Here is a 222434-nt window from a genome sequence, read left to right on the forward strand (position 1 = left end):
ACGCGAGCACGGCGAGCACACGGAGCGACCGACGAGTGGAGCAGGAAGTGAGCTTCATGGGAGGTACACCACCGCGAAGAGGACGCCGTACATCACCGTCGAACACCACCAGCCGGGCAGGGCGCGCCGCAACGGAGCGCTGGCGTCCTGTCCGCGCAGCACGCGAAGTCCCGCACGCAGCAATCCCACGAGCACGACCGCCAGGTGCGCGGCCTGCACCGCGGACAGGCCATACAGCGCCGAGGCGAAGACGCCGCTGTCGGGGACGCGCAAGTCCCGGTACCAGAACAGCACGTGCAGCCAGGCCGCCTGCGTCGCGAGGAACCCCGCCCCGGTGCCGAGCACGCCCGCCAACGTGAGCCGGCCTGGTCGTCGGAGCGCGACGTACAGCAGCACGACCCCGATGACGAGGAGCCCACCGGCCAGCGCGGGAACGAGTGCTCCAGGGCGCGCGGACACGGGAGGCCAGAAGCCGCGCAGCCGGTAGAAGCCCGCGGAGAAGGCCATCGCGCAGAAGAGCATCGCCGCCGCGCCGTGCGCGATGACGATCCCGAACCAGAGGTTCGCTTCGTCGCGCTGGAGGGACGTGGAGGCCAGCGTCCCGGCGGGGTCGTTCGTGCTCACGGGACTGGACTCTCGCATGCCTGGGCCCGGCGGAAAGCACCAGGAAGCCGGGCGGCCCCCCGTCCCTCGGAGCGGCGCCCATCGACTGAATCACCTCCACGCATCACACCCGTGAACCGGAACGGGCAATCGCGTGAGACGCGGCGCAACGCACGCGGTCAGTCCGGGCAGTGCCCACGGGCTTCCAGGCTGCGTGGCATGGAAACCCGGCGCCAACGGCCCCGCGCCTCCAAGATTGCCAACGCACGCGGCCAGTCCGGGCAGTACTCACGGGCGTCCAGGCTTCGTGGCATGGAAACCCGGCGCTAACGGCCCCACGCCTCCGGGATTGCCAACGTACCAAGCCAGCTCAAGCGGGGCCCACGCGCCTCAAGGCAGCGTGGAATGGAAACCCGGCGCTGACGGTCCGCATCTCCGGGATGCGATACGTCCCGGGCTCGCTCGTGCGCCCCCGCCGGTGCAAGAACCCCGCGTGCGTCCAGGCCCGCCGGTAGTAGCCTGCCGCGCTGCCCCGATGGAACCCGCGCCCACTCCGCTCGCAGCGCCGTCCCCGTCCGTCCCTCCTCGCGCCTCGATGGGCCTGGACGTCTGGCCGTTGATCATCGTGGCGCTGGGCGCATGGGTGCTGCGCGCGCTGGCGTTCTTCCATCGCTCCGGCGCCATGGGCTACCCCATGGACTACGACGAGGGCGTGTACTTCTCCGCCGCGTCGCTCCTGCTGCGCGGGGACCTGCCCTACCGCGACTTCATCTTCGTGCACCCGCCCGGAAGCCTCCTGCTCTGGGCTCCTGGCGCCGCGCTCACGCTGGGGCTCGACGCGGCCACCGCCTACGTCATCACCCGCTACCTCGCCGCCGCCGTGGGCGCGCTGTGCGTGTTCCTCGCCGGCCGGGTCGCCTGGCGCGCCTGGGGTCCGCTCGCGGGCTGCGTGGCCGCGCTCGCCTATGCCGCGTATCCGGAGGCCGCCATCGTCGAGCGCGGCACCTTCCTCGAGCCCCTGCTCAACGTCCTGTGCCTGGGCTTCGCGAACCTCTGGCTCACCTCCGGCACCCACTCCCGAGCACGCCGCATCGGCGCGGGCGTGCTCCTGGGACTCACCATCTCCGTGAAGCTTCCGGGAGGACTGTGGCTCATCGCCGCGCTGCTCTCGCGCCCGGGGAAGGAGTCCTGGCGTCACGCACTCCTGCCCGTGCTCGTCGCGTTCGCCACCTTCGCCGTCGTCGTGGGCCCCCTGGCCGCGCTCGCCCCTTCCGAGTTCATCCGCGACGTCATCACCTTCCAGGCCGCGCGCCCGCCGGACGGTGAACTGGACCGCTGGATGCGCCTGCGCGAGATCTTCCATGAGCGCCGGTGGGGCGGAGTCCTCCTCGCCCTCATGGGCCTGGGCATAGCGTGCGTGCGCGCCTTCCGTGCCGCTCCGGAGCACCGCCCCGCCGCGCGCTTCTTCGCCTGCACGTTCGTCCTCAGCGTGGTCCTGTTCCTCGCGTCACGGACCTACTGGAGCCAGTACAACGCGCACCTCGCCGCTTCGGAGGCCGTGCTCGCGGGCCTGGGCGCTTCCGTGCTCCACGCCTTCAGCACGCGCAGGGGCCGCACGGCCTCACGCGCAGTGGCCGCGCTGCTGCTCGCCGCCGCGTTCGTCCCCGGCGCGCGGCACGTCTACCAGAGCGCCCAACTGCAGGCCCCGGACGTGGTGGCGCTCGCGAAGCACATCCGCGCCGACGTGCCGCCCGATGCGTGCCTCTTCTCCTTCGAGCCTGGCTGGGCGCTCGCGGCGGGCCGACTCCCCTCGGGCGCCACGCCCATCGTGGATGGCTACGCCACCATGCTCCAGGATGCCATGAGCTCCGGCGACCGCTTCGAGACCACCGACGAGGCCCTCTCCGCCGATGAGGCCCAGCAGGCCCTGCGCATCATGCTGGGCTCCTGTCGCTTCGTCGTCCTCGGCTGGCAGGGAGAGTGGCAGCTCACGCCGCAGAGCCGCCCCTGGTTCAAGCAGCGCTTCGTCCGCCGCTTCCCCGCGGGTGACGGCGGCGGCGTGGACCTCTGGGAGCACCGCTAGACGGCACCCTCCACCCCGGGCACCGGCGTCGCCACCGGCTCCGCCACGGGTACACCCGAGGGCAGCGGCTCCGCCTGACCAATCCAATCGCGACCCAGTTGCTCCTGTACTTCCGGTTGCGACAGCGCATGCGGCCCGCGCAGCACCACGGCGCCAGGACCCGCGTCCATCCACTCCAGCGTGCCCACCCGCCACGGGTTCGGCTCTGCGGCCCGGCCCCACTTGAGCGTCCGCACCAGGTTCACCACGAACACCAACTGCACCGCGCCCAGCGCGAACGCGGCCCAACTGGTCCACCGGTTCAACGTGAGCAGGTGCGCGAGGAACGTGTACTGGTACGGGTCATACAGCCGCCGCAGCTGCCCCGCGTAGCCCGCCACCAACTGGCCACCGAAGACGGCGATGAACAGCACCGCGCTCAGGAGCACGTGCACCTTGGCCATGCGCTCGTCCAACGTGCGCCCGTACATGCGGGGGAACCAGAAGTAGAGCCCCGCGAACACCGCGAGGAAGCTGGCCGCGCCCATCGTCAGGTGGAAGTGCCCCACCACCCACATCGTCCCGTGCAGCGGCACGTCCGTCGCCACCGCGCCCAGCGCCAGCCCCGTGATGCCGCCCAGGCCGAAGACGATCATCGTCGCCAGCGCCGCGAGCATCGGCGACGTGAGCCGCACGCTGCCCCGCCACAGCGTCATCAGCCAGTTGAGGAACATCACCTGCGCCGGCAGCGAGATGAGCAGCGTCAACACCATGAACGTGCGCCCCAGCACCGGCGCCATCCCGCTGGTGAACAGGTGGTGCGCGTACACCGCGCCGCTCAGCGCCGTCACCACGCCCATGGCCCCCGCCGTCATCCGGTAGCCGTGCGCGGGCTTGCGGCTGAAGAACGCCACGAAGTCCCCCACCATGCCCCACGCGGGCAGGATGAGGATGTAGACCTCCGGGTGGCCGAACAGCCAGAACAGGTGCTGGTACACCAGCGGGTCGCCGCCCCCGCCCACCGCCGCCGCGCCCGCGATGAAGAACTGCGTGCCCGCCACCCGGTCCAACAGCAGCAGCACCGTGGCCGCCGCCAGCACCGGCACGAACAGCACGTTGAGCACCGCGCCGTAGAACAGCCCCCACACCACCAGCGGCATCCGGCCCCACGTCATCCCGGGCGCGCGGCAGCGCACCACCGTGACGACGAAGTTGAGCCCGTACAGGAACGCGGACACGCCCACGCACAACACCGCCACCGTCACCAGCGTCTGCCCCAGCCCCGGCGTGAACGCGGGCGTCGCCAGCGGCGGATACGACGTCCACCCCGCGCTCGCCGGCCCCAGCCGCACCACGAACGACACCAGCATCAGCGCGCCGCCCACCGCGTAGGCCCAGAAGCCGAGCGGCGACAGCCGGGGGAACGCCATCTGCTTGGAGCCAATGGCCAGCGGCAGCACGAAGTGCCCCAGCGCGCCGAAGAGCAGCGGCGTCACCGCGAAGAAGATCATCAACAGGCCGTGCATCGTGAAAACGGCCGTGTACGTGGGTGGAGTGAGCGCGCCCTTCGACTCGGGCAGCACCCACGCGAGCCCCGGCACCGGCTGCCCGGGCCACGCCCACTGGAAGCGGATGAGCATGGCCAGCAGGCCGCCCACCAGCAGGAACAGGAACCCGCCCCACAGGTACTGCCGCGCCACGCGCTGGGGGTCCGTCGTCCAGAGCGACTTCAGCAGCGCCCCCGCCTTCATGGCGTCCTCCACACCCAGCCCCAGTGGGCCGCCGTGTCATCCGGGTCGTAGCCCTGCACCGCCTTGAGGCTCGCCTCGCGCAGCCACGCCGCGTACGCCTCCGGGGACAGCGCCGTCAGCATGCCGCGCATCCGGTAGTGGCTGGTGCCACAGTGCTGGTAGCAGGCCACCTCCCACGAGCCCTCGCGAGCGGCCTGGAACCACGTCTGGTTCACGCGGCCCGGAATGGCGTCCAGCTTCACTCGGAAAGCGGGCAGCGAGAACCCGTGCACCACGTCCGTGGAGACCAGCTGCACCCAGACGGGCACGTCCGCCGGCACGCGCAGGTCGTTCCACGTCACCACGTCGTCCTTCGTGCCGAACGCCCCGTCCGCGCCCGCGTACCGCGCCTCCCACGACCACTGGTGCGCGTTGATCTGGATGCGCACCGTGCGCGGATCCTCCGTGGGGACGCGGAAGTTCCAGAGCACGTCGTTCAGGTAGCCCTGGGAGCCCAGGAACAGCGTCCCGTCCACCACGCCGAACACGCCCAGGGCCAGCCCCAGCACCCACGCCCGCGAGCGACGCGTGCCTCCGTCCGGCGCCACCTTCCGGGCACCCCGAAAACGCACCACCGCCAGCAACATCCACCCGAGCATCACCGCCGCCAGCGCCATGTCGAAGCCATGGCTCGTGGCCAGCAGCGCGTCGATGCGGTCGCCCGTCGCGCTCGCGTTCTCCGGCGGCGCCAGGCTCCAGGCACCACGCGCGGGCGGCACCGCCAGGGGCGCCTGCGCATCCGGCGGCGCGACGTCGCTCGGGGACGACGGGGATAACGCCGGGGACTCCGCCATCACGGATGCTCCTGTTCCACGGGGGCCGAAGCCCGCTCTGCTCCCGGCGCATCTCGCCCCGCCCGCCAGGCCGCCCAGAGCCCCACGCCCACCAGCGCGAAGGGCACCAGCATCAACGCCAGTAGCAGCTCGCCCGCCCCGCCGGGAGACTCCGGCGCACGGGCCGTGCACGAGGGGCACGCCAACACCGCCGCCGGCACCAGCCCTCCGACGAGTCCGAGCCACGGCCCGGACCCCGCCAGCGACCGGAAGCCTCCCCACCTGCCCGGCGAAGTGCGTCCACCCGGGGGCTGGAAGAGGGCATGGGCCACGACCTCCGGGCTAGCACGCACCCAACCTCCCCTCAAGGCGCACCCTGCCCGCCGCGAAGCGGCCACTCTCCCTCATGCCTCGCATGCGGCCAGCCCCTACCCCGTCAGGCCCGGCGCTTGTGCGCCCCCCGCCGATGCCGTACGTGCCGACGCATGTCCGTCGAATCGCCCTCCCCGTCCGCCGCCCCCCGCTCCCGTCCCGTCCGCCGCTCCTGGGTCTGGGCGGGCATCGCCGTGGCGTCGCTCGGCTTCATGGGGGTGGCGGTCCACGACCTGGTGCAGGGCCGTTCCCAGCCGCCGCCCCGCCTGGGCGCGCTGCCGGACTTCACCTTCACGCGGCAGGACGGACAGCCCTTCGGGTTGAAGCAGCTCCGCGGCCACCCGTTCATCGCCAACTTCATCTTCACCCGCTGCCCCACCGTCTGCCCCGTCTTCACGCAGAAGATGGCGCGCGTGCAGGAGCACACCTCGAAGCTGGGGACGGATCTCCAGTTGGTGTCCTTCTCCGTGGATCCGGCCTACGACACCCCGGAGCGGCTGGCCGAGTACGGGAAGAAGTACCAGGCGGACTTCACCCGCTGGAACTTCCTCACCGGCGACTACGCCACCCTCAAGGACACCATCGTCCAGGGCTTCAAGATCAGCATGGGCCGCGAGGCCGGCGCCCCCGAGGACGACCTGCTCTCCATCTTCCACGGCACCCACTTCGTGCTGGTGGACGGCACCGGAGAGATTCGCGGCTACTACGACAGCGCGGACCCCGAGGCGACCCAGAAGCTGGAGACCGACGCCTTCCGCATCACCCGCGAAGAAGGCTGAGCCGCGCCGCTTCCTGATCGCGCCCATACTCCGGGTGCGCCATGCTGGGTCACATCCCACTCGGGCCCGAGCCCGTAACGGAGCCGACATCGGAGCCGTCACGGAGCCGCAACGGGAGCCTTCAAAGCCGAAGGGCCGGCGCCCCGCCCATGACGGACGGAGGACCGACCCTCGTGCCTCGCGCGGCGTTGGCCCGCAAAGCCGAAAGGCCGGCCCCCACCTCGCGGTGAGTACCGGCCCTCGTGCATGAGTCACGCCAGCTTCAGCGGGGAACTCAGTTGGTCAGCGCAGCCTGCGCGTGGGCGAACAGGTTCTGCACGTTCTGCTGCGCGGGCTGGGAGGCCAGCGCGCCGACCTGGTCCGCGCCCTGCTTCACGGTGGTCGCGATGTCCGCGATGGACTTCACGGTGGGGGCGAACTTGGTCAGCTGGGACAGACCGGCCAGGGGGCCCTTGGCGAGCAGGGACGCGCCGGAGTCGATGAACTTGTCCACGAACGGCTTCGCCAGCTTGCCCAGGCCGAACGGGAGCTTGTCCAGGAGGCCGCCGGCGAGACCCTTCAGGCCGCCGGTGATGGCGCCCATGGGGTTCTGCACGAAGTTCAGCGCCTTGCCCGCGATGTTCGCGACGCCGCCAGCGATGTTGGAGACCGTCTTCGCGACGCTGCTGACAACCTTGCCGATGCCGCCCATGGTGAAACCCCCTACTTAATTTGGTTTGGAGAGTGTGTGCCGGAGTGAAGCTTCAAAAGGATTCTCGGAGGGGGGAGGAAAATGTTTCCTCCCCATTTTCCGATCTATTTCACGGGGATTCCGGGCGACCTCAGCCGCGGGTTCCGCCGCCGCCCTTCTTCATCTGCTCCAGCAGCTCCTGGCGCTTCGCCTCGTCCTGGGGCGTCTGGGGGGCGCCCTCGGCCGCGGGGTTCAGGCTCGGCTTGCCGGCGGTGCCGCCCTTGCTGGCCTCGAACTCGGACTTGGCGAAGGGGTTGCCCTGACCGGGCAGCTCACCCTTGGCGCCCGCGACCAGGAACTCACCGACCTCCTCCACCGTGTGCACGGGGAAGCCGTTCGCCTTCAGCTCCTCGTCGGACACGACGTTGAGCATGGGCTCCTTGTCCTTGTCCTGCGCGTACTCGAGCACCAGCTCGACGTAGTCCTCCAGCTTCATGCCCACGGCATCCGCGATGCGCTTCGTCTCGGGATCCTTGAGGAGCTCCGCGCGAACGACTTCCACGGGACGGGACAGACCACGCTTCTTGCCAGGGGCTTGCTGGGACATTGCGGTTTCGCTCCGGAGAGGAGAGGAAAGACGGCTGGGAACAACTCTAGCCCATCTTTCCAGTAGTACCCATTCCCCGCCCGGAGGGCTCCCCGCTCCCTCTGGGACCCCCGTCCCGGCCGTGACCCGCGCCTCCCCGTCCCGGGCGGCCCGGCCAGGACGACCGGCCGGGAAACCCAAAGGGGGAGGGGTTCACGTTCCCAAGGGCACGGGCCCCCGGGGTTTCAGCGGACCGCGTTGCGGGGCGCGCCCTTGCGCACGGTGGCCTGGGCCTTGCGCTTGGGCAGGATGCGGGTGACGGAGCCCGGGCGGCGGGCCACCGCGGCGGCGCGCTCCTTCTCCTCTGCGGCCTTCAGCGCCGCGGCGCGCACGGCCAGCTGCTCCGCCTGCTGCGCCCAGCGGCGCTTGAGCGCGTCCCTCAGGCCATCCGTCTGCAGGTCCACCTGCGCCTGGTTCAGCCGGTAGTGCAGGTCCTCACGCAGCGTGCCCCGGGTGAGGGCGGCCATCGCGGTGCCGGACACGCCCACCACCACCTTGGGCCGCTCCTCCTGCATCTGGAGGCAGCGCAGGATGAGGCCCTGGGCGTCCAGCGGCAGCTTCCCCGCGTCCGCGATGAACACCACGCCGTTGGGCTGACGGAGCGCTCCGGCCAGCTCCGAGCCCTGGCGCACCTCCGTGAGCGGGACGCCGAAGTTGCGCGCGGCTTCCTCCGCCCAGGCCCTGCGCTCATCCTCGGTACCTCCGTGGATGATCAACGATGCACGGTTGGAGACGAGGTCCTCTTCTCGATAACCGCGAAGAGCCACGGGATGCCCTACCCTTCTGGGAAAGCGGGTCCTCCCAAAGTCTAACGCCCTCCAGGGTCGCCTGTTCAATCCCTTACGCGTGGGAAAAAAACAGGGACCCGTTCCGCGAGGAGCCCACTCACTGGACGCCCGTTCCCGGGTCAAACGGAAGGCACCACCATCACGGGCCTGCGGCAACGCAGCACCAGCTCGCGCGCCACCGCCTCCTCCAGCACGTCCGGAACCACTTCGCGGTGGGCGGACGTGCCCACGCACACCAGGTCCACGCCCTCGCGCTCCGTGGCCTGGCAGATGGCGATGGCGACGTCGTCCCCGCTGACCCCCTCCACGCTCCAGTGCACCGCCCGCGCGACGGTGTCCCCGGGCACCTGCGCCCAGAGCCGGTTCAGCACCCGGTCCCGCTCGCTGTCCGGCTCCGGGAGCACGCCGTGGAAGTCCCGGGGGCCCCGCTCGCGGCCCCGGAGCCGGTGCACGTGCAACAGGTGCACGCGTCCGCCCGGCCCCACCAGGGAGCACGCCTGCGCGATGGCCTGTCCGGAGGCGAGGGTGAAGTCCACCGGCACCAGCGCGCTCCGGGGCGGAGGAAGCCGGCGAGGTTCGCGCGCTCCGGGAGGGATGCACGCCACGGAGCGCTCCGCGTGGCGCAGCACCCCTTCCGACACGGAGCCGTGCCACAGCCGCTGCACCCCGCCGCGCAGGTGCATGCCCACCACCGTCAACTCCGCGCTGCGCGCATGGGCCACGTGCAGCAGGTGGTCCGCCGGGCGGCCATAGCCGGGCTCCAGCACCACCTCCACGCGGCCCTCCCCCTCCAGGTCACCCAGGCGCTCACGCACCTCGCGCTGGAGCACGCGCTCCACCAGCGGCTCCAGCCCCTCCATGGTGCGCTCGCGCGCGTCCAGCCGCTCCACGTGCACGGGGGTGTGGACGCCCAGCCGCTCGCGCTCCTCCAGCGGTGAGCACACGTACGCGGCCAGCACGTCACACCCGCCCACGCGCCGCAGCTCCCGCAGGAAGGTGATGGCCGCGTCGGACGTGGAGGAGCGGGGGTCCACCCCCACCATCACCAGCAGCCGGCGTCGGCCGCGGGCCCAGTCCAGGAGCGCCGTGTCCCGGCGCACCGCCAGCACCGGGGCGCAGCCGTGACGGGCCAGGCGCTCCGCCAGGGACGTCTTGCGCCAGGGGGACGTGCGCCAGCCCTCCGCGGCCACCACCACCAGCCGGGCGCTGCGGCACTCCTCGTCCCCCAGCAGCGTCTCCACGGAGGCATCCCGCTGCATGCGCGGCTCCACCATGCCCGCGAGCGGCCTCAGGCGCGCGGCCTCCGCGGCCAGCCCGCCTTCCGCCGCGGACAGGGCGTCCGGGGCCTCCGCGTCAGGCACTTCGTCATCCACCCCCAGGAGCAGCAGGGGCTCTCCCAGGCGGCCGGCGAGCGTCGCCGCGACGGTGGCCGCGTGCGCGGCGTCGGCGGACAGGTTGGTTGCGCAGATGATGGCCATGGCGGGGCCCCCCGAGGAGGCGATGCCCGCTGGAGCCTCCCCTCGCCACGAAGGATGCGCACGCCGGACGCCCGGTGACGTGCGGCCCGTGCATGCCGGCCTGCCTGCCCACCAGGGCGGGGCGTCCCGGCGTCGGGGCCCTCCCTAGCGCAGGAGCTGCTGGTGCCCGTCGTGGTTGGTGTGGTCCTGGTTGTCGCCCACGCCGCCGCGCTGGTTCTCGCGGCCGAAGCTGGACAGGAACACGCCCTGCGCGCTGCTCGCGTAGTGGTACGGCCGGCCCCAGGGGTCCAGGGGCACGGCGTGGAGGTAGCGGGGCACCAGCAGCGCGTCCAGGTCCCCCTCCTCCGGCAGCTGCCCCCCGTGGTCCGCGCGGTAGCGCTCCAGCGCGCCCAGGATGAGGGTGAAGTCGGCGTGGATGTGCTGGGCCTGCTCGGGGTCGCGGTGGCGGAAGGCGGTGAGCACCAGGGCCACGACGAGCGCCACCACGAACACCACCGCCACCCAGGGCAGCGGGGAGCGGCGGGACTTCTCGGGGACGGCGGACGAGGAGGAGGTGGCGGCCATGGCTCGCCCACCCTACCGCGTCAGAGGGCGCGGTAAAGCGGCACCGGCTGCTGCTTGCCCTTCAAGCGCACCGGCGGCAGGTCCTCGAAGGCGGTCTCGTTCGCGTCCACCAGCTCGCGCGTGCGCTCGCCCACCAGGATTTCCCCCGGCCCGGCCAGCGCGCACAGCCGCGCGGCCACGTTCACCGCGTCGCCGATGCAGGTGTACTCGGCCCGCATCGCACTGCCGATGTTGCCGGACACCACCACGCCCGAGTTCAACCCCACGCCCAGCTCCAGCACCAGGGGCCGGCCCTCGCGGCCGTGGGCCACCCACTCGGCCTCCGCCACGGCGCGCAACTCCGCCACGGCCTCCATCATCATCTTCGCGCACTGCAGGCCCCGGAGCGCGTCGTCCGGGCGGCCCACCGGCGCGCCGAACACGGCCATCAGCCCGTCGCCCAGGAACTTGTCCAGCGTGCCGCCGCAGGTGAGCACCGCGTCCGACAGCCGGCCCAGCACCTGGTTGAGCACCGCCACCACCTGCTCGGGAGGAAGGCTCTCCGCCAGGCCGGTGAAGTTGCGGATGTCCGCGAACAGCACCGTCACCTCGCGCTTCTCACCGGCGAGCACCGCCGCGTCCGCGCTCTTGAGGATCTCCTCCACCACCGCGTCGGACGTGTAGCGCGCGAACAGCTTGCGCATGCGCTCCGTCTCGTCCGTGCGGCGCACCACGCTCTCGATGCGCGCCGCCAGCTCGTCCATGGACGCGGACTTGTTCACGTAGTCGTCCGCGCCCGCGCGCAGGCCGCGCACGCGCTCCGCCTCGCGGTCGTTGGCGGTGAGCATGATGACGGGGATGGCGCTGCGAGGGCCCTCCTTCAGCCGCCGGCACAGCTCCACGCCGTCCAGCCCCGGCATCTCCAGGTCGCTCAGCACGATGGCCGCCTGCAGCCGCCCCATGCCCTCCAGTGCCTCGTAGGGGTCCTGGAAGCAGAGGACCTCGTAGCCCAGGGCCACCAGCCCCTCCTGCACGAACGCGCACGCCAGGGGGCTGTCGTCCACCACCACCACGCGGCGGCGCCCCTCCGTCGCGGGACGTGGCAGGTCCTGCCGGCCGACGATGCGGTTCTGCACGCCCAGCGCTTCGTAGATCTGCTTGTAGGTGCAGTGGCCCAGCTCGACCAGTATCTCCCCCAGCCGCCGCCCGTCGCGCCGCTGCCGAGCCAGCGCCTCGTCCAGCTGCGCGAGCGTCACGTACTTGAGCCCCACCAGCAGCTCGCCCAGGGGCGGCTGTGCGGGCCCCTTCTCGTGGTTCAAGCCCAGGGCCTCTCCCAATGCGTCCTGAATCTGCTCGCGTGACACGTAGCCCAGGGAGATGAGCGCCTCCCCCACGCGCTGTCCGGTGAGGGCCTGCAGCGCGAGCGCCTCCTGCACCTGCCCCGGCGAGACGACGCCCAGCTTGAGCAGCAAATCACCGAAGAGGGGGTTCGATGCACTCACGCGGAAGCCTCCGTCACACACACCCGAGCGCGGGAGCGTAGCGCAACCCCGGCCGCCGCGAAGCCCTCACCACGTCTTGTCCCTTCCCGCGTCCCCCACCCGACGGGACCGTCGTCCCTTCGGACGCTCCACGGGAGCGGCGCGCGGCGTTCCTGGCCGGCTCGCCGTCAGTGCTCGAACACGCGGCTGAAGGCCATGACGATTTCCAGGATGATCAACGCGACGATCATGACTTCCAGGACGTGCGAACGGTCGATGTCCACCTCGCCCTTGAGCAGGCCATAGGTCTGCGCGAGCAGCTGTTGCTTGCGCGTGACGGAGGCCTGCCACGCGGGGATGCGCAGGCGGCGCACGGCGCCCTCGTAGACCTTGGCCAGGTAGAAGTCGCCGATGATTTTCAGGCTGTTCTCCACCCGCTCCACGAACTCGTTGAGGTCCACGAGCGTGCCCAGCGTCTCGCGCGCCAGGTTGCGGTACGGGCTGCGGAACAGCGTGAGCCAGCCGGGCTTGCGCGCCTGCACCTCGTCGTGGATGCGCGCGATGTGCTTGTCCAACCGCTCGTCGTAGTAGCGGAACTCCAGGAGCTGCGCGTTGGCGATCTCCAACAGGTCCGGGATGTCGCGCGAGCCGGACGGCTCGTAGACGAACGCGCTGTTCCAGTCGACGACGACCAGGTCGTGGGCGGTGTAGCTGAAGCGCACCTGGGTGACGGCCTCGCGCTCGCGCGGCGCGAGTGGCGCGGCGGTGCTCTCTCCCAGCAGGAGCCGAGCGATGTCCGCGCGCTGGAACAGCTCCTCCGCGGAAGGGTTGCCCTGGATGCGCTCGGCGAAGATGACGGTGTAGCTCTCGCTCTGGTCCCAGAGGTGCGGCCCCTGCACGGCGGAGGCGATGGTGCGGCGCACGCCCTCCACCAGCTCCCGCGCCAGGTCCTCCAGGGCATGGCTGTCATAGAGCTCATCCGCGACCTGGGTGAGCGTCTCCCAGGTGGTGCCGGGAGCGACGGGGACGCGCAGGATGATGGACGCGGCGCCGTGGTCGAACAGGCGCGCGGTGGCGTCCACCGTGACAGGACCGTCACGCAGCGCGAGCGGCCTGCGGCCCAGCTCATAGGCGACGGGCGGGTTGGGCAGCTGGATGTACTGGCTGTTCTCGCGAGACAGCTTCAAGCGGCGCGAGTCCTCCGTGAGCGCCTTGCGCGCGCGCTCCAGGTCTATCTCCTCCGCGATGTCGAACGTGCGGTAGCAGAGGACGTGGGCCTGTTCGAAGAGCAGCGTCATTCCGGCGGGCGCGGACATGGTGCGTCAGAGCCTACTCCGCCATGTCCTCCCACAAGACGCGAAGTTCCAGTGCGAGTGCCTCGAATGGCTCCGCGTGGACGGTCTCCGCGTCTTCGTAGGTCCCCAGCAGCAGGTAGTGGCCACCTGCCAGCCGGAAGACCTCCAACGTGCGTTGCAACGGGTCCACCAACCAGACGTGCTTCACACCCTCCCGGGCATAAATGGGCAGCTTCCGGACCCGATCCAGTCGGGACGTGGATGGGGACAACACCTCGCACAGCCAGTCCGGTGCCATCGTGAAGCCCACGACGTCCGGCACCTTGGGCATCCGCTCCCTGCGCCAACCCGCGATGTCGGGAGCCAGGACGTCCTCGCCGAAGTGCAGTTCCGGTTCGAAGAGGAAGAGCCACCCTCCGGGCCCCCCACGTCCCCGGTCGAAAGGAGCATAGAGCTCGCCTCCCAGATGCCACGCCGCGGAGGCATGCGGCGACGCCGGCCGGGGGCTCGCGTACAGCTCCCCGTTGACGATCTCCCCCACCTGATTCGAGGGGAGCGCTTCCAGGTCAGCGTAGGTGGCGGGCTTTCGGGTCATCTCGGGAGCGAACAACCTAGCAGGTAGGGACATGCCCGGACACTCTCATGCCCGTCTGACACGTGTACCCCGGCGGCCGGGAGCCCCGGAAGGGCCCCCGGGCCTGAAACATTTCCGGATGTTTCACTCAGTCGCCGCCGCCCTCGGGCAGCTTGATGCCAATGCCACCCGGGCCCTCGCCATTATCTGGCAGATTGCCAATATGCCCTGGCGTGGGAATGGGGCGGTCTCCCGCCTGACGCTTGTTCTTCTGTTCGTCTTCCGGAAGCTGCGGTTCCTTCCGGGGGCTTTCGTGCTCACCCATGGTGGCTCCTTCGCGCGTTGAGAGGATTTGACCTCTCCCAAGCTAGGGAGCCCGCGCCCCGGCTGGCACCCCGCCCCTGCCGGTCCGCGGAGCATGCGGGGACACGAGCGGGGCGGATGGGGCGCTCAGGCGCCCCGGGGCTTCGCGGGCGGCGTCAGCGTCGTGCGCACGTCCCACAGCTCCGGGAAGAAGCGCAGGTCCAGCGCCTTGCGCAGGAAGCCCACGCCCGACGAGCCGCCCGTGCCCTGCTTGAAGCCGATGATGCGCATCACCGTCATCATGTGCCGGTAGCGCCAGAGCTGGAACCGCTCCTCCGTGTCCACCAGCTTCTCGCACATCTCATACGCGTCCCAGTGCTTCTCGGTGTCCTCGTAGATGCGCCGGAACACCTCCATCACCTGGGGGCTCTTCTCATACGGCTGACGCCAGTCGCGCTCCACGTGGCTTCTGGGAATGTCGTGGCCCATGCGCGACAGGTGGCGCAGGAATTCGTCGTAGATGCCCGGCGACTCCAGCAGGCGGTCCAGCTCCGCGTGCACACCCTGCACGTGCTTGAAGGGCCCCAGCGCCGCGTCATCCTTGTTGCCCAAAAGGAACTCCAGCGCCCGATACTGGAAGCTCTGGAAGCCTGACGCGTGGCCCAGCGTGTCGCGGAACTCCAGGTACTCGTTGGGCGTGAGCGTCTCCAGCACGCTCCACTGCTCGAAGAGCATCCGTTGGATGTGCGCGACGCGCGCGAAGATCTTGAACGACGGCTCCAGCCGGTCCGCCTGGATGTAACGGATGCAGGCGGACAGCTCGTGGATGAGCAGCTTCATCCACAGCTCGCTCGTCTGGTGCTGGACGATGAACAACAACTCGTCGTGATGGGGAGGCTGGGAACGGGGCACCTGCGCGGACAAAAGGCGGTCCAACTGCAGGTAATCACCATAGGTCGTCCGGCCCGCGAGGTCCGTGACGATTCCAGGCTCCAGGTCGCGTTTGTTCATGGCCCGGGCACTCATGCACACCAACCCCCTCGCGGCGCAAGCACATCCTCCGCGCGGTCAATCCTGCCACGTGCTTCCAGACGGAAGGGCGTGGTCCACCTATATGCCCGGGCCGGGGCGACTGATACTGCTACCGCGGAAGAACTTAAGCGTTCTTCTGAGCGGCTTCCGCGAGCGCCTTGGAGGCGGCGCGGCCACGGGGCAGCTTGATGTCCTCCACGCTGTTGGGGTTGGCGTAGTCGGACCACGCGGAAGGACGGCGGTTGGTCTTCTCCAGCATGCGCAGCTTCTGGTAGTGCGCCGCGCAGTAGCCCTTGGTGCGGCTGGGCTTGCCGCAGCCCATGATGGCGCACTCACGGGCGCCGCCTTCCGCCACCGCCGGCTTGCGGCCCCGGCGCTTGCCACCCGCCGCCGCCACCGGCGCGCTCACCGACGGACGACCCGCCGGACGACCCACGGGACGACGACCGGGCTTGCCAGCCGCAGGCGCGTTCGCGCCGAAGAGGGGGCCCACCACCTGAGCCAGGGGCGCCAGACGCTCGGCCACGCTGCGCAGCGCATCCAGGTCCGCCGTGCCCGACTCCAGACGAGACACCACGTCGCGCAGGGGCTTGAGCTGCACTTCAATCTCGTTGCGAATCATCTCGCGGAACGCCTTGTCAACTGACATTTCGACCAATCCTCGGTTTAAGGGGGGAGCATTGCCTTGGCGTGAACCGGCACGCCGAAGTACCAATACCTTCCAGAAAGGCAATTGTCGAAGGAAGCGATAAAAAGTTGTGACGCCACTGCGTATCAGCAGGCGAGAAAGGCCCGGGAAATGGGTCTCGGCGACGCTTTCAGGCGCTTCTCACGCATCCCAATGCAGGGGTTCCAACAACGCTCCACGACCCGGGGCCGGGGGGTGCTGCGAGCGATCCAGCAGTTCCTCGTACGTGAGTGCGAGGTCGTGTCCCAGTTCCTCCAATTCCTCCGCGTCTAGAGACGCGGACAGGCGGGGGAGCACCCCATGTTCGGTGGCCTGCACATGCGCCACGACCTGATCCTCCAGCGTGAAAAGGCGTGCCTGCCACTCGACGCCGCGAGGCGTCAGCTCCTGCAATTCCTCCATCAGCTCGCGCAGGGTGAGGTGGTCCTCGGCCTCTTCGCGGGCGCGGGTGCGGCCCTCCACGCGTGTCAGCAGCGGATGGACGCAGCGCTCCTCCAGGCGGGAGTGCAGGCGCAGGAGGCGGGCCAGGGCCTCCTGACCGTGAGTCATTTCCTCCGCTTCCGCCTCCGAAGCCAGCCGCTCCAGCAGCTCCTCCAGCTCGCGATGTTGATGCAGGAGGATGTCGAATGGGCCGGCCATACCCCCAAGCATCAGCACGGCCCCGGGGGCAGACAACCGCACCCATCCCCCCGCCGGGAAAGGCAGCCTGCTGGCGTGCATGCCCTTTTCCGGTGATTTCGGCGGTTGAGCCCCTGCCCGGCCGCCTGGTGTCAGGGTGCCGGCTTGCGAGGGCGGCTGCATCTTGGCTCCACCGTGGAAAACCCACTCACCAGCGTCCGGCAAGCCGTGTTCCGTTTCGCGGAGGGCGGCGCCGCCCTGTCCGCGCGCTATCACCGCGCCCGGCTGGTGGGAGCTGAACATTTGCCCAGACATGGGCCGTTGCTGCTCGTGGGCAATCACGGTGTCTGGGGATACGAGACCCCCGCCTTCTTCCACCTCCTGCACCGGGCCACGGGGCGCTATCCGTTGGGGCTGGCGGAGCGGGGGTTCTTCAAGATTCCCCTCGTGCGCACGGTGTTGCCCTGGCTGGGTGGGGTGGAGGGGACGCGGGAGAACGCGCTCCGGTCGCTCCAGGAGGGGCAGCTGGTCGTCTGTTATCCGGGCGGCGCGCGGGAGACCTTCAAACGCAGTCAGGGCCGCTACCAGCTCCGGTGGGAGAGCGCGCTGGGCTTCGTCCGGCTGGCCATGCAGGCCGGGGTGCCGGTGGTGCCCTTCGCCGGCTTCGGGGTGGATGACACCTTCTTCTGGCCTCCGGACGAGGACCGGTGGTGTGTGCGCCTGGCCGCGGAGGACAAATACCGCATGCCGTTGGTGATGGGATTGGGGCCCCTGCCGCTGCCAGTTCAATTAACCTTCGCCGTGGGTGAACCCCATGAACCGCCGCCGTCGGGTGCGTCGGAGTCACGCGTGCGGGCCTTCCGCGACCGCGTGGCCGCCAGCGTCCGGCGCCTGCTGCTGAGGGCCTGCCATGCTTGATACCGCCTCCACTCCCGTCCCCGCCCCGCCCCGCCCGCCGCCGCCGCTGGTGCCGGACGTGGAAGACATCCAGCGCGGGTATGAACGGCTGGACTGCGAGGAGCGCGTCGTCCGGGGCACGGCGGTGCGGCTGTTCACCTTCCCTGGGGGCAACAGGGATGTATCACGCACGGTGGTCTGTCTTCCGGGGCTGGGCGCCAGTGGCCGGTCGTTCGCGCCCATGGAGCCGCTGGCCCAGGCGTGGAACCTCCTGTTGTGGACGCCGCCGTTGAAGACACCGGCGACCCATACGCCGCTCCAGTGGAACCTGTCGGTGCTCAACCACCCGGAGGCGGGGCTGCCGGAGCGCTTCGCGTTGATGGGGTCCTCCTACGGCAGCCTGCTGTCCATCGCGTATGCGTTGGAGCACCCCCAGCGGGTGAAGGCGCTGGTGCTGGTGTCGCCGGTGGCCAGCGTGCGGAAAATCCGGAGGCTGGCGTTGACGCTGTCCACGCTGGTGCGGGCGCCCCGGCCGCTGGCGTATGTGTTCGCGCCCACGGTGGCGCGGGTCATGGGAGGCCGGTGGCTGCCGGCGGAGGGGCGGGCGGAAATCGTGCGCGAGGCCCGGCGCATTTCGCCGCTGGAGCTGATGCGGCGGCTGCGTGACATCCTGGCCGCGGACTTCCTGCACCGGTTGCAAGAGCTGCGCGTGCCCACGCTCGTCATCGAGGGGGGCCGGGACCTGCTGGTGCCGCCCGCGGCCGCGCGCGACGTGGCGGCGCATGTGCCGGGCGCCCGGCTGGAGTTCCTGGAGGCGGCCAGTCACCTGCCGTACATGAGCCACCCGGAAGCGTTCAATGAACGCGTGTCCGACTTCCTCTCGCGGCACCCTGACTGAACAGGCGTTATCTCTAGTCGCGGGGGGAACACATCCACATGACCACGGCCGCAGACCAGCTGTCCCGCTCCGCGCTGCTGTTCCTGTCGCGTCAGTCCAACCTGAAGGACGTGGCCACGCGGCTCAAACCCTTTCGCCAGCTGGCGTCCCGCTTCATCGCGGGAGAGACGCTGGAGGAGGCGGTGGACGCGGTGAAGGCCCTCACGGCGAAGGGGCTGATGGCCAGCTTCGACCATCTCAACGAAGCGGTGCGCTCACCCCCGGAGACTCGCGACGAGGTGAAGCAGTACCTGCGGTTGCTGGCGCGCATCGACCAGGTGGGCGTGCGGGCCAACGTGTCGATGAAGCTCACGCAGTGCGGTCTGTTGTTCGACCGGAACCTGGCGCTGCAGAACGCGCGGGCGGTGGTGGCGGACGCGACGGCGCGGGACTCGTTCGTGCGCGTGGACATGGAGGAGAGCGCCGTCACGCAGACGACCCTGGACATCGTGCGGGATTTGCACTCGGAGTTCGGCGAGCGGCACGTGGGCGCGGTGCTCCAGAGCTACCTGCGGCGCACGGAGGAGGACGCGAAGGCCCTGTGCGCCGAGCGCGTCCGCATCCGGCTGTGCAAGGGGGCCTACCTGGAGGGTTCCGACGTGGCCTTCCCGGACAAGAAGGACGTGGACGCGAACTACGTGCGCTGCATGCGCATCCTCCTGGACAGCGGCGTGTATCACGGCATCGCCACGCATGATGAGCGGATGATTGACGCCACGTTGGAGTACGCCGCGCGTCAGCATCTGCCCAAGGGCGCCTTCGAATTCCAGATGCTGTATGGCATCCGGCGCGACCTCCAGGAGCAGCTGGCGAAGGACGGCCATCCGGTGCGTGTCTATGTCCCGTATGGGAAGCACTGGTATCCCTATTTCATGCGCCGGCTGGCGGAGCGTCCGGCCAACCTGTGGTTCGTGATGCGCAACCTGATGAAGGGGTAGGCCATGAGGAATCCATACGCCGCCGCATATGTCGCCGGGGCCGTGGGCACCGGCGCCCTGGGAGCGCTGGTCGCCGTGCGCAATGCCTCGCTGGGCCGTCCGCCGCCCTACTCCGCGCGCAACATCGCGCGGCACGTGCTGAGCCGGCTGTTCGGGCGGAAGCTGTCCCGGCGGGAGGCGGCGGACTGGGCCTTCGCGCTACGCGCGGGCTATGGCCCCCTCTTGGGAATGGGCTGGGGCCTGGTGCGAAGGCGCACGTCGAAGTGGTCCCTGCCGCACAGCGGTGTCCTGCTGGGCCTGGGCGTGCTCGCGTTCGAGCGCATGGCCTTTCCCCTCTTCAAGGCGACGGCCTCGGAGAGCAGCTGGACACGCGAGGAGCACGCCTGGCTGTTCGCGCAGACGGCCCTGTTCGGCGTGGTCACCGAGGCGACGATGCGCTGGCTCACGAAGTAGGCCGTTTCACGGAAGTGGGACGGCCGTTCCCAGTTCCGGTCAGGCCCCGGGGCGGCGTGCTCCGTCCGGCGGAGGAAGGCCGTGCGTGGCATCCTCGTTGCTACACGCGCGTCCTCGTCCCCCCACCCCTGACAGGTCCATGCTCTTGCACGAAGTCCGGCGCACGTTGCGCTCGATGGCCCGGGAGAAGCTCTTCACCGCGGTCGTCGTGTTGACGCTCGCGCTCACCATCGGTGCGACCACGGCGGTCTTCAGCGTCGTGTACCCGGTGCTCTGGCAACCCCTGCCGTATCCGGAGTCGGAGCAGCTGGTCCGCCTCTTCCAGGCGACGACACCGGGCGCGGGGGCCGGGCCGCACAAGGACCGCACCCGCGTGAGCCTTCCGGTGTGGACCGCGTGGCGCGAGGGCGCCCGGAGCTTCTCCGGCATCGAGGGCGTGCGGGTGGCGAAGCAGCTGCTGGGCGGAGCGGGGCTGGAGGCGCGACTGACCGTGGGACGCGCCTCTGCGGGGCTGATGCCCCTGCTGGGCGTCCGGCCCGCCCTGGGGAGGCTCTGGGGGACGGAAGGAGAAGTCCCGGGCCGCGACCGCGAGCTGGTGCTGACCCATGCGCTGTGGCAGCGGCTGTATGGGGCGGACCCCGCCGTCCTGGGCCGGAGCGTCCTGCTGGACGACACGTCGCACGTCATCGTGGGCGTGCTGCCGGAGGACTTCCGCTTCGAGCCGGAGGTGGAGGCGTGGAAGCCCCTGGCGCTGGATGCGCTCAAGGACGGCGGCAATACGCTGCGCGTCGTGGGACGGATGCGTCCGGGCGTCTCCCTGGAGCAGGCCCGGGGGGAATTGCTTCCGCTCACGCTCGCCGCGGCGGACGTCCCGGGCGAGCCACGGGTGGGGGTGCACGTGGAGCCCCTCCACGCGTACTTCGTCGAACAGTCCCTTTCGCAGCTCCAGATCGCGGCCGGGGCGGCGGTGCTGCTGTTGCTGTTGGGGTGCTCGAACCTCACGAACCTGCTGCTCGCGCGGGGCAGCGCGCGGATGCATGAACTGTCGGTGCGCCTCGCGCTGGGAGCGACCCGGTGGCAGCTGGTCCGGCAGGTGTTCGTGGAGAGCGCGGTCCGGGCCGCGTTCGGTGGCGTGGGTGGGTTGCTGCTCGCGCTCTGGGGGCGGGGACTGCTCACCCTCTTCATTCCAGGCTGGTTCGTGTCCGGACCGGGGCTCGAGCCCTCCCTGCTCGGCATCGTCGCGGCCGTGTCGCTGGCGACGGCGGTGCTGGTGGGAGTGCTGCCCGCGCTCCACGCCTCGCGCGGAGAGGCCCGGGCCGTGCTCGCGCCGATGATGCGCGGAGGGCGCGGCGCGACGTCCCTGGGCTGGGCGCGCTCGGCGCTGGTCGTCGCGCAGCTGTCCCTGGCGCTGGTGCCGCTGGTGGGTGCGGGGCTCATGCTGCGCACGCTGTGGAAGCTCCAGGCCGTGCCGCTGGGCTTCGAGCCCGAGAGGGTCACGGTCGCGGAGGTGTTCTTCCCGCTGGAGCAGTTCCCCGACGAGGCCCGGGCCTCGGCCCTGGCCCAGGCGCTCATCGCGCGGCTGGAGACGCTCCCCGGCGTGGACTCGGCCGGGCTCACCGCGGCGCTCCCCTTCTCGGGTGAAGTCTGGCGCGAGACAGCGGGCTTCCACGTCGCGGGGATGCCCCCGCCATCCGGGATGCCTCCCCGAGCCGGTTACGTTCCGGCCAGCGCGGGCGCGTTCCGGGCGATGGGCATCGCGTTGAAGCAGGGCCGCCTCATGGACGCTGGCGACACAGCGGATCATCCCCCCGTGGTGGTCGTCAGCGAGGCCTTCGCGCGCCGGTACCTCCCGGGCCGGAATCCGGTGGGTGTCCGGCTCCAGTTGGAAAGGGACGCGGCGCCCCGGGAAGTCATTGGCGTCGTCGGGGACGTGCCCATGGAGCGCATCTCGGTGGCGCCGTCCGGGGACCTCTACGTCCCGCTGGGCCAGGACATGCGCAAGAGCCTGAACCTGGCGGTGAAGTCCTCGCTGCCAGCGCCCCAATTGCTGGCGCTGCTACAAGAGGAGGTCCGCGCGGCGGATCCAAACCTGCGGCTGCTCAACGTCCGCCCGCTGGACCGCGTGGTGGAGGCCGGCTCCGCCCGGGTGCGGGTGTTGGGTGGACTGCTGGCGGCGTTCGCGCTGCTGGGCGCGGTCCTGGCCTCGGTGGGGTTGTATGGCTTGCTGGCCTTCTGGGTGACGCAGCGAACGCGGGAGCTGGGCATCCGAAGCGCTCTGGGCGCGACGCCTCGGGGACTGCTCCGGCTGGTCGTGACCCAGGGATTGCGGCTCACCGGCCTGGGCCTCGCCGTGGGGCTGCTGGGCGCGGGGCTGCTGGCCCGCGCGCTCTCCGCGATGCTGTATGGCATCACGCCCCACGACCCGCTCATCTTCGTGGGAGCGCCCGCACTGCTCTTCCTCACCGCGCTGGCGGCCAGCTGGATTCCCGCGGTCGCCGCCACGCGTGTCTCCCCTGCCGAGGCCCTCAAGCAGGACGCCTGAGGGCCCCTGCCCCACCTCAGGACTTGTTGCCCTTGTGGGGGAGGAGGTTCTCCACCATGTCCTTCATGGACTGCTTGAGGAAGCCGCCCGCGTCCGGGTCGCCCTTCACGACGGCGGAGGCGAACATCTTCGCCTGCTCCACGGTGATGTGCGGCGGCAGGGGCGGCACGTCCGGATCCACGTAAGCCTCGAAGACGACGGGCCGGTCCGCGGCCAACGCTTCATCCCATGCGGCCGCGAGCCGGTCCGGCCGGTCCACACGGATGCCCTTGAGGCCCAGGGACTCGGCGTATTTCGCGTAGGGGAAGTCCGGCAGCTCCTGCGACGCGGCGTACTTCGGGTCGCCGGCCATCGCCCGCTGCTCCCAGGTCACCTGGCCCAGGTCTCGGTTGTTGAGCACCAGGACGATGAGGCGCGGGTCCTTCCACTCCTTCCAGTACTTCGCCACGGTGATGAGCTCCGCGTTGCCATTCATCTGCATGGCGCCGTCGCCCACCACCGCGAGCACCGGGCGGTGCGGGAACGCGAACTTCGCGCCCAGGGCGTACGGCACGCCGCAGCCCATGGTGGCCAGGTTGCCGGACAGGGACGCCATCATCCCCTGCCGCACCTTCAAGTCGCGCGCGAACCAGTTCGTGGAGCTGCCGGAGTCCGCCGTGAGGATGACATCCGCGGGCAGCTTCGGGGACAGCTCCCAGAACACTCGCTGCGGGTTGAGGGGGTTCGCGTCGTTCATGGCGCGCGCCTCCAGCACCTTCCACCAGCGCGCCACGCCCTTCTCCACGCCCTCGCGCCAGCTCCGGTCCTCCTTGCGCTTCAGCAGGGGCAGCAGCGCGCGCAGCGTCTCCTTCGCGTCGCCGACGAGCCCCACCTCCATGGGGTAGCGGATGGAGAGCATCCGGCCGTCCAGGTCGACTTGGACGCCGCGCGCCTGGCCCTCCGGCGGAAGGAACTCCGAGTAGGGGAAGCTCGTCCCCACCATCAGCAGCGTGTCGCAGTCCTGCATCAGGTCCCAGCTGGGCTTCGTGCCCAGCAGGCCGATGGAGCCCGTCACGAAGGGCAGCGCGTCCGGCAGCACCGTCTTGCCCAGCAGCGCCTTGGCCACTCCCGCGCCCAGCCGGTCCGCGACCTCCAGCACCTCGACCTCCGCGTTCATGGCGCCAGCGCCCACCAGCATCGCCACCTTCTTGCCCGCGTTGAGGACTTCCGCGGCGCGGCGCAGGTCCGCGTCCTGGGGAATCACTCGAGGAGACGCGTAGCCCACGCTGGAGTGCACGGTGCCGTGCTTGCGCGCGGGTGGCTCGTAGGGCAGCTCCTGCAAGTCGTTGGGCAACACCAGACACGTCACGGTGCGCTCGCACCGGGCGATGCGCACGGCGCGGTCCAGCGCGTGGCGGATGGCGGAGGGCGCGGTCACCATGGTGACGTACTCGCTGGCCACGTCCTTGAAGAGAGAGGTGAGGTCCACCTCCTGCTGGTAGTGCCCGCCCAGGGCCGTGCGCGCCTGCTGGCCGACGATGGCCACCACTGGCTGGTGGTCCAGCTTCGCGTCGTAGAGGCCGTTGAGCAGGTGGACGGCGCCCGGGCCGGAGGTGGCCATGCACACGCCCACCTCGCCGGTGAACTTCGCGTGCGCGCAGGCAGCGAAGGCGGCCATCTCCTCGTGGCGGACCTGCACGAACTGCATCTCCGAGCTGCGCCTCAACGCGCCCATCACCCCGTTGATGCCGTCGCCCGGGTAGCCGTAGACGCGGCGCACGCCCCACTGGATGAGGCGGTAGACGAGGTAGTCGCTGACGGTGGCGCTCATGCGCGAGGCTCCTGGGCAGGGGGAGGTCCCTCGCGCATCAAGCTAGTGACCGCGGTGTGCCATGGAGCCCAGGGGCATCCAGGTGCCCGTCCTGCCATCCTGTGAGCGGACCTGCGTGCGGGCGGCTACTGCCGCTCGGGGCCTTCCGGTTCGTGCCGGTGCCGCCGGCCCTTGTCGTGGGCGAGCTCCGGGCGCTTCTCCGCCAGCCAGGCGATGGCGTGGGCGGAGCTGGGGATGGTGAGCATCAGGAACGCGGCGACGAGCAGCCCTCGCAGGAGCAGCCAGCCGTCCGCCGTCGCCAGCGTGGCGCCGATGATGACCAGCGCTCCGCCGAAGGGCACCGCGCCCGCCGCGTGCACGCGCGTGAGCACCGAGGGCAGCCGGTACATGCCGATGATGGCGGCGGTGATGAAGCACAGGCCCAGCGCCACCAGGCCGTCGGCCACCCACTGCACCATGGCGGCCATCATCGGCTGTCCTCCTCGTCGTGGAAGGTGCGCCCGTGGTGCAGGAAGCGGGCGCCGGCCACGGTCTGCACGTAGGAGAGCAGGGCCAGCACCAGGGCCGCGTCCAGATAACCCGCCTCGCCGCGTGTCGCGCCGTACAGCGCGAGCACCGCGCAGATGGCCAGGCCCAGGGTGTCCACGGACATGAGCATGTCCGCCGAGGACCGCTGGCGTGAGGCCAGCAGCACCAGCGCTCCCAGCAGGCCCACCATCCACACGATGGCCAGGGTGAAGAAGGTCTCGTGCATCGCAGGCCGCCTCCCTACGGAAACACCGCGCTCTGGTAGCGCTGGTAGAAGTTGTCCTGCTGCCGGATCAGCCTGTCTGGATCCGACGCGTCCAGCGCGTGCATGCGCATCACGCGCTTCTTCCAGTCCAGCTCCAGCAGCACCGTGCCCGGGGCCAGGGACATGATCCACGAAGACACCTGCACGCCGCGCGCGGTCCGCTCGCCCATGGGAACCTCCACCACGCCCGCGTGATTCGCGCGGTCCGCGGGGCCGAAGATGACCGTGATCACCTGGAAGCAGCTCCGCGTCACCAGCACGGCCAGGGCCCAGCCGAAGCGGGGCAGGTGCAGCGTGCGGCGCCAGTGCTCGCGAGCGCTCAGGACCGGCGGCAATCCCGCCAGGGGGAACAGGCGCATCACGCCCAGGGCCAGCACCGCGCCCAGCGTGAGGTCCACCGGGTGGAAGCTGCCCACCATCAGCGCGTACAGCAGCGCCAGGGACAGCATGTGCAAGAGGGTGCGCGGGCTCATGGCAGCGTCCCCAGGCCCTGGATGGCGTCGCGTCCGGCTCGCAAGAGCGGCTCCGGCCAGAGGCCCGCGGCGATGAGCGCGAGGGACAGCGCGTACACCACCGCGCCCGTGCCCCGGTGCAGGGCCGCGCCCTCCCTCAACCACCGCTCGCGCTGGTAGGCGCGGAAGAGGGCCAGGAGCGACAAAGCGCTCGCCAGCACCACCAGCCCCGCGAGCCAGGCATGCCCCTGCTCCAGCGCCGCTCGCAGCAGCCAGGCCTTGGACCAGAAGCCCGCGGTGGGCGGCACTCCCGCCGTGCTGAAGGCCGCCACCGAGTAGGCTCTGCGCGCCCGCTCGCCGCCCCGGTCCTGCGCCAGGAACAGCGCCGTCTTGTCCACGGAGCCCGCCAGCGCCAGCGCCACCGCCGCGCACAGGCCCTCACGGCCATCCAGGCTCAGGGCGGCGATGATGAGGCCCGCTTGCGAGATGGACGCGTACGCGAGCACCTCGCGCGTGTCCCGCCGGGAGAGCGCCAGCACGGAGCCGTAGAGGATGCTCGTCGCGCCCAGGACTTCCAGCAGCGGCCGGGCCTGCGCCAGCACCTGCGGCATCACGTCCACGCCGAAGCGCAACAGCCCATAGCTGCCGATGTTCGCCAGCGCGCCCGCGAGCAGCGCCGCCACCGTGGGGCCCGCGTCCCGGTACACCGCGGGTGCCCAGAAGTGGAACGGGAAGAAGCCCAGCTTCACCCCGAACGCGCACAAGAGCAGCGTGCCGGGCACCAGCAGCGCGAACGGCTCCCCCGCCTGTCCCCACGCGATGATGGACAGCATGTCCAGCGTTCCGGTGGTCAGGTACAGCATCACCACCGCCGTGAGGAACAACGAGGACCCCATCAGGTTCACCACCACGAAGGTGAACGCGGCGCGCAGGTTCCGGGGCTTCTCGCCATACGACGCCAGCGCGAAGGCGGACGTCATCGCCAGTTCGAAGAAGACGTAGAAGTTGAACGCGTCCGACGTGAAGAACACCCCCGTGAGCCCCGCGCCCATGAAGACCACCAGGGCGGGGAAGCTGCGTGACGTGATGCCTCCCGCCACATGCTCGTACACGAGCGTGCCCAGCAGCACCGACGTGGACACCAGCGCGAACACGATGGAGAGCTGATCCGCGCGCAGGCGGATGCCCACGCCCACGGGCCAGTCTCCCGTGACGAACTGGGGCGCCTGCGCGCTCCAGGCCTGGGGCAACAGCCACACCGTGCACACGAGCGTGCCCGCGAGCCCCGCGATGGCCAGCCACGCCACCCACGCGCGGCGTCCGTCCAGGAACGCCAGCACCACGCCCAGCACCCACGGCAGGAGCAGCGGACCCCAGAGCGGCATCAGGAGTCCTCCTCCCTCTCCACGGCGTGCACGCGCTTGAGCTCCGCTTCCACCAACCGGTCCGTGCGCAACGAGCCGTGCGCCCGCTGCGTGCGGTGCACCAGCGTGAGCAGCAGCGCGGACACCGCGAAGCCGATGACGATGGCCGTGAGCGCCAGCGACTGGAGCACCGGGTCCGTCACCGGCCAGCCCTGCTGCACGCTCAGCGCCTCGCCGCGCTCCGGGAAGGAGCCCGCGAGGATGAGCAGGACGCTGGAGTTGGTGATGAGCACCGTGCCGCACGCCACGCGCACCAGCTCGCGCTCCAGCACCATGCGCACGCCACACGCGAACAGCAGGCCCACCACCAGGGACGCGATGAGGATCATGGTCCGGATTCCTCCTCCGCTCCCGTGCGCAGGGCGAAGCGGTCGATGACGGTGACCACCAGCCCGAAGACGATGAGCATCAGTCCTCCCTCGAAGATGAGCGCGGTGTGCAGGTGGAGGCCTCCCATGCCCAGCTCCGGCTGGTCCGGGCGGGGGAAGAGGCTCATGGGCGTGTAGCCCGCGAGCACGGGCAGGAACGCGGTGCCCACCACGAGCAGCAGCCCCACGCCCGCCAGCGGCGCCGCGTACCGCACCGCCACGTAGCGCCGGGCCTGGTCTCGACCCGCCACGACGTACTGGAGCAGCACCGCGAGGCCGGCGAGCGCCCCGGCCGGGAAGCCGCCGCCCACCGACGCGCCGCCCTTCAGCCAGAACGAGAGCGCGATGATCAACGACGGCCACAGCAGGAGGCGCGACAGGGGCGGGACGAAGGAGATCATGGCTTCTTCCCCTTCAGGGTCAGGAGGCTGGTGACGCCGAGCAGCGCCGCCACCACGACGGTCATCTCCCCCACCGTGTCCAGGCCCCGGAAGTCCGTGAGCACGGCGGCGACGACGTTGGGCGAGTGCGCGGCTTCCGCCAGCTGCACCGTGCGCGCGCCCACGCGGTCGGTATGGAGATGGGACAGGGCGCTCCAGCTCAGCAGGAATGCGCTCGCGCCCGCGACACTGGCCGCCAGGCGGTCGCGTCCGCGGGGGTTCTGGGCCTCGTGCTGGGCACGCGCGAGGCGGCCGCGGGGCAGCAGGGCCAACAGGCCCGCGAAGAGCAGCGTGAAGGTGGTCTCCACCAGCACGGAGGTGAGGGCCACGTCGGGCGCGGCGGCGAAGGCGAACACCATGGCCAGGCTGAAGCCCACGCAGGAGATGAGCAGCACCAGCCGCAGGTGACCCTTCGCGCGCAGCGTGGCCAGCGCGGCGGCGGACGCGAAGGCGAGCGCCATCACCAGCGTGATGTCCGCCCACCCCACCGGGCCCACCTTGAAGCGGTCGCGCAGCGGCGTCACGCCCAGCACCGCGAGGCCCAGCAGGCCCGCGGGCACCAGCACGGACGCCACGCGGTCGCGCAGGTCGCGCACCTCCTTCTCGTGCAGCCACGTGGACAGCCGGTCCAACTGGTGCAGCAGCAGGCGATAGCCTCGCTCGGCGCCTACGTGGGACGCGCCTTCCAGCACGCGGGAGAGCGCGGGCGTCCACGCACGGCGCGAGGCGAACAGCGCCACGCCCAGGACCCAGGCACCCACGGCGAGCAGGTTCTCCGCGCGCGCATCCAGGTGGTACGCGAGCTCCAGCGTGGAGGGCTCGCCACGCATCGCCTCAGCCGCGGCGCGGGAGGGCGCGACGAGGAGGCGCGGGAGCACGCCGCCCAGCAGGATGGCCGCGGCGAGCACGACCACGGGGGCCACGAGCAACGGCGGCGCGGCGGGCACGTCCTGGCGCGGTCCACCGAAGAGGCCCCACCACAGGCGCAGCGTGTACGCGAGCGTCATGCCCGCGCCCACGAGCCCGGCCGCCATGAACGCGGGGCCCTCCTTCGCGAGCGCGTGGAAGAAGACCTCGTCCTTGAAGAAGCCCACGGTGAGGGGCAGCGCGGCGAGCCCCGCCGCCGCGACGGCGCTGGCGCCCGCGAGCACGGGGAGCGAGTGGCGCAGGCCGCTGACCTCGGACAGATTTTTCTTCCCGGTGACCTGGGTGATGGCGCCCGCGGTGAGGAAGAGGGCGGCCTTGCACGGCGCGTGGGCCGCCACGTAGAGCGGCGCGCCTTCGGAACCCAGCGCCACCAGCACCAGGGCGTAGCCGTACTGCGCGATGGTGGAGTACGCGAGCACGCGCTTGAACGGATCCGCCACCAGGGCCATGAGGCTGCCCATGCCCAGAGACAGGAAGCCGATGGCGAGCAGGCCGTGGCGCACGTCCGTGGCGGGGGCGAACAGGGGATAGAGGCGCTGGAGGAGGAAGACGCCCGCGGCGACCATCGCGGCCGAGTGCAGGTATGAGGACACGGGCGTGGGCGCGGCCATGGCGCGAGGCAGCCAGAAGTGGAACGGCACCTGCGCGCTCTTGCCCAGCGCGCCCACGGCCAGGCACACCAGGGCGCCGGTGGACGCGGGGTTCTGCGCCGCGCGTTCGAAGACGAGCGGCAGGGAGAAGGTGCCGTACTGGAGGCCCAGCGTCATGGCGCCCGCGAAGAAGACGACGGAGGTGGCGCCGGTGAGCACGAGCGACAGGAGCGCGGCGGCGCGCGACTCGGGGTCCTCGCGGTCGAAGCCGATGAGCAGGTAGGAGATGATGGTGGTGAGGTCCAGCGCCACGAAGAGCAGCAGCAGGTCATCCACGGTGACGAGCAGCACCATGGCGGCCATGAACGCGAGGAGGAGTCCCTGGAAGCGCACCTCGTCGCGCGCGGGACGGCCCTCCTCGTGGAGGTGGTGCGGCATGTACGCACGCGAGTACAGGACCACGAGCGCGCCGATGCCGAGCGCCATCGCGGCATAGAGGCCGGACAGGCCGTCGCGAGTGAACTCCAGCGACAGGCCCCAGGAGGGGGCCCAGGGGAGCACGAGGCGCGTGGGCGCCTGTGTTGTCCATTCATGGACCAGCGCCCCCATCGCGGCGAGCGCACCCAAGGCGCCCATCCAGGCCGCGGCGCCCGGACGCCACCGGCCCGCGACATAAGCGAGCGGCGCGCACGCCAGGGCCAGGAGGATGGGCAGGAGGAGGGGCATGGGCGAAGAGGCCCACGTTAGGAGTGGCCTGCCGACGCAGGCACACAACCGTCAGCCCCGCGCGCGGAGCGTCACCCGCAGGTCACTCGCGGAGCCGGGGCCGTGCGCTGGTGGACAGCCCAGCCTGTTCCGATGGCCCGCTGCTACAGCGAGTCCAGCAGCTCCCGGCACTCGCGCCGCCAGTGGAGCGCGGTGGCGGGCACGGGGTTCACTCGCACGGAGCCGTCCGCAGGCTCTCTCGACAGGAGGCGCACCTCTTCCGGACGCACGTGCTCCAGCAGGTCCGGCGAGTGCGTGGCCAGCACCACCTGCACCGGCTGGCCTCCCGTGGACTCGCCTCGCGTCATGGCTCGCAGCAGCTCCAAGACTTCGCGCACCAGGCCCGGGTGCAGGGCGCGCTCCGGCTCGTCCAGCGTGAGCAGCTCCGGCAACGGGCGCTGATAGGGCAGCACCAGGAACGCGAGCAGCCACAGCACTCCGTCCGACACGTAGTCGGGGCCGAACCAGACGTCCGGACTCCAGCGGTCGCGGAAGCGCAGCCGGAAGGAGCGGTCCTCCAGGTCGCGCGCCACGTCCACCTCCGACAGCGACGGCACCCGCCGGGCCAGCTCCTTGGAGATGCCTTCCCGCGTGGACATGGGCAGCGCCGCGAAGACGCTCGCGAGGTTGCCGCCCTTGCGCTCCAGCCATGTCGCCTTCGCGGACGAGCCAGCTCCGCGCAGCGCCTCCATGCTCAGCGACAGCTGCTGCGTGGAGTGTCCCTGGCCGGGCAGCGTGTCCATCACGCTGAACGGATACTCCACGCGCGTGCGGTCGCCGTGCGCGTACGTCCATTCGATGGAGAGCGGGCGGGACTCATCCCGCCGCCAGAAGTCCGAGGGCTCGTACGCGAGCTGGTGTTGGAGCCCCTCCAGCACGGCGGTCTTCCCCGCCGCCGAGGGTCCCACCAGGACGGTCAATGGCTCCAAGGCGAGCTGGACGTGAAGCAGGCACCGGTAGTGCTCGAAGCGGACGGAGGCAATCACATCCGGAAATCTAACGGCCTCCCCCCAGGGGCCGTCCATGGCTCCAAGCGGACCCAGGCTCCAACGTGGGGTGTCCACCACGCCCTCCAGGCGGTCAGGCCCTTCCCCGGCGGGGTCTCCGCCTCGGGTGAACCGGGTCCTCTCTCCGCGAGGCAGTTCCTACTCTCGACGAGGAAGGGAGTGGGGGATGCGGATGCGCGGACGGCGCCAGGCGGTGGACCACGCGGCGGCGCCGTGGAACCCCGTGCGCGATGCCGTGCTCCCAGGTGCGCTGGCGGGAACGCTGGGCGCCTTCGCGATGGCGGTGCTCGCCTGCGCGTTCGCGGCCGTGCTGCAAGGCGAGCCCTGGAGGCCTGCGCTCCTCGTGGCGGGGCTGTTCTTCCGCGGCGGCACGGCCCAGGGAGCCGGCGCGGTGCTGCTCGGGCTGTTCATCCACTTCGCCGTGGCGGGTGGACTGGCCACGGGCTTCGCGCTCCTGCTGCCACGCCGGGGCACCGCCGTCGCGGCGCTCTGTCTGGGAATGCTCTACAGCCTGGGCCTGTGGGCCGTGATGACCCGGCTGATGATTCCCTTCGCTTCGCCACCCCTTGCTCGAGAAGCCCCCTCCGCGCTGCTGTTCCTCCTGCACATCGCGTTCGGCGCGGCGCTCGGCACGGTGCCTGTGCTCCGCGACATCCTCACCCGCGTGGACCGGCTGCGACGTCAGCTCCAGCTCTTGAAGCAAGCGGCCTGAGCGGGATGGGAGTCAGTGTCGCTCGGTAGCGTGCGGCGGCATGCAACCCCATTCCATCAAGTCCTCCAGGCGCGCCTGGCTGCTCCTGTCATTCCTGTTGGTTCTCCTCGCTGCATGCGCGGAGGGCGTGATGACCGCGACTGGCGGTATCCGGAAGTGGGTGGGGCCGGAGGTGCGGGTCCCTGGCGGTGGGAACTTCCGCACGGTCATCTACTACGGCCCCTGGCAGTGCAGCCCCAACCTCATGAACTACTGCCGAGACAAGTGCTCGGGAGAGGGCTACGCCCTCCAAGGCTGCATCTGGCTCGCGGACGTGAAGATGGACTTCGTGGGCGACATCGTGCGGGCCGGCAGCCGGTTTGGCATGACGAACTGCTGTTGCAACTACCCGACGCTGAGCAAGGCCCAGAACGACTCGGCTCGGGCGAAGTGGAAGTCCATCCGCGACGGTTTCCGGGAGCGGTGGTCCGAAAAGTTCGGTGAGTGGCCTCGCGAAGCGGATGGGTCGCCGTACCAGGCGCACCACCTTCGCGACCTCAAGCACGGTGGCAACCCCACCGACTGGGACAACATCATCCCCTACCCCAAGGACGTTCACGAGACACTGTTGGGGCTCTACAACCAGTGCTACGCGAGCCAGCCTCCATGGACCACGCCGGGGGGAAGCTACCCCTACGGAGAGTAGCCAGATGCCGACGATGACCGAACTGCTGGAGGAGGTGTCACGGCACCACTTCCCCAATCCACCCGCGACGCCCGCCCAGATCGAGGCGTTCGAAGCCCGGATGGGATGGCGGCTGGACCCGGACATGCGCGCGTTCTACCTGCACTGCGACGGCGCCAAGCTGTTCGACCGCATCGACCCGGATTTCCACTTCCTCCCGCTGGCGATGATTCGCCGCGCACGGACGGTCATGCTCCAGGACGACAGCGACAAGTCCGGGCCCGCGTCCTGGTACGTGGCGTGCGCACTCCAAGACAGCAACTACGTCATCGTGGACGTGGGCCAGCAGTCCGGAGGGCGCTATCCCATCATCGACGGCTACCGGGAGGCGTTCCCCGACCCGTACTACTGCACACAGATCGCCAGCTCCTTCTCGGAGTTCCTTGCCGGCGCTCTCCACTCCGAAAGACGTTGGTTCTGGCTTCGAGAAGAGGCGTAACACCCTGACGCTCACGGCTCCCGGGGACCCGCGGGCTCCGGAGGCCTCGCGCTCCTCGGGTCCTCCATCGCTCCTGGCAGGGCCTCCACCGGGAACGGACCTGGGGGAATCGTGGGACGGAAGCGCGTGCGCGTCTCCAGCACGCACACCGCCAGCAGCACCGCCACGAACACCACGGACGTGAGCAGCACCAGCCCGTTGCTCGTACGCTGCTCTCGCAGGTGCATGTAGAACAGGGCAATCAGCAGCCCCTTCGCCCCCGCGATGAGCAGCGCCACCGGCAGCGACCACGCTCCGTGCGGCAACTTGTGCAGCCCGTACGTCAGCGCCGTCAACGCGAGCAGCACCCCGCCCACGACCAGCACGCCGGCCACGCTCAGCTGACGCCCCGGCTTCTCCACCGCGTCCTCGGTCACGGGCCCGCTCCTCATGACAGGTACAGGATGGGATAGACGAACAACCAGATGACATCCACCAGGTGCCAGTACATGCCGCCCAGCTCCACCGGCGTCGCGTACGCCGAGCCGAACGTCCCCGACGCGGACCGCACGCCCAGCACCGTCAGCACGCTCACGCCCACGGTCACGTGCAGCGCGTGGAAGCCCGTCAGCAGGTAGTACAGCGTGAAGAAGAGGCTCGCGCCCACGCGCGGCACCTCCGTGAACCGGTACGCATCCCCCGGCAACCCGCCCTCCCTCACGTGATGCGCGTACTCCACGCCCTTCACCCCCAGGAACACGACGCCCAGGAGCGCCGCCGCCAGCAGCAACGCGCCGCCCAGCCCCGGCCTGTCCTCCCGCACCGCGTGCACCGCGAGCGCCACCACGATGCTGCTCGTCACCAGCAGGAACGTGTTCAGCGTGCCCAACCCCACGTCCATCGTGAGCTGCGCCGCTCGGAACACCTCCGGATACACCGAGCGATACACGCCATAGGCCGTGAACAACCCTGCGAACAGCAACACCTCCGTCGCGATGAAGACCCACATGCCCAGGTACGCCGCCTGCCGGCGCGCACCCTCGGAGCCCCAGTGCTCCGTCACGGCCTCAGGCGGCATGCTGCACCTCCTCGCTCGCGTACTCGTGCGGACCGGTGGGGTACTCGGGCGGTGTGGAGAAGTTGTGCGTGGGGGGCGGGGACGCGGACCGCCACTCGAAGCCGTCGCTGCCCCAGGGGTTGGCTCCCGCGACCGCGCCATGCCGCAGGCTCCACGCCAGATACCCCGCGATGGCCAGGAACCCGAACGCCAGCAGTGATGCGCCCGCCGTGGACGCCACGTGCAGTGACTGGAAGTGCGGCGGATAGTCCGCGTACCTCCGAGGCATCCCCAGGTTCCCCAGCAGGAACTGCGGCACGAACGTGGCGATGAAGCCGAAGATGATCAACACCGCCGCGCCGTTGGCCAGCTTCGCGGGGAAGCAGCGCCCGGACATCTTCGGGAACCAGTAGTGCAGCGCCGCCAGGAACGCCATCACCGTGGCCCCCACCATGATGAAGTGGAAGTGCGCCACCACCGAGTACGTGTCGTGCCAGTGCAGGTTCAACGACGTGGTCGCGTACGCCACGCCAATCATTCCTCCGAAGAAGAGGAAGAACATGAACCCCAGCGTGTAGATGAGCGGCGACTCGATGGCGATGGAGCCCCGGTAGAGCGTGCCCAGCCAGGAGAAGATTTTTATCGCCGTGAAGATGGCCACCAGCATCGACATCGCGCCGAACGCGCCGGACCCGAACGTGGACTGGCCGGACGCGAACATGTGATGGCCCCAGGTGAAGAACCCCACGAACGCGATGCCCAGCGTGGAATACACAATCATCCGGTAGCTGAAGGCGTTCTTGCGGCTGAAGGCACACACCGCCTCGCTGATGACGCCCATCGACGGCAGCACCATGATGTAGACGGCCGGGTGGCTGTAGAACCAGAACAGGTGCTGGAAGAGGAGTGGGTCGCCTCCTCGCGCGGGGTCGAAGATGCCCGCGCCCACCACCCGCTCCAGCGCCACCAGCAGCAGCACCATGCCCAGCACCGGCGTCGCCAGCACCTGGATGATGGACGTGCCGTAGATGGCCCAGACGAACAGCGGCAGCTTCATCCACGTCAGGCCCGGCGCGCGCAGCGTGTGCACCGTGGCGATGAAGTTGAGCCCGGTGAGGATGGTGGAGAACCCGATGATGAACACGCCCACCAGCACCGGCAGCACCGCCGTGCCCGTGGTCGTGCTGTAGGGCGTGTAGAAGGTCCAGCCCGTGTCCGCGCCGCCCTCGAACATGCCCCACAGCGCGATGCTGGCTCCCAGCACGTAGAGGTACACGGACGCCAGGTTGAGCCGGGGAAAGGCCACGTCCCTGGCGCCAATCATCAGCGGCACCAGGAAGTTGCCGAAGGCGGACGGGATGGCCGGAATCATGAACAGCCACACCATGGTGACGCCGTGGAGCGTGAACATCCGGTTGTACGCCAGGTGCCCCATGATGGTGCGGCCGGGAGTAAGCAGCTCGATGCGCAGCGCCAGCGCGAACAGGCCGCCCACGAAGAAGAAGAAGAGCGTCAGCCCCAGGAACATCACCCCGATGCGCTTGTGGTCGTGCGTCGTGAGCCACGACCACACGGTGCGTCCGTCCGTCAGGTAGGACTCAGCGGCCGGTGGGGACATAGACAGGCTCCTCGGCCGCGGTGACTCCCGGGCGCAGGGGACGCAGGGACTTGATGAACTCCACGAGCGCGCCGGTGTCCTCCGCGCTCAACCGGCTGTGGTAGCCCGGCATCACGGGCGCGTAGCCAGCCACCACCTTCGCCAGCGGATCCATCATGGACTCGGTGAGGTATGCCTCGTCCGCGAGCACCGCGCCGCCGCCCTCCAGCGGCTCCTGCCTGCCGTACAGCCCCAGCCACGTGGGGCCGATGTGCGGCGCGCCCGTCACCGTGTGGCATTGCAGGCAGCCCTGCGCGGCGGCGATGCGCTCGCCTCGGACGGCCATGGGCTCGGCGGTGTTGGCGCCGGGCAGCGCGGCCACGGGGAGGTTGCGGCGCTGCGCGTCTCGCCAGGCTTCGAAGTCCGCGGGTGGCAGCACCACCACCTCGCCGCGCATCTGCGAATGGTCCAGCCCGCAGTACTCCGCGCACAGCACCTGATGGCGGCCGGGCTTCGGGGCTTCGAACCAGAGGTCGGTGTAGCGGCCGGGTATCGCGTCCCGCTTCATGCGGAAGTCCGGCACGTAGAAGGAATGGATGACGTCCCGCGAGGTGAGCAGCAGACGCACGGGCCGGCCCGCGGGCACAACCAGCGTGTCGATGGCGCTGGGGCCTCCGGGATAGGTGAACTTCCACATCCACTGCTTGCCGGTGACGTACACGTCCAGCGCGTCCTGGGGCGGGCTCATCACCCAGACGAACTGTCTGAAGCCCAGGACGAACCAGAGCAGGAACAGCGACAGCGGCACGCCGATGAACAGCGCCTCCAGCCACGTGGGCGCCACCACTCGAGGCGTGGGGTCCGACGCCGTTCGCCGGCGGTAGCGCACGAGGAAGAAGAGGCCGACGGCGCCAATGCCCATCCCCACCGCCATCGTGGTGAGCAGCAGGATGTAGTGCAGATGGTCCACCTTCACGGCGAAGGTGGAGCCCTGCTCCGGGAGGAAGAAGAGGCGGCGCAGCAGCTCGTTCATCGCGCGCCCCCTTCACCTTCGGAGATCAGCTGCCGCATGGCCGCGTCGATGGGCTGGTGGATGACGCCCGCGTCCACGTCCACCCAGCCGTAGCCATCCAGCCGCTCGCGCTGCCGTGCCTTCAGCGCGTCCGCGCGCCGGTCCAGCGAGAAGGGGGCCTGGTCGAGCATGCCCACCTGCAGGGTGCTCGGAGGCATGGGGAGGGGACGCTCGGATTCGGGACGCCAGAGGAGCCACAAGGCCCACGCCGCGACGCTGGCCGCAGCGAGCAGTGCCAGCGCCACGGCTCCGACGCGCAGCAACCACGCGGTGGGCAGCCGCTCCAGCTCCGGAGGTGGTGGACGGGCTTCGCTCATGGCGGACGCACCTGGAGCGAGTGGACGAGATACGGATCCGCCACGGGCACGGGATAGGCGCCACGCGAGAGCCAGAGGGCCGCCGCCACGGACAGTCCGCCCACGCCCAGCCACGCGGTGAGCGCCGTCCAGGGAATGAAGACCCGCTCCGGGGAGAGAGAAGGGAACAGCAGCCACGCCACGTCCACGGCATGCATCGCGAGCAGCCACAGCGCCACTGCGCCCAGCACTCGCGGACGCGACTTGAGCTCGCGCGACAACAGGAGCGCGAAGGGGATGACGAAGTGGCCCAGCACCAGCACGAGCGACAGCACGCCCCAGCCGCCCTCCAGGCGGACGCGGTACCAGCTCACCTCCTCAGGCAGGGCGGCGACCCACATGAGCATGAACTGCGAATAGGCGATGTAGGCCCAGAAGCAGACGAAGGCGAACATCAGCGTGCCCAGCCGGTGGTAGTGGCCCGGGGACATCAAGCTGCCGAAGTGCTGTGTGCCGCGAGTGGCCGCGCCCGCGATGATCATCAAGGCCAGCGCGCCCACGAACGCACCGGAGAAGACGTGGACGGCGTAGACGGTGGACTGCCACGTCGCCTCCAGCGACATCATCCAGTCCAACGTCATGAAGGAGAACGTGAGGCCCAGCGCGGGCAGCGAGCCCCCTCCCAGCCGCCGCTGCCACAGCGTCCAGCGCACGTCACCCGTCGCGTCCTGGCGCACAGACCAGCGGTGCAGCAGGTGGCCCACGAGCCCCCAGGTGACGAAGTACAGCACCGCGCGCACCAGGAAGAAGGGCACGTTGTTGTAGAGCCGCCGGTGTTCGAGCACCTGCAGCGTGTGCTCGCCCAGGTCCGTGGACGGCGCGACCCACGGATACAGGTGCCGCATTCCCAGCGCGAGGGGCACGAACAGCACAAGGAACAGCGGCGCGGTGGCGGACGTGACCTCCAGCGCGCGACGCAGCACCACGGGCCAGCGCGCCTTCGACGCGTGGAAGGCGGCGAGCAGCAGCAGCGCGCCCAGACACAAGCTCAACCAGTAGGAGAAGCCGAAGAGATAGCCCGCCAGTGCCTGACGCACGTCGAGGAAGGCGCCGACGGCAGTGGCGGCAAGCCCTACGACGCCGAGCGCCGCGCTGATGCCCAGCGCGCGTTGTCCGCCCTCGAAGCGTGGGAGCACGGGAGGTGTCATGGTGCTCCGACCTCCTGGCGCAGCCGCGCCTGCACTTCGGGCGGTGCGACGGTGAGCGATGCACGCTGACTGCGTCCCAGGGCTCGCAGGTACGCGACCACGGCCCAGCGTTCATGGGGCGTGAGCTGCGGTCCGTACGCGGGCATCACGCCGAAGCCCTGGGAGATGACCGCGAAGTAGAAGCCCGGCGGGTGCGGCAGGTCTCCCGTCGTGGAGGGCTCGTTGAGCCGTCCTTCCATCGCGAGGCCTCGTGGCCCCACGAGCGCCACCTGCCGGGCCCGCGCCGCGTCCGCGTCACTCACCTTCACGCGTCCCGCGTCCGGAACACCGGGCCGCCCCGCATCGGCCGTGTCCCTCACGGCGCCCCACCCGTCCACCCTCTGGGGCAGCGGGAACGCTTCCGGCCCCACCCTCGCGGTCACGGCCTGCGTTCCCGTGTACGGGGCTTCCCCCTCCACGACGCCGTAGACCACCTGGCTCGCGTGGTCGTGCGGCACGAACAGCCCGGGCGGCCGGCGCTGCGGCATCTTCCGGGCCACGATGGCGTCCCCGTCTCCCGTCAGCCCGTGGCACACCGCGCACCAGGTCTCATAGGCCGTGCGCCCCTCCTCCAGCAGCTGCCGGGTCAACGGCACCGGCACGGCCTGAAGCCAGGTCCCTTCCGCCGTGAGTCCCTGCGTGTCCCCACGCGTGCGCCACTCCTGCGCCACCGTTCCCGGCACCAGGGGGCGCATGGCCCGGCCGTCGTCGAAGAACTCGCTTGCCCCGAACGCCTCTGCTCGCGGCTGTGACGCCATCGGATCCGTGTCGTCGCACGCGGCCATCCCGCCCAGCAGCGCCAGGAGCGTCCAGCGCTTCATCGCGCTCCCTCCGCCACCACCGACACCTGCCGCGCTCCCAGCTCGTGTAGCGCCGCCTCCACCTTCGGCGCGTCCTCGCTGTCCACCGCCACGCTCGCCCAGAAGCTGTCCACGGACGCGCTGCGGAAGGACTCCACGTCGAACACCGGGTGCGTCACGTGCGGGAAGCCGAAGAGCAACATCAGCGCGCCGAACACCGTCAGCGCCGCGCTCAGCACCGCCAGCTCGAACGCGATGGGCAGGTTCGTGGGCACGCTGTGCAGCGGCCGGCCTCCCACGTTCAGCGGATAGTCCACCGCGTTCGTGAACCACTGCGTGACGTACGCGAACGCCGCCCCTCCCAACCCCGCCCCCAAGGTCAGCAACGGCAACCACGAGCGCTTCAGCCCCAGCGCCTCGAACGTCTCCTCCACCGGGAACGGCGTGTGCGCGTCCAGCTGCTCGAAGCCCCTCGCGCGCAGGTCCTTCAGCGCGACCACCAGGGCTTCGCTGGACGAGAACTCTCCCAGCACCCATTGGCGGCTCATGGCGCACCGCCTGGCCGAGTGCCCTGCTCACGCCGGAATTGAAGCGACGCGTCCACCTCGCGCTGGAGCTCCTTCATCTCGCTCACCGACACGGCCGGCACGAACTTCAGGAACAGCAGGAACGCCGTGCCGAAGAACGCCACCGTGCCGCCCAGCAGGCTCCAGTCCACCCACGTGGGCCGGTACGCCGCCCAGGACGACGGCAGGAAATCCATGCTCAACGACGCCACCACGATGAGGAAGCGCTCCGTCCACATCCCCACGTTGATGAGCAGCGCCGCCACCCACAGCACCACCACGTTCGTGCGCAGCCGGGAAAACCAGAACAGCTGCGGCACCAACACGTTGCAGAAGATCTGCATCCAGAAGAGCGGCGCGTACGGCCCGAAGAACTCCGCCTCCGTGGCGTGCATCTCGAACGGGTTGCCGCTGAACCAGGCGAAGAAGTGCTCCTGGATGTAGCCGTAGGCCACCATCCACCCCGTGGCCATCAGCACCTTCGCCATGTTGTCCAGGTGCAGCGGCGTCACCACGTGCTCGATGCCCAGCGCCTTGCGGGCCGGGATGAGCAGCGTGAGCACCAGCGCGAAGCCGCTGAACACCGCTCCCGCGACGAAGTACGGCGGGAACACCGTCGTATGCCAGCCCGGCAGCTGCGACACCGCGAAGTCGAAGGACACGATGGTGTGCACGCTCACCACCAGCGGCGTGGCCAGCCCCGCTAGCAGCAGGTAGCCAGTGCGCCACTGCCGCCAGTGCCTCGCCGAGCCCCTCCACCCCAGGCTCGCCAGGCCGTACCAGAAGCGCGCGCGGGGCGTCTTCGCCGTGTCGCGCGCCGTGGCCAGGTCTGGAATCAGCCCCACGAACCAGAACAGCAGCGACACCGTGAGGTACGTGCCCACCGCCGCGATGTCCCACGTCAGCGGCGAGCGGAACTGCGGCCACGCGCGCAGACTGCTCGGATAGGGCACCAGCCAGTAGAACTTCCACGGTCGTCCCAGGTGCAGCAGAGGGAAGAGCCCCGCGCACGTCACCGCGAAGAGCGTCATCGCCTCCGCGAAGCGGTTGATGGACCCTCGCCACTTCTCCTGGAACAACAGCAGGATGGCGCTGATCAACGTCCCCGCGTGGCCGATACCAATCCACCACACGAAGTTCGTGATGCCGAACGCCCACGCCACCGGGATGTTGTTGCCCCACGTCCCCACGCCCACGAAGAGCGTGACGCCCACCGCCACCGCCAGCACCGCGGTCCCGGCCAGCCCCAGCCCCATCAGCGCCCACCAGGTCCGGCCCGCGGGGCGGTGCACGAAGGCCAGCAACGACTCGCTGTAGGCGCGGTCGGAGTGGCGCCCCTCCAGGATGGGGTGCTCGGTGAGCGGGTCTCCGGGCGCGGGCACCTGCGGGTCGGCCGTGCTCATGCGCCTCCCTTCGGCGCCGGGTTCTTCAGGCGCACCAGGTGCACCGTGCGCGGCCGGGTGCCCAGCGTGTTGAGCAGCTTGTAGTGCCTCGGGTCTTCGTGCTCGCGGCGCACGCGCGACTCCGGTGCGCGCAGGTCCCCGAAGGTGATGGCCTCCGTGGGACAGGCCTGCTGACACGCGGTGCGGACCTCGCCTTCACGCACGTCCCGGTGCGCGGAGCGTGCGACGGTCCGCGCCCGTTCGATGCGCTGCACGCAGTACGTGCACTTCTCCATGACCCCGCGCGAGCGCACCGTCACGTCCGGGTTCTGGCGCAGGCGCGTGAGGGGCTCGCGCTGCTGGTACTCCAGATAATTGAAGCGGCGGACCTTGTAGGGACAGTTGTTGGAGCAGTACCGCGTGCCGATGCAGCGGTTGTAGACCATCTGGTTGAGGCCCTCGTCCGAGTGGACGGTGGCGTTCACCGGGCACACGTATTCGCAGGGCGCGGCCTCGCAGTGCACGCACGCCACGGGCTGGGTGATGAAGCCCGGGTTGTCCGGGTCGCCCAGGAAGTACCGGTCGATGCGCAGCCAGTGCATCTCCCGGCTCTTGAGCACGCCTTCGCGCCCCACCACCGGCACGTTGTTCTCCGCCTGGCAGGCCACCATGCACGCGCTGCACCCCGTGCACCGGTGCAGGTCGATGGCCATCGCCCACTGGTGGCCGCCGCTCGCGAGCGCCGTAGGCCCCGGCGGATAGAGCCGCTCGCCGTCCTCCTGGAGTGAGTGGAGCGCCTGGGGCTTCGCGCGGAAGGACTCCTGCGTGAGCTGGAGCGCCAGCTGGCGGCCCTCCATGCTCCAGTGTTCCTGCGTGAGCGCCAACGCGTGATGGCGGCCCGTGCGGGTGATGTTCGGAGTGCCGCCACCCCATGGCAGGTTCCGGAACCGCAGCGCGTACGCGTTGACGCCCACGCCCTGGCCTACGGGCCCGACGCGCTCGCGGCCGTGGCCCAGCGCCAGTGTCACCGTGTCGTCCGGCTGACCGGGCAGCACCAGCACGGGCACCTCCAGCGCCTGGCCCAGCACCTCGATGCGCGCCACGTCTCCCTTCTCCAGCGACAGTGCCCGCGCGGTGGCCGGGGAGAGCAACGCCGCGTTGTCCCAGGTGAGCTTCGTCACCGGATCAGGCAGCTCCTGGAGCCACGCGTTGCCCGCGAAGCGGCCGTCGTACAGCCGCGAGTCCAGCACCAGGGACAGCTCCAATCCCTTGGGCGCTTCCCACAGGTAGCTCGCGCGGGCCTCTGCTCGGGGGTCCAACGCATCCCCGATGAGCCGGGAGGGCTCCAACCCCACGACCTCCCGCGCGTCCCTCACCACCGCGGCCTCTTCCAGCACGGCTTGAGCGGGCGGTGCCTGGGTCTCCGGGATGACGCCGTCCGCGAGCCACGTCTCCCAGCGCGCCTCGAAGTCCGGCGGTGAGCCCGAGCGTTCACGCCACAGGGACTTGAGCAGTTCGTAAGGGCTCTGCGACTCCAGGCCCGCGAAGACGGACAGGAGCTCCACCTCGGAGACCGCTCCTGGGAACAGGGGCGCGATGAGGGGTTGCAGCACGGACGCGGTGCCGTCGGGTGCGCGGCCGTCGCGCCAGGACTCGAAGGGATGCGTCGCGGGGACGAAGGTGGGGCAGCGCGCCGCCGTCTCGTCCTCGTGGAGGCCGTGGTACAGCCGGAAGGGGACGCGCTCCAGGGATTGCGTGAAGCCCGAGTCCACCACCGCCGTCCAGGCCGGGTTCCACGCAGTGATGATCAGCGTGTCCACCCGCTTATCGAACATCTCCCCCGTGAGCGAGGTCAGCGCCTCCGGGTCTCCATCCGGGAGTGCCACGGGTTCGAGCAGCCGGGGCGTGTTGCCCAGCGCCTCGTCCATCGCGAACGCCAGCTCATGCACCAGCGGCGGCTGGCGCGGGCCCACCGTCACCCGGCCCTGTCCCCGGTGCGCGAGCAGGTCTCTCGCCGCGCCGCGCACCCAGGCGCGCTGTGCATCCGTGAGCGCGGTCGGTGGAACGCGCAGGCTCGCGAGCCCCGAGGCCAACGCTGGCGTCACTCCGCGCGTGGGATTCGCCAGAGCATTCCCTCCCAGGCCCGTCCCTACCGCCTCCGCCAGCGCGAGCATCAACGCGACGCCCTGCGACGGCCGTATCCGCAGCCGTTCGTCCGCGAAGCCGCCCGTGACGGTCAGCGTGCCCTCCGCCACCCACAGCCGGTTCATCGCCTCCGGCTTGCGCGCGTTCACGAAGTCCCGCGCCGCGCGCAGGTGCCCGGGTTGTGTCGTCGCGAGGAAGTCGTCGTCCACCGCCACCACCACCGCGCGCCCCACGTCGTGCACCACGTCCAGCACCCGGCCGTACGCCAACCGCGTGCCCTCGCGACGCCCGTCCGCCAGGGCCGCGCCACAGGGGATGATCCGCGCAGACGGGAAGCGCTGCTGGATGCGTGCGTACAGCGCCTGCACCAGCGGACTGCTCGTGGGCTCCACCAGGAAGCGCAGCCCCGCGCCCTGGTCGTCGCGCTCGGCCTGCTTCCGCAGCGCATCCCTCACGGTGCTCCACGCGGACTCCACGCCTTGCAGTCGCGCGGTCTTCGCTCTCGCGGCGTCGTAGAGCCCCAGCAGCGCCGCCTGTTCGAAGATGCCCGCCGCGCCCAGGCTCGCTGGGTGCAGCGGGTTGCCTTCCACCTTCGTGGGCCGCCCCTCGTGGCTCTGCACCACCAGCCCGACCGTGCGGCCGTTCCACTCCAGCCCCGTGGCGAAGTGCAGCGGCACACCCGGCGTCAGCCCCTCCGGCGGCGTCGAATACGGGAGGATCTTCTCCGGCGGCTGACGGAAGCACCCGCTGAAGCCCGCGGCCGCCAGCGACGCCGCCGCGACTTGTAGGAAGGTGCGCCGCGCCACGCCCTCGGGCGGAAGCATCGCGCCGGGAGGATGCTCGCGCGACACGGCCTCGTGGCCGGGTCCTCCCGCGTGCCACTCCTCCAAGCTCCTCCACGCGCGCACCGGCTCCGTCCCGTCAGCACCGGGCGTGTCGCGGTCATCCGTCCGGGCGGGGTCGGTCAGAAGTGGCATGTGTTGCAATCCGTGCGAGGGGACACACCGAGCGCGACCTGCACCGCGCGGCCCGTCTCCCTCGGGTCTCCGGGAGGACGCCACGTGAGGTTCGCGACCTCGGACACAGGGCGCAGCCACGGCGTCGGGTCGCGGTGACAGTCCAGGCACCAGCCCATGGTGAGCGGCGCCACCTGCTCCACCGCCGGCATGGTGTCCACGCGGCCGTGGCAGGTGACGCAGCCCACGCCCTTGTTCACGTGGATTTGATGGCTGAACCAGACGTAGTCCGGAAGCGCGTGCACCCGGTTCCACGGCAGCGCCGTGTCGTCGAAGCCACTGGCGCGCACCGGCTCCAGGCGGGCGCTCTCGTTCCACACCTGCGCATGGCACCCCAGGCAGCGCTGCGTAGGCGGCACTCCCGCCACCGGCGAGCGCCACGCGCCCTCATGGCAGTAGCCACAGGGGATGCCCTCGTCGCCTACGTGGTGGCGGTGGTCGAAAGGAAGTGGCTGCTCGCGAGGCGTGAACGAGCCCCGCCCCAGCGGGTTGCGCGCGAGCAGCAGCAGTCCCGCCAGCGACACCGCGGGCACACCCAGAGCCAGGGCGATAAACGCCCGCAGCACCGAGTCGGTCCCCGGGCGGAACAGCGGAGCCATGGCCCCCCCTTCAACATGGAGGCCTCCGCGGGCCAGGTCGCCGGAGGCGGGCGCGACTGTGGGCGTGGCCTCAAGGCAACCACCAGCCGCCCGTTCGCGTCCCGTCGCGTTTCACACGGCCAGGACGCACGACGTCCGCCAGTCCACAGGAATGCCGTCCACCCGTGCAGCACGCGAGCGCACGTTCCACGTGCTCGCGGGCGGGCTCCGATGCACGAGGTCAGCACGCGCCGAGGCCCCAGGCCCCGCGCATCAGGAAGGCAGCGTGCGCCCGCGCACGGACACGGAGGCCGTCATCACCGACGCCGCGCCCACGTACACGTCCACCGGAGACAGCGGCCCCGAGCCCGGCAGCGCCGCCAGCTCGCGCACCATCGCGTCCCGCCCCTGGCACTCCACACCGTGCCCCATGCAGTCGCGCAGCGCCGCCTGGAGCCCCGCGGCGGAGTCCGCCCCGCGCGCATCCAGCAGCACCCCGCGCAGCACGTCCCGCAGCGCGGGCGACACCTCACCCAGCGCCGCGTCCACCCCGGCCGCGTCCTCCGGAACCACCGTGTTCCCAGAGACCAGCGCCAACAACACCCGCCCCAGCGCGCGCAAATCCTCTCGCGTCTCCACCGACGAGCCCACCGCGTCCTCGCGCACGGGCAGCTCCACCGCGTCCGGCCGGGACGGCGACATGAACCGGCGCAGCAGCGGACGCGCGGGCCGCAGCCCGAAGTCCGTCAGCGTCACCTCGCCCCGAGGCCCCACGCGGATGCGGTGCGCATGCACATCCCCGTGCACCACGCGCGCGTCATGCGCGGCCTGCAGCGCTCCCGCCACCTCCGCGCCCACGTGACACACGAACGCTTCCGACGGCCGCCCGCACCGCCCCAGCACCCGCCGGCGCGCCGTGGCCAGCGAACAGCCCGGGACGTAGTCCGACACCACCGTCAGCGTGTCGCGCACGTCCACCTGGAAGCCGTGGAGCCTCGCGATGCCCGGATGCCTCAGCGGCACCGCACGCGTCAGCGCATCCTCCAGCGGGCGCCGCGTCTCCGGCGCCAACCCCGACGCCAGGAGGAACGTCTTCACCACCAGCGGACGCGCATCCACCGCGTCCTGCTCCAGCGGCCACACCAGGGACACCCACTCGCCCAACGGGCCCCTCCCCAGCGGATGCAGGGGGGCGAACGCGGGCAGCCTGGATGCGAACGGAAGCACGGACATGGCAACCTCCAACCCAACACATCCAACCCGTGACGTCAACGCACCGCGTCCTACGTCACGGGTCCTGCATTCCCCGACACCCGGGCACGAAGCCCAGAGTGCCGGGGAAGGCCCGAGGCTAGAAGTAGCCGCCGACCGTGGTGGTGATGCCCAGCGTCACGTCATTGCCCGCGAAGTAGCCCTGCTCCGAGCCCAGGCTGCCCACGCTCTGGCTGATGACCGCGCGCACCTGCGGACCCGCGCCGATGAAGAAGTGCGGCGTGAGGTGGAACAGGACGGGGGCGTTGAAATCCAGGACGAAGTTCACGTCGCTGGCGCCCGGCACGTGGGCGAACTGCACGCCGAAGCCCGCCTTGGGCCACAGCGACACGCGGTCGCCCAGCGGCAGGTGGTAGCCCACGCGGCCCAGCACGCCCAGGCCCACGACGGTGCTGTCACCGAAGCCGAAGGCCACCAGCGCGGACGCGCCCACCGACAGGTTCTGCTGGAGGAAGTAGTCCGCGGACGGCTCCAGCCGGATCAGGAACACTTCGGACGCGGTATTGTAGCCCAGGAAGCCGTTGAGGTCCTGGCTGATGACCATCTGGCCCGCCTGGCCGAACGACGACGAGCTGCCCGGGTTCGCGTTCAGGTTCGGCTCTTCCGCCGCCACCGCCTGCGCCGACACCGCGAGGCCCGCCACCAGCGCCAGGCCCGTCCACTTGTTGCTTCCACGCATTGATGTTTCTCCCCTCGTTCGCGCCCGGCCGACCCTTCCCGGAGCGCATGCGGGGCCCCTTCTAGCCAAAGGGCGCCGCAACGCGAGGATGTTTTCGGACCCACCCAACACTTCGTTGACACCCCACCATCAGCGCAGCGAACGGAAAAATCCTGATCGCGGCCCCCTCGGAGAGGGGGACGTCTGATGGCGCCCCGGTTCAGCGGGCCGCGCGCATCAATCCGCGCGCGCCCAGCACCGCGCCGCCCACCACGCCGCCCGTGAGCGCGGCCAGGCCCAGCGTCGCGGTGAAGCGAACCCACGCGGGCGTGGGCGGCACGCTGCCACGAGGCCCCACGCCCTCCACCACGGGGGTGAAGAGGTTGCCCTCGGGCCTGTCCAGCGGCATGTCCGTCGTCTGCATCCGCACGCCGAAGCGGGAGAGCACGGCCTTGCCCACCGACGGCGCCAGGCCGTTGAGCCACAGCATCAACCGCCCCTGGAGGAACGCCGGCACCGACGTGCGGCCCGGCCGCTTCGCCAGGCGCACCACCGCGCGGGCCACCAGGTCCACGTCGTACGTGGGCGGCACCGGCACGGGCTTCCACCCCAGCATCGTGGGCGCGTGGTCGAACATGGGCGTGGACACGGACGGCACCAGCACGTTGGAGACGTGGATGCCCGTGCCCGCCAGCTCCAGCTCCAGCGCCTGCGCCCACCCCAGCGTCGCGTGCTTCGCGGCCGCGTACGCGGACAACAGCGGCGCGGACCCCGACGCCAGCATGGACTGCACGTTGAGCAGGTGGCCGTGGCCCTGCTTGCGGAAGTGCGGCAGCACCGCGCGCGCGAAGCGGAAGTAGCCGAAGCACGACACGTCGAACACGCGCGTGATGTGCTCCCAGGGCAGCTGGTCGAAGTAGCCGTAGGACTGCACCGCCGCCGCGTTCACCAGCAGGTCCACGCGGCCGTAGTGCTCCACGCACTCGCGCACCACGCGCTCCACGTCCTCGGCCACCGTGACGTCGCCGTCACTCACCAGGCACTCACCGCCGCGCTGGAGCACCTCCACGCGCAGTTGCTCCAGGGCCGACTGGCGCCGAGCGGTGACGCACAGCCGCACGCCAGCCTCCGCCAGCCGCAGCGCGGATTGCCAGCCCACGCCGCTCGACGCGCCCGTGACGATGGCCACCTGTCCTCTCAAGTCCCCGTGACGAGCCATGCGCTTTCGCCCCTCCTCGCCCTGAGGTGGGCCTTCTGGCCGGGCTTCGCACGAGGCAAGCCCCCGGAATCCTCCGCGCGACGCCCGCTCGCACGGCCGCTCTCCGGACTGGGAACAGGGCGCGCCCCACCTCCCCATCCCCGAGTGTGCACCCGTCAACAAGACGCCCCACCCTATGAGCACGCTTGCAGCCACCGCACCGAAAGGGCCCGACCATGATCCGCTGGAGCCGACTCCGTCCCTTCGCACGTCCCGAGAAGCGCTCGCTCCTCCAGGACATCCTCATGGGCGCCGCGGGCGGCGCGCTGGGCACCTTCGCCATGAACCAGGCGCAGGCGCTCATCGCCAGGCTGAGCGAGTCCAAGGAGCAGGACGACTCCCAGCAGGAGCCCGCCACGGAGGTGGCCGCGCGCAAGGCGGCGGAAGGCGCGGGCGTGAAGCTGGAGGGGGAGCGGAAGAAGCAGGCCGGCAACGTGGTGCACTGGAGCTACGGCACGCTCTGGGGCGCCGTGCACGGTGCGCTGCATGAGCGCGTGCCGCTGGCGGGGAAGCTGTTCGGCGTGGGCTTCGGCCTGGGCCTGTTCCTCATCGGTGACGAGCTGGCGGTGCCGCTCCTGCGCCTCGCTCCGCCGCCCCAGAAGGTCCCGGCGAAGTCGCACCTGAGCGCGCTCGCCGCCCACATCGTCTACGGCACCACGGCGGAAGGCACCTACCGCCTCGTGCGCCGCGCCCTGGCCTGAGCGCGGCCCGTGCGGCTCACGACCAGGAGACGTCGTAGTACGCGTCCACCAGCGACTGGGCATGCCCGCGCACCTGCACGTCGTGCACGCCCGTCACCTCCAGCGCGGACTGGAGGATGCCCTCGTTGTAGGGCACCGGCATCAGCGAGCGCTTCATGATGACCCGGCCCGACGTGGGGCCCGTCCACTCCACGGAGCGCTCGCCGAAGTTCAGCGCCGTGCGGTAACCGGAGTGCATCAACTCCAGGAGCCGCTTCGGGTCCCCACCCGCCTGCTGCACGAAGTCGCGCGCGAACATGGAGTTGAGGAAGTCCAGCATCGCCTGCGTGCCAATCTGCCGCTGCGCCGCATCATGGCCGCCAACGAGCGGCGACAGCTGCTCCGCCGCCACGTAGGACAACCGCAGGAAGCGCGGGAACGGATAGGTCTGCATGGGGATGAAGTCCGCGGTCTCCCCCACCTGATCCAGACAGCGCTTCACCGCGTCCGCTCCGCCCAGAAAGCGCACCGCGTCCAACACGCCCAGGAAGAACAGGCCCCGGCTCGTTTCCTCCGGCTCCGTCGCGGCCAGACGGGCTTCCAGGTCTCGGGCGACGTCCTCGGGTAGATTCAGCGTGCCAGCCGGCATCTGTCGTCCTTTGAATGAGGGGGAATGGACCAGGCGGGGACCTGACGGGGCGCGAGGATTCCACAGGTCTCGCTCCATCGCGAGTCCTCGATGCGCACGCGCCGCGCCATGCGACACATGTTTCACGACGTGGGAGGTCCTTCCGGGCCTTCCCCGGATGACGGCAGGAAGCGGCGCACCACTTCCATCAGGTCCGCCACCGCCACCGGTTTGCGCAGGTAGTCCACCGCGCCCGGGGGATGAAAGGGGCTGCCGGACAGCACGATGATGGGCACGCCTTCCAGCATGCGCTCCTGGGACAGCCTCGTGAGGAAGGCCTGTCCGTTCATCACCGGCATCATCAGGTCCAGCAGCACCAGGTCCGGACGGGGATGGGACGCAAGCCAGCTCCAGGCATCCTCGCCGTGGATGCACTGCGCGACGCGATAGCCCTCCATCTCCAACAGCGTCGCGACCGCGTCCCGAAGGTCTTCCTCGTCCTCGATCAACAGGATGAGAGGGGCACTGTCCGTCATGCAGGTTCTCCACTCGCTCTCCGCCACATGTCCGGCCATCACGTGGCTGTGGGTCTTCCTGCTCCGCCTGAAGGTCGTGTGGCCCACAGGGAGGGAGGAGCAGGAAGAGGCGTTGGCACCGTGGAGAAGTAACGATTCGAGCCCCCCGGTCTGATTTCGCGCGCCGCGCATTTCCGTGCCTGCCCGCCTGCTTTCACGTCCACTGCTGGACGCGAGCCAGGGTCCAGCGGCACTGGTCCGCCCCGCCGTGCATCCCCATCTTGAGGACCAGATTCCACGTGTGCGTCCTTGGGAGGAGCGGCCTTGAAGTTCCGCGACCTGATGAAGGGTTGGCCCGTGCTGCGGCAGTTCGCCCGGGGAGACAGCCGGGCCCTGGGCGACACGGCGATGTCGGCGCGAAGCCGCTCGCTGGCGCCGCGCACGAAGTCCGCGGACCGGGTGGTGAAGTCCATCTGCCCGTACTGCGCGGTGGGCTGCGGGCAGGAGGTGCACGTGCGTGACGGGCGCATCCTCGACATCGAGGGCGACCCGCATTCCCCCATCTCACGCGGACGGCTCTGTCCCAAGGGGGCCGCCACCTTCCAGTTGGTCACGGGAACGCAACGCGTGCAGCAGGTCCTCTACCGCCGCCCCGGCGGCACGGAGTGGGAGCCCATTCCGCTGGAAGAGGCGATGGAGAAGGTGGCCGAGCGCGTGAAGCGCACGCGCGACGCGACGTTCGAGGTGACGGACGCGAAGGGCCAGCGGCTGAACCGGACGCTGGGGTTGGCGCACCTGGGCGGGGCGACGCTGGACAACGAGGAGAACTACCTCCTCAAGAAGCTCTTCAGCGCGCTGGGGGTCGTGCAGGTGGAGAACCAGGCTCGAATATGACACGCGTCCACGGTGCCCGGTCTGGGCATCACGTTCGGCCGCGGCGGAGCCACGACGTTCCAGCAGGACCTGCAGCACTCGGACTGCATCCTCATCCAGGGGTCCAACATGGCCGAGTGCCATCCGGTGGGCTTCCAGTGGGTGATGGAGGCGAAGGCCCGGGGCGCGAAGGTCATCCACGTGGACCCGCGCTACACGCGCACCAGCGCGGTGGCGGATATCTACGCGCCCATCCGAGTGGGCTCGGACATCGCGTTCCTGGGCGGGCTCATCCACTACGTGCTGGAGCACGAGCGGTACTTCCGTGACTACGTGGTGCAGTACACCAACGCGGCCACACTCATCCGCGAGGGCTTCCTGGACACGGAGGACCTGGAGGGGCTCTTCAGCGGCTACCAGCCGAAGGACAACCGCTACGACATCCACACCTGGCAGTACGATGGCGTGGCCGGCGTGGTGCCTGCGGCGGGCCACAAGGAGCTGACGGACGAACCGGGCGCGGGCGGCGGCGGACACGACCACCGCGTGGACCTCCGCGACGAGCACCGGGACGAAACGCTCCAGCATCCCCGGTGCGTGTTCCAGCTCTTGAAGCGCCACTTCGCGCGCTACACGCCGAAGGTGGTGTCCCAGGTGTGCGGCGTGGACGAGGCGCTGTTCCTCCAGATCGCGCGGACGCTGTGTGACAACTCCAACCCGGAGCGCACCAGCGCGTTCTGCTACGCGGTGGGGTGGACGCAGCACTCGGTGGGCGTGCAGTACATCCGCACGGCGGCCATCCTCCAGTTGCTGCTGGGCAACATCGGCCGGCCCGGTGGCGGCATCCTCGCCCTGCGAGGGCACGCGTCCATCCAGGGCTCCACGGACATCCCCACGCTCTACAACCTGCTGCCCGGCTACCTGCCCATGCCGCGCGCGAGCGCCACGGATTCGTTGGAGCACTACATCCGCAAGAACAAGTCCGGCAGCGGCTGGTGGACGGAGTTCCCCAAGTACGCGGTGTCGCTGCTCAAGGCGTGGTTCGGGGACAAGGCCACGAAGGACAACGACTACCTGTTCGCGCACCTGCCCCGGCTGACGGGCAACCACTCGCACATGCAGACCGTGGCGGACATGGCGGACGGGAAGCTCCAGGGCTACTTCGTCATGGGGGAGAACCCCGCCGTGGGCAGCATGAACGGGGCGCTCCAACGCAAGGGGCTGCGCAAGCTGGATTGGCTGGTGGTGCGTGACTTCACGCTCATCGAGACCGCGGAGTTCTGGCGCACGGCGCCGGAGGTCCAGTCCGGGCAGGTGCGGCCGGAGGACATCCAGACCGAGGTGTTCTTCTTCCCGGCCGCCGCGCACACGGAGAAGGACGGCACCTTCACCAACACGCAGCGGCTGCTGCAATGGCATCACAAGGCGGTGGAGCCGGCGGGGGACACGCGCAGCGAGCTGCACTTCGCCTATCACCTGGGGCGCAAGCTGCGTGAGCGCTACGCGGGCTCCACGGATCCGAAGGACGCGCCGCTGCTGGATTTGACGTGGGACTACCCCACGCACGGGCCGCACGCGGAGCCCTCCGCGGAGGCGGTGCTGAAGGAGATCAACGGCTACACGGTGGCGGACGGGAAGCTGGTGGATGGCTTCACGGCGCTGAAGGACGACGGCTCCACGGCGTGCGGCTGCTGGATCTACTCGGGTTGCTTCAAGGATGGCGTGAACCAGACCGCGCGGCGCAAGCCCGGGCAGGAGCAGACGTGGGTGGCGCCGGAGTGGGGCTGGGCGTGGCCGTCCAACCGGCGGATCCTCTACAACCGCGCGTCGGCGGACGCGAACGGCAAGCCCTGGAGCGAGCGCAAGCGCTACGTGTGGTGGGACGCGGGCGAGAAGAGGTGGACCGGCGAGGACGTGCCGGACTTCATCGTGGACCGGCCGCCGGAGTATCGGCCGCCCGAGGGCGCGACGGGGCTGGCGACCATCGCCGGCAATGATCCGTTCCTCTTGCAGGCGGACGGCAAGGGCTGGCTCTTCGCACCCAGCGGGATGATGGACGGGCCGCTGCCCACGCACTACGAGCCCATGGAGTCGGTGGTGTCCAACCCGCTCTACGCGCAGCAGTGCAGCCCCACGCGAGAGGAGTGGAAGCGCAAGGACAACCCCTATCACCGGGCCTGGGGCGACCCGCGCTACCCGTACCTGGTCACGACCTACCGGCTCACCGAGCACCACACCGCGGGCGGCATGTCGCGCTGGCTGTCATGGCTGAGCGAATTGCAGCCGGAGATGTTCTGCGAAATCTCCCCGGAGCTGGCGCGAGAGAAGGGGCTGAACAACGGGGACTGGTGCACGCTCGCCACGGCGCGAGGGGATTTGGAGTGCCGGGCGCTCGTCACGGAGCGCATCCGCCCGCTGAAGGTGAAGGGGCGGCAGGTGCACCAGATTGGCCTGCCGTACCACTGGGGTGTCACGGGGCGCGTGCGCGGTGAAGGGGCCAATGAGCTGACGGCGTTCGTCGCGGATCAGAACGTGGACATCCAGGAGTCGAAGGTGTTCACGGCGGACCTGCGGGCGGGACGGATGCGCTCGGGGGAGAGGGCCGCGGCGGGAGCGGCGCCGCCTCCGCTGCTGTTGCCGGAGGTGCCGCGCGACGTGACGCCGCCTGGGGACACGGACCATTCAGAGACGCAGGAACCCGAGGAGAAGGGATAGGCACATGGGGGGCCGCAAGGGGTTCTTCACGGACACGACGCTCTGCATCGGCTGCAAGGCGTGCGAGGTCGCGTGCAAGCAGTGGAACCAACTTCCGGACGACGGCTTCCACTTCACGGGGATGTCCTACGACCAGACCGCGCACCTGGGCGCGTCAACGTGGCGGCACGTGGCGTTCGTGGAGCGGCCGGTGCCGTTGCAGGGGCAGATGTCGGGCGCGGGGGACTTCTCGTGGCTGATGATGTCGGACGTGTGCAAGCACTGCCAGCGCGCGGGGTGCCTGGAGGCATGTCCCACGGGCGCCATCGTGCGCACGGAGTTCGACACGGTCTACGTGCAGCCGGACGTGTGCAACGGCTGCGGCTACTGCGTGTCGGCGTGTCCGTTCGGAGTGATTGACCGGCGCGAGGATGACGGGCGCGCGTGGAAGTGCACGCTCTGTTACGACCGCATCGGTGACGACCAGACGCCGGCGTGCGCGAAGGCGTGTCCCACGGCGTCCATCCAGTACGGTGATTTGGACGAGTTGCATGCACGCGCGGAGTCACGGGTTCGCGACCTGCATCAGCGAGGCGTGACGGACGCGTACCTGTACGGGAAGGACGCGGAGAACCAGCCGGGCACGGGTGGGCTCAACGCGTTCTTCCTGCTGTTGGACAAGCCGGAGGTCTACAACCTGCCGCCCGACCCGGTGGTGCCGACGAAGAAGGCTCTGCGCTCGTGGGCCTCGGTGGCGATGGGTGCGGTGGGAATGGTGGCGGTGGCGCTGGGCGCGGTGTCGTTCGGGCGGGAGGGGCGCGGATGAGCGACGACACGCTGCTGGACCGGCTGCAACGCAAGGCGGACGGGCGGAACATCGACACACGCGCGGGCATCCTGGAGGGCGAGGGTGCCCAGCAGCGGGTGAAGGACCCGGAGCCTGTGCGGCATGGGATGGACGTGTTGCCGACGGTGCCGTCACGGTCGGGGCCGGACAGTGAAGGAGCGCCGAGTTACTACGGCATGCCGGTGTTGAAGGAACCGCTGTGGATCTGGACGGTCCCGGCGTACTTCTACGTGGGCGGGGTGGCAGGCGCGGCGAGCGTGCTCGGCGTGTCGATGGAGTATCTGGGGGGACGGCGGCTGGAGCGGCTGGCGGGGCGCTGTCACGCAGTGGCCACGGCGGGGGACATCGTGAGCGCGGGGCTGTTGATCCACGACCTGGGCCGGCCGTCGCGCTTCCTGAACATGCTGCGCGTGTTCCGGCCCACGTCACCCATGAGTGTGGGTTCGTGGGTGCTGGCGGGTTCGGGCGCGGTGAACACGGCGGCGTTCGTGCTGCGACGGATGCCCGGAGTTCTTGGAGTCATGGGACGCACCGCGGGCATGGTGGGCGCGGTGCTGGGTCTGCCGCTCGCGGGATACACGGCGGTGCTGGTGAGCAACACGGCGGTGCCCCTGTGGCAGCAGGTGGGGCGCACACTGCCGCTGTTCTTCATGGCCTCCGCGACCGCGAGCGCGGGGAGCCTGTTGTCCCTGTTCCCGCACACGGACGCGGAGGAGCGCGTGCTGCGCCGCTTCCGTGTGGCGGGCAAGGTGGCGGAGGTGTTCACGCGCGAGGCGGTGGAGCTGGAGGCGCGGCAGGTGGTGGAGGTGGGGAAGCCACTGCGCACGGGTGTGTCGGGAGCTCTGTGGACGCTGTCCCGGACGTGTTCCCTGGCGGGACTGGTGATGGACGTGCTGCCGGGACGCGCACGGTGGAAGCAGGTAACCGCGGACGTGCTGTCCACGGTGGGAGCGGTGGCCGCGCGTTACGCCGTCATCCAGGCGGGCAGGGCCTCCGCGAGGAATCCGCAGGCCACGTTCCAGGGACAGAGACAGGGCCTTGGTGCCGCGCAGGTAGAGGGGAACACAAAGGCATCGGACGGAAAGCCCCTGAGCTTCCCGTTGCCCGTGCTCGGTCAGCCACAGGCCGGCATGCCCTACGCACGGTTCATGGTGACGCAGCCGGAGCCGTAATCAGGGCAACGTCACCCCATACCGAACCAAATCCTCCGGCGTGTTCACGTTCGCCAGCGCACGCAGCTCCGGATCCACCGCTCGCAATGCGTCCACCGGCAAGGTCCGCGTACGGAACCGCATCAGCAGTCCCCGCAGAGACGGATCCTCCACCAAGGCTTCACCCCAGTGTGACACCAGCTCCGTACGATACGCCGCGAACAACGGCTCCCACCGTCCGTCCCGCTCGATGCACACCGCGTCCACATCCTCGCCTCGCGCGTCCAGCACCACCCGCGCCGCGGCCTCCGTCACGAACGGCATGTCGCACGCCACCGCGAACACCCACCGCGTGCTGGCCGCGCCCAGGGCCGCATGGACCCCTCCCGGCGCTCCCTTGCCCTTCACCGCGTCCGCCACCGTGCGGAGCCCGAAGCGCTCGTACGGCGCCGAAACATTCGCCACCAGCAACACGTCCTCGAAATGCGACCCGAACGCTCGCAGCCGTTCCAAGGTTGTGAGCCCCTCCACGCTCAGCAGCCCCTTGGCCACGCCCCCCAACCGGCTCCCCTGCCCCCCTGCCAGGATGGCCAGCGTCACGTCGGGAAAGGTCGCGGATCCGTCCATGTCCGCCGACCCTACACACCTCTCATCCTCCGCGAAAACGCTTCACACCCGGGATTTCGCCAACCCCCAGAGGGAGGGAGCAGCCGCCGCTCCCATGCCCTGTGTGGACAAGGCACGCGCACCCCGTCGTAGAGTCCGCCGCCCCCTCGCTGACTCATGCCGCTGACTCCCCTCCCCGCCGCGCGACTGGCCGCGCTCGATGCCATTCTGCCCGCGGCTCCCGCCCGGCTTCCCTTGATGGAAGCCCATGGCCGGTTCCTCGCCGCTGGCATCGTCGCGTCACGCGCGCTGCCCGGCTGCGACAACTCCGCCATGGACGGGTGGGCCGTGCGCGCCGAGGAGACCCGGGGCGCCAACCGCGACCGCCCCGCGCGCCTGCGCGTCGTCGACACCGTCTACGCCGGCCACCTCCCGCGCCGCGCCCTCCAGCCCGGCGAGGCCGCGCGCGTCTTCACCGGCGCCCCCCTCTCCCCCGGCGCTGACGCCGTCGTCCGCCAGGAGGCCGCGCGCCCCACCGACGACGGCTCCCACGTGGACCTCTTCGTCTCCGTCGCCCCCGGCCATGACCTGCGCCGCGCTGGCGAAGAGGTGATGCCCGGCACTCCGCTGTTCCCCGCCGGCCAGCGCGTGGACGCCACCGTGCTCGGCGTGCTCGCGTCGCTGGGTGAAGCCACCGCGCTCGTGCGCCCCGCGCCGCGCGTCGCTGTCATCGCCACCGGCGACGAGCTCGTTCCCCCCGGCCAGCCCGCGCAACCCCACCAGGTCTTCGAGAGCAACCGCCTCCTCGTGGCCGCCCTGGCCCGCGAGGCCGGCGCGGACGTCACGCATCTGGCCCGCTCGCGCGATGACGAAGCGGAGCTGCACGCCCAGCTGGAGCAGCTCGCGCCTCAGGTCGACGTGCTCATCACCACCGGCGGCGCGTCCGTGGGCGACAAGGACTGCGTGAAGCGCGTCCTCACCCGGATGGGCGCGCGCTTCCTCGTGGACGGCGTCGCGCTCAAGCCCGGCAAGCCCGTGGCCGTGGCCCGCCTGGGCTCCACCGCCGTCGTCGTGCTGCCCGGCAACCCCGGCGCCGCCACCGTCGCGTTCGACCAGTTCGCGCGGCCCCTCCTCTTCAAGCACCAGGGCGTCATCGAACAGCGCCGCGTCACCCGCGCCCGCCTCTCCGAGCCCCGCCACAAGCAGGCCGGCCTCACCTACCTCGTCACCGTCTCGGCGCTCGAAGCGCGCGAGGACAGCGTTGAACCGTGGGCCCGCCTGCGTCCCCAGGGCGCCGGACAGATTCTGCAGAACGTGGCCGCCCGGGGCTGGGCCGTGCTCCCCGCCGGCCGCGCGGACTTCGCCCAGGGCGAGTCCGTGGACGTGCAGCTCTTCGACGCACCGGACTTCCACGCCGTGGAGGCCGTATGAAGCCGCCTCCCGCGCTCGCCCTCATCGGCCACTCCGGCGCCGGCAAGACAACGCTCCTGGAGCGCCTGCTGCCGGAGCTGGCCTCGCGCGGCCTGCGCGTCGCGTACGTGAAGCACTCATCGGAGGCGCACCCGCTCCACCGCCCGGGCAGCGACACCGCGCGCCTGGACGCCGCGGGCGCCGCGCTCACCGGATTCTCCACGCCGGACGGCACGCAGCTCACCACGCGGCAGCCCCTGTCCCCTTCGCTCCTCGCGCGAGACGCGGGCCGCGTGGATCTGGTGCTCGTGGAGGGCTGGAAGGACGGCCCCCTCCCGAAGCTGGAGGTGTGGCGCGAGGGCCTGGAATCCCCGCTCGCTGCCTCCCGCCCCGACGTGCTCGCACTGGTGACGGACGCGCCTACGCTTCCGTCCACCGTGGCCTCGCGCCCGCGCGTGCCGGCCACCGCCACCGCCGTCGCGGACCTCCTCACCGCGTGGCTGCGCGATCAATCCGCGACATCCAAGGTCTCTCGCCCAGAACCGCGCGGCGTCACCCACCGCGCCGTGCGCCGCTTCGACGGAGACACGCTCCGTGCGGCCGAGGATGACCGCGTGGCCGTGGAGGAGCCCCTGGAGATCCGCGTGAATGGTGACCCCGTCGCCACCACCATGCGGACCCCCGGGCATGATCGCGAGCTGGCGGTGGGTTTTCTCTTCGCCGAAGGCATCCTCAACGACCGCGACGACCTGGGCAGCCTGTTCCACTGCGGCCACCCCGGCGAGGAAGGATACGGCAACGTGCTGGAGGTCGTTCCCGCCGCCGGTGCCGTGCTCGACCTGGAGCGCGTGGAGGCCACCCGCCGCGGCACCCTCACCACCTCCGCCTGTGGCGTGTGCGGCCGCCGCGACGTGGACGACCTGATGGCCACGTGCGCCCCCGTCGCCCCAGGCCCCGTCCTCTCCGCCCACACCGTGGCCCGCGCCACCGAACGCCTGCGCGACATCCAGCACACGTTTGAACACACCGGTGGAGTGCACGCCGCCGCCGCGCTGGATGCCCATGGCGAGCTGCTCGCCTCCTATGAGGATGTGGGCCGCCACAACGCCGTGGACAAGGTGGTGGGAGCCCTGGTCCTGGCCGGCGCCGTGCGCGCCCCGCTCCGGTTGCCCACACCGCCCTTCCCCACCGCCCCCACGGTCCTGGCCGTCAGCGGCCGCGCCAGCTTCGAAATCGTCCAGAAGGCCGCCCGCGCCCGCATCCCCGTCGTGGTCAGCGTGTCCGCCGCCAGCTCCCTGGCCATCGACCTGGCCCTGCGTGCTGGCGTGACGCTCGCCGCGTTCTCAAGGAACGGCCGCTGCAACGTCTACACCGGGACAGAGCGCCTGGAGACTCACTCTCAACCTCCGGGAATTCCTCATGACTTCCGGCATGACGCATCTCGGTAGGAGCGCGGGCATCCGACTGTCAGACGGGCATCGTACATGCAGTCGGCGGGCGCAGCCGGCGGCTTTGGGGTCCAGGTGGGATCCAAAGGACCCATTGGACCTCAATGTCCATGGACGCGAACTCACACCCGACGGCTGGGATGGGTGTCCAAGTTTTTACCTGTTGTCATGTCTTTCTTGCTGAGCAGTGGTTGCGCCGCGACGCACTATTTGGCAATCTTGCATTTCCTCCTGGTTAAACTTTTCTAGTCTAGACGGTATCCTCTGCAAGAGCCGGACGTGAGCAGAGGGGGGTGGACACGATGAGCAGTGCGACTGCAAGCGCCGAGGTCAAGGCTTCCGGGGTGCCGGCCGCGGCCGAGGTCACCGATCCGCCGCGCCTGGCCCCTGGCTTCGCGGCGAAGCTGAACCTCACCGTGGATGTGGCGCTGCTGGTGGCGGTGCTGCTGGGCTCCGCCTGGATGCGCGGCGGGCTGACGTTCCCCATGAGCTGGGAGCTGCCCAGCATGGTGCTGACGGCGGTGCTGGTGTGGCTCATCACGGGCACGGCGCTGTGCCTGTACGACTCGCGCTTCGCCGAGCGCAGCAAGCTGGACCACGTGGCGCTGGTGTCCGTCACCACGCTGGCGGTGGTGACCATCCAGGCGGTGCTGGAGCTGGCGATGCCCACCGCTGCCCACGTGGGCCTGGCGCCGCTGCTCTTCATCTTCTGGCCGGTGGCCCTGCTGCTGCGCCTGGGCGTCTTCCGCCAGGTGGCCTCGCAGGAGGCCCCCACGGAGGAGGTGCTCATCGTGGGCACCGGCGCCATGGGCCGCTACACGGGCGAGGACCTGCTCAAGCGCGGCCGTCACAAGATCCTGGGCTACGTGCGCTTCCCCGCGGACCACGCCTCTGGCGACAGCCTGCCGGCGGACGTGCTGGGGCCCGCGGACGAGCTGGAGCGCCTGCTGCGCACGTTGCCCGTCAGCGAGGTCTACATCGCGGGCAACACGCTCAAGCAGGGCGAGTCCATGCAGGCGGCCATCAAGCTGGCGGAGCGCTTCGGCGTGCCGTTCGCGCTGCCGGCGCACTCGTTCCGCCTGGACCGCGCCCGCCCGGTGGACTCCCGCGCGGTGGCGGACGGCTACCTGCACTTCGCCGCGGTGGCGCCCAAGCCGCACCAGATGGCCATGAAGCGCCTGTTCGACATCGCCGTGTCCGCGGTGGCGCTGTGGGCCCTGCTGCCGCTGTTCGCGGTGGTGGCCGCCTGCATCAAGCTCACCTCGCGCGGCCCCATCTTCTTCAAGCAGCTGCGCACCGGGCAGCACGGCAAGCCGTTCTACATGCTGAAGTTCCGCTCCATGGTGGTGAACGCGGAGGAGCTCAAGGAGCGGCTGGCCGCGCAGAACGAGCAGACCGGCCCCGTCTTCAAGATGAAGAACGACCCGCGCATCACCGGCATCGGTCGTTTCATCCGCAAGTTCTCCATCGACGAGTTGCCCCAGTTCCTCAACGTGCTCCGCGGTGAGATGAGCATCGTGGGCCCGCGCCCGCCGGTGCCCAGCGAGGTGGCGAAGTACGAGACGTGGCAGCGCCGCCGCCTGTCCGTGCGCCCGGGCCTCACCTGCATCTGGCAGGTGTCCGGCCGCAACCAGATCTCCTTCGAGCAGTGGATGTACCTGGACATGCAGTACATCGACCACTGGAGCCTCACCGGCGACCTGCGGCTGCTCCTGCAGACGGTGCCCGTGGTCATCACCGGTCGCGGAGCAAGCTAGCAACCGGGGTGTCATTCCGGGCCCGGCGTTGACGCGCCGGGCCCGTTCGTCTTTCCATGGGGCGGGCCTTCCTCCCCTGGTGTGCAGCAGCCCCGAAGGCCCGCTTCATCCATGACCGTGAACAGTCCGACCTCCCCCTCCGCTGAAGCCGACGACGGCGCCCGTGCGAACGAAGTGCGCGGCGCGGTCCGCAGCACCCTGCAGCTCGGTGGCTCGCTGATGGTGACGTACGCCATCGCGCTGGGCATCCGCGCGCTGATGCCGCGCTACCTGGGGCCGGAGGCGTTCGGCTACTTCAACTGGTCGGAGGCGTTCGCCGCCACGTTCTTCGTGGCCACGAACCTGGGCCTGGAGACGTACATCCGGAAGGAAGTCCCCGTCCGGCCGGAGCACGCGAGCGACTTCTTTGGCACCACGATGCTCCTGCGCCTGGGGATGACGCTCATCCTGATGGTGGCGCTGGCGCTGGTGCTCCACCACACCGGCGAGCCTCCGGAGGTGCAGCACCTGGTGCAGTGGTTCGCGGTGGCCCAGTCGCTCATGGTCATCAACGCGTCCATGGCCGCGCTGCTGCACTCCAAGGGCAAGGTCGCGGGCCTGTCCGTCTCCAACGTCATCACCAAGATTGTGTGGGGCGGCGGCCTGGCGCTGATGGCCGCGTTCGGCGTGGGCCTGCAGTGGCTGGCCGTGCCCATGGTGCTGTCGGAGGCGGTGAAGCTCCTCATCAGCTGGAAGCTGGCGAAGGAGCACCTGGGGCTGAAGTTCCGCGTCGACCTGACGGCGACGAAGAAGGTGATGAAGGCGTGCCTGCCGTTCTTCCTCACCGCTGCGGCGCTGGCGTGCAACGGGCGCACGGACATGACGCTGCTGGGCAAGCTCGCGTCGAAGGAGGAGGTGGGCTGGTACGGCGGTGCGTTCAGCATCGCGGGGCTCACGTTCCTCATCTCCCCCATCTTCGGCTGGGTGCTGATGCCCATGATGTCGCGCGCGGCGGCCCGCTCGCCCGCGGAGCTGTCGAACCTGACGCGCCGCTCGCTGGAGGGTGTGCTCGCGTTCACCGTGCCGGTGATGATGGCCATGGTGCTGGGCGCGGACCTGTGGGTGCGCCTGATGTGCGGCCCCGGCTTCGAGCCCGCGGCGCTGCCCCTGCGCGTGCTGTCCCCCATCTTCGTGATGGCCTACGTCACCATGGTCAGCAGCATCTGGCTGACCATGTCCAACAAGGAGTGGTGGGTGACGCTGGCGGCCACCATGGGCGCGGTGGTGAACCCCATCCTCAACCTGATGCTCATCCCGTGGCTGTTCCGGCGCATTGGCCCGTCCGGCGGCGCCACCGCCACGGCGCTCTCCATGTTCTTCACGGAGGTCATCGTCACGGTGCTCTTCCTCAGCCGCATGGGAAGGAACTCCTTCGACCGGCGCTCCCTCCTCATGGTGGCCAAGACGGCCGCGGTGTGCGTGGGCTGCGTGGTCCTGGACCGGGTGCTGGCCGGAGCGGGCATGCAGGCGTGGCCCCGGCTGGGGCTGACGGCCTCCGCCTACGTGGCGGGCGTGCTGGGCACCGGCGCCGTGCGTCCCTCGGAGCTGCTCCAGGTCGTGCGCATGGCGAAGCAGCGCGGTGGTAATGGTGCCGAGGTGGCCGTGCCGGCCGCCCCCGCCGCGTGAGGAACTCTTAGCGCCATGCCTTCCCGCCCGTCCCGATTCCGCGGTCCCGTCTCCCGCGCGCTCGCGTGCGCCGGGTTGCTCCTCCTGGCCCCCGCGTGCAGCGGCCTGGGCCAGTACACCTGGGTGAACGACTACCAGGAGAAGCCCACCGAGTCGGACGCCGCCTACCGCATCGTCCCCGGCGACGTGCTCAACGTGAAGGTGTTCGGCCAGGAGGCGCTCACCACGCGCGCCAAGGTGCGCGAGGACGGCAACATCAGCCTCACCTTCCTGGACGACGTGGAGGCCGCGGGCCACTCGCCGGCCCTGCTGGCGCAGCAGATCCAGACGCGGCTCAAGGACTTCATCAACCACCCCGTGGTCACGGTGTCGCTGGAGGAAGCGCGCCCCATGTCCGTGACGATGCTGGGGGAAGTCGCCAACGTTGGCGCGCACGTGTTGGACCCGGGCGCGACGCTGCTCCAGGCGCTGGGCGCCGCCGGCAGCTTCACCGACTACGCCCACCGCGACCGCATCTTCGTGCTGCGCCGGGATGACCCGCAGGCGGAGCAGCCCACGCGCATCCGCGTGCGCTACGAGGACATCATCCGCGGCGAAGGCCGCGCGGCCGCCTTCCGCCTGCGCCCCGGCGACGTGGTGGTGGTGGAGTAACCCGTGCTGGACGCGGCCCTCGCGAGCCTGTGGCTGGAGGTGGCCTCCGCCTCCGTGAAGTACGGCGCCTCGGCCCGCGTGGACACCCGCGCGCGCTCCATGGACGCGCAGGCCACGGGGGAGACCGTGTCCCCCCTGGCGGCGGACATGGACATCGTCCCCACCGTGAGCCTGAAGTACGACGACGGCAGCGCGGTGGCGCAGGTGGAGTACGCGCCGCGCATCTCCTTCCGTGAGGCCACCACCAACCCACGCACCGAGGTGCAGCACGTGGGGCGGCTCTTGGGGGACTGGCGCCCCTCGCGCGGGCTCACCCTGCACGGCACCCAGGAGTTCGTGCTGGGACAGGTGAACCTCTTCACCAACCTGCCCCTGGGCGGCAGCCTGGATGACGACCCGACGGTGCCCGGGGACACACCGGCCCTCCCCATCCAGCCGCTGCCAGAGGGCGTGGACACGGTGTTCTTCCTGTCCTCGCTGACGACGCTGGCGGCGGAGACGGTGTGGCTGGGCCCGGGCTGGCGGCTTTCCGGCAGCGCGGGATTCTCCGCCAGCGGCGGCCTGGACGACACGGCGAAGGAGGCGGTGCCCTTCCAGTACGGCCCTCGCGCGCAGCTGTCCCTGGGGAACTCCCCCGCGCCCCGGCACACGCTCTCCACCACGCTGGCGTACTCGGACTCGCGCTTCTCCACCGGCGCTCGCGCCACCGTGACCACGCTCACTGGCGGCTGGACGCACCGGTTGGATCGGCGCACGGCGGTGGAGGCCGGGGTGGGCGTGGGCGTGGCGTACTCCGTGCGCGCGACGGAGGACGACCCCACGGATGACCCGGACGTGCCCGGAGTCACCCCGTCATCCACCTTGTCAGGTGGGCGGCGGCTGACGACCTTCCAGGTCGGGGGCGCGCCCGTGGAGGATCCGCCGCAGCGCCTGGAGCTGCTCCCGGACCTGACGCTGGCGGTGTCCCACCGGGTGCCGTCGCGGACGGCGGACTTCAACGGCCGGCTCGCCGCGCGCGTGACGCCCTTCGTGGATCGGCTGACGGGGCTCGTCTACCCGAGGGCTGACCTGACGTTGAACGGCACCTGGGCGCTGAGCCCGCGCTTCCGGTTCTCCGGGACGGGAGGCGGTGCTTTCGCGGTAGGCGGAGCCGTGGGGGACCGGCAGGTGGTGGGCGGTGTGGGCGCGGGTTGGACGGTGAACCGGTGGATGACCCTGGAGGTGGACACTCGCGCGGCATGGACTCGCTCGCCCGACGTGGAGGCGGCCCGCACGGTGTGGTCCGCGACGCTGGGACTGACGGTCCAGAAAACGGGTATCCTCTGAGGCTCCCGCAATGGCGAAGCTCATCCTCCTGTCCGTCCTCGTTGCCACCATCGCGCTGCCCGGAGCGGCCGCGCGCGATGCGCATCCCTGGCGGGGGATGAAGAAGGCCATCTTGTGGGTGGCCCTCTTCAACATGGCGTACGCATATGGCGTGCTCGTCCTCGTTCCCAGGTACGGGTTCGGGTGAGGGAAGGAAAGGCGTCAGACGTGATGGAGCTCCAACAGCTCACTGTCCTCCTCGTGGAGGACTCTCCGATGTTCCGCGTCATGCTGCGTGACATGCTCGAGCAGATGGGCGTGAAGAACGTGGTGGAGCAGCCCAACGGCAAGGCCGCCATGGAGTACCTGGCGAGCGGCGAGCTCAAGCCGGACCTCGTGTGTCTGGACCTGACGTTGCCGGACGTGTCCGGCTACGACGTCTGCGAGCACATCCGCCGCACGCCCGCCATCGCGCACGTGCCGGTGTTGATGGTGTCCGCGCGCAACCTGCCGGAGGACAAGGCCTACGCGGAAGAGGCCGGCGCCAACGGCTACCTGGGCAAGCCCTTCACGCCCGAGGAGCTGGAGAAGCGCGTGCGCCACGTGCTCAAGTCCGCGGCGCCCCGGGGCAACGCGTGACGACGCCGGCCCCACGCACGCCTCGCTCCGCCCCGCCCCCGCCGTACGTCCCCGAGCGCGAGGAGACGAACGCGCCGGCGGACCTCATCGACTGGGGCTTCCTGTTCGACGGGCTGGGCTTCGTGCGCAGGGCCATCTTCCGGCACTGGTTCCTGGGGCTGTGCATCGTCGCGGTGATGGCGGGGCTGGGTTCGGCGGCGGCGAAGCTGATGCCGCGCAAGTACCACGTCGAGACGCGGATGCTGACGTACCGCAACCTCATCATCTCCTCGTTGGTGAACCCGGGCCGGTCCATCCCGGTGGAGGCGGATCAACCCACGCGCGCCGCGTGGGAGATGGTGCTCAGCCGCGGCAACCTCAAGTCCGTGGTGAAGAACGCGAAGCTCATCGAGTACTGGGACCACATGCGGTCGCCCCTCAGCCGCATGAAGGAGCAGTACCTGAAGAAGGCTCCGCCTCCCATGACGGACGAGGAGAAGGAGGAGGCGCTCATCGCGATGCTGGAGACCAGCCTCATCGTGATGGCGGAGGGCGGCAGTGGCACGGTCACCATCGGGGTGGACTGGAGCGACCCGCAGATGGCCTTCAACATCGTGGAGGCCGCGGCGCAGAACTTCCTCGACATGCGCCATGACTCGGAGATGGGCGCCATCTCCGAGTCCGTGAACATCCTCCAGGGCCAGGTGGCCAACGAGGCCGCGAACATCAAGCAGGCCATCGCGGACCTGGAGCGCGCGGTGCGGGCCGCGGATGCGCGCCGCAAGAAGAAGGAAGCGGACCCCAAGCAGGCCAGCGCGCGGCAGGCGCTCCTGGCGACGGACCACGCGCTCGCGCAGCTGAAGTTCCTGGTGCAGGCCAAGCGCCGCGCCATCCGCGACGTGGAGGAGTTCCGCGGCCGCCGCCTCACGGAGCTGCGCTCGCAGCTGGCCGAGCAGCGGGTCGTGTTCTCTCCGCAGCACCCGGTGATCGTGGACCTGGAGCAGCGCGTGGCGACGATGCAGGCGGACTCGCCGCAGCTGACGTCCCTGCGCTCCGAGGAGCAGTCGCTCATCCAGGAGTACCTGCGCATGGGCGGCACGGACGTGGACTCCACGACCGAGGGCACGAGCCTGGCGGCGGGCTTCGGTGCCCCCATGGCGGGCGCGATGCTGGGCACGCCGGATGATCCGGAGGTGGCGGTGGCCACGGACCGGATGCGCATGGTGGTGATGCGTCACCAGGAGAAGCTGCGCCGGTTGGACCAGGCGCAGACGGAGCTGGAGATCTCCAAAGTCTCCATGAAGCACCGCTACAGCGTGCTGTTGCCGGCGCTCTTCCCGGAGAAGCCGTCCAAGCCGAACCCGAAGCTCATCGCCATCGCGGGCGTGGTGGGCGGGGTGGCGCTGGCGGTGTTCGCGGCGGTGGCGCTGGACATCCTGCGCCGCCGGGTCCTGGAGAAGTGGCAAGTGGAGCGGCTGCTCAAGTTGCCGGTGCTGGCGGAGCTGGAACGGCGCTGAAGGTTCGTGCGCTCGGCCGTCCTTCGGATGGCGCGAGCGCGGGGGTGACACTGTCGTGACGGTCTGGACCTGGGTGGACGTGGCGCTGTGCGTGGGACTGCTGCCGGTGGTGGTGGGCTGCGGCTACCTGCTGCTCCTGACGCTGTTGTCGGGGCGCAAGGCGGCGCCGGTGCCGCCGTCGCCGGCGGTGCGGAAGTTCGACGTCATCATCCCCTCGCACAACGAGGAGCTGGGCATTGCCCGGACGGTGGCGAACCTGTCCGCGGTGGACTACCCGGCGCACCTGCGGCGCATCATCGTGGTGGCGGACAACTGCTCCGACGCGACGGCCCAGAAGGCGCGGGAGGCGGGCGCCACGGTGCTGGAGCGCCAGGACGAGGAGAAGCGCGGCAAGGGCTACGCGCTGGCGCATGCCTTCGAGCACAGCCAGCGTGACGGCTTCGCGGACGCGGTGGTGGTGGTGGACGCGGACACGGTGGTGTCCGCGAACCTGCTGCACGCCTTCGCCCGCCGGCTGGAGGATGGGGCGCACGGCGCGCAGGCGCACTACGGCGTGATGAACCCCACGGCGTCGTGGCGCACGCGGCTGATGACCATCGCGCTGGGGATGTTCCACCGCGTGCGCTCCATGGGGCGCGAGCGGATGGGCGTGTCCTGCGGCCTGCGCGGCAACGGCATGTGCTTCACGCACGCGGTGCTGAAGCAGGTGCCGCACGACGCGTTCAGCGTGGTGGAGGACCTGGAGTACGGCATCCGCCTGGCGCGCGCGGGGCACCGCGTGCACTACGCCTGGGAGGCGGAGGTGCTGGGCGAGATGGTGACGGCGGAGAAGCAGAGCCGTTCGCAGCGCCAGCGCTGGGAGGGCGGCCGCGCGCAGATGCGCAAGCTGCACGGGTGGCCGCTGCTCAGCGACGCGCTGAAGCAGAAGAGCGGGCTCTTGCTGGACCTGTCCATGGACGTGCTGGTGCCGCCCCTGAGCCAGCTGGTGCTGGCGACGGTGGCGGGCTCGGTGCTGGCGACCGGCGTGGTGTGGCTGTCCGGAGGCACGGCGGTGGCGGCGTCCGCGCTGGCGTCGTTCGGCCTGATGTCGCTGTCGCTGTACGTGCTGCGCGGCTGGTGGGTGTCCGGCGTGGGGGCTCGCGGCCTGCTGGACCTGGCGTGGGCGCCCTTCTACGTGGTGTGGAAGGTGTGGCTGATGGTGCGAGGCCCCGGCGCGGAGAAGCGCGGCGAGTGGGTGCGCACCACGCGTGAGGCGGAGCGGCGGTAACGCTCAGGCGCGGGGCTTCCGCTTCGGTGCGCCGAGCGACGCCTGGATGGGACACACGGTGTCCGGAGGGCAGAAGCCTTCGGCCATCAGCGTGGTGATGGCGCGACGCATGCGGCGCAGGTCGTCGATGCGCGCGTCGATGGCCTGGACCTTCGCTTCAGCGAAGCGGGCCACGTCGCGAGTGGGAGTGCCTCGCCGGTCGGTGAGGGCGAGCACGGCGGACACCTCCTTCAGCGTGAAGCCCAGCTCCTGCGAGCGTCGGATGAAGCGCACGCGGATGGCGGCGTCCGGGCCGTAGAGGCGCTGGCCGCTCTCGCTGCGGTCCATGGGCAGCAGCAGCTTGCGGCGCTCGTAGAAGCGCAGCGTGGACAGCTTCACGCCGGATTCACGGGCGAGCGCGCCGATGCGCAAGGGCACTGCTTCAACGGGCCGTCGCGGGGATGCCACCACGCCACCTCCTGGCACCGAGAATGGCACCGCCCTGCGCGAACATCCACGCCAGCTCCAGTACGAGGAACACGACGAGCACCCGCGTCGCACCCTGCGTGAGCGACCACGCCATCCAGGTGGAGAACAGCGCCCGGCCCGCGGTGTCCACGGCGCCGTTGAACGCGGTGGGCTGAACGAGCCGTACGACGGACCACAGCGTCACGATGGTGCCGAACAGGGCCACGAAGAACAGGTGCGTGGACGTGAACACGGGGAGCGGCTCACCGCCCAGGTCCAGCGCGTGGTGCACGGACCGGATGCCCGCGAGTACGGCGTCCGCGGTCCACGGCGTGGCGAAGGGGATGGTGACGAAGAAGTCGTACAGCGCGCTGGCGAAGACGACTCGGCGAAGCAGGGACGGTTCAGGGTTCATGCGAAGGACGCTAACCCCTGCACCTTGGTGCAGAGGCAAGGGCCTCCGCTCAGGTCCCCGTCGCGGGAGCAGCCGCCGCCCGACTCCGTGCACCGAGCAGGAGCGCGCCCTGCACGAACAGGCCCGCGGCCTCCATCACGAGGAACACGCCAAGCACCTGGGATGCCCCCTGCGTGAGCACCAGCACCATCCACGCGGAGACGAGTCCCCGGCCCGCCGTGTCGATGGCGCCATGCAGCGCGGTGGGCTGGAGGACGCGGACCAGCGCCCAGATGACAGCGAGCACGCCAAACAGGGCGACGAAGAACACGTGCACGGGCGTGAAGACCGGCATGGCCTCACCGCCCAGCGCCAGGCTCTCGTGCATCCAGCGCATGACGCCCAGCATCGCTTCCGCCGTCCACGGTGTGGCGAATGGAAGCGTGACGATCAGGTCGTAGGCCGCGAAGCCACGGACGGCGCGGCGAAGCAGGGAGGAGCTCATGCCTGGAACCCTATCCCCCGCCGCCCACGGGAAGCTCCTTGAAGAGGACAACATCCAAGGGGGCCCAGGCCGCGCGCCGCCTCCACGAAACGCTCGGTCGCGACCATCAACGTCGCGGCATCCGTCAGCCGGAAGATGTCCAGGTCTGTTGGCAAAGGCCTTCAGCAATCACAGCCCAATGAACCGCGAGTGCTGACAAACAATGACTGAAAGTCAACATCTGACTTGATTACGAATAACATGGCTGAAAGAGTCAGCGCGCTCCGCGGGGCACTGCCCGTGAGCCAGGCGACCCCCAGTGCGGAGAGTTTCCATTTATGTCTTTCCTGCGTTCGAGCACGCTTGCCGTCGCGGTCCTCCTGACGTCTGCCTGTGCGTCTTCCGTGGATCTGAAGCGTCAGCAGTCTCCCTTCTATGAACTCAAGTCGAGCGCGCCGGGCCTGTCGCTGGTGAGCGTTGACACGACGAATGTCGACAACTCGAGCGGCATGGACGCCGCGACCCTGAACGCCGCGGTGAAGGCCGCCGTGGAGTCGTACGTCACGGGGCAGCAGCCGAAGTACGCCTTCTCCGACGCGACAAGCTCCGGGGCCAAGGCGGACTTCAACGTCGGCTTCAAGGACGGCGCGATCCTGCCCTCCCCCACGGCCACCTTCAGCGCGATTCCGCAGGACATGGCGACGCCCCTGGTGTCCGCCATCTACGTCATGCAGGCGAAGAGCTCGCAGACGAGCGGTGGCAACACCCTGATGAGCATCACCCTGGCGTTCTCCACGGTGACGAAGGACGGCAAGGAAGTGAAGACGGAGATCGTCGCCAGCGAGGCCGAGGGCAAGACGCCCGGTCGCCCCAGGCTGAGCATCACGCCGGACGCCGGCTCCTTCCCTTCGGTGTACTGGTCGGCGCAGGGGGTGATTCCCGGCGCGCTCCAGAGCACGGACTTCCTGCCCAGCGACGGCGGCGAGCTCTTCAAGCGCGTGCTGGCGGACGCGGTCGGCTACCACTACTTCCCCCTCTTCGGCCACGAGCTGTCGGAGCGCTACACGCTCATTTCGGATGGCGGACTGAAGGAAGGCGCGGACGCGGCGAAGGCGGGCAACTGGGATGCCGCCATCACGTCATGGGAGAAGGCGTCCGGCTCTGACGCCAAGGCCCACTACAATCTGGCGGTCGCGTACATGGCCAAGGGTGACGACGCCAAGGCCCAGGAGTCGCTGTCCAAGGTCTCGGATGTGCCCCAGGCGCAGGACCTGGCCAACGCGATGAAGACGCGCGCGGCCTACAAGAAGATCATCGACGCCCAGCCGTAACCTCCGGTGTCCCCGCGGAGGCGTTCAGGGGGCTCCTCGCATGAGGGGCCCCTCCCCGCGGACCTCAGTCCGCCAGCGGCATGCCGAAGTCCGGCTGGCCGCGCTCGCCGGACACCCAGCGATACACCTCCAGCACCTGCTCCGCCTTCGCCTTCCACGTGAAGTGCTTGAGGATGCGCGCCCGTGCGCGCTCGCCCATGGGGCCAATCACGGACGGATCCGCGACCAGCTTCTCCAGGACTCCGCGCACGCGCTCGACAATCTCCTGCGGCGTGCCCATGGGGATGGCGAAGCCCGTGGACGGACTGACGATCTCTCCCGGACCGCCGTAGTCCATCACGATGGGCACCAACCCCAGCGCCATCGCCTCCGCCACCACCGCGCCGCCGAACTCGCGCACGCTCGGGAAACCGAAGATGTGGTTCTTCGACAGGCGGCCCTGCAGCTCCTGGTGCTTCACCCAGCCCGCGAACGTCACGCCGTTCTCCAGGCCGCCCCTCGCCACCTGCGCGCGCAGGTTCTGCATCTCCGCGCCGTCGCCGATGAGCTCCACCTGCAGCTTGCCCTCGCGCACCAGCGGCGCCGCCGCGTCGATGAGCATCGCCATGCCCTTGTACGGCACGAAGCGACCCACGAACGCCACCCGCAGCGGCTCGCCCGGCTTCGGCGGCTCCGCCTTCGACGCGCCGAACCGCCGCACGTCGATGGCGTTCTCCGGGATGTAGACGACCTTGTCCTGGTACTCCCGCGACAGCTGCGCCCGCGTCGCCCGCGAGCCCATCATCAGCGCCGCCGCGTTCTGCCGCGTCGACTTGTAGAAGGGCATCAGCTTGTAGACGTCCCGGATGTAGCTCAGCCACTCGCGCTCACGCACGCGCGCGTCGCCGAAGCCCTTGGGCCACGGCAGGCCGCCGTTCATGGGGCCCATGATGAAGGGCACCCCGGCGTCCGCGCACCGCGCCGCCAACGTGCTGGGCGTCGTGGGGCTGATGGGCGTGTAGCGGTGCACCACGTCGAATTCCTTCGCGCGGATGCGGTCCCCGAAGCGCCGCCAGAGCAGCTCCTCGAAGTAGTAGTACGGCAACACGCTCAGCGCCGTGGCCGTCGTCCACCCCACGCCCGCCTTGCCGCGCAGCAGCTCGCCCACCTTGTCCAGCGGACGCTCCACCGGCGTGGAGTCCAGGGCCGTGAAGTCCTTCCCCTCCACCAGCCCCTGCTTGAGGATGTTCTCGCGGTTGCGGACCTGGGTGACCAGGTGCACATCCGCCACCTCGGCGAGCGCCCTTGCCAGGGACCAGCCTTCCAGGGGGACGCTCACCCAGTCTGGGTTGCACAGCTCAGCAATCAGGAGGACGCGGGGTCGGGTGCCAGCCATACGCCTTCGCATCTATCCCAACCCGGGCCCGGGATATAGCCTCCCCCTCGCTCGAATGGCCTTCAAACCCTCGCCCGCCGCCTGGCTCCAGTACATCGTCATGGTCGTGGGCCTGGGCGCCGTCACCCTGGGTGCGGCCGCCGTGGGTAACGGGGACCCCATTGTCACCATGGCGCCCGTGCTGGCGCTCACGGTGGGGTGGGTCATCCTCAAGGTGCCGCTGCGCTACCTGGCCATCACGGTGCTCTACCTGGTGCTCGCGGTGGACTACACACCCGAGCGCCCCCAGTCGATGTTCTGGCCGTCGCCGCTCTTCCCCCTGGGGAAGCTGCTCTTCACGCAGATGCACGAGCTGGTGGGCATTGGCGCCCTGCGCTTCCCGCTCATCGACGGGCTCATCATCGGCTCCATCGTCATCGGCATCGTCCGGCGGGCCACGAAGTCCAAGATTGATCCGCCGGTGGTGCCCATCCCCCGGCCGCTGGCGGTGGTGCTGGCGATTTCGTTCTTCTCCATCATGTGGATGGAGGTGTGGGGCATCGCGCGGGGCGGGGACATCAAGAACTCGCTCTGGCAGTGGCACCAGGCGGCGGTGCTCCCGCTGGTGGGGATGATGTACCACTACAGCCTGCGCGGGCCGGAGGACTGGCCCCTGGTGGCGAAGACCATCATCGCGGCGGCGCTCACCAAGTCCGCGGTGAGCACCTACTTCGCGCTCGCCATCGTGCCCGCACAGCACCTGGAGGTGGAGTACACGACCTGCCACTCGGACTCGATGACGTTCATCTTCGCCATCAGCGTGTGCATCATGCGCTGGCTGGAGCGGCCCAGGTCCGGCCACGCCATCCGAGGCATCCTCATCATCATCCTGGTGTTCATCGGGATGTTCTTCAACGACCGCCGGCTCGCGTACGTGAGCCTCGTGGGCGGGCTGGCCGCGGCGTACCTCTTCAACCCGTGGACGCCGCTGAAGAAGTTCATCACGCGCGGGCTCATCGCGTGCTCGCCGTTGTTGATTGTGTACTTCCTGGCCGGGTGGAGCTCCAGCAGCAGCATCTTCAAGCCGGTGGCGACCTTCCGCTCCATCATCGAGGGTCAGCACGCCGAAGGAGAGCTGGACTACCGCGACATCGAGAACCTCAACCTCATCGCGACCTGGAACACGAACCCCGTGTTCGGCACGGGCTACGGGCACGAGTTCCTGGAGCCCTACCCGCTGCCCAACATCGCGTTCGTGTTCCCCACGTACCGCTTCCACCCGCACAACTCGCTGCTGGGCCTGCTGGCCTTCGGCGGGTGGTTCGGGTTCACGGGCGTGTGGATGTACCTGGTGGTGACGGTGTACCTGGCGGCGCGCTCGTACCATCGAGCGTACGCGGCGGAACACCGAACAGCGTGCCTGGTCATCGTGGGCGTGGTGGCGTCCTACCTGAACCAGGTGTTCGGAGACATGGGCATCATCTCGTACATCTGCACGTTCCAGGTCGCGGTGTGCTCGGTGCTCGCGGGCAAGCTGGCCATGGTCACCGGCGCGTGGCCGTGGCCCCAGCGGGAGAAGGTGCTGGGCCTGACGCGCGCGGCGCCGGATGAGGCGCCGCCTACGGGTGCGACGGCGGCCTAGCGCTGGATGGACAGGATGCGCCACTGGCGCGTGTCGATGGCGTACGTGGCGCTCGCGTCCGTCACGGGCCCTTCGGAGTTGCAGACGTCCTGCCGGGGCACGAAGCGCACGAACATCACGCCCTCCGGGCCGGGCGCCGTCCACACGTCGAAGGAGTCCCGCCGGTAGAGGCACAGCTCGTCCGCGGTCGCGCCCTTGTGCGGCTTCAGGTCCAGCGGACGGAAGTCATCCATCGCCAGCTGCGTCGCCACCGCCACCAGGGCGGGCGTCTGCGTCCGTCCCTCCGCGGGCAGGTCCAGCGGGAACTGGAAGCGGGCCATCTCCTCGTCGGAGGCGCGTGGCGGACGGATGGGCCGCGCGAAGAGCACGCAGCCGGTGAGGGGCAACGCCAGCAGCGCCGCGAGCCCGCGCTTCATCCACACCCGCCGCGATGACAAACCCTGGCGCCCCATCTAGTCCTCCACGGGCGTGATGAAGCCCGTGTCCTTGTCCGCTTCGTGGATGTACCCGATGAGCTTCCACGCCTTGCCCTGCCGCAGATAGACCTCACCGGGACGCGGCTCGCCCTTGTACGGGACCAGCTTCGTCACCGTGCATCCTGAATCAAATTGGACTCGCAGGGTCCAACGTTGTGACTGACTCCAGCGGTCCTCCTGTGACATTCCCGACGGGAACCAGGGGTGGCTGTGGAAGTCCGCCAGGGTGGACGGCAGGCCCCGGTCGTCCTTCACCACGCTGGGCACGCTGCAGCTCTTGCGGCGCAGGTCCGCGCCCACCAGCGTCGTGCGCCCCAGCGGCGAGGGCCAGCTCGCGTAGTACTCCCCGCCGCCCAGCGAATAGATGAGCCCGCAGTACTCCTGGCCGTAGTCCCGCTCGCGGGCCCGGTCCAACGCCATCACCGCCGGGCAGAGCTGGTCGATGACCTCGTCCACGTTCGCGGAAGGTTGGATGGCGGGCCAGGGACCCTTTACCCAGACCCTGGCGCCCCGCTGGCCGAAGAAGACCTCCCGGCCGCTCTGGAAGTAGGACGTGCCAGCGCAGCCGACGAGCAGCGCCACGCCCACACTCCATGCATTCCGTCCGCGCATCCCGTCTCGCCGCTCCCGTGAGGGGAACCGCGAAAACGCATAGCACGGCCTAAACTACAAAACCAGGATTCAAGGCAAAGCTTACCCGGTACGGGCACGGAGCTCCGCGGCCTCGGCGGCGGCGGCGGTCAGGTGCTCCAGCTCCAGGTCGATGTGCTTCGCCTGGGGGATGGCGCGGCGGACCTCCGCTTCGATGGCGTCAATCTCCTCGCTCAGGGTGCGGATGAGGTGCCGGGCCGCGTCCGTCAACGCGCGCTCGCGCTCCGCGCCCACCGGGGGCAGGCCCTGCGCGGGCAGGGCCTCCGCCAGCCGGGCCGCCACGAAGGACTCGCTGAAGCGCAGCTCCGCCTTGAACTGGTAGGACTCCGGGGTGAGCTGCCGCGTCTTCACGTCGTGCAGGTCCGCCAGGCTGGGGCGGGCGCGCAGCAGGTCCTCGAAGCGCTGCTCCACGTCCGAGGGCACGGACCGGCCCAGCAGCAGCTCCCGGTTCTCCACCATCAGGTAGATGGCGATGAGCCCCAGCAGCACGCCCACCGTGAGCGAGGCCGCCGCGTCCCACACCGGGTTGCCCGTCACGTGCGTCAACGCGATGCCCGCCGTCGCCAGCACCAGGCCCAGCACCGCCGCGCCGTCCTCCAGCAGGATGGCCACCGACGCCGGGTCGGCCTTCGTCCGCACGAAGCGGAAGAAGGGCTCGCCCGCGGCCTGCTTGAGGAGCCCGCGCACCGCGAACAGCAACACGCCGCCCTCGATGAGGAAGGACAGCCCCAACACTCCGAACGTCACCGGCCCCGTCTCCGCCACGTGCGGGTGAAGGAGCGACTGGATGCCGTGGTAGACGGTCACGCCGCAGCCCACGAAGAAGATGCCGGACGCGGACAGGATGCCGAAGATGAAGCGCTCGCCGCCGTAGCCGTACGGATGCGAGTCGTCCTCCACGCGCGCCGCCCGCTTCAACCCCAGGAACAACAACACCTGGTTGCCCGTGTCCGCCAACGAGTGGATCGCCTCCGACAGCATCGCCCCTGAGCCCGACAGGAAGAAGGCGATGAACTTGATGAGCGTGACCAACACGTTGCCGGACAGCGCGGCGATGACGGCCTTGAGCGACGATGCGGGAGCAGACATGGAGGTGCCAAACCTACCATGGGGCGCCCACCCGCCCGTCCGCACCGCGTCCGACCCTTGTCCTTCCGCGTCATCACCGCTGGACAGCCTCCGTCCAGGGTGATTGTTTGTTCTCAAATTACATAAGGATCAGGAGAGTACCGTGCGTCGTTTCGTGCCGCCGTGGCTGTGGGTGTTGCTGCTGTTGGGGCCCGTGGGGGCCTTCGCGCTGAACGCGGGGCTGCCGCCTCCTCCGCCGGAGGTGGACCGGAGCACGCCCACGGCGACGGCGGCGGGGTTCCTGGACGCGGCGCATGCTCGGGACGGGCTGCGGGCGCCGCACTACCTGGACCTGTCGCGGCTGCCTCCGGAGACGCAGGCGGAGGAGGGGCTGGCACTGGCGCGGCGGCTGGTGGTGGTGCTGGACCGGACGATGTGGCTGGACTTCGCGCGCATCGGCCGCGAGCCGGCGGGCCCCGGGGAGCGCGCCCGCCGAGAGGTGCTGGGCCAGGTGGCCACGGCGCGAGGCCCCCAGGACATCGTGCTGGAGCGGGTGGACGCGGAAGGAGGCCCCGTGTGGGTCTTCAGCGCGGACACGGTGGGCGCCATCGACACGCTGTTCCAGGAGCACGGGTCGCCGCTGCTGGAGATGCTGCCGCCCGTGTTCTTCACGCGCCCGCTGTGGGTGCTGGAGACGTGGCAGTGGCTGGGGCTGGCGGTCGTGCTCGTGGGGGCGTGGGCGCTGGGGCGGCTGGGCGAGGCGGTGACGCTGCGGGTGGGCGCTCGCGCCGCCGGGCTGACGAAGTCCGGCTGGGATGACGAAATGCTCGCCGCGGGCAAGGGGAGCATCCGCTTCGTGCTGGCGGGCATGCTGGTGGCGGCGGGGGCGCGGTTCCTCAAGCTGCCTCCTCCGGCGCAGGAGACGGTGGACCTGGCGGCGCGCTCGGTGGTCATCGTGGCGGTGGCGCTGTTCGTGCTGCGCTTCCTCACCCGGGCCGCGCGCTTCCTGGAGGACAAGGTCGCGAAGTCGCCGGAGGGCACGGACGTGGCGAGGGTGCGCGGCCTGCGCACGCAGCTGGCCATCTTGCGGCGCGTGGTGGAGGTGGCGGTGGTGCTGGTGGCCGCGTCGCTGCTGCTCCTCCAGTTCGAGGCGGTGCGCAACGTGGGCGTGTCGCTGCTGGCGTCCGCGGGCATCGCGGGCCTGGCCATTGGTCTGGCCGCGCAGAAGTCACTGTCCACGCTGTTCGCGGGCATCCAGCTGTCCATCACGCAGCCCATGCGCATTGGCGACACGGTCATCATCGAGAACGAGTGGGGGTGGATCGAGGAGATCACCCTCACCTACGTGGTCGTGAAGGTGTGGGACCTGCGCCGGCTGGTCATCCCCATCACCCAGTTCCTGGAGAAGCCGTTCCAGAACTGGAGCAAGGTGTCGCCGGAGATTCTGGGCACGGCGGAGCTGTACGTGGACTTCCGCACGGACGTGCCGGCGGTGCGCGCGGAGCTCAAGCGCATCCTGGAGCAGGAGTCCAAGGGGCTGTGGGACGGCAAGGTGCAGGGGCTCCAGGTGACGGACCTGAGCGAGCGCACCATGAAGCTGCGCGCCCTGGTGAGCGCCGCGGACTCCGGAAAGGCGTTCGACCTGCGCTGCCTGGTGCGCGAGAAGCTGGTGGCCTACCTCCAGGCCCAGCCGCACGGACTGCCGCTGCTGCGCGCGGAGGCCACGCCCCTGCCCCTCCCGGAGGAGAAGGCCGTGGGACCGGCGCTGCTGGCCGCGCGGGCGGGCAACACCTGAGACCTCAGTGCCACGTGCCCACGGAGAGCCGGCGCTCCTCCGCGATGGGCTGGAGCCGCTCGCGCAGCTGTTCGCGCACCTGGTGGAGCCACCAGCCCACCGTGCCCGTGGAGCGGCCCACCTGGGCTCCGATGCTCACGTAGGAGCGCCCCTGCGCTCGCAGGTGGAAGACCTCCCGCTGCTGCGGCGGGAGGCGCTCCACCGCTTCGCGCAGGTCCTTCTCCTGGATGAAGGTCCAGAGCTCGCAGCCCTCGGCCTCCTCCGGGTCGTCCGCCAGCACCGTCACCCAGCCCGCGTTCACCGCCTTGCGCTGCTCCGCGCGGTGGTGGCGCAACAGGCTGATGGCCCGCGTGTTGATGACCCGCCCCGTCCACGCTCGGAAGGCCTCCGGCCCCTGAAGGTGCAGCCGCTCCTTCCACGCCTCGTCCAGCGCGTGCTGCACCAGGTCCTCCGCGTCCGCCGCATTCCCCAGGATGCGCTGGGCGTGCTTCAAGAGCCCTGAACGGAATTGGATGACCAGCGCCGCGAACGTCTGCATCTCATTGTCAGCCATGGAAGTGCCCCCCGAGCTCCGTTTCCGCGCAGGACCATGATGACAAAACCTTCCAATACGGACATGGCATTCTTTGCGGGGATTACCCAGAGTGTCTGGAAATCCTATCCCACCCGGCCATTTCCGCCTCCAACGTCCCGAATGCATCCAGTGTCTGTCTTTTGGATGTCCATCCAGGGCAGGTGCACATGGGTTCCCGACAGAAGCGCGCCGGGAGGATCAGCAGTCGTCATCCCGGGCGAAGACTCACGACGACGGCCCTCCGGGGTGATTGACCCTGGGGCAAAACGCCCCGGTGTGGCGAGCCCCCTGGTCGGATGGGGCAGAACGCCCCGGCTCGAGGCATGAAACACACGTGAAACACGGCAGGGTTCTTGCTGACCGCGTGAGCAGGAAGGCGGCAATCGCTCATGCTCGAACAACGGCGCCCGGAGTCGGCCGTCCGCGACGTGCTTCCCTATCGGAAGCCGAAGCTGGGACGGGACTACTGGATCAAGGACAACGCCCTGCCCAACGCGCTGGAGGTCTACGAGCGCAACCTGGCCCGCGAGGACTGGACGATGGGCGCCCCGTGGCGGCCTGAAATCTGGCCCGGCATCCGCGCGCCCCACGCGCTCACGCCCGCGGAGCTGGCCCCCATCGAGAAGTGGATCCGCGAACAAGCCGGCGTGCGCGCCCTCAAGCAGGAGGCTCCGGCGAAAGGCTCTCTGTCCCACAACCACGTGCAGCTCGTGGGGGAGAAGGAGTCCACCGCGAAGCCGCACGTGGACTCGCTGGCGCTGTGCGACTTCGCGGGCGTCATCTACCTGCACCCGAAGCCGCCCGTGAAGCACGTGGGCACGTCCTTCTACCGGCTGCGCATGCCCGGCGGCGGCCTGGGCGGCAACACCTGCCCTCCCGGCTGCGTCAACCTCACCCAGGCCTTCGGGGTGACGAAGCTGCCCGCCAACGCCTGGGCGCAGGACATGGAGGTGGAGAACGTCTTCAACCGCCTCATCGTCTACCGAGCCGACTTCGTGCACTCGGCGACCGCGTACTTCGGGCAGGGCGACAAGCGGAACAAGCGCGCCACCGCCCTGTTCTTCTGGAAGGCCGTGCGCTGAAGCCGGCTACGCCAGCATCCGCGCCAGCATGTCCGCGCTGCGCTCGCTGCTGAACTGCTCCTCCACCTTGCGGCGGCCGGCCTCGCCCAGCCGCACCGCTTCGGCCGGGTCCCGCGCCAGCTTCTCCAGCTTCTCCGCCAGCACCGCGGGCGCCTGCGGCGGCACCAGCACGCCGTCCACGCCGTCGTCCACCAGCTCCTTCACGCCGCCCGCGCCCGTCACCACCACCGGCGCGCGCATGGCCATGGCCTCCATGATGGCCACGCCCAGCGGCTCCTGGAGGCTCGCAAGCGAGAACAGGTGCGAGCGCTGGATGCCGTCCTTCACCACGTCCTCGCTCACCGCGCCCAGCAGCGTCACCGCGTCCGTGAGGCCGTCCTGCGCGAGCTTCGCCTCCAGCACCTTGCGGTACGTGGTGCCGCCCGCCTCGTCCTCGCCCGCGATGGACAGCCGCGCGTCGATGCCCTTCTTGCGCAGCATCCCCACCGCGTCGATGAGGTCCGCGTGCCCCTTGCACGGGTTCAGCCGGCCGCACGCGAACAGCCGCAGCGGGCCTTCACCGGACCACGGCTCGTAGGCCACCGAGCGCTGGAAGCGCGACAGCTCCACGCCCATGGGCGCCAGCTCGATGCGGTCTGGCAGGCTCCCCGCCAGCTCCTGGCGCACCTCCGCCAGCAGCTTCTTGGTGATGACGAAGGCGAACTTCGCGTGCCGCCACTTCTCCCGCTGGTTCGGCCCGTAGTCGTCCAGCGGCCCGTGCAGCGTCATGCTGTACGTGAGCCCGGACAACAGGTTCGCGAACATGGCCACGTGCGCCGCGTTGGCGCAGGAGTGCACGTGCACGTGCGTCCAGCCGCGCTCGCGCGCCAGCGACGCCAGCCGGCCGCCCATCACCGCGAACGCCACCAGCTGCGCGCGGCCCTTCGCGTCCAGGCCCTCCGCCCTCGCGATGGAGGCCAGCACCCGCGCCCAACCCGTGGGCATGGCCCGGGCAATCTCCAGCGCGGCCCGCAGCACGCCCAGCGGGGGCGGCGGGGCCAGGTACTCCGTGCGCGTCATGGCCTCGCGGGCCCAGCTGTGGCTGATGATGCGCGCGGGCGGCGGACGGGTGGACACCAGCTCCGGTGACACGCCCTTCCCCGGCAGCGCCTGCAGCTCGCGCCAGAAGAAGATGTGGGTCTGGCCGGGGAACTCGGGAATCAGGTAGCCGATCTTCTGCACCCCTCTTCCATAACACGCCGCGTCCCCTACGCCCCCCGGCGGACCCCTGCGCGGCCTGCTCCTTCTGGGGGTGTCAGCCGTGACAGCAGACCGGTGGCGCGCTCCTTCGCCTGCCCGCCCGCCCGGGTCGTTGGGTCATGACGCCTCATTGCGTTATACCGTCGCCGCTCCCATGTCCGCCGATTCGAGCCCCCCGCCGCCCGCCGAGGAGACCCCGCCCGTCAGCGCCGTGCCCTCGCCGGAGCTGTCGCGGCTGTGGTTCGCGCTGGACCGCCGCGCCTGGAACTACCTGGTGGTCGTCCCCGCCCATCCCGGTGCCCCCGCGCAGGACGCGGCCCAGGCCCTGATGGAGGCCGGTGCGCCCTACCCGGAACCTCCCCTGCGCCTGGTGGACGCCACCGGCATCGAGCCCGCCGGCGCCCCGCGCATGGTCCAGGAGGTGCGCCGCCGCGTGGAGCAGGGCGAGCGCGTGGTCGTGGTCATCGACTCGCTCATCACCCACCCGGCGAGCCTCCCGCTGGCCCTGGCCGCGGACACCGCCCTGCTGGTCGTCACCCTGGGCGAGACGGACTTCGGCTCCGCGCAGAAGACCCTCGCCCTGGTGGGCGAGGACCGCTTCGCCGGCAGCGTCACCTTCCCGCGTCCGACCAAGAAGCAGAAGCGCGCCGCCGCTGACGCCGCCCAGAAGAAGAAGCCATGAGCCCTTCCGACTCCCCCGCTGTCCCGGCCCCCCGGCTCAGCGTCGTCATCGCCACGTACAACCGGCTGCCCCTCATCACCCGTCTGCTCCAGCAGCTCGCCGGCCAGACGCTGCCGCCCGAGGAGTTCGAGGTGGTGGTGGTGGACGACGGCTCCGCCTCCGACGTGAAGGGCCCGCTCTCCGAGCTGAAGCTGCCCTACACCCTGCGCGTGGAGGTGCAGCAGAACGCGGGCGCCGCCGCCGCTCGGCACCGGGGCGTGCTGGCCGCTCGGGGCGCCACCGTGCTCGTCACGGATGACGACATGCAGGTGGCCTCCGACTTCCTGGCGCGCCACCTGGCCCACCATCCGCAGGGCTCGCGCAACGTGGTGCTGGGCCGCATCCGGCCGGATCCCGAAATCGGGGAGATGCCCCTCTTCGAGCGCTGGTACGCGCACCTCAACAACCGCATGGCCGAGGAGCTCTCCGTCCCCGGCGTGAAGGCGCGCGGCAACCACCTGTACACGGGCAACGTGTCCTTCCCCCGCGCGGACTACGTGGGCGTGGGCGGCTTCGACAAGACGCTGGGCCAGTCCGAGGACGTGGAGCTGGGCGTGCGCCTGGAGAAGGCCGGCTGCGCGTTCCTCTTCGCGCCGGACGCGTACGTGCTGCACGGCAGCGACCACGTCAGCTTCGAGAAGTGGATCCGCCGCGCCCACCGCTACGGCATGTTCGACACCCACGTCTCCGTGAAGCACCCGGACGTGAAGGGCGTGAACCCGTGGCGCCTCTTCTTCGAGACGAACCTGCTCTCGCGCCCGCTGCTCGCCTCCGCGGTGGTGGCGCCGCAAGCGTCCCGCCGGCTGACGGAGGCCGTGGTGAAGGCCTCCAGCGTGGCGGACAAGCTGGGGCTCACGGGCGCCGCGTACGCGGGCACCTCCGTGGCGTACGGCATGGAGTACCTGCGCGGGGCCCGCACGGAGGCCGGCGGCTGGGTGGGCGTCGCCAAGGGCCTCGCTCGCTACCTGCAGGGCCGGGGAAATCCCCAAGGATGAAAGCCATGTTCGGAGCCCTCATCTCGGACGCGTTGGAGATGGCCAAGGCGGCCACCGGTACGACGGACGCGAAGTCCATCGCCAAGGTGGTGCTGACCAGCGACTCGTACCGCATCACCGCGCTCAACCGCGCGCGGGAGGCGGCGCTGGCCTTCCACATCCCGCTGGTGAACCACGTGCTGCGCGTGGCCCAGACGGCGGTGATGGGCATTGAAATCGGCAAGGACGTGACGCTGGGCAAGGGCGTGTACTTCGTGCACAGCCTGGGCGTCGTCATCGGCGGGGACGCGCGCATTGGCGACCGCGTGCGCTTCTACGGCAACAACACCGTGGGCACCGCCAAGGACAACGGCTACCCCACCATCGAGGACGACGTCTGGATTGGCGCGGGCGCCCGCATCCTGGGACCCGTGCGCATTGGCGCGCGGTCGCGCATTGGCGCGAACGCCGTGGTGCTCCAGGACGTGCCGCCGGACAGCGTGGCGGTGGGCATCCCCGCGCGCATCTTCCCGCGCAAGGACCTGGACGAGGTCCCGCTGTAACCGTCGCGCCGTCGTTCGTTGATCCGCTGTACCGGGTTCGTTCCGGGGGATGCGTTGAGGAAGGTCATGGCAGAGACGAAGCACGGACGGTGGAAGCGGACCGTCATCCTCACCTGCGCGGTGCTGGGCGGCGGCGCGGGCGTGGCCATGGCGCAGCAGGGCTCGACGAAGGACGCGGCGCCCGCCGCGCAGCCCTCCGCCACGGACACGGTGGCCGTGTACGACGGGGGCATCCAGGCCGGATGGAAGGACATCGGCTGGGCGCCTCGCGAACTTCCGAAGGGCGCGCCCGCGCGACTGCGGATGTTCAACTACGGCGGGTGGATCCTCTACCGGCCCAAGCTGCCGGGCGCGTACGGCGCGCTGACGTTCCGCTTCACCGCCCCGGAGTCCTACGGCGAGTTCCTGGACGTGCGCCTGGATGCCCCTGGCGCCGCGACGTTCCCGCACGTGCGGATCAGCCCGGAGTTCATCGTCAAGAAGGACCGCGAGTGGGCGGAGGTCGTCGTGCCCATGGAGGTCCTCAACCCGCGCAGTCAGCCCTTCGACCGCCTGGTGCTGCGCGCGTCGAAGGAGGTGGGCCGGGACTGGGTGATCTTCGACAAGGTGGCCCTGGTGCCGCTGTCGCCTGACGTCGCTGCCGCACGCGCGGCCGGTGGCGGGCTCATGGGCCGGGGTGACGGCCGCGAGTCGAAGATGATCATCGACTGCTCCGCGCCGTCCAAGCCCATCAACCCGCTCATCTACGGCATCGCGCTGGACGGCAACAAGGAGACGACGGACACGCACCAGTGGAAGCTGGGCGCCACCATCCGCCGTTGGGGCGGCAACCCCACGTCCCGCTACAACTGGAAGCTGGGCCGCGCGTGGAACACCGGCAACGACTGGTACTTCCGCAACGTGCAGCTGGGCTTCGGCGCGGATGACTTCCTGGAGTCCAACCGGAAGAACAACGTCCAGTCCGCGCTCACGCTGCCGCTCATCGGCTGGGTGGCCAAGGACACGTCCGCCGTGGGCTTCCCGGTGTCCTCGTTCGGCCCGCAGCAGGCCCAGGACGACACCGACCCCGCGGGCGGCAACGGCGTGCGCCGCGACGGCACGCCCCTGGTCCCCGGCGCTCCCACGACGACCAGCGTGCAGGCCCCGCCGGAGTTCATCTCCGAGTGGGTGAAGTCGCTAAAGGCCGCCAAGCGCGGCGTGAACATGTACATCCTGGACAACGAGCCCGCCCTCTGGAGCTCCACGCACCGGGACGTGCATCCGGATCCGCTCACCTACGACGAGCTGCTCAAGCGCACCATCGAGTACGGCACCGCCGTGCGGAAGGCGGATCCGGAAGCGGTCATCGCCGGTCCCGCGGAGTGGGGCTGGACGAACTACTTCTGGTCCGCCGCGGACTTCGCTCCCGGCCGCCCGCCGTACACGGACCGCCGCGCGCACGGTGACGTGCCCCTGTTGCCCTGGTACCTGCGCGAGCTGCGCGACCACGAGAAGAAGACCGGCGTGCGCCTGCTGGACGTCGTGGACGTGCACTTCTACCCGCAGACCAACGTGGGCCTGGGCCTGGAGGGCGCCACCGACCCCGACACCAACGCGCGGCGGATCCGCTCCACCCGCGCGCTGTGGGATCCGACCTACAAGGACGAGTCCTGGATCGCCGAACCCATCCAGCTGATCCCCCGCGTGAAGCAGTGGATCGCGGAGAACTACCCCGGCCGGGGCATGTCCATTGGCGAGTACAACTTCGGCGCCATGAAGCACATGAGCGGCGGCCTGGCGCAGGCGGAGGCCCTGGGCCGCTTCGGGCAGCAGGGGCTCACGTCCGCGTTCTTCTGGCAGTACCCCGCGGAGAACAGCCCCACGTTCTGGGCGTTCCGCGCGTACCGCGACTTCGACGGGCGCGGCGGCCGCTTCCAGGACAACGGCCTGTCCACCACCGCGGCGGAAGGCACCAGCCTCTTCGCGTCCCGCGACGCGTCCGGCAAGAAGCTCACCGCCGTGCTGCTCAACTTCGACCCCGAGCAGGCCGCCCAGGCGCAGCTGGAGTTCAAGGGCTGCGGCTCGCTCAACACCGTGCGCGTCATGGGGTACTCGGGCGCGCCGGGCGGTTTCACCGAACAGGCCACCGGCAAGCAGGCCGAGCAGACCCTGTCGCAGCGCCTTCCCCCCTACTCCATCACCGTGCTGGACCTCACGGTGAAGTGAAGACGACGCCTTGACCACCGTACACGCCCCCGCCGCCGCTTCCCCTCGCCCGCGCCTGAACATCGGCCAGCTCACCATCGACCAGCTCACGTTCCCGGAGGCCATCACGGCCATTGGCGAGCTGGTGGACGCGCACCAGGGCGGCTACGTCTTCACCGCCAACGTGGACCACGTGGTGCTCGCGGAGACGAACACGCGCTTCCGCGACGCGTACTCCAAGGCCACCATTTCGGTCGTCGATGGCATGCCCATCGTCTGGGCGTCGCGCATGCTGGACGTGTCCCTGCCGGAGCGCATCGCCGGCTCCGACCTCATCCTCCCGCTGGTGAAGATGGGCGCCGAACGGAAGTGGCGCATCTTCCTCTTGGGCGCGGGCCCCGGCGTCGCGGAGAAGGTGGGCAAGCAGTTCCAGGCGGAGTACCCCGGCATCGAGGTCGTGGGTTGGGACTCGCCCATGGTGAACCTGGACGCGGGCGACGCGCAGAATGATCCCATCGTCGCGCGCATCCGGGAGAAGGATCCGCACCTGCTCTTCGTCGCGCTGGGCAGCCCCAAGCAGGAGGTCTGGATTTCACAGGTGGCCCAGAAGCTGGGGCCCACGGTGGCCATCGGCATTGGCGCGGGCTTCGACTTCATCGCCGGCACCGCCAAGCGCGCCCCCGAGTGGATCGCCAAGGCCGGCTTCGAGTGGCTCTACCGCCTCACCCACGAGCCCAAGCGCCTGTGGCGCCGGTACATCCTCAATGACTCCCAGTTCGGGATCATCCTGCTGCGCGAGCTGTGGAAGCGCACTCGCGGTTCACAGGAGGGCTGAGTCCCTAGGGACTCGCACGACTGGCCGTATGTCCTTGATTTCTAAGGCTTGGGCGCTTTGCCCCTCCCTGGACAGTTACAGCCAAGCTTTAGTATTCTAGCCCCGCACGCCTTTCGCGGGGTGCTTCTTCCAGCCGGACGCGGGTTTCGGATCACCGGGGCGCTGAGGTGAGGCGCGGGTGGACGGGCCGGGGTGTGCGCTGGGGGCCCTGAGCCTCGCGTCCGGGTGTGCCCACCCGTAGGCCCCTGGACGTTCCCTCATGTCATCAGCCGTATCCCGTTCGTCGCCCCGTTGGGCGGCGCGACTCGTCACGTTCGCGGTGATGGTGCTGTCGGCCTTCAGCCTGCCGGCCGCCGCCGCCACCAACACGGAGGCCACGCAGAAGGCCATCCAATTCCTGAGCGCGGACGTGGCCAACTGGACCACGCACGAGAACTGCATCGCGTGCCACCGCCAGGGCGCGGCGGTGTTCGGCCTGTCGAGCGCCAAGGCCAATGGCTACAACATGGCGCAGACGGCGACCAACGGGCGCACGCTCCAGCAGAACCTGGACGCCATCACGGCGCGCATCAAGACGGACCAGCTGCCTTCCGGACACTGGCTGTACCAGGGGTCCGCGTTCCCGAACTCCAAGACGGGCTGGGCGTCGTTCGGCCTGGCGGGCTTCGACCAGTACGTGTCCACGCAGTACAGCAGCGCGCTGGTGATGGCGGCCAACTGGGCGCTGGGCATGCAGCAGTCCAGCGGCCGGTGGAACGAGGACCACGACGGCTCGCCGGTGAACCACGGCAACGTGCCCATCACCGCGCGCTACATCGTGGCGCTGGCGCAGGCGAAGCAGCGCGTGGACCCGGCGAAGGCGGCGCAGTACCAGGCGGCCATCGACAAGGCGGCCGCGTACCTGCGGGCCAACATCAACACGGCCACCCCGGGCGTCTTCGACGACGGCATGCCGTACACGTTCCAGAAGTCGTGGGCCATCGTGGGCCTGAAGGCCGCCGGGCCGGGCGCCAATGGCGTGAACACCACCACCATCAACACGCTGGCGAACCAGCTCATCGCGATGCCCTCGGTGAGCGGCAAGGGCTGGGGGCGTTTGCCGACGGACGCGTCCGACGACTTCGCCACGGGCATCGCCGTGTACTCGCTGTGCCTCGCGGGCAAGGAGCCGGCGAGCAACGCGCGCCTGTTCAACGCGATTGAGTGGCTGAAGACGAAGCAGGCGGCGGACGGTGGCTGGGAGCCGGCGTCCCCGGCGCGGGACATCCCGACGACGTTCGCGTCGCTGGGCCTGGCGTGCTTCGGCGACTTCAGCGTGGAGGTGTCCGTGGTGGGCGAGGACACCAAGATGTTCTCCATCCCCAACCTGGAGCCGAAGGAGACGACCTACACGATCAAGGTGAAGAACCACGGCTACCAGGCGGACACGTACACGCTGAGCACCGCGGGCGGCCTGCCGGGCTGGACGGCCACGCTGAGCCGGCCCACGGTGTTCCTGGCCTCCGGCGCGGAGTCCACGGTGACGGTGACGGTGCGCGCTCCGGCGAACCTGCTGCCGTCGCTCTTGTCGGAGGTCACGGTGACGGCGGCGTCGGGTGGCGCGGCGGGCGTGTCGGCGTCGGCTCGCGTGCGGACGTACACGCCGCCGGAGCCTCCGGTGACGGGCGTGGCGACGACGACCACGATTCTCTCTCCGGCGGCGAACGCGAGCGTGACCATTGGCAATCAGGCGACCTTGTCCGCGCGGGTGCGGAATGCGTCGACCAACGCGGTGGTGACGGGGTCGAAGAAGGGCGTGGTGACATTCTTCGTGGCGGGCGTGGCGATTGGCGCGGATGACGACGCGGACGGCGACGGCGTGTTCTCCCTCAATTGGACCATCGCGACGGACACGTGGTCCGCCACGGGCGCGCAGGACTACCGTGCGGTGTATTCCGGTGTGACGTTGCAGCCGGCCAGCCCGAACCTGCTGGGCAGCACGGCGGCGCAGACGCTGGTCATCAATCCCTATCCGTACACTGCGCCGGAGGTCATCATGGGCAACCAGCCCGCGTTCCTCCGCGAGACGACGCTGAACGCGTGGGGCTTCGTGAAGCCGGCCACCAACGGCGCGTTCATCACCTACGCGGCGTTCATCGTGAACGGCGGCGCCCCGGTGGTGGTGAACCCCGAGCTGAGCGGCGGTCTGGTCTACGTGCCGGTGGAGCTGGTGGAAGGGCCGAACATCATCCAACTCACGGGCCGCGACAACCTGGGCGGTGTCACGACGAAGCAGATCAACCTGACGGTGGATCGCGTGGCGCCGGTCATCACCATCCAGTCGCCGGTGTCTGGCCAGGTGGTGGGCGGGTTGGTGGATGTCATCAGCCAGATTGACGAGCAGACGCCGACGCGCGTGGAGACGCAGTGGGTGAACACCACGCTGCTGGAGTTCGGCACCGGTTCGGTGACGCACCCGGTGAGCCTGCCGAACTTCGGTGAGCAGGGCATCCTGGTGCGCGCCACGGACTCCGCGGGCAACGTGACGGAAGCCGTGGTGCATGTGTTCGTGGATTCCGGCTCGCCCACGGTGACGACGGACACGGCGGACGGGGCCACGTTCGGGCCTCGCGCGAACAACTCGCTTCCGTATGTGATTCGGGTGTCGTCCGTGTCCGCGACGACGGTGAAGCTTGGCGGCCAGCAGTTCCAACTGCCGCGCGGCGGCGGTGAAATCCAGACGTCGGTGACGCTGGCGTCGGGTGTGAACACGCTGACCATCGACGCGACGAATGAGGCGGGCCGCACGACGCGCGTGACGCGCACGGTGCGCTACGACACGCAGGCGCCCACGGCGACGCTGGTGACGCCGGCTCCGGGCGGCACGGTGGGTGGCGTGGTGACTCTGACCGCGCGGGTCACGGATGCGCTGAGTGGCATCAAGAACGTGGCGTTCACGCGGGACGGGTCGGGCATCCGCGCTGGCACGCTCCAGTCGAACGGCACGTGGACCGCGTCGCTGGACACGCATGAGTTGCTGGATGGCACGCACACGGTGGATGTGTGGATGACGGACGCGGTGGACAACTTCGTCATCCAGAGCTTCAGCTTCACGGTGAAGAACAACTAGCCGTCTGTCGTTGACGGTGGTGCCCCTTCGGGGCGGAGGGTCCTCACGGGCCTTCCGCCCCGTTGTCTTTGAGGCGCATGCTGTTGGGCATGCGTGCACACAGAGCCGACGTGTGGATGTTGTTGTTCGTGTTGCTCACGGGCTGCGCCAGCGGTCCCACGGTGCGGTTGCGCACGGAGCGGGGGACTACGACGTATGCGCCGGAGACTTGGGACCGGCGGGTGCCGGTCAGCGCTCGGGATTTCGAGGCGGCGCTGGCGCGATTGGTATTGGAGGTGCCGCTGACGGTGCGGTCACCGAGGGTGGTGCGCGCGGTCGCGAAGAAGGGGGCGCAGCTGGACCTGGGATTCGGGTTCATGCTGCGGGAGGGGTATGGCCGGTGGTGCCGTGCGCATGAGTCTCCCGGGGATTGTCTGTCCTTGTTGGAGGACGGTGCGGGTTTCGGTGAGTTGGACCGGCTGACGCTCGCGGTGGGTATGTCGCTGGACCCTCTGCGCGCGAGCATCGGTGCCGCGCTGCAGGACACGCTGAATCCGGAGTTCTTCGTGTCCGTGGCCTCGGGAGCGATTGCGTCCTGGGTGGTGCTGGCTGCGGCACCGGAGCCTGTGTTCACCAAGGCCGCGGCGGTGATTGCAGCCGTGTTCCTGGCGTACGTGGGGGTGCAGTCGTTCCTTACCGTGGTTCGGGCGTGCGGTGCGCTGAAGGCCGCGACGGATAGGGCACAGACGTTCCAGGAGCTGGAGGAGGCGGCGGAAGCCTTCGCGCAGGCACTGGGACCGGAGGTGGCGCGCGTCTTCGTGCTCGCGGTGACGATGCTGGTCAGTCACGGCGTGACGGTAGGGCTGTCGTCCGCGCTCAGTTTGATGCCGCGGTTCCCGGACGCGGTGAGACTGGGCTCGACACAGGCGGGCTTCAACCCGGCGCGCGTGTTGGACGTGAGCGCGGTGGCGGTGGTGGACGGCGTGGTGGAGGTAACGCTCGCGTCCACGGCGGTGGCCATGGCCACGATGGGTCCGCCTCCTCCGAGTAGCAGCGCAGGAGGCCCGGGCAAGTGGGTGCAGGTGAATGAGGTGATGTCCAATCGAGCCCGCGACTATCAGGCCCAGGTGACTGGAGCGCCGAAGGGGTCCGCGTACCGCATCAAGGAAGGAAACGACGAGGTCGACTTCGACGGCTACGACCTGGTCGATGACTTGCTGCTGGAGGCCAAGGGCGAGGGCTACGCGAAGTTCATCCAGGAGAACATGTCGCAGAAGGAGTTCTTCCGGGGTTTTGACAAGGTGATTGACCAAGCCAGGCGCCAGGTCATTGTGGCGGGAGGACGGCGCATCCGCTGGATTGTCGCGGAGGAGCGATTCGCCACGTTTCTCCGTAAAGCATTTGAGTTGGCTCGCCTCCCAATTGAAGTGGTCTCCATCTCCCCAATCAAGTGAGGCATGCTGAGACCATGGTCGAGACGCATTTCGCAGGTTGCTACTGGCTGATCCGACCCGAGCCGATAGAGGCCTGCGCTCGACGCCTGGAAACCTTCCTCGGAATGATGGGCCTGCTTGAGCCCACTTGGAACCGTTGGCATCAGTCCGCGGCAACCTTTGAAAAGGCACGCAAGCGACAGGTCAAACCAGATGCCATGACGCTCGCGAAGCTCCTGGGAAAAAAGAGCAACCGGATTGGGGATGGTTCCAACTTCTGGCTCTGGGCCGGGGAGTCGGAGGATGAAACCTCAGGGGTCAATGGCTACTGCGGCGGCTCGTCGCCATACGTGACCTCCACCTGCATCCTCGACCCTCTGGGCCAGAGCGAGGTCGCGAAGCGCGTGGTGACCGCGCCAGTCATGACCGGAGTGGTGCGCGCCATGGCGCTCGCGTGGGAACCCGAGTTCGCCCTGGCTGCCTCCGACCAGCACCGGGAGCTCGTGGCGGTGCCCATGATCGAGAACTACATCGGCTGGGTCACCTACCTCGCCGACTTCCGCGGCCCCGTGCCCCCGCTGCCCTCCTCCGTCCAGGTGGAGCACATCCCGGACCGGGGCACGCTCATCACCCTCACCCAGGAGAAGTTCAGCGTCTCCAACCCCGCCCACGTCGCCCTCGCCGCCGACGTCCAGGCGCGCCTCCAGGCGGCGGGGCTGCTCACCCCGCTTCGCCCCTGGGGCACCTGAGCCGCGCCTTCAGCGCCGCCCGGCCTTCGAGAACCTTCGCAGCAGCGCCTCGTGCGCCGGGTGACGGGCCACCAGCGCCTCCTCCTCCGGCAATTCGAAGTCCGCGAACTCGAACCCCGGCGACACCGTGCAGCCCACCAGCGTGTACGCGCCCAGCGACTCCGCCGCCTGCAGCACCCCCGCCGGCACCAGCACCTGCGGCTGATGGCCCTGCGTCACGTCCCGCCCCAACACCGGGGACTCCACCCGGCCGTCCTCGTGCACCAGGTGCAACGCCAGCGGCTCTCCGTCGTGGAACAGCCACAGCTCGTCCGCGCCCACCACCCGGTGCCACGCGGAGAACTCCCCCCGCTGCAACAGATAGTAGATGGCCGTCCCCGCGGACCTGCGTCCCCGCAGCGTCTGCACCTGGAACGCCGCGCGGTAGGTCTCCCGGTAGTAGCCGCCCTCGGGATGGGGCTTGAGGTCCAGCCTCCTCACCAGCTCTTCAACCATGGTGGGCACAGTCTAACGCCACGTCCCCTCAGGGCTTCTTCTTCTGCTGCTGCATCGCGGACGCCACCAGGTTCATCAGCTTCAACTGCACCGGCGTCAGCCTCCGCAGGTTGCGCATCAGCCGCCGCATCTCCGGCACGTCCTCTTCCGTCCGCACCCGGGGCTTCTCCTTCGGCGGCGGCGCCGCGAACTCCTCCCCCAACCCCAGCAGGTCATGCGGCGGGATGTTCAGGACGACGCACAGACGGCGCAGGTTCTGGACGCTCGGCAGCATGTGGCCACGCTCCAGCCGGCCATACACCTCCGACGCCATGCCGATGCGGTCCGCCACGTCCGCCTGCGTCAGACCCAGCTTCACCCGCACGTTCCGTGCCGCCGAGCCGAGGATTCCCGCCAGTTCCGTGTCCATACCCTTGTCCCGGGTGCGAAGCGCCTCCATGGCACCGGGCGCTGGGCATAACCCTGAAGGTCGGGTCATGTCACCTTACCTCTGGCGTTTTTTCCGCCTCCCACATCCGACCCGGGACGTCCCCTATGAAACGCCCATCCTGCCCCTCTCAGGGGGTGGGCTCGGGCACGGGCGCGCGCCGGCGCTCGGCCGCGGTGAAGAGCAGGGCCATGGGCAGCCCCAGGAACACCGCGTGCCACACAATCTGGAGGAACTGCGGAACGCTCAGGAACCAGGGGAAGTAGCCGCGCCCCAGCAGCTGGAAGTTCACCAGCCACACGAAGATGCCGAAGAGCATCCCCACCGCCGCCTGGAACTCCCAGCGCCCCCTTCCATCCAACGGCAGCATCGCGTCCAGCAGCGCGTACACCACGCCCCAGCCCGCCGCGATGACCAGGTGCACCCCCAGCCCCACCGCTATCGCCAGCGCCGTGGACACCTGCGGCGTGAAGGCCGGCGGCCCCAGCACCACCGCCGCGCTCATCCGCACCGGCACGAGCGGCCCCTCCCCCGCGGCCACCGCCAGCGCCGTCTCCGCCAGCGCCAGCAACACGCCCGCCGCCAGGCCAAACAACAGCCCGTTCGTCAGCGACCAGGGAGTGGAAGTCCTCCGTGCCATGGTGTGCCTCCTCGGGGGCGTGCGGGCGCCGGAAGCGGCCCCGTCCCCTCAAGGCTGCGCACCCCGCGCGGAAGGGGGCAGCCACCTTGTCCCCCGGGCCCGGCCCAGCCCCACCCGGCCGGACGGCCAGGGCCCCTTCCCCCCTCTTCCAGGCCTGCCATACGGCCAGTCATTTCTTCCCCCACGATTCGGTCGAGTCCGTAACTTCTTCAGACGTCACCACCGACCCACCGCGAAAGTGCCCGGAATTCCCGGGAGCGGCGGGCAGGCACGCGGTTCGCAGTAGCGATGGAGTGTCGAGGAACCGAACCCGTGCCCCAGTCTTCCGCAAGAAATCGCCTGGTCCTGCCCTACCGCGTCCACTACGCACCGCCTGCGTGGCGGGAGGTGGGGCGGATGTCGTCCGAGGCCTTCGAGGCCCTGCAACAGACCCTGGCGCGGCTGGCGGAGCGGACGAAGTCGCACGACTCGGTGGCGGGACCCGCGCGGCACCGCGTGGAGGGCCACGACCTGGAGCTCGTCTACGAGAAGGACCCTCGCGCCAGCACGCTCACGCTGCTCGCGGTGACGCGGCTGGGCTGACACACGAAGGGCCCTCGTTCGCGCGAGGCCCCCGGCTTCAGGCGAACCGGCCGGACAGCCGGCCCACGGTGGCCAGCAGCTCGTCCGGGACGATGGGCTTCTTCAGCAGGCCGCCCGTGTCCGGCAGCGCCTCCGCCCCCACGCCCGACAGCAGCAGCACCGGCACGGACTTCAGCCGGGGCCAGTCCGCACGCAGGTGGCGCAGGAACTCCGGGCCGTCCATCACCGGCATCCTCAGGTCCAGCAGGATGAGGCTCGGCGGGGGCAGGTGCTGGAGCTCGTCCAGGGCCTCTTGGCCATTGGCGGCGACGGCCACCTCGTAGCCGTCGGCTTCCAGGATTTCGGCGATGGCGGCGCGAGCATCCTCGTCGTCCTCCACCACCAGCACGGGCTTGTGCGGCGCGGGCTGAACCATGTCCCGCAGCATAGAGACCCCCTCCCCCACACGGACACGCCTTCCCGGAATACCCCGACGACTGGTGGACAGATGGCTACCCTGGAGGATGACCCCCTTGGGGCCGGAGCGGCCACTCTGGGAGGTTCGGGGGGCATGCTGACGCTGCCCGTCTACCTGGAGCTGGGCGCGGTGGGGCTGGGCGCCCTGTCGGGGGCGCTGCACGCGCTGCGGCGGGAGCTGGACGCCATGGCGGTGCTGGCCCTCTCCATCTGCACCAGCGTGGGGGGCGGCATGCTGCGCGACGTGCTGCTCGGGCAAACGCCCGCGGCGCTGCGCTCTTCGCGCTACCTGCTGGCGGTGGGCGCTTGCGCGGTGCTGGCCGTCCTCTTCGCGCCGTGGCTGTCCCGGCTGCACCGGGCGCTGGACGTGGTGGACGCGCTGCTCCTGGGCATGTGGGTGGTGCTGGGGCTGGAGAAGGCGCTCGCGTTCCAGCTGCCCCTGCCGTCCGCGGTGTTCCTGGGGCTCGTCACCTCCGTGGGCGGCGGCGTCATCCGGGACGTGCTCCTGGGCGAGCGCACCGCGCTGGTGTCCCCGGGCGAGCTGTACGCCACCGTCGCGCTGCTGTGCGGCCTGCTCTACGTCGCGCTCGCGGTGGGCCTGAAGCTGCCCGCGCCCCTGGCGGAGGCCGCCGCCATCGCCGGGGCCAGCCTGCTGCGCCTCACCGCCATGTGGCGCCGGTGGCGGCTGCCACACCGGTTCGACCTGCTCCAGCTGCTGGACCGGATCCAGGCCCGCCGCCCTCGCGGACCGCCCTGAGGCTGGAGCCGCGCTTCCGGAATATCTTTTGGACAGAAACGAACTTTCCGGTCCAGAATTCTCCGACAGGTGCCCGCAACCCCGTTAGGACCGCGGATCATTTCGGAGGGGAAGCAGGCTCGCAAACGTGTGCTCCCTCACGGGTCTGTCCCACCAGGGGGGCCCGGGGGGTTAGCGGGGCCTGGAGCCCCTTCCTACCTTGGGCCGACCATGTCGCTGAGGAGCCAGGAACAGGGGAGTGCCCGCGTCCGCCAGGCCGTGTCGTGGAAGGCCCGGGCGTGGCGGGAGCTGGAGGCGGGGCGTGAGCGCATCCAGGCGATGCTCGCGCCGCTGCCGGAGGCGGAGTTGATGCGGCAGCACTCGCCGCTCATGTCCCCGTTGGTCTGGGACGTGGCCCACGTGGCCAACTACGAGGAGCAGTGGCTCTTGCGCGCGCTGGGGGCTCCGGCCTTCACGGATCCGGCGTTCGACGCCATCTACGACGCCTTCCGCCACCCGCGAAACACGCGCTCCACGCTGCCCCTGCTGGAGCCGGAGGACGCCTGGGCCTACGCCACCCGCGTGCGCGAGGCGGTGGGCGCGCACCTGGAGACGCTGCCCGAGGACAGCGCGGATCCGCTGCTCCACGGCGGCTTCGCCTTCGGCATGGTGGCGCAGCACGAGCAGCAGCACGCGGAGACGCTGGCCGCCACGCTGCAGCTGATGACGCACGTGGAGTACCACCCGGTGGAGGCCCTGCGCCCCCAGCCCGGCGCGGTGCCGCAGCACGAGGTCTTCATCCCCGGCGGCCCGGTGCACCTGGGCGGCGGCGACCCGTGGGCCTACGACAACGAGCGCCCCCGTCACGTCGTGGACGTGGCGCCCTTCCTCCTGGACGCGCACCCCGTCACCACGGGGGACTTCCTCGTGTTCGTGGAGTCCGGCGGCTACGAGGATCCGCGCTGGTGGGATCCGAAGGGCTTCGCGTGGATCCAGTCGGAGAAGATCCGCCATCCGCTCTTCTGGAGTCCGCAGGGCCACCACGTCTGGCTGCGCCGCCGCTTCGGCACGGTGGAGCGTCTGCCCAAGGACGAACCCGTGCAGCACGTGTCCTGGTACGAGGCGGACGCGTACGCGCGCTGGGCCGGCAAGCGCCTGCCCACGGAAGCCGAGTGGGAGAAGGCCGCGCAGGGCAGTGACGGCGTCACTCGCGCGCACCCCTGGGGGGACGCCGAGCCCACGGACGCGCACGCCAACCTGGGCGGGACGCGCTGGGGGCCGTCGCCCGTGGGCAGCCATCCGCTGGGCCGCAGCGCGGACGGCGTCTGGGGATTGCTGGGCGACGTCTGGGAATGGACCGCCAGCGACTTCCAACCGTACGCGGGCTTCCAGGCCTTTCCGTACCGCGAGTACTCGGAGGTCTTCTTCGGAGACACGTCCAAGGTGCTGCGCGGCGGCGCCTGGGCGAGCGCGCCGGTGGCGGTGCGCAACAGCTTCCGCAACTGGGACTTCCCCATCCGCCGGCAGATCTTCGCCGGCTTCCGCTGTGCACGCGACGTGAAGTGAGGGTCACATGAGGATGAGGTCGGAGCAGGGTGAGGCACGCGTCGCGGAGGGCTACTCGGCGCCAGGCGTGAAGGTGGACGTGCACGTGCAACCCGGGGACGCGCGGCGTTCGCTGCGCGCGGAGGTGCTGGAGGGGCTCTGCCATGGGCCCAAGGAGCTGAGCCCCAAGTGGCTCTACGACGAGCGCGGCAGCCAGCTCTTCGACGACATCACCCGCCTGCCGGAGTACTACCCCACGCGCCGCGAGCGCGAGATTCTCCGCGCCCACGCGGACGACGTGGCGCGGCTGAGCGGCGCGGACACGCTGGTGGAATTGGGCAGCGGCACCAGTGAGAAGACGCGCCTCCTGTTGGACGCGATGGACGCGGCCGGACAGCTCAAGCGCTTCGTGCCCTTCGACGTGAGCGAGGCCTTCCTGCGCAAGGCCGCGGAGGGACTCGCTCGCGAGTACCCGCGCATCGCCGTGCACGCGGTGGTGGGCGACTTCGAGCAGCACCTGGGCCGCATCCCGGGCGGCGGCCGGCGGCTCGTCGCCTTCCTGGGCGGCACCATTGGCAACCTGAAGCCCGCGCAGCGCGCGCTGTTCCTGCGCGAGCTGGCGTCCGGACTGGAGCCCGGTGACGGACTGCTGCTGGGCACGGACCTGATCAAGGACCGCGAGCGCCTGTTCGCCGCCTACAACGACAGCGCGGGCGTGACGGCGGACTTCAACCGCAACGTGCTGCGCGTGCTCAACCGCGAGCTGAACGCGGACTTCGACCCGGAGGCCTTCGAGCACCTGGCCCCGTTCGACGAAGCGAACAAGTGGATCGAGATGCGGCTCATCTCACGCAAGGCCCAGTCCGTGTGGCTGAAGGACCTGGAGCGGCGCGTGGAGTTCGCGGAAGGCGAATGTCTGCGCACGGAGGTGAGCTGCAAGTTCTGTCGCGAGCAGGTGCAGGCGGAGCTTGGCGACGCGGGCCTCGACCTAGCCGCGTGGTGGACGGACGCGGACGGAGACTTCGCGCTGTCGCTGGCGATGAAGCGCTGAGCGGGAGACCGCTTTCAGCAGGGGCCGCCCGGCGCTGCTTCAGGAGCGCCGGGTCAGGGCCCGAATCCAGACGGTGACGGCGGGTGCGACGGAGCGGCCTAGCGGCGGCGCGGAGGATCGCGGCGCACGGGCACCGGCACCGGAGCCGGCTGCTGCGCCGGGCGGGTCCACGCGGCCCAGAGCGCTGCGGCCGCGGTGATGACCAGTCCCCCCGCCGCTGCTAGCTGCTCACCCAGGGGCCCGATCTCCACGGCGGCCAGGGGGAGGGGAAGCATCTCGGTGAGCGTCATGCGCGGACTCCTTACGAGGGGCACAGCGTGAAGACCCGGGGCGGGCGGGCGCTCGGCACAGGTCGGGAGGCTAAGGTTAGGAAGTCGGACGGCTTTCGGGAAGTCCCGGAGACTCCAGCTGACAGTACGTGGACGGAATTGCACCCCGGGCCGGGCCCGAAGTCCATCCCCTGCCAGTCGCAGCCACCAGAAACATCACGCTCCTCACGTAATGGGGACACCCGGGCCGCGCAGGACGTTCCCGGGTTCCCCTCCGGTGCCGCTTATCGGGCGTCCGGGTGGCGCTTCTTCCACTCCACCTTCATGCAGTGGTCCTGCACCACGCGGATGCCCGCGCGCGCCAGCCGCTCGGCCGCGGCGTCGTTGCGGATGCCCAGCTGGAACCATACGGCATACGGCTTCTTCTCCAGCATCGCGTCCACGTGCGCGGTGATGTCGTCCGGCCGCAGGAACACCTGCACCACGTCCACCTCGCCGGGCACGTCCTTCACCGACGCGGAGATGGGCTCGCCCAGGATGCTCCCCTGCTCGCCGTGCGTGGGCACGGGCAGCACGGTGAAGCCGTGGTCCTTGAGGAACTTCGGGATGGCGTGCGCGGGCTTGTCCGCCTGCGCTTCCGGCCGGATTCCCAGCACGGCGATGCGCTTCGTGCGCGCGAGCAGCTCGCCAATGCCTTCCGCGTCGTCGATGAGGTTCTTGCGCCAGTCGTCCATGGGGTCTCCGCGCTCCTTCATAAGGAGGCCGCGACCCTCACGCAGGGACTGTCAGCGGGGCGCGGCCTGGACCTGGATGGTACGGCAGGCCTCGGTGGCCAGGCGGACTTCCTCCGCGGTGGCGCCGGGGAGGCTGGCGCAGAGGAACAGGTCGTCCCCCACGCGCCGGGCGCCGAAGAACGCGGGCGCCTCCGGCCCCAGTCCGCCGTCCGTCAGGGACGGGGCCATGGTCACGCGCAGCAGGGCGAAGGAGGGAGTGTCCTCTTCCTGGTCCAGCGACAGCGTGAACTGCTTCATCTGCTGACGGACGTTGTCCGCCAGCGTCTCCGAGGAGGGCATCTGCTCGCCCTGCCCCGGCTTCAAATCCACGCGCAGCGCCGGGCGGCCGGGAGGGCCCGCCTGGAAGCTGCCGTCGGTGGCCACCTGCGCGGACCAACCCGGCGGCAGCGGCACCTTCACGCCCGAGCGCAGCCCCGCGTCCTCCGCATGGATGTCATCGACCGGCGTCTTCTTCTGGCAACCCTCGCAGCCGCCAAACAGGACACCGAGCGAGACGACCCCGAGGCCGATGAGCCCCGGGACCTTCCGCGCGTGGGACGCGAACATGCGCACCGTTACTTCTTCTCTCCGGGCGGGGGCGGGTTACCGCCACCCTTGCCGATGTTCTCCATCTTGAGGGAGCCCTCGAAGATGACGCCGCGGTCCATGGAGAGTGACGGCGTCTCCAGGTTGCCCTTCACGCGGCCCGGCTGCTTCAGCTCGATGAGCTGCGTGGCGCGCACGTTGCCTTCCACGGTGCCGTTGATGATGACGGTGCCGGCCTGGATCTCCGCCTGCACGCGGGCACCGTCGCCAATGACGAGCACGTCCTTGGTGACAATCTGCCCGTTGAACTTGCCGTCGATTCGAACCTGACCTTCGAAGGTGAGCTTCCCCTCGAACTCGCTTCCTTTACCCAGAAGCGTGTGAACCTCACCCGGACGCGTCGACACGAAATCCTCCTCCCGTTTGAACAGGGGCTTGCTGGGTGCTTCGTCTTTCTTCCCGCCAAGGAGCGCCACGCCCTACTCCTTCCTCAGAAGCTTCAACAGCCTGTCGAGGTCATCGTAGGAGAAGAAGTCGACTTCCAGGGTGCCTTTTCCCGGGCTTTTCTCCGACAGACGGACCTTTGTTCCCAACCGACGCTGCAACTCCTCGGTGAGCGCCTTCACCTGCGGGCTCACCTTGGGCGCCGGCTTCCCTGCATCCTTGCCGCCCTTCGCGGACTTGCCCTGCTGGACCAGCCGCTCCGTGTCGCGCACGGACAGCTTCTTCTCCGTCACCTGCTTCGCCAGGTTCTGGAGCTCCGGCAGCCGGGGCACGCCAAGCAGCGCGCGAGCGTGGCCCATGCTGAGCGACCCGTCCGCCACCATGGCCTTCACGTCCGGGGGCAGGGCCAAGAGGCGCAGCGCGTTCGCGACGGTGGAGCGCTCTTTGCCCACCTTCTGGGCCACCTGCTCCTGCGTGAGCTTGAACTCCTCCACCAGGCGCCGGTAGCCGTCCGCCTCTTCAATGGGGTTCAGGTCCGCGCGCTGGAGGTTCTCCACCAGGGCGAGCTCGAAGGACTCGGCCTCCGTGACCTCGCGGATGATGGCGGGGATTTCCTTCAGGCCGGCGGCCTGGGACGCACGCCAGCGGCGCTCGCCCGCGATGATGAGGTAGCCGTCGCCGCCCTTGTTCGGGTTCTTCCGGACGAGGATGGGCTGGAGCAGTCCCTGCGCCTTGATGGACTCGGTGAGCTCGTGGAGCTTGGTCTCGTCGAAGTGGCGGCGGGGCTGGAGCGTGTCGCGGTGGATGGACTCGATGGCCAGCTTGAGCACGCCGGGCTTCGGCGGCGGCGCGGCGGGGGCCGGCGCGGCGGGGGCGGCCTGGGGGATGAGGGCTGAGAGGCCCCGGCCCAGGGCGCGCTTCTGGGTGTCAGCGTTCTTCTGCACGGCGGTTGGGAACTCCCGCGCCGGCGTGGGGCCGGCGCGCATGGGCCTTGAGTGCTTCACGGCGAACCGGGCACCCGGTCCCACCATTCACATCGCTCTATTAAGGAGGCGACCGGTCAGGCGACCCGGCGCTTGGACGGCTTGGGGGAGTCCCGGCGCATCAGCTCGCGGCCCAGGGCCAGGTAGCTCTCGCAGCCCTTGGACTTGATGTCGTACAGGATGATCGGCTTGCCGAAGGACGGGCACTCGGACAGGCGCACGTTGCGCGGCACGACGGCCTGGAAGACCTGGTCCTTGAAGTAGCCGCGCACCTCGTCCACGACCTGGTGGGCGATGTTGGCGCGAGCGTCGAACATGGTCAGGAGGATGCCCTCCATCTTCAGCGAGGGGTTGAGCCCCTGCTTGACCAGGTCGATGGTGTGCGTGAGCTGGGAGAGTCCCTCGAGCGCGTAGTACTCGCACTGGAGCGGGATGAGGACGGAGTCCGCGGTCACGAGCGCGTTGAGCGTGAGCAGGCCGAGCGAGGGCGGACAGTCGATGATGATGTAATCGTACTTGTCCTTGAGCGGCAGCAGGGCTTCGCGCAGGCGGAACTCGCGGCGCTCCTGGTTGACGAGTTCGACTTCCGCGCCGGTGAGGTCGGGCGTGGCGGGGATGACCTGGAGGAAGCGCAGCTCGGTGGGGTGGATGAGCTCGGCTGCGGGGCGGCCGCCGAGGAGCGCGTCGTAGACGGTGCCGGTGAGGTTCTCGCGCTTGAGGCCCAGGCCGCTACCGGCGTTGCCCTGGGGGTCCATGTCCACCAGCAGGGTGCGGCGCTCCGCGGAAGCGAGGCTCGCTGCGAGGTTGATGGCGGTGGTGGTCTTACCCACGCCGCCCTTCTGGTTGGAGATGCAGATGATACGACCCACGTGGCCCATCCTCTCTCGCCCCGGCTGACGCCAGAGCCCCGCCCGCGGTTCGCGCGGACGTGCGCGCGAATCGGAGCCTGATCAGGCAGCTAGCACGGGGTTCGAGGATGGATCAATTTCCCATCCAAGGTGGGACTCAAGCCCTGCCCGGCCCCTCGCTCGGGGACCCGTGGGTGGCGGAATTTCGCGCGGATGAGGGTGGCTGCGCGTGCCTGCTCGGCTGCTTTCTGGGCGGCGATTCCGTGCGGGGCGGAAGGGTGTTGGGTTTTTCAGGGGGTCGCACGCGGCGAGTTCGTGGTGGAGGCTTCGCGCGGTTCACGGGTCCGGCGTTTCATGTGGAACGGGTTGGGCTTCGTGGGTCCGTGCGACGCGGGGATTTCGCGCGGGCTGGTGCGGCGATGCGGTCAGCGCGTTGAGTTTGGGCGTCCGGTTCGAGCTCGCGTTCGGCGCGGGTGGGTGCGCGCCGGTTTGGGGACGAGGTGGCCGCGTGAGTCCGCGCACCGGTCCGGCGACTTCGAGTCGTGGGTTCCAGATTCGGGGCGGCGTGGACGCGTGAGCTTCTCAAGCTCGCCGCTGAACGAGGCGTTCCAGCCATCCGGGGCGATGCCCTCCACGTGAGCGCCACCTCCGCGGATCCCTGGAGCGCCGACCGGATGCGCGTCCGTGCCACGTTGAGGGATGGGACCGGGTGAGCATCGCGCGGTTCGCGGTGCACGCCGGATGGCATCCGGTTCGGCGCCCAACCGGATGCGAAGTCCCGCCGAGCACCTCCGCTGAATCGAACCGCCGAGCGCGGTGCCACCGCCGCCACTTCACGTGGGCCGCGCCGGTGGTTTCACGTGGAACGCGTATCGGCGACAGCTGCTCCGCCATGTCGGCCTCGGGTCGTGAGTTGGCGGATCGTGCGGCGCACCGCATGGGGTGAGCGAACCACCGCGCGGCACGGCTTCCATCATCGGTTCCGGCACCTGCGCGGACCAGGGATGGCGAGGCCTGGATTCGTGGCGTCGAACGGGCGATGCGGCCAACGGACTTCGACCGTGAACCGTCATCGCAGGGACCAGCCGCACGTCACCGCCTTCGGACCACGGAGCCGCGCTTGATGGGGAGCACGGCACGCGATGCGAACCCGCGCCTCATGACATGTAGCGAGTCACCGGGTTCCCGTTCGTGCCCCCATCAGGTGGATGCGTTGGGCCCAGCCACGACCGCCGGCGGTTCCACGTGGAACACGCGCCATGCCGCTGCGAGCACCACGCCGCGAGAGAACGCCCCTCCGCTTTTCGCGAACCACGCCAACCGAGGCCGCTCACGACCGGCGTTCCCGCAGCCGCATCCGTTGGCGTGAGCAGCGCGATGCGACCGGACCAGGCACTTCCCACGAACTCCGTTCAACGCGGGCGGCGCATCGGAGGTGAGCCAGTCCACGCAGCCGGCGTCCCGAGGATGCGCACCGCGATGAGGAAGGACGGTCTGCTGCTTTTCGCGAACCGCACCAACCGATGCCGCCCACGCCAGGCGCATTCCGTAACCGCATCAACCAACCCGAGCAGCGTGATGCGGCCGGACGGTCTGGGCACTTCCCACGAACCCCGTTCAACGCAGGCGGTGCATCGAAGGTGAGTCGCGCGGCATGAACGACCGACCACGGATGCGAGCACCGCCACGCGGAAGCGCGGGCTGAGCTTTCGGAACGGCGTCAGTTGAAGGTCGTTCATCCAGGCCAGCCGGCCCACGTGGAACCCGCATGAGGGCGAGCATCGCCATGCGGAGGAGCAGTCCGCCGCGTTTCGCGGACCACGCCAACGACAGGCCGGGCATCCATGCCGCGCGTTCCACGTGGAACACGCATGAGCGCACGGACCACGCCATGCGGAAGAACGCTCCGCGCGTTTCGCGGACCACGCCAACCCAAGGCCGCGCACACGTGCCAGCAGGTTCCACGTGGAACACGCGCACGCGGCGGCGAGCACACGATGCGAAGCGCGGCATTCAGGGCGGATCCCATCAGCCCAAGTCCGTGGGTCAGCGCCGCTGCTTCACGCGAACCCCGCCACACCGTTTCGAACAGGCGGCGCGAAAGAAGGCCCAGCATCTGGCGCGGACAACGACGGCTCCGAGTCATGGCCCAACACAGGCCAAGCCGTTCCACGTGGAACACGCGCATGCGGTCGCGAGCACCTGCGCGGAGAAAGGCCCGGCATCCATCGCGGACAACGGCACCCCATCAAGACGGCAGGCCCGCATGGCCCGTTCCACGTGGAACACGTTCACGTCATCTCGCGCATGCGGCGAGCACCGCTCCAGCATCTGGCGTGAACCACTTCTGCTTGCCCCGTTGTTTCTCACGCGGCCCGTTCCACGTGGAACACGCTCACGCATCCGCGAACACGGTCAGGTGGAAGCACGGTCCGGAAGCCGTAGCGGTCTGACCATGCCCAGGCAGTGGATCCACCGGCACGTTCCACGTGGAACACGCTCAAGCCAACCCCACCACTGCGCTTCGACAGAGCCTTCAGCGCTTCATGCGGACCGTGGTCGCGGAAGGCACGGTCCACCACCATGAGGTTCCACGTGGAACACGCAGTCGCCTCCATCAGCTTCACCGGCCATGAACTCGCTGGTGCCTGTTGAGCGCGTTGCTCACTTCAAGCGCCGCATCCATGCCGGGACGTTCCACGTGGAACACGTCACGGAGGCCGCGAAGTGGAAGTGCCTGAACCACTTCCAGCACGCGCGATTCGACCCGTGGTTGGGGAAGGAGCAACCAGCCTGGGGCTCCCTTTCATCCACCGCGCATCGCATCCGCCATCCATGAACCGCCGCATGGATGCTTGTCCGGATCCGATACCCAAAGGCCTGCGAACCGCCGTGCCGCGAGCCTGATGTGGAGCCGGTCACGCGGTCTCTTCTTCATCCCCCAACAGCACATCCAATGCGCTGCCCCTCACGCTGACGACCGCTGTCCGAGCAACCAGGGGAGCCCCTTCTTGGAGCGTGTTCCACGTGGAACATGCGAGGCCGCATGAGCGCCAGCTCCCCTCCCCTTCGCACCATCAAGCGCTCCAGGTCAGCCACGGTTCAACGCCACGGCGAACAACCGCGTGTCGCTTCAACGCTTGTTCGCCAGCGCCTCCACACGCGGACCGGAGGTCGGCCGTGTTCCACGTGGAACACCGGTCGGCCACTCAGCCCGTGCCTCCATCGCTTCGTCCCTTTCAGCGATGCCCGTCGCGCACCGGATCCGATGGTGGGCGGAACTCATGACTGCGAGGTCCTGTGCATGCTCATGCCTGGGTGCGAAGCAGCGGTGTGATGCGGGTCCACCTGCATGCCCATGCGCGAACAACGACGTGAGTCCGCTCCTTCGCGAACAGGCTTCCACGCGGACCCTCGTGGTCCTCAGACAGGACTCAACCGCATCAACCTTCGGGTCCATCCGCGGGACTTCAGTCAGCGCGTGTTCCACGTGGAACGTGGGCATCACGTGCGTCCGCGTTCCGCTTCACGCCTCTCGCCGTGAACGTGTTCCACGTGGAACGCGGAGCCACATGAGAAACGAACGCATCCGACCGACTCCGCCTTGGGCGTTCCACGTGGAACAGGAAGCCACCCAACGTTGGAGCAGGGAGTCCGGCCCGCATGTGCTTTCGCGCCGAGCCCTCGGACATGCGCTCCATCCGCATGGAGGTCCGGGGACTCAAGTCGATGCCGTGATTCACGGCGACGGTCCCGAACTTCGCTTCATCACGCGGCTGAACTCGATGACGTGTTCCACGTGGAACGCGAAGCCTCGGGACCCGCGAACGCATCCGGGCGACTCGGCCACAGACGTTCCACGTGGAACACGCGCCGCCGCGCTTCACCGTTCAGCGCGACCAGGCGGCTTGCTGAAGCACGACGCGGTAGCCGTCCGGATCCTCGAAGGTCCTTCCGTTCGCATCCCAGTACGGATTGCGCGACCGCACCGGCGCGAAGCCCGCGGCCTCCATGCATCGGACCCGCTCCGCCCACGCCTCCGGGTCCGGCACGTAGAAAACCAGGAGGTGGTCTTCGGACGGAGCTCGCGGTGCTTCGTGTCCGTGCTCCATCGTGAACTCCAGGTGATACGGCGCCCCCGCATGCCCGAGCATCACGCCGTCGAACCCCGCGTGGTCCTCGAACCCTCCGAGCACCTCGAAGCCCAACCCGTTCCGGTAGAAGCGCACCACCGCGTCCAGGTCCCGTGTCGGCCTCGCGACCCGCAACTTCACCGCGTCCATGTGTCGCCCTCCCCTTCCCGGATCCGCATCCGGGTGGTGCCAGACATAGGATGAATTGACGCTCTTTTCGCGCGGACCGCGGGCCTGCACCTTGTGCCCATGACCACGAAACAGCAGCCCCTGAACTCCGGCTTCGGCGCGACCACCACCGCACGCGAGGCGCTCGGCAACACCCGGCTGGATGGCACCGTCGCAATCGTGACCGGCGGCTACGCGGGCATCGGACTGGAGACCACCCGCACGCTCCACGCCGCGGGTGCCACCGTCATCGTCCCCGCGCGGACTCCCGACAAGGCGCGCGCCGCGCTCGCTGGATTGGAGCGTGTGGAGCTGGAGCCCATGGACCTCTTCGACCCGGCGTCCATCGATGCGTTCGCATCCCGCTTCGTCGCGTCCGGCCGGCCTCTGCACCTGCTCATCAACAACGCGGGCATCATGGCCTCACCGCTCACCCGCGACGCGCGCGGGTTCGAGTCCCAATTCGCCACCAACCACCTGGGCCACTTCCAGCTCACCGCCCGGCTCTGGCCCGCGCTGAAGCAGGCGAACGGCGCGCGCGTGGTGTGCCTGTCATCGCGCGGCCACTTCTTCGCCGGCGTCGACTTCGAGGACCCCTTCTTCCAGCAGCGCCCCTACGACAAGTGGGTCGCCTACGGGCAGTCGAAGACCGCGAACATCCTCTTCGCCGTCGGACTGGATGCGCGCGGCGAGGCCCACGGAGTGCGCGCGTTCGCCGTCCATCCCGGCGGCATCCTCACGGACCTGGCCCGGCACATGTCCGAGGAGGAGGTCCGCGCCTCCGTCGAGAACTCCAACAAGATCGAACCGCTGAAGACAGTGGACCAGGGCGCCGCGACCACGGTCTGGTGCGCGACCAGCCCCCAGCTCGCGGGCAAGGGCGGCGTCTACTGCGAGAACGTCGACATCGCCGTGATGGCGCCCGCGGACGCCACCATCCGGCGCGGCGTGAAGGACTGGGCCGTGGATCCGAAGCGGGCCGACCAGCTGTGGTCCGCGAGCGAGGCGTGGACCGGCGTTCGCTTCAATCCGTGATGATCAGCCCGCGGATTCGCGTGGGCTACGTCCGGTCCGGACCGGGCGGCGACGACGGTTGGAACAGCTTCCGCGTGCGCTCCAGGTTGGGACCGGGACGCGGCGAGTAGAAGGACACGCGCAGCTCCCGGCCGTCGGGTTCCGAGTACGTGAGCGTGACGTTCTCGAACGCGACGGGCCCCCACTTCGGAAGGAGGAACACCTTCACCATGGAGGCGGTCTCCACCACGTCGTGCTCGCTCCAGAGGCGCGCGAACTCCGGGCTCGCGGACTGGAGCTTCTCCGCCAGCGCGTCGAACTCCGACCGGTCCGCGGCCCTCGCGGCGTCCATCCGGAACCCCGCCACGGCGCGGCGCACCGCCTCATCCCACGAAGGCATGCACGCGCGCCGCTCTGGATTCATGAACAGCGCCCACAAGCCGTTGCGCTCCTCCAATGAAGAGGCCGGAAGTTCCAGGTCCGCGTAGAGGACCGTCGCCGCCGCGTTCCACGCGACGATGTCCCACCGTCGAGTGGAGACGAGCGCCGGAAAAGGATGCGCATCGAGCAGTCGTTGAAGCGCGTCGCTGACCGACTCCGGTGAGCGCACGGGCATGGGCGCGGGCCGGCCGTGCGCCAACGCGAAGAGGTGCAGACGTTCCGTCGGCGTGAGGCGGAGCGCGACCACCAGGCGCTCCAGCAGCGGTTCGGAGATGTGGATGTCCCTCCCCTGCTCAAGCCACGTGTACCAACTGACGCCCACGTCGGCGAGCCGCGCCAGTTCCTCGCGGCGAAGGCCCGGCGTGCGTCGCCGCGAACCGGAAGGAAGTCCCACGTCCTCCGGACGCAAACGCTCACGGCGGCTGCGAAGGAAGTGCGCGAGCTCGACGCGCCCGGAGCTGCGGGAGGTGTCCGTCACGCGGCGGAACGTTAGGCGAACCGTCCGCGTGAGGCATCGACACCGTGTGTTCCACGCATCCCACGCGGACGCTCGTGAGGTGCCCTCCCCTCCTCCCGACCGGGTTCTCCAAACCTGTCCGACTGTCGGACAAGTTCGTGCGGCGCGACTCGGACGGGAGGCCCTGCTGCTTCCCCGTGCGATGGATCCGAGCACCGCTGAAGCGGTCGCGGATCCGCGTCACCGTTCCAGGTGCTCCACCACGCGCTGAAGCAGGCTCACCAACTGCGCCTTCTCCTTCGCGCTGGACCGCGCCGTCGCGCTCCATGCGTGACAGCAGCTCCGCCAAAGTCGGCTGCTCCACCCGCGCCCACTTCGCCAGGTCCTTCTGCGACTTCGCGCTCCCGTCCTCTAACGCATGAAGCACCGGCAGCTGCCCATGCCGAGGCCCATCGGACGCAGGCGTCCCTCTTGAACCCGCGGCACCAGGTGCGAAGCGCGCTCAACCCCCGGCAGTCCCTTTGGGTTGCATAGGAGCCTATCTCAATTTACATAGCAAGCTATGCACATGACCAAGACAGTGGGAATCATCGGAGGTGGTCCGGGTGGGCTGACGTTGGCGCGGATCCTGGCGACACGGGGCATCGCGGCCACGGTGTTCGAGCTGGATGAGCACCCGCTCGCCCGTCCCCAGGGAGGTTCGCTGGACCTGCACGCCGACTCCGGGCTGCGCGCGCTTCGCGAGGCCGGATTGGAGGCGGAGTTCAAGGCCGTCGCCCGGTACGACGACCAGGGTGACGCCATCTATGACGCGCAGGGGACGCTCCACTTCCAGCACAACGAGGCGAGCGCCGGCGACCGGCCGGAAATCGACCGCACGCAGCTGCGCTCCCTGCTGCTGGAAAGCCTGTCCGCGGAACGGATCCGCTGGGGAAGCAAGGTGTCCGCCGTGGAGCCGCTCCCCGATGGGCGCTACCGCGTCGTGGGTCCGGCGGGTTCGCTCGGTGAGTTCGACCTGGTGGTGGGCGCGGATGGCGCGTGGTCGAAGGTCCGCCCGCTCGTGTCCTCCGCGACGCCGGCCTTCACGGGCGTGCTTTTCATCGAGCTGCAAATCGACGACGTGGACACGCGGCATCCGGAGGTCGCGAAGCTGCTCCCGCGAGGGAAGATCTCCGTGGTCGGGGGCAACCAGGGCCTCATCGCGCAGCGCAGCAGCCACGGCCACGTGCGCGCCTACTTCATGTTCCGGGTGTCCGAGGCACAGCTCCAACAGGGGCTCGTGGATACGTCCTCCCCTGCCCGGGCCCGCGAACAACTCAAGGCGCTGCTCCCGGGGTGGGCGCCGTCCCTGCTCGCGTTCATCGACGCGTGCAATGACAGCATCGCCGCGCGCCCCATCGTCGCGCTGCCGGTGGGCCACCGCTGGACACACCGGCCGGGAGTGACGCTGCTCGGGGACGCGGCCCACGTGATGCCGCCCTTTGGCGGCGAGGGCGTGAACATGGCGATGCTCGACGGACTGGAGCTGGGGCTCGCGCTCGCGGCGGACTCCGACTGGAGCCAGGCCGTGAAGGGCTACGAGGCTGCCATGTTCGAGCGCGCCGCCATCGCGGCCGAGGGCTCCATGCAGGGCATGGATTTCCTCTCCGAGCACGCGCTCGAGCACGTGCTGGAGCACTTCCGTGGGGTCCAGCAGGAGCTGGCGGCCCTGGGCTCGCACTGAAGCCGAGCCCGAGCGCCCTCCCCTCCCCTACTGCTTCGCGAACACCGCGACCTGTCGCTCGGCGCCGGAGAACGGGAGCCGGTACGCCCGAGCGGACACCACGCGCAGGTTGCGCTCGGCCGCGCGCGCCTGGAGCTCCGCGTCCGTCTGCTGCTTGCCCAGCATCGCCACCACGCGTCCGCCCTCCTCCAAGTACGCGGGCGCCAGGTTCAGCCAGTCCGGCAGGTCCATGAACGCGCGAGCGATGAGCACCTGCGCGCGCGGAATCCCTTCCGTCTCCGGCTTCCCTTCCGCTCGAGCGTGCAGTCCGCGCACGCCGACGAGGCCCAGGCTGGCGGCGGCGGCCTTGATGAACGCGATCTTCTTGCCCACCGTGTCCACCAGCGTCACGCCCATCTCAGGCAGCTCCAGCTTGAGTGGCAGCCCGGGGAAGCCCGCGCCCGCGCCCAGGTCCAGGAGCGACGTCGCGCCCTTCACCTCCGGCAGCACCGCGAGCGAATCCAGGAAGTGCTTCTCCAGCACCTCCTCCGGCGCGGTGATGGCCGTGAGGTTCACCTTCGCGTTCCACTTCAGGAGCTCCGCCATCAGCCGCTGGAGCTTGGGGCCCACGTCCGGTCCCACGGTGATGCCCAACGCACTGCATCCGGATGCCAGCTGATCTGAGAACCGCGCGTTATCCACAACACCTCCACCCCGAAGGGCCCTTCAAGTCCTTGGAATCACTCAGGAGAAATCAATCCCCAGAAATGTCCACACGTTATCCACAGCCCTGTTCCTGATCACTTGACGGCCCCTGTCCCCGCTTGAGAGCGACCAGGAGCAGGGACACCGCGGCAGGCGTCAGGCCCGGAATCCGCCGAGCCTGCCCCACCGTCCCGGGCCGGTGCGCGGACAACTTCTCCACCGCCTCCGTACCCAGACCGCGCACGTCCGTGAAGCGGAACGTTTCTGGGATGCGCCAACGGTCGGACGCCTCCGCCTCGCGCGCCGCGGCCCGGGCGGCCTGGGCGATGTAGCCCTCGTACTTCACCTCCACCTCCACCTCCTCCGCGACCTCGGGGGCGAGCACCGGGAAGTCCTCGCGCTCTTGCGCCAGCTGCGCGTACGTCACCTCCGGGCGCTTGAGCCGCATCGCCAGACCGGTGCGCTTGAGCCGCGCGACCTCCGCCATCACCGCGTGGCCCCGAGCCTCCGCGCGCTCCATGGCCTCCTTCGGCAGGAGCCCCACGCGATGCCCGTGACGCGCGAGCCGCAGGTCCGCGTTGCCCTCGCGCAGCTTGAGCCGGTGTTCGGAGCGGCTGGTGAACATGCGGAACGGTTCATCCACGCCCTTCGTCACCAGGTCATCCACGAGCACCGCGCCGTGCGCTTCGTCACGGCCCACGACGAGCGCCGGTTCGCCCTTCACCTGGAGCGCCGCCTGGATGCCGGCCCACAGGCCCTGGAAGGCGGCCTCCTCGTAGCCGGAGGTGCCGTTGAGCTGGCCCGCGAAGAACAGGCCCGCGACGGCCTTCGTCTCCAGCGTGGGGTGCAGCTGCGTGGGCGGCGCGAAGTCGTACTCCACCGCGTAGCCGTAGCGGACCACCTCCACGCGGGACAGGCCCGGGATGGTGCGCAGGAACTCCAGCTGCACGTCCGCGGGCATGCTGGTGGACAGGCCCGCCGGGTACACGAGCGGCGACGTGGGCCCTTCCGGTTCGAGGAACACCTGGTGCCGTTCCCGAGCGGCGAAGCGCACCACCTTGTCCTCCAGCGACGGGCAGTACCGGGGCCCTCGCCCCACGATGTCCCCCTGGAACAGCGGTGAGCGGTGCAGGTTGTCGCGCAGCAGCCGGTGCGTCGCCTCTGTCGTCGCGGTGAGGCCGCACATCACCGAGGGCCGACGCGGGAACGGCAGGCCCTGCTCCACCTGCGTGCGCCAGGAGAACGGCCGCACGCCGACGTCTCCCGACTGCGGAGTGACGGCGTCCCAGTCGATGCTGTCGCGGGACAGGCGCGCGGGCGTGCCCGTCTTGAAGCGGCCCAGCGTGAAGCCGAGCACGTGCAGTGACTCCGACAAGCCGCGCGCGGCTTCGTCTCCCAGTCGGCCGCCGACCTCCTTCTGCTCGCCTACGTGCATGAGCGCGCGAAGGAAGGTGCCGGTGGTGAGGAGCACCGCGCGGGCCACCACCTGGGTGCCGTCCCCCAGCACCACGCCCTTCACCCTCCCCTCTTCCGCGACGACGGCCGAGACTTCGCCCTCGAGCACGGTGAGGTTCGGCTGGGTGAAGAGCACGGCCTGCATGCCGGCGGCGTAGGCGTCGCGGTCGCAGAGGACGCGAGTGGCCTGCACGGCGGGGCCCTTGGAGGGATTGAGGACCTTGACGTGAGTGCCCGCGAGGTCCGCCGCGCGGCCCATCTGTCCGCCGAGCGCATCCAGCTCGCGCACCAGGTGCCCCTTGGCGGTGCCACCCACGGCGGGGTTGCAGCTCATCACGGCGGCGCGCTCGCGCTTGAGCGTCACGCCCAGGGTGGACAGGCCCATGCGAGCACACGCGAGCGCCGCCTCGCAGCCCGCGTGGCCCAGCCCCACCACGACGATGTCGTATCGGAGTTCCATCGCGTCCCGGGGGTATCACGCCCCGGCGCGTCCGTGGCAAGCCGACCCTGGGGACACCGTCCACCCGGCAGGTTCCTCACCCGCCTGGGCCGTGGCCCAAACACAGACATGGCCTGGCCAAGTTTGGGAGCACGCGAGGCGGGCAGTGGGAGGGGTAACAACGCCGCCCGCCTCGCGCGCACCAGTCATCGTGGATCCGTCAAGGACGCGCCTGACACACCGGTGGCGTCTCTGGCCCTTCGACGGCGATGGCATCCATGGGACCTTGCCCGCACGAGTCCCCCGGACCTCGTGCCTTCACATGGCGTCGCACACACGGGAGCCAGACCTCCCCGTGCGGTGAGGGCGCATTGGGATTTCGGACTCGAACCAGCGAGGCCGGCGGACCTCCCGTGTGCGCGACGGGGAAGGGTATAGCGGGGGGGTCTGACATTGCCGGTTCCAGGCCCTTCACCAGGGCCCGGAACCGCTCGGCGTCAGCGGGTGGCCGGGGGGTTCGACCGGCTGGGGCAGTGCACGTTCTCCGGGCAGCGCCCGTCCGACTTGGGGATGCACGCGCCGCAGCACTCCATCTCGTCCGGCCGGCACGCCGGCACGCACGCGCCGCACTGCAACACGCCGCCGCAGCCGTCATCCGCGGTGCCGCACTTCAGTCCCAGCGTGGCGCACGTCGCGCGCTGGCAGACGCAGCGGTCGTCCACGCAGGACTCGTTGGGTTTGCACCCGGGGGTGCAGGTGCTGATGGGGCCCGAAGGGTCCTTCTTCGGCTCGGCGGGCACGGGCGGGGCCACGCAGCGGCCGTGGGTGCACGTACCGGCCTGACAGTCGCCGCAGTCGATGAACCCGCCGCACCCATCCGGCGTCCGGCCACAGGCCACCATCGCCTGCGAGCACGTGGCCGGCGCGCAGCCATCCGGCGCCACGTTGTCCCGCGACGCGCGCACGGTGCCGCCACCGCTTGGCGAGCACGCGCCCCACAGTCCCAATGCCAGACACAGTCCGGCCCACCGCCCCAGGCTCCGCACCACTCCCATGTCATCCGCTCCCTGGGCTCCCGTCTCGGGAGCCATGAACGGCCCCATCATGCGCACGCCGGGCTCGGATGTCCGGATGTTCGGGGGCATGCGACGGGGCAGGGGAGGGGAGGGCGCCTCAGCGCTGGATGAGCCCGCGAGCACCCTCGATGCGCTGCGCGGCGGTCCGAGCGTCCTCCTGCTTGCGAGGCGTGGGCACGTCCAGTCCACGCTGCGACGCGGGCCGGTTCTCGATGGCGGCCAGCCACCGCTGCACGCCCGGCAGCCCGTCCAGGGACACGCCCGCCCACTCGTGCGAGCGCACCCACGCCCAGTTCGCGATGTCCGCGATGCTGTAGTCGCCAGCCAGGTACTCGTGGTCCTTCAGCCGGCTCTCCAGCACCGTGTACAGGCGGCGCGTCTCGTTCTGGTACCGGTCGATGGCGGGCTGAATCTTCTCCGGGAAGTAGCGGAAGAAGACGTTGGCTTGCCCCTGCATGGGGCCCACGCCGCCCATCTGGAACATCAACCACTGGATGACTCGCGAGCGGCCCTTCGCATCCGTGGGCATCAGCCGGCCCGTCTTCTCCGCCAGGTAGATGAGGATGGCGCCGGACTCGAAGACGGCGAAGTCGCCCTCCGCGCGGTCCACGATGGCAGGGATGCGGCCGTTGGGGTTGATGGCCAGGAACGCGGGCTGCTTCTGCACCCCGGTGGAGATGTCCAGCGCATGCACGGTGTACGGCAGCGCCAGTTCCTCCAGCGCCACGGAGACCTTGAAACCGTTCGGCGTGCCCCACGTGTACAGGTCGATCATGTCACCCTCGCTTCGCGTGTGAAGAGGTGCGCTCCGTCTAACGGCGGAAGCGCACCACGCGCACGTCGAAAGAAGGGGCATCCCCCAACGCCTCGCGCATCAACTCCAGCGCGCGGTCCTCGTTGAAGCTCCCGGAGCCCGCGCCGATGATGGGGAACGCCACGGAGCGGAAGCCATGCTCCCCGGCCCGCTCCAGCGCGTTTCGCACCGAGTCCTGGATGGACCGCGCGGACGCACGCCAGAGCATGTTGATGCCCGCGACGTGGATGATGCCCTTGAAGGGCAGGCGCCCCGGCCCGGTCACCACCGCCGAGCCCAACGGCATGGGCCCCACGCGCGCGACCTCGCGGAACGGCGCCGTGCCACCCCGGCGTTTGATGGCCCCGGACACCCCCTGGGGCAACAGCAGCCACCAGGGGATGATGTTCCGGTTCCACGCGTTGACGATGGCGTCCACCGGCTGGTCCAGCAGGTCGCCTTCCACCAGTTGCACGGGCATGGGCGGACTCTAGCGCCCATGCCCAATGACAGACACGGACTTACGGAGCCGCGGGAGCCTTGGCCGGCCCCGAAGCGGGAACCGGGGCCTGCTGCTTGGCGACGTTCGCGAAGTCACCCGCGCGCACGAGGGTGGCCTTGCTGAAGTCCAGGTGGTTGGACAGGGCCTTGCGCACGTCCTCGGCGGTCAGCTTCTGGAGCTTCGCCTCCAGCTCCGCGTCGAACTTCAGCGTGCGGCCCAGATAAAGGCCTTCGGTCAGCTGCTGCGCCAGGTTCCCATCCTGCGCCCGGGCGGACTGCCGGTACTCCAGGAGGCCCGCGCGCGCCTTGTCCAGCTCCTGCTGCGTGAAGCCCTTCTGCACGGCGCGGGTGACCTCCTCGCGCATGGCCGCCTCCAGCTTCTGGGCGTTCTGCGGCGCGTAGATGGCGTAGGTGAGGAACCAGCCCACGGTGTCCAGCTCCTGGGCGGACAGGCTGCTGCCCACGCCATAGGACAGGCCGTCCTGCTGACGCACGCGCGTGGCCAGCCGCGAGTTGAGGAAGCCACCGCCCAGCATGAAGTTGCCCATCATCATGCCGGGCCAGTCCGCGTGGTCGTCGCGAATCTGGAGCAGCTGTCCCGCGAGGAAGTACGCGTTGGCCTTGTCCGGCATCTCCAGCACGACTGACTTCGGAGCCACGTCCTGGAACGTGCGGGGCACGCGCGCGTAGGGTGCCGGGCTCTTCCATCCGTCGAGCAGGGGGCCCACGAGCGAGGTGAGCTCCTTCGCGTCGAAGTCACCCACCACCGCGAGCTCCCCGCGCGAGGCGCCGTAGAACTTGCGATGGAAGTCGCGCGCCTGCTCCAGCGTGACGGCCTTCGCGTCGGCCAGGCGTTCATCCAGGGTGGGCACGTAGTACGGGTGGCCCTTGGGGTACTGGGAGCTGAGCAGGCGCCAGAACGCGATGCTGGCCTGGGGCTGCGGCTCGCTGCGCTGCGACTCCAGCGAGGCCAGCCGCTCCTGCTTGAGGAGCGCGAACTCCTTCGCGTCGAACGCGGGCTCGCGCAGCACCTCGGCCACCAGCTTGAGAACCTCCGGGAGGCTCGCGCGAGGGCACTCGATGGAGACGCTGGCGCCCATCGCGCCGCCGTCCACGCCCACGCGGGCCTTGAGCTTGTCGAGCGCGTCGTAGAGCTGCTGGCGGGTGTGCTTCGTGGTGCCGCGCATCAACATGCCGCCCGCGTAGGTGGCGGCGGGCAGCTTGCCGTTCAAGGTCTCCGCGGTGCCCCAGCGCAGGTCCAGCGCCAGGTTGACCATCTCACCGCGCGTCTTCTTGGGCAGCAGCGCGTACTTCACGCCGTTGGCCAGCTCGCCGCGCTGCACGCGAGACTCGATGTTGGCGGGGGAGGGGTCGAAGGCCTCGCCCTGGGCGACGGCGGCCTTGCCCTGGTAGCCGTCCACCATCTTCGCCACGTCCACCGCGGGCGGCAGCTCCGAGCGGTCCGGCTTCGGCGTGGGCACGAAGGTGCCCATCGTGCGGTTGGAGCTCTTGAGGTACGCGGCGGCCACGCGGGTGACGTCCGCGGGCGTGACGGCCTCGATGCGGTCGCGGTGCAGGAAAAGCAGGCGCCAGTCGCCCACGGCGGCCCACTCGGACAGGAGGATGGCGGCGCGCTCGGAGTTGTTGAGCAGCAGCTCCGTCTGCTTCGCGAGGGCCGTCTTCGCGCGGTTCACCTCTTCGTCGGTGAAGGGCGTGCGGGAGGCCTCCTCCACGGTCTTGATCAACGCTTCACGCACGGGGGGCAGGGGCTGATCCTGGCGGGCCTCGGCGCGGAAGCCGATGACGCCCGGGTCGCGCAGCTGGAAGTTGAACGCGCCCGCGCGCGAGGCCTTCTTCGTCTCCACGAGCGACTTGTAGAGGCGGCCGGACGGCACATCGCCCAGCACCTGGGTGAGCACGTCGATGGCGGCGAAGTCGGGGTGGGCGCCCTCGGGCACGTGGTAGACGCTGGAGATGAGCTGGTTGTCGCCCACGCGGCGCAGCGTCACTTCGCGCTCACCGTCCTGGGTGGGCTCCTCGGTGTACGTGACGGGCACGGGCTCCGCGGGCTTCTGCAGCTTGCCGAAGGTGGACTGCACGAGCGCCAGGGCCTTCTCCGGCTGGAAGAGTCCAGCGATGACGAGCGTCGCGTTGTCGGGGCGGTAGTAGCGCCGGTAGAAGGCCTGGAGCCGGTCGATGGGCACGTGCTCCAGGTCCGCCTTCGCGCCGATGGTGGCCTTGCCGTAGTTGTGCCAGCGGTACGCGGCGCTCATGGTGCGCTTGAAGAGGATGCCGCGCGGATCGTTCTCGCCGGACTCGAACTCGTTGCGGACCACGGTCATCTCGCTGTCCAGGTCCTTGCGCGCGATGAAGCTGTGGACCATGCGGTCCGCTTCGAAGGACAGCGCCCACGACAGGTTGTCGTCCGATGCGGGCAGGGTCTCGTAGTAGTTGGTGCGATCCAACCAGGTGGTGCCGTTGGGACGCGCGCCGCGTTCGGTGAGGGCCTGGGGCACGTTGGGGGTGGTGGGCGTGCCCTTGAACATCAGGTGTTCGAGCAGGTGCGCCATGCCCGTCTCGCCGTAGCCCTCGTGCTTGCTGCCCACCAGGTAGGTGACGTTGACGGTGACGGTGGCCTTGGTGGGGTCCGGGAAGAGCAGGACGCGAAGGCCATTGGGCAGGCGGTATTCGGTGATGCCCTCCACGCTCGCGACGGGGGTCAGGGCGGCCGGCTTCGTCTGGGCGCGCGCGGTCGAGGAGGCAGCGGGTTTCGGAAGGGGAGCCGGGGCCCGGGCCCACACGGGCGGGGCCGCCACGAGCAGGACAGCCAGCAGGGCGAGCGGTGTACGACGCGTCATGCGGTCCTCAGGGTGCGAAGGAGTAGGCACGGGACTTCTAACCGCTCCACCGGGTCCTCCCATCCCGAGAAACCCAGGCCCACCCGGCAGGCGTCCACCCAGGGACACCCGTGGACCGTCCAGGTCCTGTTCCGCGCTTCCAACCTCACAGGTCGTCATGTATCCTGGCGCGGATCCGATGTCAGGATGGGTTGGTAGGAGATTCGCGCGTCACCAGGGAGGGTACGGAATGGCGAAGGCGATGGGCGGGGACCTGATGCTGCAGATGCTGCAGGAGTTCCGCGAGATGCAGGAGGAGTCGGAGGTGCAGTACGCGCGAACCCAGAAGGCGCTGCGGGTGCTCCGCATGAAGTGCCGGGTCGTCTACAGGAAGACCCGGATCTTCGCGGATCAGGTGCGTGCCTTCTCGCGGGAGGTGGATGGGTTCCGCGACAACATGGGGGAGCTCACCACGCACGTCTCTGAGCTGGCGAGGGAGGTAGATGGCGTCAAACGCACCCAGACGAAGATGTTCGGTCAAATGGGTCGGATGCTGAATCACCTCGCGGATGCCCAGACCACGGACCGCAAGCGCATCGACGTCCTGGAAGTGCGCATGGACGGCCCAGGGGAGAACTGAGCCCTCCATGCGCCTCCTCACTCAGGCGTAGATGCCGCCAGGCGCCATCGCGGAGCCGGCCCCCAGGACCTCCTCCACCTCGCGGACCTCCTCGGACGTCAGCCGGAAGTCCCCCGCGTGGATGAAACCCTCCACCTGCTTCGCGCTGCGCGCCCCCACGATGGCGGCGGTGACGGCCGGATCCCGCAACGTCCAGGCAAGGGCCACCTCCGCTGGAGAACGCCCATGCCTCGCGCCCACTTCACGCATGCGCTCCACCAGCGACAGGTGATGCGACAGCTTCGGCTCCTGGAAGTCCGCGCTCCCGCGGCGCCAGTCGTCATCTGGCATTGCCAGGATGCGCTCGCGTGTCATCGCCCCGGTCAGCAGGCCGGACGCCATGGGTGAATACACAATCACCCCGATGCCCTGTTTCTGGCAGTAGGGCAGCAGTTCGTCCTCGATGTCCTGATGGATGAGCGAGTACTGCGGCTGCAACGACGTGACCGGAGCAATGCGCCGCACCCGCTCCAGCTGCGAGACATTGAAGTTGGACACGCCCAACCAGCGCACCTTGCCCTGCCGTTGCAGCTCCACAAGCGCCGTCCATCCCTCTTCAAGCTCCGCCTCGGCATCCACCGGCCAGTGCACCTGATACAAATCAATGGCATCCACCTTCAGCCGGCGCAGCGACGCCTCACACTCCTTGCGCACCGAGTCCGCCTTCAACCTGCGGCTGACCTTGCCCTCGTCATCCCAGACCATCCCGCACTTGGTGAAGACATACGGGCGCTTGTCCCGGCCCTTCAGCGCCCGGGCCACCACGTCCTCGGAGTGCCCCAGCCCATACACCGCCGCCGTATCAATCCAGTTGATGCCCGAATCCAACGCGCGCTGGATGGCTTCAATGGACTGCGCGTCGTCCTGCGCGCCCCAGGCGAACACCCAGCTGCCCCCTCCAATGGCCCACGCGCCGAACCCCAGCGCCGTGAGGTCCATGTCGGAATTGCCCAACCGTCGCTTCTGCATCCCGTGCCTCCCGGGGCCGGATACCCCTGGCTCCAAGAAGGACGGTGTGCACCGCGGAGGCCCTCGCCCGGGGCCGGATGCTGGCCCGCCCCAGGGCCACCAGGAGGGGAGGGCCCTGGCTCCCCGTCCGCCGTCCATCAATGCATCGCACGCAAGCGTCGTCGGACGCGCGCGTTGATGGTAGGCCGCCAGATGGGGGAACGCCCCTCGGGTACTTGGGCACCAGGAGTCCTTCCGGATGAAACGCTTCTTCATTGGCGCGCTGGCCTTCATTGGAGCGCTGTCCATCCTCTTCGTGGTGGGTGTGGTGGGGCTGTTGATGCTCGCGGCATCGAGCAAGCCAGGCGTGCCGTCCAACCTGGTGCTGGAGCTGGACCTGCAGCAGCCGCTGCCGGAGTACACGCTGGACACGTCCCTGGCGGGCGCCTTCGGCGAGGAACCCACGTCACTCCGGGACGTAGTGGAGGGCCTGGAGAAGGGCGCCACGGACCCCCGGGTGAAGTCGTTGGTGGTGCGAATCGGGCAGCCGGGCAGCTCGGCGCAGGTGCAGGAGCTGCGGGACGCGGTGAAGGCCTTCCGCGCGTCGGGCAAGCGAGCGGTGGCCTACGCGGATGGCTTCGGTGAGGCGGGCAACGGCACGGGCGCCTACTACCTCGCGAGCGCCTTCGACGCCGTCTACATCCAGCCCTCCGGCGACGTGGGGCTCACCGGCCTGGTGATGGAGACGCCCTTCGCGCGCGACGCCTTCGCGAAGCTCGGCGTGAAGCCGGAGTTCGGCAAGCGCGCCGAGTTCAAGAACGCCGTCAACACCTTCACCGACGAGTCCTACGGCCCCCACCAGCGCGAGGCCACCGAGGCCTTCGGCGGCGGCCTCTTCCAGCAGGTGGTGAAGGGCGTGGCCGAGGGCCGCAAGCTGACCGAGGACGAGGTGCGCGCGCTCATCGACCGCGCGCCCTTCATGGGACAGGCGGCCGTGGACGCGAAGCTGGTGGACGGGCTGCGCTACCGCGACGAGATCCACGACGAGCTGAAGAAGCAGGCCGGAGACGGCGCGGAGTTCCTCTACGTGGACAAGTACCTGGAGCGTGCGGGCCGGCCGCACCAGACGGGCACCACCATCGCGCTCATCTACGGCGTGGGTGAGGTGCTGCGCGGCAAGAGCCAGTCCAACCCGCTCTCCGGCGGCCAGGTGATGGGCGGCGACACGGTGGCGGCGGCCTTCCGCAAGGCGGTGGAGGACCCGTCCGTGAAGGCCATCCTCTTCCGCGTGGACAGCCCGGGCGGCAGCTACTCCGCCAGCGACACCATCCGCCGGGAGGTGCAGCGCGCGCGTGAAGCGGGCAAGCCCGTCATCGTCTCCATGGGGACGTACGCAGCCAGCGGCGGCTACTTCGTGGCCATGGCCGGGGACAAGATCGTCGCCCAGCCGGGCACGCTGACGGGGAGCATCGGCGTGTACAACGGCAAGTTCGTCACGTCGGAGCTGTGGGCGAAGCTGGGCGTGAACTTCGACACCATCGCCTTCGGCAAGAACGCCACCTTCTCCAGCTCCGACCAGGGGTTCACCCCCGAGCAGCGCGCGCAGTTGGAGTCCGAGCTGGACACCATCTACCTGGACTTCACCAGCCGCGCCGCCCAGGCGCGGAACATGCCGCTGGAGAAGCTCCAGGCGGTCGCGAAGGGGCGCGTGTGGACGGGCGAGGACGCGCTGGAGCGCGGACTGGTGGACGCGCTCGGCGGCTACCCGAAGGCGCTGGAGCTGGCCCGCGAGGCCGCGAAGCTGGAGAAGGACGCCCCGGTCCGCATCGTCGTCTTCCCGCGCCCCCGGCCCACGGGCCAGGTGCTGTCGGAGCTCCTGGGCAAGCACGAAGCGGACAACAGCGATGACGAGGCCACCGGCCACGCCGCCATGTCGTCCCAGGTGCTGGAGCAGGTGCGGGCCGTGTACCGCGTGGGCGCGAAGCTGGGCCTCACCGGGCAGGGCGCGGAGGGGCGCATGCTGTACGCGCCGCTTCCGGAGGTGCGCTGGTAGCTCAGACGTGCAGGGGGACCGGGACGCGGCCTTCGTTGGGCCGCACCGGCCGCCCGAAGATGCTGTGGTAGCGCAGGGCGTGTGACGCGCAGCGGTGGCGCCGCGGATCGAACACGAGACAGCTGGCCACCGGTCCGGCGTAGACGTGCAGCGTGATGCCCGGCGCGTTGCCGGCGATGCTCACGCGGTGGATGGAGGTGCCCGGGTCGCGGAAGTCCACGTGCCCGGCGCCCACCGGCCCCACTCGCACCGGCGCCCCCAGCCGCGCCAGGCCGGGCTGCGTTCCGCCCTCCAGCAGGGGGTAGTTCTCCAGGAGGAACTCGCCGCGCTGGATGCTGAACCAGCACTCCTGACCGTCATGGTCATGGATGGGCGAGGCCACGCCCGGCGACCAGCAGTTGACGATGATCTCCATGCCCTCGTCGCGGTGGACGAGGTTGCGCGTGTAGCGGCCCGGTAGGAAGTGCAGGTAGGGCTTGAGGCTGGTGGGCTCCAGGTGCAGCCCCGCCATCCGCGCGTCCACCCCCGCGAGTCCCCCGGGAGCGGCACGGCGCGCGCGGAGCATCCGCACGAATTCTCTCAGGCACGCGTCAGCCATGCGTACAGGCTAGGAACGTCTGCGACATCCGGCCACCCTCGGGTCTGCCAATGAACGTCCGCTTTGTCGTCCCCCCCTCAAGGATTGAGGCGGGGTTCGTTGAAGGACGGAGAAACCGCGGGAAGGCGTGGCCGAACGGCACCTTCTGGGTCCGAGCAGGCAACCAGCACCTGGCTGCAGCTCGCCTCCTACGGTTTAACTGTAATTTTACACCCTCCTGACGTACAGGGGCAGGAGTGGTGGGCAGGTCGTCCCGGCCGGAGCACGGAGGGGGGCCGGAGGAGAACGAGATGAAGAAGCGCCTGGGGGACATCCTGCTCGCGCGGGGTGTGGTGGATGCATTGCAGTTGCAGTCGGCGCTGGCGTACCAGCGCAAGTGGGGCGTGGCGTTGGGGCAGGTGGTGGTGGACCAGCGCTTCTGCACGGCGGAGGCGGTGCTGTCCGCGCTGGCGGCCCAGTCCGGCGTGGAGTCGGTGGACCTGGACGCCTGCCCGCTCGACGCGTCGCTCGCGAGGCTGATTCCGTGCAAGGTGGCGGAGGCCCACCGCGTGGTGCCGCTGCGGCTGGAAGGGCAGGGGCTCCGGGAGGTGCTGGTGGTGGCCCTGGCCGCGCCGGCGAGCCTGGCCACGCTGGACGTGGTGAAGAGCGTGTCCGGCAAGGCGAGGGTGGTGCCCCGGCTGGCCACGGACGCGGCGCTGGGACGGGCCATCGGGCGGCTGTACCGGGGTGAGCCGGCGACGCCGCAGCGCCGTCCCGGGATGGAGAGCTTCACCCTGCCGGAGTGGGAGGAGTCCATGCCCCTGGTGGTGGGCCAGTCCCTGGCGGAGCTGACGGACATGCTGGCGCCGGAGCCCGTCCGCGAACCCGTGCGGCAGGCGGACAGCGCGAACCTGCCCATGCTGGCGCCGCTGGAGCTCCCCTGGGCACCCGTGCCGAAGCCGCGCGTGACGGAGCGCGAGCAGGTGCTCGTGTACGGATGGGGCGCGGACGCGGCGGCGGGCCTGGTGCAGGTGTTGAGCGGGGCGGGCTTCACGGTGAAGGTGGCGAGCACGGGGGACGTGTGCGCCGCGACCGAGGCGCAAGTGGTGGTGGCGCCGCTGCCCGCGATGGAGGTGCTGGCGCAGCGGCTGCGCGCGCAGGTGCTGGTGGCGGGCAAGGCGCCGGAGCGGGACCTGCCCCGCGCGCAGGCCGTGCATGCGCGAGGCTTCGTGGCGGCGCCGGTGGATCCGGATCTGCTGCTGCGCTCCGTGCGGCGGCTGTCGCGCGCCTCCGACGAAGCGCGCCTCAAGCACGCGAGCTGAAGCGCGGCTTCAGGGCACCGCAACGAGCCGGGGCATCTCCTCCGGCGCGTCGGGGAGCCACAGCGAGCCGAGCTCCAGGGGGACGGAAGTAAAGGGCTCGGCGCGCACCAGGGCGTCGTCCTCGTGGCTCGCGGTGAGGAGCCAGCCGCGCTTGAGTCGCTGGTAGACCTCCAGCGTGCGCGCGACGGGGTCCACCAGCCAGACGTAGGACACGCCGGCCCGCGCATACAGGGGCAGCTTGCGGGCCCGGTCCAGCGCGGTGGTGGCGGGGGTGAGGACCTCGCAGACCCAATCCGGCACCAGGGTGAAGAAGGCGGCGCCGGGCTCCGGCGGGGCGGCCACGCGCTCACGGCGCCACGCGGCCAGGTCGGGCACGAGGATGTCCTCGCCCAGGTGCAGCTCCGGCGCGCGCAGGAGACACCAGCGGCCGTTGCCGCCACGGCGCGTATCCAGCCGCTCTCCCAACTCCACGCCCATCATGAAGGCCGCGCGAGCGGGCGCCACGGAGAGGCGGGGCGAGGCCACCAGCTCGCCATCGAGGATTTCCCCGACCCAGCCCGACGGAAGCGCCGAGAGCAGGGAGTGGGAGGTGGGTTGAAGGTGCTGAAGTGCCGTCATGAATCCTCGGGGAGCGCCGGTGAACGCGAGGCATTCTAGGGAGGGGTCTGACATGCGGACCGCCACCCGCGAAGGCGCTACTTCCCGATGCAGAAGCGCTGGAAAAGGGTGTCCAGAAGCGCTTCGGAAACGCTGGTTCCGGACACCTCGCCCAGGGCCTCCAGCGCGAGCCCCACCTCGCCGGAGAGGACCTCCAGGGTGGACACGCGTGACGCCGCTTCTGCACGGCCCAGCGCCTCGGCGGTGCGACGCAGGGCGTCCGCGTGACGCTCTGAGACGAGCGCCACCGCAGAGGGGGTGCCACCGCCCCACAGCCACGTGAGCACGGAGGTCCGGAGCGCCTCCACGCCCTCGCCCGTGAGGCCGCTGACGCGCGGCGGGGCAGGGGAGGGGAGGGCGGCGGAGCCGTGTTCCTCCCGAGCCTCCAGCATCACGTCGCACTTGCCGGTGACGGAGAGCACGGGTGTGGCGCCAGCCTCGCGCGTCCAGGACGAGGCCTCGTCCCGCGAAGTCCCCGGCGGCAGCACGAGCACGGCCAGGTCCACGGCCGCGAGCAGTTCCCGAGTGCGCGCGATGCCCAGGGCCTCCACGCGTCCGGGAGCCTCTCGCAGGCCAGCGGTGTCGTAGAGGGTGACGCCCAGGCCGTCCCATTCGACGCGAGCCTCCAGCGCGTCGCGGGTGGTGCCGGGCTCGTCATCCACCAGCGCGCGGGCCTCGCCCACCAGCCTGTTGAACAGCGTGGACTTGCCCGCGTTCACCGGGCCGTACAGCGCCACGCGAGCACCCTGGCGCACCAGCCGTCCACGGCCCACCTCCGCGCGCAGCGCTTCCGCGGCGGAGCGCAACGCGGTGACGCGAGGACCGGCTTCCGCGTCCGCGCCCTCCGCCTCGTCAGGGAAGTTGAGGACGCCTTCCAGGTCCGCGTGCAGCTCGCGCAGCGGCGTCTCCAGCGCGCGGATCCGCTCGGCCAACGCACCGGACAGACCGGCCGCGGCGGCGCGCACGGCAGCCTCCGAATCCGCGGCCACCAGGTCCGCGACCGCCTCCGCGCGGGTCAGGTCGATGCGGCCATTCAGGAACGCGCGCCGGGTGAACTCACCGGGAAGCGCCGGACGCACACGCTCGTCCTCCAGCGCCCGCGAGAGCAGCAGCCGCAACAGTCGCGGACTGCCATGCGCCTGCAGCTCCACCACGTCCTCGCCGGTGAAGGACCGGGGCGCCTGGAAGTAGAGGAACAGGCCCTCATCCAGCACCGCGCCCGCCGCGTCCACGAACGACGCCAGGTACACATGGCGCGGCGTGGGAGACGCGGGGACACCGGGCGCGAGCCTCCGCCCCACCTCCAGCGCGGCCGGACCGGACACGCGGAGGATGCCCACCGCCCCCGAGGCGGGAGCGGTGACGAGCGCGACGATGGTGGTGGAGTCAGCCCGGATCATTGGCACGAGGCGCCGAGGGACGTCAGGTCCTCCAAGAAGGTGGAGGCACAGCCCAGGATGGAACCTTCTTCCGCCGCCGGTCGGGACGAGAGCGTCGAGTGAGCCATCAGGACCGTCGTCCCGCCCTTCACGTAGCCCGCGGGGGAGAAGTTTTCGATGCTGGAATGATCAATCCGAAGGGTCACCCCGTTCCAAGGATTGGAGTCCACATAGAAGCCATGACCGGAAAGGCTCGACGTCCCAATCAGCTTGCTGGAGCGCACGACCAACCGCCCACCCGATGATTCGTTTGGGAATACGCCCACGGACACGGCCGCGGACAGGCCGCCCTGACCCACGGTGACCTCGGAATCCACGAGGGACGTGTTCGCGCCGTCGTCGGCCTGCACGCCGATGTTGCGCGGGCCGCCCTGGGCCCCCGCGGAGATGAGCAGGCGCCGCAGATGAACCGCATGCCCCCCGTAGGTCCGCACGCCCGTCACCGCCTTGGTGGGAATCTCGCCCAGCGCCTCCACCCGTGAGTCCTCCACGGTCACGTAGCTGTAGTCGAAGGCGCACCCCAGCACCTCGCCGGTGGAGGACTCGGCGCGGATGTCCGCGTGGGAAATCACGTTCATCCACATGGTGGCCACCATCGAGTAGTACACGCCGGCCGTGAACGTCTTGCCGTGAAGCGCTTCGAGCCGGACGTCCCGCACCGTGAAGTAGGGGCTGCCGCTGTAGAGCGCCACCGACCGGTCTCCACCGCCCGTGTTGCCGATGTAGAGGTCACGAACCCCGGCCCACACCCATCCCTCCACCGTGGCATTGCCAGACGTGGAGGACACGACGCGGGAGACCTGGGCACCCCGGCCCCGCAGGTACACGCCCTGCTTCAACGTCAGCCCCGTGTTCCCCAGATCGTAGGTCCCGGCCCCCAGCTCCAGCACCCAGACCTCCGAACCATCCGAGGGCACGGCGTCGACAGCGGCCCGCAGCGCGGCACCCGACTCCAGCGCGGTGGCGCCCAGCGGAATCAGCCGGATCCGCGCGGTTGCGAGCACGTCCGCGGTGGAGTCCCCCGTGTCACCCTTGGGGCCCGTGGCACCGGTCGCCCCCGCGGGCCCCGGAATCCCCTGAGGTCCCACCGCGCCCACGGGCCCCTGAGGTCCCGTCGCACCGTCAGCACCCTGGGGACCGGGCGCGCCCGCCGGCCCCTGAGGGCCTCGAGGGCCCATCTCCCCCATGGGCCCCTGTGTCCCCGAGGGTCCCGCCTCGCCTGACTTGCAGGCCGAAACGAACAACAGCAACGCCACCAGTGCACGACGAATAGACGAAGCACCCACGGGAGCAGCCCCCTCGAAACGGAAGGCGCACATTCTCACCTGGGATGCGTCCGCACCGGAAGGAGGCCTGCCCACGCCCGGGAGAGGGGCCGCGGAGGCCCCTTTTCCTCCTACCGGACGCCCTGCGGCGGAGTGGAGCCGCGAGCGGCGCGCTCCACGACGTCGCGGTGCTCCTCGATGTACTTCTCCACCTCGGCGTCGTCGACCGCCAGGTCGCGCAGCACGCCCGGGTAGACGAAGCGGAACGCCGGGGACTCCTCGTCCCCTCGCAGGCGGAAGCTCATCTTCAGCACCGCCGCGCCGTACAGCTTGTCCTTCAACCCCTTCGCCTTACCCATTCGCTCCTCTCGCGCCCGCCGGTGGCCCCGAAGCGGGCACACCTGCTCAGGCGTCGACGTCGTCCTCGTCGTCGTCCGGCAGCAGGCTCCGCTTGGGCATCGGGGCGGGCTTCGCCGGGGTGAACACCACGCGTCGGTTGCGGCCTTCGCCTTCCGCCGCCACCTTCACTCCACCCACTCCTTCTACTGCCTTCAGGACGCGCGCGCGGTCCTCAGTCTTCATCGCGGCGAACGCATAGAAGCGCCCCAGGCTGGCGGACTTCTCCGCGAGCTTGCGGACGGCCTCCCGGAACGCCGGATCCTCTTCGACCTGCAGCGTGCGCTCGTCCGCCTCCGCGCTCTTCGCGGGGGCCTGTGCCTGCGCGGGCTTCGCGGCCTGCTGCGCCGGCTGCCCACCCCGGGCGTTGCGCTGCTGCGGCTGCGCGGCCGGAGCGGGCGCAGCGGCCCGGGCCGGCGGCTGCGCGGGAGTGGCGGCAGCCGCCTGCGCCACGGACGTGACCGGAGCGGCAGCGGCGGCCTGCTGCTGTGCCGCCGCGTCACGGCGCGGCCGGGGCTCCGGGTGGGCGCCCGCGCCCAGCATCACCCAGCGGCGCTCCACGCCGGGGCGGTGGAGCATCTTGTTGAGCAGGAACTGGAGCGAATCCAGCACCTGGCTGCGCTTGCCCGGCTCCACGCTCGGAGGCGTGCCGGACTCGAAGTGGAGCGCCACGGACAGGCTGCCGTCGGTGGCGTCCTGCAGGTCCAGCCGCGCGGGGAACCCCATCAGCCCGAGGATGTCCGTGAGCAGCTTCTCCACCCGGGGGCGGAAGTCCCCGCCGCCCGCCACCACCTGTGCCCCGCTCACTTGCGTTTGCCTCCCCCGGCGGTGACGACCGCCGGCGTCCCGCCGCCCGTCTGGTTCTTCTTGTTGCGGTCCAGCCACTTGCGCAGGCCCCACTGCTGGCCGATGGAGAGCACGTTGTTCGTGAAGATGTAGAGCGACAGGCCGGCCGGGTACTGGAGCAGCGTGAAGGTGAAGATGATGGGCATCACCCAGGTCATCATCCGCGCCTGCGCCGCGTCCATCATCTGCGGCTGCATCTTCTGCGTGATGATCATCGACACGCCCAGCGCCAGCGGCAGGATGTACGTTGGGTCCTTGTAGGTGAGGTCACGCCAGATGGGGCCGAAGAAGGGCTCGCCGTAGATTTCGAAGCTGTTGCGCAGCGACGTGAACAGGGCGATCCACACCGGCATCTGGATGAGCAGCGGCAGACAGCCGCCCAGGGGGTTCACCTTCGCCTCCTGGTACAGCTTCATGATCTCCATGTTCTGGCGCTCTTTGTCGTCCGCGAACTTCTTGCGGATCTCCTCCATCTTCGGCTGGAGCACCTTCACCGCCTCCATGCTGACCATGGAGCGGTAGGTGAGCGGCAGCAGCACCAGCTTCACCACCACGGTGAGCAGGATGATGGCGACGCCCCAGTTCCCCACGATGCCGTGGAAGAACTTCATGACGGCCAAGAGGATCTTGCAGACCACCGCCCAGATGCCGAAGTCGACCGTGTCCTCCATCATGGGATGGAAGGTCGTGGTGGACAGGCCCGCCACCGAGCGCAGCTCCGCGCCGGGCACCAGGCGCAGCAGGTCCGGATCCTTGGGGCCCGCGTAGCCGCCGAAGCGGAACGTGGCCACCTGGCCGGGGGCCACGTTGAGCGGGAAGCCCGCGGACACCTCGCGCGCGGTGGGCGTGGCGGTCAGCGTGCAGTGGCCGTTGAGCGCGCCGTCCAGCGGGTAGAGCGCGGACAGGAAGTACTGCTGGTTGATGCCGAAGAAGGAGATGGGACCCTTCGTCTCCTCCGGCGGCTTGTCGCCCGGGGACAGGTTGTGGAGCTTGTCCTCCACCCAGCACGTGGAGCGGCTCAGGTTGCCCACGCCGCCGAAGAAGGACGGCGCGTGCTCGAACTCCGGATCGATGGCGCGACCGTAGTGCACCTTGAGCTCGCCCGACTGCGCCTGGGCGGAGGTGTTGCGCACCTGGAGGGTGTAGGTGAACTCGAAGCCCTCGCGCGGCCACAGCACCGTCTTCGTCACCTCCCACGGACCCTGGCGGCCGGTGAACACCACGCTGCCGCCGTTGTCGGTGGGGCCCTCCTGCACGGCGTAGCGGGTGTTCGCCGCCAGCGGAGCAGCGCCCTCAATCGTCACCGCGAGCGGCAGGGGCTGGCCGGGGACCGGGTGCGCCACGTTCATCTGCGGCGGCGGGGGGATGTCCTTGCCGAAGAGCTTCTCGAAGCCCTCCTTGACGGTGAGCGACTGCTGCTCGCGCATCTTCGTGCCCTGGAGCACGGCGGAGGTGAGGCCGGCGCCCTCCGAGGAGAAGGTGTACTTCACCTCCGGGCGGGCGAACTCCGCGGTGCGCGCGGGGGGCGGCGGGACCTCCGCGTGGGTGCCTGCGTCCTCGCCTCCCGCACCCGGCGGCGGCACGGCGGCCATGCCCGGGGTGCCGGCGTCCAGCGTGGCGGCGACTTCGACGCCCGCGTCCGTCCCCTCCGCGCCCGGGGGCGGTCCCTTGGGGGCGAAGAAGAAGGTGTAGGCGGCGGTGGCGGCGAAGGAGAGGGCGAGCGCCAGGAGCAGCCGCTTCTGTGAATCGTTGGACTGGGGCGACAGCGGGTCGTTCGTCATGGAGTTCCCTATGCCCCGGCGGCACGGCGCCGGAGGGCGGGCGGAAGCAAACCGTCAGGGGACGGGATCGAATCCACCGGGGTGGAATGGCTGGCAGCGCAGCAGGCGCCAGACGGTGAGGGCGCTGCCCTTGAACCCGCCGTGCTTCTCCAGCGCCTGCATGGCGTAGGTGGAGCACGAGGGATGGAACCGACACGCCTTCGGCAGCAGCGGCCCCAGGAACCGCCGGTAGAAGCGGATGGGCAGGGCGATGACGAAGGCGAGTGGACTCATGGGGCGGGCTCTTTAGGAGGCACGCGCGGTGCCGGAAAGAGCCGTTGCAGCTTACGGGTGACACCGTCGAACGCACGGGAAACTTGCGCGAAGGAGGCTTCCTTCGCCGAGGAGCGAACGACCAGGACTACGTCGAGACCGGGGGGCCATTGCCCGCGGTGCTTGCGGAACAGCTCGCGGAGCACTCTGCGCAGGCGTGCGCGCACCACCGCGTTGCCCACCTTGCTGGAAACGGTGAGGCCTACGCGGGAGTGCGCCCGGGAATTGCGTTGAACGAGGGCCAGGAGGCAGTCGGACGGAAGCTTCTGACCGCCCTCCTGGACTTCAAGAAACTCACGCCGCTGGAGCAGGCGAAAGGCCTTGGGGAAGCGCTCGTCGGTTGCCTGAGGCACCCGCGGCGCCGCTCCCTCGGCCATCGTCCGTGCGCCCAGTTACTTCTTGAACGACGACACCACCAGGCGCTTACGGCCCTTGGCGCGGCGGCGCTTGAGGACATCCCGGCCGCCCTTGGTGGCATTCCGCTTACGGAACCCGTGGGCGCGGTTGCGCCGGATCTTCGACGGCTGGTACGTGCGCTTGGACACAACGACTCCTGTAGAGCTGAAGGCAGCGCCTGAATCACCGGCGCGACCCGTACAGTGGAAAGGGGGCGTCCGTAACCCTAATTCTTGGACAAGTCAATCAAGGATCACCTGCGCCGACCGTACAGCCCTGCGCCGGGTGGACCGGGCGATCATGTAGGAAAAGGGGAGACGGGGCAAGGAAGAGGGTTTGGCTGAAGGACCCTGGGTCCGGCGTAGGGCGGGCCCGATCCAGGTCCTTCGCTGTTGACCCACGAGTGGTTGGCCGGTTGAACGGGCGTGGCCATGCGCCTCCCTGCCTGCATCCTGCTTTTGCTCCTAGCCTCGGCGTGCGCTCCCTCAACGCCCCTGAAGGCCCGCACGACCTCTTCCTTGAGAGTCGCCAACCTCCATAGGGCGTCAAAACTGCCCTGGAGTGATGAGGGACGATGCGTCGTCCAGGAGGCTTCTTCGCCTTGGTCCGTGGTGGTGGAGCGCTGCTTCGGAGCGCTGGACCATCACCGGATCCGGTTTCACGATCCGACGGGACGTTGCACGGTCGCCTCCGCTGGAGCTGCAACCCTGGGCCTTGGAGTTTGTGTCCTTGTCGCTCCTGAAATCGTCATGGGCGCAGTCATCATCACAGGGGTTGTCGTGGTGGGGGTCGCCATCAAAGAGGGACTGGACGCGTACGAGTTCCGCCAGCTCTATCCCGAGGAAGCTGGGGCCATGCGAGGAACGCAGGCCGTTCCCCGGGAGACCGTGGCGAAACGGAAGCCCAAGCTTGAACCCGACCCTGTCGGGAAGGACTGGCAGCCCCCGATACCTCCCGACGCCTTGGACCGGACGCGCCATCCCAGGTGCGAGCCCATTCCGGTCAAGCACCGGGGAGGAGACGACGCGCACAACCGGTGTGCCGACAGGATTCCACCGAATCGCTACCCCGGCCATGACGTGCTCGTGAACGGCAAGCACTTCGATGCGTTGCAATTCGGTGTGCGCGTGCTGTGGGAAATCAAGACCGACCAGTTCGACACGTACAGCGACTTCCTTCAAGCGCAGGTGGTCAGGGACCAGGTGGCCGAGCTGCTGGAGGAGCGAGACATCGCGGGGGAATGTGGCTACGCCTTCGTGGTAGGCGTGAGCAGCGAGGCGCATAAAGCCGCGCTGAAGGAGATTGCCGACGCGTTGGATATCGTCGTCACGGGGTGCGAACGATGACGACGCGCGACCGCCTCATCCTGAATGTCCATGCGCCGGCTCTAACGATGGACGACGGCCGTACGCTCGCTGTCGTTGAAGGCATGGAACGGGCGATGCCCGGCATGCGTCTGGCGTGGGAGATATCCAAGGAAGGAAAGCCCGTCGCGCTATCTCAGCGAGACGCGTGGCTCGCGGCCTCAGCAGCGCGAGGAGAGTTTCCACTCATCTGCAACGGAGACGAGGACTACCCCGTGACGATTTCCGGGCTGCGCAGATCCGCCAGTTCGAGTCCGGGCAGACAACCTCAACTCCAGGTCCATGCGAAGCTGCCTCAGGACACAGCCGGCATCGCGGCGGCAGCGGATGTGCTGGAGCACGTCGCGGAGGGTATCCGCGCATATTGGGGGCTCCTGGCGCCGTCATCCGTGATGCAGGTCATCGCGGATCAAACAGGTCCGAAGCGACATGGACCTGAAAGGCCACCTCTCGGACTGCCCGCCCTCAAGCTCCCAGAAGCGATTTCCGCTCCAGAGATTCCACGCCACCTGGGTTGGCTGAACTACTGGTCGGCCGAGGCCGCGAAGGCCCTCGGGTTCCCGGCCCCTGCACGTGACGCCGAGTTGCTGTCACGTGCCCGGCGCACGGCTACTGGCGGGTGGGTGGTCCGGCTCACGGATGCTCCGCTCGACCTGGGAAACCGTGCGCACCTGGCAGCACTCTTGTGGGCCTACGAGCGTTTTCCGGAGATCGGCGGACAGTCAGTGCCTTGATCGCACTCCCAATCCGCGTGTCAGACCTCCATGGCATACCCAAGGCGTAGGAACGAGAGACCGACTTCGTGCCATGCCTTCCGCTGGATTTTTTGGGTGCCAAAATGTCCTCCCCAACATCGCCTTCACCAAGAATCCCTGATGAGCGGCTCATGCTCCTATCGAAGGCGCTCGCGCTGCTGCCCCATGTCAAGCCGCGCCTAGCAAAGCAAACCCTCGAGCATTTCGAAAACGACTTCTTCAACGAGTACTACGACGCCTCCAAACGGAATGAAGCATGGGCGCAATCCTACGTTCGAGCGGACGGCACACCTATTCCCAAGCCTTCTGATCCACGCCGTCGAGAACCCAGTCCTGGGATGTTCATCACGCCTTCGGACCTGTACGAATGCTCCAAGGGCTTCGGGAACAATCGTGTGACTCCCACAGGTGCGTCCCTGCTCATCCGAATGTATGAAGCGGGACTCTTCGAGCTGCGCAAGAAAAAGGCGGGCCTCGGCGACCCCGTAGAGCTCCGGGCGTATGCCAATTCTCTTCCGGAGATCCTCGAAGCAATGCGCAAGGATGAAGAGGCCCGGCAGGCACGTGCCCTCTTGATCGATCAGCCAGAACGCATCACCGAGCAGGACTTCACATACAGCCTGCTCAACAGCGTATTCATCCGCCACCATGGGTTACAGGGCGGATCCATCCAAATGAGGATTGGGGGCCTGCTCGTGACCAAGAGCGTGTTCATCTATTGGAGTAACTCTGGGAAGAGTCACGACTCCGATGTCATCTTCTCGTGGGTTTCTGCTGATGGAGCGGCCCAGAAGATTCAGAAGGAAAGCCTGTACGCCAACAATCGCCACAATGACCCTGACCGCAACTGGGGCCTGGGGCGGGAATGAGCCGACGCGTGCGGAGGCCGCAAGGGCCCTTCAGAACAACCGGCGCGGCACCCCGGATGTTTCGAACAGGAAGTCCCGGGACGCGGTGACACGCTGACGCAGGCCCGCCAGGTCCACGCCCACCAGCGCACCCCGCCACTTGCGGACCTGTCCAGCCACGATGACGGTGTCCACGTTGCTCTGCTCCAGGAGCGTCACCACGGCGCCCAGTGCGTTGTTGAGCGGGGCCACGTTGAGCGCGTCCGTCCTCAAGAGAATCAGGTCCGCTTCCTTGCCCGGCGTGAGCGTGCCCACCCGCTTCGACAAGTGCGCTGCCCTCGCGCCCTCCACCGTGGCGAAGCGCAGGACGTCGCGGCAGGTGAGCATGGGCGGCAGGTCCTTCTCTCCGCGCAGGGCCCGCTCGTTCACCAGCGCTCGCTGCAGCGTGTAGACCGTCCGCATCTGCGTGAAGAAGTCCGCGGTCATCGTGCACTCCACATCCACGCTGAGCGACGGCTGGAGCCCGAAGGCCAGCACCTTCTCCAGCGGGGGCATCCCGTGCCGCATCGTCATCTCGATGGGCGCCGCGATGGAGATCCCTCCCTCTGTGTCCTTCATCCACTTCCACGGCGCATCTCCTTCCAGGCCGGAGACGTGGATGTATTCATTGTCCTCGCCCAGAAGCCCTTCACGGCCCAGTTCTTCCAGGACGGCGCCATGTCCCCGGCGGCCCACCACGTGCGTCACGATGAGCACGTCCACCTCGCGCGCCAGCGCCCAGGTGTCCCGGAAGCCCGGCGTGAACCAGCGTCACCAGCGCGTGCTCACCGGACGCGAAGTGCTGTTGCTTCAGCCGGGGCAGGTCCTTCGGGTACGCGGTTGCCCTTCTTGCCCGTGCCGAACGCGAACACCGCCCGCCGCCCGGCGTCCTTCAAAGCCTGCACCAGCGCGTCCGAGTGCTCCGGCGTGTGGATCACCTGCGACGTGTCCACCACCGTGGTGACGCCTGCGTCCAGTTGGCTGAGCGATCCCAGCAGCACGGAGGCATACACGTCCTCCGAACGGTACGCGGGCGTCAGCTTGCCGATGATCTCCTCGAAGTAGTTCCGCTCCCCGGGCGCGCGGTCGTCATCCGTCACCAGCCCTTCCGCCAGTGCGCCTCGCAGCGCCGTCTCGAACTGGTGGTGGTGCGTGTCGATGACGCCCGGCATCACGATGCAGTCCGCCGCGTCGATGACCGCCGCGTCCGGCGCCTTCACGTCCGGCCCCGCCTCCACGATGCGCCGCCCCTCCACCAGCACGTCCGCGCGGGCGAAGTCCCCCACCGCCGGGGACATGCTCATCACCACGCCGCCCTTCACCAGGTAGCGGCGGTCCGCCTTCCCCGTGTCCGAAGGCAGCACTTCGCGAGCAGGCACCGTCCCCCGTCGAAGACATCCCGAGCCCAGCAGCAGGGCCCCCGCGAACAGCGCTCTCCTGCGCGTCAGCCCCACTCCACGATGCGCCTCACACATCCCGCCGATCCCAGTCATCGAGGGTCCCCACCCATGATGCCGGGAGTAGGGGAGAGCCACGGAGGGACCTTCGCCATCCGTCCAGCGGCAGACTCCGCTATCCGGAAACCGCGAGCGGGTGGTTCCAGTAGAGCGCGTGAATGCGTTCGACCTCCGCGTGGAAGTCGAACTGGAAGCCACCCGTCACTCGGAGGACCTGGGCCTCCAGGTGGGTCTTCCGCGTGAAGGGGATGCCCCAGAGTCTCAGCGCCTCCTCCAGTTCCGTCCTTGTCGTCGACGGCTCCAGGAACCAGCCTGTGAGCTCCAGGCTGGTGAAGACCCCCACGCCGTCGTCGATCTCCAGGCAGATGAGCCGACCGTGCTCCAGGTATAGCTGCACGGCGCCGTAGAACCAGAGGACGGCGCCAGCGTCCCTCGATATGGACATCACCTCCTCGGGGACTCCCAGCAGGTCCACCAGTTCATCGGAGGTCATCGAGGGCCGCAACGGCTCCAGGCTCCCGACCTTCAGGGCGCGCACGAAGTCGATGGCCACGTGACGTCCCCGACGAACATCCTCGAACGCGGTCACCTCCGGATGCCTGCGCCGGACCTGCTCCAGAGCCTCCGTCTCCGCGGTGAAGCCTTCGGGAGGAAGTCCCTGAAGGGGCAACTCCTTCGGCATGGGGCCGAGGTAGTCCTCGTACAAGGAGAGCTCGTACGACGCAGGCTCCCCAGGTGGATCGTACCGGCGGAGCAGGAACGTCCGTCCCTCCCCGGTGGTCGCGAATACAGTCCTGCGCTCGGTGATGGCCATGCGTTCATGTCCAAGGTAGCGGGTGGGACCCGGACGTCCACCCGCGGACATGCTGACATGCCACGGTGGATCCGTTCAGGTGGCTCCACGACACACCTCGCACAACCCGGCGGAACAGCTCGCGCCGGAGGAGAAAATGCGGATCCACCGGGAGTGTTCATCCCCACCCGACAGGGTGCCCCGCTGATCCGTGCTACAGGCCGGTTCCTTGATCAGCCGGAGAGCGGGTGTTAGCACCGCCGAACGCCCGCGGGTTCCCTCGTTCCGCGCCGTCCCTGAGCCTCCAAGTGAACGCCCTCGCCCAAGCCCCTTCGCCTTCGCTTCCCAGTGCCGGCGTCATCTGGACCCGCACGCTGGAAGCCATCCGTCAGGAGGGGCTGCACTACGCCCTCACCTGGCTGGAGCGGATGCGCCCCATGGAGGTGCGCGAGAACGCCTTGGTCCTGGGCGTGCCGGACCGCTTCTTCCGCGACTGGGTGGATGACCACTACCGCGCCATGCTGGAGACGCACCTGGCCCGGCTGGAGCCGTCCCTGGGCCGCGTCGCCTATGAGGTCGTCGTCGGCATCCCGCCGTCCGCGGACCTGCCGCCCACGCCCATCGTCAAGGTGAACTCGCTGCGGCCCGCGCGGCTCAACCCGCGCTTCACCTTCGACACCTACGTCGTCGCGGACAGCAACCAGCTCCCCGCCGCCGCCGCGCAGGCCGTGGCCCACCGGCCGGGCCACAACTACAACCCGCTCTACATCTACGGCGGCACCGGCCTGGGCAAGACACACCTGCTCCAGGCGGTGGGCAATCACATCTGGGAGAAGGACCCCACCCAGCGCATCGTCTACCTCTCCAGCGAGCAGTTCACGAACGAGTACGTGGAGAGCGTGCGCGAGCACCGCATGACGGACTTCCGCCGGAAGTTCCGCGAAGAGTGCGACGTGCTGCTCATCGACGACATCCAGTTCCTGGGCAAGCGCGAGGAGACGCAGAAGGAGTTCTTCTACACCTTCGAGACGCTCTTCGGCCTCAACAAGGCCATCGTGCTCACCAGCGACATGGTGCCCGCGGAAGTGCCCGGCATGGAGGACCGCCTGCGCAGCCGCTTCGCCATGGGCTTGATGGCGGACATCCGCGAGCCCTCCTATGAGACGCGCGTCGCCATCCTCCAGAAGAAGGCGGAGCAGGAGGGCCTCGACCTGCCGGACCCCGTGGCGCACTTCATCGCCAAGCACGTGCAGAAGAACGTGCGTGAACTGGAAGGCGCGCTCGTGAAGCTGTCCGCGATGCACAGCCTCACCAAGCAGCCGGTGACGGAGGAGTTCGCGTCCCAGGTGCTGCGCGACATCCTGCCCGCGCAGCGCGCCGTGGACGTGGACGCCATCCAGCGCGAGGTGGCCCGCTTCTACAAGGTGACGGTCGAAGCGCTGAAGGAGGACCGGCGCCACAAGGCGCTCGCGCACGCGCGCCAGGTGGCCATGTACCTGAGCCGCAAGCTGACGAAGAGCTCCTTCCCGGAGATCGCCTCGCGCTTCAACAAGGACCACTCCACCGTCATCTCCGCCGTGCGCAAGGTCGAAGGCCTGCGGGAGACGGACGCGGCCGTGCACCGCGACCTGTCGGAGCTGGAGACGAAGCTCGGCGGCATGTAGCCCGCCTCAGGGTTGTGCAGGCTGTGACGGGGCGGAGACCTCCTCGAGCGTCCTGCCGCTCTCCTGGTCGCTGAGCTCCGCCGAGACATCTCCCAGCGAGAGGATGCCCACCAGCCGCTTGGCCCGGTTCAACACCAGGATGCGGCGGATCTGCGAGGCCCTCATCTTCTGGGCCGCCTGGGTGAGGTCGTCGTCGTCGTAGACGAACTCCACTCCCCGGGTCATCGCCTGGGCCACCTGGGTGCGCTCGGCGTCCAGTCCCTGCGCCACCGCGCGGATGACGATGTCCCGGTCCGTGACGATGCCCACCAACTGGTCGCCGTCACACACGGGGATGGGTCCCACGTTCAGCAGGCGCATCTTCTCCGCGGCGATCCTCAGGGAATCAGACGGGCGGACGACCTCCACGTCGGATGTCATCACGTCGCTCACTCGTTGCGTTGCCATGGCGTCTCTCCTGTGGGGTTCCTCCTTCAGCGTGGGCACCGGCCTGTCCGCTGGCATGCGTTACCGTCGCGGGTGTCTGTCCATTTCCCCTGGCTTCGGGCATGCTGAGGCTTCGTGGGCCCTCCGGGGTCCGCGCATCGGGACGCCCGGCCGGAGGCGCTCCCCCTCACGCATTGCTTCCGACATGCCCTCCATCCCCTGGTTGCGTACCTCCGGCCTTGCTGCCGCCGTGCTGTGTCTGTCTGCCTGCAAGAGCGACTCGGACACCACCGAGCTGCGCTTCGGCATCAACCCGACGACCTACATGCGTCCGCTGACGGCGGAGTCCTCATCCCAGCGGACGGCGATGGAGTCTCCACTACCACCGCCCTCCTTCCGCTCGAACGACGGCCTCGTGTTCACGGTGGAGGGCGCCTACGCCACGCTGTTCGACGTGCGTCTGGAATTGCCGTCCGGGCACGAGTGCTCGGACTCCGAGGGCAAGCTGGCCCCGTTGATGACCTGCACCGACGCGGCGGACGGAAGGCCCGGGACGCTGAGCGTGCGGGAGCCCTTGTTTGTGAATTGGATGAACGCGGTGAACCTTCCAAACGGGCCGCTCCGTATCCCTGAAGGAGGCTATTCCCGCATCGAGGCCCGCCTGGGCCAGAGCGAGCCCGAGCTCTCCAGCTTCATCATGGACGCGAGCTTCACCTGGGAGGGCAAGCGCCATCTCCTGGCAGTGGCCTTCACCTCCACCGCGGCCCTGCGCTTCGAGCCACGAGGGCCCTTTGACATCGCTGGCTCCGGAGAGGACACCGTCGTGGTGGGCAGTCTGGACCTGACCACCTGGCTCGACGGCATCCCCGTGGCGAGCTGTCTGGCGTTGGGCGACCTGACCCTGGACAACACCATCCTGCGCCTGGAGACCGGGACGGGAGCATGCGCGGGCGCCGCCGAGCGCGTGAAACAAAACATCGAAACCAGCACCCGGTTGCTCTTCGCTTCTCACCGGTGAACCCCATGTCCATGTCTTCAAATTGGCTGTGTCTGTCTTTGATGTCCCTGGGGCTGTCCGGCTGTGACACCGGACCCCATACCCGGTTGCTCTTCGCGCTCAATCCATCGTTCCTCCAGGGAGATTCCCTGTCGGTCCCGGCCTCGGGGGTGCGGGCGATGACGGACCCGGTCACGCTCCCCGATCTCACGTCGGATGACGGCTTGAGATTCCAGCTGGCAGGCGCTGGCGTCACCGTGAAGGACATCCGTCTGGAGTTGGGCGGAGGGCTGCGTTGCGAGGACGTGAGCGAGGAACTCCAGGAAGGCACCGGGTGCGTCTCGTCCGAAGACGGCCCGGATACGGTCACGCTCGCGGGCCCCTTCTCCTTCTTTCTGCCGGACGGGGAGCCTTCGGAGGGCTGGAAGGAGCCACGCATCCCCACTGGCAAGTACCGGCGGGTCGACTTCGTGCTGGGGGAAGGCGGCTTGAGGGCCTACCCCCGGCTGCAACAGGGCTCGATTGACCTGGCCATGAACCTCACCCTGCCCGAGGGCACGGCGCTGGGCTTCGAGGTCCCCTATCCCCTCACGGTGGCGGAAGGCGGCTCCCTGCGCGTGACGTTCCGCCAGGCCACCTGGTTGAAGGGCCTCCCGCTGAGGGCCTGCTTCCAGAGCGGGGACCTGCCCCGGACGGACTCGGAGCTGCTCCTGGACGCCGCGAGCGGCGAATGCCAGGGCGCGGGGGACAGGGTGCGGGAGGCCCTGCGCACCCAGGTGGGCCTGAGCGCCCTCCCGTTCTGACCACCGCGGTCAGTAGTGGATCAGGTCGGACATCCACGGCAGCAGGACGAGCCACCACAGCAGCGGACTGACCAGCCCCAGGACCAGGCCGGCAATGGCCTGGCCCTGGCGGCCGATGGGCGGGGTCGCCGCCGGGTCCACGCGTTGGAGCGCCACCGCGCCGCAAATCACCGCGAAGGGCGCGAACAGGGGCATCAGCACCGAGCCAAAGCCATACCGCAGGGACTGATGCGCCATCGGGTTGTTGAAGCGCTGGTCCCAGAGCGCCTTCAGCACTCCGGGCGACACCGGCAGCCGGAAGAAGAGCTGGTTGCGCGCATCGCGGTGGATCCGCACCCCCGTGAGCACCCCGGGGATGGCGCACAGGAAGTAGAAGAAGCGCCCATCCCGGTTCATGGCATCCGCCACCACGGCCATCACCACTGGCGTGACCAGCATGGCGTGCCGCGCCCAGCGCTGACCCAGGAAGAAGGCCACGCCTACCGGAACGGGCAACAGCAGCAGCAGCGTGAACAACGACTGCTTCGTCGCGCGCAGCCCCCACTGCGCCAGCGCGGCGGCGGTGGCCACGCAGAGCAGCAGCGTCACGCCTCCCACCACCCACGCCCAGTCATCGCGCCGGCCCCAATAGCGCTGGCGCAGGGCCTCCAGGTAGTTCACGTCCGGGCGCGCCGCGCAGGCCTTGCAATACAACCGCACGCCCAGGCCCGCCACGGACGTGGCGCAGTCCGCGCAGAAGAAGCTCCCGCAGCGGGAACAGGTGCCGCCCGCGGGCAGGTCCGGGTGGACCGCGCAGCGGCCCTGCTGGGAGAGGGGCACCTCCGGGCTCATGGCCGCAGTGTCGCACGGCGAGCAACACCCGGCACCCCCGGGCCCACCCCGTCTCCTTCCGGCTTACAGGCCCCGGGGCGCGTGCTAAGCGCGCGAGAGAACGTCCTGAACCGTGGAGGAACCTTGTCCCGATTGAAGGCCCTCGCCGCAGCGGCCCTGTTCGTGGGGCTTCCGGCGCTCGCTCAGACCCCCGAGGCGAAGCCGCTGGAGCCCGGCCGCGAAAACCTGGCCATCCCGTATGAGAAGTACACGCTGCCCAACGGCATGGAGGTCATCTTCTCCGTGGACCGCAAGCTGCCCGTGGTGGCCGTCAACATCTGGTACCACGTGGGTGCCTACGACGAGCAACCGGGCCGCACCGGGTTCGCGCACCTCTTCGAGCACATGATGTTCCAGGGCTCCAAGCACGTGCCGGACGACGTGCACATCGGCCTGCTGGAGCAGGCGGGCGCCACGGACCTCAACGGCACCACCAGCTTCGACCGCACCAACTACTACGAGACCGTGCCCAGCAACCTGCTGGAGACGGCCCTGTGGTTGGAGAGCGACCGCATGGGCTTCCTGCTGGACGCGCTCACGCAGAAGAAGCTCGATACGCAGAAGGAGGTCGTGAAGAACGAGCGCCGCCAGAGCGTGGAGACGGCCCCCTACGGCGAGGCGCAGGAGAAGGCGTGGCAGGCGCTGTTCCCCGCGCCGCACCCGTACTCCGGCAACGTGATTGGATCCATGAAGGACCTGGACGCGGCCACGGTGGATGACGTGAAGGGGTTCTTCCGCAAGTGGTACGCGCCCTCCAACGCGACGCTCGCCATCGTGGGCGACTTCGACCCCGCGAAGGCCAAGGCGCTGGTGGAGAAGTACTTCGGCACGCTGACCTCTGGACCCAGGCCCCAGCGTCCGGACGTGAAGCCGGTGAAGGTCACGCGTGAGACGGTCATCCGCCACGACGAGAAGGTGGCCACGCTGCCCCTGCTCACCATGTCCTGGCTCACCGCCCCGTACCTGAAGCCCGGGGACGCGACGGCGGACGTGCTCGCCACCGCGCTGGGCACGGGCCGCGCGAGCCGCCTGTACCGCCGGCTGGTGCTGGACAAGCAGCTGGCGCAGAGCGTGGACGCCGTGCAGCAGAGCCAGGGCGCGCAGTCCGTCTTCTCCATCGAGGCGGTGGCCCGGCCCGGCGTCACCACGGACACGCTGAAGAAGGAGATCGACGCGGTGCTGGACGAGGTCCGCAAGGACGGCGTCACGCAGGAGGAGATCGTCCGCGCGCGCACCCGCTATGACACGCGCCAGCTGGCGGGTCTGCAGGCGGTGGGCGGCTCCGGCAGCAAGTCCGACACGCTCCAGAGCTACAACCAGTTCGTGGGCGAGCCCAGCTACGTCGCGCAGGACCTGGCGCGCTACCAGGACGTCACGCCCGATGCGGTGAAGCAGTTCGCCAACGACGTGCTGCGCCCGGACGCGCGCGTCGTGCTCCACGCGGTGCCGTCCGCCGACAAGGCCGCGCCGTCTTCCACCCCGGGCAAGGAGGCCCGCTAGTCATGCACCGCCAAATCCTCACTGCCCTCCTCACGCTGTCCGTCGCCGGCTGCGCCACCACGAAGCCCGCGGAGACGCCTCCCACCGAGACGCCCCCCACGGCGCAGCAATCCCAGACACCCGCTCCGGACGCGGAGGCGTTCCGCGACCAGCAGCCCAAGCCCGGCAAGCCGCCGGAGCTGGTGCTGCCCACCTTCGAGCAGGGGAAGCTGGACAACGGCCTCACCGTCATCGTCAGCACGCGCAAGGAATTGCCGCTGGTGTTCGTGGGCATCGCCTTCGCCGCGGGCGGGTCGCAGGAGCCCGCCGCGAAGCTGGGCATCGCGGACCTGTCCTACCGCATGCTGCTGGAGGGCGCGGGCAAGCGCGACACGGTGGCGCTGGACAACGCGTTCGCGGACCTGGGCGTGTCGCCCGCGCTGTCGGTGGACCCGGACGGCGCCTTCGTGGGCGCGCGCGTGCTCACGACCAACGTGGACGCGGCGATGAGCCTGCTGTCGGACGTCGTCCTGCGGCCCACCTTCGACGCGAAGGCCTTCGAGCGCCGCAAGAAGCAGCAGCTGGGCGAGCTGGTGCGCCGCATGGGCGACCCGAACTTCCTGGCGCAGCAGGCCTACTACCAGGCCGTGTTCGGCGCGGACCACCCGTACGGCCACACGTCCGGAGGCACGCCGAAGACGGTGGAGTCGCTCACGCTGGCGGACGCGAAGAGCTTCTACACGAAGAACACGGGCCCTCGCGCCGCCGCGCTCATCATGACCGGCGACGTGACGCTCCCGCAGGCGATGGAGTGGGGGAAGAAGTACTTCGGCGGGTGGAAGGGCGGGGCCGTGGCGCCCAAGCCGCCGCCCGCGCCGCCCGCGCCTCCGCGTCAGCTGGTGCGCGTGGTGCCCAAGCCGGGCCTGGAGCAGACGGTGGTGCTGGTGGGCCGTCCCGGCCTCGCCACGGGCCACCCGGACGAGTACCCGCTGGAGCTGGCCACCACGGTGTTCGGCGGCTTCTTCGGCAGCCGGCTCAACATGAACATCCGCGAGGACAAGGGCTACAGCTACGGAGCCAACGCGCACCTGGGCACGCGCCTGGGCGTGGGACCGCTCACCGCGTACGCGGCCGTGCGGAAGGACGTGACGGGTCCGGCCCTCAACGAGTTCATCAAGGAGCTGGCCGGCATCAAGTCCAACCCCATCACGGAGAAGGAGCTGGCCGCGGCGCGCGAAGGCCTCATCCGCGCGTTCCCGGGCGCCTTCGAGACGGTGGAGGGCCTGGGTGTCAGCGCCGCGAATCTCTACTTCCACCGCCGGCCGATGGATGAGTTCAAGCGCACCGTGGAGGGACTGGAGAAGGCCAGCGCCGCGGAGGTGCAGCGCGTGGCCGAGTCCTACCTGGACCCGGCCAACATGCAGGTGGTGCTCGTGGGCGACCCGCTGGTCATCCAGGAGCAGGTGACGCCGCTCAACCTGGGCAAGCTCACGCTGGAAGAGACGCCGGCGTCCAAGTAGCGCAGCGCTTCACTTCGAGATGTTGAAGCCGGGGTCCCGACGTGGGTGTCGGGGCCCCGGTTTTTTTCATTCCCGGGTGGGCTCGTTCTCTTCCTGGCGGGCTTCGGCCCTGAGGCGGCCGCGCTCCTCGCGCTCCTCGTCGTCGACGTCATCGAGGACGCTCTGGGGGTTGTTGCGATCCCCGCCGACGGGGGCGTCGCTGTCGAAGGCGAACTTCTGCTCCTCGGTGGAGTGCTTGGCGTCGTCCGCGTACAGGGGCTTGGTGTCGTCCGCCTCCAGCCCCCGCTCCACGCGGTCCTTGGCGAAGCCGGGCTTGTGGGCGGTGTCGCTCTTCTTGCGGGTGGCCATGGGTTGCTCCTGAAGGGGGTGGGACAGCTCACACACGCTCAATGTCGGCAGCCCTGGCCGCGAGCACCACGGTGGGGACCGTGGAGCGGGGGATGGGTTGCCTGCCCCCTGACCTTGGAGCGCGGAAGCGGCTAGGATGGGGACTCCATGGTTGGACGCAGCGGGAACAGCCAGCGGCACGAGGGGACGACGTCCTCCGTGGGCGCGCGCGTCCAGACCGTGATGACCGAGACTTGCACTCGCACCGGCCTGACTCCTCGCGGAGCGCGGACCGCCTGACTTCCGAAGTGGACCTCCTGAAGGTCCCTCCTTCCGAACCCGGCCCCGCGCTCCTCCCGAGCGCGGGGCTTTTTCGTTGCCCCACCTGCCAGTCGTCACCCCCGAGGACCCGCATGACGCCGCTTCCGATGTGCCGCCCCAGCCACCGAGTCCCGTCGTTCCGGAAGGAGTCCGTGTCATGCGCGTGATGAAATTCGGTGGCACCAGTGTCGGAGATGCGGAACGGATGCGCGGCGTGGTGGCGCTGGTGGAGGAGGCGCGCAAGGCCGAGCGGGTGATGGTGGTGGCGTCCGCGGTGTCGGGCATCACGAATCTCTTGGTGGAGGCGGCGAAGGTGGCGCAGGAGGGCGAGTCCGTGCAGGAGGCCTGCGCCCGGTTCGACGACACGCATTCGGCCATCGCGAAGGTGCTGAGCGTGGACCTGAAGCCCGCGCAGACGCGGCCCCTGGCGGAGGGGCTGGTGGCGCTTGGCGTCGAGCTGCGAGGGCTGTTGCAGGGCGTGGGGTTGCTGCGGGAGTGCTCGCCGTCGGTGCTGGCGCACCTGTCGGGGCTGGGGGAGCGGGCGTCGTGTCTGCTGCTCGCGGCGATGCTGGAGGCGCGGGGCCTGGAGCCCGTGAGCGTGGACCCGAGGCAGGCGCTGGTGTGCTCAGGGGACCCGCTGCAGGCGACGCCCCGGGTGGAGGAGATTCGCGCGAGGTTCGCGACGCTGCGTGAGGGCGGGCCGGGGCTGATGTTGATGCCGGGCTTCTTTGGAGGGGATGCGCGCGGCAAGACGATGTCGCTGGGGCGGGGAGGGTCGGACTACTCGGCGGCGCTGGCGGCGGCGGCGCTGGATGCGCGGCTGTTGGAGATCTGGACGGACGTGGACGGCATCTTCAGCGCGGACCCGCGGCTGGTGCCGGAGGCGTTCGCGCTGGAGGAGGTGAGCTTTGAGGAGGCGATGGAGCTGGCCTACTTCGGAGCGAAGGTGCTGCATCCGAAGACGATTGCGCCCGCGAGGGAGCGGGGCATCCCGGTGCGGGTGTGCAACAGCTTCCGGCCGGAGCATCCGGGCACGAGGGTGACGGCCACGGCGCCACTGTCGCGGCACCCGGTGCGGGGGTTGTCGTTCCTGCCGGACATCGCGCTCATCAACATCGCGGGGGCGGGGTTGAAGGGCGTGCCGGGCACGGCCGCGCGCGTCTTCGAGGCGATGGCGAGGGCATCCATCTCCGTGGTGTTGATTACGCAGGGCTCCAGCGAGTCCTCCATCAGCTTCTGCGTGGGGGAGGCGGAGGCCACGCGGGCGGTGCTGGCACTGGAGGACGCGTTCGAGGTGGAGCGCGAGGCGGGGAAGGTGGACCCCATCGAGCACCAGCCGGGGCTCGCGGTGTTGAGCATCGTGGGAGACGGGATGCGACACCGGGTGGGCGTGGCGGGGACGTTCTTCAGCGCGCTGGCGGACGTGGATTGCAGCATCGCGGCCATCGCGCAGGGGTCGAGTGAGCGGAGCATCTCCGCGGTGATTTCGCGCGAAGACGGGCCGCGTGCCATGGCACACGTGCACCGCAAGGCCTTTGGCACCACGGAGGTGGTGGAGCTGCTGGTGGCGGGCGTGGGCACGGTGGGCGGGGAGCTGTTGCGGCAGATTCATCAACAGGCGCCGAAGCTGCGGGCGCATGGGTTGGATTTGAGGGTGTGTGCCATTGCCAATAGCAGACACAGCCTGGTGGCGCCGGAGGGCGTGGCGCTGGACGGGTGGAAGGCGCGGCTGGAGGCGAGCGAGTCTGGATTCACGCTGGACACGTTCCGGGCCTGGGCGAAGGCGCGGCGTCCGGGCCGGCCCATCTTCGTGGACTGCACGAGCAGCGAGGACGTGGCGCTGGGTTATCCCGCGTTGATGGCGTCCGGGCTGCATGTGGTGACGGCGAACAAGAAAGCCAATGCGGGGCGTCAGGAGCACTGGAAGGCGCTGCGGGAGACGGCGGTGCGGCACCAGCGCAAGTTCCTCTACGAGACGAACGTGGGGGCGGGGCTGCCGGTCATCGACACGTTGAAGAACATGCTGCGCACGGGAGACACGGTGCACCGGGTGGAGGGCATCCTGTCCGGTTCGCTGTCGTTCATCCTGGGGCTGACGGAAGCCGGTGTGCCGCTGTCGAAGGCGGTGGGTACGGCGATGGAGAAGGGCTTCACGGAGCCGGATCCGCGAGACGACCTGGAGGGCACGGACGTGGCGCGCAAGGTGCTCATCCTGGCGCGGGAGTTGGGGAGGTCGCTGGAGTTGGAGGACGTGGCGCTGGCGTCGCTGTTGCCGGAGGAGTTCGACGCGAAGGGACCGCTGCCGGAGTTCCTGGCGCGGTTGCCGCAGGCGGATGAGCTCTTCCAGCGGAGGGTGGACGCGCACCGGAAGGAAGGAAAGGTGCTGCGCTACGTGGGCAGCGTGGGGCCGGAGGGCGTGCGCGTGGGATTGGTGCCAGTGCCGCTGGAGCATCCGCTGGCGGCGGTGAAGGGCGGCGAGAACGCGCTGAGCTTCCTGTCGGAACGGTACAGCCCCACGCCGCTGGTGATTCGAGGGTATGGCGCGGGCGCGGCGGTAACGGCGGCGGGAGTGCTCGCGGATGTGTTGCGATTGGTGGAGGGGCCGTTGCCCTGAGCGTGGGTGTTAGGCTTTTCCGTCATGAGGAAAAGCCTGACGTTCCTGGCCCTGACGCTGTGGATGGCGGCGTGCGCGTCCAGCACGCCGCTTCAACAGCGGTGGGACGAAGCCGAAGCGGAGTGCGGTGACGCGCGCAGCGACGCCTGTGTGACCCTGGTGTGTGGGGACACGGCGTGCGGCTTCTTCCGGTGTGAGGACGTACCTGGGGAGATAGTGCTGGCGCGGGGTCTGCCGCCCCGGCCTCCACCCGTGGCCGTGGCTCCCGCGCCGGGAAGTGGGCCCCGGCGCAACTGGGGGCCCGGGATGGACCTGCCGGGCGGTGCGGAACCGGTGATGGTGTTCCCCTGGTACGGGAACCCCAAGCCCGTGCCTCCTCAGCGGCAGCTGCCAGCGGGGAAGTTCGAGAAGCACCACATCTTCCCGCAGGCGCGGGACCTTGCTGAGTGGTTCAAGAGCAAGGGGATCGACATCCACCAGTACACGATCCCCATTCCCGTGCACGTTCACCGGCGTATCCACAGCGATGGTCCCAAGGGAGGCATGTGGAACGAGGCCTGGCGTGACTTCAAAGAAGAGAATCGAGGCGCTTCACCACCGGAAATCTTCCGGCATGCCGGAGAGCTCATCTATCGCTTCCAGCTTCTGGGCGGTCCCGTTCAGCAGTACAACTGATCTTCAAACGAATCCCACAGCACATGGCCCTCTTCTATTGGTTGCGCGACGACAAGGTGGCTACAGCGCGCTATAGCGCGGACTTCGACGCAGGACATAAGTGGGGACTGCCGGGCATCAAGAACTGCCCGGGGTGCGGTGCTACCTGGTCTGATGCGGGACACGAGTATCCGGCCGTGGATCTCTCGCTCATCCCCGAGCATGCGGAATTCGAAGAGCCCCGACCTGAACCCCTTCACGAGTTCCTGCGTCTTCAGGCCCTGGTGCGCCCACTGGCCCCTCCACATGCTGAACTCCCTCCCGGAACGAAATTCGGCCCACTCGAAGGCCGAGCCTCCGGTCAGTTCGGTCCCGTCACGTGGTTGGGGAATTCGCTGATGATCATCCGCCGCGATGCGCTTGAAGGTCTCCAAGTCGCGGGCGTTCGTGGGCTGCTGGGATGCAGGACGGAGCTGCGGTTCCGGCAGAAGACGGCTCCGGACATCCTTGAGCTCCAATTCGAACTGCGCGGCCTCCTGCACCGCGACTGCCTTCCGCCCGACCTGGCACCGCCCTGTCCCACCTGCGGGCGGCAGGCCTTCCGCCGTCCGGACGATCCCATCCTCGACGGTGCTTCGTTGCCCACGGACAGGGACCTGTTCCGCGTGGGCAACTTCAGCACCATGATCATCGGCACGGAGCGCTTCAAGGACGCGGTGGAGCAGGGCGGTTGGACCGGCATCTCCTTCCGTGAGCTGCCCGTGCGTTCCTGAAGTTCAGACTGTCTTTCGTGAAGGTAGTCTCTGGGCGAAGCGCTCCTCGACCCCGGGAAGGAACAGCGACTGACCGGCACGTGCGGCTTCCACGGCCTGACGGAAGTGGAGGTCGCCGTAGCGGTCGAGCACCGAGGGGTCGAAGTACGCAACGCCATCCCCCAGGCCTTCGTTCTCGATGTCAGGTGTCAGGGACTCCCAGCTTCCCTGCGGCGCGTAGATCAAGGCCCGCACGCCTCCGTCCGCGTAGACACGGGCGCCTTGCGCGAGGAAGACAGCCCGCGCCTGGAGTTCCCCCTTCGCGCTGAGGACCGCGTTGCGGTCTCCGTACTGGCCGAAGAGACAGTCCTCCACGAGGACGGAGCCCTCGACGAAGATCCGGGCTCCGTTGCCGAATGACAACGTTCGGGCGTGAAGGTCTCCGCGGACGATGACGAGCCCGGGAAGGTAGTCGTCGGTCCAGAGATGGAGATGGTCCGCTGTCTTGAGCGAGCCGTTGATCTGGATGACGTAGGGACCGTTGCCCGTATCGATGCCTTCGGGAACATTCACGCCTGTGTCGATGCTCCGGATGGTGCAGGGATTGAGTCCCTCGAAGATACGGAGCTCCGCGTCCCACCGGGAATCGCGAAGGGCGTCGAGGGTCGTTGCGTTGCCCAGGTCTTCAAGTCTGACGTTGGTCACAGGGACGCCGGATATGAGTAGGTTTTGCCGCTATGCGAAAGATGCTGATGTTCCTGGCGCTGTGGACGGCGGCGTGCGCGTCCAGCACGCCGCTCCAGCAGCGGTGGGATGAAGCCGAGGCGGAGTGCGGTGACGCCAGCTCGGACGCCTGTGTGACCCTGGTGTGTGGGGACACGGTGTGCGGCTTCTTCCGGTGCGAGGACGTACCTGGGGAGATAGTGCTGGCGCGGGGACTTCCACCCCGGCCTCCACCCGTGGCGGTGGCTCCCGCGCCGGGAAGCGGGCCTCGGCGCAACTGGGGCGGCAGCATGGGCCTGCCGGGCGACCCGGAACCCGTCATGGTGTTCCCCTGGTACGGGAACCCCAAGCCCGTGCCTCCTCAGCGGCGATTGCCGGCGGGCAAGTTCGAGAAGCACCACATCTTCCCGCAGGCCCCGGACCTTGCTGCGTGGTTCAATCTCAAGGGGATCGACATCCACCAGTACACGATCCCCATCCCCGTGCATGTCCACCGGCGTATCCACAGCGATGCTCCCAAGGGGGGCTTGTGGAACAAGGCTTGGCGTGAGTTCCGGAATACGAACGGAGGCGCTCCCGCAGAGGAAATCTTCAAGCATGCCGGGGAGCTGATCTACCGATTCCAACTCCTGGGTGGTCCCATCCAGCAGTACAACTGAGCCTTCACCCATCTGAGGCTTGACGGTCCATGCCCCCCTTCTTCTGGCTCCGTGACGACGAAGCAGCCACATCCCGTTACAGCGGAGACTTCGATGCCACGCACAAATGGTTCCTGCCCGGCATCAAGGATTGTCCTGGATGCGGCGTGACCTCGGCTGGATGGGGACGTCAGTACCCCGCCGTGGACCTTTCACTCATCCCTGAGCATCGGGAATTCGAGGAGCCCCGAGCCGAGCCGTTCCACGAGTTCGTCCGTCTCCGGGAGCTGGTGCGCCCGCTGGTGCCACCCAATACATCGCTTCCTCCCGGAACAAGCTTCGGTCCGCTCACGGGCACTGCGTCCGGTCAGTTCGGGCCGTTCACCTGGCAGGGAACCTCGTTGATGATCATCCGCCGCGACGCACTCGACAGTCTCAAGGCAGCGGGCATCCGTGGACTGCTGGGCTGTAAGACGGAGCTGCGGTTCCGTCAGAAGACGCCTCCGGACATCCTCGAACTCCAGATCGAACCGCGCGGCCTCCTGCACCGCGACTGCCTTCCTCCGGGCCTGGCGCCGCCCTGTCCCACCTGCGGACATCAGTACTTTCGTCGTCCGGACGACCCCATCCTCGACGGTGCTTCGTTGCCCACGGACAGGGACCTGTTCCGCTTGGACAACTTCAGCACCATGATCATCGGCACGGACCGCTTCAAGGACGCGGTGGAGCAGGGCGGTTGGACCGGCATCTCCTTCCGCGAGCTCCCGGTCCGCTGAAACTCTCAGCCCACGGCCGGGAAGGGCGGTGGCTCCACCACCACCTCCATCGGCAGGTTCTCCTTCTCCGCGATCCACTTCACCCACAGCTTCGGACGCGCGGTCGTGTCTCGGTGCTTGGGCCGCTCCAGCCGGATGGACAGCCAGTTGCGGTCTCGCAGGTACAGATCCTTGCCCACTGGCAACAGCTCCGTCTGCAGGAACCCTGGCAGGTCCTCTCGGGAATCCTCCGACAACGCCAGCATCCCCTTGAATGCGAGCCATCCCGGCGGCGGATGCACGATGGGCGAGGACGTCGCCTGTTCGATGAACACCTCCCCCACCGTTCCCAACGCCGGCACCAGGTGATCCGGATTGCGTGAACGCACGCGCGCCCTCGCGCCGACGTGCACGTCCCCCGACAACACCGTCACCGCGCAGTAGGACTTCTTCGCCAGCGAGAACAGGTTCATCAACAACCGCGTGCGCTCGCCCCGGTGCACCGAGGATTCCCACTGGTCCAACAGGTCGTCGCGCAGCTCGATGCCCCCTCCGCTCATCCGCTCCATCGCTGGACCGAACCGCAAGTGCACCAGCGGCACCGACGACACCACCAACACGTGCCTCGCCTTCTTGCCGTTCTCCGGCCGCTGGCGGTGCTCCTCGCGCCACGCGTCGAAGGCGTCCCACTGTGACCGGCTCATCACCGTGAACTCGGTCTGCGGATGCGCGTCTCCGGTGTCCATCACCCGGCTGGTCCTGCCGCTCCTCAGGTCCAGCAACACCACGTCCAGATCGCAGTCCACCGTGGAGAAACAGAACGTCTGGAAATAGTGCTGCGCGGAATTCACCACGCCCCGGTCGTCCGGCTCGCGTGCCTTCGCCGGCTGCTCCAGGAAGCCCCGCTGGAAGGCCTCGAACGCTCGCGCCGCCGCGCTGTAGAGGGCCCGGTACCAGGGCGCCTGCTGGAGCTCCTCGTGCGAACCCCACCCGTCGAAGATGTCGTGGTCGTCCCACATGAACAGGCCCGGCACCCGCCGCAGCACCGGCGCGATGCCCTGGCTCCCGCCCCACCGCTCCCGGTAGAGCCAGACGTATTCCGCGAACAGCTTCTCCGAAAGCCCGTCCGGCACCGGCAGCTTCAACCGCTCCGACCGGGGCAACTTCATGAACGCGTTCAACACATCCATCGTGTTGTGCAACGAGTCCGCGTAGAGCTGATCGCCTCCCCCGAGCAGCAGCTGGAAGCCCGGCGTCTTCGCCGGATCCGCCGGGTCCTGCTGATGCTGTTGCAGCATCCGCTCCCATAGGGCGAAGGGCTGCGCCAGGTTGCTCCAATCACTCGCACGGCTGGCGCCGTTGCAGGAGAAGAACGCGATGTTCGGCGACACGCCCTTCGCGGGCACGACGACGTCGGACACCACCAGCGGCTCCGGCGGAATGACCTTCGAGGACCACGGCCGGTCAGCTCGCGGCTGTGGACGCTCGAAGGTCACCGGCACGCCGGGCGTGTCTGGCGATTCGAAGTGATAGGACAGCCGCTGCGCCACGTCCGTGCGCGGCAGGATGACCTCCCAACGCCACACCACGCCCCGGGTGTCCTTGGGCAGGGCGGTGAGGTCCGCGGCGGCCTTCACCTCGTCGAAGGCGGCGACCCGCTTGCCCTTCGCGTCCCTGAAACACAGCCTCAACGCCGGAGGCTTCTTCCCCGACGTGCTGTCCAGGAACACGTTGACGAAGAAGCTCCACACGTCGTGGGACTTCGGGTCCGGCGTGGCCTGCGCCCGGGCGTACAGGATGGGTCCCAGCAAGAGCTTCATGAAGAAAGCCTTACATGGACGCACCGCCCCGTCGACGAAGGCGCCTCACCCCTTCGGCGGAGGCACCGCGAGCGGCTGGTACGTGCCGAAGCTCCAGACGTTCCCCTCGGGGTCCAGCGCGCTGAAGTCCCGCGAGCCGTAGTCCGTGTCGTGCAACTCCATCGCGATGGCCGCGCCCGCCGCCTTCGCTCGCGCGTACAGCGCATCCGGGTCCGTCACCACCACGTAGATGCCCTGGTTCTTCAGGGGCACGTCCTTCGACGCGGCCATCTTCAGCCGGCCGCCCTCCGCGCCGCCGAACATCACGAGCCCGTGGCCCAGCGTCAGCTCCACGTGGGCGATGGCGCCGTCAGGCTTGCGGTAGACGACCCGCTCCTCGCAGCCGAAGGCCTGCTTCAGGAAGCGCAGGGCGGACTCGGGGTCGGCGTAGTGGACGAAGGGATACAGGCTGGGCAGGGACATGGTGTGTCTTCCTTTCACCACGCATCCTGCCCATCCACCCCCGGCCTTTCTTGGACGGATTTTACCTACGCGCCGGATTCGAACCCGCCCGCGTCCGGAAGCGCACGCCGCAGGAGCGCGGACGGCGGCCCGCCGGTGAACTGGCGGAAGTCCCGGTTCAGGTGCGCCTGGTCGAAATAGCCCAGCTCCAGTGCCAACTCCGCCCAGCGCACCGGGCCTCCGGATTTGATCCGCTCCACCGCCCGGTCGAAGCGCAACAGGCGCGCAAGCCTTCGCGGAGGCAGCCCCACCTGTTCGTGGAACTGGTGGATGAGGTGCTTGTGGCTGTGGCCCAGCTCGCTCGCCAGCGTGGCGATGTCCACCTGGCCTCCCGTGCTCTGGATGCGCTCCACCGCCCACTTCACGCCCGCGTCCACCGCGGGGCCCCGCTCCGCGCGCTGGAGCAGGAACGCGTCCGCGATGGCGAAGCGCGCCGCCCAGTCCCGCGCCTCCGCCAGGGACTCCACCAGCCGCCGTGCTTCGCCGCCCCACAGGTCCTCCAGGCCCGTCACCCGGTGGGACAGCTCGTGCATGGGCAGGCCGAAGAGGCGCCTGGCCCCCAGCGGCGTGAGGTTCACCTGAAGCCCGTGGGACTCGCCGTTGTGCTCGGTGGTGCTCCAGCGCTCGTCCAGCCCCGCGACGAAGCCGGAGCGATGCCGCGTCACCTGACCCGCGTCGTCCAGGTGCTTCAGCAGCGGACCGAACTCCAGGATGAGCACCACCTGCACGCCGGGCAGCTCCTGCCGGCGCATGGGCTGGGGCATGGCCTCGCGAAAGCCGCAGTAGTCCCGGATGAGCGGCGCCAGCGCCGGGGGCGGCGTGGCCAGCGCCATCTCCCAGCCGCCCCGCCCGGACGCGTGGCGCACCACGCGGATGCGATGCATGCGGCGCAAGTTACTTCGAAACCTTGCGCAGGAAGTCCAGCAGGGCCGCGTGCCACTTCTCCGGCGACTCGAAGTGCGGGATGTGGCCCACGTTCGGAATCTCCACCAGCGTGGCGCCCGGGATGGCCGCGGCGGTCTTCTTCCCCAGCGCCGGGTACTGCCCCAGCTTCGGCAAGAGCGCGGGCGGCACGCTGCCCTTGCCCACCACCGTGCGGTCCTCCTGACCAATCACCACCAGCGCGGGCACCTTCACCAACGGAAACTCGTGCACCACCGGCTGCTCGTAGATCATCGTCTGCGTGGCGGCGGACACCCAGGCCAGGCGCGGGTACTCACCGCTGAGCGTCTGGCGGTAGAGGACCTGGACGTATTCGTCGTACTCGGGCTTCCACTTCACGTAGTAGCCGCGCTGGTACTTGCGCAGCCCCTCCTCCGTGGCCTTCAGGTTCTCCTGGTAGAGGTCCTCGGTGGACTTCCAGGGGACGGACTCGCGGTAGTCCTCCAGGCCAATGGGGTTCTCCAGCACCAGCTGCGTCGTCACCTCCGGGTACATCAGCGCGAAGCGCGTCGCGAGCATGCCGCCCATGCTGTGGCCCACCACCACGGCCTGCTTCACGCCCACTTCATCCAGCACCTGCTTCGTCAGCGACGCCAGCGTGTGGAAGCTGTACGCGATGGCCGGCTTGGATGACTTGCCGAAGCCGATCTGATCCGGCACCACGACGCGGTAGCCCGCGCCGGTGAGGACGCGAATCGTGTCCTTCCAGTACGCGCCGAAGAAGTTCTTGCCGTGCAGCAGCACCACCGTGCGCCCGTTCGCGTTGCCCGTGGGCTTCACGTCCATGTACGCCATGCGCAGGTCCTGACCCTCCAGCTTCACGGGCAGGAACTGCACGGGGGCAGGGTAGGGGTAGCCCTCCATGCCCAGGCCCAGCGCCTCCGGGGCGCGCTTGGGCTCCTGTGCGTTCGCGGCGGGCGCGGAGAGGAGCAGGGCGGACAGGAGCAGGGCGGGGACGCGAACGGACGACATGGGGCTCCTTCGGAACGGGGCGCGAGGGAACGGCAGTCTGGCCGCGACATTCCCCCGCGTCGCGGATTTCAGAACGCCCCGCCCTCCCGAAGGTTGATGCCGTATTCCAGATAACCCTTGAGGCAGAGCATCATGTGCATCCAGCCACCCGCGTTGCCGTAGGACGCCGTGATGCCCTTCTCATCCGGCTTCCATCCGGACTCGCTGATCTTCACCATCGTGTTGCTTGCGTCCAACGGCACGAAGCGCATCTCCACGCGCGTGTTGTAGCTGTCGTCCGCGGGCCACTCGAAGACGATGCGCTCGTTGGGAATCACCTCGCGCGTGATGACGTCGAATTCGCCCGGCGCCTCCGCGAAGCTCCACTTCACCGTGGTGCCCTGCGCCAGCGGACCGCTGCTCGTCTTCACGAAGTAGCCGCTCAGCTTCGTGGGGTTCACCACCGCCTCGAACACCTGCGCCAACGGCTTGCGGATCTTCAACTGCACCTGGAACTTCGGCTCCATGGGGCACCCCTGGTCGTGAACTGGTCCTGCCCGCAAATAGGTTATATAAATATAACATGTCAAGGAGCGACCAGGACGACCTCATCTTCAAGGCGCTGGCGGACTCGCGCCGGCGGGCCATCCTGGACCTGTTGAAGGACGCGCCGAGGACGACCGGGGAGCTGTGCGAGCACTTCGAGAAGACCCTGGACCGCTGCACCGTGATGCAGCACCTCAAGGTCCTGGAGAAGGCGGAGCTGGTGCTGTCCCACAAGGAGGGACGCACGCGGTGGAACCACCTCAACGCGGCGCCCATCCAGGACATCCACTCGCGGTGGATCAGCTCCTACGCCACCCACGCGGTGAAGCTGCTGACGAAGCTGAAGCGGGACCTGGAGGAGGACTGACGGTGCGTCAGTGCGCGCTGTCGGAGAACGGCTGGACGTCCGCCGGGGCCAGGGGCTCGTTCTCGAAGCGCGCGGGCTTGAGCAGGCGCGTGGTGAGCACCAGCGCGAGGAAGACGGCGCTGCTCCCGATGGTCACGAAGCGCAGGTTCATGCGGTCCGCCAGCGCGCCCTGGAACCAGACGCCCAGCGAATAGCCCGCGCCCAGCACCATGCTGTAGAGGCTGCCCATGCGGGCCTGGAGCTCACGCGGCACGCGGCCCTGGCAGGACGCACTCAGGCTGCTCATCAGGATGAGGTAGTTGGCGCCGAGGAAGAAGATGCACACCGCCGCCACCTGGAGCGTGGGCGCCAGCCAGTACACGCCCGACAGCACCGCGATGGTCGTCGCCGAGTAGCCACGCAGCTTGCGCTGACCGCAGAGCTCCGCGAGCGTGCCCACGCACAGCGCCGCCGTCACCGCGCCCGCGCCCTGGCACGTCACCAGCAGCGACGTGGCCGCGGCGCCCTGACCCAGCTCACGGATGGCGAACACCGGCACCAGGCCGATGAAGGGCGCCACCAGCGCGGCCACGAAGAAGGTGGCCACCAGCACCAGCGAGATGTCCTCGTCGTCGCGCGCCACGGTGATGCCGCGGCGGATGCCATCCCAGAGCGGCTCGCGCTTCACGGACGGGTCCCGCGCCGGTGGCACCACGCGCCACAGCGCCACCAGCACCGCGAAGAAGGACAGCGTGTTCGCGAGCAGCGCCCACGCGGGTCCGCCCGCCTGAAACACCACCGCGGCCAGCGTGGGCCCCATGATGCGGCCCAGGTTGAACTGCGCGGAGTTGAGGCTGGTGGACAGGTGCAGGTCTTCCGGCGGCACCAGTTCGGCCAGCAGCGCGGAGAAGGCCGGATAGGTGAGCGTGCTCACGCACCCGTTGAGGAACGAGATGACGCCGATGACGGACACCGACAGCTGCCCGCGGAACGCGAGCACCGTCAGCACGGCCGCGAGCGCCGCCTGGAGCAGCGCGCCCAGCCCCGCGTACGCGCGACGGTCGAAGCGATCCGCCAGCGCGCCGCCCACCGGCGCCAGCACCACCGCGGGTAGGAAGGACAGCGCGACGATGGCGCCCGTCCACTCCGCGCGGCCGGTGGTCTGCGTGACGTACACGCCCATCGCCACCGTCTCCATCCAGGTGCCGATGTTGGAGATGAGCGCGCCCAACCACACGGCGAAATAGCCGGGGTATTCGAAGGGGCGTAGCGAAGTCAGTCGTGGGAGTCGATGGGCAGGCACGTCGAAGGCTGTCTTAGCGCACACCGCCCACGCATGCCTTGCACGGCGCGGCACCCTTGGAGGCGCAATGAAGCGCACGCCAGCCCAGGCAGCAGCCCGGCTTCAACAAAGCACGCATTCCCTGACGGTGATGCGCGATGCGTGACACACAAAACACCCACGGAGGCTGTGGCTTCCGTGGGTGCGGGTGCGGCGTTGTCGTGAAGACTCGGCGCTACGGCGCGGTGCTGGAGGCCGTGATGGGCGACTTGCGCGGAGAGAGGCGGCCGTCGTCGGCGATGCGGGCGCCCGTGTCGGGGAAGTCCTCGGTGGTGAGCTTGCGCACCAGCGAGACGACGTTGGCGGCCGGGTCCGGCTGCGTGATGCCTTCGCCAATCTGCTTGGTGGGGAGGATGCGTCCGTTGGAGAAGCCGCCACGGCTGTCCAGCTCCACTTCGAGAATCATGCCCAGGCCCTGCGGGCCCTTGAGGTTGAAGCGGCCATAGGTGGCGAAGTTGCCCATGGAGTAGGCGATGAGGCGGCCCTGGTAGAACTCCATGGCGCGCGCGACGTGCGGACCGTGGCCGAGCACCAGGTGCGCGCCCGCGTCCACCACCGCGTGGGTGAAGACGCGCAGGTCGCCGCGGTCCTCGCCGAAGAACATCTCCTTGCCGGCGGGGACGTGCAGGGCCTTGCCGCCCTCCGCGCCGCCGTGGAAGGAGACGATGACGATGTCGTGCGTGGCGGCGGTCTGCTTCACCAGCGCGGTGGCGGTGGGCAGGTTGTTGAGGTGGTTGCAGCCCGCGGACGTGTGGAAGGCCACGAGCCCAATCTTCAGCCCGTTGCGCTCCACGGTGGCCACGCTGCCCGGCGGACCGCTCCAGGCGATGCCCAGCGCGTCCAGCGTGGACTCGGTGGCGCGGCGGCACTCTTCGCCGAAGTCGCCGGAGTGGTTGTTCGCGGTGGAGACCACGTCCACGCCGGCCTGCTTCAGGTAATCGCCGAAGGAGGTGGGGGAGCGGAACGCGTAGCAGTTCGCGGGCGAGCGGCACTTGGTGGTCTTGCCGGTGTCGCAGAGCGGCCCTTCCAGGTTCACGAAGGTGAGGTCCGCGTCCTCCAGCAGGGGGCGCACGGCCGCGATGACGCTGCCGCCGCCCTCGGGGGGCAGGTAGCCCTCCGGCACGGTGGTGCCGAGCATCAGGTCACCGGCGGCGCGGATGCGCAGCTTCGCGCCCGGCGGCGGGGGCGGGCGGGGCGTGCTGTCCACAGGCTGCGCGAGCTTCGCCTGGAGCGCGGCCTGGTTGCGGGCCTGCGTGAGCGCGCCCTCCAGGTCCGGTTGGTTGGGATTGAGCGCGCGCACCTGCGTCCACTGCGTGAGGGAATCCGCCCAGAGGCCCTCGACGGAGTAGGCCCAGCCGAGCTCCCAGCGGCAGTCGGCGCGGGACGGCGCGGCCTGCACGCACGCGGACAGCTCCGCGATCGCGGTGCGCGAGTCCTTGGACTGGAGGGCGGCGACGCCCCGGGCGTAGTGCTCGTCCGGGTTGCCCACGGTGGCGAGACCGGACGCGGAGGCCTTGCCGTGCATCGTGATGGCGGCGGCGCGCAGGGCACCGAGGCTGGCCTCCACGGCGATGCGGCCTGCTTCGGAGAGGGATTCTGTCTGGCTTTGCGCGGCGCCCGTGGCCGGCACCGTGTTCGACTCGCGGGGCGGCGTCGGGATGGACTCGGCGACGCCCGCGGGCATCCGCACGGAGACAGGCGTCTCGGAGTCATTGGGACGGTTCCGCGTGGCGGCCGTCACGGACGCGAGCCCCGCCACATCCAGCTGCCGCGTCACCCGCGAGGTCCCCATCGCCCCTCGCACGGAGGCCATGCCCGCCGCGGTGAGGCGCGCGGTGCTCGCATCCCGAATGACGGAGCGCACGGAGGCCATGCCCGCCGCGGTGAGGCGCGCGGTGCTGGAGGACTCGGCTGTGGAGAAGTTGGGGACGGACGCGGCGGGCGCGGCGAGCGCCAGCATCAGCAGGACGGACGGGGGGGCCATGGCCCGCGCATCTTACGGGATGAAGCGGGGGCAGGGGCGCCACCGGCGTGCCCGGTTCGCTGGCAGCCGGGCAGGCGACACCCCTACACCCCTCGGAGGCCCTGGCCCCGGCTACCCGAGCGCGTCGAGCAGCACCGAGCCCCGGCGCTGACGCGGCAGCAGCCGGAAGTGCCTCAGCTCCCGGCGCTTCACCCGCCGCTCCAGCGCGCTGTGCAGGGACAGCCGCCCCGGCCCGCGCATCAGCGTCCCCAGCGCGATGGCGATGAGCGCCACGTTGAACTCGTAGCCGCCCTTGGTGATGTCGAAGCCGTTCTTCCTGTGCACCTTCGCGATGGCCATCGCCTGCGTGACGATGACCGACACCGCCGTGAAGCGCGTCGCGATGCCCAGGATGGAGCTCACCCCGGCCACCAGCTCCGTGATGCCCGTGGCCAGCAGCCACGGCTTGCCGGGCTTGATGCCCAGCTGCTCGAACATGCCCGCTTGCTCCTCGATGCCTTCCTTCTTCAGCTTCGCCAGGCCGTGATGAATCATCGTCGCGCCCAGCGACAGGCGCGGCGGTAGCAACGCGGCCGACTTCAGCAGCGACGGTTGTTCGTTGAGCATCGTCACGTTCATGGGGCTCTCCTCGTCGGGACGCGGACGTCCGGTAGGTGAAGTGCCCCCTTACGTTGTGACGCATCCGCCCATCCGGCCCCGACGCTCGCAGGGCCCGACGCTCAGCGTCCGGGCACTCAACCCCCGTTCCGCTCCGCCAGCGGCACGTCCATCAGCGCCGCCACCTCCGCGCCGTAGCCGCCGGGTCCCTCGCCATGGACGATGAGCGGCGCACGCACCGACAGGCCCCGATCCTGGTCCCTCAACGCCTGCACCAGGAAGCGCGTGGCGGGCGCGTCCACCCGCGCGTGCACGGAGCGCAGCACCCGGGGGAACAACCGCGCGCCCGCGAGCACCCCCAGCACCTCCGCCAGCCGCGCCGCCGGATACACCAGGCTCACGCCACCCCCGGGCCGCAGGGCATGCCGCGCCGCCGCGGCCACGGACAGCGCATCGCACGCCACCTCCGACTTGGAGACGGCCCGCTCCGCGTCCGGGCTCACCACGCCCGCCTCGGCCCGGCGGAACGGCGGGTTGGACACCACCTGCCCATAGGTCCCGGCCGTGAACAGCGACCGCGCCTGCCGCAGGTCCCCGAGTACCGGCCGCACCCGGCCCTCGCACCCGTTGAGCGCCACCGCGCGCGTCAGCCGTTCGTGCACCGCGGGCTGCAACTCCAGCGCATCCACCGGACCCGCGACGCCGAACTGCTTCACCAGCAGCAGCGACACCACGCCGCTGCCCGCGCCGAGTTCCAGCACGGGCCCGGGCAGGTCACCGCCCTCCGTGGCCGCGAAGTGCGCCAGCAGCACCGCGTCCAACGTGAAGCGGTAGCCCGTGCGGCGCTGGAACACGCGCACGTCCGCGGTGCCAATGGAGTCCAGCGTCTCGCCGTCCTCCAGCCTGACGGACCCCACGGTCAGCGCGCGCCGTGCATCCGCTCGGCGACGTCCAGCACGCGCGCCTCGCAGGAGACGCCGTCCAGGTGGCTGGCCTCCACCAGGCCCGTGGGGCTGGTGACGTTCACCTCCGTGAGGTAGTCGCCCAGCACGTCGATGCCCACCAGCGTCAGCCCCTTCTCCTGGAGCGACGGCTTGAGGCGCTTGCAGATGTAGAGGTCGCGCTCGGTGATCTCCGCCTTCATCGGCGTGCCGCCCGCGGCCATGTTGCCCCGGTGGTCCGCGTCCGACGGCACGCGCAGCACCGCGCCCACCGGGTCTCCGTCCACCAGGATGATGCGCTTGTCGCCCAGGCGGCTCTCCGGCACGTACGCCTGCGCGAGGATGGGCTCCTTCCCGCCCTGCGTGAGCAGCTCCACCATGGAGCGCGCGTTGCGGTCCCCCGGCGCGAGGAACAGGATGCCCTTGCCCCCGAACCCGTCGATGGGCTTCAGGATGGTGCCCTGCGCGTTCTTCGCCGCGAACTCCAGCACCACGGACAGCTCGCGCGTGACGCGCGTCTCCGGCATCAGGTCCGGGAAGTTCAGCGTGAAGAGCTTCTCGTTCGCGTCGCGGATACCGGACGGGTTGTTGATGAAGATGGGAGAACGGTCCGGACACAGCTCCACCAGCTGCGTGGCGTGCAGATAGTCCGCGTCCACCGGCGGGTCCTTGCGCAGGAAGAGCACGTCCAGCTTCGACAGCGGACGCACGTCCTCGCTCAGCACGTCGAAGTGGTGCCCCACCTCACGCCGCACCCGGACCCGGCGCATGCGCGCCTCCGAGCACCGGCCGTTGAAGCGCAACCACCCCTGTTCGAAGTAGTAGACGTCGTGCCCCCGCCGCTGTGCCTCCAGCATCAGCGAGAACGTCGTGTCGTGGTCCACCCGCACGCTCTCGAGCGGGTCCATCAGGAAGCCTAGGGAGAGGGCCATGAAGGGCGGAAGATAGCGGACGCCCTCCGCCCGTGCCGCTCCTTCGAGCATGCCTTCGTCCACGCCGGAACGGACGGGGGTCCTCAGCGGCCCGGCAGCTCCCTCAGCTTGAGGTTGAGGCGCACGGGCTTGCCCGTCTCCACCGGCACGGCGAGTACGCGGCGCTTCTTGTCCTCGCCCACCAGAATCAGCTCCGCCTGTCCCACCGGCAGGGAGCGCTTCACCAACGGCGCGCGACCCAGGGACTTGTTGTTGAGGAAGATCTCCGCGGGCTCGTCCAGGAAGAGCGTCACCTCGCCCTTGCCCTTGCCCTTGCGGCTGCCCCGGTTGGAGGTGGCCTCGTCCCGGTCGTTGTCCCGGTCCTTCGCGCCTGCCCGGTCGCGGTCCTTGTCCCTCGTGTCGCGGTCCTTGGTGTCGCGATCCTTGTCCTTGTCCGGCTCCACGACGGCCACGTCCCCGCCGGGCACGGGGGCGTTGGGCGGCAGGATGGGGACCATGGCGCCCAGGCCCATGGGTGGGGGAGGGGGCGCCTTCTCCTCGGCCTCCAGCAGCTGGGTGAGCCGGAACGCGCCGTAGGCCAGGCCCAGGAACAGCGACAGCGACAGGAGCGCCCACACCCTGCCCAGCTTCGAGCGCTTCACCGGGGGCGCGGTCTCGTCGCTGCCGGGGCCTTCCGCGCGAATCTTCGCGATCTCCGCCTTCTTGCGCGCCTCCACCACGCTGAGCGCGGTGGCCTTGCGCTCCGGCAGGTAGGGGCCGTCATCCTTCTGGAGCGCCCGCTTCGCCGACGCCAGCACCTGGCTGCTCGTGGTGACGTCCGCGCTCTCCAGCAGGGAGCGCGTGGCCGCCATGCGCTCCGCGAACAGGCTCTTCATGAGCGCGGCGCGCTGGTCCGCGTCCATCAGCTTGCCGCCAGCCACCTTCTCGATGGCGCGCGCCATGTCCCGCCCGGACGGGTAGCGGCGGTCCACGTTGCGCTCCAGCGCGCGCATCACCACGCGGGAGATGTCCTCGGAGACGTGCGGCAGCAGCACCGACGGCCACGGGATGGCGTCCTCGAGGATCTTCACCATCTCGTCGCGCTCGGTCTTGCCCGCGAAGAGCCGCTCGCCGGTGATGAGCTCGTGCATCACCACGCCCACGGAGAACAGGTCGCTGCGGCCGTCGAGCGAATCGCCGCGCACCTGCTCCGGGGACATGTACCCGGTGGTGCCCTTCACCGTGCCCACGTTGGTGCGCTCCAGGCTGTTCTTCGCCTTGGCGATGCCGAAGTCGAGCAGCTTCACGGTGCCGTCGTACGTCACCATGATGTTCTTCTGCGCCACGTCGCGGTGGATGACGGGGCTCGCCTCGCCGCCAGCGGACGTGAAGGTGTGCGCGTAGTGCAGCGCCAGGCACACGTCGCGGGCCACGGACAGGGTGAAGGCCAGCGGCACCGGCTGGCGCTTCTTCATGCACGCGCTGGTCACCTGGTTGAGGTTCTGCCCGCCGATGAACTCCATGGCCAGGTAGAGCCCGTCGTCCTCCTCCCCCAGGTCGAACACCTGCGCGATGTTCGGGTGGTTGAAGGCCGCGGTGATGCGCGCCTCGTCCAGGAACATGCGGACGAACTGATCATTGGAGCGCGCGTCCGGGAGGATGCGCTTGATGACCACGTACTTGCGGAAGCCGCCCGGGCCCGACGTGTAGCCCAGGAACAGCTCCGCCATGCCGCCCACGGTCAGCTGCGTGAGCACCTCGTACTTCCCGATGCGCTCGCCCCGATGGAAGTCGATGAGCTCATCCTCCAGCGCCATGGAAAGAGGGCGCCCGCGTCGTGAAGAAAGCCGCGCGGACCATAACAGGGCTGTTGCATCCCGGGTCTTTCTTGCCGGTGGAACCCTCGAAGGAGGGGCCCGCATGCCAGCCCGCACGACCCCCAGGTCCCTGTGGATCACCTGTGGATGGTGTGGATGGCCCTGTGGACAACCCGGGGCACGGAAACGGCGTTGTGGATGCCCGGGGGAAACCGGCAATTTGCCCACATGTAGCAGATCGCCGATTCGTGAATAAATCCGCGAGCTTGCTGACTTGTCCCCAACTCCGCTGTCCCTACCTCTTCCACCAGTTGATCAACACTCCAATTAGACTGGTGAAAAGAAGAGGGGCCCGTGCAGAAGTCGGAAACCGACAGGCATCCGCGGGACGACGAACGACGCGGGACAGAACGCTACATGATGGTGGCGCGAAGCCGCTCCAGCAGCCCGGGCAGTTCCTGGAGCAGCTGCCGGTCCAGGTCCTCCAGCGCGGCGCGGTGCATGACCAGGTCCTCCGGCTCGCGGTCCGCGGTCATCATGCGATGCAGGCCGCGCAGGCGCTGGTTGCGCTGGACCAGGCGGGCCAGGGTGTCGTCCAGCTCCTCCGCGAGCGCCGAGTCCAGGCGCAGCTCGTGGCCCACCAGCTCCCGCAGCTGCTCCACGCGGTAGGTGAGCTCCCAGCTCTCCTCGTAGCCTGCGCGCCGGGGCAGCATCTGCCCATACGTCCACCGCTCGTTCACCGCGGCCTCTAGTGCGGCCGGGGCCGGGTGAGGCCCGTCAGGGACAGGCGGGTGCGCGTCGGGTCCAGCTCCACGTGCATCCGGCAGTCCGCCACGTCCAGGCGCAGGGTGTAGGGAGGACAGGCGGCCTGCCCCGAGTGGGCCTCACAGGCGAGAGCGCCCATGCGGAACAACTCGGCCAGCACCGCCCGCCGGACCTCCGCCGAAAGCCCGTCCACGGTGGACTGCACCCCCCGGGCGATGAGCACCGTGAACGCCTGCAATCCTGGAGAATCGTGCGGAGGGCCGGCCAGGGTCATACCCGCGCTGTTGCCAGAACCGTACCCTGCGACAGGCCTGTCGTTCCGGGGGGTTGGAGGGGCTCGAAGCCCTTGGGGCTGAAAAAAACTCAGTCTGGGAAGTGCCCAATCCTGAAACCCCGGGGGTGGGGTGCAGTGGGACAGGGGGATGGAGAGGGGTGTAAAGGCAGGGGCAGGAGGGCTCGATGGCGCGCACGCGGACGGTGGGCAGTGGGGGCCTGAAGGGCCTTCCGGAGGCTCCAACGGTGTCCCCCGGGTCGGTGCCGGGCCGGCCGGTGGCCCTGGCAATGGCCCTGGCGGCCCTCCTGGCCTTCGGAAGCGCTTGCCGGGACGAACCCCCGCTAACGGGCGCCCGGAGCCTCCTGCGGGTCTCCCAGGAGGCCGTAACGTTCCCGGCCAGCTACCCCCGGGTGGAGCGGGTGGTGGAGCTCCGGGTGGTGAACGCGGGCCGGACGACGCTGGACGTGGAGTGGACGGCGCTGACCGCCCCCTTCTCCGCGTCCGGGTTGCCCGCACGGATGGTGCCGGGCGAGGTCCCGGTCCGGCTGTCCTACCGGCCGGAAGCCACGGGCGTGTTGACGGCCACGCTGGTGGGGCGGGCGCCGGGGGGCGGGGAGGTGCGGGTGGAGCTGCGCGGGGAGTCGAACCCGTATCCGGACTGCCCCACGCCGGTGGCCTGCCACACCTCCACGTTCGACGTGGCGACGGAGAAGTGCGTGGAGGCCGAGGAGCCGGACGGCACGGCCTGCGACCCGGGCAACGCGTGCATCCAGGGCGCCACGTGCACGGCGGGGCGGTGCAAGGGCCCGGAGCGCGTCTGCGACGACGGCAACGCGTGCACCACGGACGTGTGCAACCCGCTGGACGGCTGCACGTCGGTGCCGGCGCCGCCGTGTCCGGGGGACGGGAAGTGCCAGGTGGGCGCATGCGACCCGAAGGTGGGGTGCACGCTGGCGAAGGCGCCGGACGGGACGTTCTGCGGCCCGGAGCGCGGCTGTGACGCGGCGGACGTGTGCCTGGACGGGACGTGTCAGCGCCGCGATCCGCCGGACAACTTCACCTGCGCGCCGGCCAGCCCCTGCCAGGGACCGGGCAAGTGCAAGGGCTCCGTGTGCGAGCGCCCCGCCGCGACGGCGCTGGTGCCGGACTGGACCTACGACGCGGCCTCCAACGGCGAGGCGCTGCACGACCTGTTGGTGGGGCCCACGGGGGACGTGACGCTGGTGGGCTTCTTCGTGCCGGCGCTCTTGGACGCGGCGGGCCCGGTGCCGGTGCGCGCGAGCACGTCCGGGCGCCGGTGCATGCTGTGGAACGACCGGCTGTTGTGCATGGACCTGCCGCTGTCCGGGCAGGTGTCGCTGTTGGACAGGGTGACGGGCGCGCCGAGGTGGACGTTCGACCTGACGACGGCGCGGCCGGACTTCACGCAGGGGCTGACGACGGTGTTCATGGCGCGGCTGGGGGTGATGCAGCCGGACCGGTTGGCGGCGCTCTTCGAGGCGTACCCGACGGGCACGTCGCGGAACACGCTGTGCCGGCAGTACTTCCTGGTGGTGTTGGATGCCTTTGGCGGGATGGTATCCGCGCAGGCGTTGCAGGATCCGCTGCTCGCGGAGTGCAACCACCCGCACCCGTACGGCGTGGCGTCCGACGCGGCGGGGGATGTGTATGTGGCGTTCGGGCCCACGCAGAACGTGGGGGCGCCGCTGTATCCGGGAGCGCCGACGTTGGTGATGGCGTTCTCGCAGGACGGGGTGCCGCGCTGGCGGAAGACAGAGGCCTTCGCCGCGGGGGAGCTGGCCATCGTGAACGGGCTCCTGCTCAACGAACGCTCCACGCAGGCGCTGAGCACGCGGGACGGGCAGGCGGTGGGTTCACAGACGTTCCCCCGGGGGCTGGGCCGCGCGTTGGCGACCTCCGCGCACGTGATTCCCTCGCCCTCCGAGGACGACACCGTGGGCGAGTGGACGCTGGAGGGCTACGCGTTGCCGAATCTCACGCCGTCCTGGACGCACGGGTTCCAGGGGTGGCCGGGGCCGGTGGCGCCGGAGGTCCGGCTGGCGAGCTGGACGACCTGGCCGGGCCAGCCGCCGGAGACGGTGGTGGTGGGCACGGGCATGAACGCGACGGGGCCGGTGCTGTTCGCGGTGAGCGCGAAGGACGGCAGCGAGGTGTTCCAGTGCCCGGTGTCGAACGCGGCGACGCCCGCGCAGTTCCTGGAGCTGGGGCCGGACAGCATCGTGATGATGGACGGGGCCACGACGTGCGGTGAGTGCGATCCGCCGTATGCCTATAGCCAATCGCGCTTCCGGCGCTTCCCGATTCCCGGCCTGAAGCCCGCGGAGGAACCCTGGCCCGGAACGTTCGGCGGGCCAGGGCACGACCATCACGAGGACCCGGTGCGCGGGCGCTGAGTCCTCACAAGCTCACGGCGTGAGCGCGGTCCAGTCGCTGTTGGGCACGGAGACCGAGAAGTTGTACGTGCCGTTGGTCCAGCACAGGCCGTAGGGGCCCAGCTGGGTGCTGTTGCTGGTGGTGAGCGCGGGCCAGGCGCTCACGGTGTAGATCTGGATGCCAGAGGCGCGCACGCGCGGGAACGCGGGGCAGCGCTGGGCCACGTCCATCAGGTAGTGCGACTCCCACATCGTCCAGCCCGTGGCGAAGCCGGAGTTGCCGCAGATGGGCGTCAGCTTCTCCTCCCAGAGCCCCAGGGTGAAGTTGTAGAGCAGGCCGTGCGCGCAGCCGCTGCCGTCCTTGTAGGCCTCCGTGAAGTAGCGCTCCTCGCCGTCCAGCACGCGCACGTACTTGCCCTTCCACGTCGCGTCCATGCCCTCGAAGGTCTGCCAGCCGGTGGCGCCGTCGAAGCCGCAGTGGTCCCAGAAGCCGTGCGCGTGCGCCGTCGTCGCCATGCCCGGTGGGAGTTGAGAGGGATTAAACAATATTAAGCAGTAATAATAGCAATAGCTGATTACAGTAGAGTCAGGTCCAGGATACGTCCCTCGCGCAATGTTCCATCCGCGTCACGCGTGAGGGGCAGGCCCACCGCGATGACGTCCCCGGGCCGGGTGCGTGTGAGCCACCCCAGCCAGGCGCAGAGCGCGGCATCCAGCTGGTCGTGCGTGCACGTTGCTGCGTCCTCGAAGCGCAGTCCGGATGCTTCCAGCAGGGCCTGTCTCCGGGCGCGTCCCTCCGGCGTGGCTTTTGCCCCCAACTTCTCCACAGCCAGCGCGCGCCAGGTGGCACCGGGGAAGGCTTCGAACAGGCGCGCGTGTGACAGCGACGGCGTGTCCAGGTCCAGCATGGGAACCCGGGCATGGGCCCGCAGCGCGGCGAACAGCAGCACGCTGCCGCGCACGAAGCCCGCGAAGGGCGCACCGGGCACGGGCAGCACGTCCGGGGTGCGGCCCGGGGCGCGCAGCTTCCGCTCCGCGTCCCGCACCTTCGCGCCGGGGTTCGCCAACGCCTGCGGCCCGTCCACCACCACCACGTCGCCGGGTCCCACGGCGAAGGCCTCCGCGAGCGCCTCCGGGTCCAGCCCGTGCCGCTCCCGTGCCGAGGGCCAGACGCGCTGGGAGAAGCGCACGCGGCCGTCACCGTCCACGATGGCCTCGTCCACGGGGCGTGGCGCGCGAGCGAAGGGGTCCGTCAGGTCCCAGCCCACGAAGCGGCGCGCGTCCGTCATCGTGTGCCTTCCTGCTGCGGGATTGCGCACCGGACGTTAAGAGGGGCCGCCTTCACTTCCACCCAAGGTGACACGCACATGCACTACCGTCCGCTGGGCCGCACCGGCCTGTTTGTCTCTGAACTGTGTTTCGGCGCCATGACCTTCGGTGGCGAGGGCTACTGGAAGAACATCGGGCAGCAGGGCCAGTCGGAGGCTGACGCGCTGGTGGGCCGGTGCCTGGACGCGGGCATCAACTTCTTCGACACCGCGAACGTGTATTCGTACGGGCAGTCGGAGGAGCTGCTCGGCAAGGCGTTGGCGGCGAAGCGTTCGCAGGTGGTGCTGGCCACCAAGGTGCGCGGCCGCATGGGCCCGGGCCAGAACGAGACAGGCCTGTCCCGCTACCACATCTTCGACTCCGTGCACGCGAGCCTGAAGCGCCTGGGCACGGACCACATCGACCTCCTGCAGATCCACGGCTACGACGTGGCCACGCCGCTGGAGGAGACGCTGCGCGCGCTGGACGACCTCGTGAGCCAGGGCAAGGTGCGCTACCTGGGCGCGTCCAACCTGGCCGCGTGGCAGCTGATGAAGGCGCTGGGCATTAGCGACCACCGCGGCCTGGCCCGCTTCGAATCGCTCCAGGCCTACTACTCCATCGCCGGCCGTGACCTGGAGCGCGAGCTGGTGCCGCTGATGAAGGACCAGCAGGTGGGCCTGATGGTGTGGAGCCCGCTCGCGGGAGGCTTCCTCTCCGGCAAGTACCGCCGCAACGCCGAAGGCCCCGAGGGCGCCCGCCGCACCACCTTCGACTTCCCGCCCGTGGACCGCGAGCGCGCGTACAACGCCATCGACGTGATGGATGAGGTCGCGAAGGAGACGGGCACCACCGTGGCGCGCGTGGCGCTCGCGTGGCTGCTGCACCAGCCGCACGTCACCACCGTCATCCTCGGCGCGAAGACGCAGGCCCAACTCGAGGACAACCTGGCCGCGTCCGAGCTGCGCCTCAGCGCCGAGCAACTCTCGAAGCTGGACGCCGTCTCCAAGCTGCCCCCCGAGTACCCGGGTTGGATGGTGGAGCGTCAGAACGCGGACCGCTTCCCGCCGGCCCGCTGAGCGGTTGCTCGCGGAGTCCCACGCATGCGGAGTTTTCCATCATCGCTGGATGGACCCGACCTGACGCGTCTGAACGACGCACCGTGTGAGCGCGGTGCTTTCGTATTTACAGTCCGTCGGGGACGGCAGGCGTGGCGGGACGCGGGTTCCCCTGCGAGTCGTGTGGCGAAAGCGACGCTGGGTGTTTGGGATTGGGACGGGTTCCCGATATCTTGGGGACTGCGAAGCGTTCGGTCACTCGAGCGCGTTCCATGGGGCCCACGCGCCTGTCCGACGGCACTCCGGTGTGGTCGGCATCCACGTGGAAGGTAGGACGGTCGCCCGGATGACCTTGGAGGTCCGGTGTGCGGCGTCTCTTTTGCTTCGTGGGGGGCCTGTCCGGGCCCCGGGAACACCCCGGGGCCCGGCTAACCTTTCCCGGTACCGCTGCTAGTTCGAGGCGTCGAGGCGCGAACCGCCGCTGACGTCCACGTTGGAGTTCTGGGGCCGCTTCGACAGGCGGATGATGCTGCCGCCGGAGGCGTCACCGGAGACGCTGGTGGGGGCATCGGCCTCCACGATGGAGCCGCCGCTGGCCTCCACCTTCAGGTCGGTGATGCCCTGGAGCTTCTGGGCATGCACCTGCGCGCCGCCACTGGCCTCGGCCTCCAGCTGCGTCGCGCGGCCGCTCAGGGTGATTTCGGAGCCGCCGCTGGACTCGGCCTCCACCTTCTTGGCGTCCACGCCGCGCACGGTGAGCACCGAGCCACCGCTGGCCTCGGCGTCGAACTCGCCGGACGCGGTGACGTCCGCGTTCATGCGGCTGCCGCCGCTGGCCTCCAGGGAGTCGATGCGGGGCGAGGACACGATGAGCTTCACCTTGCCGTTGAGGCCGCTCCAGCCCTTGCGCTCCACGCGCGTGGTGAGGATGCCGTCCTCCACCTCCAACTGAAGGCGGGAGAGGTTTTCAGGGGAGCCCTCCAGGCGGACGGACTTGGGGCCCACCTTCACCTCCGCGTGCATGCCGTGACCCACGGAGACGCCGTGGAAGTCCTCCACCTGGCGCGTCTCACCGGCGCCCTGGGAGGGCCGGGTCGCGTCCTCCGCGTGGGCGGTGCAGGCGGAGGTGACGAGACAGCAGGCGGCGAGCAGGGACAGCGAGGACATCCTCATGGGCGGCTCCGGGCGAGGCGCGAGGACGTAGGAGCACGTCCCGGCGGAATGCCTCGGGTACGGAGGACCCCAGCGGATGATTGCGTGGCGAGGCGCGAACTTGTCCGACAGCCGGACAGGTTCAGGGATTGTCCAGCATCTCCAGGGGGACCCGGACGGAGGTGACGTCGTCGGGTTTGATCTCCACGAGGAGCCTCAAGGGGCGGCCGGTGCCGTCCATGAGCTTCAGGGTGTGCCTGCCCACCGGGAGGGCGACCTTGTTGAGGGGGGTCTCGCCCAGGGAACGGCCGGCCAGGGACACGCGGGCGGAAGGTTCCGTGACCAGGGTGAGGAATCCCTGGGGCGCGGCCGCTTCGGTGGCGCCGTCATCCGGGGCAGGGAGGTCGGCATCCGAGTCGTCGACGGGCGCGGCGGTGCGGGACTTGCCGCGGACCGGAGTGGCCGTCGGGTCGCTGGCGTCGCGCTTGCCGGTCTTGCGGACAGGGGTGCGCGTCTTCGCCTTCGGGGCCTGGGCGTCGTCGGTGGCGGTTTCGTTGCTGGGAGGAGGCGGGTCCGAGGGCGCCGTTTCCGTGGGAGTCGCGGGGTCGGCGGGAGGCGTGACCTGGGCGACCTCGGTGGAGGGTTCCGGCGAGGCGGGCTCTGTGGGGGCGGGCTTCTGGGCCCCGGGCTCGGAAGGGGGCGGTGGAGAAGTTGTGGATGAGTTCGTGTCCGGCTTGCGCGAGAGCACGGAGCTCCACAGCGCGGACACGCGGCCGCCGTCGAGTCCCAGGGCGACGGTGGTGCCGAGCCCCGCGATGGCGAGGAACACGATGCCGGCCGTGATGAGCCCGCCCTTGCCTCGGCGGGGGGCGGGGGCATCGGCGAGGAAGTCGTGCGGTTCGGTGGGGCGGCCGGAGGCGCGCGCCGGGGTGGAGCGTGCGGGAGGCGAGGACTGCTTGCGGCGGGAGGACGGGGAGCGGCGGACCGCGGGCGTCTTCTCGGGGGCCTCTTCGGGAGGCTTGGACGGCACGCGGGAGATGGCCGTCTCGCTGTCGTTCAGCAGGGCCTGCGGCGCGGTGTGGGGCTGGGTGACGCGGAGGCTGTCCTGTGTGGCGGACCGTGAGGGCCGGGGACGGGAGTCCTCGGAGCTGGTGTTCGAGGCGTCGCGAGGAGGACGGGGACGGGAGTCTTCCGCACCGTTGTGCGAAGCATCGCGGCCAGACCGGGCACGTGCATCGTCGGTGGACCCATTCGCGGAATCACGAGGAGGACGGGGACGGGAATCCTCAGTGGACCCATTCGCCGCATCCCGCGCGGAGCGGGACCGCGCATCCTCACCGGACGCGCTGAAGGCTTCACGCGGCGGTTTGGGCCGAGCCTCCTCGGGAGGCGCGTTGAGGGCTTCACGCGGCGGACGGGGCCGCGAGTCCTCGGCGGATCCATGGGCCGCATCACGTCCGGCGCGCGGACGCGGCTCCTCGGAGCCGTTGGCGGAGCGCTGCCGTGCATCGTCCGAGGCTCCAGACCGGGCACGGCCTTCCTCGGACTCCCGTCCACCCCGGGCGCGAGGCTCGTTGGGCGGCGGCACGAAGGCCGGAGGCTCCTTCGCATGGCGCGCCTTCGGTTCCTCGGGAGGCTGCGTGCCCATGCGCGACAGGGGCGTGAGGATGGTCTCCCCCTCGGCATAACCGGGGGACGCCGTCACGGGCGCCGTGATGCGCAGCGATGAATCCAGCATCACCGGAGGCAGGGCTGGCTGGGTGCGCACGCCCGGTTCGGAATCCTCGGGCTGCGCGGACATCTCATTCGTGGGCGGAGGCGGCCGGAACGGCTCCGTGGGAGGCGACACCCGGCGCGAGGGTGGCATCGCCGCGGGCTTGCGGACCGCCACCTCTTCCGTCGTGTTGCGGCGGCCCCCCGCGGCGGCAGCGGGAGCCGGCGGCGCCTTCGCCGGAGCGGGTGCCTTGGCGGGCGCCGCGGGCGCGCGAGGCGGCAGCGTGGAGGAGATCTGCGGCAGCGCACTCGCGGGCGGAAGCGTGGCCGGCTCCGGGACCTCTCCGCCCCGGGCGAGCACCTGCGCCACCTGCGTCTCGCTGGAGGTGCCGTCCCCGGTAGACTGCCCGCTCATGAGCAGCAGGCGGGTCTGGTCGCGGCGCTCGGTGAACAGCCGCAGCATCAACTCGCTGCTCTGTTCGGGGTGCCAGATGCGCGGTCCCACGGCGCGCTCGATGGCGCGAGCGAACTCCAGCGTGGTGCCGTAGCGGTCCTCGCGCCGTTTCGCGAGCGCCTTGAGGACGATGGCGTCCAGCTCCGGCGGCACTTCCTTGTTCACGCGCGAGGGCGGGGGCACATCGCCGCTCAGCACGGCGTTCATCATGGCTTCGGCGCTCTTCGCGTAGAAGAGGCGCATGCCGGTGAGGCACTCGTGCAGCACCACGCCCAGGCTGAACAGGTCACTGCGGGCGTCCAGCGGGTCGCCCATGATCTGTTCCGGGGACATGTAGCCGCTGGTGCCCTTCACCATGCCCACGGCGGTGCGGCCCGCGCGCGCCAGGCTCTTGGCGATGCCGAAGTCGAGCAGCTTGGTGACGCCTTCGTACGTCACCATGATGTTCTTCTCGGCGACGTCGCGGTGGACGACGGGCGAGGGCCGGCCCAGCGGGTCGGTGAAGCTGTGCGCGTAGTTGAGCGCCACGGCCGTGTCGCGCACGGCCATCAGGCTCAGGCCCATGGGGATGGGCTCATGGGCGGTGCGGCACGCGCGGGCCACCTCCACCAGCGTGGCGCCCGGGACGAACTCCATGGCGAGGAACAGCTCGCCGTCCGCCACGTCCAGGTCGTACACGTGGGCGATGTGCGGGTGGTTGAACGCGGCCGTGACCTTGGCCTCGTCCAGGAACATCCGGACGAACTCCTCCTCGCCGCGGATGTCGGGGAGGATCTGCTTCAGCACCACCATCTTGCGGAAGCCGGCCAGGCCCTTCTGGGCCGCGAGGAAAATCTCCGCCATCCCGCCTGTCGACAGGCGGCAGAGCACCTCGTACTTGCCCAGCACCCGGCCGCGGAACCCGTCCGGGGTGAGCGTCAGCGTCGTCCCAGCCATTGAAGGGGTCCGACTCTACACCGGGGCAGGCACCGGCGCGAAAGGCCCGGACCCCCGTTTCTGGCCGGATGCCAGGGTTTACGAGGATGAGCCTCCGTCCGGGCGAGGACAGGGTTTCTGGAACGGACGCGCGCGAACTGTCCGACACCGGAGGGGCCGCCCCTGGGGCGGACGGACCGCGGGGAGGGCGCCGCTACTGTGCGTGCCATGCGGCTGCGAGGGCGTCAGGCAGGGAGGTGGGGGCGGCGCGTGGGGGCGCTCCTGGGGGTGCTCATCGGGTGGGGTGGGGCGGAGGCGAAGAAGGGGCTCCACATGGAGTACGACCTGCAGACGCCGCTGTTCCTGGACCGCACGTACCTGTTCGTGTCGCCCAGCCGCATCCAGCGGCAGGGGGACCCGGACTCGCCCTTGCCGCTGGTCTTCGAGGGCCAGTTCGCGCCGAACCTCTTCCTGCCGCAGTTGAAGCTGGACGACTTCAAGGAGGACGGGCGGGAGACGCTGTTCTCGGCGGTGTTCACGCCGAACATCCGGCTGCGGATGGCGAACACGGACAGCAACCCCATCCTGCCGCCGTCGTACCTGATGAAGTTGACGCTCCAGGCGGCGCACCTGCGGCTCCTGCACGGCCCCGACAAGGACGCAGCGCCCCGGGTGCTGGCGCTGGGGTTGAACGTCATCGCGGGGCACTACTCCAACGGCGAGGACGGGTGCTTCTTCGCGAACCAGACGGGGACGGACCCGAACTGCGAGCCCGCGGAGGGCACGCTGCCGTTGAACGAAATCACGGGGAGCTTCTCCACGAACGTGCTGCGCTTCGAGCTGCACAGCAGGCTGGGGTTCGGAGTGGATTTGCACCGACTGAGTGCATGGCTGGTGGGGGCGAATGCCTTCTACGAATTGAACTCAGCCATTGGACCCGGAGGGATGAGCCCGGCGCAGCGCCACGTGTATGGGAATGGGCACTGGGGGGTGGGGCTGGTGGGGGAGCGCGAGGTGAACGGGAACCGCTTCCGGCTGGAGGGTTCGTTCTCGCATCCATTCGGTGAGACGCCGGCGCAGCGGGGAACGCTGAGCGTGGAGGTGGCGGCGAATCCGCGCTGGGCGTCCGGCTTCGGCGTGTTCGCCAGGTACGTGCGGGGGCAGGACTACTACAACATCCTCTTCCTGGAGCGCATCAGCCTCTGGCAGTTCGGGCTCGTGTTCGAGCTGAACCCGGGAGCGAGGTTGAAGACAGACAGTGGGAAGCCCCCTGGCTTCCAGTGACGTTCGTCCCGACGTGGGCTAAGCACGGCACCGACATGGACACCTCCGCTTCCCCGCGCACCGTCACCGGCCGCGTCGACGTGCATCCTCGTGGCTTCGGCTTCCTCACCGTGCAGGAGCCCGGCACTCCGGAGGTGCTGTCCGCCTTCATTCCTCCTCCGGACCTGAACCCCCTGTTCGCGGGTGACGTCGTCTCCGCCACCGTGACCGCGTCCGGCGAGGGCCGGTGGACCGCGTCTGGCCTGTCGCTCGTGGAGCGCACCCGCACCGTCGTCTACGGCGAGGTCGTGTCGCGCAAGGGCGCCTTCTTCCTGCGCATCGACAAGGAGGTCTCCAACACCGACTGGCCCCTGGACCCGGGCACCACCCCCGTCCAGCACAACGACGCCGTCGTCGCCCGCATCGCGGACGGAAAGGTCGTCCTCCTCTATCGCCTGGAGCCCGGCGCGGACCGTTCCCTGGAGCGGGTCATCGCCCGTCACGGCCTCCACCGGGACTTCCCCTCGGAGGTCGTCCAGGAAGCCCTCCGTGCGAAGGAGACCCCCCACGCCCTGGGCGGCGCCCGGCGCGACCTGCGCTCCATCCCCACCGTCACCGTGGATGCACCGTCCACCCGCGACATCGACGACGCCATCTCCGTGCTGCCCGCGGGCCCTGACGGCGCCTTGCGCCTGCTCGTGTCCATCGCGGACGTGAGCGAGTCCGTGAAAGAGAACACCCCCCTGGACCTGGAGGCCCGCGCCCGCGCCACCAGCGTCTACCTGGCGGGCCGCGTGCTCCCCATGCTCCCGGAGGAGCTATCCGCGCACTGGCTCAGCCTCGTGCCCAACGAGGAGCGCCACTGTCTCACCGTCGAATTGCGCATCGACCCGGACGGCCGTGTCACCGCCGCGGATGTCTATGAAAGCCTCATCCGCTCCTGGGCACGGCTGAACTACGACGAGGTCGCGGCCTTCCTCGATGACAACTCCATCTCCCCCGCCATGGAGCCCGTGCGCGAAGCCATGCCCTGGTTCCGACTGGCATCCGCGCGGCTCGCCGTGTCCCGAGGGGCTCGCGGCGGCATGGCCATGTCCCGCGACGAGGCGCGCTTCACCTTCGACACCGCCACGGGCGCCGTGTCCGGGCTCGCCGGGGAGAAGGACACCTCCGCGCACAACATGATTGAGCGCTTCATGGTCGCGGCCAACGAAGCCATCGCCACCTGGCTGATGACCCGTGGCGTGCCCACCGTGTATCGCGTGCATGAACAGCCGGATCCGCAGCGCGTGTCGGACGTGAACGCGTTCGCGTTGCACTCGGGGTTCGCGGCGGGCTTCGGCGCGCAGCTCACCCCGCTGGCCCTGGCCACGTTCGACCGGCAGATCTCCGGAGCGAAGGCGGAGGCCGCGCTGCGCTCCGTGCTGCGCCGGTCGCTGGGCCCGTCCCGCTACACCGTGAAGCCGGGCCCGCACTTCGGGCTCGCGGCGCCGCTGTACCTGCACTTCACGTCGCCCATCCGCCGGTACGCGGACCTCGCCGTGCACCGCCTCATCAAGGCGTACCTCCACGGCCGGCGCGACTTCGTGCACGAGGACCCGGAGATCGAATCGCTCTCCCAGCACATCAACGTGCGCGCCCGCTCCGCCAACCGCGCGGAGGTGGACCGCCACCACGAGTTGGAAGCGCGCTTCATGTCCACCCGCATCGGACAGCAGTTCCCCGCGCGCATCGTGCGAGTGAAGCCCTTCGGCCTCGTCGCGCAGCTGGATGGCATGTGGGTGGAGGGCATGGTGCCGGCGGAAGGACTCGCGGGCGGCCCCTACCGTCCGGACACGCGTGAGCTGTCCATGGTGGGCAAGACGCGGACCTTCACCGTGGGCATGCCCATCACCGTGAAGGTCGTCTCCACGGATGAGCAGTTGGGCCGGGTGGAGTTCGCCCTGGTCGAATAGCCATGGGCGCGATATCGGCCAAGGAGATCGACGGTTACGAATTCGATTGGCTCGCGAGCGACGTGGAGGGACACGTCGCCCTGCTGAGCACGGCGGGGGGAGGTTATGTGCCGTGCGAAGTCTTGCAGGACACGGACGCCCTGGATGCCGCCATCAACGCCATTCTCGTGTCCCCTGTCTCTTCAGAGGTGCGCTTCGCGCCGAGCGTGGCGGAGGGCTGCGAGAACACCTGGCGGATGATGGCGGAGCGGGGCGTGTTCGCTTTCGACGCGGATCCGTATGGGGGACCGTACAAGCGGGTGGCCATGCCCGAGCGACCCATCCGGGTCGGGGAGCTGGCTGAGGCCGCCAGACCGTTGGTGCGCCGGATGGCCCTCGAAGGTCTGCGGTTCTCCGAGCTCGAAAAGATCGACAACGACGTCCTGGTTCGACGGGACGGACCGAAACCCTGATTGAAAAGCATGAGCGAACCGACAGACCCTGGCTTTCATGGCACCTATACGTGGGAGGTGCTGGATGAAGGCCCCGGCGCACAGACCTCCCCACGGCATTTCTTCCCCGGGAACACCGCCGCAGGACAGGACGGCTTGCTGGTGCGTGTCACGCCAGCAGGCGGTGCACCCTGGCTGGGGATGTTCGCGTCCGGAAACGTGAAGGGTGCGGGAGTCAGCCGCGTCCTAGCAATGCCAAGCCCGGAGAAGCTCTGTGTCGTGTCACGAGGTGCGGGCTATCTCGTCACGGCCCGCGACCCCAGCACTTGGGAGCCAGTCCAGGTGGCGCCCGTGATGGACGTCCGCGCCGTGCCTGCGGCTGGAGTCGTGGTGTTCGCGGACTTCACCGAAATGGTGGCCTACGGCGCGGAAGGCCTGCGGTGGCGGACGAAGCGGCTGTCATGGGATGGCTTGAAGATCGTCCAGGTGACGGAGCGCTCCATCATCGGTGAGTACTGGGACATGCGGACGGAGGTGACGCAGACGTTCGAGGTCGACCTCGCCACGGGAGCGCAGAAGGGCGGCGTGGATGAGTGACGTGTTCTCGATTCCTGACGAGCTTGAGCTTCTTGAGTTCTTCAGCGCGGAAGCGGTCGAACGGTCCGTCGAAGATGGCTACTGGTGCTACGAAGTCTCGGACCGCCGTGGCGTCAGGCTGCGGTTCTCATTCAATCTCTTCGAGCGGTCGGTGCAAACCGCTCTCCAGGTCATGGACCTGCCGCTGATCACTGTCTCCCATGAAGGGGCAGAATCAATGACAGTCTCGGGCAAGACCATGACATGTCGCTTCTTGTATCAAGGAAGTGATGCCCGGCTGGTGCTGCGCCTGGATGATTCAATCAACCTGGATTGGTCAAGTCTTCGGAAATACTGAACATGGATTACGACGCCGTCATTGCTTCACTCCGCCCGGACGTCCAGCGTGGCCTCTCCGTGGAGGATACAGTCGTGGCGCTCCATGACGCAGGCCTGCCTCTAGCCAAGAGCATCATGGGGCTGGCGCAGCTCCATGGCCTGCCCTTCGGTGATGCGAAGTTCATCGCCGCGGGCCACCCTGTCTGGCGCGGCATCGTCAAGGCGGCGGAACCGCTGCACGATGACCTGGAGGCCTACGCGGAGAAGATGAAGGGGAGCGGTAATCCCGATGATCTCTGAGACGAGCAAGGCCTGGATTCAAGCCGGGAAGATCCTCGCGGGGAATCCAGCGGCCCAGGTCCGCTGCCCGGAGAAGGCAGACGGCTTCCTCACCGTTCAAGATATGACCGCTCCAACAGACCCGACACGGTTCGAGCGGTATCTGGTCTGCGACGTCTGCGGAGCACGCAACATCCTCCTCATGCGTGCTTCGCCCGGGACGGAGTAGCTCACCCCGCCAGCGGCAACCCGTCCGTGGACTCCACCAGGATGTTGCCGGGCACCCAGCCCAGCAGCCCGGTGGACGACCTCACCAGGTACAGGACCTCCCCCTTCGCGGGGACGCTCGCGGCCAGCACCGTCACCTTGGAGCCCTGCGCCGTCGTGGCCAGCACCGCGGAACCGGTGCGGCTCTGCGTCAGCGGGAAGGACTTCTTCACCGTGGCCGTGACCTCCTTCCCGGGCTCGGCCGTCACCGCGTACAGCTCCTGCGGCACGTGCACCAGCTTCCACGCCTTGCGGTCCAGGGTGTACTTGTCCCGCTTCTGCCAGAACCCCATCCACCTATCGACCAGGACGATGCCGTTGCCCTTCGCCTCGGTCAGCGCGTGCACGTCTCCCAACAGCTTCACTGCCTTGCCGTCGTAGCCGTAGACGAAGTAGCGGTGACCGTCGTCCAGCTCCCCCAGCGTCTGGACCAGCAGCTCCTTCCACTTGTCGCCCGTGTCCAGGTCCACCACCTGGAAGCCCGGCACTTCGTTGCCGGCCGCGTCGCCCTTCAACGTCGCGCCGCCCACCTTCAAGGTGAACTTCCCGTCCTCCCCCGCCGTGAGCGACACCGCCTCCGGCTTGCCGTCCCCGTCCAGGTCCACCTGAGTGGACTTCACGAACTCACTGCTCTGCGCGGAGGCTGGCGCACCAGCGAACAGCACGGCGGACGACAACACGGCCAGCAGGGACGTCTTCACGGGAGCAGGACCTCCGTCGGAGAACAGGACCTCGCCACGCTAGCCGCCCGAGCGGCGGAAGCGCCCCCGGAAGTGCTGGTCCAGGTACACCTCCGCGTGCGCCAGGGATTCTCGTGTCTCGGGAGCCAGGGTCAGCGAGGCCGCGGCCACCCGGGCCTGACGCATCGCGGGACCCCTTCCGCCCTCAGCGGAACCTACACCGCGCACCACCGCGTCCACCTTCGCATGCGCGGTATCCACGACGCCCTTTGCCTCCTCCAGGGACACCTCTCCCTCCGCCAGCGCGTTGAACAGCTGGCAGCGGTAGCGACGGCAGGCCTCGGGGCGCTCCTCGTACACGGTGCAGCACAGACCCTCCAGGGCGGCGCAGCGCTGGGGCAACACCTCCGTGCCGTCCTCCTTCACGGACAGCGACAGGCCGCGCTGGCGCAGGGCTTCCGCCTCGGGGGGCCGCAGCGGCACCTGGGTGAAGAGGGTGCCGTCACAGCACATGCCGCAGTGGAGACAGAGGGTGGACAGGGCGGAGGACATGGCGTGCTCCCGGGATAACGCCTCGCGGGGAGCCGAGTCATCCCCGACGTGTGTCGCCCCGGCCTCCGTCCCTCCAAGGCAATCCATGTCTCACCAGTAGACATGCGACATGTCCCTTGTGTTCCATGTGTCGGAATCACCCTGTGTTTCCGGGGTCCGCGCGACCCGAGGGGAGGGACAGGTCCGCACCTGTCTTGGAAGGTGATGCGCCTGTCCGTGAAGGAAATCCCCGACTCGTGAGAAACCAATTCGCGACAGTCCAATGCGTGGCCGCTGCACCGGCCCGAAGGTCTCAGTGCAGAAGGGATGAATGATCTCCACTCTGTGGGAATCCGAGTTCCCCGGGTCACGCGTAACTGGGGACAACACAGTTTCTTCGGACGTCGTAGGATCATGCCCCGTAGGACATCAGGGAGCCCCCGCATGCACACTGACACTCACGACGCGCCGGCCGGCCGCGAAGCCCTCCTCGGATACCGGATGGGAACCGAGCTCAGCGCGGCGGCCTCGTTTGGAGCGGACTTCTCTCCCGGACGTCTGGTGCAACTGTCCCTGGAGCATCTGACGCTCCGCCTGGAGTCGCGCGCGGTGCCCCGCAAGGGACAGGCCGCGTCCGTGGTGGTGGGTGAAGGCGAGCGGTGGGCCACCGCCCTGGACGCGGAAGTGATTGGCGTCAACTCCATGCGCCCGGAGGTGAGCCTGCGCTTCGTCGCGCCGCCGCTGGACGCGGGCCGACGCATCGTGGGCCTGTTGGAGTCGCTGCGTGACAACGGCCTGCTGCTCACGCCGGAGACGCGGCCGGTGTGGCGCGAGCAGATCGACCACGCGGACCGCGTCGCGCGCATCTGTGAAGCGCTCGCGTCCCGTCAGGCCCGCGGCGTGCTGCGCTCGCGTGATGGCCAGACCGTGGCGGAGGTCACCTGCGCCTTCTTCGAGCCGCTCCAGGACGCGTTCGGCTGGCAGCTGCACGGGACGCTTCCCCCGGGGCCCCTCACCCTGGAGGCGTTCGGCTACTCCAGCGTGGTGCACTTCCAGATGGACGCCGCGCGCGTGGAGGATGGCCTGCTGCTGATGCCGGCGCCCACGTCGCTGGTGCGCTTCCGCCACCGCTGGCTGCGCCGCACGCAGGCCCACGCGTCCTGCACGGTGGAGTTCGACCATCCGCTCTGGCCCCAGGTGCACGTGCACCGCGGCCTGCTGGATGTCTCCTACGAAGGCCTGTCCTTCCTCACCGAGCCCGGCGAGGACCTGATGTACCCGGGCCTGCGCCTGCCGGTGATGGAGGTCGGGCTGGAGGGCCACGCGCCGGTGCGCCTGCGCGCGGAGGTGCGCAACATCTCCAGCACGCCCAACGGCCGCCGCTGCGGCGTGAGCGTCCGGCCCCTGGACGCCGAAGGGGCCCGCGCGTGGCGCGCGCTGGTGGAGGCCCAGGCCCACCCCACCACCAAGGTGGAGGGCGACTGGAACGACGCCACCTGGAAGCTCTTCGAGCGCTCCGGCTACTTCCGCCTCCCGGGCAAGGAGCCGGAGAAGTTCACCAGCCTGCGCGACCAGTTCTCCCGCACGCAGGACAAGCTCCAGGAGGCGCCGCTGCTGGGCTACCGCGTGGTGCGCCCCGCGGAGGACGGCATGGAGGCCACGCTCTCCGTGCTCAAGCCCTACGCGGGCAGCTGGATGGCGCACCAGCTGGCGCGGCACCAGCCCCCGGGCAGCCGCTCCACCGCTCGCGAGGCCCTGCGCGACATCTACCTGCGCGGCTACGAGCCCACCCAGGTGGACCCGGAGGTGAAGTGGTTCTTCGCCTACTGCGAGGCGAACGTGCGCTGGGTGCGCTACACGAAGTTCGACTTCGCCACCTGGTACGCGCACACCGGCCAGACGTGCCTGGTGCCCTTCCGCCTGATGGAGGGCGAGGTGGACAGCGCCTGGACGCAGCCCGCGAACATCGCCCTGGGCGCACCCACCCAGGAGGAGCGCGCCAGCTTCTTCGCCCGCGTGGCCGACACCCGCCCGGAGGCTTACAGAGAAGCGCTGGACCTGGTGCCGGAGCGCTTCGACCTGGAGACCACGCGCACCGGCTGGGGTGACGCGGGCCTGTCCCGCGAGCGTGAGCTGGTGGTGGCCCGTCATGAAGGCCGCGCCGTGGCCTTCGCGGTGTTCGAGTCCGCGCAGCCGGGCCTCAACCTCTTCAACGTCCTGGACGGCGTGCGCCTGGTGCCGCTGGAGGACGACGCGCGGCCGGAGGTGCAGGACGCGTTCGTGGCGCTGCTGGGCCGCGCGGCGGAGTGGTACCGCGCGCGCGACCGCAAGGTGTTCGTCCACTACGTGGAGGCCACCTGCGTGGAGTACGCGGAGCGCGTGTCCCTGGCGGACCTGGGTGACGGCAAGCTGTGGGTGATGTCCGCCCGCCTGCTGCCGGAGTTCCTGGAGCACCTCTGCGAGTCCACCACGCCGCGCGCGACGTAGTGGACTCGAGGGCGGGGGGCCTTAGAGCCCCTCGTCGTCCGGGTCCGGGTAGGACTCCAGCTCCTCTTCTTCCTCCTCCACCGGGACGGGCGCCTTGGCGTGGCGCCCCTTGCCGCCCTTGGCTTCGCGCGGCGGAGCGCCGACGTCCGAGTCCGGGCCCACGATGTAGCCCTGGCGCCCCTGCTGGACGCGGCGCAGCAGGCCTTCCTGCTCCAGCGCCTCCAGCAGCCGCGCGAAGGTGGAGAAGCCGTGGTCGCGCTCGTCGAAGTCGGGCTCCTTGCGGACGATGGTCTCCTTGACGAGCGACGGGTTGAGCGGGCCGGTCGCGCGGCGCAGCAGGCTCTGCACCACCTCGCGCGCGACGGCGGGCACCTCCGCCTTGGGCTTGCCGCCCTTGGACTCGGCGGCTTCCTTGCCGCCCTTGTCGTGGCCCTTGTCGTGGCCCTTGCCGCCCCGCTTGCCGCCCTTGCCCTCGTCGGACTTGGAGCCCCGGCCGCCGTGGTCCTTGTCCTTGTGCGAGGACTCGCCCCGGTTCTTGGGCTTCATGTAGATGAACTGGTCGCACGCCCGCACGAACATCTGGGAGCTGGCCTCGCGCACGGCCAGGCCAATGACGGTGCGGCCGTTCTCACGCAGCTTGTACGCCAGGGGGCAGAAGTCGCTGTCGCCGGAGGCGATGACGAAGGTGTCAATCTGCTCGCGCGCGTAGCACAGCTCCAGCGCGTCGATGACCAGGCGCATGTCCGCGCTGTTCTTGCCAGCGCGGGTGGAGGGGGGCACGTCCACCAGCTCCACGCCCACGTCGTGCAGGCGCTGCTTCGCGTCTTCGAAGCGCGACCAGTTGCAGTACGCGCGGCGGAAGACGACCTTGCCCTGCTCCAGGAGCTGGTCCAGGGCGGGCTGCAGGTCGAAGTTGTTGGCGCTGATGCCGGTGTTGGTGACCAGGTTCTCGAAGTCGATGAAGAGGGCGATGCGGTGCTGCTCGTCGGTGCGTCCAGCCAAAGGTGCCTCGTATTCGTATGCGAGCGGTCCTTGGCTCGCGTGCGCGCCACCCTACTGTGGGGAAGCTGCCTCACGCACGGCCTGTGTTCCGCCGCTGAACATTCAGTGCTGCCCACCCTACGTTTAGGCCTGAGCCCGGGGGCAGCGCCCCCGTGCCACGGAGGTGTCACCATGATGCACGGATTCACCAGACGTTGGCGAGCCATGGCGTGGACCGCGCCGACGCTCGGTCTCTTGTTGTGCGCAGGCCCCGCGCTGGCGAGTGAGCCTACGGTCACCAAGGACGGCGACCAGGCCGGGCAGATGGTGGCGAATTACACCAATCCTGCGAGCAGCAGCCCGTCGAACGTTCCGAGCACCATCCCCACCCTGACGCCGAACATCGTCGCCCCGGGCCAGGCCGTGCGGCAAATCACCCCGGACCCGGACAAGATGCGCCAGGTCAGCGGACCCGTGGTGAAGCGGTCCGGGTTGATTCTGTATGTGCGGGACGTGACCGGGCCGGTGGTGCCACTGGATATGAGCAACCTGACCATCTACAAGCCACCGCTCAAGGGGCAGCAGGTCCTGGCCCTCTACCAGGTGGACGAGACGGACAACGTGGCCCTGTCCCTCCAGGGGGAGAAGCTGGACTAGTTCGGCTTCGCGCCGCCGCCCCGCACCTCGTCCAGGACGCTCAGGTCCACGAGCCCCGCGACGTCGTCACTGGGGATGAAGCCCAGTGACTTCGCGTGCTCGGCGGACGTCTTCAGCGCGGCGGGCACCGGGTCCAGGCTCGGCTCCAGGCGGGAGAACGCGTCCTGGAGCACGGGCGCCGGCAGGGGCTTGCGCGTGAGCTGGCCGAAGGCGGCGTTGACGGACGTGGCGAAGGCCGCGGGGTCCGCGCGCCAGCGCTCGGTGAGCCGCACGTGGATGCCCAGGAGCGCCGCGATGCGCGGGCGCTGCGTCTCCAGCACCTTCTTCGTCGTCACCACCACCGTGGTGGGGAAGCGCTTGTCCGGCCAGAGGTCGCGCTCGTCCACCAGGATGTGACCGCCCCCTTCGGCGAGCATGCGCGCGCCCCAGGGCTCGGGCACCCACGCGCCCTCGATGGCGCCCTGGAGGTACTGGGCCAGGATGTCCGGGTTGCTGATGGGAATCACCTGCACGTCGCCGCCCGCGTCCGTGGAGATGCTCAGCTTCTGGGCCTTCAGCCAGTGGCGCAGGGCGATGTCCTGTGTGTTGCCCAGCTGCGGCGTCGCCAGCTTCTTGCCCTTGAGCTCCGCGGCCGTCTTCACGTTCTTCACCACCAGCACCGCGCCGCCGTTCACCGCGCCCGCGATGATGCGCAGCTCCTTGCCGGCCTTGAGGTACGTGTTGATGGCGGGGCCCGGGCCCACGTAGGCCACGTCCACGGAGCCCGCCACCAGCGCCTCCATGGCCGCGGGGCCCGCGTTGAACTGCCGCACCTCCACGTGGCCCATGCCGGGCTGAGAGCCGAAGAGCCCCTCCGCGTTCGCCACCAACGCCTGCGCGTGCGTGATGTTGGGGAAGAAGGCCACGCGCAGGGGAGCGTTGGCGCCAGAGGGCGTGTCCTTCTTGCAGGACGTGACACCCGTCAGGAGGAGGACGCAGACACCGAGGAGCAGGGACAGCGGACGCGCGGAAGACATGGTGCGTCACGCTACTGGAGATTCCCCGCCTGTTATCAATGCCCGCGAGTGCACAAGCGTCTTGAGGCTCACACGGACGCCGTCAGGCCCCACCTGCGCCTGAGGCGCGTCTCCACCGTCTGGAAGAGGACGCGATCCACCGTGATGCCGATGAGGATGATGGCCAGCATCACCGCCATCACCTGGGACACGTCCATCAGCTCGCGGCCCATGGTGAGCAGCTGGCCCAGGCCGCCGGAGACGAAGAGCAGCTCGCCCGCGAGCAGCGCGCGCCACGCGAAGCTCCACCCCAGCTTGAGGCCGGTGACGATGCCGGGCAGCGCGCCAGGCAGGAGCACGCCGAAGTAGAAGCGCAGGCCCCGCACGCCCAGGGTGCTGGCCACGCGGGACAGCTGCGGATCCAGGCCGTTGACCGCGTCCTCGGTGGCGATGGCGATGCCCAGCACGCTGCCCATCACCACCACGAAGAGGATGGCGCTGTCGTTGAGGCCGAACCACAACAGGGCCAGGGGCAGCCAGCAGATGGAGGGCAGGGCCTGCAGGCCCATCACCACCGGCTTCACCGCGTTGCGGAAGAAGGACAGCCGCGCGATGCAGAGTCCCAGCGGGACGCCGATGCACACGGACATGAGATAGGCGTGCGTCAGCCGGCCCAGCGAACGCAACGTGGCGCCGCCCAGCTGTCCATCGCGGGCCATGGCGATGAGCGTTTGAATCACCTCCAGCGGCCCGGGGAACAGGTGCTTGTTCCACATGCCCGAGCGGGACAGCCCCTCCCAGAGCGCGAAGAGCAGCGCGATCATCCCCAGCTTCTGCGCCCATTTCAGCATGGCGGTGTTCCCTCTAACGGCTGCTCACGACGCTGGCGCGAGGCAGGCTGGACGGCGTGCGCGTGCGGCGCTGCACGGGCTCCGTGGGCGGGGTCTCCGCGGCGTGCCCCTCCGCGGCGCGCAGGCGGTGGCGGATGTCGCGCGCCATCGCGTCCAGGGACGGGTCCTCCAGCGAACGCGGCATGGGCAGGTGGATCTCCAGGTCCTCCACCACGCGGCCCGGCCGTGGCGCCATCAGCACCACGCGGGTGCCCAGCATCAGCGCCTCCTGCACGTCGTGGGTGACGAAGACCACGGTCTTGCCGGAGCGCAGCCAGATGGCCTGAAGCATCTCCTGCATGTGCACGCGCGTCTGGGCATCCAGCGCGCCAAAGGGCTCGTCCATCAGCAGCACGGTGGGGTCCACCGCGAGCGCCCGGGCCAGGCTGGCGCGCATCTTCATGCCGCCGGAGAGCTCATGGGGCAGCGTGTCCGCGAAGCCTTCCAGGCGCACGCGCTGGATGAAGGCGTTGGCCCGTTCGCGGCGCTCGGCGCGGGGCACGCCCCGGGCGGCCAGCGCGAAGGTGATGTTTCCGCGCACGGTGAGCCACGGGAACAGCGCGGCCTCCTGGAACATCAGGAGCCGGTCCGGACCGGGCCCGTGGATGGGCTTGCCGTCAATGGCCACGCGGCCGCCGGTGGGCACCACGTGGCCGGCGAGCGCGTAGAGCAGCGTGGACTTGCCGCAGCCGGAGGGGCCGAGCAGGCAGACGAACTCACCCGAGCGGACGTTGAGGTTCACGTCCTTCAGCGCCACGACCTTGTTGGAGTAGTGGTGGTCCAGCTGGGCGATGGAGATCTTCGCCCGGTCCGCGTCCACGTTCGCGGGCCGCAAGAGGTATGGCGCCGCCTGGCGCAGGCCCCGCATCCGCTCGATGAGGCGTCGAAACATTCGCCACAACCTATTCACCTGCCCCGCGGTCGCACAGGAGGGGCCTGGAAGCGGGCAGGCGCCTTTCACTGTAGGACAGGAAGTGAAATCCGCGGCGCACGTCCGGCTGCTTTTCGACGCGCTCTGTTGTCCGTCAGGAGACGGTGGCCCGCTCCGCCTTGCGGTGCGCCAGCGTGCGGGAGAGCAGCCACAGGCTCAGGGCGAGCACGCCCAGGCCCACGACGGTGAAGGCGCCGCCCACGCGCAGCGACGCCTTGCGGTCGTCCTGGAACACCTCGAGTGCGTCCGTGCGGGGACCGGTCAGGTAGCGCCGCACGGTGTCCGCGAAGGCCTGGGCCTCCGGCTCGGCCTCCGTCCATTGGTAGGCGAGCGGCTGGACGCCAGAGCGCGTCTGCAGCTGGGCCCGGAAGATGGGCGCCGCGCCCTTGCGGGTGCTGCGGCTGCGGGCCACCTCCACGCCTTGGATGTCCGCGGGCGCGTAGCGGCCCACCTCGTCGTGGCTCAACCAACTGGAGCGGGTGAGGACGCACGGGCCCTGGGGTTCGCAGCGCAGGTCCATGCGCGCGTTCTGGCCGAGGAAGAACACCCCCAGCACCAGGAAGGGCAGGGCGAGCATCAGGAAGGCCGTGGCACCGATGGCGGTGGCGCGGCTGCGTCGGTAGGCGGGGGGCGAACGCACGGCCTGTTTCTATAGACCCGCGCGCCCCAAGGGGGCAGTGCTTTCGAGTGTCGCCCTCCAGGCAGGCGGGCGGCCCGGGATGTTCAGCGGCGGTCCCCTCTGGCGGGCCGGGTGGGGAAACGCAGGGCGGCGGACGGGCACTTGCGACATGGGTCCCAAGTCCGCACCCCTTGTCCTGGGACATTCAGCACTTCGCCCGGAAGGAGTCCTCATCCCATGAAGGCCGTGGCCGTCATGTTCCCCTCGCGCGAGGTGCGCGTCCTCGACGTTCCCGAACCGCGGCTGCACTCGCCCACCCAGGTCAAGGTGCGCACGCTGGAGGTGGGCGTGTGCGGCACCGACCAGGACATCTTGAAGGGCGACCACGGCGCGGCGCCGAAAGGAGAGGACCACCTCATCCTGGGCCATGAGTGCCTGGGCGAGGTGATGGAGGTGGGCGCGCACGTGCAGGGCCTGAAGCCGGGGGACCTGGTGGTGCCCCGGGTGCGCAGGCCCTGTCCGCACACGCACTGCCCCGCGTGCCGCCATGGCCACCCGGACTTCTGCGTGACGGGGGACTACACGGAGCGCGGCATCCAGGGCGCGCACGGCTTCTGCGCGGAGCACTTCGTGGAGGACGCGGCCTACCTGCACAAGGCGGACGACGGCTTGCGCGGCGTGGCCGTGCTCACAGAGCCGCTCACCATCGCGGAGAAGGGCCTGCGCGAGGTGGCGCACATCCAGTCCCGCCTGCCGTGGAAGCTGAACCCCGGCAAGGCGCTGGTGCTGGGCGCGGGGCCGGTGGCGCAGCTGGGGGCCATGGCGCTGATGCGCGCGGGCTTCGACGTGACGGTGTACTCGCGCAGCCCCAAGCCCAACGAGAAGGCCGCCGCATCCGAGGCGGTGGGCGCGCCGTACATCTCCTCGAAGGAGGTGACGGTGGAGGCCTTGAAGAAGCAGCTGGGCGGCGTGGACCTCATCTACGAGGCGACGGGGGCGTCGAAGGTGGCCTTCGACTCGCTCCAGGTGCTGGAGGAGAACGGCGTGCTCATCTTCACCGGCGTGCCTGGACGCGAGGAGCCGCTGGAGCTGCAAGGTGACCAGGTGCTGGGGCAACTCGTCCTGGGCAACCGGGTGATGTTCGGCACGGTGAACGCGTCGGACAGTGACTTCCGTGAAGCGCTGGAGGACCTGGCCCGCTTCCGCGCGAAGTGGCCGGGGAGATTGGAGGCGCTCATCACCCAGCGCCACCCGCCGTCGGAGTTCGTGAAGGTGGTGGAAGCGAAGGGCGGCATCAAGCACGTCATCTCGTTCCAGGAGCATGCCCGGTGAACCTGCATCACTCGGACCTGAAGGGCGGCGTGGCCATCGAGGACCACGGCATCATCGGAGACCTGCGCACGGTGGCGCTGGTGGGCTACGAGGGCACCATCGACTGGATGTGCTTTCCGCACTTCGACAGCCCCAGCATCTTCGCGGCGCTGCTGGACCCCGAGAAGGGCGGGTACTGGCGCGTATCCCCGGAGCCGGACAACGTCCAGAAGCGGCAGTTCTACTGGCCGGATACCAACGTGCTGGTGACGCGCTTCTACACGCCCGACGGCGTGGGGGAGCTCATCGACCTGATGCCGCTGGGCAAGGGGGCGAAGGCGGAGGGGCGCGAGGTCCTGCGGCGCATCCGCGTGGTGCGCGGGCAGATGTCCTTCCGCATGGAGTGCTTCCCGGCGTTCAACTACGCCCGGGACGAGCATGAGACGCACGTGGTGAACGGCGGCGCGGCCTTCGTCTCCAAGGGCCTGAGCATGCAGCTGGTGACGCCCATCCCGCTGAAGCAGGACAAGAACGGCGTCGTCGCGCACTTCACGCTGAAGGAGAGCCAGTCCGCGGTCTTCACCCTGCGCGAGGGCGGCGTGGAGGGCTGCCACCACCACCTGCACACGCACGACTCCGCGGAGAAGCTCTTCCGCGACACGGTGGACTACTGGCGCCACTGGGTGTCCAAGTGCAAGTACACGGGGCGGTGGCGGGAGATGGTGCAGCGCTCGGCGCTGGTGCTGAAGCTGATGACCTTCGAGCCGTCCGGGGCCATCATCGCGGCGCCCACGTGCAGCCTGCCGGAGTCCCCCGGCGGCACGCGCAACTGGGACTACCGCTTCTGCTGGCTGAGGGACGCGGCCTTCACCGTCTACGCGTTCATCCGCATCGGCTTCAACGAGGAGGCCGCCGCCTTCATGCGTTGGGTGGAGAAGCGCTGCGCGGAGAACGGGGATGGGCCGCTGCCGCTGATGTTCCGCCTGGACGGCGGCCGGGTGCCGGACGAGGAGGAATTGCATCACCTGCGCGGCTATGGCGGCGCGCGTCCGGTGCGCATTGGCAACGCGGCGGCGGACCAGCTGCAGCTGGACATCTACGGCGAGCTGATGGACTCCGTGTACCTGTCCAACAAGTACGCGGCGCCCATCTCCTATGACTTCTGGCGGCACCTGCGGCGGCTGGTGGATTGGGTGTGCGACCACTGGCAGAAGGAGGACGAGGGCATCTGGGAGATTCGCGGCTCGCGCCGTCAATTCGTCTATTCGAAGCTGATGTGCTGGGTGGCGGTGGACCGGGCCATCCGGCTCGCGGACAAGCGCAGCCTGCCGGCGGACCGGGCGAAGTGGCTGAAGACGCGCGATGCCATCTTCGAGGAGATCATGGAGAAGGGCTGGTGTCAGGAGAAGGGCGCCTTCATCCAGGCCTACGGGCACGAAGCGCTGGATGCGGCGAACCTCCTGATGCCGCTGGTGTTCTTCCTGTCGCCGGTGGATCCGCGGATGATCTCCACGCTGGACGTCATCCGGAAGGCGCCGAAGGAGGGAGGCCTGACGTCGGACGGCCTGGTGTTCCGCTACGAGGCGGACGAGAAGCTGGATGGGATTGAAGGCAGCGAAGGCACCTTCAACCTGTGCAGCTTCTGGCTGGTGGAGGCGATGACGCGCGCGAGCAGCGTCCGGCCGGACCTGCTGGACGAGGCGCGGCTCATCTTCGAGCGGATGCAGGGCTACGCGAACCACGTGGGGCTGTACGCGGAGCAGACGGGCATGTCCGGCGAGGCGATGGGCAACTTCCCGCAGGCGCTCACGCACCTGTCGCTCATCAGCGCGGCATATAACCTGGACCGGACGTTGGGCCGCCACGATTGACGGAGGGGACGGTAGACTCGCGCGCACCCGCCATGCCCGACCTGTACCCGCTGCTGTTCCGTTTCGCCGTCAAGGCGGATGCCCAATACGACGTGCTGAGCCGCCGCGTGCGCAAGGGGCTGGGCATCGCCCCGCCGCTGCGCATCCTGCCGTACCGGGGCTACGGCACCCCGGAGCGCGTGGTCATCAAGGCGCGCGTGCTGGAGGAGCGCAAGGTGACGCCCCAGCGCCAGCGCCACACGCTGTGGAGCAGCGCCGTGGCCTCCTACAAGCGCTACATGACGCGGGAGATTTCCAGCGCGCACGTGGCGGTGCGCTGGGGGGAGAAGCGCTGGGAGGGCGTGACGGACGAGGAGGGCTTCCTGGAGCTATGGGTGCCTCCGCCCGAGGGCGTGCGCTCCGGCTGGCACATGGTGGAGCTGGAGCTCCTGTCGCCGGAGGCCGAAGGCGTGCCGCGCGTGTCCGCGCCGGTGCGGGTGGCGGGGACGAGCGCGGAGCTGGGCGTCATCAGCGACATCGACGACACGGTCATCGCCACGGGGGTGACGGATCCGCTCAAGCGCGCGTGGGCGTTGTTCCTCACGGAGCACCGGGGGCGGCTGCCCTTCCCGGGCGTGGACGCGTTCTACGCGGCGCTCCAGGCGGGCGCGAGCGGCACGGCGGACAACCCCATCTTCTACGTGTCCAGCAGCCCGTGGAACCTCTACGAGCACCTGGACGAGTTCCTCTCCATCCACCGCATCCCCATTGGCCCGCTGCTGCTGCGTGACTGGGGCCTGTCACGGCATGGCTTCGCGCCGGGCGGCGGGCACGGGCACAAGCTGGACAAGATTCGCGGCGTGCTGGAGACGCTGTCGCATCTGCCCTTCGTGCTGATTGGGGACAGCGGCCAGGAGGACGCGGAGCACTACCGCACCATCGTGCGCGAGTACCCGGGCCGCATCCGCTGCGTCTACATCCGCAACGTGCCGGGGGGCTCCAAGCGCGGCGAGGAGATGGAGACCATCGCGAAGGACATCCGCGACGCGGGTAGTGAGCTGGTCGCCGTGGACGACACGGTGGCCGCCGCGAGGCACGCGGCGCGCGCCGGGTGGATCCGCTGGGAGGAGGTCCCGGAGGTGGAGGCCCACCGCCGCGAGGACGCCGCGCGGAGCGCCCTGGGCGAGCGGGGCTGAAGATTTCCAACCCCGCGCGTCACGGCGCGGTGACACGTGAACGGGTGACGTGTTGTGGCTTGAGGGCAGGGAGAGGGCTGTGGCACACGCGGGCCTCCCTCGTTTCATCCCCCCGAGGTCGTCCACATGTCGCGAAACACCCTGAAGTGGTCCGTGCTGGCTTCCGCGCTGTTCCTGGGAGCGTGCAACAACGCACCGTCCGAGCCGGTGCCCGAGTCCACCCAGTCCGTGCGCACGGTGGAGTCGAAGCTCAGCCAGATCGAGCTGGAGTGGGAAGGCCCCACGCCGCTGCTCGAGTCGATCATGGAGGCCGGCAACGACGAGTGCGACACGCACAACAACTGGTGTGACGGCACGCTGGACGTGTACGGCTTCCCCTGGTCCTCCACGCAGACGCCGACGCTGTCGGACGCGGTGGAGTCCGTGTTCGCGCTGATGCAGGACCCGCGCGAGCAGAGCCGCATCAACTGGCAGGACCAGGGCACCGTGCCGTTCAGCACGCTGTCCGACGCGCTCTTCTTCTTCGACGCGCTGGACCCGCACCTGCTCACGGAGATTGGCAACGGCACGGAGCAGGTGCAGATCCGCTACTTCTACAGCTCGTACCTGGTGGCTCCGGGCGCGCATGACTGGAACCACCTGTTCATCGTGCTGTTCCCCCAGTCGCACCGCGTGGCGGTGTTCAACCTGGTGAACCACGAGATTTGAGCCGTCCCCCGCTCAGGCCACGGGGCGCCCGCTCTGCATCTGCACCATGCGGATGGCGCGCTCCATGAGCTCACCCTGGGCGGAGCGCTTGTCGTTGGGCGTGGCGGCGGTGCGCCGCCGCCACATGCCGTCCGTGCCCAGCTCCCACGCGCCGCTGGTGTCCACCATGCAGCGCTCCACCACGTCTCGCACCTGCGCGGCCAGGGTGGGGTCCTCCACTGGCGCCAGGATTTCCACCCGGTGGTCCAGGTTGCGCGGCATCATGTCCGCGGAGCCGATGTAGCACCGCGACGTCGCGCCCCGCTCGAAGGTGTAGATGCGCGGGTGCTCCAGGAAGCGGCCCAGGTTGGACACCACCCGGATGTGCTCCGACACGCCCGGCACCCCCGGCCTCAGGCAGCAGATGCCTCGCACGTTGAGGTCCACGCGCACGCCCGCGCGGGACGCGTCGTAGAGCGCGCGGATGATGCCCGGGTCCACCAGCGCGTTCATCTTCATCATGATGCGCGTGGGCGTCTCCGGCGTGTGCGCCGCCTGCGTCTTCTTGATCTCCTCCAGCAGCCCTTCCCGCATGGTCAGCGGCGCCACCAGCAGCTTGCGGAAGGAGCGCGGCCGGCCGAAGCCGGTGAGGAAGTTGAAGACGTCCGCCACGTCCGCGCCAATGTCCGGATCCGTGGTGAACAACCCCAGGTCCGTGTAGAGCCGCGCCGTCTTCGGGTTGTAGTTGCCCGTGCCGATGTGCACGTAGTGCCGCACCCGCTCGCCCTCGCGCCGCACGATGAGGATGGCCTTCGCGTGCGTCTTCAGGCTGGGAATCCCATACACGACGTGCACGCCCGCCTCTTCCAGCGCGTTCGCCCAGCGGATGTTGGCGCGCTCGTCGAAGCGCGCCTTCAGCTCCACCATGCACACCGCCTGCTTGCCGTGCTCCGTCGCGCGGATGAGCGCGGGCACCAGCGGGGAGCTGTCCGACGTGCGGTACACCGTCTGCTTCAGCGCCAGCACGTCCGGGTCCTCCACCGCCTCGCTCACGAAGCGCTCCACGGAAGATGCGAAGGACTCGTAGGGGTGGTGCACCAGCAGGTCGCCCCTGCGCATCGCGGACATCACCGTGCCCCCGCCTTCCGCGGACTCGTTGTCCGTGCGCAGCCGCGCCTGCGTCACCGGCGTCCACGGCGGGTCGCGCAGCTCGGAGAAGCCCGGCGTCATCGCCAGCGACATCACGTCCGCCAGGTCCAGCAGGCCGTGCTCCTCGTACACCTGCCGCGGCTCCAGCGTCAGCGCCTCCACCAGCGGCTCCAGCAGCTTCGCGTTCATCCCCGCTTGAATCTCCAGGCGGATGACGTCCCCGAAGCGGCGCTGGCTGATCTCCGTCTCCACCGCCTTGAGCAGGTCCTCCGCGTCCTCGGACACGGTGTAGTCCGCGTCGCGCGTCACGCGGAACAGGCTCCAGTTGAGGACCTCCATCCCGGGGAACAGGTCCCCCAGGTGCTGCGCGATGATCTCCTCCAGCGGCACGAAGAACGTGCCCCCCTTGAGCGGCACGAAGCGGGGCAATATCTCCTTGGGCACCTTCACCCGCGCCACGCTCTCGTCTTCCGCCACCGGGTCGCGCAGGAGCACCGCGAGGCTCAGGGACAGGTTGGAGATGTACGGGAAGTGCCGCCCCAGCCCGATGGCCAGCGGCGTGAGCACGGGGAATATCTGTTCGCGGAAGCGCTGCTCCATCTGCGCGCGTTGATCCGCGTCCAGCTCCTTCATGGACAGGATGCGCAGCCCCTTCTCCGCCAGCGCGGGGCGCAGGACCTTCTCGAAGCAGTCCGCGTGGCGCCGGCCCTGCTCCAGGATGCCCGTGTGCAGCTTGTCCAGCGTGTCGCCCGGGGACGCGCCGTCCGGCACCAGGCGGCCCACGCGCGCGGCGATCTGCTCGTGCAGCCGCGCCACGCGGATCATGAAGAACTCATCCAGGTTGCGCGCGTAGATGGAGATGAACTTCATCCGCTCCATCAGCGGCATCTCCGGCGACTCGGCCAACTGCAGCACCCGGTCGTTGAAGGCCAGCCACGACAGCTCCCGGTTGAAGAACAGGTCGCTGTCCGGCAACTCCGTGCCCGGGGGAACGACGTCCCGGTCCATGGTCTTCTGGGGGGTGCCTTTGGCGGCGGCGCGCTTCGCCATGACGTGTGACTCCTCCTAGGTGTTTCTCAGGGTGTGCCCTCTAGCAGTCTCGCACCGCGCCGATTGTGAACTCGCACGCCTGGCCTGGAACCGGACATCCGGGCGTATCCCACCCTGGATGACCCTGGCAGTGGCCAGCGAGGCGTGCGGGCTGTGGACTCCCCGGCAGTCCATCGCTTGAATCCGGCGGCCACTGACGGCATTCAAGAGGGGTGAACGCTCCCAATTCCTCCTTCCCGGCCATTCCGGACGGTGCTCCGGCGGACACGTCCCCGGACGCCCTGTTCACGGCCTTCCGCGAAGGGTCCCAGAAGAAGTCCAACCGCTTCACCTTCACCTGGTTCGTGGCCGCGGCGGTGCCCGTGGTGCTCGCCCTGGGCTTCTTCACCCTTTGGCGTGCAAACGGAACGTCCTTCTCCGTCGTCACGCCGCACGGCATCAAGGTGCTGCGCGCGGGGATGACGACCCAGGAGGTCGGGGGCCTGCTGGGCCACCCGCTCACGCTCCAGAAGCAGGGCGACCAGGACTGCTACCGCTACGGCCGGCCCAACTTCGTGAACGAGGTCTTCGTCGTGTACTCGGTCTGCTACGAGCAGGGGCAGGTGCGCGACGTGCTCACGCACCAGTACTCGGCCTGGCAGATAGACCCCGCGACCGGGGCCTTCATCGCGCCCGGCCAGGAGCCGCCCGCGCCCAAGAACCCGGCGGGGTAGCCGCTTTCAGCCCTGAGCGAGCCCCGCTTCGGCACCCTCGAAGGTCACCTTCGCCTGCGTCATCACGTGCTCCACGGCGAGCAGGTGCCACGCGACGTCGGTCATCTGCGCGGACGCGGCCGGGTCCAGCATGGACTCGCGCAGCTGCGCCTCGGTGATGCCGAAGGGCTCCGAGGACTCCTTGAGCAGCTCCAGCGTGACCTGCGGCGTGAGCTGGAGCTTGTCCCGCTGCGCGATGGCGCGGAGCACCAGGGCAATCTTGAGGCGGCGCTCCACGTCGTCGCGGATGCCCGGGTGGTGCAGCCAGCCGTCCAGCGCCTCCTGCTGCTCCTCCAGGCTGAAGAACTTCTGCGCCAGCACCTCGCCCTCCGCCTGCTTCCAGCGGCGGCGGATCTCCTCGTCCACCAGCGCCTTGGGCACGGTGACGTCCGCGCGGGCGACGATTTCGTCCAGCACCCGGTTGCGCGCGTCCACCCAGAGCATGTCGGCCATCTCGCTCTCCATCTCCTCCACGATGGAGCTCATGACCTCCTCATGCGTGGAGCCGCGGCCCAGCTGCTGGAGGAACGCGTCCGACTCCGTGTCGGGCATGCTCACCTCGCGCGCGCCGCGCACGTCCACCAGGAAGCGCGCCGGCATGCCGCGCAGCTGGTCCGCCGGGTAGTTGTCCGGCAGCACCAGCCCCACCTCCACGCTGTCGCCCACGCTGGCCTCCGCGATGACCTCCGCGAAGCCGGGCAGCATCACCTGGGGGGCCAGCTCCATCCAGTAGCCCATGCGGGTGCTCAGCGGGATGAGGCGGCCGTTGGCGTAGCCCAGGATGTCCAGGCGCACGTCGTCGCCCATGGCCAGGGCTTCGCCTTCCGCGCGCTCGCGGACCTGCGCCTTCGCGCGGGCCAGCTCGTGGAAGCGCTCCAGCAGGTCCTCTTCCGTGAGGTCCTCGCCCTGGGGCACGCGGATGTTCAGGTTCTCCAGCGACGGGGCCTTCACCTGCGGCAGGTCCGCCTGGTGGCCCAGGCCGGGCGCCACGGGCAGCCGCTGCACCAGCTGATGCACGGGAGTCTGCGCCGGGACGGCGGGCGCTTCCGGAGGCTTGGGGGTGGAAGGGGCGGCGGCGGACTTCGCCGACTTCGCCGGGGTGGAAGACGGGCCGGGCGCCTTGGCGGCGGGTGCGGCGGACGGCTTCGCGGGAGGGTTCTTCTTCGTGGCCACCGGAGGGCCTCCTGGCAGGTAGCGACCGTGGTCCCAGAGGGGATTGAAACGTGCGCGTCTCACACGGCCACGGTGCCTACCAGAAAAGGACCCCCCGGGGACATCCCCGGGCGTTCACCGCCCGGGGCCCTACGGTTACCGCGTCACTTCAACGGCTTACCCGAACAGGCCGCCGACGAAGCTGGAGACGGCGGAGACGGCGGCGCCCACCTGGCTGACCACCGGGATGTTGGTGGCGGCGGCGATGGAGCCCACGGCGGTGATGACGCCCGTGACCTTCGCGGTGGTGCTGGCGTTCGGGTCGCGCAGGGTGGAGACCGCGTTCGCCGTGTCGAAGGCGGCGATGGCGATGTTCGCGCCCGGGGCGAAGCGGCCGGCGGCCTTGGCCAGGGTGCCCGTGGCGGCCTTGGCGGCGGCGGTCGCACCGGCCTTGGCGGCGGCCTTGCCACCCTCGGCCAGCGCGGCCTTGGCGGCGGCGCGGGTCGCGGTGCCCGTGGCGGCCTTCAGGGCCACGCCGCTCTCGCTGACGGCGGTCTTCAGGGCGGAGCGAACGCCGCTCTTGATGGCGGAGGAAGCGCCACCCTCGAAGGCGGCCTTGGCGGCGGCACCGGCGGCGGCGCGGGCCAGCTTGGGGCCGGCGCCCGGGACCGCGGCCTTGAAGGCGCCGCTGGCGGCCTTGTACGCGCTGCCGAACTTGTTCACGTCACGGGCAACCTCGAGGCCGCCCTTGACGGTGCTGACCGCGGTCTTGCCGGCGGTGGCGACGGAGCCCAGCGCCTTGTTCCAGTCCTCGCTGCTGCCGGAGCGCACGGCGTTGCGCACGTCGGAGATGGCCGTTCCGGCCTGGCCCACCAGCTTCGTGGCGTTGGTGATGGTGCCGAAGGCCTTGCCCGCGATGCCCAGCTTGCCCTTGAGGTCGAGCTTGGTCTTCGGGTCCATGGCCTTGGAGACCATCTTGTCGACGTTGCCCTTCAACGTCGCCTTGAAGCCGTCCGTCTTCAGGCTCTTGACGTTGTCGAAGCCGTCCTTCACGGCCGTCTTCACCTTCGTGAAGGTGTCGTAGCCCTTCTTCGCCTGCGTCCCGATGTCCTTCGCCGCCTTGAGGGGGTCCTGCTGCACCTGGCGGATGGTGTTGGAGACGGCACTGCGGGCGCGGTCGATGAGGCTCATGTGGGGCTCCCTCGTCGGAGTTCGAGGAATGATTGGAAGGGATGCGAACGACTTGCGGGGATTATCGCAGCAGCCGTCGATCAGTTGCGTAGCACCTCACATGTAGTGAGAAGGTGGGTGTGGGACGCTGGTTGTGGCACGACGCGTCAACGTCAGCGGCAGTCGGGGTCCGCGTCGTCGGCCCGGCCATCCGCGTCGTTGTCCGCGCCGTCGTGGCAGTGGCCGGCCTCGGACGGAGCCCATTCGGTGACGTGGAGGGTGTAGCGGATGGGGGTGTCCCGGTCCGGCCGGGCCATGCCGTCCACCACCACCAGCACGGATTGCCCCTGGGCCAGGGTGAGCTTCAGCGCCGGGGCGTCCTTTGTCGTGGGATGTGGGTGTGCGGCACATCCCAGCTCCGTGCCCCGGCAGCCGGTGAGGAGGTACAGGGCGTGGCCGCCCGCGTCCGGGTCGTTGCCGGGTGACGTGTCGAAGACGAAGGTGCCGGCCCTGGGCGCCGTCCACAGGTGGGCGCGGTCCTGCTGGAGCAGCGCGCCGCAGGTGCCCTGGAAGCCGTCGCCGGAGAGGGCCGTCTCGCCCTGGAAGGTGAGGGGCAGGGCGCTTCCCAGGTCGTGGTGGGCGCAGCCCTGGCCCTTGCAGCGGGGCTCGTCGCGGCACTCGGTGTCCGCGCAGTCCACCCAGCGGTCCCCGTCATTGTCCATGCCGTCGAAGCAGGCGCCGGCCTCGGTGGCGCGCAATTCGTCGATGTGCAGCTCGAAGGCGCCCTGCGTGAAGGACCCGCCGGCCCCGGCGTCCACCGTCACCAGGACCCGCTGGCCTTGTGTCAGCGTCACCGCCACCCGGGCCCCGCCGCCGTAGCTGATGCCGCCCGTGGCGCACGCCAGCTCCTCGCCGCCGCAGCCGTCCGCGTACACGGCGATGACGGACCGTATTGCCGAGCGGGCCGTGTCGAAGGTGAAGGTGCCCGCCCGGGGCGCCGTCCACAGGTAGCCCCGGTCCGGAGCGCCCGCGCCTCCGCACGAGGCGGCGTGGTCGTCCCGGGCCTCCACGGTGGAGCCCTTCAGCGACACGGGCAGCGCGCTGCCCAGGTCCCGGTCCACGCACACGGGCTCCGGAGGCGCGCAGACGTGGGGCACACCCGTGCCGCCGCAGGTCTCCGGCGCCGCGCACCCACCGCAGTCGAGCGTGCCACCGCAGCCATCCGCCACCGCGCCGCACGTCGCGCCCAGGAAGCCGCAGGTGGCGGGCCGGCATCCCGGGACGGCGCAGACGTTGGCGGTGCCGCCAGCGCCGCAGGTGCGTCCCTCGCCGCACGCGCCGCACTCGAGCATCCCGCCGCAGCCGTCCGCGACCTGTCCGCAGTTCTTGCCCAGGGCCTCACAGGTGGACGGCGTGCACGCGGCCTTGCCGCAGACGTTGGGCACGCCCGCGCCGCCGCAGGTCTCGGACGCGAGGCAGCCTCCGCACTCCAGCACCGCGCCGCAGCCGTCGGACACGCGACCGCAGTTCGCTTCCAGGGCCGCGCAGGTCGTGGGCACACAGGTGCCGGCGCCGCAGACGTTGGCCTCACCCGCGCCGCCGCAGGTCGCGTCGGCCGCGCAGGCTCCGCACTCCAGGACGTCGCCGCAGCCGTCCAGCACCTCGCCGCAGCTCTTTCCCAGCGCGGCGCAGGTGGCCGCCTGGCACAGCGGGGCGGCGCAGACGTTGGCCACGCCGCCCGCGCCGCAGGTGAGCCCCTCGCCGCATGCGCCGCAGTCGAGCACCCCGCCGCAACCGTTGGACACGGCGCCGCAGTTCTTGCCCAGCGCCTCGCAGGTGGTGGGGACGCACGGCGCGCGGCCGCACACGTTGGCGGTGCCGCCTCCGCCGCACGTCTCGTCCGGCCCGCACGCGCCACAGTCGAGCACCCCGCCACAGCCGTCCGCGACCTGTCCGCAGTTCTTGCCCGAAGCCTCGCAGGTGGTGGGGACGCAGGCCGGAGGCCCGCAGGCGTTGGGCACGCCGGCGCCTCCGCAGACCTCCGGGGTCGCGCACGTGCCGCAGTCGAGCACGCCGCCGCAGCCGTCCGAGAGCGGCCCGCAGGTGGCGCCCCGCGCCTCGCAGCTGCTGGGGACGCAGGCCTGGGGGCCGCAGACGTTGGGCACTCCGCCCCCGCCGCAGGCCTGGTCTTCCGCGCACTCGCCACAGTGGAGCGTGCCGCCGCACCCGTCGATGGCGTAGCCGCAGTTCAGCCCCTGGGACTCACACGTCATGCGCGCGCAGAGGGACGGGGGCTGCCAGGCCATCCGGGCGGACACCGCCTCCTCCGGCAGCGTCCGGCCGCACGCCACCCACAGCCCCAGGAGCCACACCCAGCCCAGCCACCCGCCCGTCCGCCCCATGCCCCGTTCCCGCCGCCCTTGAAGGCCCCATCCGCCATGGGCCCTGGGGACAAGGGTGGGGAGCGGCCCGGGTCTCGCGAAGCGGCGGCAAGCCCCGGTGCGTCTCCGGCGGTCGAAAAGGCGTCACTGTCCCACCCCGCCCGCCGGGAAGGCGCGCACTGGTGGACACCCGCCGGTCCAGGGAGGGGGGTGGGCGCGAGGGAGGGAGGGCCCCACCGTGAGTGGACGTGGGGCGCGAATGGACGCGTGCGTCCAGCGGGGAAAGGACGCATGGCGGCAGGTCCCAGGCGCGCGCGACAGGAGGAGGGGTGGGGGCTCGGGGCGAGCCTCGTGGTGGCGCTCGTCCTGCTGGTCCTGTCCGTGGTGGCGCTCCTGCTGATGCGCGCCTCCGTGCAGTCGCGGGTGATGGAGCGCTCGCTGGACCTGCAGGAGGTGGGGCTGCTGGGGCGGGCCTTCAGCGACAAGGTGTCCCTGGCCAACAGCGCGCTGCTGGCGGGCGGGCAGTCGCTCCCCCGGGACACGGCGCAGGCACGGCGGCGCTTCCTGGGCACCGCGGAGCGGCTGTCCGCGCGGCTGGACACTCCCGAGGACGAGGCGTTGGTGTGGGAGGTGCGCGCCGCGGAGCAGGAGCACGAAGCGGCGCTGCGCGCGCTCGTGGGCGCCCAGACGCCCCAGGAGCAGAAGCAGGCGCGCGAGCGGCTCGCGCGGGCCCATGGACATGTGCGCGAGGCGCAGGCCCAGCTGGAGCGCAAGGTGCAGGAGCGGCTGGCCGTGGAGAACCGGACCTCGGTGCGGGTGGACCGGTGGGAGACGGCGCTGCTGCTCCTTGCCTGCCTGCTGGGGCTGACGGTGGCGGGGGGGCTGGCGTGGGTGCTCCACCGTCGGCTCCACCCGCTCCGGCGCGAGGCGGCAGCCAGCGCGCACCGCTTCCAGGCGCTGGTGGAGGGCGTGCGCGACTACGCCCTGGTGCTGCTGGACGCGCGCGGGCGGGTGGCCAGCTGGAACCCGGGTGCGGAGCGCATCAAGGGCTGGAGCGAGGCGGAGATATTGGGCCGCCCCAAGTCCGTCTTCTACACGTCCGAGGATGCGGCGGCGGGCAAGCCGGAGCGGGAACTGTCCCGGGCCCTCCAGGAGGGGCGGCTGCACACGGAGGGCTGGCGGCAGCGCAAGGACGGCTCGCGCTTCTGGGCGGAGGTGTCCATCACCGCGCTGCGCGACGAGGACGGCCATCCCCAGGGCTTCTCCGTGGTGACGCGCGACATCACCGAGCAGCGGCGCCAGGAGCGGGTGCAGGAGTTGCTGGCGGAGGCCGGCCGCGTCTTCCACCAGTCCCTGGACCCCGACCTGACGGCGGCGGAGGTGGCGCGGCTGCTGGTGCCCGAGGTGGCGGACGGCTGCATCCTCTATCTGCTCACGCCCGCGGGCGAACTGCGGCCCCGGGCGGTGACGCACGTGCAGCCCGAACGCGAGGAGAGCCTGTGGGAGGCCCTGCGGCGGTTTCCGCCCCGCTTGGGCATGCCTCCGGTCGTCTGGGAGGTGATGCGCACCGGGCGCTCACGGATGGACGTGGAGGTGGAAGTGGACGACCTGGCGGCCTCCGCGGAGACCGACGACCACCGGCTGCTCATCGAGCGCATCGCCATCGGCTCCTCCATGGTGGTGCCCCTGCGCGCGGGCAGCGAGACGCTGGGCGCCTTCGTGCTGCTGACGGCCCGGGGCCACCGCCGCTTCACGCAGGCGGACCAGGTGCTGGTGGAGGAGCTGGCGGGCCGCGCGGCGCTGGCCCTGGAGAACACGCGGCTCCTGCGCGAGGCGCGCGAGGCGGTGGACCTCATCGCCGTCACCGCGCACGACCTGGGCAATCCCTTGCAGGCGCTGCAATTGCTGCTCAGCAAGGTGCAGCGCTCGCAGGAGGCGGGCCGTGACGAGGACGTGCGGCAGGGATTGGTGGTGGCGCGCGGTCAGGCCCAGCGGCTGGGACAGCTGCTCCACAACCTGCTGGACCTGTCGCGGCTGTCCTCCGGCAAGCGGCTGCTGGACGCGGCGCCCATGGACCTGGGGGAGCTGGCGCGCGAGGTGGTGGAGCGCTTCGCGGATGCCGCCGTGGAGGCGGGCTGCGACCTGCGGCTGGAGGTGGAGGACGGGCAGGTGGGGCAGTGGGACCGCATCCGACTGGACCGGGTGGTGACCAATCTCTTGTCCAACGCGCTGAAGTTCGGCCGGGGCCACCCGGTGACGGTGTCGGTGTCGGCGCTGGACGCGGACCACTCCCGGCTGAGGGTGCGCGACGAGGGCGTGGGCATCGCGCCGGAGGCCCAGCGCCGCGTCTTCGAGCGCTTCGAGCGGGAGCGCGCCGCGCGGACGAAGGCCGGCTACGGACTGGGGCTCTACATCGCCCGCCAGCTGGTGGAGGCGCACGGCGGAGTCATCCGCCTGGAGAGCGTGCCGGGGCAAGGCGCCACCTTCACGGTGGACCTGCCGCGCGTGCCCCGGCTGATGGAGGAGACGTCGGTGGCGGAGTCGCCTCCGCTCCACCCGTGACGCCCGCTAGAGGTGCAGCGAGGGCACGGGGGCGACGAGGCCGGGCTGGATGGGGAAGTCCGCGGGCAGCTTCTCGCGCTCCTCCAGCCGCTCGAACTCCAGCGAGTCGTGCGCGCAGAACACCGTCACCTGTTCGCCGTGGCGCTGCACCAGCTCGCGCAGCCGGCGCAGGTTGTACCAGCGCATCCACCCGTCCTTCTGCATCAGCTTCTGGTAGGCGCGCAGGCCGGCGGTGCACCGGTAGCGGTCCAGGTCCATCTCGCCATGGTAGAAATAAGCGTCGCCCGCGTGCAGCAGCCACCCCTCCCCGGTGTCGATGGCCACGCCCGCGTGTCCCAGCGTGTGGCCCACGAGCGGCACCAGCAGGATCTCCGGCGGCAGTCCGGTGAGCTCGCGCACGCAGTCGAAGCCGAACCAGCCTTCACCCCGGTGGGGGACGTAGGTCTCCCAGCGCGTCTCCTTGGACCACTGCATCGGGCGGAAGCGCGCGCGGTCCAGCCAGGTCTTCTGCGCGGTGGCCACGCGGTACTCGTCCGCCAGCACGTGCACGCGCGCGTGGGGGAAGTCATCCAGGCCGCCCGCATGGTCGAAGTCCAGGTGCGTGAGGACGATGTCGCGCACGTCGCTGGCCTGGAAACCCATGCGTTCCAGTTGGCGGATGGCGGTGGACTCCTCCGCCAGGGCGGGGCGGCAGAGCACGTCCCGGAACAGGCCGTTGAGCCGCACGCGAGGCGCGTACACGTCATTGAGGCCGTAGCCGGTGTCCACCAGCACCAGGCCGCGTGGCGTCTCCAACGCCAGACAGTGGCAGGTGAGCGCCGCCGGGCCGGTGAAGCCGCGCCGCCCATCCATGAGCCGCCGGCCGGGCGGGCACATCGTGGTGCAGTTCAGGTGGTGGATGCGCATGGCGGCTCCGCTCCCAATCAAAGGCGGCGGCTGTCCGGCGGCGAGTGGATCGACGCGGGAAGCCCCCTTCCGTTCGTTCAGGGCAAAAGTGCGCCGTGGGCTCCGTGGGAGGAATCACCGCTCCCGGACAGGACAAGGGCTCGCCCGCCCGGGGGGCGTCAAACGCCACTCAGGGGGCGGAAGACTGCCCGGCCGCTTCCCCTTCGAGCGATGGAGCCGACATCAGCACCAGCGCCTCCGCGTCAGCGACCGGACGGTGCTCGATGCCGCGGGGGATGATGAGCAACTCGCCTTCCTCCAGGTCCACGGTGCGCTCGCGCAACTCCACCCGCAGGGTCCCCCGGGTGACGAAGAACAGGGCATCGCCGGTGGCGTGCCGGCACCAGGGGCCGGTGCCCGTCAGCCGCACCAGGTGCACGGGCTGGCCGTGGAGCATGCCCACGGACCGGGCAATGCCAGGCGCCGGCAGGTCGGTGGAGGCGTGGGCCAGGTTCACCTTCTCCACGGGGGGAAGGGACGCGGAGGCAGGCGGGGCACGGCGGCGAGAATCCCAGCGAGGGGGACGGCCACCGGCGAGGGGTGGGGTCCGGAGAATCGTGCTCATGCGACAGGGACTCCTTCAGGGGGGACGCAGTCCCACCCCCTCATGGGTTGTCTTTCTTTCTGCCAGAAACAGGGCCTGTGTTTCACCCCCTGCCACGGGGGCCGGTCCGGTATCCGACGGATGGCGCGGGTAAGATAGGGATTGCTCCGCCGGCATGCCGGACCCCGGGTGTCCACTGCCGGAGATTTCACCGTGCAGTGACGAACGGGCGGCCCCGGGGGGCGGCGGGGGCCGGAGCCGCTGCCCCCTAGCGTCCCTGGCGCCGCGCGTCCCGGCGCGAGGCTTCCGGGGACGCTTTCCATATGCGCCACATCGTTCCGGTCCGTGCGGCACGGGCCCTGCCGGCGTTCGTGCTCCTCGTGGCGGCCATGGCCCACGCGGACGGACCGCCCACGCGCGAGGAATACTTCCGCTACGTGCCGCTTTCGTATCCGCGCATCGTGAGACAGACGGAGGCGAGTGTCGCCCTGTCGCTCTACGGCGACCCGAACGACCCGGCCTGGCGGGACGAAGCCCCGCGCGACGGTGTGGATGACACGCGCCATCAGGTCCTCCAATCCCTGGCGGTCCGCTTCGCGCCGTTCATGGTGAAGAACACCTACACCTTTCCCTCCGACCACAAGGTGTTCCGGGACCAGCCCGGGGGGTTGTTGCTCAACCTGGACACCTGGGACCTGGCGAAGTCCGGCGCGGTGTTGATGTGCAGTGACTCCATCAACTTCTCCAGCCTGGGCCGGCCCTGTCCGGAGGACGGCGCGCCGGAAGTCACGCTGCGCACGGAGTCCGCCGGCCAGGACGCGCGGGACGACTGCCGGCTGGTGGGCCTGCTGCGCGAGTTCCATCCGGACCACCCCACCATTCCCCGGCTGCGGCAGGACGCGGTGGACGCGGAGCGCGCGCCCTTCACGGTGATGTATTTCGACTTCCCCGGCTACGACCCGAAGACGTGGATGGCGGCGTACAAGGGTGCGGTGGACGGCCAGCCCGCGCGCCGCTACCTGGGCACGGAGAAGGTGTACGCGCATCCGTTCATCCACGCGGTGAAGGGCACGCAGAAGGGGCCGCCCGGCTACGAGCTGCTCATCCAGTACTGGTTCTTCTATCCCTTCAACGCGGGCGGCAACAATCACGAGGGGGACTGGGAGCACATCGCGGTGGCCGTCTCTCCGCGCTCGGCGGTGGGGCGCACGCTGGCGGAAGCGGAGCTGCGACGCATCCTCCAGGGGGACTGGACCGCGGACGGCGCGGACCCGCTGGTGATGAAGCGCATCGAGTACTTCTTCCACCACAACAGCATGGTGTTCGACTTCGCCCGCCCCAATGCCTACCTGCCCCGCGAGCAATGGCAGGCGCAGCTGGACGCCCGGGGAGAGGACCGGCCCGGGGAGAAGAAGCTCCTCGCGCGCGTGCGCCGCTACGTCTGGGCGGACGAGGCGGAGACGGTCATCAACACGCACCCCATTGGTTGGATTGGCGCGGACTCCAAGGGATTGGAGCAGCTGCTGGCCTCTCCAGGACCGCACGCGCGGGAGTCACACGCCACGTACCCGGTGCCGGGCGTCTTCAAGAACATCGGCCCCGCGGGCTCCACGGAGGCGGTGCGGCAATTCTTCGACCACCAGGAGTACCTCACCCACCCGGACAAGCCGCTGCCGGAGGAGGTGGTGCGCTACGACCTGGCGTCGCGCATCGACCTGGTGCCGGATTGGGAGCGCGTCTACGACCTGGCGCTGGTGGACGGGCAGGTGCGGCGCGAGTGGTCCTGGCTCATCCTGCCCCTGCGCTGGGGCTTCCCCATGGCGAGGTCACCGCTATCGGGGCTGGTGGCGCACTCGGACATGGGCAACCTGTCCATCGTGGGGCCGGCCTTCAACGAGGGATGGAACCGCCCGGCGCCCAGCGCGGGGTTCGATTTGTACGTGCCCAGCGAGCTGCCGTGGTTCTTCCCGCTGGACGTCCAGGACGACTTCTCCAACAACCTGGGGTTCCTCAACGCGCCGGTGGCGTTGCTCATCACGCTGCCGCCGCTCGACTTCCTCTACCGGGTGGTGGGGTTGCCGGTGCGAGCGGTGGTGGAGAACCACCAGCCCGTCTACACGTCGCAGGAACGGCTGCCGCGCCGTCGCTTCACGGTGGAGGCGGGGGTGGGCGTGCAGTTGCTCGGTGACGACTTCACGGGGCTGCTGCTCAACGACCGGCAGCTGGACGAATGGTACGGGCAGCTCACGGCGTTGGATCCGGCCATCGCCGGCAACATCAACGACCCGGACCTGGTCCGGCCGGTGGTGAGTACCGCAGTGTCGGCGATGCTCAAGGTGAGCTTCTACCTGGGGGACAAGTTCACGTCGGAGAACACGCTGTTCCATTCGCGCAGCACGCTGGGATTGGACGTGCCGCTATCGGACGGGATGTCTGTCTTCCAGCTGAGGACGAAGCTCGACATGTGGGAGTACGCGGGGAGCCTCCGCTACAACTTCCTGCGAGGCGGCTTCCAGCCCTACGCGAAGGTGGGCTACGGGCTGACGTGGTACCGGTTGGAGGACGGCAGCATCAACGGGCAGGGGATGGCGAACCCGAACTCGTATTGGGTGCGTCGGCCGGGCTTCTTCCGCAACCTGTGGCCCAACACGCTGCACCTGGGAACGGGGGTGGACGTCATCCTGGTGAAGGACTTCATTCCAGGACTGCACGGCGTGGATGGAGGCCTGCGCGCGGGCTACATCCTGTCGCGCCACGAATTGGGCGTGAAGGACCTGACCGGCGACAACGGGCTGCAGGGCATCGTCGTGGAGCCGGTGCACGTGTATCGCAACACCTTCGAGTTGCTGGGCACGCTGAGCTTCTGACGGCCATGGTTCAGCCCCTGCGCGTGGTCCGGTAGGCCTGAGCGGGATGCTTGGGGTTATCGGGATGGGTCCGTTCGAGGAGACCCTCTTCGACCATGGCCTTGAGGTGCCGCTCCGTCAGCTTGTCCGGGTTGTAATGCAGCTCATAGGCAAGCTCCGCAGGGAGCCAGGGCCGAAGCGAGGTAAGCGCCATGATGGCCTCGCGCAGGGCTGCCTTTCTGGGTCGGGGACCTAGTTTTTCGATGATTTCACGCGCCTTCGCGTCGATTTCCTTTCGGACAGCGACCTCCCTCAATTCGTCCGGAGCACCCCCCAATCCGTCCGGAGCACCCCCCAATCCGTCCGGAGCACCCCCCAATCCGTCCGGAGCACCCCCCAATCCGTCGTCCGGAGCACCCCCCAATCCGTCCGGAGCACCCCCCAATCCGTCCGGAACCCCCCCTCGATCGGGCGCGAGCACCCCCCAATCCGCGGCCAGGGTCTGTCCCACATTCACCCGCAGCGTGACGACCACGGCGCCCGTGACCTCGGCGAACTCCGGGGCGGAGAGCCCGGCGGCACGGCACATCTCGGCGACGCGGTTCGTGCCCCGGCCCCATTTCTCGATGAGTCCGGCACGGTAGAAGACCTCCGCGATGATGGGATTGCGCTGCACCGACAGATGCGGACGTGTGAGCGATTCAGGCGTGATGCCTATCGGGTATCGCCCCGCGCTCCATATCTCCACGCGGTCGTCGAAGATGGCGAGCGATACCGCGCCACCCGCGATGCTGTAGTCCCGGTGGATGAAGGCGTTGACCAGGAGTTCGCGCATCGCATCTGGAGGGATGAGCGGACGGTCGACACGCTGCAGGCGGCCCGATTCGATGCGGCCAGCCAACGGGAAATGCCGCTGGCAGAACAGATCGGCTTCCTCGAGCAGCCGGAAGGCCGGTCCGCGCACGTTGCGTTGGTCGAGGAACTCGGTCTTGTCGGTGCCGCGAAACCGGGCCATCCGCAGCTCGCACTGGGGATGATGGGGAAGGAACGTCTTGCCAAAGAGCACGACCGCCGCGCGCAGGAGCCTGCCCTTGTGGCGTACGCCAAGGCGGTCGAGCAGCTCGGGCAGACCCCGTCCCACCGGTCCCACGAGCCGCCCGGCGGAGCGAGCCGCTTCGACAATGCGCATCACCTCCTGGCGGTCGAGCTCCTGGAGCGGAACCTCGTCGGCCTCCTGGTTCTCCCAGCGACGTCGGCTGTGCGCACGTTCCAGCAACAGCAGTTCATAGCGTTCCTGCGCCATCTTGCGGGTCGTGTTGCCCACCCGCTCATAGGCGCGGCCGTCGAAGGTGTACGGCACGGAATCGCTGATGCCGCCCACGGTGAGCACGAGGACGCTCCGCCCTGAAGCGACCTCCACGCTCTGGATGTGGAGGTCGAGCGGGGGCTCGAAGCGCTCCCGAGCGGTCGCGATGTCATGCAGGGTCTGTTCGCTCACCTGCTGGCCGATGAGCTCTCCGCCAGGCTTCACGCCCAGCAGCACCTGGCCTCCCTGTCCATTCGCGAAGGCGCAAAGCGTGTGCATCGCCTCACGCAATTCACCGGTCGAGCGCTTCAGTTCGAGTGTGACGGATTCTCCCCTGGCGGCGAGGTGGGCGAGGTCTGGAATCATGGCGGGCCCGTCTCTGCATCATCCGGGCCCGCCATATTCGATGCTGTTCCCTCCGGGCTGACGCCTCACCCGCGCGTGAGGCGTACGGACCGGGACCCTGCGTTCACGCGCGGAGACGGTGTGTCGCCGTGCGCCGGCGTCCGTCGACTACAGGCAGTCCACCAGGCCGTCGTAGATCGTCGTGCTGGTGCCGGGCAGCGTGGCGTAGAGGGGCGAGGTCCCGGAGAGCGCCGTCAGCAGCGAGGCCATCGTGGTGCCGCTGGCCAGCGGGCTCTGGCAGGTCCAGGTCTGCGTCTGCACGGAGAATCCACCCATGGACGGGTTGAGCTCCTCGTTGCTCGCGGCGAACACCCAGACGCACTGGCCAATGACACCCGTCCCGCTGTTGACGGAACACTGGAAGCGCAGCGACTGGATGTTGCTGTAGTCGCCCTCGCAGAACGTGTCTCCACAGATGTCGTCGAAGTTCTCCTTCAGGTTCGAGCGCAGCTCCAGCCACGACAGGTACTCCGGCTGGGGCGACAGGTACGACGTGGCGTCGACATAGCTGGACAGCGGCTGCGCCACGCCCAGTGGAGCGGACAGGGTCAATCCCAGCGTCGACAGCGCCAGCCACGAACGGATGTTCATCACGGAGCACCTTCCTGGAAATAACCGCCCCACGGACGGAACGGTCACCCGCAAGGCGACTCGGGTTTGACAGGAAGTTCAAGCAAACCTTCGTTCACAAAGATTTCGCGGTGATGTCTGATGAGCGCCCTCCCCTCAAGGAAAGGCCGGTTCCCCCATGCGGTCATCGCTGCGCCGTCTTCCCTCTGTCCTGAAGTTCACGGCCGTCACCACGGCGTTGATGTGGCTCTCCGCCTGCGGTGAGGGCGAGCTGGAAGAAGAGGAGCTGTTCGCGCAGGGCCGGCAGGCGCTGTTGAACGGCGTGGGTTCGTCCGCGGCGAGGGCGGCGCTGACGAAGCGGTGGGCGCCCATCCACTACCAGGACGTGGACGTCACGGGCTCGCATTCGCTGAGTGGCAAGTCCGACTTCATCACCCGCGTGGACTTCGATGGGGACTGGAGCGGGACGAACAACTGGGACAACACCGGCTCGCGAGCCCTCACCGCGCACGCCTACCAGTCCGTGGTGGAGACCTCCACGCACTGGTACCTGCTCTACACGTTCTTCCACCCGCGCGACTGGTCCGACTCCATCTTCGACACCGAGCACGAGAACGACGGCGAAGGCGTGCTGCTCATCGTGAAGCGCGACGGCAGTGAGTACGGCTCGCTCGTGGGCGCGGTGACGGTGGCGCACAAGGACTTCTACTCGTTCGTGCCGTCCGGCAGTCCGCTCGGGTCGGGGTCGGAGTCCATCGACGGCACGCTGTCCATGGCCTCCTTCGAGGGCGAGCTCCACCCCATCACCGCGCAGGAGGCCAAGGGCCACGGCCTCAAGGCGTGGCCGTACTACGACATCGTCGGAGACGGCGTGAAGTACTACCCGTCGCTCACGCTGGCGGAGCAGCCGTCGTCCGCCACGGACTCGGACGTGCGCTACAAGCTGCTCGACATCTTCAGCCCCACCGACGGCTTCTGGACGCGCCGCGACCTGACCACGCTGTTCTCTTCCGACGGGACGTTCCGGGGTGACACCAGCGGCGGCTGCGGGCTGGTGGCGGGCAACTGCGGCACCAACTCCGCGAACGCGCCCTGGGGCTGGGACGACCAGAACGACGGCCCCATCCTGCGAGGGGAGATCGCCAAGGACCCGGCGAAGCTGGCCGCGTACTACTTCAGCCCGTCGTCGCAGTTCTCCACGACGTACACGTTCAATCCCTTCCAGAACATCGGCAGTCCCAACCAGCCGTGAGTCCACGGCGGGGCCGTGCCTTCGCTGGGGAAGGCACGGCCCCGCCGTCAGGAGGCTACGGCTCCGTCCAGGGCGTGTGGCTGATGGGGCCCTTGATGACCGTGAACGACCGGGAGGTGTAGGCGCCCAGGTTCACCCAGCCGAACCCGTCAATGACTCGCGAGGGCACGTTCAGGGCGAGGGTCACGTTCGCCACGTCGCAGTTGCCCAGGATGTGGCCCACGCGGATGGCCTTGTTGGCGGACGTCCGCGTCTTGGAGACGAGCGTCGGCGCCGGGGTGACGGTGCCGTCCTGCGCGAGCAGCGGGATGTTCCCGCCCCCGCCGGACACGCGCAGGCTGTAGGAGCCCGAGCCCTGGGGCTGCCACGCCAACGAAGTCCAGCTCCACCAGGTCATCCTTGGTCACGTACGCCAGGCAGCCGCACTCCAGGACGGGGTAGACGCCGGCCGCGGGAGGCGTGGTGCTGGAGCCCACGCGCGGCAGCTCCAGGCGCACGCCGCAGCGCGTGTTGTCCACGAACAGCAGCCGCGAGAAGCCGCCACAGCGTTGTCCCGACGCAAGTGGCAGGCCTCCAGGACATCATGTCACTGGGGGCAGGCTCCGCTCACATGTTGGCGCTGGGCGCTGACGGTTCGGTCTGGGCCTGGGGCCGCAACAGCTTGGGGCAATTGGGGGATGACACCACGACGAACCGCTCCATCCCCGTTCAGGTGCTGGGGCTCTCGGACGTGGTGGCCCTGGATGGAGGCGGAAACTTCTCGGTGGCGCTGCGGTCCGATGGCTCGGTCTGGGCCTGGGGCGATAACTGGATCGGACAGCTGGGGGACGGCACCACGGTCTCCCGTTCCTCACCCGTCCAGGTCCTGGGTTTGACGGACGTCGTGGCCGTGGCGGCGGCGGACTATCACGCGCTGGCGCTCCGGTCGGATGGAACCGTCTGGGGTTGGGGATACAATTACTCAGGCCAACTGGGGGATGACAGCATTTCCTTCCGCCCCACCCCCGCGCGGATTGAAGGCCTGACGGAGGTGATGGCGCTGAGCGCCGACGGTCTTCATTCCCTGGCGCTGCGTCTGGATGGCACGGTCCAGGCGTGGGGGGACATCCATGGCGAGTATCTGTCGGGAGGCCCCTCGGTCATCCAGTACTTTCCCACCCCGGTGCCTGGCCTGACGAACGTGGTGACGCTGGTGGCGGGAGGGCACCATGCCCTGGTGCTTCGCTCGGACGGAACCGTCTGGGGCTGGGGTCTCAACAACAACGGGCAGCTGGGCGATGGCACCCGGTTCGAGCGCCCTGCTCCCGTCCGGTCGACCGGGCTCCTGGGCACGGCCCTGCTTGCCGCGGGGAAGTATCATTCCCTGGCGCTGCGCACGAGCGGGAGCGTGAGTGGCTGGGGTTCGAACTACATGGGTGCGGTGGGGGACGGGACGGCGCGAATCATTGCCCGTCCCGTCCGGGTGCCTTGAGGATGTTTCAGCGCACCCAGCTCACGTTGCTGTAGGCCTTGGCGCCGTCCGCGCGCTCCGTGTTCGTCAGCGGCGCGTAGACGCGCGTGCTGATGGTGTTGGCCGCGGTGTCGACCTCCACGAGCCGCGTCGGGTTCGTGGTGCCATCGTGGAACGTGTTGAGCATCTGGTAGATGGTGTTGCCGTTCACGCCGGTGTCGGTGCGGTAGGCGGCGTTGCCCACGTGGCCGGAGAAGACGAAGCGCACGTTGGCGTACTGTTTGATGAGGTTGTCGAACACGTACTGGGGGCTGTTGTTGCCGTAGCCACCGTTCGACTGCTCGATGCCGCCGCTGCCGTTCAGGTGCGAGTGGGTGATGATGATGACGTTGTGCTGGGGGAACTGGGCCAGCACGGTCTTCGCCCAGTTCACGGCGTTCGTGCGAGCCCACAGCTCCAGGTTCAACACCAGCCAGTTCAGGCCGCCCGCGTTGAACGTGTGGTAGGCGTTGTCGCACTTGCCGGATTCGAACACGCCGCCCAGGGCCTTGAAGCGGGACAGGGGGAAGTAGGTGTTGAAGGTGGCGGTGTTGCGCAGGTTGGCGTTGACGTTGCCGGGGCACGCGCTGCCGCCCTGGCACACGGCCGCCGTGTCGTGGTTGCCCAGGGCGATGGCGTAGGGAATCTGGGCGGTGTCGAGCACCTGGTAGGAATCACTGGCGCGCTGGTAGTGGAGGTGGTCGGGCGTGTCCCAGTCCATCAGGTCGCCGGTGTGCAGCACGAAGCGGATGTCCTGGGCCGTCTTGTTGTCGGCGATCCACTGCATGCGCTGGGTGAGCCGGGTGGGGGCGTAGACCGTCTCCTGCTGCGTGTCGGGGATGACGACGAAGGTGAACTTCGTGTCCACCGTGGTGGGCGCGGCGTAGAACTGGATGCCTTCGTTGGTCCAGCCCGCGGTGGTGAGCGCGTCGCGCTCCGCCTGGGTGACGGCGTGGCGGTGTTTCTTCAGGCCCGGGTTGTCGAAGCGGTAGACGGGCACGAGGCACGCGTCCGCCGTCTTGGACGCATAGAAGCCCACGCCCTCGTCGGTGGTGAAGCCGGAGGCGATGAGGTTCGAGCGCTCGGTGGCGTCGATGGTGACGATGTGTTCACCCCGGCTGGGGCTGTAGAGCCGGTAGACGGGGGACAGGCCGGTGCCGGAGGACTTCGCGGCCTTGAAGGGCGTGCCCCGGTCGTCGGTGTAGCCGTAGGTGGTGGCCGCGTTGGCGGCCTCGTTCGCATTGAGGGTGAGGAGGCTGTCGCCCGTGGCCGGACGCACCCGGTGATACACGGGGCCGCTGAACGCGGCGCAGTCCAGCGCCGCCGTGGTGCTGCCCAGGTCCTGCGCGGGCAGTTGCTGGGATTCAGGTGCCTCGCCAGGGCCGCAGGCGGACAGCACGCCGGTCAGGGTCAGGGCCGCGAGGAGGGAAGAAGGCTTCAAGATGTGCTCCCAGTGAAGTCAAGATGTTCAAGTTAAAAATGAATTACTTGGATGCGTATAGCATTGGTGGAGGGGCCGGAGAAGGCACCTGTCGTGGAGTGTCGCGAGTGCCACAGGGGCAGGATCGGATGAATGCGAGCAAGGCCGGGGTATGGGGGTTGCTGGTCGTGCTGCTCACGGGCTGCGCCAGCGGGCCCACGGTGCGGTTGCGTACGGAGCAGGAGACGCGGACCTACGCCCCGGCCACGTGGGACAAGCGGGTGCCGGTCAGCGCTCGGGAGTTCGAGGAGGCGCTGGCGCGTCTGGTGCTGGAGGTGCCGCTGACGGTTCGGTCACCGAGGGTGGTGCGCGCGGTCGCGAAGAAGGGAGCGCAGCTGGACCTGGGGTTCGGGTTCATGCTGCGGGACGGGTACGGACGGTGGTGCCGGGCGCATGAGGCTCCGGGAGATTGTTTGTCCTTGCTGGAGGACGGCGCGGGTTTCGGTGAGTTGGACCGGCTGACGCTCGCGGTGGGCATGTCGCTGGACCCCTTGCGTGCGAGCATTGGCGCGGCGCTTCAGGACACGCTGAATCCCGAGTTCTTCGTGTCCGTGGTTTCGGGAGCGATTGCGTCCTGGGTGGTGTTGGCCGCGGCGCCGGAGCCCGTGTTCACCAAGGCGGCGGCGGTGATTGCCGCCGTGTTCCTGGCGTACGTGGGCGTGCAGTCGTTCCTCACGGTGGTCCGGGCCTGCGGTGCGCTGAAGGCGGCGACGGACCGGGCGCGGACGTTCCAGGAATTGGAGGAGGCGGCGGAGGTCTTCGCGCAGGCACTGGGACCGGAGGTGGCGCGCGTCTTCGTGCTCGCGGTGACGATGCTGGTGAGTCACGGCGTCACGGTGGGGTTGTCATCCTCGCTCTCATTGATGCCGCGCTTCCCGGACGCAGTGAGAGCGGGCGCGGCGAATGCGGGCTTCAACCCGGCGCGCGTGCTGGACGTGAGCGCGGTGGCGGTGGTGGACGGTGTGGTGGAGGTGACGCTCGCGTCCACGGCGGTGGCCATGGCCACGATGGGCCCTCCGCCTTCGAGTAGCAGCGCAGGTGGCCCGGGCAAGTGGGTGCAGGTGAACGAGTCGATGTCCGACCGTGCCCGCGACTATCAGGCCCAGGTGACGGGAGCACCGAAGGGCTCCGCGTACCGGCTCAAGGTAGGAGACGAAGAGGTCGACTTCGACGGCTACGACCTGGTCGACGATTCGCTGCTGGAGGCCAAGGGCCAGGGCTACGCGAAGTTCATCAAGGACGACATGTCACTGAAGGAGTTCTACAAGGGCTTTGGAAAGGTACTTGCTCAGGCGATTCGTCAGGAAAGGATGGCACAGGGAAGACGCATTCGCTGGATTGTCGCGGAGGGTCGCTTTGCCGCCCTTCTGAAAAAGGTCTTCGCCCGAGAGGGGCGCAAGATAGAGGTCGTCGTCATCACGCCCTTTGAATGAGGAGTCGTGGAACCATGTCCGAGACGTATTACGCAGGCTGCTATTGGCTGGCGCGTTCAGAGCCGGTCGAAACCTGTGCTCAGCGTCTTGCATCCTTCGTCCAGCGACTGGGTCCGTTGGAGCCGACGTGGAACCGCTGGCATCTAGCGGCAGCCAACTTCGAGAAAGCCCGGAAGCGTCAGATCCAGCCGGACGCGTCAACGTTCGCGAAGCTCATGAAGAGCAAGGCCCATCGGTTCATGGACAGCTCCAGCTTCTGGCTCTGGGCGGGTGAGAACGAAGAGGAAACCTCGGGCACGCACGGCAACTGCGGGAGCGCTTCCATTCATTCAAACTCCGTCTGTGTCGTCACCACCGGCAGCCGGGGCAGTGTCGCGGAGCGCCTGCTGACCGCGCCGATCCTCACCGGAGTCATGCGCGCCATGGCCCTCGCGTGGGAACCCGAGGTCGGCATCGCGACCTCCGATGCGCATCGGGAACAGATTACGGCCGGTCGGTTTCCCGAGCCCGGCACCTTCGTCGGCTGGGTCATGTACTTCGCCGACTTCCGAGGCCCCGTGCCCCCACTGCCCGCGCCCGTCCAGGTGGAGCACATCCCCAACCGGGGCACGCTCATCACCCTCACTCAGGAGAAGTTCACCGTCTCCAATCCGGCCCACGTCGCCCTGGCCGCGGACGTCCAGGCGCGCCTCCAGGACGCGGGGCTGCTCACGCCCCTGCGCCCCTGGGGCACCTGAGGCCTCAGTCCGGGTAGAACATCGGGTCGCGCGTCGCCACGAACGACGAGATGGCGTGCGCCACCTCCGACGGCAGCGTGGTGAACTGCACGCCCACGCCGGGCATCAAGTCTGGCGTGCGGTCGTTGCCGTCGCGCGCCCAACGCACCACGCCGTTCACCGTCAGCGGCCGGCCCCCCGGCAGTGTGAAGTCCAGCTCCACCGGCGTGCCGCGCGGCACCGCCTCCACCGTGGCGATGAAGATGCCGCCCTCGCTGATGTCCATCGAGAAGCCGGTGAAGAAGTTGGAATCACTGCGCGTGTCGATGGTCGTGTGCATCCGCACCCGGCCCGCCTTGCGCGCGTCGCTCTTCGCCGGAGTGACGGCCACGGGCGCGCGCGCCGGGAGCCGCTCCGCGCGCGTCGGCGTCTCCGTGGACGGCTTCTCCTGGGACGGACGCAGGGCCGGGGGCGGGACGACCTTCTGGGTCTCCGCCTCCGCCGCGCGGCGGGCCTTCGCCTCGGCCTCCGCGCGGGCCCGGGCGGCGTCCTCCACGCGCTTCAGGTCGGACTCGGCGGACGTCAGCGCCTTGTCCACCCGGGCGGCGTCCTCCTGCTGCACGCGCAGCGCGGACTGGAGGTCCAGCCCGGCCTGGCGGCGCGTGTCCAGCGCGACCTCTCGCGCGTCCAAGGCCTTCTCACGCAGCCGTGTGAGCTCCGGGGACGGCTCGGGGGACTCGGTGTCCTCCAGGCGCATGGCCCACTGGGACAGGCGCGAGTCTCCGGCATGCTCCGGCCGGGCCAGGGCCTGGCGCATGCGGGCGAGCCGGTCGGCCAACGCGGCGGCATCCGCGCTGGCGCGGGCTACCTGTTCGGCGAGCTGCGCTTCCAGCCGGGCCATGTCGGCTTCGGCGCGCGCCAAATCTGCTTCCCGGGAAGGGGTGGGGGACGGGGGCATGGGTGGGGCTCCAGGCGGAGGCCCAGTCTACCGCCGCCCGGCCTCCCCCACGAGTCCCCCTTCTCGGGATATCCCGTCAGTCCGCGCCCTTGATGCAGGCCACCGGCTTGAGGCGGTGGGCCACCCGGGCGAGTCCTGCCTGCTCCACCGTCTCCAGCACGTCGTCCAGGTTCTTGTAGCAGGGCCCGGACTCGTCCAGTGGCGTGGTGCGGGTGTTGAGCAGGATGCCGGCCTCCGCCATGCGCCGGTCCGTCTCCTCCTGCTGGAGCTGCCGGCGCGCGGCGGAGCGTGACAGCCGCCGGCCGGAGCCATGGTTCACCGAGTAGATGGACTTCTCCGCCCCCGGCTCCGCGAAGAGGATGGCGCTGCCCGTCTCCATGGAGCCCGGGATGAGGATGGGGTGCCCGGTGGCCTCCCACGTCGTCCCCTTGAGGGCCGGATGTCCGGCAGGGAAGGCCCGCGTGGCGCCCTTGCGTGCGACGAACTTGCCGCCCTCACGCTGGATGAGGTTGTGGCTGATCTCGTAGTAGATGTTCGCGGTGCCGCCGAACACGTCCTCGAGCGCCCCGCACACGGCCTCGCCGATGAGCAACCGGTTGGCCACGGCGAAGTTGGCCGCCATGTTGTGCAGGTTCCAGTAGCTGCGGCCCAGGGCGCTGTCCGCGTCCAGCCAGACGAAGTCCTCGCTGCGGCTCTTGAGGCCCAACTGCGCGGCGCCCGCCACGAAGAAGTGCTTGGCGATGTTCCAGCCGAAGCCCCGGCTGCCGGTGTGGAGCATCACCCAGACGCGGCCCATCTCATCCACCTGCATCTCGGTGAAGTGGTTGCCGCCGCCCAGGCTGCCCAGCTGTCCGCGCTTGTCATAGGCGCGCTCGGGGATGGAAACGCCGGTGTCCTCCACGGGGATGAAGTCGCGCTCGGTGACGGAGCGGCTTCTGCCCAGGGCCTTGGCGCCGTGGCGCAGGACTTCCTTGAGGGTGGGTTCGCTGAGCTTGCGCTGCTTGCGTGCCCGGGTGGCGCCCACGCCCACGGCGATGCGGTCGGTCACCTCGTCGATCCACTGGCGGCGCTTCGCGGGGTCGGCGACGTCCTCCACGGTGAGGGAGGTCTGCAGCTGCACCATGCCGCAGCCGATGTCGTAGCCGGCGGCGGTGGGCAGCAGGACGCCGTCCGTCTCCACGATGGTGCCGATGGGGACGCCGTAGCCCACGTGACAGTCGGGCGTGACGGCGACGCGGGTGACGCCGGGGAAGGTGGCGGCGTTGACGACCTGATCGAAGACGGCGTCTTCCAGCGGGGGGGCTTCCGGGTTGCCTTCCTCCCCCCAGAGGAGCTTGTCGGAGAGGAACAGGTCCGCGTGCACGCGCATGGTCTTGGTGCGCGGCAGGACGTAGTGGCCCTCGGAGACCTTTTCCAGGTGTTGCTTCCAGCTCATGGTGAATCCCCCAGGTGGGTGAACCCGCGGCAGGGACGAAGCCCTCCATCATCCCTGACGGTGCCGGTTTCCGGACACACGATTGGCTGCCTGCCTGGCCTGTGCCGAGTGGAAACCCCGTGGGGTGGACGGAGGGAACGGCCGGGAGTGCACGGAGCGGCATTCAGACAAGCCTGGGGGTTGCGGCGGCGGATCGGCATTCCCATTTCTGCAGCGTGCATCAAGGGGGTGGGCGATGGGGTTTTTGACGGGGATGGTGCTGGCGGTGTCGTTGCAGGCGGGGCCGGTGGAGATGACCGCGGCTCCGGTGTTCAATCCGTCGCTGTGCGCCAAGAAGCGCGTGGATCCATGCGGGTGCCATCACGTGTACGGCATCCGGCACTGCCACCAGAACCGGAAGAGCAACCACTGCGAGGCGCAGGTCCGCGCCTACGAGCCGGACGTGGGGCAGGAGACCGCGGAAGCAACGAACCCGCTCCAGAGCCTCATCGACCCGGCGAAGTCCGTGTCCATGTAGGACGGTCCCTGAACGGGGTGGAGCATCCGGGCGTCCTTCCCTGAAGAGGGGAGGGCGCCACGGTGCGTTGTGGGGACGGCTATCCCGGGTCCAGGGACCAGGTGCCTTCATTCCAGCGCTTCAGTGCTTCCAAAGCTTCGAAGGGCACGAGTCCCTGCCCCTTTGCGGCTTCCTCCAGGACCGCCTTGGCTTCAGCCGTCCGGTAGCGGAGCAGGGTCGCAGCGGCCGTCACCCGCACGTCCATGCGCTCATGCTTGAACAACACGAGGAGCGCATCCCGTCCGGCATCACCGTGGGCCAGGAGTTGATCGATCGCGGCCCCGTACTTCCTGGCGTGCTTGTTTCCGGTCTTCGCGTCCCCTTTCCAGATGGCATCGGTCTGGGCGGCGACGTGCTTCGCGACTTGTTCGACCAGTTCCTCCAGCGTCATCACCAGACTCCTTCGGGTTGGTGAGTCGGAGCAACGGCTCAACCACGAAGGCGGGCTGGCTGCAAAGACCTTGTCACTCCTCACACCACCTCAATGCGCGGCGGCTGGCTCCCCGGGAAGCACCTCGGAACGGCTCACTTCAAGGTCGCTCTCCGAGCGGATGATGACCCAGCGTGCCTGCGGCGACACGCGCAGGGCCACCACGTTCGGCGCCAGGCGGCGCATCTCCGGCTTGTAGGGCATCACCGCGGACGGAGGCTTCGTTGGTGGGGCGCCGGGCGCGCGGTTCTTCAGCGCGAGGACCTTCACCGTGGGGCGCTCCGGCGTCGGAGCAGGATTCACCGTGGACGGCGGCACGGCCGGCAGTGCCTTCTTGGGCACGCTCTTGCTCACCATCACCGGCGTGATGCACGGAGGCGTATTCCCTCCCGGCTGCGCGGCCCCCTCCGCCGGTGGATCCCCGAAGGCGAACATCGACACGATGACCTTCGGCAGCGTCACGGCCTCCGGCGCACCCGCCGCCACCTGCGCCATGGAACGGGACATCGTCGTCGTCGCCGAATCCAGCGCGGGCGTCACGGTCGGCATGGCAGGACGCGGATGGGGCAGCACCGCCTGCCGTCCCGGTCCCTGCATCACGCTCGGTGTCCCATGGACGTTCACCGGCGTGACGGACGGCGCCACCGGGAGAGCCCTCGGTGCGTCCGGCCCCTGCGCGTCGTTGCGCACGAAGGACGGCGGCACGCTGCGCATCCGTCCGGGCGGCGGCGTCGGCGGCAGCCGGTCGAAACGGTAGAGCTCCTCGTCCTCCAGTGCCGTCGGAGTCACCGCGCCCTGACCCATCCGCGCCAATTCCTGCTGCAACGCCGCGTCGCGCGGAGCCAACTCCAGCGCTGCCTTCAGGGCGCCCCGCGCACGGGATTCGCAACCCAGTGACAACAGCACCCGGGCGGCTTTACGGTACGCGGCAATCGCTTGCTCCTTCTGCCCCGCGCGGCGGCAGGCCTCCGCCAGCCGGACGCGCACATTCGCGTCGCGCGGGAGCATCTTCGCGAGCTGCGCGTACGTTTCCACGCACTGCGCATACCTCCCCCGCTGGTACAGCGCATGGGCGGCTTCCTTCAAATCCCGTAGCTTCATCGACTCGCGCTCGCTCATGGGGGTCTCCGCGTCGGTGTCGCTCCCGTGAGCTAGCAGGCGACGTGCCGCGCTCCCGTGACGTGCGCTCGCGTTCACTGCCGTGCCCCCACCGCGCCCCCAGGCTGGAAACCCTGTCCTCCACCCGGCGGACCCCAAGGCAATCCACCGTGTCCCCGTGCACGCTGTCCGCTGAAGGACCCGGCCTGAACCCTGTAGAAATGGGAACCGCGCTGTAACAACGTCAGTGCGCGCATCGCGGGGGGGCTCTCAGGAGACGTCGGATGCCAGCGCATGGGACATTGGGGCAGCTCCGGACTCCGCCGGAGTCACCCGGAGGTTGCATCCATGGCTTCACGCTTCGTGGCCCTGACGTTGGGAACCCTGCTGCTCAGCGCCCTGCCCGCGGGGGCGAAGGAGCCCGCTGCTCGCGCTGGGGACTCGAAGGAGCTTCCTCCCGCGGACGAGACGCTCACCCTGAAGAAGGGCGCGAAGCAGGTGCTGACGGTGCAGGGAATGAGCCGCGTGGCGCTGGGCGATCCGTCCGTCGCGGACGTGAAGACCACCGGGAAGGACGGCGTGGAGGTCTCCGCGCTGGCGAAGGGGACGACCACGCTCATCATCTGGGGCAGTGACGGCAAACGCCGCACGTACCGCATCGTGGTGGACGGCTAGCGTCCCCCGAAGCTCAGGAGCCTCACGGCTCCGACAGCAGGAACAGCGCGTGCGAGCTGGCGATGGGCCGCGTGCGGTCGTCCTGCCAGGCCTCCACGCGCACGTTGGCCACGCGGCGTCCCTGTCGCGTGATGAATGCTCGCGCGAAGGTGTCCTGCGCCTTGCCCGAGCGCAGGAAGTCCACCGTGGTGGAGATGACCTTGGGCACGCGCTCGGTGTCTGTCTTGAGCAGCAGCTCGAAGATGGCGCTCGATTCCAGCAGCGCCCCCAGCGTGCCGCCGTGCAGCGCGGGCAGGATGCTGTTGCCGATGAGGTGCGGCGCGTAGCGCATGCGGCAGAGCATCTCGCCGGCCAGGTTCTCCACGCCAATGCCCACGAAGCGCGTGTAGGGGATGGCGTCCGTGAGGCGGTGGTACTCGCGCGACTGGCGCACCTGCCGCACCAGGTCCGCGAGGGGAAGCGAAGGCGTGCTCATCAGCTCTCCACCCGCATGAAGGTGCCCTGCGACGAGGCCACCGGCGTCGCAGGGTCGCCCTGGTGCACCAGCGCGCGCACGAAGGCGACCATGCGGGTGACCTTGTAGCACTCGGCCTGCGCGGTCAGCGGCAGGCCCGGGCGCGCGGGGCGCAGGTAGTCGATTCGCAGGTCCAGCGTGACGATGGCCGCGAACGCGCCCAGCGCCGCCATCACCGCCGCGCCGCTAGCCGCGTCGATGAGCGAGGTCACCGCGCCGCCCGCCACCACCCCCGTCTCCGGGTTGCCGACGAGCACATCCGCGTAGGGCATCACCACCGTCGCGTCCGTGGGCCCCACCGCTTCCAGCCGCAGCCCGAGCGCATGGTTGTGGGGCACCGCCTCTGTGAACAGGACGGAGAGCGCCTCGCGCCGCTCCGCCGGGTCCGTGGAAAGACTGAAGTCCGACATGGGCTGGATGCAGTAGCAGATTCGGACCGCGCCGGGGGAACGCACCGCGGCACGCCGCGCCCAGGAACACGCCTGCCCGTCCGCGAGTTCACGGGCGCCCTGACAGCCCACGCATCCTGGCAGGATGCCGCGCCCCGCGTCTTCCCCGAGGACACTTCCGGTGAACCGACCTCTCTCCGCCCTCTGCTTCGCACTGCTCGTCCCAGGTCTGCTCCTGGCGGCGCAGCCCCTGCCCCGGCCCGCGAGTGCACCCGAGCCCGCACCTCCAGGGCAGGGTGAAGCGCCTCCGCAGGAACCGCCCAAGCCGCCCGCGCCCAAGGACACCGCGCGCGAAGCCGCCCGGGCGAGCGAGGGCGACGGCGGCACCCTGGCCCCCGTCGCCACGACGGAGCAGCCGGACGCGAAGAAGGAGGAGTGGAAGGTGGACGCGCCCCCGGGCGTGGCCAGCACGCAGGTGCCCATCGACGTGCGAGAGGGCACGTGGATGAACGTGGACGTGAGCCCGCGCGGAGACGAAATCCTCTTCGACCTGCTGGGTGACATCTACGCGCTGCCCATCGCGGGCGGCGAGGCCCGCGCGCTGACGTCCGGCGCCGCGTGGGACATGCAGCCGCGCTACAGCCCGGACGGGAAGTCCATCGCGTTCACCAGCGACCGGGGCGGCGGGGACAACATCTGGGTGATGGACCGCGACGGAAAGAACCCGCGCGCGGTGACGCAGGAGAAGTTCCGCCTGCTCAACAGCCCGGCGTGGAGTCCGGACGGCCAGTTCCTGGTGGCGCGCAAGCACTTCACCGGCCGACGCTCGCTGGGCGCGGGCGAGGTGTGGATGTTCCACCGCGCGGGCGGCGAAGGCGTGAAGCTCACCGAACGCGCCAACGACCAGAAGGACCTGGGCGAGCCCGTGTTCTCCCCGGACGGCCGCTACGTCTACTTCAGCCAGGACGTCACGCCGGGGAAGTCCTTCGAGTACGACAAGGATCCGAACAAGGAGCTCTACGCCATCCAGCGGCTGGACCTGGACGCGAAGGAGGTGGAGCCCTTCGTCACCGGCCCGGGTGGCTCCATCCGGCCCACGCCGTCGCCGGACGGCAAGCAGCTGGCGTTCGTGCGGCGGGTGCGCGGCAAGAGCGTGCTGTACGTGACGGACGTGAAGTCCGGGGCGGAGCGGCCGCTGCATGACGGGCTCGACCGGGACATGCAGGAGACGTGGGCCATCCACGGCGTGTCTCCGGTGATGGCGTGGACGCCGGACAACAAGTCGCTGGTGTTCTGGGCGGGCGGGGCGCTGCACCGCATCGACGTGGCGACGAAGAAGGTGTCGCCCATCCCCTTCCACGTGAAGGGGACACGCACGGTGTTCGCGGCGGTGAAGGGCACGCGCGCCGTGGCGCCGGACCGCTTCGACGTGAAGATGCTGCGCTGGATGCAGGTGTCACCGGATGGCAAGAGGCTGGTGTACCAGGCGCTGGGCAAGCTTTACGTGAAGGAGCTGCCGTCGGGGACACCGCGGCGGCTGACGCGGCAGAACGAGCACCTGGAGTTCTATCCGTCGTTCTCGCGGGACGGGCGCTCCATCGTCTACACGACGTGGGACGACGACGCGCTGGGCGCGGTGCGCGTGGTGTCGGTGACGGGCGGCGAGGGCCGCGTGGTGACGACGCAGCCGGGCTTCTACGTGGAGCCCGCGATGAGCCCGGACGGCAGGTGGGTGGTGTACCGGACGACGGGCGACGGCTACCTGATGCCGGGCACGTGGAGCCGGGAGACGGGGCTGTTCGTGGTGCCGTCCACCGGTGGAGGCGTGGCGCGCAAGCTGACGCGGGACGGGGAGCAGCCGCACTTCGGCGCGAAGTCGGACCGCGTGTACTTCCTGCACGTGGAGTCCAAGGACGTGGAGGACGTGCGCACGCTGCGCAGCATCGGGCTGGACGGGGATGAGCCGCGCACGCACCTGACCAGCGGTGGCGCGCTGGAGATGCGCGTGTCGCCGGACGACCGGTGGGTGGCCTTCCGCGAGGACTTCAACGCCTACGTGACGCCCTTCGTGCGCGGCGCGAAGGAGGCGCGGGTGGGGCCGTCCACCAAGGCCATGCCGGTGACGCAGGTGAGCCGTGACGCGGGCGAATACCTGCACTGGTCCGGCTCGGATGCGCGGCTGTCCCTGCACTGGGCGCTGGGGTCCAAGCTCTACACGCGGGCGCTGAAGGACGCGTTCACGTTCATGGACGGCGCGCCCAAGACGCTGCCGCCGCCGGAGGCGGACGGGGTGGACGTGGCGTTCTCCGCGAAGTCGGACGTGCCGGAGGGGATGCTGGCGCTGGTGGGCGGGCGGATCGTCACCATGAAGGGCGAGCAGGTGGTGGAGGAGGGCGTGGTGGTGGTGAAGGGCAACCGCATCGTGGCGCTGGGCCCGGTGGGGAAGGTGAACGTGCCCGCAGCGGCGAAGGTGGTGGACGTGAAGGGCAAGACGCTGATGCCGGGCCTGGTGGACGTGCACTGGCACGGGTCCATGGGCGTGGACGGGTTGATGCCGGAGCAGAGCTGGGTGCAGGCGGCGTCGCTGGCGTTCGGCGTGACGACGTTGCACGACCCGTCCAACCACTCGGAGGCCATCTTCGCCGCGAGCGAGCTGGGCAAGGCGGGGATGCTGACGTCGCCGCGCATCTTCTCCACGGGCACCATCCTGTACGGAGCGGCGAGCGCGGACGCGCACGTCGAAATCGACACGCTGGACGATGCGCGCCGGCACCTGCGGCGGATGAAGGCGCTGGGGGCGTTCAGCGTGAAGAGCTACAACCAGCCCCGGCGCGACCAGCGGCAGAAGATTCTCCAGGCGGCGCGCGAGCTGGACATGCTGGTGGTGCCCGAGGGCGGCTCGCTGCTCCAGCACAACCTGACCATGGTGGTGGACGGGCACTCGAGCTTGGAGCACTCGCTGCCGGTGGCGCGCATCTACGACGACGTGCGCCAGCTGTGGAAGGGCACGCGGGTGGGCTACACGCCGACGCTGGGCGTGGCCTACGGCGGGCTCATGGGGGAGAACTACTGGTACCAGAAGACGAACGTCTGGGAGGACACGCGCCTCATGTCGTTCGTGCCCCGCCGCGTGGTGGACGGGCGCTCACGGCGCCGCGTGATGATTCCGGACGAGGAGTTCAAC

212 protein-coding genes (2 of these 212 running past the window's edge) are annotated in these 222434 nt (G+C 69.5%); 83 read left to right on the forward strand and 129 right to left on the reverse strand.

Annotated features, from left to right (window positions below; genetic code table 11):
• Together GTZ93_RS34640 and GTZ93_RS34645 are read right to left on the reverse strand one after the other, a co-directional pair.
• Nucleotides 1-58, reverse strand: partial view of a c-type cytochrome gene (locus GTZ93_RS34640; RefSeq protein ID WP_139923138.1) — the start only. 950 nt of this gene lie to the left of the window's left edge; only the first 58 of its 1008 coding nucleotides appear in the window; it begins with the start codon at nt 56-58; the stop codon falls past the left edge of the window.
• Nucleotides 55-624 carry a hypothetical protein gene (locus GTZ93_RS34645; protein ID WP_139923136.1) on the reverse strand — a complete coding sequence of 190 codons (570 nt, stop codon included), beginning with the start codon at nt 622-624 and terminating at the stop codon, nt 55-57. The genes GTZ93_RS34640 and GTZ93_RS34645 overlap by 4 nt, the downstream gene beginning before the upstream one ends.
• 574 nt (nt 625-1198) lie before the next feature.
• Here GTZ93_RS34645 and GTZ93_RS34650 point away from each other — a divergent pair.
• Nucleotides 1199-2686, forward strand: a complete 1488-nt coding sequence (locus GTZ93_RS34650) for an ArnT family glycosyltransferase (protein WP_161663235.1) — start codon at nt 1199-1201, stop codon at nt 2684-2686.
• Here GTZ93_RS34650 and GTZ93_RS34655 read toward each other — a convergent pair.
• From GTZ93_RS34655 to GTZ93_RS34665, 3 genes are read right to left on the reverse strand one after another with little or no spacing between them, the layout of a single operon-like run.
• Nucleotides 2683-4416, reverse strand: a complete 1734-nt coding sequence (locus GTZ93_RS34655) for a cytochrome c oxidase subunit I (protein WP_120577737.1) — start codon at nt 4414-4416, stop codon at nt 2683-2685. The two genes, GTZ93_RS34650 and GTZ93_RS34655, sit on opposite strands and share 4 nt — an antisense overlap.
• Nucleotides 4413-5249 (reverse strand): cytochrome c oxidase subunit II, encoded by an 837-nt coding sequence (locus tag GTZ93_RS34660; RefSeq protein WP_126936480.1) that lies wholly within the window; start codon nt 5247-5249, stop codon nt 4413-4415. Before GTZ93_RS34660 ends, GTZ93_RS34655 begins: the two co-directional genes overlap by 4 nt.
• Complete coding sequence (locus tag GTZ93_RS34665; protein WP_139923132.1) at nt 5249-5581, reverse strand: hypothetical protein; 333 nt, start codon at nt 5579-5581, stop codon at nt 5249-5251. Before GTZ93_RS34665 ends, GTZ93_RS34660 begins: the two co-directional genes overlap by 1 nt.
• 132 nt (nt 5582-5713) lie before the next feature.
• Here GTZ93_RS34665 and GTZ93_RS34670 point away from each other — a divergent pair, with 132 nt between their 5' ends.
• A complete protein-coding gene (locus GTZ93_RS34670) occupies nt 5714-6379 on the forward strand; it encodes an SCO family protein (RefSeq protein WP_233597100.1) in 666 nt (221 codons plus the stop codon).
• A 274-nt stretch (nt 6380-6653) separates the two neighbouring features.
• Here the strand turns inward: GTZ93_RS34670 and GTZ93_RS34675 are convergent, their stop codons facing one another.
• The 12 genes from GTZ93_RS34675 to GTZ93_RS34730 form a co-directional block, all read right to left on the reverse strand.
• Nucleotides 6654-7070: a hypothetical protein gene (locus GTZ93_RS34675; RefSeq protein WP_120577724.1), complete on the reverse strand. Its 417-nt coding sequence runs from the start codon at nt 7068-7070 to the stop codon at nt 6654-6656.
• 130 nt (nt 7071-7200) lie between these two features.
• A complete protein-coding gene (locus GTZ93_RS34680; RefSeq protein WP_120577725.1) occupies nt 7201-7656 on the reverse strand; it encodes a hypothetical protein in 456 nt (151 codons plus the stop codon).
• 224 nt (nt 7657-7880) lie between these two features.
• Nucleotides 7881-8462: a P-loop NTPase family protein gene (locus tag GTZ93_RS34685; protein WP_120577726.1), complete on the reverse strand. Its 582-nt coding sequence runs from the start codon at nt 8460-8462 to the stop codon at nt 7881-7883.
• A 140-nt stretch (nt 8463-8602) separates the two neighbouring features.
• The gene (locus tag GTZ93_RS34690) at nt 8603-9961 is read right to left on the reverse strand and encodes a universal stress protein (RefSeq protein ID WP_139921944.1); all 1359 of its coding nucleotides are present in this window, start codon (nt 9959-9961) and stop codon (nt 8603-8605) included.
• A gap of 144 nt (nt 9962-10105) precedes the next feature.
• A complete protein-coding gene (locus GTZ93_RS34695) occupies nt 10106-10525 on the reverse strand; it encodes a type II secretion system protein GspG (protein ID WP_121754211.1) in 420 nt (139 codons plus the stop codon).
• A gap of 20 nt (nt 10526-10545) precedes the next feature.
• Complete coding sequence (locus GTZ93_RS34700; protein WP_120595351.1) at nt 10546-12006, reverse strand: adenylate/guanylate cyclase domain-containing protein; 1461 nt, start codon at nt 12004-12006, stop codon at nt 10546-10548.
• 167 nt (nt 12007-12173) lie between these two features.
• Nucleotides 12174-13301: a hypothetical protein gene (locus GTZ93_RS34705; protein WP_120577730.1), complete on the reverse strand. Its 1128-nt coding sequence runs from the start codon at nt 13299-13301 to the stop codon at nt 12174-12176.
• Nucleotides 13302-13314: 13 nt separating this feature from the next.
• The gene (locus tag GTZ93_RS34710) at nt 13315-13875 is read right to left on the reverse strand and encodes a Uma2 family endonuclease (RefSeq protein ID WP_139921946.1); all 561 of its coding nucleotides are present in this window, start codon (nt 13873-13875) and stop codon (nt 13315-13317) included.
• Nucleotides 13876-14002: 127 nt separating this feature from the next.
• Nucleotides 14003-14179 (reverse strand): hypothetical protein, encoded by a 177-nt coding sequence (locus tag GTZ93_RS34715; protein ID WP_158620633.1) that lies wholly within the window; start codon nt 14177-14179, stop codon nt 14003-14005.
• Between the two features lie 125 nt (nt 14180-14304).
• Nucleotides 14305-15168: a tryptophan 2,3-dioxygenase gene (locus GTZ93_RS34720; RefSeq protein WP_120577732.1), complete on the reverse strand. Its 864-nt coding sequence runs from the start codon at nt 15166-15168 to the stop codon at nt 14305-14307.
• 145 nt (nt 15169-15313) lie between these two features.
• Nucleotides 15314-15838: a cell wall protein gene (locus GTZ93_RS34725; protein WP_120577733.1), complete on the reverse strand. Its 525-nt coding sequence runs from the start codon at nt 15836-15838 to the stop codon at nt 15314-15316.
• Between the two features lie 180 nt (nt 15839-16018).
• Complete coding sequence (locus GTZ93_RS34730) at nt 16019-16516, reverse strand: hemerythrin domain-containing protein (RefSeq protein WP_257979436.1); 498 nt, start codon at nt 16514-16516, stop codon at nt 16019-16021.
• Nucleotides 16517-16723: 207 nt separating this feature from the next.
• Here GTZ93_RS34730 and GTZ93_RS34735 point away from each other — a divergent pair, with 207 nt between their 5' ends.
• The 5 genes from GTZ93_RS34735 to GTZ93_RS34755 all read left to right on the forward strand — a co-directional run bounded on the left by GTZ93_RS34735 (nt 16724) and on the right by GTZ93_RS34755 (nt 22262).
• The gene (locus GTZ93_RS34735) at nt 16724-17413 is read left to right on the forward strand and encodes a lysophospholipid acyltransferase family protein (RefSeq protein ID WP_233607530.1); all 690 of its coding nucleotides are present in this window, start codon (nt 16724-16726) and stop codon (nt 17411-17413) included.
• A complete protein-coding gene (locus GTZ93_RS34740) occupies nt 17406-18290 on the forward strand; it encodes an alpha/beta fold hydrolase (RefSeq protein WP_161663237.1) in 885 nt (294 codons plus the stop codon). The genes GTZ93_RS34735 and GTZ93_RS34740 overlap by 8 nt, the downstream gene beginning before the upstream one ends.
• Before the next feature lie 38 nt (nt 18291-18328).
• Nucleotides 18329-19267 (forward strand): proline dehydrogenase family protein, encoded by a 939-nt coding sequence (locus GTZ93_RS34745; RefSeq protein ID WP_139919454.1) that lies wholly within the window; start codon nt 18329-18331, stop codon nt 19265-19267.
• A gap of 3 nt (nt 19268-19270) precedes the next feature.
• Complete coding sequence (locus GTZ93_RS34750; protein ID WP_126935525.1) at nt 19271-19720, forward strand: hypothetical protein; 450 nt, start codon at nt 19271-19273, stop codon at nt 19718-19720.
• 139 nt (nt 19721-19859) lie between these two features.
• Nucleotides 19860-22262, forward strand: coding sequence for an ADOP family duplicated permease (locus GTZ93_RS34755; protein ID WP_161663238.1), 2403 nt, complete (start codon nt 19860-19862; stop codon nt 22260-22262).
• A gap of 16 nt (nt 22263-22278) precedes the next feature.
• On the opposite strand, the gene GTZ93_RS34760 is transcribed toward GTZ93_RS34755, so the two are convergent.
• The 9 genes from GTZ93_RS34760 to GTZ93_RS34800 all read right to left on the reverse strand — a co-directional run bounded on the left by GTZ93_RS34760 (nt 22279) and on the right by GTZ93_RS34800 (nt 30817).
• A complete protein-coding gene (locus GTZ93_RS34760; protein ID WP_139919452.1) occupies nt 22279-24072 on the reverse strand; it encodes a thiamine pyrophosphate-requiring protein in 1794 nt (597 codons plus the stop codon).
• 125 nt (nt 24073-24197) lie between these two features.
• Nucleotides 24198-24542 carry a cation:proton antiporter gene (locus tag GTZ93_RS34765; protein ID WP_139919451.1) on the reverse strand — a complete coding sequence of 115 codons (345 nt, stop codon included), beginning with the start codon at nt 24540-24542 and terminating at the stop codon, nt 24198-24200.
• Entirely contained in the window at nt 24539-24826 is a 288-nt protein-coding gene (locus GTZ93_RS34770) for a monovalent cation/H+ antiporter complex subunit F (protein WP_120564577.1), read from the reverse strand. Before GTZ93_RS34770 ends, GTZ93_RS34765 begins: the two co-directional genes overlap by 4 nt.
• Nucleotides 24827-24840: 14 nt before the next feature.
• Entirely contained in the window at nt 24841-25338 is a 498-nt protein-coding gene (locus tag GTZ93_RS34775; protein ID WP_139919450.1) for a Na+/H+ antiporter subunit E, read from the reverse strand.
• On the reverse strand, nt 25335-26702 hold the full coding sequence (locus tag GTZ93_RS34780) for a complex I subunit 5 family protein (protein ID WP_139919449.1): 1368 nt from the start codon (nt 26700-26702) through the stop codon (nt 25335-25337). Before GTZ93_RS34780 ends, GTZ93_RS34775 begins: the two co-directional genes overlap by 4 nt.
• The gene (locus tag GTZ93_RS34785) at nt 26702-27070 is read right to left on the reverse strand and encodes a sodium:proton antiporter (protein WP_120576925.1); all 369 of its coding nucleotides are present in this window, start codon (nt 27068-27070) and stop codon (nt 26702-26704) included. The genes GTZ93_RS34780 and GTZ93_RS34785 overlap by 1 nt, the downstream gene beginning before the upstream one ends.
• Entirely contained in the window at nt 27067-27510 is a 444-nt protein-coding gene (locus tag GTZ93_RS34790) for an MnhB domain-containing protein (RefSeq protein WP_139919448.1), read from the reverse strand. The genes GTZ93_RS34785 and GTZ93_RS34790 overlap by 4 nt, the downstream gene beginning before the upstream one ends.
• On the reverse strand, nt 27507-29792 hold the full coding sequence (gene mbhE, locus GTZ93_RS34795) for a hydrogen gas-evolving membrane-bound hydrogenase subunit E (RefSeq protein ID WP_139919447.1): 2286 nt from the start codon (nt 29790-29792) through the stop codon (nt 27507-27509). Before mbhE ends, GTZ93_RS34790 begins: the two co-directional genes overlap by 4 nt.
• A 143-nt stretch (nt 29793-29935) precedes the next feature.
• Nucleotides 29936-30817: an AAA family ATPase gene (locus GTZ93_RS34800; protein ID WP_139919446.1), complete on the reverse strand. Its 882-nt coding sequence runs from the start codon at nt 30815-30817 to the stop codon at nt 29936-29938.
• Nucleotides 30818-31004: 187 nt separating this feature from the next.
• On the opposite strand from GTZ93_RS34800, the gene GTZ93_RS34805 reads away from it, so the two are divergent.
• From GTZ93_RS34805 to GTZ93_RS34815, 3 genes are all read left to right on the forward strand, one after another.
• Nucleotides 31005-31550 carry a hypothetical protein gene (locus GTZ93_RS34805; RefSeq protein ID WP_139919445.1) on the forward strand — a complete coding sequence of 182 codons (546 nt, stop codon included), beginning with the start codon at nt 31005-31007 and terminating at the stop codon, nt 31548-31550.
• A gap of 130 nt (nt 31551-31680) precedes the next feature.
• The gene (locus tag GTZ93_RS34810) at nt 31681-32235 is read left to right on the forward strand and encodes a hypothetical protein (RefSeq protein WP_121762575.1); all 555 of its coding nucleotides are present in this window, start codon (nt 31681-31683) and stop codon (nt 32233-32235) included.
• A 13-nt stretch (nt 32236-32248) separates the two neighbouring features.
• A complete protein-coding gene (locus GTZ93_RS34815) occupies nt 32249-32713 on the forward strand; it encodes an SMI1/KNR4 family protein (RefSeq protein WP_167548595.1) in 465 nt (154 codons plus the stop codon).
• An 11-nt stretch (nt 32714-32724) separates the two neighbouring features.
• Here GTZ93_RS34815 and GTZ93_RS34820 read toward each other — a convergent pair whose 3' ends face one another.
• The 14 genes from GTZ93_RS34820 to GTZ93_RS34885 form a co-directional block, all read right to left on the reverse strand.
• The gene (locus tag GTZ93_RS34820) at nt 32725-33129 is read right to left on the reverse strand and encodes a cytochrome C oxidase subunit IV family protein (RefSeq protein WP_257979264.1); all 405 of its coding nucleotides are present in this window, start codon (nt 33127-33129) and stop codon (nt 32725-32727) included.
• Nucleotides 33130-33140: 11 nt separating this feature from the next.
• A complete protein-coding gene (locus tag GTZ93_RS34825) occupies nt 33141-33770 on the reverse strand; it encodes a cytochrome c oxidase subunit 3 family protein (RefSeq protein ID WP_120595373.1) in 630 nt (209 codons plus the stop codon).
• Nucleotides 33760-35367 carry a cbb3-type cytochrome c oxidase subunit I gene (locus GTZ93_RS34830; RefSeq protein ID WP_139919441.1) on the reverse strand — a complete coding sequence of 536 codons (1608 nt, stop codon included), beginning with the start codon at nt 35365-35367 and terminating at the stop codon, nt 33760-33762. The genes GTZ93_RS34825 and GTZ93_RS34830 overlap by 11 nt, the downstream gene beginning before the upstream one ends.
• On the reverse strand, nt 35348-36379 hold the full coding sequence (gene coxB / locus GTZ93_RS34835; protein WP_139919440.1) for a cytochrome c oxidase subunit II: 1032 nt from the start codon (nt 36377-36379) through the stop codon (nt 35348-35350). The genes GTZ93_RS34830 and coxB overlap by 20 nt, the downstream gene beginning before the upstream one ends.
• Entirely contained in the window at nt 36376-36735 is a 360-nt protein-coding gene (locus tag GTZ93_RS34840; RefSeq protein WP_139919439.1) for a hypothetical protein, read from the reverse strand. Before GTZ93_RS34840 ends, coxB begins: the two co-directional genes overlap by 4 nt.
• Nucleotides 36732-37922 carry a hypothetical protein gene (locus GTZ93_RS34845; protein ID WP_139919438.1) on the reverse strand — a complete coding sequence of 397 codons (1191 nt, stop codon included), beginning with the start codon at nt 37920-37922 and terminating at the stop codon, nt 36732-36734. The genes GTZ93_RS34840 and GTZ93_RS34845 overlap by 4 nt, the downstream gene beginning before the upstream one ends.
• The gene (locus tag GTZ93_RS34850) at nt 37919-38782 is read right to left on the reverse strand and encodes a c-type cytochrome (RefSeq protein WP_139919437.1); all 864 of its coding nucleotides are present in this window, start codon (nt 38780-38782) and stop codon (nt 37919-37921) included. Before GTZ93_RS34850 ends, GTZ93_RS34845 begins: the two co-directional genes overlap by 4 nt.
• Nucleotides 38779-39309 (reverse strand): DUF3341 domain-containing protein, encoded by a 531-nt coding sequence (locus GTZ93_RS34855; protein WP_161663239.1) that lies wholly within the window; start codon nt 39307-39309, stop codon nt 38779-38781. The genes GTZ93_RS34850 and GTZ93_RS34855 overlap by 4 nt, the downstream gene beginning before the upstream one ends.
• Nucleotides 39306-40730, reverse strand: a complete 1425-nt coding sequence (gene nrfD / locus GTZ93_RS34860) for an NrfD/PsrC family molybdoenzyme membrane anchor subunit (RefSeq protein WP_120576914.1) — start codon at nt 40728-40730, stop codon at nt 39306-39308. Before nrfD (GTZ93_RS34860) ends, GTZ93_RS34855 begins: the two co-directional genes overlap by 4 nt.
• On the reverse strand, nt 40727-43831 hold the full coding sequence (locus tag GTZ93_RS34865; RefSeq protein WP_139919735.1) for a TAT-variant-translocated molybdopterin oxidoreductase: 3105 nt from the start codon (nt 43829-43831) through the stop codon (nt 40727-40729). Before GTZ93_RS34865 ends, nrfD (GTZ93_RS34860) begins: the two co-directional genes overlap by 4 nt.
• Nucleotides 43819-44469: a cytochrome c3 family protein gene (locus GTZ93_RS34870; protein WP_139919734.1), complete on the reverse strand. Its 651-nt coding sequence runs from the start codon at nt 44467-44469 to the stop codon at nt 43819-43821. Before GTZ93_RS34870 ends, GTZ93_RS34865 begins: the two co-directional genes overlap by 13 nt.
• 252 nt (nt 44470-44721) lie before the next feature.
• Nucleotides 44722-45681: a protein kinase gene (locus GTZ93_RS34875; protein WP_139919733.1), complete on the reverse strand. Its 960-nt coding sequence runs from the start codon at nt 45679-45681 to the stop codon at nt 44722-44724.
• A gap of 118 nt (nt 45682-45799) precedes the next feature.
• On the reverse strand, nt 45800-46399 hold the full coding sequence (locus tag GTZ93_RS34880; protein WP_120576910.1) for an outer membrane beta-barrel protein: 600 nt from the start codon (nt 46397-46399) through the stop codon (nt 45800-45802).
• Between the two features lie 199 nt (nt 46400-46598).
• Nucleotides 46599-47597: an SDR family NAD(P)-dependent oxidoreductase gene (locus GTZ93_RS34885; RefSeq protein ID WP_139919732.1), complete on the reverse strand. Its 999-nt coding sequence runs from the start codon at nt 47595-47597 to the stop codon at nt 46599-46601.
• Nucleotides 47598-47812: 215 nt separating this feature from the next.
• Between GTZ93_RS34885 and GTZ93_RS34890 the strand changes: the two genes are divergently transcribed.
• The gene (locus GTZ93_RS34890) at nt 47813-48337 is read left to right on the forward strand and encodes a DUF1440 domain-containing protein (protein ID WP_139919731.1); all 525 of its coding nucleotides are present in this window, start codon (nt 47813-47815) and stop codon (nt 48335-48337) included.
• 16 nt (nt 48338-48353) lie between these two features.
• Here GTZ93_RS34890 and GTZ93_RS34895 read toward each other — a convergent pair whose 3' ends face one another.
• Both GTZ93_RS34895 and GTZ93_RS34900 read right to left on the reverse strand, forming a co-directional pair.
• Nucleotides 48354-48965, reverse strand: coding sequence for a DUF2378 family protein (locus tag GTZ93_RS34895; protein WP_139919730.1), 612 nt, complete (start codon nt 48963-48965; stop codon nt 48354-48356).
• A gap of 122 nt (nt 48966-49087) precedes the next feature.
• Nucleotides 49088-49480 carry a response regulator gene (locus GTZ93_RS34900; RefSeq protein WP_161663240.1) on the reverse strand — a complete coding sequence of 131 codons (393 nt, stop codon included), beginning with the start codon at nt 49478-49480 and terminating at the stop codon, nt 49088-49090.
• Nucleotides 49481-49801: 321 nt separating this feature from the next.
• Here GTZ93_RS34900 and fdh point away from each other — a divergent pair, with 321 nt between their 5' ends.
• The 3 genes from fdh to nrfD (GTZ93_RS34920) are packed head-to-tail and all read left to right on the forward strand — an operon-like array spanning nt 49802 to nt 55045.
• On the forward strand, nt 49802-53047 hold the full coding sequence (gene fdh, locus GTZ93_RS34910) for a formate dehydrogenase (RefSeq protein ID WP_180946102.1): 3246 nt from the start codon (nt 49802-49804) through the stop codon (nt 53045-53047).
• A 4-nt stretch (nt 53048-53051) separates the two neighbouring features.
• Nucleotides 53052-53852: a 4Fe-4S dicluster domain-containing protein gene (locus GTZ93_RS34915; protein ID WP_167548578.1), complete on the forward strand. Its 801-nt coding sequence runs from the start codon at nt 53052-53054 to the stop codon at nt 53850-53852.
• The gene (gene nrfD / locus GTZ93_RS34920; RefSeq protein ID WP_139919728.1) at nt 53849-55045 is read left to right on the forward strand and encodes an NrfD/PsrC family molybdoenzyme membrane anchor subunit; all 1197 of its coding nucleotides are present in this window, start codon (nt 53849-53851) and stop codon (nt 55043-55045) included. The genes GTZ93_RS34915 and nrfD (GTZ93_RS34920) overlap by 4 nt, the downstream gene beginning before the upstream one ends.
• Here nrfD (GTZ93_RS34920) and mobA read toward each other — a convergent pair whose 3' ends face one another.
• A complete protein-coding gene (gene mobA, locus GTZ93_RS34925) occupies nt 55046-55651 on the reverse strand; it encodes a molybdenum cofactor guanylyltransferase (RefSeq protein ID WP_139919727.1) in 606 nt (201 codons plus the stop codon).
• 156 nt (nt 55652-55807) lie between these two features.
• Between mobA and GTZ93_RS34930 the strand changes: the two genes are divergently transcribed.
• From GTZ93_RS34930 to epsU, 10 genes are all read left to right on the forward strand, one after another.
• A complete protein-coding gene (locus tag GTZ93_RS34930) occupies nt 55808-57061 on the forward strand; it encodes a molybdopterin molybdotransferase MoeA (protein WP_139919726.1) in 1254 nt (417 codons plus the stop codon).
• Nucleotides 57058-58488 carry a formate dehydrogenase accessory sulfurtransferase FdhD gene (gene fdhD / locus GTZ93_RS34935; protein ID WP_161663241.1) on the forward strand — a complete coding sequence of 477 codons (1431 nt, stop codon included), beginning with the start codon at nt 57058-57060 and terminating at the stop codon, nt 58486-58488. Before GTZ93_RS34930 ends, fdhD begins: the two co-directional genes overlap by 4 nt.
• Nucleotides 58489-58781: 293 nt before the next feature.
• Nucleotides 58782-60245 (forward strand): exopolysaccharide biosynthesis polyisoprenyl-phosphate hexose-1-phosphate transferase EpsZ, encoded by a 1464-nt coding sequence (epsZ, locus tag GTZ93_RS34940; protein ID WP_120579624.1) that lies wholly within the window; start codon nt 58782-58784, stop codon nt 60243-60245.
• Between the two features lie 111 nt (nt 60246-60356).
• The gene (wzx, locus tag GTZ93_RS34945; protein ID WP_167548580.1) at nt 60357-61910 is read left to right on the forward strand and encodes an exopolysaccharide biosynthesis flippase; all 1554 of its coding nucleotides are present in this window, start codon (nt 60357-60359) and stop codon (nt 61908-61910) included.
• A gap of 15 nt (nt 61911-61925) precedes the next feature.
• On the forward strand, nt 61926-62561 hold the full coding sequence (gene epsY, locus GTZ93_RS34950) for an exopolysaccharide export protein EpsY (RefSeq protein ID WP_120579625.1): 636 nt from the start codon (nt 61926-61928) through the stop codon (nt 62559-62561).
• 3 nt (nt 62562-62564) lie between these two features.
• Nucleotides 62565-63887, forward strand: coding sequence for an exopolysaccharide export protein EpsX (gene epsX, locus GTZ93_RS34955; RefSeq protein ID WP_139923395.1), 1323 nt, complete (start codon nt 62565-62567; stop codon nt 63885-63887).
• Nucleotides 63888-63897: 10 nt separating this feature from the next.
• On the forward strand, nt 63898-64074 hold the full coding sequence (locus tag GTZ93_RS42205; protein ID WP_014400807.1) for a hypothetical protein: 177 nt from the start codon (nt 63898-63900) through the stop codon (nt 64072-64074).
• 23 nt (nt 64075-64097) lie between these two features.
• A complete protein-coding gene (epsW, locus tag GTZ93_RS34960) occupies nt 64098-64505 on the forward strand; it encodes an exopolysaccharide biosynthesis response regulator EpsW (protein ID WP_121755301.1) in 408 nt (135 codons plus the stop codon).
• On the forward strand, nt 64502-66001 hold the full coding sequence (gene epsV / locus GTZ93_RS34965) for a PCP family exopolysaccharide biosynthesis protein EpsV (protein ID WP_120579628.1): 1500 nt from the start codon (nt 64502-64504) through the stop codon (nt 65999-66001). Before epsW ends, epsV begins: the two co-directional genes overlap by 4 nt.
• Before the next feature lie 55 nt (nt 66002-66056).
• Nucleotides 66057-67268, forward strand: coding sequence for an exopolysaccharide biosynthesis GT2 family glycosyltransferase EpsU (gene epsU, locus GTZ93_RS34970; protein WP_139922028.1), 1212 nt, complete (start codon nt 66057-66059; stop codon nt 67266-67268).
• A 3-nt stretch (nt 67269-67271) separates the two neighbouring features.
• On the opposite strand, the gene GTZ93_RS34975 is transcribed toward epsU, so the two are convergent.
• Genes GTZ93_RS34975 through GTZ93_RS43450 form a run of 4 tightly spaced genes read right to left on the reverse strand, consistent with a single transcriptional unit; the run spans nt 67272 to nt 68769 of the window.
• The gene (locus tag GTZ93_RS34975) at nt 67272-67715 is read right to left on the reverse strand and encodes a MerR family DNA-binding protein (protein ID WP_161663242.1); all 444 of its coding nucleotides are present in this window, start codon (nt 67713-67715) and stop codon (nt 67272-67274) included.
• Entirely contained in the window at nt 67690-68130 is a 441-nt protein-coding gene (locus tag GTZ93_RS34980; protein ID WP_139922024.1) for a hypothetical protein, read from the reverse strand. The genes GTZ93_RS34975 and GTZ93_RS34980 overlap by 26 nt, the downstream gene beginning before the upstream one ends.
• Before the next feature lie 49 nt (nt 68131-68179).
• Nucleotides 68180-68614: a hypothetical protein gene (locus tag GTZ93_RS34985; RefSeq protein WP_139922022.1), complete on the reverse strand. Its 435-nt coding sequence runs from the start codon at nt 68612-68614 to the stop codon at nt 68180-68182.
• On the reverse strand, nt 68611-68769 hold the full coding sequence (locus tag GTZ93_RS43450) for a double-CXXCG motif protein (RefSeq protein ID WP_368733423.1): 159 nt from the start codon (nt 68767-68769) through the stop codon (nt 68611-68613). The genes GTZ93_RS34985 and GTZ93_RS43450 overlap by 4 nt, the downstream gene beginning before the upstream one ends.
• Before the next feature lie 228 nt (nt 68770-68997).
• Here GTZ93_RS43450 and GTZ93_RS34995 point away from each other — a divergent pair, with 228 nt between their 5' ends.
• On the forward strand, nt 68998-69924 hold the full coding sequence (locus GTZ93_RS34995; RefSeq protein ID WP_139922020.1) for a tetratricopeptide repeat protein: 927 nt from the start codon (nt 68998-69000) through the stop codon (nt 69922-69924).
• Between the two features lie 64 nt (nt 69925-69988).
• On the opposite strand, the gene epsH is transcribed toward GTZ93_RS34995, so the two are convergent.
• The gene (gene epsH / locus GTZ93_RS35000) at nt 69989-71299 is read right to left on the reverse strand and encodes an exopolysaccharide biosynthesis glycosyltransferase EpsH (RefSeq protein ID WP_139922018.1); all 1311 of its coding nucleotides are present in this window, start codon (nt 71297-71299) and stop codon (nt 69989-69991) included.
• A gap of 55 nt (nt 71300-71354) precedes the next feature.
• On the opposite strand from epsH, the gene wzy reads away from it, so the two are divergent.
• Nucleotides 71355-72920 carry an exopolysaccharide repeat unit polymerase gene (wzy, locus tag GTZ93_RS35005; RefSeq protein ID WP_139922016.1) on the forward strand — a complete coding sequence of 522 codons (1566 nt, stop codon included), beginning with the start codon at nt 71355-71357 and terminating at the stop codon, nt 72918-72920.
• Here wzy and GTZ93_RS35010 read toward each other — a convergent pair.
• The 3 genes from GTZ93_RS35010 to GTZ93_RS35020 form a co-directional block, all read right to left on the reverse strand.
• Nucleotides 72917-73372, reverse strand: coding sequence for a hypothetical protein (locus GTZ93_RS35010; RefSeq protein ID WP_139922014.1), 456 nt, complete (start codon nt 73370-73372; stop codon nt 72917-72919). The genes wzy and GTZ93_RS35010 overlap by 4 nt on opposite strands.
• On the reverse strand, nt 73373-73978 hold the full coding sequence (locus tag GTZ93_RS35015; RefSeq protein WP_257979443.1) for a hypothetical protein: 606 nt from the start codon (nt 73976-73978) through the stop codon (nt 73373-73375).
• Nucleotides 73979-74089: 111 nt separating this feature from the next.
• Nucleotides 74090-75136: a cation diffusion facilitator family transporter gene (locus GTZ93_RS35020; RefSeq protein ID WP_120598676.1), complete on the reverse strand. Its 1047-nt coding sequence runs from the start codon at nt 75134-75136 to the stop codon at nt 74090-74092.
• Between the two features lie 142 nt (nt 75137-75278).
• On the opposite strand from GTZ93_RS35020, the gene GTZ93_RS35025 reads away from it, so the two are divergent.
• Complete coding sequence (locus GTZ93_RS35025; protein ID WP_315967406.1) at nt 75279-76910, forward strand: mechanosensitive ion channel family protein; 1632 nt, start codon at nt 75279-75281, stop codon at nt 76908-76910.
• Between the two features lie 4 nt (nt 76911-76914).
• Here the strand turns inward: GTZ93_RS35025 and GTZ93_RS35030 are convergent, their stop codons facing one another.
• Nucleotides 76915-77463, reverse strand: coding sequence for an RNA polymerase sigma factor (locus GTZ93_RS35030; RefSeq protein ID WP_158627161.1), 549 nt, complete (start codon nt 77461-77463; stop codon nt 76915-76917).
• Nucleotides 77464-77873: 410 nt separating this feature from the next.
• Between GTZ93_RS35030 and GTZ93_RS35035 the strand changes: the two genes are divergently transcribed.
• A complete protein-coding gene (locus GTZ93_RS35035) occupies nt 77874-78566 on the forward strand; it encodes a DUF6445 family protein (protein WP_139923780.1) in 693 nt (230 codons plus the stop codon).
• Nucleotides 78567-78572: 6 nt separating this feature from the next.
• Here the strand turns inward: GTZ93_RS35035 and epsE are convergent, their stop codons facing one another.
• Nucleotides 78573-79787, reverse strand: coding sequence for an exopolysaccharide biosynthesis GT4 family glycosyltransferase EpsE (epsE, locus tag GTZ93_RS35040; protein ID WP_139923778.1), 1215 nt, complete (start codon nt 79785-79787; stop codon nt 78573-78575).
• Between the two features lie 172 nt (nt 79788-79959).
• On the opposite strand from epsE, the gene GTZ93_RS35045 reads away from it, so the two are divergent.
• The 8 genes from GTZ93_RS35045 (at nt 79960) to GTZ93_RS35080 (ending at nt 90352) form a co-directional block, all read left to right on the forward strand.
• Nucleotides 79960-80487: a hypothetical protein gene (locus tag GTZ93_RS35045; RefSeq protein WP_261778946.1), complete on the forward strand. Its 528-nt coding sequence runs from the start codon at nt 79960-79962 to the stop codon at nt 80485-80487.
• A complete protein-coding gene (gene epsD, locus GTZ93_RS35050) occupies nt 80484-81521 on the forward strand; it encodes an exopolysaccharide biosynthesis glycosyltransferase EpsD (RefSeq protein WP_120580784.1) in 1038 nt (345 codons plus the stop codon). Before GTZ93_RS35045 ends, epsD begins: the two co-directional genes overlap by 4 nt.
• 5 nt (nt 81522-81526) lie before the next feature.
• The gene (gene epsC, locus GTZ93_RS35055) at nt 81527-82063 is read left to right on the forward strand and encodes a serine O-acetyltransferase EpsC (RefSeq protein ID WP_169822113.1); all 537 of its coding nucleotides are present in this window, start codon (nt 81527-81529) and stop codon (nt 82061-82063) included.
• Between the two features lie 66 nt (nt 82064-82129).
• Nucleotides 82130-84268: a GH44 family glycoside hydrolase EpsB gene (gene epsB / locus GTZ93_RS35060; protein ID WP_139921879.1), complete on the forward strand. Its 2139-nt coding sequence runs from the start codon at nt 82130-82132 to the stop codon at nt 84266-84268.
• 10 nt (nt 84269-84278) lie between these two features.
• Nucleotides 84279-85082 (forward strand): exopolysaccharide biosynthesis glycosyltransferase EpsA, encoded by an 804-nt coding sequence (epsA, locus tag GTZ93_RS35065; RefSeq protein WP_139921877.1) that lies wholly within the window; start codon nt 84279-84281, stop codon nt 85080-85082.
• A 259-nt stretch (nt 85083-85341) separates the two neighbouring features.
• Nucleotides 85342-88191 carry an Ig-like domain-containing protein gene (locus GTZ93_RS35070; RefSeq protein ID WP_139921875.1) on the forward strand — a complete coding sequence of 950 codons (2850 nt, stop codon included), beginning with the start codon at nt 85342-85344 and terminating at the stop codon, nt 88189-88191.
• A gap of 89 nt (nt 88192-88280) precedes the next feature.
• Entirely contained in the window at nt 88281-89624 is a 1344-nt protein-coding gene (locus tag GTZ93_RS35075; RefSeq protein ID WP_139921873.1) for a restriction endonuclease fold toxin 5 domain-containing protein, read from the forward strand.
• A 14-nt stretch (nt 89625-89638) separates the two neighbouring features.
• The gene (locus GTZ93_RS35080; RefSeq protein WP_139921871.1) at nt 89639-90352 is read left to right on the forward strand and encodes an immunity 52 family protein; all 714 of its coding nucleotides are present in this window, start codon (nt 89639-89641) and stop codon (nt 90350-90352) included.
• A gap of 9 nt (nt 90353-90361) precedes the next feature.
• On the opposite strand, the gene GTZ93_RS35085 is transcribed toward GTZ93_RS35080, so the two are convergent.
• The 3 genes from GTZ93_RS35085 to GTZ93_RS35095 form a co-directional block, all read right to left on the reverse strand.
• Nucleotides 90362-90847 carry a cupin domain-containing protein gene (locus tag GTZ93_RS35085; RefSeq protein WP_120580791.1) on the reverse strand — a complete coding sequence of 162 codons (486 nt, stop codon included), beginning with the start codon at nt 90845-90847 and terminating at the stop codon, nt 90362-90364.
• 28 nt (nt 90848-90875) lie between these two features.
• Nucleotides 90876-91256, reverse strand: coding sequence for a helix-turn-helix domain-containing protein (locus GTZ93_RS35090; RefSeq protein ID WP_120564778.1), 381 nt, complete (start codon nt 91254-91256; stop codon nt 90876-90878).
• A 148-nt stretch (nt 91257-91404) separates the two neighbouring features.
• Nucleotides 91405-91914 (reverse strand): hypothetical protein, encoded by a 510-nt coding sequence (locus GTZ93_RS35095; protein ID WP_139921869.1) that lies wholly within the window; start codon nt 91912-91914, stop codon nt 91405-91407.
• Nucleotides 91915-92226: 312 nt separating this feature from the next.
• Between GTZ93_RS35095 and GTZ93_RS35100 the strand changes: the two genes are divergently transcribed.
• Nucleotides 92227-92496, forward strand: coding sequence for a hypothetical protein (locus GTZ93_RS35100; RefSeq protein ID WP_139923155.1), 270 nt, complete (start codon nt 92227-92229; stop codon nt 92494-92496).
• A 37-nt stretch (nt 92497-92533) separates the two neighbouring features.
• Here the strand turns inward: GTZ93_RS35100 and GTZ93_RS35105 are convergent, their stop codons facing one another.
• A complete protein-coding gene (locus GTZ93_RS35105) occupies nt 92534-92911 on the reverse strand; it encodes a response regulator (RefSeq protein WP_139923164.1) in 378 nt (125 codons plus the stop codon).
• Nucleotides 92912-93046: 135 nt separating this feature from the next.
• Here GTZ93_RS35105 and GTZ93_RS35110 point away from each other — a divergent pair, with 135 nt between their 5' ends.
• From GTZ93_RS35110 to egtD, 3 genes are all read left to right on the forward strand, one after another.
• A complete protein-coding gene (locus GTZ93_RS35110; protein ID WP_161663244.1) occupies nt 93047-93709 on the forward strand; it encodes a trimeric intracellular cation channel family protein in 663 nt (220 codons plus the stop codon).
• A gap of 210 nt (nt 93710-93919) precedes the next feature.
• Nucleotides 93920-95254 (forward strand): ergothioneine biosynthesis protein EgtB, encoded by a 1335-nt coding sequence (gene egtB / locus GTZ93_RS35115; protein WP_139923159.1) that lies wholly within the window; start codon nt 93920-93922, stop codon nt 95252-95254.
• Nucleotides 95255-95261: 7 nt separating this feature from the next.
• Nucleotides 95262-96284, forward strand: coding sequence for an L-histidine N(alpha)-methyltransferase (gene egtD / locus GTZ93_RS35120; RefSeq protein ID WP_120581285.1), 1023 nt, complete (start codon nt 95262-95264; stop codon nt 96282-96284).
• A 98-nt stretch (nt 96285-96382) separates the two neighbouring features.
• On the opposite strand, the gene GTZ93_RS35125 is transcribed toward egtD, so the two are convergent.
• The 7 genes from GTZ93_RS35125 to GTZ93_RS35155 all read right to left on the reverse strand — a co-directional run bounded on the left by GTZ93_RS35125 (nt 96383) and on the right by GTZ93_RS35155 (nt 104430).
• The gene (locus GTZ93_RS35125) at nt 96383-96574 is read right to left on the reverse strand and encodes a hypothetical protein (RefSeq protein ID WP_120581284.1); all 192 of its coding nucleotides are present in this window, start codon (nt 96572-96574) and stop codon (nt 96383-96385) included.
• A gap of 263 nt (nt 96575-96837) precedes the next feature.
• Nucleotides 96838-97287 (reverse strand): CoA-binding protein, encoded by a 450-nt coding sequence (locus GTZ93_RS35130; protein WP_139923161.1) that lies wholly within the window; start codon nt 97285-97287, stop codon nt 96838-96840.
• Nucleotides 97288-97338: 51 nt separating this feature from the next.
• Nucleotides 97339-97899, reverse strand: a complete 561-nt coding sequence (locus tag GTZ93_RS35135) for a hypothetical protein (protein ID WP_371878363.1) — start codon at nt 97897-97899, stop codon at nt 97339-97341.
• A gap of 2 nt (nt 97900-97901) precedes the next feature.
• Complete coding sequence (gene bacM / locus GTZ93_RS35140) at nt 97902-98348, reverse strand: bactofilin BacM (protein WP_014400844.1); 447 nt, start codon at nt 98346-98348, stop codon at nt 97902-97904.
• A 3-nt stretch (nt 98349-98351) separates the two neighbouring features.
• Nucleotides 98352-99260 (reverse strand): ParB/RepB/Spo0J family partition protein, encoded by a 909-nt coding sequence (locus tag GTZ93_RS35145; RefSeq protein ID WP_121762583.1) that lies wholly within the window; start codon nt 99258-99260, stop codon nt 98352-98354.
• Nucleotides 99261-99376: 116 nt separating this feature from the next.
• Entirely contained in the window at nt 99377-100168 is a 792-nt protein-coding gene (locus GTZ93_RS35150) for a ParA family protein (RefSeq protein WP_120579480.1), read from the reverse strand.
• Between the two features lie 3869 nt (nt 100169-104037).
• Nucleotides 104038-104430, reverse strand: a complete 393-nt coding sequence (locus GTZ93_RS35155; protein ID WP_139921466.1) for a VOC family protein — start codon at nt 104428-104430, stop codon at nt 104038-104040.
• 99 nt (nt 104431-104529) lie between these two features.
• On the opposite strand from GTZ93_RS35155, the gene GTZ93_RS35160 reads away from it, so the two are divergent.
• On the forward strand, nt 104530-105483 hold the full coding sequence (locus GTZ93_RS35160) for an oxidoreductase (protein WP_139921468.1): 954 nt from the start codon (nt 104530-104532) through the stop codon (nt 105481-105483).
• 25 nt (nt 105484-105508) lie between these two features.
• Here GTZ93_RS35160 and GTZ93_RS35165 read toward each other — a convergent pair whose 3' ends face one another.
• A complete protein-coding gene (locus tag GTZ93_RS35165; RefSeq protein WP_139921470.1) occupies nt 105509-106381 on the reverse strand; it encodes a helix-turn-helix transcriptional regulator in 873 nt (290 codons plus the stop codon).
• Between the two features lie 547 nt (nt 106382-106928).
• Between GTZ93_RS35165 and GTZ93_RS35170 the strand changes: the two genes are divergently transcribed.
• A complete protein-coding gene (locus GTZ93_RS35170) occupies nt 106929-108083 on the forward strand; it encodes an FAD-dependent oxidoreductase (RefSeq protein WP_257979407.1) in 1155 nt (384 codons plus the stop codon).
• Between the two features lie 27 nt (nt 108084-108110).
• Here the strand turns inward: GTZ93_RS35170 and rsmG are convergent, their stop codons facing one another.
• From rsmG to GTZ93_RS35200, 6 genes are all read right to left on the reverse strand, one after another.
• Nucleotides 108111-108764, reverse strand: coding sequence for a 16S rRNA (guanine(527)-N(7))-methyltransferase RsmG (gene rsmG / locus GTZ93_RS35175; RefSeq protein WP_120579475.1), 654 nt, complete (start codon nt 108762-108764; stop codon nt 108111-108113).
• A gap of 76 nt (nt 108765-108840) precedes the next feature.
• A complete protein-coding gene (gene mnmG, locus GTZ93_RS35180; protein ID WP_139921474.1) occupies nt 108841-110682 on the reverse strand; it encodes a tRNA uridine-5-carboxymethylaminomethyl(34) synthesis enzyme MnmG in 1842 nt (613 codons plus the stop codon).
• Between the two features lie 476 nt (nt 110683-111158).
• Complete coding sequence (locus tag GTZ93_RS35185; RefSeq protein ID WP_139921476.1) at nt 111159-111752, reverse strand: hypothetical protein; 594 nt, start codon at nt 111750-111752, stop codon at nt 111159-111161.
• An 82-nt stretch (nt 111753-111834) separates the two neighbouring features.
• On the reverse strand, nt 111835-112512 hold the full coding sequence (locus GTZ93_RS35190; protein WP_120579471.1) for a glutathione S-transferase family protein: 678 nt from the start codon (nt 112510-112512) through the stop codon (nt 111835-111837).
• 37 nt (nt 112513-112549) lie between these two features.
• A complete protein-coding gene (locus GTZ93_RS35195) occupies nt 112550-113011 on the reverse strand; it encodes a macro domain-containing protein (protein WP_120579470.1) in 462 nt (153 codons plus the stop codon).
• 40 nt (nt 113012-113051) lie between these two features.
• Nucleotides 113052-115889: a M16 family metallopeptidase gene (locus GTZ93_RS35200; protein ID WP_180946045.1), complete on the reverse strand. Its 2838-nt coding sequence runs from the start codon at nt 115887-115889 to the stop codon at nt 113052-113054.
• 229 nt (nt 115890-116118) lie between these two features.
• Here GTZ93_RS35200 and GTZ93_RS35205 point away from each other — a divergent pair, with 229 nt between their 5' ends.
• Nucleotides 116119-116508: a hypothetical protein gene (locus tag GTZ93_RS35205; protein WP_139917467.1), complete on the forward strand. Its 390-nt coding sequence runs from the start codon at nt 116119-116121 to the stop codon at nt 116506-116508.
• Nucleotides 116509-116529: 21 nt separating this feature from the next.
• On the opposite strand, the gene GTZ93_RS35210 is transcribed toward GTZ93_RS35205, so the two are convergent.
• The gene (locus tag GTZ93_RS35210) at nt 116530-117516 is read right to left on the reverse strand and encodes an aldo/keto reductase (protein WP_139917469.1); all 987 of its coding nucleotides are present in this window, start codon (nt 117514-117516) and stop codon (nt 116530-116532) included.
• 238 nt (nt 117517-117754) lie between these two features.
• Here GTZ93_RS35210 and sppA point away from each other — a divergent pair, with 238 nt between their 5' ends.
• Nucleotides 117755-119548 carry a signal peptide peptidase SppA gene (gene sppA, locus GTZ93_RS35215; protein ID WP_139917470.1) on the forward strand — a complete coding sequence of 598 codons (1794 nt, stop codon included), beginning with the start codon at nt 117755-117757 and terminating at the stop codon, nt 119546-119548.
• Between the two features lies 1 nt (nt 119549).
• On the opposite strand, the gene GTZ93_RS35220 is transcribed toward sppA, so the two are convergent.
• Nucleotides 119550-120113 (reverse strand): cysteine dioxygenase, encoded by a 564-nt coding sequence (locus tag GTZ93_RS35220; RefSeq protein ID WP_257979110.1) that lies wholly within the window; start codon nt 120111-120113, stop codon nt 119550-119552.
• A 323-nt stretch (nt 120114-120436) separates the two neighbouring features.
• On the opposite strand from GTZ93_RS35220, the gene GTZ93_RS35225 reads away from it, so the two are divergent.
• The gene (locus tag GTZ93_RS35225; RefSeq protein WP_139917474.1) at nt 120437-121447 is read left to right on the forward strand and encodes a GspE/PulE/PilB domain-containing protein; all 1011 of its coding nucleotides are present in this window, start codon (nt 120437-120439) and stop codon (nt 121445-121447) included.
• Nucleotides 121448-121456: 9 nt separating this feature from the next.
• On the opposite strand, the gene GTZ93_RS35230 is transcribed toward GTZ93_RS35225, so the two are convergent.
• From GTZ93_RS35230 to rpmH, 9 genes are all read right to left on the reverse strand, one after another.
• Nucleotides 121457-122065 carry a Uma2 family endonuclease gene (locus tag GTZ93_RS35230; RefSeq protein WP_120576125.1) on the reverse strand — a complete coding sequence of 203 codons (609 nt, stop codon included), beginning with the start codon at nt 122063-122065 and terminating at the stop codon, nt 121457-121459.
• A gap of 77 nt (nt 122066-122142) precedes the next feature.
• Nucleotides 122143-123504, reverse strand: a complete 1362-nt coding sequence (mnmE, locus tag GTZ93_RS35235; RefSeq protein WP_167548582.1) for a tRNA uridine-5-carboxymethylaminomethyl(34) synthesis GTPase MnmE — start codon at nt 123502-123504, stop codon at nt 122143-122145.
• Nucleotides 123501-124631: a collagen-like triple helix repeat-containing protein gene (locus tag GTZ93_RS35240; protein ID WP_219629063.1), complete on the reverse strand. Its 1131-nt coding sequence runs from the start codon at nt 124629-124631 to the stop codon at nt 123501-123503. The genes mnmE and GTZ93_RS35240 overlap by 4 nt, the downstream gene beginning before the upstream one ends.
• 308 nt (nt 124632-124939) lie before the next feature.
• A complete protein-coding gene (locus GTZ93_RS35245) occupies nt 124940-125167 on the reverse strand; it encodes a hypothetical protein (RefSeq protein ID WP_139917477.1) in 228 nt (75 codons plus the stop codon).
• A 46-nt stretch (nt 125168-125213) separates the two neighbouring features.
• On the reverse strand, nt 125214-126011 hold the full coding sequence (locus GTZ93_RS35250; RefSeq protein ID WP_139917479.1) for a hypothetical protein: 798 nt from the start codon (nt 126009-126011) through the stop codon (nt 125214-125216).
• Nucleotides 126008-127831 carry a membrane protein insertase YidC gene (yidC, locus tag GTZ93_RS35255; RefSeq protein WP_139917481.1) on the reverse strand — a complete coding sequence of 608 codons (1824 nt, stop codon included), beginning with the start codon at nt 127829-127831 and terminating at the stop codon, nt 126008-126010. The genes GTZ93_RS35250 and yidC overlap by 4 nt, the downstream gene beginning before the upstream one ends.
• A gap of 54 nt (nt 127832-127885) precedes the next feature.
• A complete protein-coding gene (gene yidD, locus GTZ93_RS35260) occupies nt 127886-128104 on the reverse strand; it encodes a membrane protein insertion efficiency factor YidD (RefSeq protein ID WP_120576129.1) in 219 nt (72 codons plus the stop codon).
• Complete coding sequence (gene rnpA, locus GTZ93_RS35265) at nt 128101-128520, reverse strand: ribonuclease P protein component (protein ID WP_120576130.1); 420 nt, start codon at nt 128518-128520, stop codon at nt 128101-128103. Before rnpA ends, yidD begins: the two co-directional genes overlap by 4 nt.
• A gap of 15 nt (nt 128521-128535) precedes the next feature.
• Nucleotides 128536-128688 carry a 50S ribosomal protein L34 gene (gene rpmH, locus GTZ93_RS35270; protein WP_120526629.1) on the reverse strand — a complete coding sequence of 51 codons (153 nt, stop codon included), beginning with the start codon at nt 128686-128688 and terminating at the stop codon, nt 128536-128538.
• 600 nt (nt 128689-129288) lie between these two features.
• On the opposite strand from rpmH, the gene GTZ93_RS35275 reads away from it, so the two are divergent.
• From GTZ93_RS35275 to GTZ93_RS35285, 3 genes are all read left to right on the forward strand, one after another.
• Entirely contained in the window at nt 129289-129885 is a 597-nt protein-coding gene (locus GTZ93_RS35275; RefSeq protein ID WP_306464184.1) for a DUF6310 domain-containing protein, read from the forward strand.
• Entirely contained in the window at nt 129882-130637 is a 756-nt protein-coding gene (locus GTZ93_RS35280; RefSeq protein ID WP_139917485.1) for a DUF5953 family protein, read from the forward strand. The genes GTZ93_RS35275 and GTZ93_RS35280 overlap by 4 nt, the downstream gene beginning before the upstream one ends.
• 152 nt (nt 130638-130789) lie before the next feature.
• Nucleotides 130790-131527 (forward strand): hypothetical protein, encoded by a 738-nt coding sequence (locus tag GTZ93_RS35285; RefSeq protein ID WP_139917486.1) that lies wholly within the window; start codon nt 130790-130792, stop codon nt 131525-131527.
• 30 nt (nt 131528-131557) lie between these two features.
• Here GTZ93_RS35285 and GTZ93_RS43070 read toward each other — a convergent pair whose 3' ends face one another.
• The 3 genes from GTZ93_RS43070 to GTZ93_RS35300 form a co-directional block, all read right to left on the reverse strand.
• The gene (locus GTZ93_RS43070) at nt 131558-132268 is read right to left on the reverse strand and encodes an amidohydrolase family protein (protein WP_257979111.1); all 711 of its coding nucleotides are present in this window, start codon (nt 132266-132268) and stop codon (nt 131558-131560) included.
• Nucleotides 132269-132330: 62 nt separating this feature from the next.
• The gene (locus tag GTZ93_RS43075) at nt 132331-133038 is read right to left on the reverse strand and encodes an amidohydrolase family protein (protein WP_139917490.1); all 708 of its coding nucleotides are present in this window, start codon (nt 133036-133038) and stop codon (nt 132331-132333) included.
• 79 nt (nt 133039-133117) lie between these two features.
• Nucleotides 133118-133816 carry a hypothetical protein gene (locus tag GTZ93_RS35300; protein WP_139917492.1) on the reverse strand — a complete coding sequence of 233 codons (699 nt, stop codon included), beginning with the start codon at nt 133814-133816 and terminating at the stop codon, nt 133118-133120.
• Between the two features lie 287 nt (nt 133817-134103).
• On the opposite strand from GTZ93_RS35300, the gene dnaA reads away from it, so the two are divergent.
• Entirely contained in the window at nt 134104-135459 is a 1356-nt protein-coding gene (gene dnaA / locus GTZ93_RS35305; protein ID WP_120576133.1) for a chromosomal replication initiator protein DnaA, read from the forward strand.
• 6 nt (nt 135460-135465) lie between these two features.
• Here the strand turns inward: dnaA and GTZ93_RS35310 are convergent, their stop codons facing one another.
• Nucleotides 135466-135906 (reverse strand): CBS domain-containing protein, encoded by a 441-nt coding sequence (locus GTZ93_RS35310; protein ID WP_139917494.1) that lies wholly within the window; start codon nt 135904-135906, stop codon nt 135466-135468.
• A gap of 184 nt (nt 135907-136090) precedes the next feature.
• Between GTZ93_RS35310 and GTZ93_RS35315 the strand changes: the two genes are divergently transcribed.
• Both GTZ93_RS35315 and GTZ93_RS35320 read left to right on the forward strand, forming a co-directional pair.
• Entirely contained in the window at nt 136091-136903 is an 813-nt protein-coding gene (locus GTZ93_RS35315; RefSeq protein WP_139917496.1) for a hypothetical protein, read from the forward strand.
• Nucleotides 136904-136914: 11 nt separating this feature from the next.
• Entirely contained in the window at nt 136915-137685 is a 771-nt protein-coding gene (locus tag GTZ93_RS35320; RefSeq protein WP_222595359.1) for a hypothetical protein, read from the forward strand.
• A 9-nt stretch (nt 137686-137694) separates the two neighbouring features.
• Here the strand turns inward: GTZ93_RS35320 and GTZ93_RS35325 are convergent, their stop codons facing one another.
• The gene (locus tag GTZ93_RS35325; RefSeq protein WP_257979112.1) at nt 137695-138504 is read right to left on the reverse strand and encodes a hypothetical protein; all 810 of its coding nucleotides are present in this window, start codon (nt 138502-138504) and stop codon (nt 137695-137697) included.
• Between the two features lie 144 nt (nt 138505-138648).
• On the opposite strand from GTZ93_RS35325, the gene GTZ93_RS35330 reads away from it, so the two are divergent.
• Together GTZ93_RS35330 and GTZ93_RS35335 are read left to right on the forward strand one after the other, a co-directional pair.
• Nucleotides 138649-140055, forward strand: a complete 1407-nt coding sequence (locus GTZ93_RS35330; RefSeq protein WP_139917508.1) for a M16 family metallopeptidase — start codon at nt 138649-138651, stop codon at nt 140053-140055.
• Nucleotides 140056-140057: 2 nt separating this feature from the next.
• A complete protein-coding gene (locus GTZ93_RS35335; protein ID WP_139917502.1) occupies nt 140058-141554 on the forward strand; it encodes a M16 family metallopeptidase in 1497 nt (498 codons plus the stop codon).
• 66 nt (nt 141555-141620) lie between these two features.
• On the opposite strand, the gene GTZ93_RS35340 is transcribed toward GTZ93_RS35335, so the two are convergent.
• Entirely contained in the window at nt 141621-141902 is a 282-nt protein-coding gene (locus GTZ93_RS35340) for a hypothetical protein (protein ID WP_120576139.1), read from the reverse strand.
• Between the two features lie 457 nt (nt 141903-142359).
• Between GTZ93_RS35340 and thrA the strand changes: the two genes are divergently transcribed.
• The 3 genes from thrA to sitI6 (GTZ93_RS35355) are packed head-to-tail and all read left to right on the forward strand — an operon-like array spanning nt 142360 to nt 146243.
• Nucleotides 142360-144816, forward strand: a complete 2457-nt coding sequence (gene thrA, locus GTZ93_RS35345) for a bifunctional aspartate kinase/homoserine dehydrogenase I (RefSeq protein WP_161663245.1) — start codon at nt 142360-142362, stop codon at nt 144814-144816.
• 24 nt (nt 144817-144840) lie between these two features.
• Nucleotides 144841-145491 (forward strand): SitA6 family polymorphic toxin lipoprotein, encoded by a 651-nt coding sequence (gene sitA6, locus GTZ93_RS35350; protein WP_139920346.1) that lies wholly within the window; start codon nt 144841-144843, stop codon nt 145489-145491.
• 23 nt (nt 145492-145514) lie between these two features.
• A complete protein-coding gene (gene sitI6, locus GTZ93_RS35355) occupies nt 145515-146243 on the forward strand; it encodes a SitI6 family double-CXXCG motif immunity protein (RefSeq protein ID WP_139920348.1) in 729 nt (242 codons plus the stop codon).
• A 3-nt stretch (nt 146244-146246) separates the two neighbouring features.
• Here sitI6 (GTZ93_RS35355) and GTZ93_RS35360 read toward each other — a convergent pair whose 3' ends face one another.
• On the reverse strand, nt 146247-146795 hold the full coding sequence (locus GTZ93_RS35360) for a hypothetical protein (RefSeq protein WP_161663246.1): 549 nt from the start codon (nt 146793-146795) through the stop codon (nt 146247-146249).
• Nucleotides 146796-146959: 164 nt separating this feature from the next.
• On the opposite strand from GTZ93_RS35360, the gene sitA6 (GTZ93_RS35365) reads away from it, so the two are divergent.
• Together sitA6 (GTZ93_RS35365) and sitI6 (GTZ93_RS35370) are read left to right on the forward strand one after the other, a co-directional pair.
• Nucleotides 146960-147604, forward strand: a complete 645-nt coding sequence (gene sitA6, locus GTZ93_RS35365; RefSeq protein WP_139920352.1) for a SitA6 family polymorphic toxin lipoprotein — start codon at nt 146960-146962, stop codon at nt 147602-147604.
• 29 nt (nt 147605-147633) lie between these two features.
• Nucleotides 147634-148359 (forward strand): SitI6 family double-CXXCG motif immunity protein, encoded by a 726-nt coding sequence (gene sitI6 / locus GTZ93_RS35370; RefSeq protein ID WP_139920354.1) that lies wholly within the window; start codon nt 147634-147636, stop codon nt 148357-148359.
• A gap of 5 nt (nt 148360-148364) precedes the next feature.
• Here the strand turns inward: sitI6 (GTZ93_RS35370) and GTZ93_RS35375 are convergent, their stop codons facing one another.
• The 5 genes from GTZ93_RS35375 to GTZ93_RS35395 form a co-directional block, all read right to left on the reverse strand.
• Nucleotides 148365-150158 carry an alkaline phosphatase D family protein gene (locus GTZ93_RS35375; protein ID WP_139920356.1) on the reverse strand — a complete coding sequence of 598 codons (1794 nt, stop codon included), beginning with the start codon at nt 150156-150158 and terminating at the stop codon, nt 148365-148367.
• Nucleotides 150159-150203: 45 nt separating this feature from the next.
• Complete coding sequence (locus GTZ93_RS35380; RefSeq protein WP_121755597.1) at nt 150204-150620, reverse strand: VOC family protein; 417 nt, start codon at nt 150618-150620, stop codon at nt 150204-150206.
• A gap of 65 nt (nt 150621-150685) precedes the next feature.
• The gene (locus GTZ93_RS35385) at nt 150686-151543 is read right to left on the reverse strand and encodes a helix-turn-helix domain-containing protein (protein WP_257979349.1); all 858 of its coding nucleotides are present in this window, start codon (nt 151541-151543) and stop codon (nt 150686-150688) included.
• A gap of 10 nt (nt 151544-151553) precedes the next feature.
• Nucleotides 151554-152573, reverse strand: a complete 1020-nt coding sequence (locus GTZ93_RS35390) for an alpha/beta fold hydrolase (protein ID WP_121755599.1) — start codon at nt 152571-152573, stop codon at nt 151554-151556.
• A 68-nt stretch (nt 152574-152641) separates the two neighbouring features.
• On the reverse strand, nt 152642-153079 hold the full coding sequence (locus GTZ93_RS35395) for an SRPBCC domain-containing protein (protein WP_139920359.1): 438 nt from the start codon (nt 153077-153079) through the stop codon (nt 152642-152644).
• A gap of 56 nt (nt 153080-153135) precedes the next feature.
• Here GTZ93_RS35395 and GTZ93_RS35400 point away from each other — a divergent pair, with 56 nt between their 5' ends.
• Nucleotides 153136-153465, forward strand: coding sequence for a metalloregulator ArsR/SmtB family transcription factor (locus GTZ93_RS35400; RefSeq protein ID WP_120576151.1), 330 nt, complete (start codon nt 153136-153138; stop codon nt 153463-153465).
• Between the two features lie 7 nt (nt 153466-153472).
• Here the strand turns inward: GTZ93_RS35400 and GTZ93_RS35405 are convergent, their stop codons facing one another.
• The 8 genes from GTZ93_RS35405 to GTZ93_RS35440 form a co-directional block, all read right to left on the reverse strand.
• The gene (locus GTZ93_RS35405; RefSeq protein ID WP_139920361.1) at nt 153473-154747 is read right to left on the reverse strand and encodes an MFS transporter; all 1275 of its coding nucleotides are present in this window, start codon (nt 154745-154747) and stop codon (nt 153473-153475) included.
• A gap of 214 nt (nt 154748-154961) precedes the next feature.
• Nucleotides 154962-156770: a CapA family protein gene (locus tag GTZ93_RS35410; protein WP_139920363.1), complete on the reverse strand. Its 1809-nt coding sequence runs from the start codon at nt 156768-156770 to the stop codon at nt 154962-154964.
• Between the two features lie 111 nt (nt 156771-156881).
• On the reverse strand, nt 156882-157388 hold the full coding sequence (locus GTZ93_RS35415) for a DoxX family protein (RefSeq protein ID WP_120576154.1): 507 nt from the start codon (nt 157386-157388) through the stop codon (nt 156882-156884).
• 116 nt (nt 157389-157504) lie between these two features.
• Entirely contained in the window at nt 157505-158284 is a 780-nt protein-coding gene (locus GTZ93_RS35420; protein ID WP_139920365.1) for a tRNA1(Val) (adenine(37)-N6)-methyltransferase, read from the reverse strand.
• A 2-nt stretch (nt 158285-158286) separates the two neighbouring features.
• Complete coding sequence (gene gshB / locus GTZ93_RS35425) at nt 158287-159291, reverse strand: glutathione synthase (RefSeq protein ID WP_257979350.1); 1005 nt, start codon at nt 159289-159291, stop codon at nt 158287-158289.
• Between the two features lie 32 nt (nt 159292-159323).
• Nucleotides 159324-161036 carry a serine/threonine protein kinase gene (locus GTZ93_RS35430; RefSeq protein WP_161663247.1) on the reverse strand — a complete coding sequence of 571 codons (1713 nt, stop codon included), beginning with the start codon at nt 161034-161036 and terminating at the stop codon, nt 159324-159326.
• A gap of 413 nt (nt 161037-161449) precedes the next feature.
• Nucleotides 161450-161776, reverse strand: a complete 327-nt coding sequence (locus GTZ93_RS35435) for a hypothetical protein (RefSeq protein WP_233596797.1) — start codon at nt 161774-161776, stop codon at nt 161450-161452.
• Between the two features lie 8 nt (nt 161777-161784).
• Entirely contained in the window at nt 161785-162039 is a 255-nt protein-coding gene (locus GTZ93_RS35440) for a hypothetical protein (RefSeq protein ID WP_233607426.1), read from the reverse strand.
• Between the two features lie 221 nt (nt 162040-162260).
• Here GTZ93_RS35440 and GTZ93_RS35445 point away from each other — a divergent pair, with 221 nt between their 5' ends.
• Complete coding sequence (locus GTZ93_RS35445; protein ID WP_161663248.1) at nt 162261-164489, forward strand: tenascin-X; 2229 nt, start codon at nt 162261-162263, stop codon at nt 164487-164489.
• A gap of 12 nt (nt 164490-164501) precedes the next feature.
• Here the strand turns inward: GTZ93_RS35445 and GTZ93_RS35450 are convergent, their stop codons facing one another.
• Complete coding sequence (locus tag GTZ93_RS35450; RefSeq protein WP_139923457.1) at nt 164502-164984, reverse strand: hypothetical protein; 483 nt, start codon at nt 164982-164984, stop codon at nt 164502-164504.
• A gap of 59 nt (nt 164985-165043) precedes the next feature.
• The gene (locus tag GTZ93_RS35455) at nt 165044-165757 is read right to left on the reverse strand and encodes a DUF429 domain-containing protein (RefSeq protein WP_139923458.1); all 714 of its coding nucleotides are present in this window, start codon (nt 165755-165757) and stop codon (nt 165044-165046) included.
• 78 nt (nt 165758-165835) lie between these two features.
• Here GTZ93_RS35455 and GTZ93_RS35460 point away from each other — a divergent pair, with 78 nt between their 5' ends.
• A complete protein-coding gene (locus GTZ93_RS35460; protein WP_139923460.1) occupies nt 165836-166855 on the forward strand; it encodes an aldo/keto reductase in 1020 nt (339 codons plus the stop codon).
• A gap of 429 nt (nt 166856-167284) precedes the next feature.
• On the opposite strand, the gene GTZ93_RS35465 is transcribed toward GTZ93_RS35460, so the two are convergent.
• Both GTZ93_RS35465 and GTZ93_RS35470 read right to left on the reverse strand, forming a co-directional pair.
• Entirely contained in the window at nt 167285-168007 is a 723-nt protein-coding gene (locus GTZ93_RS35465; protein ID WP_139923462.1) for a head GIN domain-containing protein, read from the reverse strand.
• A 121-nt stretch (nt 168008-168128) separates the two neighbouring features.
• Complete coding sequence (locus tag GTZ93_RS35470; RefSeq protein WP_161663249.1) at nt 168129-171089, reverse strand: serine/threonine-protein kinase; 2961 nt, start codon at nt 171087-171089, stop codon at nt 168129-168131.
• 249 nt (nt 171090-171338) lie between these two features.
• On the opposite strand from GTZ93_RS35470, the gene GTZ93_RS35475 reads away from it, so the two are divergent.
• The 6 genes from GTZ93_RS35475 to GTZ93_RS35500 all read left to right on the forward strand — a co-directional run bounded on the left by GTZ93_RS35475 (nt 171339) and on the right by GTZ93_RS35500 (nt 175932).
• Nucleotides 171339-172352 (forward strand): hypothetical protein, encoded by a 1014-nt coding sequence (locus GTZ93_RS35475; RefSeq protein ID WP_315967408.1) that lies wholly within the window; start codon nt 171339-171341, stop codon nt 172350-172352.
• 35 nt (nt 172353-172387) lie between these two features.
• Nucleotides 172388-174286 (forward strand): ribonuclease R family protein, encoded by a 1899-nt coding sequence (locus GTZ93_RS35480; protein WP_139919362.1) that lies wholly within the window; start codon nt 172388-172390, stop codon nt 174284-174286.
• Nucleotides 174287-174288: 2 nt separating this feature from the next.
• The gene (locus GTZ93_RS35485; protein ID WP_120578698.1) at nt 174289-174738 is read left to right on the forward strand and encodes a hypothetical protein; all 450 of its coding nucleotides are present in this window, start codon (nt 174289-174291) and stop codon (nt 174736-174738) included.
• A gap of 258 nt (nt 174739-174996) precedes the next feature.
• A complete protein-coding gene (locus GTZ93_RS35490) occupies nt 174997-175314 on the forward strand; it encodes a hypothetical protein (protein WP_139919361.1) in 318 nt (105 codons plus the stop codon).
• Nucleotides 175307-175651: a hypothetical protein gene (locus GTZ93_RS35495; protein WP_139919360.1), complete on the forward strand. Its 345-nt coding sequence runs from the start codon at nt 175307-175309 to the stop codon at nt 175649-175651. Before GTZ93_RS35490 ends, GTZ93_RS35495 begins: the two co-directional genes overlap by 8 nt.
• 2 nt (nt 175652-175653) lie before the next feature.
• A complete protein-coding gene (locus tag GTZ93_RS35500) occupies nt 175654-175932 on the forward strand; it encodes a hypothetical protein (RefSeq protein ID WP_121754772.1) in 279 nt (92 codons plus the stop codon).
• A 209-nt stretch (nt 175933-176141) separates the two neighbouring features.
• Here GTZ93_RS35500 and GTZ93_RS35505 read toward each other — a convergent pair whose 3' ends face one another.
• Nucleotides 176142-176879: a hypothetical protein gene (locus GTZ93_RS35505; RefSeq protein WP_139919359.1), complete on the reverse strand. Its 738-nt coding sequence runs from the start codon at nt 176877-176879 to the stop codon at nt 176142-176144.
• A 39-nt stretch (nt 176880-176918) separates the two neighbouring features.
• Nucleotides 176919-177410, reverse strand: a complete 492-nt coding sequence (locus GTZ93_RS35510; protein ID WP_120578693.1) for a YkgJ family cysteine cluster protein — start codon at nt 177408-177410, stop codon at nt 176919-176921.
• Between the two features lie 423 nt (nt 177411-177833).
• On the opposite strand from GTZ93_RS35510, the gene GTZ93_RS35515 reads away from it, so the two are divergent.
• Nucleotides 177834-179876 (forward strand): PilZ domain-containing protein, encoded by a 2043-nt coding sequence (locus GTZ93_RS35515; RefSeq protein WP_139919358.1) that lies wholly within the window; start codon nt 177834-177836, stop codon nt 179874-179876.
• A gap of 21 nt (nt 179877-179897) precedes the next feature.
• On the opposite strand, the gene GTZ93_RS35520 is transcribed toward GTZ93_RS35515, so the two are convergent.
• On the reverse strand, nt 179898-180878 hold the full coding sequence (locus tag GTZ93_RS35520) for an NYN domain-containing protein (RefSeq protein WP_139919357.1): 981 nt from the start codon (nt 180876-180878) through the stop codon (nt 179898-179900).
• 204 nt (nt 180879-181082) lie between these two features.
• On the opposite strand from GTZ93_RS35520, the gene GTZ93_RS35525 reads away from it, so the two are divergent.
• Nucleotides 181083-181514, forward strand: coding sequence for a hypothetical protein (locus tag GTZ93_RS35525; protein ID WP_139919356.1), 432 nt, complete (start codon nt 181083-181085; stop codon nt 181512-181514).
• On the opposite strand, the gene GTZ93_RS35530 is transcribed toward GTZ93_RS35525, so the two are convergent.
• The 4 genes from GTZ93_RS35530 to GTZ93_RS35545 form a co-directional block, all read right to left on the reverse strand.
• A complete protein-coding gene (locus GTZ93_RS35530) occupies nt 181511-182530 on the reverse strand; it encodes an ABC transporter substrate-binding protein (RefSeq protein ID WP_139919355.1) in 1020 nt (339 codons plus the stop codon). The genes GTZ93_RS35525 and GTZ93_RS35530 overlap by 4 nt on opposite strands.
• 68 nt (nt 182531-182598) lie before the next feature.
• Complete coding sequence (locus GTZ93_RS35535) at nt 182599-183360, reverse strand: ABC transporter permease (RefSeq protein ID WP_139919354.1); 762 nt, start codon at nt 183358-183360, stop codon at nt 182599-182601.
• 13 nt (nt 183361-183373) lie between these two features.
• On the reverse strand, nt 183374-184291 hold the full coding sequence (locus tag GTZ93_RS35540) for an ABC transporter ATP-binding protein (RefSeq protein ID WP_139919353.1): 918 nt from the start codon (nt 184289-184291) through the stop codon (nt 183374-183376).
• Between the two features lie 133 nt (nt 184292-184424).
• Nucleotides 184425-184970, reverse strand: a complete 546-nt coding sequence (locus tag GTZ93_RS35545; RefSeq protein WP_120578686.1) for a hypothetical protein — start codon at nt 184968-184970, stop codon at nt 184425-184427.
• Nucleotides 184971-185186: 216 nt separating this feature from the next.
• Between GTZ93_RS35545 and GTZ93_RS35550 the strand changes: the two genes are divergently transcribed.
• The 4 genes from GTZ93_RS35550 (at nt 185187) to GTZ93_RS35565 (ending at nt 190014) form a co-directional block, all read left to right on the forward strand.
• A complete protein-coding gene (locus GTZ93_RS35550) occupies nt 185187-186281 on the forward strand; it encodes a glucose 1-dehydrogenase (protein ID WP_139919352.1) in 1095 nt (364 codons plus the stop codon).
• Entirely contained in the window at nt 186278-188131 is a 1854-nt protein-coding gene (locus tag GTZ93_RS35555) for a glycoside hydrolase family 15 protein (protein ID WP_139919351.1), read from the forward strand. Before GTZ93_RS35550 ends, GTZ93_RS35555 begins: the two co-directional genes overlap by 4 nt.
• A gap of 32 nt (nt 188132-188163) precedes the next feature.
• Nucleotides 188164-189306 carry an App1 family protein gene (locus GTZ93_RS35560; RefSeq protein WP_120578683.1) on the forward strand — a complete coding sequence of 381 codons (1143 nt, stop codon included), beginning with the start codon at nt 188164-188166 and terminating at the stop codon, nt 189304-189306.
• A 126-nt stretch (nt 189307-189432) separates the two neighbouring features.
• Nucleotides 189433-190014: a hypothetical protein gene (locus tag GTZ93_RS35565; protein ID WP_139919350.1), complete on the forward strand. Its 582-nt coding sequence runs from the start codon at nt 189433-189435 to the stop codon at nt 190012-190014.
• A gap of 12 nt (nt 190015-190026) precedes the next feature.
• On the opposite strand, the gene ppk1 is transcribed toward GTZ93_RS35565, so the two are convergent.
• Complete coding sequence (gene ppk1, locus GTZ93_RS35570; protein WP_139919349.1) at nt 190027-192192, reverse strand: polyphosphate kinase 1; 2166 nt, start codon at nt 192190-192192, stop codon at nt 190027-190029.
• 212 nt (nt 192193-192404) lie between these two features.
• On the opposite strand from ppk1, the gene GTZ93_RS35575 reads away from it, so the two are divergent.
• Nucleotides 192405-192905 carry a hypothetical protein gene (locus tag GTZ93_RS35575; RefSeq protein ID WP_120578680.1) on the forward strand — a complete coding sequence of 167 codons (501 nt, stop codon included), beginning with the start codon at nt 192405-192407 and terminating at the stop codon, nt 192903-192905.
• Between the two features lie 6 nt (nt 192906-192911).
• Here GTZ93_RS35575 and GTZ93_RS35580 read toward each other — a convergent pair whose 3' ends face one another.
• The 3 genes from GTZ93_RS35580 to GTZ93_RS35590 form a co-directional block, all read right to left on the reverse strand.
• On the reverse strand, nt 192912-194117 hold the full coding sequence (locus GTZ93_RS35580) for a trigger factor (RefSeq protein WP_161663250.1): 1206 nt from the start codon (nt 194115-194117) through the stop codon (nt 192912-192914).
• A gap of 156 nt (nt 194118-194273) precedes the next feature.
• Nucleotides 194274-195287: a hypothetical protein gene (locus tag GTZ93_RS35585; RefSeq protein WP_120578678.1), complete on the reverse strand. Its 1014-nt coding sequence runs from the start codon at nt 195285-195287 to the stop codon at nt 194274-194276.
• Between the two features lie 152 nt (nt 195288-195439).
• On the reverse strand, nt 195440-197668 hold the full coding sequence (locus GTZ93_RS35590; RefSeq protein WP_161663251.1) for a tryptophan synthase alpha chain: 2229 nt from the start codon (nt 197666-197668) through the stop codon (nt 195440-195442).
• A 270-nt stretch (nt 197669-197938) separates the two neighbouring features.
• Here GTZ93_RS35590 and GTZ93_RS35595 point away from each other — a divergent pair, with 270 nt between their 5' ends.
• Nucleotides 197939-200209: a sensor histidine kinase gene (locus GTZ93_RS35595; protein WP_139923844.1), complete on the forward strand. Its 2271-nt coding sequence runs from the start codon at nt 197939-197941 to the stop codon at nt 200207-200209.
• 6 nt (nt 200210-200215) lie between these two features.
• Here the strand turns inward: GTZ93_RS35595 and GTZ93_RS35600 are convergent, their stop codons facing one another.
• Nucleotides 200216-201115 carry an MBL fold metallo-hydrolase gene (locus GTZ93_RS35600; protein ID WP_120581600.1) on the reverse strand — a complete coding sequence of 300 codons (900 nt, stop codon included), beginning with the start codon at nt 201113-201115 and terminating at the stop codon, nt 200216-200218.
• 169 nt (nt 201116-201284) lie between these two features.
• Nucleotides 201285-201719 (reverse strand): cupin domain-containing protein, encoded by a 435-nt coding sequence (locus tag GTZ93_RS35605; RefSeq protein WP_161663252.1) that lies wholly within the window; start codon nt 201717-201719, stop codon nt 201285-201287.
• Between the two features lie 302 nt (nt 201720-202021).
• Here GTZ93_RS35605 and GTZ93_RS35610 point away from each other — a divergent pair, with 302 nt between their 5' ends.
• Nucleotides 202022-204565, forward strand: a complete 2544-nt coding sequence (locus GTZ93_RS35610; protein WP_139923918.1) for a hypothetical protein — start codon at nt 202022-202024, stop codon at nt 204563-204565.
• 10 nt (nt 204566-204575) lie between these two features.
• On the opposite strand, the gene GTZ93_RS35615 is transcribed toward GTZ93_RS35610, so the two are convergent.
• Nucleotides 204576-206216 carry an ATP-binding protein gene (locus GTZ93_RS35615; protein ID WP_161663253.1) on the reverse strand — a complete coding sequence of 547 codons (1641 nt, stop codon included), beginning with the start codon at nt 206214-206216 and terminating at the stop codon, nt 204576-204578.
• Between the two features lie 147 nt (nt 206217-206363).
• The gene (locus GTZ93_RS35620) at nt 206364-206846 is read right to left on the reverse strand and encodes a hypothetical protein (RefSeq protein ID WP_139922549.1); all 483 of its coding nucleotides are present in this window, start codon (nt 206844-206846) and stop codon (nt 206364-206366) included.
• A gap of 157 nt (nt 206847-207003) precedes the next feature.
• Here GTZ93_RS35620 and GTZ93_RS35625 point away from each other — a divergent pair, with 157 nt between their 5' ends.
• Entirely contained in the window at nt 207004-208077 is a 1074-nt protein-coding gene (locus GTZ93_RS35625; RefSeq protein WP_139922541.1) for a hypothetical protein, read from the forward strand.
• Between the two features lie 55 nt (nt 208078-208132).
• Here the strand turns inward: GTZ93_RS35625 and GTZ93_RS35630 are convergent, their stop codons facing one another.
• Nucleotides 208133-208450 carry a hypothetical protein gene (locus tag GTZ93_RS35630; RefSeq protein WP_139922538.1) on the reverse strand — a complete coding sequence of 106 codons (318 nt, stop codon included), beginning with the start codon at nt 208448-208450 and terminating at the stop codon, nt 208133-208135.
• A 210-nt stretch (nt 208451-208660) separates the two neighbouring features.
• On the opposite strand from GTZ93_RS35630, the gene GTZ93_RS35635 reads away from it, so the two are divergent.
• The gene (locus tag GTZ93_RS35635) at nt 208661-209548 is read left to right on the forward strand and encodes an RCC1 domain-containing protein (RefSeq protein WP_139922536.1); all 888 of its coding nucleotides are present in this window, start codon (nt 208661-208663) and stop codon (nt 209546-209548) included.
• A gap of 7 nt (nt 209549-209555) precedes the next feature.
• On the opposite strand, the gene GTZ93_RS35640 is transcribed toward GTZ93_RS35635, so the two are convergent.
• Nucleotides 209556-211007: a metallophosphoesterase gene (locus GTZ93_RS35640; RefSeq protein WP_139922533.1), complete on the reverse strand. Its 1452-nt coding sequence runs from the start codon at nt 211005-211007 to the stop codon at nt 209556-209558.
• A gap of 128 nt (nt 211008-211135) precedes the next feature.
• Here GTZ93_RS35640 and GTZ93_RS35645 point away from each other — a divergent pair, with 128 nt between their 5' ends.
• Nucleotides 211136-212479 carry a restriction endonuclease fold toxin 5 domain-containing protein gene (locus tag GTZ93_RS35645; RefSeq protein WP_139922530.1) on the forward strand — a complete coding sequence of 448 codons (1344 nt, stop codon included), beginning with the start codon at nt 211136-211138 and terminating at the stop codon, nt 212477-212479.
• 14 nt (nt 212480-212493) lie between these two features.
• Complete coding sequence (locus tag GTZ93_RS35650) at nt 212494-213216, forward strand: immunity 52 family protein (RefSeq protein WP_139922528.1); 723 nt, start codon at nt 212494-212496, stop codon at nt 213214-213216.
• Nucleotides 213217-213220: 4 nt separating this feature from the next.
• On the opposite strand, the gene GTZ93_RS35655 is transcribed toward GTZ93_RS35650, so the two are convergent.
• Entirely contained in the window at nt 213221-214153 is a 933-nt protein-coding gene (locus GTZ93_RS35655) for a TIGR02266 family protein (protein WP_139922546.1), read from the reverse strand.
• 76 nt (nt 214154-214229) lie between these two features.
• Nucleotides 214230-215588, reverse strand: a complete 1359-nt coding sequence (locus GTZ93_RS35660) for an RtcB family protein (RefSeq protein ID WP_139920384.1) — start codon at nt 215586-215588, stop codon at nt 214230-214232.
• Nucleotides 215589-215823: 235 nt separating this feature from the next.
• On the opposite strand from GTZ93_RS35660, the gene GTZ93_RS35665 reads away from it, so the two are divergent.
• Nucleotides 215824-216105 (forward strand): hypothetical protein, encoded by a 282-nt coding sequence (locus GTZ93_RS35665; RefSeq protein WP_120575828.1) that lies wholly within the window; start codon nt 215824-215826, stop codon nt 216103-216105.
• Nucleotides 216106-216184: 79 nt separating this feature from the next.
• Here the strand turns inward: GTZ93_RS35665 and GTZ93_RS35670 are convergent, their stop codons facing one another.
• Both GTZ93_RS35670 and GTZ93_RS35675 read right to left on the reverse strand, forming a co-directional pair.
• Entirely contained in the window at nt 216185-216535 is a 351-nt protein-coding gene (locus GTZ93_RS35670) for a DUF2019 domain-containing protein (protein WP_139920382.1), read from the reverse strand.
• Nucleotides 216536-216625: 90 nt separating this feature from the next.
• Nucleotides 216626-217771 (reverse strand): BTAD domain-containing putative transcriptional regulator, encoded by a 1146-nt coding sequence (locus GTZ93_RS35675; protein ID WP_257979351.1) that lies wholly within the window; start codon nt 217769-217771, stop codon nt 216626-216628.
• A 249-nt stretch (nt 217772-218020) separates the two neighbouring features.
• On the opposite strand from GTZ93_RS35675, the gene GTZ93_RS35680 reads away from it, so the two are divergent.
• Complete coding sequence (locus tag GTZ93_RS35680; protein WP_158620770.1) at nt 218021-218347, forward strand: pilus assembly protein N-terminal domain-containing protein; 327 nt, start codon at nt 218021-218023, stop codon at nt 218345-218347.
• Between the two features lie 22 nt (nt 218348-218369).
• Here GTZ93_RS35680 and GTZ93_RS35685 read toward each other — a convergent pair whose 3' ends face one another.
• Both GTZ93_RS35685 and GTZ93_RS35690 read right to left on the reverse strand, forming a co-directional pair.
• Nucleotides 218370-218822: a PaaI family thioesterase gene (locus GTZ93_RS35685; RefSeq protein ID WP_120575824.1), complete on the reverse strand. Its 453-nt coding sequence runs from the start codon at nt 218820-218822 to the stop codon at nt 218370-218372.
• Nucleotides 218822-219271, reverse strand: a complete 450-nt coding sequence (locus GTZ93_RS35690) for a PaaI family thioesterase (RefSeq protein WP_139920378.1) — start codon at nt 219269-219271, stop codon at nt 218822-218824. Before GTZ93_RS35690 ends, GTZ93_RS35685 begins: the two co-directional genes overlap by 1 nt.
• Nucleotides 219272-219431: 160 nt before the next feature.
• On the opposite strand from GTZ93_RS35690, the gene GTZ93_RS35695 reads away from it, so the two are divergent.
• Nucleotides 219432-222434, forward strand: the 5' portion of a protein-coding gene (locus GTZ93_RS35695) for an amidohydrolase family protein (RefSeq protein WP_139920377.1). The gene runs 441 nt beyond the window's last position; the window shows 3003 of its 3444 coding nt (coding positions 1-3003); the start codon lies at nt 219432-219434; its stop codon lies off the right edge, out of view.

The sequence above is a fragment of the Corallococcus exiguus genome (assembly GCF_009909105.1).
GTDB classification, from domain to species: domain Bacteria; phylum Myxococcota; class Myxococcia; order Myxococcales; family Myxococcaceae; genus Corallococcus; species Corallococcus exiguus.

Excerpts from the sequence above, each read along its gene's own strand:
- GTZ93_RS35170 (WP_257979407.1), top strand. The coding sequence starts at position 106,929 with ATGACCAAGACAGTGGGAATCATCGGAGGTGGTCCGGGTGGGCTGACG.
- nrfD (WP_120576914.1), bottom strand. The coding sequence starts at position 40,730 with ATGAGCACGGCCGACCCGCAGGTGCCCGCGCCCGGAGACCCGCTCACC.
- GTZ93_RS35230 (WP_120576125.1), bottom strand. The coding sequence starts at position 122,065 with ATGACGGCACTTCAGCACCTTCAACCCACCTCCCACTCCCTGCTCTCG.
- GTZ93_RS35535 (WP_139919354.1), bottom strand. The coding sequence starts at position 183,360 with ATGCTGAAATGGGCGCAGAAGCTGGGGATGATCGCGCTGCTCTTCGCG.
- GTZ93_RS35455 (WP_139923458.1), bottom strand. The coding sequence starts at position 165,757 with ATGACGGACGCGCGCCGCTTCGTGGGCTGGGACCTGACGGACCCCTTC.
- GTZ93_RS35660 (WP_139920384.1), bottom strand. The coding sequence starts at position 215,588 with ATGAGCTGGAAGCAACACCTGGAAAAGGTCTCCGAGGGCCACTACGTC.
- GTZ93_RS34695 (WP_121754211.1), bottom strand. The coding sequence starts at position 10,525 with ATGGCCGCCACCTCCTCCTCGTCCGCCGTCCCCGAGAAGTCCCGCCGC.
- GTZ93_RS35030 (WP_158627161.1), bottom strand. The coding sequence starts at position 77,463 with ATGGCTGACAATGAGATGCAGACGTTCGCGGCGCTGGTCATCCAATTC.
- GTZ93_RS34845 (WP_139919438.1), bottom strand. The coding sequence starts at position 37,922 with ATGACACCTCCCGTGCTCCCACGCTTCGAGGGCGGACAACGCGCGCTG.
- mobA (WP_139919727.1), bottom strand. The coding sequence starts at position 55,651 with ATGGACGGATCCGCGACCTTTCCCGACGTGACGCTGGCCATCCTGGCA.
- coxB (WP_139919440.1), bottom strand. The coding sequence starts at position 36,379 with ATGAACGAGCTGCTGCGCCGCCTCTTCTTCCTCCCGGAGCAGGGCTCC.
- GTZ93_RS35560 (WP_120578683.1), top strand. The coding sequence starts at position 188,164 with ATGCCCGACCTGTACCCGCTGCTGTTCCGTTTCGCCGTCAAGGCGGAT.
- GTZ93_RS34785 (WP_120576925.1), bottom strand. The coding sequence starts at position 27,070 with ATGATCCTCATCGCGTCCCTGGTGGTGGGCCTGCTGTTCGCGTGTGGC.
- GTZ93_RS34720 (WP_120577732.1), bottom strand. The coding sequence starts at position 15,168 with ATGAACAAACGCGACCTGGAGCCTGGAATCGTCACGGACCTCGCGGGC.
- GTZ93_RS35185 (WP_139921476.1), bottom strand. The coding sequence starts at position 111,752 with ATGGCTCCCGAGACGGGAGCCCAGGGAGCGGATGACATGGGAGTGGTG.
- GTZ93_RS35590 (WP_161663251.1), bottom strand. The coding sequence starts at position 197,668 with ATGGGGCGGACGGGCGGGTGGCTGGGCTGGGTGTGGCTCCTGGGGCTG.
- GTZ93_RS35515 (WP_139919358.1), top strand. The coding sequence starts at position 177,834 with ATGCACACTGACACTCACGACGCGCCGGCCGGCCGCGAAGCCCTCCTC.
- egtB (WP_139923159.1), top strand. The coding sequence starts at position 93,920 with ATGTCGCTGAGGAGCCAGGAACAGGGGAGTGCCCGCGTCCGCCAGGCC.
- GTZ93_RS35085 (WP_120580791.1), bottom strand. The coding sequence starts at position 90,847 with ATGGTTGAAGAGCTGGTGAGGAGGCTGGACCTCAAGCCCCATCCCGAG.
- GTZ93_RS34805 (WP_139919445.1), top strand. The coding sequence starts at position 31,005 with ATGCGGATGCGCGGACGGCGCCAGGCGGTGGACCACGCGGCGGCGCCG.
- GTZ93_RS35245 (WP_139917477.1), bottom strand. The coding sequence starts at position 125,167 with ATGGGTAAGGCGAAGGGGTTGAAGGACAAGCTGTACGGCGCGGCGGTG.
- GTZ93_RS35620 (WP_139922549.1), bottom strand. The coding sequence starts at position 206,846 with ATGAACATCCGTTCGTGGCTGGCGCTGTCGACGCTGGGATTGACCCTG.
- yidD (WP_120576129.1), bottom strand. The coding sequence starts at position 128,104 with ATGAGTCCACTCGCCTTCGTCATCGCCCTGCCCATCCGCTTCTACCGG.
- GTZ93_RS34760 (WP_139919452.1), bottom strand. The coding sequence starts at position 24,072 with ATGAGCGCCACCGTCAGCGACTACCTCGTCTACCGCCTCATCCAGTGG.
- GTZ93_RS34880 (WP_120576910.1), bottom strand. The coding sequence starts at position 46,399 with ATGCGTGGAAGCAACAAGTGGACGGGCCTGGCGCTGGTGGCGGGCCTC.
- GTZ93_RS34865 (WP_139919735.1), bottom strand. The coding sequence starts at position 43,831 with ATGCCACTTCTGACCGACCCCGCCCGGACGGATGACCGCGACACGCCC.
- nrfD (WP_139919728.1), top strand. The coding sequence starts at position 53,849 with ATGAGCGACGACACGCTGCTGGACCGGCTGCAACGCAAGGCGGACGGG.
- GTZ93_RS34715 (WP_158620633.1), bottom strand. The coding sequence starts at position 14,179 with ATGGGTGAGCACGAAAGCCCCCGGAAGGAACCGCAGCTTCCGGAAGAC.
- rnpA (WP_120576130.1), bottom strand. The coding sequence starts at position 128,520 with ATGGCCGAGGGAGCGGCGCCGCGGGTGCCTCAGGCAACCGACGAGCGC.
- GTZ93_RS35565 (WP_139919350.1), top strand. The coding sequence starts at position 189,433 with ATGTCGCGAAACACCCTGAAGTGGTCCGTGCTGGCTTCCGCGCTGTTC.
- GTZ93_RS34725 (WP_120577733.1), bottom strand. The coding sequence starts at position 15,838 with ATGTCAGTTGACAAGGCGTTCCGCGAGATGATTCGCAACGAGATTGAA.
- GTZ93_RS35300 (WP_139917492.1), bottom strand. The coding sequence starts at position 133,816 with ATGGCCATCACCGAGCGCAGGACTGTATTCGCGACCACCGGGGAGGGA.
- GTZ93_RS35410 (WP_139920363.1), bottom strand. The coding sequence starts at position 156,770 with ATGGCCCCCCCGTCCGTCCTGCTGATGCTGGCGCTCGCCGCGCCCGCC.
- GTZ93_RS35625 (WP_139922541.1), top strand. The coding sequence starts at position 207,004 with ATGCGGTCATCGCTGCGCCGTCTTCCCTCTGTCCTGAAGTTCACGGCC.
- GTZ93_RS35430 (WP_161663247.1), bottom strand. The coding sequence starts at position 161,036 with ATGGCGCTGGAGGATGAGCTCATCGACTTCCATCGGGGCGAGCGCATC.
- GTZ93_RS35010 (WP_139922014.1), bottom strand. The coding sequence starts at position 73,372 with ATGGGGCGCCAGGGTTTGTCATCGCGGCGGGTGTGGATGAAGCGCGGG.
- GTZ93_RS34915 (WP_167548578.1), top strand. The coding sequence starts at position 53,052 with ATGGGGGGCCGCAAGGGGTTCTTCACGGACACGACGCTCTGCATCGGC.
- epsY (WP_120579625.1), top strand. The coding sequence starts at position 61,926 with ATGCCTTCCCGCCCGTCCCGATTCCGCGGTCCCGTCTCCCGCGCGCTC.
- GTZ93_RS35200 (WP_180946045.1), bottom strand. The coding sequence starts at position 115,889 with ATGACGCGTCGTACACCGCTCGCCCTGCTGGCTGTCCTGCTCGTGGCG.
- GTZ93_RS35320 (WP_222595359.1), top strand. The coding sequence starts at position 136,915 with ATGTCTTCAAATTGGCTGTGTCTGTCTTTGATGTCCCTGGGGCTGTCC.
- GTZ93_RS35070 (WP_139921875.1), top strand. The coding sequence starts at position 85,342 with ATGTCATCAGCCGTATCCCGTTCGTCGCCCCGTTGGGCGGCGCGACTC.
- GTZ93_RS35090 (WP_120564778.1), bottom strand. The coding sequence starts at position 91,256 with ATGGACACGGAACTGGCGGGAATCCTCGGCTCGGCGGCACGGAACGTG.
- GTZ93_RS35125 (WP_120581284.1), bottom strand. The coding sequence starts at position 96,574 with ATGACGCTCACCGAGATGCTTCCCCTCCCCCTGGCCGCCGTGGAGATC.
- GTZ93_RS34895 (WP_139919730.1), bottom strand. The coding sequence starts at position 48,965 with ATGCCGGCTGGCACGCTGAATCTACCCGAGGACGTCGCCCGAGACCTG.
- GTZ93_RS35310 (WP_139917494.1), bottom strand. The coding sequence starts at position 135,906 with ATGGCAACGCAACGAGTGAGCGACGTGATGACATCCGACGTGGAGGTC.
- GTZ93_RS34740 (WP_161663237.1), top strand. The coding sequence starts at position 17,406 with ATGCTTGATACCGCCTCCACTCCCGTCCCCGCCCCGCCCCGCCCGCCG.
- thrA (WP_161663245.1), top strand. The coding sequence starts at position 142,360 with ATGCGCGTGATGAAATTCGGTGGCACCAGTGTCGGAGATGCGGAACGG.
- GTZ93_RS35375 (WP_139920356.1), bottom strand. The coding sequence starts at position 150,158 with ATGAAGCTCTTGCTGGGACCCATCCTGTACGCCCGGGCGCAGGCCACG.
- GTZ93_RS42205 (WP_014400807.1), top strand. The coding sequence starts at position 63,898 with ATGGCGAAGCTCATCCTCCTGTCCGTCCTCGTTGCCACCATCGCGCTG.
- wzy (WP_139922016.1), top strand. The coding sequence starts at position 71,355 with ATGGCCTTCAAACCCTCGCCCGCCGCCTGGCTCCAGTACATCGTCATG.
- sitI6 (WP_139920354.1), top strand. The coding sequence starts at position 147,634 with ATGCCCCCCTTCTTCTGGCTCCGTGACGACGAAGCAGCCACATCCCGT.
- GTZ93_RS35495 (WP_139919360.1), top strand. The coding sequence starts at position 175,307 with ATGAGTGACGTGTTCTCGATTCCTGACGAGCTTGAGCTTCTTGAGTTC.
- GTZ93_RS35285 (WP_139917486.1), top strand. The coding sequence starts at position 130,790 with ATGCTCCTATCGAAGGCGCTCGCGCTGCTGCCCCATGTCAAGCCGCGC.
- GTZ93_RS34900 (WP_161663240.1), bottom strand. The coding sequence starts at position 49,480 with ATGACGGACAGTGCCCCTCTCATCCTGTTGATCGAGGACGAGGAAGAC.
- GTZ93_RS35315 (WP_139917496.1), top strand. The coding sequence starts at position 136,091 with ATGCCCTCCATCCCCTGGTTGCGTACCTCCGGCCTTGCTGCCGCCGTG.
- GTZ93_RS34675 (WP_120577724.1), bottom strand. The coding sequence starts at position 7,070 with ATGGGCGGCATCGGCAAGGTTGTCAGCAGCGTCGCGAAGACGGTCTCC.
- GTZ93_RS35585 (WP_120578678.1), bottom strand. The coding sequence starts at position 195,287 with ATGAGCCTCATCGACCGCGCCCGCAGTGCCGTCTCCAACACCATCCGC.
- GTZ93_RS34780 (WP_139919449.1), bottom strand. The coding sequence starts at position 26,702 with ATGCCGCTCTGGGGTCCGCTGCTCCTGCCGTGGGTGCTGGGCGTGGTG.
- GTZ93_RS34655 (WP_120577737.1), bottom strand. The coding sequence starts at position 4,416 with ATGAAGGCGGGGGCGCTGCTGAAGTCGCTCTGGACGACGGACCCCCAG.
- GTZ93_RS34810 (WP_121762575.1), top strand. The coding sequence starts at position 31,681 with ATGACCGCGACTGGCGGTATCCGGAAGTGGGTGGGGCCGGAGGTGCGG.
- GTZ93_RS35450 (WP_139923457.1), bottom strand. The coding sequence starts at position 164,984 with ATGGCGACGACGGCGCACGCGCACGGCTTCTGGGACCACTGCGGCTTC.
- GTZ93_RS34830 (WP_139919441.1), bottom strand. The coding sequence starts at position 35,367 with ATGTCCCCACCGGCCGCTGAGTCCTACCTGACGGACGGACGCACCGTG.
- GTZ93_RS34855 (WP_161663239.1), bottom strand. The coding sequence starts at position 39,309 with ATGAGCCGCCAATGGGTGCTGGGAGAGTTCTCGTCCAGCGAAGCCCTG.
- GTZ93_RS35500 (WP_121754772.1), top strand. The coding sequence starts at position 175,654 with ATGGATTACGACGCCGTCATTGCTTCACTCCGCCCGGACGTCCAGCGT.
- GTZ93_RS35525 (WP_139919356.1), top strand. The coding sequence starts at position 181,083 with ATGGCGTGGACCGCGCCGACGCTCGGTCTCTTGTTGTGCGCAGGCCCC.
- GTZ93_RS35275 (WP_306464184.1), top strand. The coding sequence starts at position 129,289 with ATGGGCGCAGTCATCATCACAGGGGTTGTCGTGGTGGGGGTCGCCATC.
- GTZ93_RS34870 (WP_139919734.1), bottom strand. The coding sequence starts at position 44,469 with ATGGCTCCGCTGTTCCGCCCGGGGACCGACTCGGTGCTGCGGGCGTTT.
- GTZ93_RS35205 (WP_139917467.1), top strand. The coding sequence starts at position 116,119 with ATGGCGAAGGCGATGGGCGGGGACCTGATGCTGCAGATGCTGCAGGAG.
- epsH (WP_139922018.1), bottom strand. The coding sequence starts at position 71,299 with ATGGCTGGCACCCGACCCCGCGTCCTCCTGATTGCTGAGCTGTGCAAC.
- GTZ93_RS34755 (WP_161663238.1), top strand. The coding sequence starts at position 19,860 with ATGCTCTTGCACGAAGTCCGGCGCACGTTGCGCTCGATGGCCCGGGAG.
- GTZ93_RS35155 (WP_139921466.1), bottom strand. The coding sequence starts at position 104,430 with ATGGACGCGGTGAAGTTGCGGGTCGCGAGGCCGACACGGGACCTGGAC.
- GTZ93_RS35635 (WP_139922536.1), top strand. The coding sequence starts at position 208,661 with ATGTCACTGGGGGCAGGCTCCGCTCACATGTTGGCGCTGGGCGCTGAC.
- sitI6 (WP_139920348.1), top strand. The coding sequence starts at position 145,515 with ATGGCCCTCTTCTATTGGTTGCGCGACGACAAGGTGGCTACAGCGCGC.
- GTZ93_RS35600 (WP_120581600.1), bottom strand. The coding sequence starts at position 201,115 with ATGCGCATCCACCACCTGAACTGCACCACGATGTGCCCGCCCGGCCGG.
- GTZ93_RS35485 (WP_120578698.1), top strand. The coding sequence starts at position 174,289 with ATGGGCGCGATATCGGCCAAGGAGATCGACGGTTACGAATTCGATTGG.
- GTZ93_RS35550 (WP_139919352.1), top strand. The coding sequence starts at position 185,187 with ATGAAGGCCGTGGCCGTCATGTTCCCCTCGCGCGAGGTGCGCGTCCTC.
- GTZ93_RS35650 (WP_139922528.1), top strand. The coding sequence starts at position 212,494 with ATGTCCGAGACGTATTACGCAGGCTGCTATTGGCTGGCGCGTTCAGAG.
- GTZ93_RS35190 (WP_120579471.1), bottom strand. The coding sequence starts at position 112,512 with ATGATCGACCTGTACACGTGGGGCACGCCGAACGGTTTCAAGGTCTCC.
- GTZ93_RS34980 (WP_139922024.1), bottom strand. The coding sequence starts at position 68,130 with ATGAACCCTGAACCGTCCCTGCTTCGCCGAGTCGTCTTCGCCAGCGCG.
- epsW (WP_121755301.1), top strand. The coding sequence starts at position 64,098 with ATGGAGCTCCAACAGCTCACTGTCCTCCTCGTGGAGGACTCTCCGATG.
- GTZ93_RS35605 (WP_161663252.1), bottom strand. The coding sequence starts at position 201,719 with ATGAGCACGATTCTCCGGACCCCACCCCTCGCCGGTGGCCGTCCCCCT.
- GTZ93_RS35510 (WP_120578693.1), bottom strand. The coding sequence starts at position 177,410 with ATGTCCTCCGCCCTGTCCACCCTCTGTCTCCACTGCGGCATGTGCTGT.
- epsC (WP_169822113.1), top strand. The coding sequence starts at position 81,527 with ATGTTCGGAGCCCTCATCTCGGACGCGTTGGAGATGGCCAAGGCGGCC.
- sitA6 (WP_139920352.1), top strand. The coding sequence starts at position 146,960 with ATGCGAAAGATGCTGATGTTCCTGGCGCTGTGGACGGCGGCGTGCGCG.
- wzx (WP_167548580.1), top strand. The coding sequence starts at position 60,357 with ATGACCGTGAACAGTCCGACCTCCCCCTCCGCTGAAGCCGACGACGGC.
- GTZ93_RS35075 (WP_139921873.1), top strand. The coding sequence starts at position 88,281 with ATGCGTGCACACAGAGCCGACGTGTGGATGTTGTTGTTCGTGTTGCTC.
- GTZ93_RS34930 (WP_139919726.1), top strand. The coding sequence starts at position 55,808 with ATGCCGCTGACTCCCCTCCCCGCCGCGCGACTGGCCGCGCTCGATGCC.
- epsD (WP_120580784.1), top strand. The coding sequence starts at position 80,484 with ATGAGCCCTTCCGACTCCCCCGCTGTCCCGGCCCCCCGGCTCAGCGTC.
- GTZ93_RS34680 (WP_120577725.1), bottom strand. The coding sequence starts at position 7,656 with ATGTCCCAGCAAGCCCCTGGCAAGAAGCGTGGTCTGTCCCGTCCCGTG.
- GTZ93_RS35035 (WP_139923780.1), top strand. The coding sequence starts at position 77,874 with ATGCTCGAACAACGGCGCCCGGAGTCGGCCGTCCGCGACGTGCTTCCC.
- GTZ93_RS35105 (WP_139923164.1), bottom strand. The coding sequence starts at position 92,911 with ATGGTTCAGCCCGCGCCGCACAAGCCCGTGCTGGTGGTGGAGGACGAC.
- GTZ93_RS34825 (WP_120595373.1), bottom strand. The coding sequence starts at position 33,770 with ATGCCGCCTGAGGCCGTGACGGAGCACTGGGGCTCCGAGGGTGCGCGC.
- GTZ93_RS35415 (WP_120576154.1), bottom strand. The coding sequence starts at position 157,388 with ATGAACGTGACGATGCTCAACGAACAACCGTCGCTGCTGAAGTCGGCC.
- GTZ93_RS35020 (WP_120598676.1), bottom strand. The coding sequence starts at position 75,136 with ATGTCTGCTCCCGCATCGTCGCTCAAGGCCGTCATCGCCGCGCTGTCC.
- GTZ93_RS34745 (WP_139919454.1), top strand. The coding sequence starts at position 18,329 with ATGACCACGGCCGCAGACCAGCTGTCCCGCTCCGCGCTGCTGTTCCTG.
- GTZ93_RS34705 (WP_120577730.1), bottom strand. The coding sequence starts at position 13,301 with ATGTCCGCGCCCGCCGGAATGACGCTGCTCTTCGAACAGGCCCACGTC.
- GTZ93_RS35540 (WP_139919353.1), bottom strand. The coding sequence starts at position 184,291 with ATGTTTCGACGCCTCATCGAGCGGATGCGGGGCCTGCGCCAGGCGGCG.
- GTZ93_RS35045 (WP_261778946.1), top strand. The coding sequence starts at position 79,960 with ATGTCCGCCGATTCGAGCCCCCCGCCGCCCGCCGAGGAGACCCCGCCC.
- GTZ93_RS35340 (WP_120576139.1), bottom strand. The coding sequence starts at position 141,902 with ATGGCCACCCGCAAGAAGAGCGACACCGCCCACAAGCCCGGCTTCGCC.
- GTZ93_RS35395 (WP_139920359.1), bottom strand. The coding sequence starts at position 153,079 with ATGGAGCCGAAGTTCCAGGTGCAGTTGAAGATCCGCAAGCCGTTGGCG.
- GTZ93_RS35530 (WP_139919355.1), bottom strand. The coding sequence starts at position 182,530 with ATGTCTTCCGCGCGTCCGCTGTCCCTGCTCCTCGGTGTCTGCGTCCTC.
- GTZ93_RS34850 (WP_139919437.1), bottom strand. The coding sequence starts at position 38,782 with ATGAAGCGCTGGACGCTCCTGGCGCTGCTGGGCGGGATGGCCGCGTGC.
- GTZ93_RS34710 (WP_139921946.1), bottom strand. The coding sequence starts at position 13,875 with ATGACCCGAAAGCCCGCCACCTACGCTGACCTGGAAGCGCTCCCCTCG.
- GTZ93_RS35225 (WP_139917474.1), top strand. The coding sequence starts at position 120,437 with ATGAAGAAGCGCCTGGGGGACATCCTGCTCGCGCGGGGTGTGGTGGAT.
- GTZ93_RS35335 (WP_139917502.1), top strand. The coding sequence starts at position 140,058 with ATGCACCGCCAAATCCTCACTGCCCTCCTCACGCTGTCCGTCGCCGGC.
- GTZ93_RS34730 (WP_257979436.1), bottom strand. The coding sequence starts at position 16,516 with ATGGCCGGCCCATTCGACATCCTCCTGCATCAACATCGCGAGCTGGAG.
- mnmE (WP_167548582.1), bottom strand. The coding sequence starts at position 123,504 with ATGATCCGGGCTGACTCCACCACCATCGTCGCGCTCGTCACCGCTCCC.
- mbhE (WP_139919447.1), bottom strand. The coding sequence starts at position 29,792 with ATGCCCCTCCTCCTGCCCATCCTCCTGGCCCTGGCGTGCGCGCCGCTC.
- GTZ93_RS35465 (WP_139923462.1), bottom strand. The coding sequence starts at position 168,007 with ATGAGGATGTCCTCGCTGTCCCTGCTCGCCGCCTGCTGTCTCGTCACC.
- GTZ93_RS34670 (WP_233597100.1), top strand. The coding sequence starts at position 5,714 with ATGTCCGTCGAATCGCCCTCCCCGTCCGCCGCCCCCCGCTCCCGTCCC.
- GTZ93_RS34790 (WP_139919448.1), bottom strand. The coding sequence starts at position 27,510 with ATGATCTCCTTCGTCCCGCCCCTGTCGCGCCTCCTGCTGTGGCCGTCG.
- fdhD (WP_161663241.1), top strand. The coding sequence starts at position 57,058 with ATGAAGCCGCCTCCCGCGCTCGCCCTCATCGGCCACTCCGGCGCCGGC.
- GTZ93_RS34890 (WP_139919731.1), top strand. The coding sequence starts at position 47,813 with ATGATCCGCTGGAGCCGACTCCGTCCCTTCGCACGTCCCGAGAAGCGC.
- GTZ93_RS35670 (WP_139920382.1), bottom strand. The coding sequence starts at position 216,535 with ATGACGCTGGAGGAACTGGTCGAACAAGTCGCGAAGCACGTCGCCGCC.
- epsB (WP_139921879.1), top strand. The coding sequence starts at position 82,130 with ATGGCAGAGACGAAGCACGGACGGTGGAAGCGGACCGTCATCCTCACC.
- GTZ93_RS35390 (WP_121755599.1), bottom strand. The coding sequence starts at position 152,573 with ATGTCGTCCGTTCGCGTCCCCGCCCTGCTCCTGTCCGCCCTGCTCCTC.
- GTZ93_RS35380 (WP_121755597.1), bottom strand. The coding sequence starts at position 150,620 with ATGTCCCTGCCCAGCCTGTATCCCTTCGTCCACTACGCCGACCCCGAG.
- GTZ93_RS35690 (WP_139920378.1), bottom strand. The coding sequence starts at position 219,271 with ATGTCGGACTTCAGTCTTTCCACGGACCCGGCGGAGCGGCGCGAGGCG.
- GTZ93_RS34985 (WP_139922022.1), bottom strand. The coding sequence starts at position 68,614 with ATGAGCTCCTCCCTGCTTCGCCGCGCCGTCCGTGGCTTCGCGGCCTAC.
- GTZ93_RS43075 (WP_139917490.1), bottom strand. The coding sequence starts at position 133,038 with ATGACTGGGATCGGCGGGATGTGTGAGGCGCATCGTGGAGTGGGGCTG.
- GTZ93_RS35080 (WP_139921871.1), top strand. The coding sequence starts at position 89,639 with ATGGTCGAGACGCATTTCGCAGGTTGCTACTGGCTGATCCGACCCGAG.
- GTZ93_RS35655 (WP_139922546.1), bottom strand. The coding sequence starts at position 214,153 with ATGCCCCCGTCCCCCACCCCTTCCCGGGAAGCAGATTTGGCGCGCGCC.
- GTZ93_RS35685 (WP_120575824.1), bottom strand. The coding sequence starts at position 218,822 with ATGAGCACGCCTTCGCTTCCCCTCGCGGACCTGGTGCGGCAGGTGCGC.
- GTZ93_RS35210 (WP_139917469.1), bottom strand. The coding sequence starts at position 117,516 with ATGCAGAAGCGACGGTTGGGCAATTCCGACATGGACCTCACGGCGCTG.
- GTZ93_RS34775 (WP_139919450.1), bottom strand. The coding sequence starts at position 25,338 with ATGAGCCCGCGCACCCTCTTGCACATGCTGTCCCTGGCGCTGCTGTAC.
- GTZ93_RS35645 (WP_139922530.1), top strand. The coding sequence starts at position 211,136 with ATGAATGCGAGCAAGGCCGGGGTATGGGGGTTGCTGGTCGTGCTGCTC.
- GTZ93_RS35280 (WP_139917485.1), top strand. The coding sequence starts at position 129,882 with ATGACGACGCGCGACCGCCTCATCCTGAATGTCCATGCGCCGGCTCTA.
- GTZ93_RS34840 (WP_139919439.1), bottom strand. The coding sequence starts at position 36,735 with ATGAGCGAAGCCCGTCCACCACCTCCGGAGCTGGAGCGGCTGCCCACC.
- sppA (WP_139917470.1), top strand. The coding sequence starts at position 117,755 with ATGAAACGCTTCTTCATTGGCGCGCTGGCCTTCATTGGAGCGCTGTCC.
- GTZ93_RS35130 (WP_139923161.1), bottom strand. The coding sequence starts at position 97,287 with ATGGACGACTGGCGCAAGAACCTCATCGACGACGCGGAAGGCATTGGC.
- GTZ93_RS34660 (WP_126936480.1), bottom strand. The coding sequence starts at position 5,249 with ATGGCGGAGTCCCCGGCGTTATCCCCGTCGTCCCCGAGCGACGTCGCG.
- GTZ93_RS35610 (WP_139923918.1), top strand. The coding sequence starts at position 202,022 with ATGCGCCACATCGTTCCGGTCCGTGCGGCACGGGCCCTGCCGGCGTTC.
- GTZ93_RS35665 (WP_120575828.1), top strand. The coding sequence starts at position 215,824 with ATGGGGTTTTTGACGGGGATGGTGCTGGCGGTGTCGTTGCAGGCGGGG.
- GTZ93_RS35470 (WP_161663249.1), bottom strand. The coding sequence starts at position 171,089 with ATGGCTGGGACGACGCTGACGCTCACCCCGGACGGGTTCCGCGGCCGG.
- GTZ93_RS35460 (WP_139923460.1), top strand. The coding sequence starts at position 165,836 with ATGCACTACCGTCCGCTGGGCCGCACCGGCCTGTTTGTCTCTGAACTG.
- GTZ93_RS34750 (WP_126935525.1), top strand. The coding sequence starts at position 19,271 with ATGAGGAATCCATACGCCGCCGCATATGTCGCCGGGGCCGTGGGCACC.
- GTZ93_RS35385 (WP_257979349.1), bottom strand. The coding sequence starts at position 151,543 with ATGCATCGCATCCGCGTGGTGCGCCACGCGTCCGGGCGGGGCGGCTGG.
- yidC (WP_139917481.1), bottom strand. The coding sequence starts at position 127,831 with ATGACGAACGACCCGCTGTCGCCCCAGTCCAACGATTCACAGAAGCGG.
- GTZ93_RS34650 (WP_161663235.1), top strand. The coding sequence starts at position 1,199 with ATGGGCCTGGACGTCTGGCCGTTGATCATCGTGGCGCTGGGCGCATGG.
- GTZ93_RS35680 (WP_158620770.1), top strand. The coding sequence starts at position 218,021 with ATGGCTTCACGCTTCGTGGCCCTGACGTTGGGAACCCTGCTGCTCAGC.
- GTZ93_RS35195 (WP_120579470.1), bottom strand. The coding sequence starts at position 113,011 with ATGCCCGTGCAACTGGTGGAAGGCGACCTGCTGGACCAGCCGGTGGAC.
- GTZ93_RS35480 (WP_139919362.1), top strand. The coding sequence starts at position 172,388 with ATGGACACCTCCGCTTCCCCGCGCACCGTCACCGGCCGCGTCGACGTG.
- GTZ93_RS34765 (WP_139919451.1), bottom strand. The coding sequence starts at position 24,542 with ATGATGGCCGCCATGGTGCAGTGGGTGGCCGACGGCCTGGTGGCGCTG.
- GTZ93_RS34690 (WP_139921944.1), bottom strand. The coding sequence starts at position 9,961 with ATGGCCATCATCTGCGCAACCAACCTGTCCGCCGACGCCGCGCACGCG.
- GTZ93_RS35445 (WP_161663248.1), top strand. The coding sequence starts at position 162,261 with ATGGCGCGCACGCGGACGGTGGGCAGTGGGGGCCTGAAGGGCCTTCCG.
- GTZ93_RS34875 (WP_139919733.1), bottom strand. The coding sequence starts at position 45,681 with ATGTCCGTGCTTCCGTTCGCATCCAGGCTGCCCGCGTTCGCCCCCCTG.
- GTZ93_RS35220 (WP_257979110.1), bottom strand. The coding sequence starts at position 120,113 with ATGCTCCGCGCGCGCCGTGCCGCTCCCGGGGGACTCGCGGGGGTGGAC.
- GTZ93_RS34885 (WP_139919732.1), bottom strand. The coding sequence starts at position 47,597 with ATGGCTCGTCACGGGGACTTGAGAGGACAGGTGGCCATCGTCACGGGC.
- GTZ93_RS34770 (WP_120564577.1), bottom strand. The coding sequence starts at position 24,826 with ATGCACGAGACCTTCTTCACCCTGGCCATCGTGTGGATGGTGGGCCTG.
- gshB (WP_257979350.1), bottom strand. The coding sequence starts at position 159,291 with ATGCTCGAAGGAGCGGCACGGGCGGAGGGCGTCCGCTATCTTCCGCCC.
- egtD (WP_120581285.1), top strand. The coding sequence starts at position 95,262 with ATGAGGATGAGGTCGGAGCAGGGTGAGGCACGCGTCGCGGAGGGCTAC.
- GTZ93_RS35615 (WP_161663253.1), bottom strand. The coding sequence starts at position 206,216 with ATGATTCCAGACCTCGCCCACCTCGCCGCCAGGGGAGAATCCGTCACA.
- GTZ93_RS34815 (WP_167548595.1), top strand. The coding sequence starts at position 32,249 with ATGACCGAACTGCTGGAGGAGGTGTCACGGCACCACTTCCCCAATCCA.
- GTZ93_RS35095 (WP_139921869.1), bottom strand. The coding sequence starts at position 91,914 with ATGGCACGGAGGACTTCCACTCCCTGGTCGCTGACGAACGGGCTGTTG.
- GTZ93_RS35160 (WP_139921468.1), top strand. The coding sequence starts at position 104,530 with ATGACCACGAAACAGCAGCCCCTGAACTCCGGCTTCGGCGCGACCACC.
- GTZ93_RS35595 (WP_139923844.1), top strand. The coding sequence starts at position 197,939 with ATGGCGGCAGGTCCCAGGCGCGCGCGACAGGAGGAGGGGTGGGGGCTC.
- GTZ93_RS35110 (WP_161663244.1), top strand. The coding sequence starts at position 93,047 with ATGCTGACGCTGCCCGTCTACCTGGAGCTGGGCGCGGTGGGGCTGGGC.
- mnmG (WP_139921474.1), bottom strand. The coding sequence starts at position 110,682 with ATGGAACTCCGATACGACATCGTCGTGGTGGGGCTGGGCCACGCGGGC.
- sitA6 (WP_139920346.1), top strand. The coding sequence starts at position 144,841 with ATGAGGAAAAGCCTGACGTTCCTGGCCCTGACGCTGTGGATGGCGGCG.
- ppk1 (WP_139919349.1), bottom strand. The coding sequence starts at position 192,192 with ATGGCGAAGCGCGCCGCCGCCAAAGGCACCCCCCAGAAGACCATGGAC.
- GTZ93_RS35400 (WP_120576151.1), top strand. The coding sequence starts at position 153,136 with ATGTCAAGGAGCGACCAGGACGACCTCATCTTCAAGGCGCTGGCGGAC.